Below are 225,915 nucleotides of genomic sequence, written 5' to 3'. Positions count from 1 at the left end.
ACCCGCACCGGTCGCACCGTGTACGCGATCGGCGGCTCAGAGAACTCTGCCGCATTGATGGGTCTGTCCGTGCAGCGCACGAAGGTCCTCGTCTATGTCATCAGCGGAACCCTCGCCGGCATCGCAGCAGTGCTCTACACCTCGCGCCTGGGCACAGCACAGAACATCACCGGCATCGGTTGGGAGCTCGACGCGATCGCTGCCGCGGTGATCGGCGGCACTGTGCTGACCGGTGCGTACGGGTACGTGCTCGGCTCGGTCGTCGGCGCCCTTGTGCTCGGCCTTATGAATGTGCTCATCACACGCGATGGCAAGATTCCCCCCGAGATGACGACGATCATCACCGGTGGCATCCTGCTGATCTTCGTCCTGTTGCAGCGTGCGGTCACCCGCAAGCGTGAGTAGTCCGGGGCCGATCGGAGATATACAAGTCCTCGCGCGGATCGGGCCCGTCACACGTGGTCGCGCCAGGAGTGCTGCGGGTCGAAACCGAGGATCCGTCGCGCCTTCGCGATCGACAGCAGCGTCTCGTTCGGGCCTACCTCGCGCATGAGTGGAACGTCGGGGAAGACCTCGGCGATCAGCTCGGCGTTCGGCCGCGACATCACGGTATCGGCGGCCGCGATGATGAACTGGTCGAACCCCGGTGCGGCGCTCTCGAGTGCGCGCTGTACAGCTTGGGCGCCGTCGCGTGCGTCGATGTAGCCCCAGAGGTTCCACTTGCGCTGCAGGGCGTCGTCATCGAAGGAGGGGAAGGCCGCATAGTCCTCGGGGTTCATGACGTTGGAGAAGCGCAGCGCGGTGATCGAAAGATCTGGATGCCAGCGTACGAGCTCGGTCGCCAGGTGCTCCTCGAGCGTCTTCACGAGCGAATAGACCGATTCGGGGCGGGCCGGGTATTCCTCGTCGACCGGAATGTAGGGCGGCAGGACGTCGAACGGGAGCCCCAGCACCGTCTCGCTCGACGCGTAGACGATGCGCCGGATGCCGAGGCGCACCGCTGCCCAGAAGACGTTGAACGTGGCCGGCATGTTGTTGTGGAACGTGGCGACGTCGCTGCGGATGCCGGGCGCGGGGATCGCGCCGAGATGCACGACCGCGTCGACGCCGTCGTGCTGGTCGCCGACCGCGGTGAAAGCATCCACGACCTGGCCGTAATCGGTCAGATCCACCTGGACGAACCCGGGCCCGCGCACGCCGGCGAGGTCCATGCCGATGACCCCGTGGCCGCCCGCACGGAGTTCCCTCGCGACGACAGTTCCGAGCTTGCCCGATGATCCGGTGAGAGCGATGCGCATGTCACCAGAGTGGCACGGACGCGGGCGGAGCGGCTCGTTCGGCATACACTCGTCGGCGTGAGCGACATGATCAGCGACCCGCGGCGCACCGTCGGCGTGCGCGACGTCGCCGCGGTCGCCGGAGTCTCGAGGCAGACGGTCTCCCGCGTGCTCAACGAGCATCCGGAGGTCGCGCCGGAGACCCGCGAGCGGGTACTCGCGGCGATGTCCGACCTCGGCTACCGCATGAACAACGCGGCACGCGCGCTCGGCACCAGGCGCACGCGGACGATCGGTGTGGTGGCATCCGATGCCCTGCAGTACGGACCGTCCCGCAGTATCGCCGCGATCGAGGCATCCGCGCGCTCGGCCGGTTACTGGGTATCCGCAGCGTTCGCCGACTCCGGCGACGCGAACTCGGTGCGCTCGGCCGTCGCGCATCTGCAGGCCCAGGCGGTGGACGGGCTCATCGTATTCGCCCCGCACGCGCACGCACTCGACGTCCTCGACGGGATCGACGTGGGGGTGCCCGTAGCCGTGCTGCACGCGGGAGGGCGAGGCGAGAGCGGGCTGTCCGTCGATCAGGTCGACGGTGCACGGCTGGCGGTCAGCGCGCTCGTGGGCGCAGGGCACCGGCACATCGCCCATATCTCCGGACCCGAGGAGTGGATGGAGGCCAGTGCGCGCACCGCTGGTTTCGTCGCCGAGCTCACCGCACACGGACTGGATCCGGTCGCGATCATCAGCGGTGACTGGACGGCCGGGTCCGGGCATCGTGCCGCCGCCGCGATCGATGAATCCGGTGCGACCGCGGTATTCGTCAGCAACGATCAGATGGCGCTCGGACTCATCGGCGGCCTCCGGGAGCGGGGGGTGCAGGTGCCGGAAGACGTCAGCATCGTGGGCTTCGATGACACCCCGGATGCCGCGTTCTTCTGGCCGCCGCTGACCACAGTGCGCCAGGATTTCGAGGAGCTCGCTCGCCGCGCTGTCGCGGCGGTCACCGGCGAAGGCATCGTGCCGCGTGAACCGGTCGCGCCGGTGCTCATCGAGCGTGCGTCTATCCGTCCGCCGCGGCACCGGCGCGGCATTGCGCGCGGGAGCAACGCCTGACACAATTGCTGTGACCGGTCACAGTCGCGAGAGGACCTCAATGACGACCTTCCCTGAAGACGTTCAGCACGCAATCGACGCAGTGCGCGAAGACGTCGCACACCTGCACGGTGAACTCGTCCGGTACAACCTCATCGTCTGGACCGGTGGCAACGTCTCCGGGCGCGTGGCCGGCGCGGACCTGTTCGTCATCAAGCCGTCCGGCGTCAGCTACGACGACCTGGCTCCCGAGAACATGATCCTCTGCGACCTGGACGGCAACATCATCCCTGGAACCCCCGGCAGTGATCGCAGCCCGTCGAGCGACACCGCAGCCCACGCTTACGTCTACCGGAACATGCCCGAGGTCGGCGGTGTCGTGCACACCCACTCGACCTTCGCGGTCGCCTGGGCCGCACGGGGCGAAGAGATCCCCTGCGTCATCACTGCGATGGCCGACGAGTTCGGCGGGCCGATTCCCATCGGCCCCTTCGCGATCATCGGCGACGACTCGATCGGCCGCGGCGTCGTCGATACGCTCACCGGACACCGCTCTCGCGCAGTGCTCATGCAGAACCACGGACCCTTCACGATCGGCGCGAACGCGAAGGACGCCGTGAAGGCGGCCGTCATGGTCGAAGACGTGGCGCGCACCGTGCACTACGCCCGTGAGGCGGGCCCGCTGATCCCGATTCCGCAGGATGCGATCGACAGCCTGTACGACCGGTATCAGAACGTGTACGGCCAGAGCTCGGATGCTCGCCGGTGACCCTTCGACAGAGCTCAGGGACCGGGCGCGATGACTCAGGGACCGGGCGCGACGATGCAGGGACCGGGCGCGATGACGCAGGAACCGGGCGCGACGACATCGCCGAGGGCCGAACGAGCCTCGGAATCGAGTTCGGCTCGACCCGCATCAAAGCGTGCCTGATCGGGCCTGACGCCACCGAGGTGCTGGCCGTCGGCTCGTTCGCGTGGGAGAACAGCCTCGAGGACGGCGTCTGGACCTATGCGCTCGACGAGGTCTGGCACGGACTGCAGACGGCATTCGCCGATCTCGTCGCCGACGCCGAAGAGCGCCACGGCATCCGGCCCGAAACCTTCGGCGCCATCGGCATCTCGGCGATGATGCACGGTTACCTCGCTTTCGATGCGGCAGGCGATCTGCTCGTGCCCTTCCGCACCTGGCGCAACACCAGCACGGGACGAGCTGCGGAAGAGCTCTCTGAGCTGTTCGGCATGAACATCCCGCTGCGCTGGTCGATCGCGCACATTCACCAGGCCGCCATCGACGCCGAGATGCACGTTCCCCAGGTCGACTTCGTCACGACGCTGGCCGGATACGTGCACTGGAAGCTCACCGGAGAACGAGTGCTGGGCGTGGGAGATGCTTCTGGCGTGTTCCCGATCGACTCCGCCACCGGCGACTACGACCAGCGGATGGTCGACGCCTACGACGCTCTGATCGGTGACCGGCTTCCCGCACCGCTGAAGAACCTCCTCCCCGCCGTCCTTCCGGCCGGTACCGTCGCCGGGAACTTGACCGCTGAGGGTGCGGCCCTGCTGGATCCGAGTGGCGCGGTGCGCCGCGGCATCCCGCTGTGCCCGCCGGAAGGCGACGCCGGAACAGGCATGGTCGCGACGAACTCGGTGGCGCCGCGCACCGGAAACGTGAGCGCGGGCACCAGCATCTTCGCGATGGTCGTGCTCGAGGGGCCGCTCAGCAGCAGCCACCACGAGCTCGACCTCGTCACCACTCCCGCCGGTGACGCGGTCGCGATGGTGCACTGCAACAACGGTGCGAGCGAACTGGCCGCCTGGGCCGGGATGTTCGCGCGCTTCGCCGCCGCAGCGGGCAACCCGCTCGACGACGACGCTGTGTTCGACGTGCTCTTCCGGGAGGCGCTCGCAGGCGACGCGGATGCCGGGGGGCTCCTCGCTTACAACCACCTCGCCGGAGAGCCGATCGCAGGCCTCACCGAGGGGCGGCCGCTGTTCGTGCGCACCCCGGACAGCTCGTTCACTCTCGCCAATGCGATGCGCGCTCAGCTGTACGGCGTGTTCGGCACGCTCGCCCTCGGCATGCAGGTGCTTGAGGGCGAGGGCGTGCAGATCGACCGGATGTTCGCGCACGGTGGCATGTTCCGCACCGCTGGCGTCGCACAGCGCTTCCTCGCCGGAGCGCTCAACGCGCCCGTCGCCGTCGGCGAACTCGCCGCAGAGGGCGGAGCATGGGGGATCGCCGTCCTGGCCTCGTACCTCGCTCATTCCGCAGAGAGTGACCTCGGCGGCTATCTCGAGGATCAGGTGTTCGCCGCGGCATCCCTCGCCACAGTCGATCCCGATCCCGCTGACGTTGCCGGCTTCACGACCTTCCTCGACCGCTACCGCGGCGGCCTCGCCATCGAGGCCGCCGCCGTCACCGCCCTCTGACCACATCCACGAACCAGCAAAACCACGCCGAAACAGCAGCGAGCCGACGCAGTCTCGGCGTGGTTTTGCTGGTTCGTGAAGCACAAGGAGATACACATGACACGTACACCGCTGAAGACGAGCCTCGACGAGTACGAGGTCTGGTTCCTCACCGGCAGCCAGCACCTCTACGGACCCGAGACTCTCGCTCAGGTCGCCGACCAGTCCCGTGCGATCGCCGAGGCCCTGGACGCGGCATCCGAGGTTCCCGTGAAGATCGTCTGGAAGCCGGTGCTCACCGACACAGCCAGCATCAAGCGCACGGTCCTCGAGGCGAATGCCGACGACCGCGTGATCGGCCTCGTGTGCTGGATGCACACCTTCAGCCCGGCCAAGATGTGGATCACAGGGCTCGACGCCCTGCAGAAGCCGCTCGCGCATCTGCACACCCAGGCGAACGTCGAGCTCCCATGGGCTGACATCGACTTCGACTTCATGAACCTGAACCAGGCTGCCCACGGCGACCGCGAGTTCGGTTACATCCAGACGCGTCTCGGCGTGCCGCGCAAGACGATCGTCGGTCACGCCAGCGACCCGCGCGTGCGTCAGGATCTCGGCACCTGGCAGCGCGCGGCAGCAGGACTTGCCGCATCCCGCTCGCTCAAACTCGCCCGGTTCGGCGACAACATGCGCTTCGTCGCCGTCACCGAGGGCGACAAGACCGAGGCCGAGCTGCGCTTCGGCGTGCAGGTCAACACGTGGGGCGTGAATGACCTGGCGGATGCTGTCGCCGCTGCATCCTCGTCCGACATCGACGCTCTCGTCGCTGAGTACGAGGAGCTCTACGAAGTCACCCCGGAACTGCGCAAGGGCGGGGACCGGCACCAGTCGCTGCGCGACGGGGCGGCGATCGAGATCGGTCTGCGCTCGTTCCTCGAAGAGGGCGGCTTCGGCGCCTTCACGACGTCGTTCGAAGACCTGGGATCACTGAAGCAGCTGCCGGGCCTGGCAGTACAGCGCCTCATGGCCGAGGGCTACGGCTTCGGTGCCGAGGGCGACTGGAAGACCGCCGTGCTCGTGCGCATCGCCAACGTGATGGGTGCGGGCCTCCCCGGAGGCGCGAGCCTGATGGAGGACTACACCTACGACATGACCCCCGGCGACGAGCTGATCCTCGGGGCGCACATGCTCGAGGTGTCGCCGTCGCTGAGCACGGCGAAGCCGACGCTCGAGGTGCACCCGCTCGGCATCGGCGGCAAGGAGGACCCGGTGCGCCTGGTCTTCACCGCCGACCCTGGCCCTGCCATCGTCGTCGCGCTGAGCGACATGCGCGACCGGTTCCGTCTCACGGCGAACGTGGTCGAGAACGTCGAGCCGCGGGCATCGCTGCCCAAGCTTCCGGTCGGCCGCGCCGTCTGGAAGCCGCAGCCCGACTTCCACACCAGCGCTGCGGCGTGGCTGACGGCGGGCGCTGCCCACCACACCGTCATGTCGACCGCCGTGGGTCTGGAGGCCTTCCGCGACTTCGCCGAGATGGCCGAGGTCGAGCTGCTCGTCATCGACGACGAGACCGCGCTGCCCGAGTTCCAGAAGCAGGTGCGCTGGAACCAGGCGTACTACCGCCTGGCGCAGGGGCTCTGATGGCCCCGATTGCTGACGCTTCGACAGGCTCAGCGGTCGAAGCATCCGGACGCCAGCTCACGCTCGTCGGCCACGGGTACGAGGCGGCGATCGCCAGTGTGGGCGCCTCTTTGCGGATGCTTCGGCACGTCGCCCCCGGACAGCCTGGCCGCGACCTCATCGTGCCGTTCGACGCCGATGAGGTGCGTCCGGCGTATCGTGGTGCGACGCTCGCCCCGTGGCCGAACCGCGTCGTCGACGGCAGCTACTCGTTCGGCGGTGCGGAGCATCAGCTCGCACTCACCGAACCCTCACGGGGGCACGCGCTGCACGGACTGCTGGCGTGGACCGAGTTCGCTGACCGCGTCGTCGAGGACGACCGGGTGGTACTCGCAGCCACGATCGAACCGCAGCTCGGCTACCCGTTCCGCGTCGAGGTCGAGGTCGAATACCGCCTCGATTCAGACGGTCTGAATCAGACCGTGAGCGCGAGAAACCTCGGGGCGGATGCTGCGCCATGGGGAACCGGTCCGCATCCGTATCTGGTGGGTGGCCCTGCGACAGGCTCAGGGGCCGGCCGAGTCGACGAGTGGACGCTCACGCTCCCGGCATCCGAAGTGCTCACGGTCACGCCCGACCGGCTGAGTCCTGTCGCGGTCGAGTCCGTCGACCAGCATCCGGAATGGGATTTCCGCGAGCCGCGGAAGATCGGCGACGTCTTCATCGACCACGCCTTCACCGACCTCGCAGCCAAGGACGGTGTGACCGAGGTGCGCGTGGTGGGTTCCGATGGCCACGGCGTCGCCATGACCTGGGATGAACGCTGCCCCTGGGTGCAGGTGCACACGGCAGATCTGCCGGATGCGGCGAAGAGCCGGATCGGCCTTGCCGTCGAACCCATGACCTGCCCACCGGATGCTTTCAACTCCGGAGTCGATCTCATCGTGCTCGAACCGGGCGCAGAGGCGGCGGCCGCTTGGCGGTTCACCGCGATCTGATCGCCTGACTGAAAAGATCCCCGCCGACCCGATTCGGTGGGGATCTTCTCATTTCGGGAGCTGTGCTCACCGTGGCGCGGAAATTTTCTGACTACCCGATCCGGTCTGAGGTCTTCCGCGCATAAGCAGTTGTACGTGCTGAAAGTTGCCGGACGGTGAACGCGCGTCGAACGTCAGATTTACAAGGGTGTCCTAGCAAATCTCCGGAGTGCAGAGTAATCTGGACATCGTGCCAATGAGGGCACGAAGGGACATCACAAAATGATTCGTAATATCTCTCATTTCGTTGGCGGATCGCTCCTCACCCCGGATGCCGGACGTTTCAGCGATGTGTTCGATCCGAGCACGGGCGCCGTTCAGGCCCGCGTGCCGCTGGCAACTGCTGCCGAAGTCGAAGCTGTCATCGCGAACGCCGAGGCCGCGCAACCCGCATGGGCGGCGACCAATCCGCAGAAGCGCGCCCGAGTGCTGATGCGCTTCGTCGATCTCGTGAACCGCGACATGGTTGAGCTCGCGAGGCTCCTTTCCAGCGAACACGGCAAGACTTTCGACGATGCCAAGGGTGATGTGCAGCGCGGGCTCGAAGTCATCGAGTTCTGCATCGGCGCACCGCACCTGCTCAAGGGCGAGTACTCCACCGGCGCCGGCAGCGGCATCGACGTCTACTCGATGCGCCAGCCGCTCGGTGTCGTGGCGGGCATCACGCCATTCAACTTCCCCGCGATGATCCCGCTGTGGAAGATCGGTCCGGCGATCGCAGCGGGCAACGCCTTCGTACTCAAGCCCAGCGAACGCGATCCCTCTGTTCCTGTCCGGCTCGCCGAACTGTTCGTCGAGGCGGGGCTGCCCGCGGGCATCCTCAATGTCGTCCACGGCGACAAAGAAGCCGTCGACGCTCTGCTTACCGATGACCGGATCAAGGCCGTCGGCTTCGTGGGCTCCACGCCCATCGCCGAGTACATCTATACGACGGCGATCGCGCACGGCAAGCGCGCGCAGTGCTTCGGCGGGGCCAAGAACCACATGGTCGTCATGCCCGATGCTGACCTCGATCAGGTTGCCGACGCGCTGATCGGCGCGGGCTACGGCTCGGCGGGCGAGCGCTGCATGGCGATCTCGGTTGCGGTTCCCGTCGGCGAAGAGACCGCCGATGCGCTCGCCGCGAAGCTCACCGAACGCGTCGCGCAGCTCAGGGTCGGCCCAGCGCTCGCGGACGGCTTCGACTACGGGCCCCTCGTCAGCGCCGCGGCGGTCGAGCGGGTCAGCGACTATATCCAGCAGGGTGTGGATGCCGGCGCGACGCTTCTCGCCGACGGCCGGGGCTTCTCGGTCGAAGGCCATGAAGGGGGCTTCTACCTCGGCCCGACCCTGTTCGACCATGTCACCTGCGACATGTCGATCTACCGCGAAGAGGTCTTCGGGCCGGTGCTCGTCATCGCCCGCGCTGCGGATTACGAAGAGGCCCTGGCGATGGCATCCGATCATGAGTTCGGCAACGGTGTTGCCATCTTCACCCGTGACGGCGACGCGGCCCGTGACTTCACCGCGCGGGTGAATGTCGGGATGGTCGGCGTCAATGTGCCGATCCCCGTGCCGATCGCGTACTTCACGTTCGGCGGCTGGAAGAAGTCGGGATTCGGTGACCTCAACCAGCACGGCACCGATGCGTTCCGCTTCTACACGAAGACCAAGACAGTGACCAGCCGCTGGCCGGCGCACGGGGTGCGCGAGGGTGTCAGCTTCGTCATCCCGACCATGCACTAGGAGGCCGACATGACCATGACATCGACTTTCACCACGGCAGAAGAGCGCGAAGCGATCTTGGGCGCCGTCCGCGACTACGCCGAAACCGAACTCGCACCTTTCGCGATCGAGCGCGACGAGCAGCACCTTTTCCCCAGGGAGGCGCTGCATCGCGGCGGCGAACTCGGACTCGGCGGCATCTACGTGCGCGAGGAGTCTGGAGGGACGGGACTCAGCCGCAGCGACACCGTCGCGATCTTCGAGGAGCTCGCCAAAGCCGACCCGACGATCGCGTCGTACATCTCAATCCACAACATGGTCGCCTGGATGATCGACAGCTACGGCGATGACGCGCAGCGGAGCGAGTGGCTCCCGAAGCTGGCGGTCATGAGCGAGTTCGGCAGCTACTGCCTGACCGAGCCAGGGGCCGGATCCGACGCGGCCGCGATCACCACCAGTGCGGTCCGTGAGGGCGACGAGTATGTGCTCACCGGCGTCAAGCAGTTCATCTCGGGTGCGGGCGAATCGGGCATCTACGTCGTGATGGCCAGGACCGGAGCCGCCGACTCGGGGGCTCGTGGTATCAGCGCCTTCCTCGTTCCGGCAGAAGCGGAGGGCCTCAGCTTCGGTGCGCTCGAGAAGAAGATGGGCTGGCGCGCTCAGCCCACCCGTCAGGTCATCTTCGATGGGGTTCGGGTTCCGGCATCCGCCATGCTCGGCGACGAGGGCAAGGGCTTCGCGATCGCGATGTCGGCGCTCAACGGCGGCCGTCTCAACATCGCCGCCTGTTCGCTCGGCGGTGCGCAGTGGGCACTCGACCGTGCCGTGGAGTATGTGCACGAGCGCGTCGCCTTCGGCGAGCCGCTCGCCGAGAAGCAGTCGATTCTGTTCACGATCGCCGACATGCGCACAGATCTGCACGCGGCGCGGCTGATGGTGCAAGACGGCGCGCTCGCCGTGGACGAGCAGGCGCCGGATGCCGCAATGCGCTGTGCGATGGCCAAGCGCTTCGCGACGGATGCGGGATTCGACGTCGCCAACCGCGCCCTTCAGCTGCACGGCGGTTATGGCTACCTTCAGGACTACGGAATCGAGAAGGTCGTGCGCGACCTGCGTGTGCACCAGATCCTCGAAGGGACCAACGAGATCATGCGTCTGATCGTCGGCCGCGAGATGCTGCGACCGGCGGGATCCGCATCGATGAGGAGCACATCATGACCCGAATCGCGTTTCTGGGCCTCGGGCACATGGGCCTGCCGATGGCGGTGAACCTGACGAAGGCCGGGCACGAGGTGCACGGCTTCGATCTGATGCCCGCGGCAGTCGAGGCGGCCAGCGCCGCCGGCATCCCGATCACCGACAGCGGTGCGGATGCCGCGAAAGACGCGGATGTCGTGATCACGATGTTCCCGGCCGGAAAGCACGTTCTCGACGCCTACGAGGGCGGGCTGCTCGCGGCCGCCGCCCCGGGGACGCTGTTCATCGAATCGTCGACGATCGCCGTGGACGAAGCGCAGGCCGCGCATGCGCTGGCCATCGCCGCAGGGCATAGGAGTGTGGATGCTCCGGTCTCGGGCGGAGTCGTCGGGGCGGAGAACGGCACCCTAGCGTTCATGGTCGGCGGGTCGGATGACGACTTCGCGGCGGCGCTGCCGCTGCTCGAAGCGATGGGCAAGCGGATCGTGCACTGCGGTGGTCCAGGGCTCGGGCAGGCGGCGAAGGTCTGCAACAACATGATCCTGGCGGTGTCGCAGATCGCGGTCGGTGAGGCATTCGTGCTGGGGGAGCGGCTGGGGCTTTCGCACGAAGCACTGTTCGATGTGGTCTCGCAGGCGTCCGGGCAGTGCTGGTCGATCACGGCGAACTGTCCGGTTCCCGGCCCCGTGCCGACGAGCCCGGCCAATCGCGATTATCAGCCGGGATTCGCCGGCGCCCTGATGGCCAAGGACCTCGGGCTCGCGCTGCAGGCGATCGAGCAGACCTCCACTGACGCCAAGATGGGGCGGCTCGCGCAAGAGCTCTATGCGGCTTTCGCGGCCGGCGAGGGGGCAAGACGCGACTTCTCCGGCATCATCACCGATATCCGCGACGGACGAGTGTGACGCACCTTGGCCTCAGGCAGACTGAACGCACACTTACCGAGAGGATTCCGATGACCGAGTACGAGACGATCCTGGTCGAGCAGCGCGGACGGGTGGGGTGGATCACCCTGAACAGACCGCAGGCACTCAACGCTCTCAACTCGCAGGTGGCTGAAGAAGTGACCGCCGCCGCGGTCGCCTTCGACAACGACGAAGGCATCGGCGCCATCGTCGTCACCGGCTCGGAGAAGGCATTCGCCGCGGGAGCTGACATCAAAGAGATGGCAGGGATGTCGGCATCCGACATGCTCGCCACCGACCACTTCGGTGGGTGGGCCGATTTCGCGGCGGTGTGCACACCGGTGATCGCCGCAGTATCCGGCTTCGCGCTCGGCGGTGGGTGCGAGCTGGCGATGATGTGCGACGTCATCCTCGCGGCAGACACCGCCAAGTTCGGCCAGCCCGAGATCAACCTCGGCGTGATCCCCGGCATGGGCGGCACGCAGCGACTCATCCGCGCCGTCGGCTATTACAAAGCCGCCGAGCTCATCCTGTCGGGACGCATGATGGGTGCGGAAGAAGCAGAGCGCGCAGGTCTCGTGTCGCGGGTGGTGCCGGCAGCCGACCTTCAGGGCGAAGCGACGACGCTCGCCGAGACGATCGCGTCCAAGTCGCTCCCCAGCATCTACGCGGCCAAGGCCGCGTTGGACGCTGCGATGGAGACGACGCTCGCCGAAGGACTCGCGCACGAGAAGCAGGCGTTCGCCGCACTCTTCGACACCGAAGACCAGAAAGAGGGCATGGCAGCGTTCCGAGAGAAGCGCGCACCGAACTTCACGAACCGCTGAGGCTCAGCAGCGCACGTCGGCCACGATCAGGCGACGCACGTCAGGGCTGGAGCGAAACGGCAATAACCTCGTTGCGCTCGGCGATCAGTCGCCGCAGGTACTCGCGCATGAAGAGCCGGTCCACGAGCGCGCCGATGGGCCCGAATGGCGAGCGGAAGGTGATGGTGTCGCGCATGAGCGTGCCATCGGGATGCTCGAGAAACACATGCTCGTGATGGAAGGCGCCGAACGGCCCCTTGATCTGCCGGTCGCAGAAGCGATGCGGCTCGTCGATGTCGAAGATCACGATTGTCAGATGGAACGGGATGCCGAAGTGCCGCGCTCGCCACGTCACGGTTGAGCCCTCGGTGAATGATCCTCCCGCGGGGCCCTTGACCATCGTTTCGCCATAGCGGGCCATTGATTCGACGTGCAGCTCGGGATCGAGGGATGCTGCGAACACTGCTGCTGGGGCTGCGGAGATCACGCGTTCGAGGACGAACTCCGCCATCAGAATTCCGTCATCAGAGCGGGTCCGGCTGAGGGCGCGGCTCGGTGAAGTCGCCGGCATCCCGGCGCAGCCGCGCGACGATTCCGACGAGGCCTGCGGTGTCTTCGCTGCTCATCCCCGGTGCGCTGAAGACCTGACTGTTGAGTGCAGCCGTTGCACGCTCGACGAGATCGCGCCCCGTCTCAGTGAGTACGAGCATCGCCGCACGGCCGTCGTGCGGATGCGGTTCGCGCACGATCAGCGCGTCGCGCACCAGACGCTCTGCCGTGCTCGTCACCGTCGTGGCGTGCACCTGCAGTCGGGCGACCACGCTGGACAGCGGCAGGCTTCCGGATCGGCTGAAAGCGAGCAGTCGCAGCATCTCGTATCGCGCGAAAGAGAGTCCGAAGGGCTTCAGCGCAGCATCCACCCTGGCGAGGAGAAGCTGCTGCGCCCGCATGACAGAGATGACCGCGGTCATGCCGTCGGCGGCATCCGTCCAGCCATGCGCGATCCACTGCCGCTTCGCTTCGGCGAGCGGATCGATCGGGAGCGGACGGGGACGGGCCACGGACTCTACGGTATCGGTGCTCGGCCTGTCGGCGCCGAATCCTTCGAACGCCCTGCGATGTAAGCGCTTGCACTTATCTATCCGCATTGGCCGATGGTTCCACAACATATCAACTGGAAGCGCTTGCAGTCTCGCGCGGAACCCTGGTAGCTTCGCACGTACAGCACCCGAGCACCCGAGCACGTTGTCGTGCCTCCTCACCCCCTCACGGAGCATTCGTGTCGAAGAAGACCGCCCAGCGTCGCGCCGCACTCCTGGTCGCAACCACACTCCTCGCCTCTGGCTTCTCTGCCGTCGGCCTCACTGCAGCATCCGCCGCTGACCGCACGGTCGCGCTCGTCGGTGACTTGCAGGCAGCCGTGGGCTGTGCGGCCGATTGGGCCCCAGACTGCGCCGAGAGCGAGTTGCCGCTCACCGCGACCGAGGGCGTCTACAGCGCCGCCTTCGAGGTGCCGGCCGGCACCTACCAGTACAAGGTTGCGCTCAACGACAGCTGGGACGAGGCCTACGGCCTCGACGGCGGAGACGGCAACATCCCGCTCACCGTCGACGGGCCCTCTACGTTGCGGTTCACCTTCGACGACAACCTCAAGCGCGTCGGCGTCGAGGTCGAGAGCCTGCGCTCGACCTACACCGAAGACGATGACGCTCTCGTGGCGGCTCCCGTACGACAGGCCGGCGACGGCGAGCAGTTCTACTTCGTGATGACCGACCGCTTCGCCAACGGTGACACCTCCAACGACACCGGTGGCCTCACCGGCGATCGCCTGGTCACCGGCTTCGATCCCACCGACAAGGGGTTCTACCAGGGCGGCGACATCGCGGGACTCCGCCAGCAGCTCGACTACATCGAGGGTCTCGGCACCTCGGCGATCTGGCTCACCCCGAGCTTCGCGAACAAGCCCGTCCAGGGCGAAGGTGCGAATGTCTCCGCCGGTTACCACGGCTACTGGATCACCGACTTCACGCAGATCGACCCGCACCTCGGAACGAACGCCGAGCTCGAGGCGCTCATCGCCGAAGCGCATGACCGCGGCATCAAGGTCTACTTCGACATCATCACCAACCACACCGCCGATGTCATCGACTACGCAGAATCGTCGTACTCGTACATCGATCAGGCGACCAGCCCGTACCAGGACGCCGACGGCAACGTCTTCGATCCCGCCGACTTCGCCGATGGTACGACGCCGTTCCCGGCTCTCGACCCGGCCAGCAGCTTCCCGTACACGCCCGTCGTGTCCGAGGACGTCAAGATCCCCGAATGGCTGAACGACCCGACGCTTTACCACAACCGCGGCAACTCGACCTGGTCGGGCGAGTCGGTCACCTTCGGTGACTTCGACGGCCTCGACGACCTGATGACCGAGCACCCCACGGTCGTGAACGGCTTCGTCGAGGTGTACGAGCAGTGGATCGACCTCGGCATCGACGGCTTCCGCATCGACACGGTCAAGCACGTGAACTTCGAGTTCTGGGAGCAGTGGACCACGCAGGTGCTCGACTACGCTCACGACCTCGGCAAGGACGACTTCTTCATGTTCGGCGAGGTCTACGACGCCGACCCGGTCAAGCTCTCGCCCTACGTGCGCAACACCGACATGAACTCGGTGCTCGACTTCACCTTCCAGTCCTCCGCGGTGGGTTACGCCGGCGGAAACTCCGCAAAGGGCCTGCAGTCACTGTTCGCCGGTGACGACTATTACACGACCGCCGCGTCCTCTTCGACGGCTCTGCCCACCTTCCTCGGCAACCACGACATGGGCCGGGTCGGGTCCTTCCTCGGCGGCACGGATGCTCCGCTCGAGCGCGACCAGCTCGCGCATGACCTGATGTTCCTGACCCGCGGCCAGCCGGTCATCTACTACGGAGACGAGCAGGGCTTCGCTGGCCCCGGCGGTGACAAGGACGCCCGTCAGACGCTCTTCGCCACGCAGGTCGCCGAGTACGCCGAGCAGAACCTCATCACCGGCGAGTACGCCGGATCCGTCGACCGCTTCGGCACGGATGCCCCGCTGTACGCCCACATCGCTGAGCTGTCCGCGCTGCGCGACGCGCACCCCGCGCTCGTCGACGGGGCGCAGATCGAGCGCTATGCGGCCGATGGCGCAGGCGTGTACGCGTTCTCGCGCGTCGGCCTCGATGAGAAGACCGAGTACCTGGTCGCCGTCAACAATGCGGCATCCGACCAGACTGTCGAGCTCACCACGCTCACCGCAGATGCGGGCTACGACGTGGTCTACGGCGACGCCGCGACGATCGCGACGGATGCCGGTGCAGCAACGACGATCACCGTTCCGGCGCTCTCGGCGATCGTCTGGAAGGCAGACGCTGCAGTGACCGCGCCCGACGAGGCGGCCCCTGTGACCGTCACCGCCCCCGCCGCGGGCGCCGGACTCTCCGGACAGGCGGCCGTGCAGGCCGACACCGCCGACCAGTGGCTGCAGACAAGCTTCTCCTGGCGCGTCGTCGGCTCAGACGAATGGCACGCACTGGGCACGGCTGAAGACACCACCCCGCGCGTCTTCCATGACCTGGGCGGTCTGGCCGATGGCACACTCATCGAATACCGTGCCGTGACCACGGATGCCGCGGGCAACCACGCCGCAGCCTCCACCTACGCCTCCGTCGGAAACGCTGTCACGCTGACCGAGGCGGAGGAGCCCACCTCTACGATCGACTCGGTCGTGATCGCCGGAAGCCTCGACTCCGAGATCGGCTGCGCCGGCGACTGGGACCCCGCCTGCGAGAAGGCGAAGCTGAGCCTGCGCGCTGACGGCGTGTGGGAGGGCACGTTCGACATCGAGGCCGGTGACTACGAGTACAAGGCCGCTATCAACGGCAGCTGGAGCATCAACTACGGCGCCAACGGCGTGGCCGATGGTGCGAACATCACGATCTCGCACTCGGGTGGTCCGATCACATTCTACTTCGACCCGCGTACGAACATCGTGCAGTCCACCGCTGAGGGCCCCATCGTGACCCTTCCCGGATCCCACCAGAGTGCGCTCGGATGCGCCGGCGACTGGGCTCCGGACTGCTTGGGCACGCTAATGGCCGATGGCGACCGTGACGGCGTCTACGAGTTCAGCACCGCAGACCTCCCCACCGGCGCGTACGCGCTGAAGGTCGCGCACGGGATGGGCTGGGACGAGAACTACGGCGTCGACGGTGTCTTCAACGGCGCGAACATCTCGTTCAGCGCCACCGAGGGTAAGGTGACCACCTTCCGCTACACCCTCGAGACGCACATCCTCGAGATCACCAGCGAAGACCCGCTGCTGCCGGGCGTCGGCGAGCAGCGCGCACACTGGATCGACGAAACGACGATCGCGTGGCCGTCGGCGCTGGGAACCCCGTCGAAGGCGGGCTATCTCCTCTACTCCTCGGCTGATGCCTCGCTCGCGATGGCCGACGGCGAGGTCTCCGGCGGCGATGCCATCGAGCTGACGGTCGACGGAACCCTGACCGAAGAGCAGCTCGCGCGCTTCCCCGCACTCGAGGGCTACTTCGCGCTGAAGCTCGAGGATGCAGATGCCGCCGCGCTGGTGCGCACGCAGCTCGCGGTCGGTCAGCTCGCCGTCGACGGCGCGCTCACCGCGTACACCGGGGTGCAGATTCCGGGAGTGCTCGATGACCTCTACGCATCCGCAGTGGATGGTGTGGACCTCGGCGTGACGTTCTCGGGCAACGAGCCGACGTTCCGGCTGTGGGCGCCCACGGCGCAGTCCGTGACGCTCCTCACCTGGGAGTCCGGTTCGGAGAGCGACCCGGTTCGTCACGAGGCCGAGTGGGATGCGGCCGTCGGCGTCTGGCAGGTCGAGGGCAAGAAGAAGCTCAAGGATGCCGAGTTCCTCTGGGAGGTCGTCGTCTATGCCCCGAGCACGGGAGAGATCGAGACGAACACGGTCACGGATCCGATCTCGGTCGCACTGACACTGAACTCTGAGCGCTCCGTCGCCGTCGACCTCGACGACAAGGAGTGGCAGCCCAAGCTGTGGCGCAAGGCTGAAGCCCCGGCTGTCGAGCGTGAGGTCGATCGTGCGATCTACGAGTTGCACATTCGCGACTTCTCGATCTCGGACGAGACCGTGGACGAAGATCTGCGCGGCACCTACCTCGCTTTCGGCGAGGAGAGCGCGGGCACCGATCAGCTGCGGCAGATCGCAGAAGCGGGCATCAACACGGTGCACCTGCTGCCGTCGTTCGATATCGCGACGATCGAAGAAGACCGGGCGGCTCAGGCCACCCCGGACTGCGACCTCGCATCGTTCGCTGCGGACTCCGACCAGCAGCAGGCCTGCATTCAGGCGATCGCTGACGCAGACGGCTTCAACTGGGGCTACGACCCGTACCACTTCTCGACACCAGAGGGCTCCTACGCTGTCGACGCCGTTGGCGGCGCGCGCACCAGTGAGTTCCGCACGATGGTCGGCTCGCTCCACAACCTCGGCCTGCAGGTCGTGCTCGACCAGGTGTTCAACCACACCGCAGCATCCGGTCAGGGCGAGACCTCGGTTCTCGACCAGGTGGTTCCCGGCTATTACCACCGTCTCAACGCGGCTGGTGCGGTCGAGACCTCCACCTGCTGCCAGAACGTGGCAACGGAGCACCTGGTGGCGCAGAAGCTCATGGTCGACTCCGTCGTCACGTGGGCTCGCGACTACAAGGTCGATGGCTTCCGCTTCGACCTGATGGGACACCACTCCACCACCAACATGCAGGCTGTGCGGGATGGGCTGGACGAGTTGACTCTCGACGAGGACGGCATCGACGGCAAGGCGGTCTTCCTCTACGGCGAAGGCTGGAACTTCGGTGAGGTGGCAGACAATGCCCTGTTCGAGCAGGCTTCGCAGGGGCAGCTCGGAGGCACCGGCATCGCGACGTTCAACGACCGACTGCGCGACGCCGTGCACGGCGGCAGCCCGGTCGACGGTGCTTCTACCTACCAGCAGGGCTTCGGCACGGGACTGGGCACCGATTCCAACGGCACCGATTCCAACGGCACGCCTGAAGAGGCGCTCGCCGAGCTCGGGCACCAGACCGACCTGGTCAAGCTCGGACTCGTCGGCAACCTGCGCGACTACTCGTTCATCACCAGTGATGGCGCGCTGACCGCGGGAGAAGACATCGACTATCGCGGGGCTCGCGCCGGCTACGCCGATGAGCCGGGTGAAGTCATCAACTACGTCGACGCGCACGACAACGAGACGTTGTATGACCTCTCGGTTTTCAAGCTCCCCGTCGACACGACGATGGCAGATCGCGTGCGCATGAACACGCTCTCACTCGCCACCGTCACGCTGTCTCAGTCGCCGACGTTCTGGCACGCGGGTACGGAGCTGCTGCGCTCGAAGTCCTTGGACCGCAACAGCTACAACTCCGGTGACTGGTTCAACCGCATCGACTGGACCGGCCAGGAGTCGACCTTCGGCTCCGGCCTCCCGGCAGCGGCGGACAACGAGGGCAAGTGGTCGATCATGGCCCCGCTGCTCGCGAACCCCGCACTGAAGCCGGCTCCTGCCGACATCGCTGCGGCCGAAGCATCCGCTCTGGATCTACTGCGCGTGCGCAACGAGGTCGGGCTGCTGCAGCTGGGATCTGCCGACCTCATCGAGCAGAAGGTCAGCTTCCCCGGGAGCGGAGTGGACGCCACCCCGGGTGTCATCGTGATGCACATCGACGACCTCGTCGGCGCGGATGCTGATCCTGCGCTCGAGGCAGCACTTGTGGTGTTCAACGCATCTCCGGATGCCGTGACGCAGACGATCGAGACGCTCGCCGGCCGTGACTTCGCGCTGACGGCGGCGCAGGCGGACGGTGCGGATGCGGTGGTCAAGGCCACCGCGTGGGACGCCGCCACCGGAACCGTGACGGTGCCGGCACGTTCGGTCGCCGTGCTCGTGGACGCGCAGGGCGAAGGCCCCGGCGGCGGTGGCGGAGACGACAACGGTGGCGATGACCAGGCGTGGGCGAAGATGTCGCTGTCGGCTGACCGCGTCGAGCAGGGGGGTACGATCACGGTCTCGGTGACCGGCCTCGAGCCCGGTCAGCAGATCGCCGCGACGCTGCACAGCGACCCGCTCGTGATCTCGGGAATCCCCGCGGCGGATGCCTCGGGCACGGTTCGCTTCGATGTGAGCATTCCCGCGGACTTCGCGCTCGGCGCACACACGCTCGTGGTCACATCGGGATCGCACGATCCCATCTCGGCCTCGCTGACAGTGGTCCGCTCGGGTGAACTGGCCACCACGGGCGCTCAAGCTCCATGGGGTGCGGCGCTCCTGGCAGTGCTGCTCCTGGTAGCTGGCGGCCTGTTCTACGTCACGCGCAGAAGGGGAGTGCTCACCGAACGCTGATCGGTCATCGCGCTCCGGCGCCACCTCAGGCAATAGTGCCGTATGTATACATTGTGGATAGATCTGAACCTCTACGTTGGTGTAAAACCCAACTGATTCGTGACACTGTCCACAGTGTAGATAGACTCGATCTTGTCGTGAGGAGCATTCGATGAAGATCTTCGTCCTTGTCAAAGAGGTGCCTGACACCTATGGCGATCGCAAACTGAATCTCGAGACCGGACTGGCAGATCGTGCCGCCGGTGACGTGGTTCTCGACGAGATCGCCGAGCGCGCTCTCGAGGTGGCGCTCTCGTATGCCGACAAGGCTGGTGACGTCGAGGTGGTTGCCCTCTCGATGGCTCCCGAGACGTCGACGGCATCGATCCGTCGGGCGCTCGCGATCGGTGCGGCTTCGGCTGTGCACGTGGCAGATGAGCAGCTCGCCGGTGCTGACCTGGGGCTGACCGCCGAGGTGCTGGCTGCAGCGATTCGCCGTGGCGAGCCGGATCTGGTGATCACCGGCAACCTCTCGACAGACGGCTCGGGCGGCATGATCCCGGCGATGCTCGCCGAACACCTCGGCTACGCGCAGGCGACGGCGCTGAGTGCTCTGGAGATCACCGCTGATGGTGTTGCTGGCACGCGCGCCGCTGATGACGGATCACAACCCGTCTCGGTGTCGTTCCCCGCGGTGATCTCGATCACCGAGGCGCTTCCTGACGCGCGCTTCCCGAACTTCAAGGGCATCATGGCGGCCAAGAAGAAGCCGCTCGAGGTGCTCTCGCTGGCTGATCTCGGCGTCTCTGCCGATCCTGCCGCAGCCCCCCGCACGATCATGACGACTGTGTCCGAGAAGCCCCCGCGCGCGGCGGGCGTGAAGATCGCCGATGAGGGCGACGCCGGCGCGAAGCTGGTCGAGTTCCTCGTGCAGAACAGGCTGGTGTGACGATGAGCTACCCCGCAGATTCCATCCTCGTCCTCGTTGACGTGACTCCGACCGGCGATGCTGCCAGCTCGACGGCAGCACTGATCGGTGCGGCGGCGCAGATCGGCTCCCCGGTCGCGCTCGTTCCCGGCGGATCGAAGAGCGCTGTGGATGCCGCGGCCGCCGCGGGTGCCGGCGTCGTGCTGACGGCGGATGCTGACGCGGAAGCGCTCACGGTCCCGCTCGTCGATGCGCTGCAGGCCGCGTACCAGAAGGTGAAGCCGGACGCGGTCCTCGTCTCGAACTCGATCGCGGGTCGTGACGTCGCTGGTCGTTTCGCCGTGCGCGAGAAGCTCGCCCTCTCGGTCGACGCGGTCGGCGTCGTCCGCGACGATGAGGGTGTCATCGCGCATCACTCTGTATACGGTGGCGCGTTCCTCACCGACTCTGCGCCCACGTTCGGCGCACCGGTCATCACCGTCCGCCAGGGCGCGGTGGATGAGCGGGCTGAGGCTGTCGCCTCTCCTGCGGTTGAAGCTCTCGAAGTCGCCGCATCGGGGGCGGCCGCGGCAAAGGCCGGGGCCATCGAGGTTGTCGAGGTCGAGTCCTCTCGCCCAGAGCTGCGCGGTGCCACCAAGGTCGTCGCAGGTGGTCGCGGTCTCGGCTCGAAGGAGCAGTTCGTGCTCGTAGAGCAACTCGCCGACGCGCTGGGTGCTGCTATCGGTGCGTCACGTGCCGCTGTCGACGCGGGTTACATCCCCTACGCTCATCAGGTCGGTCAGACCGGTGTCTCGGTCTCGCCTCAGCTGTATGTCGCGGTGGGGATCTCGGGTGCGATCCAGCACCGTGCGGGCATGCAGACCGCGAAGAACATCGTCGCGATCAACAAGGATGCTGACGCGCCGATCTTCGACGTCGCCGACTTCGGCATCGTCGGTGACCTGTTCACGATCGTGCCGCAGGTCGTCGAGGCTCTCGACGCACGGAAGAAGTAGCCATGGGCGCCCTTCGACAGGCTCAGGGACCGATGCTCAGGCGAGGCCTGCCGCGCGTGGCCGGCGGTGACCCCTGGCCACCTGCGGGCGAGGTCGAGGGGGCGGATGCTGCTTCGGCCGCTGAGCCTGAGCCCGCCTCGGTCGCTGAGCCTGTCGAAGCGTCCGCGCCAGCGGTTTCGGCCGCTGAGCCCGCTTCGGTCGCTGAGCCTGTCGAAGCGTCCCACGCGACCTCGGGAACTGGCGCGACCTTGCGCCGCGGCCTGCCGCGCACGCCCGGCGGCGAGCCCTGGCCTCCTGCGGGTGAGGTCGAGGGGGCGACTGCGGCCTCGGTCGCTGAGCCCGCTTCGGTCGCTGAGCCTGTCGAAGCGTCCTACGCGACCGAAGTGGCAGCGAGCCCTTCGACGAGCTCAGGGATCGGCACGATGCTGCGCCGCGGCCTCCCGCGCACGCCGGGCGGCGAGCCCTGGCCTCCGGCTGGCGCGGCCGCTGTCGTCTCGATCGAGTCCGTCGACCCTTCGACAGGCTCAGGGACCGGTTCGACAGGCTCAGGGACCGGTTCGACAGGCTCAGGCGTCGACTCTGAGGCTCTCGATCTCATCGAAGCACCCGACATCCCGCCGTCCGCTGCCGTCTCGACGATCGACGTGAGCACACCGTTGCCGTTCCCGCGCACGGTCTTCCCCGGCAAGTACGCGTTCGTCCCGCAGGCTCCCGCACCGGAGCCGAAGCGGTACGGCCCGTTCACGAAGGGCCAGTGGGCCGGCACCGTGATCGTCGGCGGCATCGCGCTGCTGGGCGCTGCGGCGATGGCCGTGCTGTTCGTGCGCTGGCTGTTGAGCCTGTCGGGCATGCAGGACTTCCTCACCACCTACCCGGGCGAGTACCACCTGCCAGAAGGGGCGCCGATCGGGTTCCCTGCCTGGCTGGGCTGGCAGCACTTCTTCAACGTGTTCCTGATGGTGCTGATCATCCGGTCCGGGCTTCGGATCCGTAACGAAAAGCGCCCGACAGCGTTCTGGACGCCACGGAATAACCCGAAGGGCAAGGTCAGCCTGACGATCTGGTTCCACCAGGCCCTCGATATTCTGTGGCTCGTCAATGGCGTCGTCTTCATCGTGCTGCTGTTCGTGACCGGTCAGTGGATGCGGGTGATCCCCACCAGCTGGGAGGTCATCCCCAACGCCTTCACCGCAGTGCTGCAGTACATCTCGCTGGACTGGCCGACCGAGAACGGCTGGGTCAACTACAACTCGATCCAGCAGATCGCGTACTTCGTGACGATCTTCATCGCAGCCCCTCTCGCCGCTGTCACCGGGTACCGGATGAGCGGCATGTGGCCCAAGAACGCCGAGCGGCTCAACAAGGCATACCCGATCGAGTGGGCGCGCGCGTTGCACTTCCCGGTGATGCTGTACTTCGTCGCGTTCATCGCCGTGCACGTGTTCCTCGTCTTCGCGACCGGTGCACTGCGCAACCTCAACCACATGTACGCAGCCCAGGGCTCGGTCGATCCGAACGCCTACGCTGACAACTGGACCGGGTTCTGGTTCCTCGTGGCATCCCTCGTCGTGATCGTCGCCGCCTGGGTCGCCGCCCGGCCCCTCGTACTCGCGCCGATCGCGAAGCTCTTCGGCACCGTCAGCAGTCGCTGACCCCAGCACGAGACCCCTGGCCGCCAAGCAGCCAGGGGTCTCGGTGCGAAACGGGTTCGCGTCGATCAGGGGCGCACGAACCGCACTTCGGTCAGCGTCTCACCGAGGAACGGCTCGGTGTGACTGGTGCCATCGAGGCGGAAGCCGTTGCGGTCGTAGAAACGGTGGGCACGAGGGTTGTCCTCGGCGACCCAGAGGTACAGCGGCTCATCGTTCTCGACAGCGGCATCGAACAGCTTCTGGCCGAGTCCGGTGGAGTGGTACTCACCGAGCAGGTAGATGAAATACAGCTCGCGGAAGGCCGGAGCATCCTTGTCGCGGGCAGGGCCCGAACCGACGAAACCGACGATCTCACCATCGACGAGCGCGGCGCTCATCTTGAAATCGTCGCCCTGTGCGGCCCAGTTCGTCCACAGCTCTGCCATGCGACGAGGTGAGACCCGCTCGAGGGCTGCCTTGCTGATCAGGTGGTCGTAGGTCTGGTGCCAGCACTGTGCGTGCACGCGACCCAAGGCCTCCGCATCCACATCGCGGACCGGACGGATGATGACTTCAGGCTGGGCTTCGGCGCTCATGCCGCGACTCTACGCGCGCGCTCCGATTACCGGAAATCGAGCGATGTCGACGCGATGATCGAGCCGCACAGATGTGAGATTCCTACAATCGACTGCGCGGACCATGAGGCGGTGGCTACGATCGGATCTCGTGAATGTGATGTGGCGAACTCTCTTCGTGATGTGGCGTGCGCGCCGCCGTCTGCGCCGTGAAGGACTCATCGCTCCGACGGAGCTCAGCCGTATCCGTGCGACGACGCTGCCGACCGATATCGATGTGCTCCGCCACATGAACAACGGCCGCTACCTGTCCCTGTTCGACCTCGGGCGGTGGGATCTGCTGACCCGCACCGGCATGGCCGGTGCCATGAAACGCCACGGCTGGTACGGCGTGGTCGTCGCCGAGACCATCACGTTCCGCAAGTCGCTCGAGCTGTGGCAGCGCTTCGATATCGAATCGCGTCTGATCGGTCATGACGACAAGGCGATCTACCTCGAGCACCGTGCCGTCATCGATGGTGAGATCTACGCTCGCGCCATCATCCGCAGTCGCATGCTGAAGCGTTCGGGCGGCACGCTCTCGCACGAGGAGCTGTTCTCTGCGATCGGGCGCCCTGACGGGCTTCCCGAGGTCGACGAATGGGTGCGCGACTGGGCCGCGGCCTCCGCGTTGCCTTCGACGCGCGCACACGCCCCCAGCGTCTGGAGCTGACGTTGTGACGGCGTGTGCCGGGGCGCGCTAACGTAACCACATGCTGATCATCCTGGCGTCGACACGCCGCGTGCTGCTGCGCCACTGGCCAGCGATGCTGGCGTGGTTCCTCGCGGGCCGCATCGTGCACTACGTCGGCATCGAGATCGCTGGCTACGTCGGCGCGTGGACGTCCACGGCCGGGTTCCTCATCCTGCCGCTTGCGATCCTCGCCCGCCTGATCAGCTTCGTCGCGATGTTCCTCGTGCTGCGCGATGGCCTCCGTGACCTGCAGGCGATCGCGCCGGTGCCCGAAACGGGCGCCGAGCGGCGCCGTACATTCCTGAACACGCTGCTCGCCAGCATCCTGCCGTTCTTCGCCATCTATGCCGCGTGGGGGATGCTGCGCGACGACGTCACCGCATACTCTGCCAGGGCGCTGGAGGTGAACAGCGGCATCCTGCTGCAATCGGTCGTCGATCAGGTGGATGCTCCCGAGCGTGAGATCGCGCTGAACCTCAGTGTCAATGTCGTCACCGTCCTGATCATCGTGCTCGCCTACTCGGGCCGCTGGGCGTGGAAGAAGTGGGCGACCCGGCTTCCGAAGCCCTTCTCACTCGTGGCGGTCTATCTCGAGGCCGTGTGGGTGTGCTTCTCGCTGTTCCTCATCCGTGACGGCATCAGCGCCCTTACCGGGTGGGTCGATACCCGGGTCGGGATGCAGTGGATCATCGGACTTCGCTCGTGGGTGAGCGACCAGCTGGTGCCGATCGCCTGGATCTGGGACGGCGTCGAATGGTTCATCGGTGAGGTCGCCGGTCTCGTCGCGGAGCCGCTGGCCTGGCTCGCTATCGCCGGGGTGATCTACGGCCAGGCGATCGCCGCGGAGAAGCCGTGGGCGAACTATCGGCTGTTCACGCGCAGCAGTAAAAGGATGGAGCGCATCCCCGGTCCTGCCCGGCGCGTTCTCACCGAGATCGGCAAGGACTTCACCGGACGCTTCACTCCGATCTCGAACGCGATCGCGCTGATGTGGCGTACAGGGCCGGTGCGCATCGCGAGCTACGTGCTGCTCTATACGATCGTGCTCGCGCTGAGTGCCTCGGGGCTGCGGCTGATAGCGCTGCTGATCGGACCCCAAGACCTCTTCGGGTTCTGGTCGGTCGCCGATGTGGCATTCGGGCTGTTGGTCGCCGCGGTCACCGAGCCGGTTCGCATCGCGCTGGTCGCCTCTGCGTACGATGCGGCCCTCGGACGGGCAGATCAGGGATCGATCGAGAATCTTGCCAGTCGTGGCAGCGACTCGACAGGGGACACCTCCACCCAGAACGGCCCCTCCGCATCGTCGGGAACGCCGAATGCCACGATCAATTCATACGGGTCGACCACCGGGTCATCTTCGGTGGCGACTGCGCAGGAGGCCGATTCCTCGATCGAGTAGGGGATGCCGAGCGCGGAGCGCATTTCGTTCCACTGCCGTCCCGTGCTCTGCTCGACCAGCTGCGGCGCCATGCACGACGGCGCATCCTTGCCCGGCTCGACCGGCACAGCGACAGCGATGACTCTGACGCCTTCGGGAACGGTGTACTCCGAAGTGTCGGTGATCTCCACTGAACGCACCGGCCCCCACGTCGCGTTCGCAAGCTCCACCGTACCGTCCTCCTGCGGATCCACCGGGACCGTCGAACGATACAGGTAATAGTCGGCCCACTCATTGCCGGCGATGACGACCACGCTCGCGGGCACCAGGATGACGAGTGCGCCGAGCGCCAGAGCGTTTCGGCGCCACCAGCTCATGGCTTCCCCCACACGGTGTCTTCGAGCGGGGCCGCGGGCAAGATGTCGAGCGCGCCGAGATCGAGGGTGAGCTCGGCGACGTTGTCGCCGCGGTTGTCGTCCCTGGTCGACAAGTGCAGAACCCCGGTGCCGCGCAGCGCACCCTCGGGAAGCTCGAACGCGAGCGTGCCCTGGTACGGGATGCCGGGGACCAGCGGATGCCCGAACATCGACGTCATCCGCTCGCTCGCCCGGTACGTGCGGTCGCCGATCGTGAGCGTCGCGCCGGACAGCATCGTTCCGTCCTGAACCCGAGTGGCTTCGGCGGTGAGATCCACGAGCAGCCAGGTGCCCTCAGCGCTCCAGCCGTCCGAGGTCGATATCGTCCCGGCGGCGCGAACGTCCCGCAAGGTGAGCGCGAAATCGCGCGCCACAATCTCCTCACCGATCGCGGCGGTGATCGGGAACGGCTCGGTCGTCGATCGATCGGCGGGCGTCACGAACGCCACCAACCATGCGGCGGCGAGGAGCAGGAGGGTCACGACCCACGGCAGCACGCGCTTCATTCGGCATCCGAACGGTCGAGGTCTTCGACGACAAGCGTGACGTGCGCGGCGACCGAGACATCGGTCCAGTAGTCGCCGGCGATGAAGTACTTGCCAGTCTGCTTGTGTGCGGTGGGCAGAGCGACGCGCAGGTCGTCACCATCGACGAATGCGGATGCCGGAACCGCCCAGGTCAGCATGAGCTCAGCCGGTACTCCTGGCTGCAGCCAGGGGGAGTAAGTGGCATCGTCCACCCGGGCGATCGTGGGCGCGGCATCCGGCATGCCCTCGACCCGCACGTCGCTGAGACTGCCTGTGCCCGCGCTGCTGCGCGGGTCCTCGTCGAGGTTTTCGGCATCCATCACCACGACGAGGAGCCGTTCCCCGGGGGCGGCGGTGACGCGCGTATCGCTGAGCTCATCGACTGCGAAGGCGTGCCGCACCGTCATCTCCAGTGCGGCGTCCGTGAAGGTCTCTCCCGCGCTCAGCTCAGGAAGCGGCGGCACGGCGACGGCCTCGAGCCCGCCGAACGCCGCGGTGGAGATCAGCACGACCCCGGTGGCGATTCCGCCCAGCCACTTGGCCGGCACGCGATCGGCGACAGCGGTGACCCACCGGGCTCGCGCGGGGCGCGCAGGGGCGTCATCGGGCGCGGCCTGCGCGGCGCCCTCGGCTCCCCCCGACCCGCTCACGACAACATCTTATGGGGCTTTGCGCGTCGCGGATGGGCGCTGCGGCCGATAGGCTCGAAGACCGATAGACGCCGGGGGGCGCAGCGTCACAACGCTGGAGGAGAGCATATGTCGAACGAATCTTATGGCGGCCACCCGGATCAGCCCGGGCAGCCTCCGTACGGGGCGCAGCCCCAGTACCCCGGTCAGCCCCAGTATCCTGCGCAGCCTCCGTACGGAGCACAGCCCCAGTACCCCGGGCAGCCCGCTCCCGGGCAGTACCCCGGCTATGGTGGTCCGGCAGGTTACCCACAGGCCCCGAATCCGGGTGTGGGCGGCCTCGCGATCGCCGCGCTGATCGTCAGCATCGTCGCGTTCCTGAGCGGCTGGGTGCCGTTCGTCGGACTCGTTCTGGCCATCGTCGGCCTCGTGCTCGGCATCCTGGCGCTGCGGAAGCCCCGTGGCAAGGGCCTCGGAATCACGGCCATCGTGCTGTCTGCCCTCGCCGCGCTCACCGGGATCATCATGCTCGTCGTGACGTTCTGGTTCATCCCCGCCGCGATCGAGAGCGAAATCCAGCAGTACGACGACAGCACCGAACTGTGGGCGGAAGAAGACGAGTCGGATCTCGGAGAGAGCAGCTTCGACGAAGCAGAATTCTCTGCGGTCTCCGGACAGTTCATCGAGACACCGTGCTGGTCCTATGACGGCCCGCAGTACTTCACGAACAACATCTCTTCCACCGATGTCGACGCGTGTGTGGGCAAGCTCGAGCTCTGGGGCGAATACGACGAAGACGACAACTTCTACCCCACCGGTGCCGGCATGATCGCCGGCCAGATCGGTGTCATGCCGTTGAACCTCGACGCCTCTAACGCCTACGGCCCCGTGGGTGACCTCGACGCCGCTGTCGAGGGGCTGCAGGAACCGTTCTTCAGCCAGCAGGGCGGCGAAGCCATTGGTGAAGAGACGGTCACCCTCGACGGAGCCGAGGCGCGTCTCATCCGCTACGAGAGCGATGCGGCTGACACCAAGACCAAAGCCTTCCTCACGGTCTTCTCGCCGGAGCCGTATCCGATCGCCGGCACGCAGGCGCAGCTGTTCGTGATCAGCCTCGTCACGCCGTATTCGAACGGTGAAGACCAGTTGCAGCAGATTATCGACAGCTGGGAGTGGAAGTAGTCGTATAGCTCCGCTGTGTCACCGCCTGAGAAGCACTCCGCGCTCTTAGGCTGAGTGCATGTCTGAGTCGCCCGTTTCGGGTTCCCTTCCGCTCGCTGAGCAATCGGTGAAGCTTGCCCAGCGCTGGGTCGCCGAAGCATCTGAGATCGAAGTAGATCCCGCTGCCGCCCGCCTTGCCGACGTGCTGCAGGACAAGAACGGGTTGCCGTTCACTCTCGGATTCGTCGACTCGGTGATGCGTCCGGAGAGTCTGTCGGCTGCGGCATCCGGACTGCACCGGATCGCTCCGATCGTGCCGGACTTCCTGCCCTGGTATCTGCGCGGTGCGGTGCGCCTCGGCGGCGGGGTCGCGCAGGTTCTGCCATCACCGGTGGTGCCGATCGCTCGCCGCGTGCTGCGCGAGATGGTCGGGCACCTCGTCGTCGACGCGCGACCTGCGAAACTCGGCGAGGCCATCGAGAAGCTGCGCGCGTCGGGAAGCGCACGTCTGAACCTCAATCTGCTCGGCGAGGCAGTGCTCGGTGAAGACGAGGCGAAGCGGCGCCTCGAGGGTATCCACGAACTCATCCGACGTGACGATGTCGACTACGTCTCGGTCAAGGTCTCGTCCGTGATGAGCCACCTGTCGATGTGGGCGTTCGACGAGGTCGTCGAGGCCGTCGCCGAGCGCCTCACCCCGCTCTACCTCACCGCGGCGAAGACGGGGACCTTCATCAACCTCGATATGGAGGAGTATCGCGATCTCGACCTGACGATCGCGGTCTTCACCCGCATTCTCGAAGACGACCGCCTGCCGCTGCTCGAAGCAGGCATCGTCCTCCAGGCGTACCTCCCCGATGCGCTCGGCGCGCTGCGCGAACTGACCGCGTGGGCGAAGGATCGCGTCGAGCACGGCGGCGCGGCGATCAAGGTCCGCCTCGTCAAGGGCGCGAACCTGCCGATGGAACGCGTGGATGCCGCAATGCACGGGTGGCCGCTGGCCACCTACGACAGCAAACTCGATACCGACGCGAACTACCTTCGCCTGCTCGATGAGGCGCTGCGTCCTGAGAACGCGGCCGCTGTCCGAATCGGCGTCGCCGGGCACAACCTGTTCGGCATCGCCTACGCCTGGCTGCTGGCGGGCGAGCGCGGCGTGCGTGACGACGTCGAGTTCGAGATGCTGCTCGGGATGGCTCAAGGGCAGGTGCAGGCCGTCTCGCGGGAGGTCGGTCCGGTGCTGCTGTACGTTCCGGTCGTGAAGCCGGCCGAGTTCGACGTCGCCATCAGCTACCTCGTGCGCCGTCTTGAAGAGAACGCCGAGCACGACAACTTCCTCTCTGCGGCGTTCCACCTGCACGACGATGAATCCCTGTTCGTCCGCGAGCGAGACCGGTTCCTGCGTGCCCTCGAGCGCGCAGATGATCCGACGCTCCGCTCGGTGTCGTTCCGTATGCAGGACAAGCAGAAGCCGGTGCACGAATCGCTGCGCCCTGCCCAGCACACCGAGGCCGACGACGGCGACCTCACCCAGATGGTGCTCGGCATCGCTCGAGGCTCCAGCGCGGAAAGCCGCACCGACGCGTTCGTCGAGACCGCCGTGTACTCGCCACGTGAGCTCGATGTCGATTCCGCCGGCGCTCCCGGCTTCCGCAACACGGCAGACAGCGACCCCGCTCTGCCGACGAACCGGGAGTGGGCGCGCGAGATCCGCTCCCGCATCGCGACCTCGACAGCGGGCGATGAGACACTGCGCGCCGCACTCGTCGACGACGCGGCACTGCTGGATGAGACCATCGACCGCGTCGTCGCCGCAGCCCCCGGCTGGGGATCGCGCCCGGCAGCAGAACGCGCCGAGGTGCTGGTGCGCGCCGCCGCCGCCCTCGAATCGAGGCGTGCAGAGCTGATCGAGGTGGCCGCATCCGAGACCGGCAAGGTACTCGCCGAAGCAGACATCGAGGTCAGCGAGGCGGTCGACTTCGCTCGCTACTACGGCGCGAAGGCACGCGAACTGGATGCTGTGACGGGTGCCGCTTTCGAACCCGCAGCGCTCACGGTTGTTGCGCCCCCGTGGAACTTCCCGCTGGCGATCCCGGCCGGGGGAGTGCTCGCTGCGCTCGCTGCAGGGTCCGGCGTCATCTTCAAGCCCGCGCCGCAGGCACGCCGATGTGCGGCCGTGATCGCCGAGGCGTTGTGGGAGGCCGGCATCCCGCGCGATGTCCTGGCCCTCGTCGATCTCGAAGAGGATGAGCTCGGCCAGCAGCTCATCTCGCACGAGGCGGTCGACCGCGTCATCCTCACCGGTTCGTGGGACACGGCAGCGCTCTTCCGATCCTGGCGTCCCGACCTGCCGCTGCTGGCCGAGACCAGCGGCAAGAACGCGATCGTCATCACGCCCTCGGCCGACCTCGACCTCGCTGTCGCCGATCTCGTCAAGAGCGCATTCGGGCACGCAGGGCAGAAGTGCTCTGCGGCATCGCTCGCGATCCTCGTCGGTCCGATCGCGCGATCCAAGCGCTTCGCCCGCCAGCTGGTCGATGCCACGCGCTCGCTGCACGTGGACTGGCCGAGCGATGCGCTCGCCGACCTCGGGCCGGTGATCGAGAAACCGCAGGGCAAGCTCGCCTGGGCGCTGAGCGAACTGGAAGGCGATGAGCGGTGGCTGATCGCACCCTCACGCGTGGCGGGCGATGAGACGGGGCGGCTCTGGCGTCCCGGCATCCGCGTGGGTGTGCAGCCGGGTTCGCGCTTCCACATGGAGGAATTCTTCGGCCCGGTGCTCGGCATCATGTATGCGCCGACGCTCGATCGTGCGATCGAGATGCAGAATGCGGTGCCCTATGGGCTGACCGCCGGGCTGCACACGCAGGACCCCGACGAGCTCGCTACCTGGATCGATCGGGTTCAGGCCGGAAACCTGTATGTGAACCGCGGCATCACCGGGGCCATCGTGCAGCGTCAGCCGTTCGGCGGCTGGAAGCGCTCATCGGTCGGACCGGGCACGAAGGCTGGCGGCCCGAACTACCTCATCGGCCTCGGCAGCTGGAGGGCGCGCGCGGGTGGCCCTGCCTCCAGCACCCTGCACCTGCGCGGGCTCGATTCGCGCATCACCCACCTCATCGAATCGGCTCAGCCCTCACTCGACTTCGAGAGCTTCGAGTGGTTGCGCCGTTCCGCGCTCTCGGACGCCATCGCATGGGACCGCGAGTTCGGCCAGGTGCGCGACGTCTCACAGCTCGGCATCGAGCGGAACCTCTTCCGGTATCGCCCTGTGCCCGTGATGATCCGCGCGGTGCGGGACGCCGGATGGCACGAACTGCTCCGTGTCGTCATCGCCGGCATCCGCACCGGATCGAAGTTCTTCCTGTCGACACCGACGGGGCTGCCTGCCGAGGTGCGCCGAGCACTGTCTGAGCTGCGCGTAGGCGTCGCGGTGGAGAGCGACGAGGAGTGGAACGAGCGGATGGCGCGCGTCGACGATGCCGACGCGGTCCTGGCCGGAGCCGCCCCTCGTGCCTCGCGGGTGCGGCTGGTGGGGCCTCGGGATGCCGTGGCGGCTGCGCACCGCGCGCTCGCCGAAACCACCGGCGGAGACCCCGACCTGTCGGTCTACGACGGAGAGGTGACCTCGGCCGGACGCATCGAGCTGCTGCCGTTCGTGCACGAGCAGGCAATCGCGATCACTGCGCATCGCTTCGGCAACCCCGATGACTGGAGCGCCGAGGCCATCTGACCCGGCGCACATGCTCGCAAGGAGTGCCCGTTGGGCGCGCCAGTAGTATTTGAGCGTGGCTGACGGTGAAGAGCAGGAAGATTCCAAGAGCTCACGGCGAGACTTCTTCCGTTTGGGAGGGGTAGCAGCCGCTGGCGCGCTGATCGGCGGCGGAGCGGGGGCTGCCGCAGGCTTCGCACTCGGAAAGCAGGACGGGTTCGCTGAGGCCGCTGACGGCTACGGCGCACTCTCGCCGCGGCACGCACCCGGCTTCGATCACATCGTCGTCCTGATGGGCGAGAACCGCTCCTTCGACAATCTGCTCGGCTACCTGTACACGAAAGAGAATCTGCCGGAGGGACAGGACTTCGACGGTCTCGATTTCGGCGACTACACGAACACCGCATCTGACGGCACGACGGTCGCCGCGCACGTGTACGACGGGCCGACCGACCGGATCATGACGTATCCCGACCCCGATCCCGGTGAAGAGTACCCGCACGTCAACACGCAGATCTTCGGCACTATCGAGCCGGCCGGCAACTTCGGCATCCCGACGGGGGCGATGGAGCCGCCCTACAACATGCCTCAGCATGGCGAGCAGCCCACGATGGGCGGGTTCCTCGAGGACTACATCAGCAACTACAGCGAGCTGAAGAAGGGCGAGCGGCCGACAGCCGAGCAGGCGAAGCACATCATGGGCTCGTTCTCGCCCGAGATGCTGCCGACACTGTCGATGCTCGCTCGAGAGTTCGCAGTGTTCGACAACTGGTTCGCGGCAGTTCCCTCGCAGACCTTCTGCAATCGGTCGTTCTTCCACGCGTCCACCTCGCACGGGTTCGTCACCAACAAGCACGGCGGCGGCTACGACAAGTGGCTGGATGCACCGAAGTCGCCGACGATCTTCAACCGGCTCGAAGACGCCGGGCTCACCTGGAAGGTCTACTTCGACGAGCTGCAGATGGTCTCATTCACCGGCGTCCTGCACGCACCGGTGCTTGAGAAGTTCTGGCGCACCGAGCACTTCGGCACGATGGACGACTTCTACGCGGACGTGGAGCACGGCGAGCTCCCCGCCTATGCGTTCATCGAGCCGCGCATGATCTACAACCACAATGACTTCCACCCGCCGTTCGGGCACCGGCGCGTCAGCGACGTCGACGGCTCAGAGGTGTTCGACAGCGCGTACTCTGACGTGCGGGCAGGTGACGAGCTCGTTCACGACATCTACTCCGCGGTCCGCGCGAGCAAGAGCGCCAAGGGATCGAATGCCGTCAACACGCTTCTGCTGATCACTTTCGATGAGCACGGCGGATGCTACGACCACGTGGCGCCCCCGGCCGCCACGCCGCCGGATCGGGCGGGCCCTGGCGAGATGGGCTTCGAGTTCGATCGGCTCGGATGCCGAGTGCCCGCCATCGCGGTGTCGGCCTACACGCGGTCGGGAACCGTCATCAATGACGAGATGCATCACGGTGCTGTCATCTCGACGCTGAATCGGCTGCACGGGTTGAAGCCGCTCACGCAGCGAGATGCCACAGCGAACGACCTGTTCAGCGTCATCAACCTCGACAAGCCGCGGCATCCGTCGGACTGGCCGAGGACCACCCCCTCGTTCACTCCGCTCAATCCCGAGAAGACCGATGCGCATCCCGCTCATGAGCACAAGGACAAGCCATTGACGCCGCCCGCCCGCGGGCTGCTGGGGCTGCTGCTCGCGCGCGCGGGGTTGCCCGAGTCGCAGGAACCGCAGACGTTCATCGACGCATACAACCTGCTGCACTCGCAGGGGGAGGGGCTGTTCGGCCCACCTGACAAGAACTGATGTAAAGAATTCTTGACACGGATGCTGCGCGCGCAGTACCTTCAAGATGTCAAGAATCTTTTACATCAGGAGGTTGTCATGGTCTATCACGAGCGTGCGGCGTGGGCAGGTCTCGTCATGTCCGTCGTCACGATGGGCGTCTATCTCACCCTCGTTCTGAGCAACGCGGGCGGGGGAGACGTCACCGGCGTCGACTGGTTCCCGCTGATGCTGTGGACGATCGGCGGGAGCATCCTGCTCACCATCCTCATCACGATCCTCTGGGGCATCATCGTCGGCATGCGCGATCGAGAGGCTGCGTCGGCGTCCGATATTCGCGACCGTGATATCAGTCGTCTGGGTGGGCGGGTCGAGTCCGTCTTTCTCACGATTGCAGGACTCGGGGTGATCGCACTCTGCGCGACCGGGGCAGATGTGTTCTGGATCGCGAACACGATGTTCCTCGGCTTCGCCGTCGCCGCATTCGTCGGGGGTATCGCCCGGGTCGTCGCTTACCGGCGAGGGCTGGTCTGATGGTCAAGCCCACGCTCGTCACCAACAGCATCCGCTCGCGCCGCGAGGAGGCCGGCATCACGCAGGCCGACCTCGCCCGCCGCATCGGGGTGACTCGTCAGACGCTCATCGCCATCGAGCAGGGCAGATACTCGCCGACGCTCGAGCTCGCGTTCCAGATCGCGCGCGCCTTCGAGGTCGGAATCGACGACCTCTTTCAATACCCCGAAAGTTGAGCAGGCCGCTGGCGCATACCCAGGGGCGGGTGTCACAATAAGAGCTGGCGTGCCTGTGTCGCATCTTCTTCGCCGTTGTTCCCTGAGTCTGTCGAAGGGTCACGGTGGGTCGAACTTCCGCCGGGCCTCTGGACAGCGTCCGCCCGACCCTCTCAAGGAGAATGATGTCGACGCCTGAAACCATGACCGCACCCTCGAACACCCGCACTGCGCACCACCGGCGCTACCTGATGTGCCGTCCAGAGCACTTCACCGTCAGCTACAAGATCAACCCGTGGATGGAGCCGGCACGGCCCACCGACACCGCCAATGCGGTCGCGCAGTGGCAGAAGCTCTACGACCTGTATCTCGCACTCGGCCACGAGGTCGAACTGATCGAGCCGCTCGCCGGGTACCCCGACATGGTCTACACGGCCAACGGCGGTTTCGTCATCGATGGCCGTGCGTACGTTCCGGAGTTCCGTTTCGTCGAGCGACAGGGAGAGTCACCGGCGTTCGCCGAGTGGTTCCGCGCGAACGGCTTCGACACTGTCATGCCCGAAGAGGTCAACGAGGGCGAGGGCGACTTCCTGCTCGTCGGAGACACGATCCTCGCCGGAACCGGTTTCCGCTCCACCGGTGACAGTCACCGTGAGGTCGGCGAGGTCTTCGGCCGCGAGGTCGTCTCGCTCAACCTCATCGACCCCCGCTTCTACCACCTCGACACCGCGATCGCCGTGCTCGATCCGGTCGAGGGAATCGAGAACGGCGGCCCGGAGCGGGCGAACATCGCCTACCTCCCCGGTGCCTTCGATGAGGCCAGCCGCGCCATTCTCGAAGAGCGCTACCCGGACGCGATCCTCGTCTCGGATGAGGACGGTTCGGTGTTCGGCCTGAACTCCGCCAGCGACGGATACAACGTCATCATCTCGCCGCGCGCCAAGGGCTTCGAAGCGCAGCTGCGCGAGCGCGGGTACAACCCGATCATGGTCGACCTCTCCGAGCTGCTGCTCGGCGGCGGCGGCATCAAGTGCTGCACTCTCGAGCTGCGCGGCGCAGAATGACAGCAGGTGCTGGGCGCGCGGAGGCGCATGTCGCAGAGAACTACCACCCGCTCCCGGTGACGATCGCCACCGGTGAGGGGGTGTGGGTCACCGACGTCGAGGGCAAGCGCTATCTCGATCTGCTCGCGGCCTATTCGGCCGTGAACTTCGGGCACCGGCATCCGGACCTCGTGGGCGCGGCGACGCATCAGCTGGGGCGCGTGACCCTCACGAGTCGCGCATTCATGAACGATCAGCTCGAGCCGTTCGCCGAGGCGCTCGCGCGCCTGTGCGGCAAGGAACTCGTGCTGCCGATGAACACCGGAGCCGAGGCCGTCGAGACCGGCATCAAGGTCGCCCGCGCCTGGGGGTACCGGGTCAAGGGCATAGCCTCGGGCAAGGCGCGGATCGTCGTTGCAGCCGGGAACTTCCACGGCCGCACCACGACAATCGTCAGCTTCAGCGACGACGACACCGCGCGCAAGGGCTTCGGCCCGTTCACGCCCGGTTTCGACGTCGTGCCCTACGGCGATGCGGATGCCATCGCCGCGGCCATCACGGACGAGACCGTAGCTGTCCTCGTGGAACCGATCCAGGGCGAAGCCGGGGTCATCATCCCGCCGGAGGGCTACCTGACGCGGATCCGCGAGATCTGCGACGAGCAGAATGTGCTGTTCATCGCCGATGAGATCCAGGCGGGCCTCGGCCGGGTCGGTGAGACCTTCGCGTGCGACCGTGAGGGTGTCGTTCCTGACCTCTACCTGCTCGGAAAGGCTCTTGGCGGCGGCATCCTGCCCGTCTCCGCAGTGGTCGGCAACCGCGACGTGCTCGGCGTCATTCGTCCTGGCGAGCACGGTTCGACCTTCGGCGGCAATCCGCTCGCTGCGGCCGTCGGGCTGCGCGTGGTCGAGATGCTCGAGACCGGCGCATTCCAGGAGCGCGCGCGTCTGCTCGGCGCGCACCTCACCGAAGGGCTCGAGAAGCTCGTCGGCCACGGTGTCACCGGCATCCGGGTTGCCGGGCTCTGGGCCGGTGTCGATATCGACCCGGCTCGCGGCACCGGCCGCGAGATCAGCGAGAAGCTCATGGAACGCGGAGTGCTCGTGAAGGACACGCACGGTCAGACGATCCGCATCGCGCCGCCGCTGGTGATCCGCGCGACCGAGATCGACTGGGCGCTCGAGCAGCTCCGGCTCGTGCTGGAAGGCTGACGCCGATCCGGTCAGCGCCGCTTCGGCAGGCGGATCGGTGTCGTTGCCGCGGCGACTTCGTCGCTGAACTCCACGGGGTCAGGGCGTACGACTGAGATCGGCAGGGTTTCGTCGAGCGTGAGGCGGAACCTGCTGTTCTCGTGGCGACGCAGCCGACCGGATGCGATGATCCAGGTGAGTCCGACCGCCATTGCGAGCAGGCCGGCGATGCCGCCGACCATGATCGCGGTGCGAGGGCCTGCGATATCGGTGATCCATCCGGCGATCGGTGCACCGATCGGTGTTGAGCCCATCACGACGGCCATGTAGAGAGCGAGCACTCGGCCGCGCAGGGCGGGGTCGGTGGTGGTCTGCACGTAGCCGTTGGCTGTGGTGAGCATGGTCACGGTCGAGAAGCCGACGAAGATGAGCACGACCGCATACGACCAGTAGCTCGGCATGCCCGCGGATACGACGGATGCGACGCCGAACCCTCCTGCCGCGACGATGAGCACGCGCACTCTGGCGCGGTCGCGCCGGGCGGCGAGCAGTGCCCCGGCGAGCGAGCCGATCGCGAGCACCGAGCTCAGCACCCCGTAGCCGTCGGCGCCGCGGCCGAATTCCAGAGCCATCGTCGAGGCGAAGATCGGGAAGTTCATGCCGAACGCCCCGAGCAGGAACACCATGACGAAGACGACCTTGAGGTCGCTGCGAGACCACACGTAGCGGAAGCCCTCGGCAAGGCCGTTGCGTCCCTTGCTCGATACGCGCGGGAGCAGCTCGCCCGTGCGCATGACGCTCAGAGCGATGAGCATCGCCAGGAACGTCACCGCATTGATCACGAACACCCAGCCGGTGCCGACCGCGACGATGAGCAGTCCCGCCACGGCGGGCCCGATCAGGCGCGCCATGTTGAACGATGCCGAGTTGAGTGCGACGGCGTTCGAGGCGTCTTCGACCGCCACCATGTCGGAGACGAACGCCTGTCGAGCGGGAGCGTCGAACGCGTTGGTCACACCGAAGGCGAGCGCGAAGCAGAACATCAGCGACAGCGTCATGACGCCCGTCAGCAGGAGGGCTGCGACGGCGAGCGCGAGCATCATGAGCGTGATCTGCGTGACCAGCAGGATCTTGCGCCGATCGAACCGGTCGGCGACCCATCCGGTCACGCTCACCAACGCCAGCGGCGGCCCGAACTGCAGCGCCATCGTGACGCCCATCGCGGTGGCGTCGTTATCGGTGAGCTCGGTGAGAACGACCCAGTCCTGCGCGGTGGCCTGCATCCACGTGCCGACGTTCGAGACGACTGCGCCGATGAACCAGGTGCGGTAGTTGAACGTCGCAAGCGAGCGGAACATGGCCGTCATCGTTCGGCCACCTTCCGCATCAGAGCCGCCGCTTCCTGGAGTGTGCGCAGTTCCTGCTCGCTGAAGTCGAACTCGGCCAGAGCGGCGGCGAGGGCGGCATCGTGCTTCTGCACGGTGGCGCTGACGATGGCGGTTCCGGCATCGGTGATCTCGATGTACACGCGTCGGCGGTCGTCTTCAGCGGGCACGCGCAGCACGAGGCCGGCGTGGGCGAGGGCATCTACCGAGCTCGACATCGTGGGCGCGCTCACTCGTTCGCGCTGTGCGAGTTCGCCGATCGCGAGACGCCCGTGTGCGCGCAGGGAGGCGAGGACGGCGAACTGCGCATCGCTGATGTTGTCACTTGCGCGTTCGCGGCGGAGTCGGCGTGCGAGGCGAAAGGTCGCCAGGCGCAGATCGGTGGCGGTGGTGTGCAGAAGATCAGGTTCAGTCATTACTTAGGTAGTCTAACTAAGTTTGCTGAGCAGGAGGTCAGAACGAGAAAAGGGAAGCGCTGGGGCTGTGGCCGGTGCGACCGTAGACTCATCCCATGCCCCAGACCTCTGAGTTCACTGACGCGCACGGCGTCACGATCGTCTATGACGTCCATGCGGCAGAGGGAACTCCGCGAGCGGTCGTGCAGCTGCTCCACGGCGTCGGCGAGCACGCCGGCCGCTATGGCGCGCTGATCGACGCTCTTACCGGGGCGGGGTACATCGTGTACGCGGACGACCACCGCGGTCATGGGCGCACGGGACTGCGTCAGCACGGCGGGCCCGCCAAACTCGGCAGGCTCGGCAAGGGCGGTCTGCGTGCAGCGGTCGATGCCGTCTGGCAGCTGACCGGCATCATCCGAGAGGAGCACCCGGACCTTCCGCTGGTGCTGCTCGGACACTCGTGGGGGTCTTTCCTCGCGCAGAAGCTGGTGAACGCGCATCCGGAGGCATGGGATGCCGTGATTCTCTCGGGCTCTGCGCATCTGACGCCGCGCGGGCTGAACGCCGCGCCGCTCAACGCACGCTGGGAGAGCAAGGACGCGACCGGTTACGAGTGGCTCAGTCGCGACCCCGCGGTGTGGAAGGCTTTCGACGAAGATCCGCTCACCACGAACGTGCCCCTGCTCAAGCTGTTCGGACCGATCGAGGCGCTCAAGCTCTACGGACGGCCGGCGAAGAACCTCGGCAGAGACATCCCCCTGCTGCTCATCGTCGGACGCGACGACCCGGTCGGCGGAGCCATCAGCGTGCACAAGCTCGCCGATGGCTACCGCAGCCGTTCCGGTCTCACCGACGTCACGACCCTGGTGTACCCGGACGCCCGTCACGAGGTCTTCAACGAATTGCAGCAGCGTGAGGTGCGCGCCGATGTGCTCACCTGGCTCGACAAGCACATCCCCGCGCGATGATCGGTTGTCGATCCCTGAGCCCGTCGAAGGGTCGTTAGGCTGGAGGGGTGCATGGTGAGTATAAGGTTCCTGGTGGAAAGCTCGTCGTCGTCGATGTCGAGGTCGCTGACGGTCGGCTGACGGACTTCCGTCTCGCGGGCGACTTCTTCCTCGAGCCGGACTCGGCTCTTGAAGACATCAACGCCGCGGTGAACGGGCTGCCGGCTGAATCGGATGCCACGGTGATCGCCGATGCCGTGCGCGCGGCTCTTCCTGCGGGCGCGCAACTGCTCGGGTTCAACCCGGAATCCGTCGGCACTGCGGTGCGCCGCGCTCTCGTGACCGCACCGGGATGGCGTGACTTCGATTGGGAGATCGTGCACGAGAAGGCGGTGTCTCCCCGCATGAACCTCGCGCTCGACGAGGTGCTGACCGCGCGCGTCGGCGAGGGGCGTCGCCGCCCGACGCTGCGCATCTGGGAATGGGAAGAATCCGCTGTCGTCATCGGCTCCTTCCAGTCGTACCGCAACGAGGTCGACCCCGAGGGGGCAGCCAAGCACGGCTTCGATGTCGTCCGGCGGATCTCCGGCGGCGGTGCGATGCTCATGGCCGCGGGGCAGATCATCACATACTCGCTGTACGTGCCGGCATCCCTCGTGCAGGGGTTGACCTTCGCCGACTCTTACGCGTTCCTCGACGATTGGGTGCTGCAGGCGCTGCGCTCGGTCGGAATCGATGCGACCTATCAGCCGCTCAATGACATCGCGAGCCCGACCGGCAAGATCGGTGGGGCAGCGCAGAAGCGCCTCGCCAACGGCGGAGTGCTGCACCACGCGACCATCTCGTACGACATCGACGGTCAGGTCATGACCGAGGTGCTGCGCATCGGCAAGGAGAAGCTCAGCGACAAGGGCACGACGTCGGCCGCCAAGCGCGTCGATCCGTTGCGCACGCAGACCGGCCTCAGCCGCGCCGAGATCATCGAGAGCTTCAAGGCAACGTTCCGTTCGTTGACGGATGCCGAGGATGGTGCGGTTACCGCTGGCGAATACGCGGACGCCGAAGCCCTCGTGGAGTCGAAGTTCGCCACCGATGCGTGGCTGCATCGCGTGCCGTGACGGTCACGCCTCCGCATCCGGCCCCTGAGCCTGCGGTCCCTGAGCCTGCGGTCCCTGAGCCTGCGGTCCCTGAGCCTGTCGAAGGGTCCGTCTCGATCATCCAGGGCGACAATCTCGACGTCGCGCGAACGCTGCCGTCGGCATCGTTCACGCTCGTGTATCTGGACCCGCCGTTCAACACCGGCAGGACGCAGGAGCGGCAGATCGTCACCGCCCGGCGGACGCAGCCTGACGCGGATGCTGAGGAAGAGCCGATCATCCGCGAGATCCGGCACGGGTTCCACGGGCACGAATACGAGCGCGTGCGGGGGATGCTGCGCACCTACGACGACCGCTTCGACGACTATGGCGCCTTTCTCATGCCGCGGCTCGAAGAGGCCTGGCGCCTGCTCGCCGCCGACGGCACGCTGTACCTGCACCTGGACTACCGCGAGGCGCACTACGCGAAGGTCATGCTCGACGCGGTCTTCGGCCGTGACTGCTTCCTCAACGAGCTGATCTGGGCCTATGACTACGGCGCGAAGTCGCGCAGGCGCTGGCCGACCAAGCACGACACGATCCTGGTCTACGTGAAGACCCCTGGCGGACACGTGTTCAACTCCGACGACATCGACCGTGAGCCGTACATGGCGCCCGGCCTCGTCACGGCAGAGAAGGCGGCGCGCGGCAAGCTGCCGACCGACGTCTGGTGGCACACGATCGTGCCGACGACGGGGCGCGAGAAGACCGGCTACCCGACGCAGAAGCCCGAGGGGATTCTGCGCCGGATCGTGCAGGCCTCCAGCCGCCCGGGCGACCGCGTTCTCGATCTGTTTGCGGGCTCGGGGACGACAGGGGCCGTGGCATCCGCACTGGGTCGCGACGCCGTCCTCGTCGACGAGAGCTCAGAGGCGGTGCAGGTCATGCGCACGCGGATGCCGCACGCCGAGGTCACGACGTACTGACCACGCGGCCGTCCTGAAGCACCAGGACATCGTCGATGCGGGTGAACTCGGTGATGTCATGAGTGACGGCGATGACGGCTGCTCCGGTCGCAGTGCGCTGATCGATCGTCTCCGCGATGATCGTGCGCGAAGGTGCATCGAGCCCGGCCATCGGCTCATCGAGCAGCACCAGATCGGCTCGCTGGACGAGTGCTTGAGCCAGGAGCGCTCGCTGTCGCTGCCCACAGGAGAGCGCGCCGATCGGCCGACGGGCGAGGTCGGTGAGGCCCACAGTTTCGATCGCGTCCGCGACGAGGCCGCGATCGGCTCGGCGAGCGGGGCGCCACGTGCCGAGGTGCCGCCACGTTCCCATCATGACGATGTCGGTGATGTGCAACGGCAGATTGCTGAAGGTCGACGAAATGGATGTCAGCTACTTCGGCCGAGGCATCCGCAAGAAGCCTTTCCGCGCCCTCAAGGGTGTCAACATCGAGATATCACCCGGCGAGACGCTGGGACTGGTGGGAGAATCCGGCTCTGGCAAGACCACGCTCGGGCGCGCCATTCTCGGTCTTGCGCCCGTCACCGCCGGTTCTATCGTGTTCGAGGGTGAAGACATCTCGCACGCAACACGGGCGCGGCGCAAGGAGCTCAGCCGTGACATTCAGGCTGTCTTCCAGGATCCGTATACGTCGTTGAACCCGTCGATGCCGATCGGTGAGACCCTGGCCGAGCCTCTCCAGGTGCAGGGGGTGTCGTCGGCCGACGCGAATCGTCGAATCCGGCAGCTGCTCGATCAGGTGCATCTGCCGTCTGACACGGTGAACCGACTGCCTCGTGAATTCTCCGGCGGCCAGCGGCAGCGCATCGCGATCGCCCGTGCGCTGGCGCTCTCGCCGAAGCTCATCGTGTGCGACGAACCCGTGAGTGCGCTCGATCTCACGACGCAGGCCCGAGTTCTCGACCTGTTTCTGCAGATTCAGCAGGAGACCGGAGTCTCGTATCTCTTCGTGAGCCATGACCTCGATGTGGTTCGCCACATCAGCCATCGCGTCGCCGTGATGTATCAGGGTGAGATCGTCGAGCAGGGAGATGCCATGCAGGTCACGACGGAACCCCGCCACCCCTACACGCAGCAGCTGCTGTTGGCTTCTCCGATCGCGAACCCTGACGAACAGGCCGAGCGTCGCAGAATGCGTCAGGAGCTCAAAGCGGTTCCGCGCTAGCGCCGGCGGTCTCAGACCAGCGCAAGGACGCTGTCGTACGCACCCTCTGCAACCTCGGCTCCGTCGCCGCCGAACACCCGCGCGATACCGGGATCAGTCGCCCAGGCGGGCCATCCCGGGTCTCCATCCGAGATGAACTGCACGGCCGCGCCATGCATCTCGTCCGCCAGCGACTGGGGCGGATTCGGCCCGGCAAGATTCTCGACCTTCTCCCTGTCGAGCCCATCGAACCAGAAGGGCACGTCGAGGCAGTGACATGCCCAGCCCTTCGCCGGGGACACCCACGAGAATCGGTACGCCCAGGTGGCGGCATCCGCTTCGCGTCGTGCTTCGGCGACGCGAGGGACGAGCACGCGGAACACATGATCGCTGATGAACCGCCCGACGACGGCCACTCCACCCTTCTTGCGCTGAGCGGCGTTGGCAGTGAGGTAAGCGCGCCGGATCGTGCGCTTGCGCAAGAACGGCATCAGCAGAAGGGCCGCGGGCGCACGCCGGAGCTTTCCGCCTTCTCGCTCGGCGACCATCGTGAACTCGTCATCTGCGGATCCGAGCAGCAGCGGCTTATCGGCGCCGACACCTGTGGCCAGGGAGTCCACCGTCGGGTGTGCGAGCAGTTCGCCGTCGATCATGGGGCCCCACGGCAGGCCGTCAGTGATCAGATCGAGCACCATGCCGATGCCCTTGCGCGGCGTCGCGGCCTTCGGCTGCAGCTGCCGGATTCTGCGCTCGGTGAGACTCCGGAAACCCTCGATGTCTGCCGTGACACCACCGATCTCGGCGATGCGCTCGGCGCGTGCGCGGGCTGTGGGCAGTGGCACATCGGCGAGGGCGCCCGAGAGCGAGATCGCCTGATGGAAGAGGTGCTGGGCCTGCGGCATCCCGAGCAGTGTCAGCACGGCACCACCACCTGCGGACTGTCCTCCGATCGTGACGCGCGATGGGTCGCCGCCGAAGGAGGCGATGTTCTGCTGCACCCACTCGAGGGCGGCGATCCAGTCACGGACCCCGCGGTTCGCGGGTGCGCCCTCGATGTACCCGAAGCCGTCGAAGCCGAGCCGGTACGAGACCGTGACGGTGACGACGCCGTTGCGATTGAACCGCGCGCCGTCGTACCAGGGGCTCGCGGGCGATCCCTCGGTGTAGCCGCCGCCGTGGATCCAGACGAGAACAGGCAGAGACCCGTCGGGCGCGGGCGTGAACACGTTCACGTTGAGGGTGCTCTTGCCCGGGACTGCGGGTTCGGGAATCAGGTTGTCGACGCCCGAGATGCGCAGTGCGGTCGCGCCGTAGGCGGTGGCATCCAGCGGTTCTGTCCACGGCTCGGGCGGCGTGGGCGCTTCGAAACGCAGGTCGCCGACGGGCGGTTTCGCGAACGGGATGCCGAGAAAAGCAGCGGATGCTTCGGGCGTTCCGTGATCGCGCCAGAAACCTCGCACCGGGCCTGAAGCGGTGTCGACGATGGGGGTCTCGGTCACGCGGTGTCTCCTTCGATCGCGAGCGCCAGCTTCGTAGAAGCGCGCATTCTTCGCACGAATCTACTGGCAATCATTGCTCAGCCGGCGTTGCGGCGGGCGTCCCAGCCCGTGCGCACCATTTCGTCGACCGAGTAGCGCATCTTCCAGTCGAGGTCGCGGGCGGCGAGCTCTCCGGTGGCGACGATGCGGTCGGGGTCGCCGGCACGACGGGGCCCGATCTCGGGAGTGAAATCGATGCCGGTGACGCGGACCATGGCATCCATGATCTGCTTCACCGAGAGGCCGTCACCGGAGCCGAGGTTGTAGGCGGCCTCGATGGATGCTCCGGACGCGAGGCGCTTCGCCGCCTCGACGTGCGCGGCTGCGATGTCACCGACGTGCACGTAGTCACGTACGTTCGTGCCGTCTTCGGTGTCGTAGTCGTCGCCGTTGATGCGCGGAGTCTTGCCGGCGAGCAGTGCTTCGAACACGATCGGGAAGAGGTTGTGCGGGCTGACGTCGTAGACGGTCGGGTCCGCCGAGCCGACGACGTTGAAGTAGCGCAGCGAGGTGTGGCGCAGCGGCGCCTCGCTGTCTGCTGTCGCGGTCGCCTGGTCGCGCAGCATCCACTCGCCGATCAGTTTGGACTCGCCATAGGGGCTCGCCGGCTTCTTCGCGGTCTCTTCGACGACGAGCGCGACGCCAGGCGTGCCGAAGACGGCGGCGGAGGAGGAGAAGACGATGTTGCGGACGCCTGCTGCTTCCATTGCCTCGAGGATCACGCGCGTGCCGTCGACGTTCTGCGCGTAGGTGTGCAGCGGGCGCTGGACCGAAACGCCGGCGTACTTGAAGCCGGCGACGTGGATGACGCCCTCGGCGTTGTGGTCACGCAGCGTCTTCTCGACGAGCTCACGGTCGAGGATGGTGCCGTTGACGAACGGAACGCCCTCGGGAATGAAGGACGTCTGTCCGCTGGAGAGGTCGTCGATGATGACGGGCGAGAGCCCGGCTGTCGCGAGGGCACGCACGACGTGCGCTCCGATGTAGCCGGCTCCGCCGGTGACGATCCAGGACATGTGTTCCTCCACTAGGTCCGTTATATTCTCCCCGAAACTGCAACACCACGCCGAAACGGCGTTGAATCGCGTGCGTCTCGGCGTGGTTTTGCGGGTTCGCAGGTCAGGCGTCGCGGTGGGCGCCGGCGGCCGGAGCCACCGAGAAGATGTGCGGTGCCGTGAACCCGGATGCCGCGAATGCTGCGGTCACGGCGCTCGACACGCGCTCGACGGCCGAGTGCTCGACCAGCGCGATCGCCGCACCGCCGAAGCCGCCGCCCGTCATTCGTGCCCCGATCGCGCTCGCTGCCAACGCGGTCTCGACGGCAAGGTCGAGCTCGGGCGTCGAGATCTCGAAATCATCGCGCATCGACTCGTGGGAGGCGACGAGCAGATCGCCGATCGCGCGCGCTCCGCTCTCACCGAGAACGCGAACCGTGTCGAGCACGCGCTGGTTCTCGGTGACGATGTGGCGCACGCGCCGGAAGGTGACGTCGTCCATGACCTCTTCCGCGCGAGCGAGGTCATCGATCGAGACGTCGCGCAGAGAGGTGGTGCCCATGAGGGCTGCGCCCCGCTCGCAGGACGCCCGGCGCTCGCCGTAGCCGCCGGTGGCGTGCGCGTGCTTCACCTGCGTGTCCATCACGAGAATCTCAAGGCCTGCATCAGCCATTCCGAGCGTGACAAGATCCGTCTCGAGGGTGCGGCAGTCCAGGAACAGTGCGCGGTCGCGCTCGCCGAGCATGGAGGCCATCTGGTCCATGATTCCGGTCGGTGCGCCCACTGCCTCGTTCTCGGCGCGGCGGCCGATGCGGGCCAGCGCCCTGCGGTCGAGGCCAGCTTTCCACAGGTCGTTCAGTGCGCCGGCGGCAGCGCCCTCGATCGCGGCTGAGGATGACAGTCCGGCACCGACGGGAACATCAGAGGCGATCGCGATGTCGACGCCTGTGCCCGTGGCACCGGCCAGCTGCAGCGCCCAGGCGACGCCGAGCGGATATGCGGCCCACTCCGGGACGGCGGGCTCCGCGCCGGATGCTGTCGGGAACAGCGCGTTCAGCTCATCAAGGGCGACTTCGACGGGTTCTTCAGCGAAGGTGGACGCCACGCGAATGCGCAGGTCTTCACGGATGCCGACAGCGGCGTATGTGCGATGCGGGATGGCGAACGGCAGCACGAAACCATCGTTGTAGTCAGTGTGCTCTCCGATCAGGTTCACGCGCCCCGGTGCCGACCAGATGCCGGCGGGAGCACTGTCGGTGAGCTCGGCGAACAGAGCGAGAGCGGCTTCTTGAGTGGTCATGCGTTACCTGATTCTGCGCGTGCGATGGCTTCGCGGATCCGCTCCGCGCCCTGTTCGGGGGTGACTTCGGCGGCCCACGCCCACATGGCGGCCTCAGATCCAGCGAGGAACTTGAGCTTGTCGGCGGCGCGGCGCGGGCTCGTCAGCTGCAGGTGCAGACGGACCGTGTCGCGGCCGATGTTCACGGGCGCCTGGTGCCACGCAGCGATGTAGGGGGTGGGGGTGTCATAGAGCGCATCGACGCCCCCAAGTAGCTTCAGGTACAGCGGGGCCAGCTCATCGCGCTCAGCGACGGTGGTCTCGGCGAAGTCGGGCACCTGCCGGTTCGGCATGAGGTGCACCTCGAGGGGCCAGCGTGCGGCGAAGGGCACGAACGCGGTCCAGTGCTCGCCTCGGAGCACGACGCGTTCGGAGTCCCGCTCCGACTCGAGGATGCGCTGGAACAGGTCGGGCGAGGTGCGGTCGATGCTCTCGAGTGCGCGGGTCGTGCGCGGTGTGACGTAGGGGTACGCGTAGATCTGCCCGTGGGGATGGGGAAGGGTGACGCCGATCGCTTCGCCGCGGTTCTCGAACGGGAAGATCTGCTCGATGCCGGGAAGCGTCGACAGCGCGGCCGTGCGATCGGCCCAGGCCTCGATGACGGTGCGAGCGCGCGTGACCGACTGGGTTCCGAAGGATCCGGAGTGGTCAGGGCTGAAGCACACGACCTCGCAGCGGCCGACGGAGGTACGGGTGCGGCCGAGGCCGAGCGCGCCGAGATCGTCGAGGCCGCGGGGTGGGTTCTTTGCCACAGGTGCGGTGCCGACGGCTTCGGCGAGCGCAGGGCCGAAGGCAGGGGAGCGGTTCTCGAACACCGCGACGTCGTAGAGCGAAGGAACCTCGGACGGGTTCGTCGGCGACTGCGGTGCGAGTGGATCGGCGTCGGCCGAGGGCATCATGACGCGGTTCTGGCGGTTCGCGGCGACGGTGATCCAATCGCCGGTGAGCACGTCGAGGCGCATGCTCGCGCTGTCCGGGCGCGGGGCGAGGTCACGGGCGTCGACGGCGCGCTCTGCGCCGAGGGTGGTGCCCGGATCGTCGTAGTAGAACAGTTCGCGGCCGTCGGCGAGGCGGGTGGAGCGCTTGATGACGCCGGCGCTGAGCTCGGTCGGCGGGCACAACTCCGGAGTTTCTTCGATGTTCACGTAAACACGGTACCTGGCGAGCGGTGGTAACGTCAACATTCAGAAGTTGTGCGAGCAGTCGTGAACGGAGGATGCCGGTGACCGACGACCTACTCGGCCAGAAGCCGCCGCGAAAGCGCCGCAGTTCTGCGCCCGGGCGCGTGTCGATGGCGATGGTGGCCAGCCGGGCCGGGGTGTCAGGGCAGACCGTGTCGCGCGTCGTCAACGACAGCCCCCGCGTCGACCCCGCCACCCGGGCGCGAGTCGAGAAGGCGATGGCCGAGCTCGGCTACCGACCCCATCGCGCCGCGCGCGCGCTGCGCACAGGGCGCACTCACACGATCGGACTGGTCGTGACGACGCTCGCGACGGTCGGCAACTCCCGGATGCTGCAGGCTACCGCCGAAGCGGCCGAACGTCGTGGCTACGCGCTGCTGGTCGTGACCGCCGCGAGCAGCATCGCCGAGGCCTTCGACCGACTGCAGGATCAGGGCGTCGACGGCGCGATCGTTCTGAACGAGGCGTCGGCTCTCACCCGCTCGGCGGAGTCTCCGGCCGGGCTCCGGCTCGTGGTCGTCGACGGTGCATCAGACGGCTCAGCGTCTGCGTTCGTCAGCACGGTTTTTGTCAGCACGGTGAGCAGCGATCATGCCGGCGGTGCCACCGAAGCGACGCGTCATCTGCTGCAGGGAGAGCACGCCGCCGTGCACCACTTGGCGGGGCCAGCGGACTCCTTCGCCGCTGCCGAGCGTGAGCGCGGCTGGCGCGAGACGTTGCAGGATGCGGGCATCGATGCGCCACAGATCGTTCGCGGTGACTGGTCGGCGGAGTCGGGGTATGCCGCCGCGGCCGCTCTCGAGAGCGCGACTGCGGTGTTCTGCGCGAACGACCAGATGGCGCTCGGGCTCATGCGTGCTCTTGCCGAACGTGGCAGCCGCGTACCTGAAGATGTGAGCGTGATCGGGTTCGACGACGTTCCGGATGCCGCGAACTACCGCCCGCCCCTCACGACGATCCGGCAGGATTTTCCTGCGCTCGCCGAGGCCGCGGTGGCCGCGCTGATCGCGGATATCGAGCACGCAGAATCGACGCCCTCGATGCTGATCCCGACGCGCCTGGTAGAGCGCTCCAGCACGAAGATGAGCTCATGAGGGTCGTTCTCGCACCGGACAGTTTCAAGGGCACGATCACCGCTCTGGAGGCGGCATCCGCTCTGGCGGAGGGCTGGCGGCGAGTCGATTCGGATGCCGAATTCGTTCTGCGACCGATGGCCGATGGCGGCGAGGGCACCGTCGCGGCATTCGAGGCCGCGGTTGCGGGTGCCCAGCGCATGCCGGTGCGGGTTGATGGACCGTCAGGCCGCCCGATCGACACCAGCTGGCTGCTCCTGCCGGGCTCGGATGACGCGCCCGCGGGGACGGCCGTGATCGATATGGCCTCCACGTCGGGGATCGAGCTGCTGGACGAGCTGCGCCCATGGGATGCCGACTCCACGGGATTCGGGCAGGCTATCCGCGCGGCTCTCGACTACGGAGTCTCGCGTGTCGTGCTCGGCATCGGATCCAGCGCATCGACGGATGGCGGCACCGGGATGCTGCGCGCGCTCGGCGCACGATTCCTCGATGAGTCCGGCGCAGAGGTTCCGCTCGGTGCGCGCGGACTGTCCGGCATTGCACACGCCGACCTGAGCGGTCTGCGCGCGGCTCCCGAGGTGCACGTGCTCACCGACGTCACCAATCCGCTGACCGGTCCGCGCGGGGCGGCGGCCGTCTTCGGTCCGCAGAAGGGTCTCGCAGACGCTGGTGATATCGAACGAACGGATGCCGCACTCGCGCAGCTCGCTGGCCTGCTGGGCCTTGAGCGCACCAGGCCAGGCGCGGGAGCAGCCGGCGGGGTCGGCGGCGCACTCATCGTCTGGGGTGCCCACCTCGCGCCAGGGGCCGCGGAGGTCGCGCTCCTCATCGGGCTCGCTGACGCTATCGCGGGCAGCGATGTGGTCGTCACCGGTGAAGGCGCCTATGACGGACAGTCTGGTGATGGCAAGGTTCCGTCGTTCGTCGCGGGGCTCGCAGCGAGGGGCGGGGCGAAGCCGATGCTCGTCGCAGGACGCATCGATGAGGATGCCGACACGGGGCTTTTCGCGGCATCCGCTTCGCTGACTGATCTCGCGGGGTCTTCAGCATCCGCTCTTCAGGACCCGGCGCAGTGGCTGCGCGCGGCGGGCGAGGCGCTCGCTGCGAGCGTCTAAGCGCCTCGACCCGTGCCCAGGTCGCAAACTATGCCGTTCTCACGCGCGCAGAGCGGCACAATTCGCGACCTGAGTGGCGTGCGCCTCAGGCTCCCAGCGCGGCCGAAACCACAGCGCGGGCCTCGGCCTGCACCTCGGCGAGGTGCTCGGGGCCGCGCAGGCTCTCGGCATAGAGCTTGTAGACGTCCTCGGTTCCCGAAGGGCGCGCGGCGAACCACGCGTGCTCGGTCTGCACCTTCAGCCCGCCGATCGCCGCACCGTTCCCAGGAGCGTTCGACAGCTTGGCGGTGATCTCCTCGCCGGCAAGCGTGGTCGCGGTGACCGACTCAGGGGTGAGGCGAGCGAGCGTCGCCTTCTGCTCCGGCGTCGCCGGTGCGTCGACGCGCTGGTAAGCGGATGCTCCGAACGCGGCCTCGAGCTCCGCATAGCGCTCCGACGGGGACTTGCCCGTCACGGCGATGATCTCGGCGGCCAGCAGACACAGCAGGATGCCGTCCTTGTCGGTCGACCAGACGGATCCGTCGCGGCGCAGGAACGACGCTCCGGCCGACTCTTCGCCGCCGAAGGCCACCGATCCGTTGAGGAGCCCTGGGACGAACCACTTGAAGCCGACGGGAACTTCGAGCAGACGGCGGCCGAGCGATTCGGCGACGCGGTCGATGATCATCGATGAGACGAGGGTCTTGCCGATTGCGGCATCCCGCGGCCATTCCGCGCGGTGCGAGAACAGGTAGTCGATCGCGACGGCGAGGTAGTGGTTGGGGTTCATGAGTCCGGCATCCGGGGTGACGATGCCGTGGCGGTCGGCGTCGGCGTCGTTTCCGGTGAGGATGTCGAAATCTGCGCGACGCGCGACGAGCGAGGCCATCGCGCTCGGTGAGGACGGATCCATGCGGATCTTCTCGTCCCAATCCAGCGTCATGAAGCGCCAGGTCGGGTCGACCTCGGGGTTCACGACGGTGAGGTCGAGGCCGTGCATCTCTTTGATGAGGGCCCAGTAGTCGACGGATGCTCCGCCGAGAGGATCAGCGCCGATGCGCACACCAGCGTTCTTGATCGCGTCGAGGTCGATGATCGAAGGCAGGTCGCGCACGTACGCGTCGCGGAAGTCGTAGCTCGGGAGCGAGTCCCAATCGATGTCGGCGAAGCTCGTGGCCTGCACGCCTTCCATGCCCGCCTCGATCAGCGCGTTCGCGCGGTCTGCGATCCAGCTCGTGGCATCTGTGTCGGCGGGGCCGCCGTGCGGGGGGTTGTATTTGAAGCCGCCGTCGCGGGGAGGATTGTGCGAAGGGGTGACGACGATGCCGTCTGCTCGTTCGGCGGCATCCGAGGCTCCCGGTCCTTGAGCCTGTCGAAGGGCGCGGTTGTACGTGAGGATCGCGTGGCTGAGCGCCGGAGTCGGCACCCACGAGTCGCGGGAGTCGACACGGATGTCGACGCCGTTCGCGACGAGCACCTCGATCGCGCTGCGCTCGGCGGGGAGCGAGAGGGCGTGGGTGTCGCGACCGAGGAAGAGCGGGCCGGTGATGCCCTGCGTGCGGCGGTAGTCGACGATCGCCTGCGTGGTGGCGAGGATGTGGTTCTCGTTGAAGCTGCCGGTCAGCGACGAGCCGCGATGGCCGCTCGTGCCGAAGACCACGCGCTGTGCGGGGTCAGCAGGATCAGGGTGCCGATCGTAGTAGGCGGCGATGAGGGCGTCGACATCGATGAGGTCTTTTTCCTCCGCGGGGAGGCCGGCACGGCTGGTCATGCTTCCAGTGTGCCCCGATCCGGGCGCGCGCGCATCCTGAATGACAAGGCGGGTGCGGGGAGGACGGGGCTAAGGTGAAACGCGTGACTGAACGCCGTACTTACAGCTACCTGGGGCCAGCGGGCACCTTCACCGAAGCAGCGCTCGATCAGGTGGCCGAGGCTCGGGGGCACGATCGCCGTCCGGTGCACAACGTCGGCGAGGCGCTCGCGGATGTGCTCGAAGGGCGAAGCCACGCGGCGATGATCGCGATCGAGAACTCCATCGAGGGTGGCGTCTCCACGACTCAGGATGCTCTGGCGACTCTCCCGGGGCTCCGCATCGTCGGTGAATACCTGGTCAAGGTCAATTTCGTGCTCGTCGCCCCTCGTGGGACGAAGCTCGAGGATGTCTCTGCGATCGCCGCGCATCCCGTGGCCTATGCGCAGTGTCACGCCTGGCTCGGCGAGCATCTGCCTAACCACTCCCATGTTCCGGCGGCGAGCAACGTCGCATCCGCCATCAGCGTGCTCGAGGGGACCTCGCCCGCGCAGGCGGCGATCGCACCTCCCGGAATCGTGGCGCACTACGACGTCGACGTGCTCGCTTCCGAGATCGGCGATAACACGTCGGCCGTCACCCGATTCGTGCTGGTCACGCGGACGACCACCGCGCCGGATCCGACCGGGGCAGACAAGACTTCGCTCATCGTCGAACTCCCCAACGATCAGCCGGGAGCCCTGCTCGACATGCTCGAGCAGTTCTCGACCCGCGGCATCAACCTGTCGCTCATCGAGTCCCGCCCCATCGGAGATGCGCTCGGTCGCTACCGCTTCGTAATCGATGCGGACGGACACGTGCACGACGAGCGGATGGCCGATGCGCTGCTCGGCATCCGCCGCTTCAGCCCGCGCGTGGTCTACCTCGGGTCGTACCCGCGGGCCGATCGCCGGATCGTGCAGTACCCCGACCGCTACGCCGATGACGTGTTCGTCGAGGCGCGCGACTGGCTGCGCGCCCTCATTGCAGGCGAGCCCGAGGCCTGACTCCACTCGTTCGTTCGTCCTCGTTCGTCACGCGGTAGGGTGCGGCGCGCGTCGGCCGGTGCTTCGGTCGGTGCGCGTGGGATGGATTTCGGGTCTAAGACGGCGTGGGGGCCGCGAAAAGCATCCCGCGCGCGAGCGCGCGCACCCGCCGACGCTAAAGCGCGGCGGCGACGAGCTCGAGCGTCTGGGCTCGGCCGGCCGGAGCATCCATCGGCTCTGTCTCGTACGCGCCGGCGACGGGTGAGACCATGACCTCGTCGACGCCGAACTTCGTCGCGAACTCGCGCAGCTCGGTCGCGACCTGCGCGCCGGTGCCGACGAACCAGCGTGAGCGGGCGGCCTCGACGACCTGGTCGGTCGCGGGGTCGGATGCCGCGGCCAGCGCCTCATCGACCGTCTCGAGCGCGATCAGCGGCTTGTTCAACCGCAGCCGCGACATCATGCGCAGCTGCGGCAGCGCCCGCGCCTCGGCCTCTTCGGGGGTGGGGGCGGCGACGACGTTGACGGTGAGGAAGGTCCGAGGTGCCGGGTGCGCCTCGCTCGGCTGATAGTTCGTGCGGTACAGATCCAGCGCGCGCTCGAGCCCCTGGCCCGAGAAATGGTTGGCGAACACGTAGGGCAGGCCCTGGGATGCCGCGAGCTGAGCCGAGTAGTCGCTCGAACCCAGTAGCCAGACCTCCGGCGTGCTCGTCGCGGCCGGCGTCGAATGCACGATGTACTCGCCACCCGACGTGAAGCGCACCGTCGCACCCTCACCGCTGAGGAGCATCGTGATGTCCTGCACATGGCGGGGGAACTGCTCCACGTCACTGGTCGTTCCTGAGCCGCGAAGAAGCTGAGTGATGACCGGGTCGCTGCCGGGCGCCCGGCCGAGTCCGAGGTCGATGCGCCCAGGAGCGATGGCCTCGAGAGCCGCGAACTGCTCGGCGACGATGAGCGGCGCATGGTTGGGGAGCATGACACCACCGGAACCCAGACGCATGGTCTTGGTGCGCGCGGCGGCGGCCGCGATCAGCACGGGTGGGGTCGTGGATGCCACGGCCGGCATGTTGTGATGCTCGGCGAACCAGTACCGGTGATAGGCGAGCCGGTCGGCGGTCTCAGCCAGCGATAGCGAGGCGTTGATCGCCTCTGCGCTGGTCTGGCCGGTGCGCACCGGAACGAGGTCGAGCACGGACAGAGCGGGGGCTGAAGCAGTCATCACCTTGGTGCAACCGAACGGATACGGGCGTCATTCCCGGAAGGGCGCCGATAGTCTTTTCCGCATGGATGCCACCTTCTTCTACGTGCTGGTCGGAGCCGTCATCGTGGCGGCGATCGCGCGGTGGCGGGGATGGCCTGCGCCGTTGCTGGTCACGGTCGTGGCGCTCGCGGCATCCTTCATTCCGTTCATCCCCGATCTGGAGATCGACGGTCATCTGCTGCTGAGCGTCGTGCTTCCGCCGCTGCTGTACTCGGCGGCGCTGGACGTCTCGTTCGTGGGATTCAAGCGCAGCCTGCCGCAGATCCGCCGGCTCGGGATCTGGCTCGTACTGCTGACCACTGCCGTCGTCGGGGTGGTGGCGTGGCTGATCATGCCGTCGCTGACGTTGCCTGGGGCGCTGCTGCTGGGGGCGATCGTGGCGCCGCCGGATGCGGTGTCCGCTGCCGCGATCGGTCGGAAGCTCGGTCTTCCGAGGCGCATCATGACGGTGCTGTCGGGGGAGAGTCTCATCAACGATGCGACCTCGCTGACGCTGTACCGGGTGTTCGCGGCGATCATCGCAGGGGCTGCGCTGACCGTATGGGACGGCATCTGGCAGTTCGTGGTCGCGGTCGTGGTCGGGGTGTTCGTCGGCCTCGTGTTCGGTGTCGTGCTGCATCAGCTGCGTATGCGGGTGGCCGACCCGGTGGTGATCGGCACCTTCGGGCTGCTCGTGCCGTTCGGCGCCTACGCGATCGCCGAGCATCTCGGTGGATCTGGTGTGCTCGCGGTCGTGGCGATGGGACTGTACGTGGGGTTCAACGCTCCGCGCACCGATTACACGACCAGGCAGCAGGAGGCCCCGCTGTGGCTGTCGGCTGATCTGCTGCTGGAGAGCTTCGTCTTCGCCTATATCGGGTTGCAGTTCCCGCGAGTGCTGCGCGATCTCAGCTCGGAGTCGGTCGGCCAGTTCCTGCTGCTTGCCGGGGCCGTGCTGCTCGCCGTACTGCTGGTGCGTCCGCTCTACATCTATCCCGCGCACGCATGGGCGCGGTGGGCCGAGCGAAAGCGGCTTGCACGCTGGGAGCGGATGGTGGCTTCAGGACGCACGCAAGCGCGCCCGAGACCGGGACGCCCGGCGCTGACGGCGGAGCAGATGAAGAAGCGGCTGACCGAGCCCACGCTGGACTGGAAGGACAACGCGGTCATCTCGTGGGCGGGAATGCGCGGTGTGGTGACGCTGGCGACTGCGCTCGCGGCATCCGATCTTGCGGCGCTCGATGACAAGTCATCGCACGCGATCGTGGTCGTCGCCTTTATCGTGACGGTGGCGACGCTGCTGTTGCAGGGGCTGACGCTGCCGGTGCTGATCAAAAAGCTCAAGATCGAAGGCGACGTTGATCACGAAGAGGATGCCAGGGCGATGGCCGCGGTGCGCAAGCGCAGCCGCCAGGCGGGCAAGGCGTATCTTGCCGAGCAGCGCGAGAATTGGGCTGGTAAGTACGACGAACGTCAGCTGCAAGCGTTCGATGCTTTCGCCCAGCGGATGACGCGGGTCGAGACCGACACCGATCGCGCGCAGGACCTCGAGGAATCGATGCCCCAGCCGTCGTATGAGGATCTCGTCGCGCTGTCGAAGGGATGGCTGCACGTGCGTCGCGAGGTGCTTCTCGCCGAGCGCGATGACGACAATCTCGACGAGGAGCTGATGCGCGAGCTCATGACAGCGATCGACGCCGAAGAGCTCGCGCTCGACACGCGCGGTGCGATCTGGTCGCAGCCGCGCGCGTAGACGCTACTCGGCGCTGCAGGTCATGGCGGCCTCGGACATCGTCTGCGAGACGAGATCCTTGGCCTCTTCAGAGGTCTGCTCGTCCTTGCCATTGGCGAGGCTCTGAAGATCCTTGTCGGAGACCTTGGAATCGAGGAACTCCCCGGCCACGCAGTCGAGCTGGTCGGCGGTGAGGACATCGCCCTGCCCTGCGTCCTCGAGGATCGTGGCGATGCCGGAGCTGAGCTCGTCGGCCGTGGGTCGGGCGTCGCCTCCGGTGGCACCGACGCCGGAGCACGCGGCGAGGGAGATCGCTGCGGCGGCGATCGGGAGTGCGAGCAGGAGGCGGGTGCGGGTGCGCAGGGTTCCGGTCATGAGCACCAGCCTATGAGGCGCTGCCCGCAGGTACGGCAACGGGCGATGGGCAGTGATGCCCATCGCCCGTTATCGAGGGTGTCAGCGCGCGGCGACTGGTTCGGTCGCGGGGCCGGCGGGGCCGGCGGGGGCGGCATCCGCCTCATCGTCGTCTGAATCGTCCGCGAACGGCAGGCCTTCGCGAGGCGCGTTGTAGAGCTCCTCATCGAGGATGCCTTCGCGCTTGGCGACGATCGTCGGAACGAGTGCCTGGCCTGCGACGTTGACGGCGGTGCGTCCCATGTCGAGGATGGGGTCGATCGCGAGGAGCAGGCCGACGCCTTCGAGGGGCAGGCCCAGCGTCGAGAGGGTGAGGGTGAGCATGACGATCGCGCCGGTGGTGCCCGCGGTGGCGGCGGAGCCGACGACCGAGACCAGGACGATCAGCAGGTACTGCACGAAGTTCAGCTGGATGTCGAAGAACTGTGCGACGAAGATCGCGGCGATGGCGGGGTAGATCGCGGCGCAGCCGTCCATCTTCGTGGTGGCTCCGAAGGGAACCGCGAAGGAGGCGTAGGCGCGGGGCACGCCCAGGTTGCGCTCGGTGACGCGCTCGGTGAGGGGCAGGGTGCCGATCGATGAGCGGCTCACGAAGCCGAGCTGCACGGCGGGCCAGACACCGGTGAAGTACTGCTTGATCGACAGGCCGTGGGTCTTGACCAGGATCGGGTAGACGACGAAGATCACGAGGGCGAGGCCGATGTAGACGGCGCCGGCGAACCAGGCGAGGGATGCGAGTTTCTCCCAGCCGTACTTGATGACGGCTGATCCGATGAGGCCGAAGGTGCCGATCGGGGCGATGCGGATGATCCACCACAGCACGCGCTGGATGATCTTCAGCAGCGACTCGGTGAAGACGAGGAACGGCTCGGCCTTCTTGCCGGCCTTGAGGGCGGCGATGCCGACGACGGCGGCGACGACGATCACCTGCAGGATGTTGAAGTTCACCGAGGATGCCACAGCTCCTGCCTCAGCGTCGAAGGAGCTGCTCACTCCGAGGCCGAGGAAGTTCTGCGGGATGAGGCCGAGGAGGAAGTTCCACCACGTGCCGACCGTGTACGGCTCGCCGGGCTCGAGGCCGGCGCCTGCGCGGGATCCGGGCTGGATGACCAGGCCGAGGATGATGCCGATCGATACGGCGATGAACGCGGTGATCGCGAACCAGAGCAGCGTCTGACCTGCCAGGCGCGCGGCGTTCTGCACGCGGCGCAGGTTCGAGATGCTGGCCACGATCGCAGTGAAGATGAGCGGGACGACGGCCGCGCGCAGCAGCGTGACGTACGAGCTTCCGATCGTGTCGAGGGTGGCGGAGAGGCCGTTGGGGGTGTCGGCTGTCGCACCGAGCTGGCGTCCGATGAGGCCGGCGGCGATGCCGAGCACCAGGGCCGCGAGGATCTGGAAGCCGAATGATGTCAGCAGTTTGCGGACGGGGCCGCGGGTATCGGGTGCCTTTTGGGCGCGTGCAGTCGTGCTCATGGTTCTCCAGATCAGGCGCACTCCGGACGCGCGCCACGGATTTAAACGTTAGACGCGAAGATTCATTCCCACGCATGTTGTGACGTTGCGTGACGCGGAGCTTTTTACGAGGCGCGCCGCCGCGGCGCGGTGCCGCCGAACATCTCTGACGTGAGCCCATCGAGGAAGTCGCCGGGCTCGGTCTTCAGCGCCTCGGCGATGCGCACGAGCGTCTGGACGCTGAGCATCGCGCGGATGCTTCGCTCTCGTACACCGGAATCGAATCACACGAGGGGCTGCGACGCTACGGTCTGTACGACACCGTGGTTGCGGTGGAATGACGGCCGCGTAGTTATCCACAGATCCTAGAATCTTTGTCGCAATGTCGGTGGACTCTGAGAGTATGAAGTATGGCAACTTTCACCGACGTCGCGGCGCTGATCCCCACCCTGTGTGGGCAGCTCGCCGCGGGTGAAAGCGTCGCGGGCGCCCAAGCGTCGATGATGCAGATGCCCGATGCTGAGGTCGTCAGAGTGATGGCCGAGACGGCCGCACTGGCCCGCCAAGTTGAGCAGATTCAGGTTGCGGCGGCGGGAGTGATCGCCCTGCGCTCGAAGCGAGAGCACGGGCACTCCGGGCTCTCGGCATCGCGGGGGCACCGATCGGCGGCGGCACTGATCCAAGACCTCACCGGATCGACCAAGGCAGAAGCGAACCGCGTGGCTCGCGTGGGTGAGGCGCTGGTTGACGACGGCGCCGGATCATCCTCGGGTGATGGGCAGCTGCTCACCGAGAGTGGCGAGGCCGATACTCCTTCGCCGCCCGAGCCGTGGTTTCAGCCTCTTCGGAACGCACTGCGCGATGCGCGGGTGACATCGGCCCAGTTCGACGCGATCCAACGCGGACTCGGAGAGCCGCCCGAGATCGACACCAAGTTCGAGAATGACTCCGCGCTCGAGAATGGCGCCGAGCTGATGGATGCTGAGGCGATTGCGGCGGCACGCGAAAACGCGCGCGCGGCGTGGGCGCAGGCCGCCGAGCAGCTGGTCGACGCGTCGCGCGAGTGCACGGCTGAGGAGCTCTGGCATCAGGCGCGGAGCATCCGGGATCTGCTTGACCCAGAGGGAGCAGAGGCGCGGTTCGCAGCGAGATTCGAGAAGCGATCCTTCCGCACCTACCGCGATCAAGACGGCCAAAAGCGCGCGAACATGGTGCTCGACGACGAAGGCGACCTGTTCATCGAGACGATTCTGGCCGCGGCGATGCGTCCGCGGCGCGGAGGTCCGAGGTTCGTCGACTCCGACGAGCAGGAGCGGGCGAAGTCCCTCATCGACGACCCACGAACCAATGACCAGCTCGCCTATGACCTGATCCTCGATGTGATGCGCGCCGGCACACTCGCCGACGCGAAGAGCGTGTTCGGAACCCGGCAGGCCGGCGTGCGACTCGTGCAGGTTGTGGATGCTGACGGAACTGCGGCTCCAGTCGCGCACAGCGAAGATCACGTGATGTCGATGCCGGCGGCAGTTGCCGAGTAGCACATCTGCGACACAGGCGTCGTACCCGTGACGATCGATGAGTGCGGAAATCCGCTCGATGTGGGCCGAGAGCAACGGCTTTTCACTCCAAGACAGCGCATCGGGCTCGCGATCCGCGACGGCGGATGCCGATGGCAGGGTTGCGATCGGCCAGCCTCCTATTGTGAAGCCCATCACATCGATGAATGGAAAAAAGATCAAGGTCACACCGACATCGATCGCGGCATCCTGCTCTGCCGGTTTCACCACATGAATTTGCATAATCGCGAGTGGAAGATCACTCGGCGAGCGAAAGACGACTTCATCCTGCATGCCGCATCAGGGGAGAAGTGGGCGATGCGAACACGCACGGTGCTCAGCTACGCCTTCGCCGACATTGACCCGCCACCCAAGCGATTCCGCCCCACGGGGTGATTCAGCCGCACCCATTAGCGCGACCGTCCAGCAGGCGGAGCCAGCACCAACAGCTCACCCACCTCGCACTCGAGCACATCGCAGATCGCCCGCAGCGTCGAATAGCGAATAGCCCGCGCCCGATCGTTCTTCAGCACCGAAAGGTTCACGATCGACACCCCGACCCGCGCGCTCAACTCCGTGAGCGTCATCCCGCGCGCAGCCAACAGCTCATCGAGTCGACAGTGGATGCCGGTCTCTTCATCTTCCGGCGGCGGGGGAGTCACACCAACCCCTCCGCATCCCTCTGCAGCGAAGTCCCGCGACGGAACACGATCACCAGCACGCCCAACGCAATCGCGGCGACGAAGAGCGGCATGCCATCCATGAGCAGCATCCACTGCCCATCGAACTCGCCGCCCAGGGCCGCGAACACGCCATTCAGTCCCATGTTCTCGAACCACGCCCACGCCAGCCCCGCGGCCAGCAGCCCCATAGACATCGCGAACGTCAGCCGGGAGTTCACTCTGTCGAACACCGCACCTCGCATCAGCCGACGGCACAGCAGGACACCGAGCGCAGTGACACCGACCAGACACGCGGTTCGCAACACAATCGCGAGAACCAGGCACACCACGCTCACGACGTTCACATCCTCCACGGTCAGCGTTGCGGTGTCGACGGTCGCCGACGCACCCGCTCCGATCCCCACGACGAATTCCTGGGCAGGCACCCGTGTGGTCACCGTCACCGAACCGGCCGTCGCAAACAACTGCACGAGAGTGCGGATGCCGTCATACAGCAGCCAACCGATGACCAGACCGCCCACGATGATCGCCGTGTTCAGATCGTTCCGATCCGATTTCACCTGCTTCGTGTTCATCAGACCAATCCTTCCGTCTCGCGTTGCAGACGCTGACCGACCTCGAAAGCCGTCGCCACGAGGGCGAGAGCAATGCCCCACCCGACCGGCGCAAGGTCCGCCGAGACCAGGAACGTCCAGAACTGCGACGTGTCAACGCTCGTGGGCAACTGCTCCACCACCTCAGCGCGACCGAGCCCGCCGAGAAACGGACCGATCATCCCCGCCACAATCAGCGCGACCGCGGCCGTCGCCAAAGTCGGAACCATAGAGCGCCGAAACGCCCGCTGCCGGATCAGCGAGAACCCGAGCCACCACAGCGACGCGCACACGATCACCGTCGCCAGCGCAGGAAGCGCGGCCTCCCCGAACAAGAGCCAGCGAGCGCCGCCAGACAGCGCCTCAACAGAAACCACGGACTGCGTGTATTCGGCGGCGGTGATGCCCGCGGCATCCGACAGCCCGCCTATCGGCGCATCATGCACCGGCAGATCGACCGCGACCGGCGACCCGAAGATCTCGACCCCAGCGCCGATCGCCCCCACGATCGCCGCGATCCCGATGCTCACCGCACTGGTCGCCACCAGTCCTAACGCCACCGCCTCAGCCATAGACGGTCGGCCCATTCGTAAAGCCATCATGCCCTCCGTATCGAATATCGTTGTTATCGATGTTCGTTAACATAACGACTCTCGATAAGACGTGTCAACGTCCCTTCGACAGGCTCAGGGATCGGGTGGGTGCGGGCCCAGGGATCGGGTGGGTGCGGGCTCAGGGATCGGGTGGGTGCGGGCTCAGGGACCGGGCGGGTGCGGGCCCAGGGATCGAAACCGACGGAGGCTATATGCCGACGGCGAACACGGCCTTGCCCGGCGCGACAGGTCGTTACTCTCGATGTACAGGCGCAGAGAACCGTATTCGGCGTCAGCGCTTCGCCCCGTGCGATAAGGAGTCACAGCATGTTCGAGAGATTCACCGACCGAGCCCGTCGTGTGGTCGTCCTCGCCCAAGAAGAGGCGAAGATGCTCAACCACAACTACATCGGCACAGAGCACATCCTGCTCGGCCTCATTCACGAGGGCGAAGGCGTCGCAGCCAAGGCCCTCGAGAGTCTCGGCATCTCCCTCGACGCCGTGCGCGAGCAGGTGCAGGACATCATCGGCCAGGGCCAGCAGCAGCCCACCGGTCACATCCCCTTCACTCCGCGCGCCAAGAAGGTTCTCGAGCTGAGCCTGCGCGAAGCGCTCCAGCTCGGCCACAACTACATCGGCACCGAGCACATCCTGCTCGGCCTCATTCGTGAGGGCGAGGGTGTTGCAGCCCAGGTGCTCGTCAAGCTCGGCGCCGACCTCAACAAGGTCCGCCAGCAGGTCATCCAGTTGCTCTCGGGCGCACCGGGCCGCGAGCCCGCCGCCGTCGGCGCACAGACCAACGACGGACCCCAGGCCGCCCAGGGCGGATCCGCGGTCCTCGACCAGTTCGGCCGCAACCTCACCCAGGCCGCGCGCGACAACAAGCTCGACCCGGTCATCGGACGCGAGAAGGAAGCCGAGCGGGTCATGCAGATCCTCTCGCGCCGCTCCAAGAACAACCCCGTTCTGATCGGTGAGCCCGGCGTCGGCAAGACCGCCGTCGTCGAGGGCCTCGCCCAGGCGATCGTCAAGGGTGAAGTGCCCGAGACGCTCAAGGACAAGCAGCTCTACTCGCTCGACCTCGGCTCGCTCATCGCCGGATCCCGCTACCGCGGTGACTTCGAAGAGCGCCTGAAGAAGGTCACGAAGGAGATCCGCACGCGCGGCGACATCATCGTCTTCATCGACGAGATCCACACTCTCGTCGGTGCGGGCGCTGCCGAGGGCGCGATCGACGCGGCCAGCATCCTCAAGCCCCTTCTCGCGCGAGGTGAGCTGCAGACGATCGGTGCGACCACGCTCGACGAGTACCGCAAGCACTTCGAGAAGGATGCCGCTCTCGAGCGCCGCTTCCAGCCGGTGCAGGTCAACGAGCCGAGCCTTCCGCACGCGATCAACATCCTCAAGGGACTGCGCGACCGCTACGAAGCGCACCACAAGGTGCAGATCACGGACGGCGCCATCGTCGCGGCGGCGAACCTCGCCGACCGCTACGTCTCCGACCGCTTCCTGCCGGACAAGGCCATCGACCTGATCGATGAGGCCGGGGCCCGTCTGCGTCTCAGCATCCTCTCCAGCCCTCCCGAGCTGCGCGAGTTCGACGACAAGATCGCCGCCGTTCGCGAGCAGAAGGAAGCAGCCTCCGAGGAGCAGGACTTCGAGAAGGCCGCATCCCTCCGCGATGAGGAGAAGAGCCTCCTCGCTGAGCGTCTGCGCCTCGAGAAGCAGTGGCGCTCGGGTGACGTCGCGACCGCCGCAGTGGTCGACGAGGGTCTGATCGCCGAGGTTCTCGCGCAGGCCACCGGCATCCCGGTGTTCAAGCTCACCGAAGAGGAGTCCAGCCGACTCGTCTTCATGGAGAAGGCACTGCACCAGCGCGTCGTCGGCCAGGAAGAGGCGATCGCTGCCCTTTCCCGCACGATCCGTCGCCAGCGCGCAGGCCTCAAGGACCCGAAGCGCCCCTCGGGCTCGTTCATCTTCGCCGGCCCCACCGGTGTCGGAAAGACCGAACTCGCCAAGGCTCTCGCCGAGTTCCTCTTCGACGACGAGAACGCACTGATCTCGCTCGACATGAGCGAGTTCGGCGAGAAGCACACCGTCTCACGTCTGTTCGGTGCCCCTCCCGGATTCGTCGGATTCGAAGAGGGCGGCCAGCTCACCGAGAAGGTGCGCCGCAAGCCGTTCAGCGTTGTGCTCTTCGACGAGATCGAGAAGGCGCACCCCGACATCTTCAACTCGCTGCTGCAGATCCTCGAAGAGGGTCGCCTCACCGACGGTCAGGGTCGAGTCGTCGACTTCAAGAACACGGTCATCATCATGACGACCAACCTCGGCTCGTCCGCGATCGCTGGTGGCCCGGTCGGCTTCCAGATCGAGGGCAACGCGCAGACCAGCTACGAGCGGATGAAGGGCAAGGTCGACGAAGAGCTCAAGCGCCACTTCAAGCCCGAGTTCCTCAACCGCGTCGACGACGTCATCGTCTTCCCGCAGCTGTCGAAGACCGAGCTCGTGCAGATCGTGGATCTGTTCGTGAAGCGTCTCGCCGAGCGTCTGCTCGACCGCGACATGACCGTCGAACTGTCGCAGGCGGCCAAGGAGCGTCTCATCGAGATCGGCTTCGACCCGGCGCTCGGCGCCCGCCCGCTGCGTCGTGCGATGCAGCGTGAGATCGAAGATCACCTGTCCGAGAAGATCCTGCACGGAGAGCTGAACCCCGGCGACCACGTGAAGGTCGATGCCGAGGACTGCAAGTTCCTCTTCGAGACCGCTCCGCGCGGCGAGAAGGTCTCCGTCGGAATCAACACCACCGGCGGCGCGATCTCTGCGACTCCCGACCTCGCTGCGGCCTCGGGCGAGTAGTCCCCACGAACGAAAGGCGGATGCTTCGGCATCCGCCTTTCGTCGTTTTCGGGCGCGTGCCAGGGAAAGCACGACGACCGGTTCTAGGGTGGAGAGGTGAGCTATACCGTCCGCCCGGCACGCAGCGCCGACATCCTCGGCATCCACCATCTGTTGGAGCCGCTGGTGGAGCGACGCATTCTGCTCGGCAAGGACCTCGCCGTCCTCTACGGCGCCGTGCAGGAGTTCGTGGTCGCCGAGCGCGACGGGCAACTCATCGGATGCGGTGCACTGCACGTGATGTGGGAGGACCTCGGCGAGATCCGCACGCTCATCGTGCGCGACGACTGGCTGCGCCACGGCGTGGGGCAAGAGATCGTCGCCATGCTCGAACAGCGGGCACTCGAGCTCGGGCTCTCGCGACTGTTCTGCCTCACGTTCGAGACCGAGTTCTTCACTCGCCGCGGCTTCGCCCCGATCGGCGAGCAGGTCGTTGACCCCGACGTGTACTCGCAGCTGCTGCGCAGCCCGGATGAGGGCGTCGCGGAGTTCCTTGATCTCGCACACGTCAAACCCAATACGCTCGGCAACACCCGGATGCTGAAGAGCCTGTGATGCATGCAGTCAGCCCCGCGGTCTACCGACGCCGACGACTGGTGTTCTTCACGGCGCTGATCCTCGTGATCGCGGCGATCGGCGTGGGCATCTGGCTCGCCATCGCGCAGCCGTGGGCAGCTCAGCCGACACCTGCTCCTACGAGCACGGCTTCCACCACGCCCACCGCTTCCGCTACGACCGCGCCGCCGGAGAGCCCCGCGCCCGACAGCAGCCCCGCTCCCGATCAGAGCGAGAATCCGGTTGCGGCGCCGTGCCGCGGAACAGACCTCACAATCGAGGCTGTCACCGACGCGGACTCGTACCCGGCGGGCGCGCTTCCTGCACTGTCGATCTCGCTCACGAACGAGGGCGCATCCGCCTGCACCCTCGACGTCGGTTCGGCGACCCAGGCGTTCACCGTCACCAGCGGCGAAGACGTGTGGTGGCGCTCCACCGACTGCCAGGAGAACCCGAGCGGCATGGTGGTGACCCTGGAAGCCGGACAGAACGTGACCAGCGCGGAACCCGTGACCTGGGACCGCACGCGTTCTGACGTCTCTACCTGTGCGGACGAGAACCGAGCCCATGCTCCGTCGGGCGGCGCGTCGTACCACGTGGGAGTTTCGATCGGCGGGTTCGACTCCTTGGACACGAAACAGATACTTCTGTACTGACCTCGCCCGCGGGCTGACCTGGCCGGCGTACTGACCTGGCCCGTGAGCGCCCACTTATGCTTGAAGCCATGGCAGGAAAGAAGTCGAAGTCCGCAGGCAGAAGCAAACCGGCACCCGAGGAGTTCCGTGCTGAGGCCCTCGCCCACGCGCTGGAGAAGCAGGATGTCGCGGCTGTCGCGCTCGCACTCCGCCACGGGAACACCGTTGTGCCGCTCCTGCGCGCTGGTGCCCGTGACAATCCGCTCGACGGCGGCGAGGTCTGGACCTACCGCGACCCGAACACGGGCGATGTCGCACTGCTGCTGTTCAGCGACGCGAAGAACAAGCCCGAGAATCTGCCTCCCGGCGTGGGGATCTACTCACCGGACTGGCTGAAGCAGTTCCTCACCACGCACCAGCAGACCATCACGACGGTGTTCCTCGATATCGCGGGCCCACACCCGATGCAGGCAACGCCCGATGAACTGCTCAAGGCGCTCGCCTGAGCACGCGCCAGACCTGAGCACGCACGCGCCTGCGCGCGCCAGACCTGAGCACACGCACCGGACGTCACCGATCAGAACGGCGGAACGTCGTCGATCTTCGGCTGAGGCTTCTTCGCAGGATGCACCGACCTGCTGCGGGAGCGCACATCGTCGAGCGCGGCGCTGAGCCGTTCCGAGCGGTCATCGATCACCTGCTGATAGCCCAGACGCGCAGCCTCTGAACGACGCTGCGCGGCCTGAGTCACTGCACGCACCTCGCCGGCCAGACTCAGTTCGCCGACCGCAGCGATCGTGCGCGGCACCGAGAAGTTACGAATCGATGCCGCCACAGCGATCGCGATGGCGAGATCTGCCGCAGGCTCGGTGAACCGCACTCCGCCGACCGTAGAGACGTAGATATCGAGCTTTCCCGTTTCGTAGCCCGCGCGTCGCTCGAGCACAGCGAGCACCATCGCCACCCGCGCGGAATCAAGACCAGACACCACCCGCCGCGGATTCGGCGCGGTCGTGGCGACCGTGAGCGCCTGCACCTCGACAGGCATGGCGCGTCGGCCCTCCATCGCGATCGCGACGCAGGTTCCCGGCTCGGTCGAGCCGTGCCCGAGGAACAGTCCTGAAGGGTCGGGGACTTCGGCGATTCCGTCGCCGGTCATCTCGAAGCATCCGACCTCGTCAGTGGGTCCGAAGCGGTTCTTCAGCGCGCGGATGAACCGCAGCGCGGTCTGGCGGTCGCCCTCGAAATGGCAGACGACATCGACGAGATGTTCGAGGATGCGGGGGCCGGCGACCTGACCGTCTTTGGTGACGTGCCCGACGATGATGATCGGCAGGCTGCGCTCTTTCGCCACCCGGATGAGGGTGGCGGCCACTTCGCGCACCTGGCTCGGCTGGCCGGCCGCGCCGTCGGAGAGCGAGGATGCCACGGTCTGCACGGAGTCGACGATCACGAGCTGGGGCCCTACCTCATCGATGTGCCCGAGGATCGTGGCGAGATCAGTCTCGCTCGCCAGATACAGCTCGTCGTGCAGCGCCCCGGTGCGCTCGGCCCGAAGCCGCACCTGCGCCTGCGACTCTTCGGCGCTCGCGTACAGCACGCGCCGACCACCGCGCGCGGCTTGGGCGGCCACCTCGAGCAGCAGGGTCGACTTACCGACACCAGGCTCGCCGCTGAGCAGAATCGCAGCCCCCGGCACGATGCCGCCGCCGAGAACGCGATCGAACTCGGCAACGCCGCTCGAGCGCCGGGGCGTCTCGGCGGTGGAGATCTGCGTGATCGGTCGCGCCGCACGATCGGCACCCGGCGCGAGCGGGCTCACCTGCCGGATGATGCCGGTCTTCGCGGCTTGCTCCTGCACCGTGCCCCACTGCTGGCACTCACCGCAGCGGCCGACCCACTTCGAGGTCGTCCACCCGCACTCGGTGCAGACGAAAGCGGGGGGAGCGGGACGACGTGTTGCCATGCTGCAAGGCTAACTGTGGCATCCGACATCGAGATCCACCCGGATACCCTGGGACCACGCATTCCGAAGGGCGACCCATGACAGATCCGGTACGACTCGTCACGCACGCTGACGTGATCTCGGCAGCGCAGGATGCTGGGACTTTCTCCAGCCGCACATCCCGCCACCTGCACGTGCCCAACGGCATGGACGGCGAAGAGCACCGCGCGTTCCGCGCCATCGTCGATCGGCAGATGACCCGCGCGATCGTCGACGCGATGCAGCCGATGCTCGACGCCACCGCTACGGAGGTCGTCGACGCGATGCACCGCGGCGCAGCCTGCGACGCGGTGATCGAACTCGGCGAGGTGTTCGCGGTGCGCGCGCAGTGCCGCTGGCTGGGCTGGCCGGAAGAGCTCGAGACACAGCTGCGCGAGTGGATGGCAGAGAACTACGCCGCCGCGCGTGAGCGTGACCCAGAGCGCAATGCCGCCGTAGCCGCGGAATTCGATGAGATCGTCACCCGGCAGATCGACGCGCACCGCGCGGCACGCGATGCCGGTGAGACATCGGACGATGCCACAGACCGACTCCTCGAGGAGCAGGTCGATGGCCGTGCGCTCACCCAGGACGAGCTCGTATCCATCCTGCGCAACTGGACCGCGGGAGACCTGGGATCCCTCGCGCGCTGTATCGGCGTCGTCGTGCATCGCCTCGCCCAGCGGCCCAGATGGCAGCATCGCATGCGCACGCTCGCCGCCGAGATCTCAGACGCCGCGGCTCCGCAGCGCGCCGAGTTCGACGCGATCCTCGGCGAATGTCTGCGCCTCGATGACCCCTTCGTCGCGAACAAGCGCGTCACGACCTGCCCGGTGACCATGCCCTCCGGCATGGCCATCGACGAGGGGGAGCCGGTGCTGCTGGACTGGGTGGCGGCCAACAGAGACCCAGGAGTCTTCACCGATCGCTTCGACCCGCACGAGAACGGTCCGCACAACATCGTCTTCGGCATCGGCCCGCACGTGTGTCCGGGGCGAGACCTGTCGTACGCCGAGCTGCGCGCCGTCATCGGTGCGCTGCTGCGGGGCACCTCGAAGATCGCTCTGGCGTCCGATCCGGCGACCCGTCACGAACCGCCCATCGGCGGATGGGCGCGCGTGCCGATCGTGCTCAGCTGATCACTTCTTCCTGCCGACGTCGCGGAGCATCCCCGCGACGACCAGCGCGAAGGCTCCGACGAGCACCAGCAGCCACAGGCCCAGCTGGTACGAGTTGGTGTCGGCGTGATAGGTCGCACCCATCACCAGCGGCGGGAAGAAGCCGCCGAGGCCGCCAGCCGCGGCGACCACACCGCTGACGGCGCCCACCTTCTCCGGCGGTGTCGACGGGCCGATCCAGGCGAAGACCGCACCCATGCCGAGACCCATCGCTGCGGCCATCAGGATGAAGGTCACCCCGGTGACGATGCCCTCCGGCGGCTGCTGCCCGACCACATACGCGAGCGAGACGATGCCGCCCAGCGAGATCAGGGCGATGATCTTCGGCCCGAACCGGTCGGCGAGCACACCACCGATCGGCCGCGCGACGACCGCGGCGATCGCGAACAGTGCGGTGCGCGTGCCGGCCCCGACCGCGTCAACGTCGCCAGGGTAGATCGTGGTGAGGTACTTCGGCAGGAACGTGGAGAACGCCACGAAACCGCCGAACACGATGCCGTACAGGAACGCCATCTCCCACGTCACCGGCAGCTTCAGCGTGTCGAGCACTTTCGGGATCAGCTTCTCGCGGTTCGGCTTCCACACCGGCGAGTCGCGCAGGAAGAACCAGCTCACCAGCGCCATGACCACAAGAAGTCCGGCGATCAGCAGATGCGTGGGGAGGTATCCGATGCCATCAGCCAGTCGAGGCGTCATAAAGGCCGACACGGCCGTGCCGATCATGCCCATGCCGAAGATGCCGTTAGCAAGACCCCGATGTGCCGGCGGATACCAGGCGCTCGCGAAGGGAACGCCGACCGCGAAGATCGTGCCGGCGACCCCCAGATAGAACCCGGAGATCAGCAGCAGCGGAAAGCTGTTGATCATGCCCGAAAGCGCCACCAGCAGCACAGCCGGCACCGAGATCAGCAGCACGGCGGTGAACATCTTGCGTCCGCCGAATCGATCCGTCATCGCACCCACGAGGATGCGGCCGAGCGCCCCGACGAGCACTGGCGTGGCGAGCATCAGCGAGATCTGGCCCTCATCGAGCCCCATCTGGGTGGCGTAGGTCTTCTGCAGCGGCGCGATCGCCATCCAGGCCCAGAAACCCGCGGTCGAGGCGAGAGTGGCCAGCAGCACTTGGGCGAGTCCACCTCTGAGCTCTGTGGTCGGCCTGGCGGAGGCGGTGGTCTGAGCGCTCATCTGGCATCCCTTCGATACCGGTGACACTGGTCGATACCGGCGACAGTATCCTGTCGCGCGGCGGGTGACCAGAGACGGCGCCGGGAAAAAGATGCGCGGCCGTGAATAAAAACGGCTCCCCCTTGTTCCGCGACGGGCGTCACGGCAGGATGCTGAGGTAACAGGCATGTATCTCCGGAAGGGAGCAACAATGAGCCTCAGCACCCGCTCACAGAGCACACCCGCAACAGATGGGCCGCTCGCAGACGCACTGGTGAACATGGGGCGCTTCCTTCGCCCAGGTAAGACGTCCGAGGATCTGCGGGCGGTCTTCCTGCAGGGCGGGCGTGCGGGTGATTCGTTCTACCGTGACCGCTGGTCGCACGACAAGGTCGTGCGCTCCACGCACGGTGTGAACTGCACGGGTTCGTGCTCGTGGAAGGTGTACGTCAAGGACGGCATCATCACGTGGGAGTCACAGCAGACCGACTACCCCTCGGTGGGACCTGACTCCCCGGAGTACGAGCCGCGCGGCTGCCCCCGAGGCGCGGCCTTCAGCTGGTACACCTACTCGCCGACTCGGGTGCGCTACCCGTACATCCGCGACACGCTCGCGCAGCTGTACCGCTCGGCGAAGGCGCAGCATCCTGACCCCGTCGATGCCTGGGCCTCGATCGTCGAGGATCCCGAGAAGGCGACGTCGTACAAGCGCGTCCGCGGCAAGGGCGGACTCATCCGCACGACGTGGGACGAGGTCATGGAGATCGCCGCGGCAGCCCACGTCTACACGGTGAAGCAGTACGGCCCCGACCGGATCGCGGGCTTCTCGCCGATCCCGGCGATGTCGATGGTCTCGCACGGTGCCGGTTCGCGTTTCATGAACCTCATCGGCGGCACGATGCTGTCGTTCTACGACTGGTACGCCGACCTGCCCGTCGCAAGTCCCCAAGTGTTCGGCGACCAGACCGATGTGCCCGAGTCGGCGGACTGGTGGAACGCCGGATACCTGATCATGTGGGGTTCGAACGTGCCGGTCACGCGCACGCCGGACGCGCACTTCATGACCGAGGCGCGCTATCGCGGCCAGAAGGTCATCACCGTCTCGCCCGACTACACCGACAACACGAAGTTCGCCGACGAGTGGGTCGCCCCGCACCCCGGCACCGATGCTGCACTCGCGCTCGCGATGGGTCACGTCATCCTGCGCGAGCACTACGTCGAAAAGCGCACGGAGCGCTTCGAGTCGTACATGCGCCAGTACACCGACAGCCCCTTCCTCGTCGAGCTCGAGCAGCGCGGCGACGGCCTGGTTCCCGGTAAGTTCGTCACCGCATCCGACCTCGATGGTGCAGACGCCCGCCAGTCCAGGGCCGATTTCAAGCCGGTCCTCATGGACGAGCACGGCAACCCGGTCGTTCCCAACGGCTCGCTCGGCCACCGCTTCTCGCCAGAGGACGAGGGGCGCTGGAACCTCGACCTCCACGGGGTCGTCCCTCCGCTGTCGGTCGCAGACCTGCCCACGTGGAACGGCGAAGCCGCCGAAGTGCGCCTGCCGAGATTCGACCTCGACCCAGAGCCCGGCCAGGAGCACGCCGGCGGCTCTGGCAGCATCACCCGCGGCGTGCCGGTGCGCACGATCGCCGGCAAGACCGTCACCACCGTGTTCGACCTCATGCTCGCGCAGTACGGCGTGGGCCGTGACGGGCTCCCCGGCCAGTGGCCGACCGGCTATGACGACGCGTCGAGCCCCGGAACACCCGCCTGGCAGGAGGAGCACACCTCGGTGCCTGCCCCGCAGGCCGAGCGCATCGCGCGTGAGTTCGCCGACAACGCCGAACGGTCGGGCGGACGATCGATGATCCTGATGGGCGCGGGAACCAACCACTGGTTCCACTCCGACACGATCTACCGCACCTTCCTGGCGCTGACGACCATGACCGGATGCCAGGGCGTGAACGGCGGCGGATGGGCGCACTACGTGGGCCAGGAGAAGGTCCGCCCCATCACCGGGTACCAGCAGTACGCCGGAGCATCCGACTGGGTGCGCCCGCCGCGCTATACGATCGGCACCGCGTTCTTCTACCTCGCCACCGACCAGTGGCGCTACGACGGACTGCCCGCTGACCAGCTGGCATCGCCGCTGGGCAAGGGCACCTTCGAGGGGCGCACGACCGCCGACTGTCTGGTCGAATCCGTGCAGCGCGGCTGGATGCCGAGCTACCCGACGTTCGACCGTAACCCGCTCACTCTCGTCGACGAGGCCGATGCGCTCGGCAAGGACCCGGCGCAGCACGTGGTTGACAGCCTCGATGACGGCTCGCTGCGCTTCGCGGTGGAGGATCCGGATGCTCCGGAGAACTTCCCGCGCGTCATGAACATCTGGCGTGCGAACGTGCTGGGCTCATCGGGCAAGGGCAACGAGTACTTCCTCAAGCACCTGCTCGGAACGGATGCGGCGGTGCGCGCCTCCGAGGCGCCGGAGGGCTCGCGTCCGTCGACGATGACCTGGCGCGAGAAGGCGCCAGAGGGCAAGCTCGATCTGCTGATGACGGCGGACTTCCGCATGACGAGCACGACGCTCTTCAGCGACATCGTGCTGCCGGCGGCGACCTGGTACGAGAAGTACGACCTGTCGTCGACGGATATGCATCCGTTCATCCATGCCTTCAACCCGGCGATCACCCCGCCGTGGCAGACGAAGACCGACTTCGATACATTCCGTATTCTCGCGGAGAAGTTCAGCGAGATGGCGCGCACGCACCTCGGCGTCCGTCGCGATCTGGTCGCAACCCCCCTCCAGCACGACACCCCCGATGTCATGGCGACCCCGCACGGGCGCGTGCAGGATCTGCCGCGCGTGCCAGGAGTGACGATGCCGAAGCTCGCCGTCGTCGAGCGCGACTATCCGAATCTCGCCGAGAAGTGGAAATCGCTCGGACCGCTGACTGCGAAGCTCGGGATGACCACTAAGGGCATCACCTACCACCCCGAGCCCGAGATCGATCTGCTCAGTCGACTCAATGGCACGGTCGCCGCCGGTCCCTATGCGGGTTCGGTGCGGCTGGACACCGATCAGCGCGCATGCGAGATGATCCTCGCGTTCTCGGGCACGAGCAACGGCCGCCTCGCGGTACAGGGGTTCAAGGCGCTCGAGAAGCACACCGGGCAGAAGATGGCGTTCCTCGCCGAAGAGCACGAGGGTATGCACCTGTCGTTCCAAGACGTCTCGGTGCAGCCGCGCAGCGTGATCACCTCGCCGGAATGGTCGGGTTCCGAGCATGGCGGGCGTCGATACACGGCCTTCGCGATCAACGTCGAGCAGTTGAAACCCTGGCATACCCTCACGGGCCGCCAGCACTTCTATCTCGACCACGACTGGATGGATGAGCTCGGCGAGACGCTGCCGATCTACCGGCCGCCGCTGGACATGCACCGGCTGTTCGGTGACGTGGTGCCCGGCACCAACTCGGCCGCCGAGGTCAACGTGCGCTACCTGACTCCGCACTCGAAGTGGTCGATCCACTCCGAGTACCAGGACAACCTGTTCATGCTCTCGCTCTCGCGCGGCGGCCCCACGATCTGGATGAGTCCGCTGGATGCCGAGAAGATCGGCGTGCGCGACAACGACTGGATCGAGTCGTACAACCGCAACGGCGTCGTCGTCGCTCGCGCGAACGTGTCGCACCGGATGCCTGCGGGCACGGTGTACATGTACCACGCGAAGGACCGCACCGTGGATGTGCCCATCTCGGAGACCAGCGGTCTGCGCGGCGGCATCCACAACTCGCTCACCCGCATTCTGCTCAAGCCCAGCCACCTCATCGGCGGCTATGCGCAGCTCGCGTGGGCGTTCAACTATCTCGGGCCCACCGGGAACCAGCGCGACGAGGTCACCACGATTCGTCGCCGCAACCAGGAGGTGCAGTACCGATGAAGGTCATGGCTCAGATGTCGATGGTGATGAACCTCGACAAGTGCATCGGATGCCACACCTGTTCGGTCACGTGCAAGCAGGCCTGGACGAACCGCACCGGTGTCGAATACGTGTGGTTCAACAACGTCGAGACCCGACCGGGAGTCGGGTACCCGCGCGGGTACGAAGACCAGGAGAAGTGGGGCGGCGGCTGGGTGCGCAACAAGCGCGGACGGCTGAAGCTTCGCAGCGGCGGGCGCCTCGCGAAGCTCGCACGCATCTTCTCGAACCCGAAGCTGCCCGAGATCGACGACTACTACGAGCCGTGGACCTACGACTACGACATGCTCGTGAATGCTCCGAGCGGCGACCACACCCCGGTGGCCCGCCCGAAGAGCCTCATCACCGGCAAAGACATGAAGGTGTCGTGGTCGGCGAACTGGGATGACGATCTTGGCGGCTCGATCGAGACGATGCAGCAGGACCCGATCCTGCAGAAGATGAGTGAAGAGGTCAAGGCCGAGTTCGAGCAGGCCTTCATGTTCTACCTGCCGCGCATCTGCGAGCACTGCCTGAACCCCTCGTGCGTGGCATCCTGCCCGTCCGGGGCGATGTACAAGCGCGCGGAGGACGGCATCGTTCTCGTCGATCAGGATGCCTGCCGCGGATGGCGCATGTGCGTATCGGGATGCCCCTACAAGAAGGTGTACTTCAACCACAAGACCGGCAAGGCCGAGAAGTGCACGATGTGCTATCCGCGCATCGAGGTGGGACTTCCCACCGTGTGCTCCGAGACATGCGTCGGACGCCTGCGCTACCTCGGACTCGTGCTCTACGACGCGGACCGCGTCGCTGAGGCCGCCGCCGTCGAGGACGAGCACGAGCTGCTCGACGCGCAGCGCTCGGTTCTGCTCGACCCGCACGACCCCGCCGTCATCGAAGCGGCCAGGGAGGGCGGCATCCCCGAGGACTGGATCGAAGCAGCTCAGCGCAGCCCGGTCTGGCGCCTGATCCACGACTACAAGGTCGCGCTGCCCCTGCACCCGGAATACCGCACCATGCCGATGGTCTGGTACATCCCGCCGCTCTCGCCCGTCGTCGACGTCGTCAGCAATTCCGGCGCCGACGGTGAGGACGCCCGGACGCTGTTCGCGGCGATCGACAAGCTGCGCATTCCGATCAGCTACCTCGCTGAGCTGTTCACTGCCGGCGACATCGCTCCGGTGGATTCCTCGCTGCGCAAGCTCGCCGCGATGCGCTCGTACATGCGCGGGGTGAGCATCGACGATCACCGCGACGAGAGCATCGCCGAGGCGGTCGGGATGACCGGCCGCGAGATCGAAGAGATGTACCGGCTGCTCGCGATCGCGAAGTACGAGGAGCGCTATGTGATCCCCCCGGCGCACTACGAGCAGGCGCATGATCTCGAAGAGATGGCGTGCTCGCTGGACTTCGAGGGAGGCCCTGGCATGGGCGGCGCAGGGGGGCCCTTCGGCGCAGCCAGCGGTCAGTCGGTGCCGGTCGCCGTGGAGAACTTCACCATGCTCGCGGATCGCCAGACGGCTGACCAGCCCTCGACATCCGGGCGGGTGAACCTGCTGAACTGGGATGGCAACGGACGCCCGACCGGGCTCTTCCCGCCGTCGGATGTCTCTGAGCAGCGCTCGTACGACGAGGAGAGTTCATGAGCACGGTCCTGCCTCCGCGCGTCACGCCGCGCAGAAAGCTGCCGGATGCGCTGGCGCCGGTCGCTCTGGATTCTGCGCAGCGCAGCACAGTGCACATGCTGGCATCACTCCTGATCGACTACCCGGATGCTGCGTGGTACGACCGCCTGGATGTGTTCGAGGCGAACGCGGTATCTCTGCCTCGCCCCATCGCACAGCCGCTGGAGCGCTTCATCCACCGGGCGCGCGAGGCCGGAGCATCCCAGTGGCAGAAGACCTATGTCACGACCTTCGATCTCAAGCGCAAATGCTCGCTGTACCTCAGCTATTACGCGACCGGTGACACCCGTCGCCGCGGCACGGCCCTGGTGACTTTCCTCGACGCGTACCGGGCGGCGGGGTGGGAGTTTGATGCGGCAGAACTGCCGGACTACCTGCCGGCCGTTCTGGAATTCTCGGCCCGCTCGCAGTCCGACGTCGCCGACGCACTGCTGTCCGCACACCGCGAGGGCATCGAAGTGCTGCGCGCGGCGCTGGAAGACATGGACAGCCCGTGGTCGGACATCGTGCGAGCGATCACGCTGTCGTTGCCGAAGGTCGACCAGGCTACCCGCGACCGTGTGCTCGCACTCGTCAATGAGGGGCCCCCGACCGAGACCGTCGGGCTCAGCCTTCCCATGCCCACCTTCCGAACGGGGGAGCCGTCATGAGCATCGTGGAGATTCTGCTCTGGGTGGTGCTGCCGTACCTGTGTGCGGCCGTGTTCATCGTGGGCCACATCTGGCGCTACCGCTACGACAAGTTCGGCTGGACGACGAGGTCGTCGCAGACGTATGAGAACCGCCTGCTGCGCTGGGGCTCACCGATGTTCCACCTCGGCATCCTCATGGTCATCGCCGGCCACGTCGTGGGGCTGCTGATTCCGCGGGAGTGGCTGTACTTCATCGGTATCAACGAGGAGATCTACCACATCGGCGCGACGGTGCTCGGCACCTTCGCCGCAGTGCTGACGCTCGCCGGGCTTGCGATCCTCATCTTCCGTCGTCGTACCGTGCCCGCGGTGTTCCTGGCGACCACGGTGATGGACAAGGTCATGTTCGTCTTCCTCGGCGCCACGCTGCTCTTCGGCACCGCGGCCACCGTGGTCTACCAGGTGTTCGGGCCCGGGTTCCACTACCGCGAGACGATCTCACCGTGGATCCGGGAGATGATGATCTTCCGCCCGCGTCCTGAACTCATGCTCGAGGTGCCGCTGCTGTTCCAGCTGCACATCATCACCGCATGCGTGCTGTTTGCGCTGTGGCCGTTCACTCGTCTCGTGCACGTGTTCTCGGCGCCGGTCGGGTATCTCTTCCGGCCCTACATCGTCTACCGCTCGCGCGACGATCACCGCGGTTCGCGCGAGCCGAAGCGCGGGTGGGACCCCGTGGAGGCGCCGGACCCCGCGCGCCTGCGGCGACCGTGACTCTCCGAACGGTCGAGGAGCACCTGGCGAAGATCCTGGCGGTGACCCGGCGGCTGTCGCCGGTCACGGTGCCGATCGGCGACGCGCGCGGACTCACGCTCGGGGCGGATGCTCGGGCGCGCAGTGCCGTGCCGGTGTTCGACAACTCGGCGATGGACGGGTTCGCCGTGCGGTACGCCGATGTCGCCAAGGCGAGCGAGACGACCCCGGTCTCGTTGCGCGTGGTCGCTGACATTCCCGCAGGCAGCGGAATCGATCCGCAGCTGTCGCCGGGAGAGGCCGCGCGCATCATGACCGGGTCGCCGGTGCCGAGCACGGCCGACGCGATCGTGCCCTTCGAGGACACGGTGGGCGGGCTCGCCGATTCTCTTTCCGAGACAGTCGTCACACGCGCACCGAAGGCGCTCGGTGCGCACATCCGCAGAGCGGCCGAAGACGTTGCCGAGGGCGACGTCGTCCTGCCTGCCGGCACACTTCTGGAGGCATGGCAGCTGGCGGCGCTGGCCTCCACCGGGATCTCAGAGGTGGCGGTCGCACCTCGCCCCCGGGTCGTGATCGTCTCGACGGGCTCGGAGCTCGTCGTGGGTTCTGGTGCGCTCTCGCGCGGGCAGATCCCCGAGTCGAACGGCATCCTCCTCGCGGGCCTGGTCGAAGAGGCGGGCGCCGAGGTCGTGCTGCGACGGGTGGTCGACGACTCGGGTGATGGCCCGGCGCAGGTCGTCGCCGAGGCCGCGCGCTGGGAGGCGGATGCCGTCATCTTCACCGGTGGCGTCAGCGCCGGTGCTTATGAGGTCGTGCGGCAGAGCCTCGCCGGCGCGATGGAGTTCAGCAAGGTGGCGATGCAGCCCGGCAAGCCGCAGGGGTTCGGGGTGACAACCGACGGGATGCTGCTGTTCGGGCTCCCCGGTAACCCGGTGAGTGCCGCGGTCTCGTTCGAGGTGTTCGTACGGCCCGCGCTGCTGAAGATGCAGGGGCGAGGGAGCATCCATCGGCAGGTGCTGCACCTTCCCGCTGCAGCAGATTGGCGCACACCGCCAGATCGACGTCAGTACCTGCCGGTCGTGATCGATCGGAGTGACCCGATGCACCCGGGCGTGCGCCCGGCGACCAGCGGCGGATCCGGCTCGCATCTCAGCGCAGGACTCGGGGTCGCTGAGGCCTACGCGGTCGTGCCAGCCGACGTCACGCAGGTCGTTCGCGGAGACCTCATCGAGGTCATGCTGCGGTGACCGCCTCACGCGTCTCGGGAATCGGGGCGATCCTGCTCGTCGGCGGTAGGTCGCACCGCTTAGGCGGCGGCATCAAACCACTTCTCGAGGTTGGCGGGAGCACGCTGTTCGCACGATCGATGGACGCGCTGACCGATGCGGGGTGCGCGCCCATCACGGTTGTGGGACCTGTGCTGGATGCCGCGATGCCGGTGCGATGGGTGCGCGAGGATCCGCCGTTCGCAGGCCCGGTCGCGGGCATCGCCGCAGCGCTCGCCGGGGACGGTGCTCTCCCAGATGACGCCTCTCCCGAACCGGAATGGATGCTGCTGCTCGCCGGCGATCTGCCCCGGGTGGGGCTGCTCGTCTCGCGGCTGGTTGCGGCAGCCGCGTCAGCATCCGGGGCCGATGCGCATGTGTTCACCGCCGACGGGCATCCGCAGTGGCTGGCCGGCATCTACCGCACTGCCGCCTTGCGCGCCGCGCTCGCCGCCTTCACGGCGGAATATGCCGGAGCCTCATGCCGTGCACTGCTCGGCGACCTGGCGATCTCGTGGCTCGGCGACGAAGATGGAATCACCGCCGACATCGATACGCCGGCAGACCTCGCGCGCATCCGCGCCGAACTGGAGGAGAAACCGTGAGCGATTCATCTCGCACCCTGCCACCCGAAGCTCTCGACGAGTGGGCGCAGGCGCTGCGTGAGCGCTTCGGCCTCGGCGAGGAAGACCTGCCGATCGCACTGATCCTCGACCTCGCGCGCGACGTCGCGAACGGAGTGGCAAGACCGGCAGCTCCCTTCAGCGCATTCGCTGCCGGACTCGTCGCCGGGCGGGCCGGTGGCTCACCGGATCAGGTCCGCGCGGCAGTCGGAGAGGTCGTCGAGATGGCCCTCGCCTGGAGCGAGCGGCGGCAGGACTAACCGCCGAGGCCCTTCCACTCGGTGGTGCCGTCGGCCTCGACCTGACGCTTCCAGACCGGCAGCTCGCGCTTGATCGCTTCGATCACCTCACGGCAGACCGTGAACGCCTGATCCCGGTGCGGAGACGCCACGGCGATGACGACGGCTGCCTCACCCACCTCGAGCCTGCCGACGCGGTGGCTGACCGCGACGACGGCCTCGGTTCCCTCGGCTGCGGCCTCGGCGATCCGGCGCAGTGCGGACTCGGCATCCGGATGGGAGGAGTATTCGAGCGCGACCACGGCGTCGGCGGCATCCGGATCGTGGTCGCGCACGCGACCCACGAACGTCGTGACGGCACCCGCCTTCGTGCTGTCGACCGCGGCGACGTGCTCGTCAAGTGAGAGAGCGCTTTCGGAGATGCGGGCCAGACGCACGACGGGGGACATGTGACCAGGCTATCGTCGGCATCCGACATCTCTATCGCGAAAGCTGATTATTCACGGCCGAACAATCCTGGTCTGATCAGGAACTCGCCATACTTGAGATATGGCTTCAGCTCGCCCCGCATGCGGCCCCATCTCGACGTTCTCACGAGTGCAGATCCTGCATCTCGTCCAGTCGCGATCCCCCCGGTCGATCAGCGAACTGTGCGAAGCGACCGGGCTGCACCAGAACACGATCCGCGAGCACCTGCAGCGTCTGATCGAGGGCGGCTACATCATCCCGTCGATCGAGCACCGCGCCACTCGCGGGCGCCCGCGCACCCTCTACAGTGCTGTCACGGGAACGCCCGAAGCCTCCAGCGCGGTTGCCCGAGACAAGGTCAACGCGGCTGCCCGCCGAGGCGACCTGATGCGGCGGGCAATGCCCGCGACGGCATCCGACCTCGGCCCTCGGGCCACGTATCAGCTCGACGCGCTGATCGAACATCTTGAAGAGAGCGGCTTCGAGCCCGTCATCGACGACGCCCAGCTCACTGTAGACCTCACACCGTGCCCGCACGCCGCGGCACGGCCAGAGGATCGCCCGGTGCTGTGCCGGGTGCATCTTGGACTCATGCAGGGAGTGCTGACCGAGGCAGGAGGCCCGCTGGCCGCCGACTCCGTGCGCGAAAGTGCGCTGCCTGCAGAGTGCACAGTGCAACTTCGGCTCACCGACATCGCGGCCTGACGTCGCTCGAGAAAGGGAGACCACTTGATGGAGTGGCTCGATCCGCTGGCGCTCGCCAGATGGCAGTTCGGTCTCACGACCGTGTATCACTACCTTTTCGTTCCCCTCACGATCGGAATGGCGCTGTCGGCAGCGCTGTTCCAGACCGCGTGGGTGCGCACCGGGAAGATCCACTACCTGCACCTGACCCGGTTCTTCGGCAAGATCTTCCTCATCAACTTCGCCATGGGCGTCGTGACCGGAATCGTGCAGGAGTTCCAGTTCGGAATGAACTGGTCGGACTACTCGCGCTTCGTCGGTGACGTCTTCGGTGCACCGCTTGCGTTCGAGGGGCTGCTCGCGTTCTTCTTCGAGGCGACCTTCATCGGCGTCTGGATCTTCGGCTGGGACAAGCTGCCCAAGAAGCTGCACCTGATGAGCATCTGGTGCGTCTCCATCGGCAGCATTCTTTCGGCCTACTTCATCATCGCGGCCAACGCTTTCATGCAGAACCCGGTCGGCTACGAGTACAACCCGGTCACCAACCGTGCAGAGCTCGTCGACTTCTGGGCGCTACTGACGAACCCTGTCGCGCTCGCCGCGTTCCCGCACACGATCTTCGGTGCGTTCATGTTCGCCGCCGGTGTGATCATCTCGGTTTCGGCCTGGCACCTCTACCGCGGACAGCACATCGACACGATGCGCGTCTCGCTGAAGTTCGGTCTGTGGGGCATGCTCATCTCGACCGCCGGCGTCGTGCTCTCCGGTGACCAGTTGGGACTCGCGATGTACATCGCACAGCCGATGAAGATGGCCGCGGCCGAGGCGACATTCGATACCGCCTGCGGGGCGGATGCCTCGTTCAGCCTGTTCACGCTCGGAACCCCGGACGGTTCGTCCGAACTGTTCTCGATTCGTGTACCGTATCTGCTCTCATTCCTGTCAACGCACACGTTCGACGCCTGCGTGCACGGTATCAACGACCTGAACGCCGAATATGCGATGACATATGCCGATCTCGGCATCGACAACTTCGCCCCCGTCCTGTGGATCACCTACTGGTCCTTCCGCTGGATGATCGGCCTCGGCATGCTGCACGCCTTCATTGCCCTGGTCGGTCTGTGGGTCACCCGCAAGGGCGCGAAGAAGCCGGTTGCGAAGTGGATGTGGAAGATCGCGATCTGGTCGTACCCGCTCGCGCTACTGGCCAACATCGTCGGATGGGTCTTTACCGAAATGGGGCGACAACCCTGGATCGTGTTCGGCCTCATGTCGACCCAGGACGGTGTCTCGCCTGGCACCAGCGGACTCGAAGTGCTCATATCGCTGATCGCGTTCACGGCGATCTACGCGGCACTCGCCGTCGTCGAAATCCGACTCATCGTGAAGGCCGCGCAGAAGGGGCCCGACACCGACGAGAAACCTGCAGACGAGACGGCCCAGCTGCCGTCGGTCGTCTACTGAGAGAGGCGGACATCATGGATCTCGCTACCCTGTGGTTCGGCATCATCGCCTTCTTCTTCGTCGGCTACTTCGTGCTCGACGGTTTCGACTTCGGTGTCGGCATGTCGCTGCCCTTCCTCGGCAAGGACGACGTCTCGCGCCGACAGATCATCAACACGATCGGCCCGGTCTGGGACCTCAATGAGACCTGGCTGATCGTCGCCGGAGCCTGCCTGTTCGCCTCGTTCCCGGAGTGGTACGCCTCGCTGTTCAGCGGCTTCTACCTCGCGCTGCTCCTCATCCTGTTGACGCTCATCATGCGCGGTGTCTCGTTCGAGTACCGCCATCAGGGCAAGTCCGAGAAGTGGAAGGCCGGCTTCGACCGGATGATCGTGATCGGTTCGGCGGTGCCCGCATTCCTGTGGGGTGTTGCGTTCGCGAACATCATCCAGGGGGTGGCGCTGAACGAGCAGCACATCTACGTCGGCACGCTGTTCGATCTGCTCAACCCCTACGGGCTGCTGGGCGGACTGACCACACTGCTGCTGTTCTTCACGCACGGTGTCACGTTCGTGGCGCTCAAGACTGATGGCCAGTTGCGTTCGGATGCACGCAAGCTCGCGTTCAAGGCGGGGCTGGTGACTCTCGTGGTCGCAGCCGTCTTCCTGGTCTGGACGGTCGTCGCGCACTTCTCGATCCTCGTCCTAGTGCTCGCAGCCCTCGCTGCGGTCGCGCTGGTGCTGTCGATCGTGGCGAATCTGCGCGGTCGTGAGGGCTGGGCGTTCACGTTCGGTGCGGCGACGACCATGTTCGCGGTGGTGACGCTGTTCGCGGCGCTCTTCCCGAACGTGCTGCCGTCGACGATCGATCCGGCCTTCAGCCTGACGATCGCGAACGCCTCGAGCACCGAGTACACCCTGCAGATCATGACGTGGACGGCGCTGGTCGCCATGCCGCTCGTGCTGCTGTACCAGGGGTGGACGTACTGGATCTTCCGCAAGCGGGTCACCCGCGCCTCGATCGAAGGAGCTCCGGTTCACGCGTGAAGCCCGTAGACCCGCGTCTTCTGAAGTACGCCGGCGCCGCGCGAGGATTCTTCGTTCTCGCCGCGGTGATCGGTGTCGCGCAGACGGCGGTCGTGATCGCGTTCGCCTGGTTCCTCACCGATGCGGTGACCGGCGCGATCGCCGGACACTCGGTGCTGTCGTCCATCGTGTGGATGCTGGGGCTCGCGCTGCTGCGCGGCGCGCTGATCGCGGCATCCGACTATGCCGGCATGCGCGCGGCCGCGGCGACCGGCGCGCAGCTGCGTCGGGCGCTGATCAGCGCGATCGGGCGGCTGGGGCCCGGGTGGCTCGCGCAGCGCAACCAAGCATCGCTCGCCGTCACCGCAGGGCACGGGCTCGAGGCACTGGATCAGTATTTCGCGAAGTATCTGCCGCAGCTCGTGCTGACCGTCATCGCAACGCCCGTGATCGTTGCGGTGATGTGGTGGCAGGACTGGCCGAGCGGGCTGATCGCCGTGATCACGCTGCCGCTCATTCCGATCTTCATGATCCTGATCGGCGTCGCCACGCGCACGGTGCAGCGCACGCAGTGGCAGACACTGCAGCACCTCGCCGCGAGGTTCGCCGACACTGTGCAGGGCCTCGCGACGCTGCGGCTGTTCGGGCGGGACTGGCGCGCGGCATCGCAGATCGAAGTGACGGCCGAGCAGTACCGCCGCGAGACCATGAAGGTGCTGCGGTTCTCGTTCCTGTCCGGCTTCGCGATGGAGCTGCTGTCGTCGCTCGCGGTCGCGCTGATTGCGGTGGCGGTGGGATTCCGGCTGCTCGCGGGTGATCTGTCGCTCGAGGTCGGACTGTTCGTGCTGCTGCTCGCGCCGGAGGCGTTCCTGCCGATCAGGCAGGTCGGAGTGCAGTTCCATGCGGCATCCGAAGGGGTCGCGGCGACCGAAGACGTGTTCACCGTGCTGGACGAGGCATCCGGCGCAGGGGATGCGGCGGGCGGTTCGCCGACCGGTTCACCCGGCCCCACCGCGCAAATTCTCCAGGAGTTGCGCGTCGACGGGCTCCGTGTCCGCGACCTCCCACCGGTCTCGTTCACCGCGAAACCAGGCACGATCACTCTGATCGAGGGGCCGAGCGGCTCGGGCAAGTCGAGCCTGATTGCTGCCCTCCGCGGCGCGGTGCCGTTCGAGGGCACCGCGACTCTCGGCGGCGCTGATCTGCGCGCACTCGATCTCGACTGGCTCGCCTGGGCGGGGCAGTCACCAGGGCTCATCCGCGGCACGATCGCCGCGAACGTGTCGCTCGGCGCTGAACCCGGTGCCACCGCGATCCGTCAGGCGCTGGATGCCGCGTGCGCCGACGACCTCGACCCGGAGCAGGAGCTCGGCGTGCAGGGCAGCGGACTGTCTGGCGGGCAGGCACAGCGGGTCGCCGTCGCCCGCGCGCTCTACCGGCACGCCGCCGCCCCGCAACGCGTGCTCGTTCTCGATGAGCCGTCCAGCGCGTTGGACCCCGACACCGAATCCCGCCTGTGGAGCACGCTGCGCACGCGGGCGGATGCTGGCGCCACGATCCTGCTCGTCTCGCACCGCCGCTCGGCGCGCACGATCGCGGACGAGGTCGTCGCCCTTCGACAGGCTCAGGGAACACTCGACAGGTTCAGGGCACATTCGACAGGCTCAGGCAACGGGGGGTGACGGTGTGAACGAGACAACTCAGGTGCGCGATGTCCTCCGTCTTGCACAGCCGTCGGCCGGCAGGTTCCTCCCCGGCCTCATCTGGGGCGTGCTGTCTGCCGCCGCTGCTGTCTCGTTGCTCGCCGTGAGCGGCTGGCTGATCGTCAGCGCCTCCATCGTCGATTCGCTCGTGCCGCTGTCGGTCGCCGTCGTCGGCGTGCGGTTCTTCGCCGTCTCGCGCGCCGTGTTCCGCTACCTCGAGCGGCTGGCGGGCCACGATGCCGCGCTGCGTCAGCTCGCGACCACCCGGGCCGACATGGTGCGAAGGCTCATCCCGCTCTCGCCCGCAGGGCTCGGTCGCACCGATCGCGGGCGCGTGCTCTCCGCCCTCGTCGACGACGTCGAGAACCTGCAGAACCTCCCGCTGCGCGTCGTGCAGCCGCTGGCCGTCGCTGGTGTCGTCGCGCTCGGCTCGGTCATCTTCATCGCCGTCATCTCGCCGCCGGCCGCTCTCACCCTCGCTGCCTGCCTCGTCGCAGCCGCGGGCATCGCGATCGGTCTCGGCTGGGTGTTCGGTGCCAGGGCCGAGGCTCGGGTTTCGCTCGAGCGGGCGGAGCTCTCGGCATCCCTCGTCGACTACTTCGGCAGCCTCGATGTTCTGCTCGCCTACGGCGCAGAGCCCGCCGCCCGCGGGCGGATCGAGCGTGCCGACGCGGCCGTCCGGCGCACCGTGACGCGCGCGTCACTGGCGCAGGCGCTCGCGGCCGGTGTCGTCTCGGTGCTCGCCGGGGTCGCATCGGGGTGGGCGGTCGCGGCGGCTTCTCCCGGGCTCGCGACCGGGGCGATCGATGGTCCGTGGCTCGCGGTCGTCGTGCTCGTGCCGATGGTCGTGTTCGAGGTGTTCGGCGCGGTTCCGGTCGCGGCGGCATCCTGGCGGAGCGTGCGCGCCAGCGCCCAGCGCGTCGTCGACGTGCTGCCTGCGTCGGTCCCCGACGAGTTGCGATCGGATGCCGGTGATGACGCCGCCCCCGCAGGTACAGCCCTGCACCTGCGCGACGTTCGTGCGTCGTGGCCAGGAGGTGCCCCGGCGCTGCGCGGCGTCTCGCTCGACGTCGCACCGGGAGAGCGCGTGCTCGTGGCCGGGCCCAGCGGCGCGGGCAAGAGCTCACTCGCGTCGGTGCTCGTCGGGTACCTCCGCGCCGAGGGCGAGTTCACGATCGGGGGTGCGGATGCCGCGGCTCTCAGTGGTCCTGCCCTCAGGCGCACGATCGGGCTGTGCGAACAGCATCCGCAGCTCTTCGACGAAGACATCCGGCAGAACCTGCTCTTCGCGCGCGATACCGCCACCGATGGTGAACTGATGGCGGTGCTCGAACGCGTGGGGCTCGGTGACTGGGTGCGCCAGCGCGGCGGTCTGGGCGCTCGCGTCGGCGACCGCGGCGCCCTCGTGTCGGGCGGCCAGGCCCAGCGGATCGCGCTGGCGCGTGCGCTGCTGCGCGGCTTCCCCGTGCTCGTGCTCGATGAGCCGACGGCGGGCGTCGATCCTGAAGCATCCGATGCGCTGCTGCGCGACCTGCTGGGGGCTGCGGGTGAGCAGTCCGTGGTGCTGATCTCGCACGTCGCGCCGCCTGCGGGTACCGTCGATCGGGTAGTGCGGATCGAGGCTGGGCGCACGGTCTGAGCGCCGCCGCGGTGCGCGGCGGCCCGGGCCGAACCGGAGGTGTCGCGCTACGCCGCCTCGAGGCGGCGGAGGTGTCGCATAATGCCGCCTCGAGGCGGTTTACGCGGCACGAACAACCACCTCCCGGTGAGAATCCGGTCAGTGGAGCGCGACCGGCGGCTCCATCACGATGCCCTGCGCCTCGAAGGCGCGGCGGCGCTCTTCGATGCGGCGGTGCAGTTCAACTTGCGCCTCTTCGACCAGCGCAGGGTCGAAGGTGACGTTCTCTGCGTGGGGGGTGCCGCCGTTCGCGTTGATGTAGGCGTCGAGTTCTGGTCCCGAGGTCAGCGAGGTGATCAGCGAGTACCGCGGAGAGGATCCGTTGTGCCAGGCGGCGTGCCAGAAGCGCTGCGTGTCCACGATGATGTGCGTGCCCGCTGCGAGCCGGAAACGCAGTTCCGTCGCCGGGTCGAACCGGTCGCTGCGAAGGATGAGGAAGGAGTCCGGGTCGTCGGTGAGGTTGATGAGCGCGCGCACGACCCAGCCGGTTCCGGCCTCGTTGAGACGATTGTTGTCGTCCTGATGCAGGTTGTAGATCGCATCGGCGTAGCTGTTGGGCTGCAGCTCGACGACCCGGCAGCGGCCGACGTTCGCACCGGGCTCTTGGGCGAGACGGGCCAGGGTCGGGGCCTTCTCGACCTGCGAGGGAATCCAGACGCCGTCCTTGTCGGTGCGCGGGGGAGTGTGGTTCCAGAATCCGTTGCAGTCGATGTCGCCTGCGTAGCTGGCGAGAGGTGCATAGCGGGTGATGCCTGAGGAGCGCCAGCCGACGTATTCGAGGTCCTGCCACTCGGCCGGATCGATGGGTGTCGGGTGGGGCGGAAGGATGACAAAACCGGTCTCCGCGAGCGCGGCCGACGTGATGAAGCTCATGACTACCTCCGTAAGGTCATCCTAACCAGCATCCGTCTTCGGGGTCGGCGGTAAGGCCGGAGATAACCGGCGTCTCGTCGATTCGCGCGAGAGCCCCTCGTCGCGTAAACTCTTCCGCGGTGACGTGTCCGAGCGGCCGAAGGTGCAACACTCGAAATGTTGTGTAGGTTTACCCCTACCGCGGGTTCAAATCCCGCCGTCACCGCCAGAAAAACCCCTGTTGATCAGGGGTTTTTCCATGTCCGGGCCCGCGAGCGCCAGGCCAGGGACGAGCGCTCGCCTGATATCTACGGCCGAGCGGGGTGCGCAGAGCCGCCCGATGCCTGTGTGTCGGTAACAGCGATCATTCGTTCGAGGGGCGGTCCATGTCTAATGAACTCAGCACGTCGACGTCCGACGTCCCGGCATCGGCATCCGTCGGCACCGTCTTCCGACCGGGCACCGGTACGGCGGTCTTCTGGATCGCAGCGGGCTTCATCGCGTGGGTCGTGTCGTTCCTGCTCTACCTGGAGTACGTCGGGCAGCTCACCGACGCGCCGCCGCTCGTGTCCTGCGACATCAATCCGATCGTCACCTGCGGACCGAACCTGCTCTCGCCGGCGGGAAACCTGCTCGGCTTCACGAACGCGATCATCGGCATGGTGGCCTTCGTCGGCCCGATCTTGGTCGGCATCGGAGCGCTGGCCGCGCCGGGCGGCATGCGCGCCTGGTACTGGCGGATCTACGCCGTGTGCGTTCTCGGCGGATGCGCGCTGGTGCACTTCTTCGCCTACCGCAGCGTGTTCGAGTTCGGGTCGCTCTGCCCGTGGTGCATGGTCATCTGGTTCGTGACCATCCCGCTGTTCTGGTCGGTCATCGCGTGGAGTCTGCGCGCCGGTGTCTGGGGGCAGTCGCTGCGCGGTGCGGGCGCGTTCATCGGTCGATGGATGGTGCTGATCGTTGTGCTCGACTACGCGGTCATCGCTGTCGCCGCGCAGTTGCGGCTTGACCTGCTCGGCGCTTTCTTCTGATCAGCCCTCGGCCTGCCGGCCTCGGTCTGCCGGCCACGGCCACGTCACTCCAGCTGCAGGTACCCGCCCCACCCCGAGCCGATGAGGCTTCTCGCCCCGAGCCTGCCCTTCCCGTCGCCGGGATACAGGTAGAGAGCGCCTGAGGCATCGCGACCGATGATGTCGACGCGGCCATCGCCGTTGTAGTCGACGCCGCCGGTGAAAGCGGTGAATGCAGCCCAGCCGCTGCCAACGGCGGTCGCCGTGGTGAAGGCATTGCCGACACCGCGATAGAAGTAGAGCGTGCCGTCACGCGACACGGCCATGATGTCGCCGATCCCATCACCGTTGAAGTCGCCGCCGGCCAGGAACTTCATGATGCCCCACCCGCTGCCGGCTTTCGTGCGCGCCCCGGAGAGCGCCCCGACCCCGTTGCCGTTGTAGATGGTGAGTTCGCCCGCCGAAGACGTCGCGAGCACATCCTGCAGCCCGTCGCCGGAGAAGTCGGCACCCGATACGACATGCACCATGTCGGACCACCCGAACTCGAGCCGGTCGTAGCGGTTGAATCCGCCGCCGGATCCTCCGCCGTAGTACTCGAGCAGTCCGTCGCCCCGCACCGCGAGGATGTCGCCTCTGCCGTCGGCGTTGAGATCGTTATGCACCAGGTGGCGGTACACACCCCATCCGCTCGTGATGACCGAGGGCGACTGCATTCCTCCTCCGCCGTTGCCCGCGAGGAACTGCAGATCGCTGTCGCCGCTGATTCCGAGCAGATCGGCTTTGCCATCGCCGTTGTAGTCGGCCGATGACACCGGAGAGGTGGGAATCGCGGGGGCCGTCCGAAGGCCGGGGAATACCAGCGGCAGCGAGTTGCCGCGCGCCACCGTCGACAGGCACACGAAGCCATCGTTGATCGCGGAGTACACCGAGCCGTTCCGCCACACCTCGAAGTGCAGGTGTGCGCCCGTCGAGTTGCCGGTGCTGCCGACGACACCGATCTGCTGACCGCGCACGACGTGCGCCCCGGGGGCGACGACTCCCTGCGCCACCATGTGGGCGTATCTCGTCGCGTACCCGCCGGTGTGCTCGATGTCGACGTAGTAGCCGTATCCACTGCTGTACGTGCGGGTCTTCACGACGCCGTCGTAGGCGGCGAGGATGGGCGTTCCGCCCTGACCGGAGATGTCGATGCCGTCATGCGCGCGATAGTCCGAGCGGCATCCGTCCCCGACTTTCGACTGAATCGTGCCGGATGCTGGATAGATCATCTGTCCATCCGTCGCCGCCGCCGCGGGAGCAGGCGGCGACACCGCGGTCGCGATCATTCCGACGAGGACGGCCGCTGTCGCGGCGATCGCGATGCCTGAGAAGCGCCAACGGGACGTCCGTCTCATCTCGAGTGCCCTCCACCTGCCTCGCACCCTCGGATGCGAGCGCTATCGAGGTCACCGTATCAGCGCGAGCACGCCATCGGCATCTGCTCACGTCACGCGATCGATCAGCCCCCCACGACAGCGGCGAACTCATCCGCCTCGCGCAGATTGCGTCCCCCGCGGAACTGCGCCGCCGGGTGCGAGTCCGCCACCCGGGGACCCGCTCCGTGCACCCGCTCGCGCAGCGTCTCGCCAGGGGCGTATGCCTCGCGCAGACGCCCGCGCCGACGCAGTTCAGGGACGGCGTACTCGATGAAATCCTTCGCCGTGTCGGAGCTGTGGTACTGGACGAGATTGATCCCGTCAATGTCGTGTTCGTCGAGCCAGCTCTCGATCTCATCGGCAACGTCTGACGCCGACCCGACCGCCATGAAGGGCTTGCGCTGGAACCCTGACATGGTCTTCAAGAACTCCGAGATCGTCAGATCCTGCGGCAAGAATGCCGCCTGCGCATCCTCGCCGCGTCCCTCGCGCCGCAGTGCCTCACCGACCGTGATGTCGCCGTCGTGCGCGGTCGGGTCGAAGGGCAGGCTCGCATGCGCGAGTACTCCATCGAGGCTGGCGTACTCCTCGTACTCCCGCAGCTTCGCTTCCGCCGCTTCGCGCGTCGCGCCCACGATCACCGTCGCGCCGACGACGAACTTGATGGCATCGCGCGGGCGACCCTGGCGCTCCAGCTCATCTCTGATGCGCGCGATCGTGCTGCTCACGCCCTCGAACGATGATCCGCCGGTGAAGATGAGCTCTGCGTGCCGACCGGCGAATTCGATCCCGCGCGAGGACTGCGTGGCCTGGATGAGGAACGGCGTCCGCTGCCGAGATGGTGATGACAGATGCGGGCCCGCCACCTGGAACCGGGGGCCCTCGTGGTCGATGTAGCGCACCTTCGCAGGATCCGCGTAGACATTGGTCTGGCGGTCTTCGATCACGGCATCGTCATCCCACGACCCCTCCCACAGCTTGTAGAGCACATCGAGGTACTCGTCAGCGATCTCGTACCGGGTGTCATGGTCGACCTGGCCGGTCAGCCCGAAGTTGCGTGCAGCGTTCGGCAGGTACGACGTGACGATGTTCCACCCGACCCGGCCCTTCGTGAGGTGGTCGAGCGTCGACATGCGCCGCGCGAACGCGAACGGCGGCTCGTAGGTCGTAGAGAACGTGATGCCGAAGCCGAGGTTCTTGGTCACCGCTGCCATGGCAGGCACGACCAGCATCGGGTCGTTGCTGGGGATCTGCAGCCCCTCGCTGATTGCTGTCTCCGGTCCGCCGCGGAAGACGTCGTACGCACCGATGACATCGGCGAGGAAGACCGCGTCGAATCCGCCGGACTCGAGAAGCTGCGCGAGCTCGGTCCAGTACTCGATGTCGTTGAACCGCGTGCGGCTGTTGCCCGGGAGACGCCACAGGCCGTGCGTGATGTGGCTTACGCAGTTCATCTCGAACAGGTTGAGGATGAGGCGCTTCGGCTCTGACATGACGGATGCTCCTTTCGGACCCACCAGCTGCGAGTCGACGTCGTTCATCCTGTGCGCACCGGGTGACCTCTCGCTCGCGCGGCGACACACAGCGCAACATGACGAACCATGACGTTCTGCGGCGTCACGTGACGGGGGCAGGTTTCATCGTTCGCAGACCTCGTCATGCTCGTGTCCACGAAGCACCAGCTTCGACGACGACGCCCAGGAAAGGCACCCTCACAATGAGCACTCACCGCTTCTGCAGGTCAGCGACCGTGTCCGTCACGCTCGTGGCGGCGATGATCGCGATGACCGCCTGCGGTACGTCCGAGGCGATCGTGCCGGCGTCCGACGCCGAGCGCATCGACGGCGGCACCCTCGTCTACGCCCATCAGCAGGAACCCCAGTGCCTCTACGGCGGCTGGATCGAGCAGGCCTACATCTCGTACCAGTTCCTCGACAACCTCGTCTCGCTCGATGACGACGGCAGCGTCGTTCCCTGGCTCGCCGAGAGCTGGGACGCCTCCGACGACGGGCTCACCTACACGCTGATCCTCAAGGACGGTGTGAGCTTCACCGATGGCACCCCGGTCGACGCGGCGGCCGTCGCGTACAACTTCGACTACTGGATCGCGGGCGGCAACAGCACCGCGAACGTCTGGCTGGACGGCTACTACGAGTCGGCCGAGGCCCTCGACGACCGGACCGTCGCGGTTCATCTCTCCGCCCCGTACCCGCGGTTGCTCGAGAACCTCTCGCAGTCGTACTTCGGCATCCAATCGCAGCAGGCGCTCGAGACCCGCACCGCTGAGGAGAACTGCGAGCAGCCGATCGGCTCCGGGGCCTTCGTCGTCGAGGAATGGAACCGCGGAGAGAACGTTCTGCTCGCTCGCAACGACGACTACACATCGCCCCCGGCGAATGCGAAGCACACCGGTGCCGCCTACCTCGACAAGATCGACTGGCGCTTCGTCGCCGACGGTGTCACGCGCGTCTCGGCACTGCGCTCTGGGGAGGCCGACGCCATCTACGACATCCCGGCCCTGGAATGGGCGGGCCTTGAGAGCGAGCAGTGGGAGCTGCAGAAGTACGTCACCCCTGGCCGGCCGCAGCAGATCTCGTTCAACACCACCCGTGCTCCCTTCGACGATGAGTCGGTGCGCAAGGCGTTCATCTACAGCCTCGACCGCGAGACCATCGTCGAGACGATCGGTCACGGCGTGATCCCCTACGACGGCAACGGGTCGGTGAGCCAAGCGACCCCCGGTTACAGCCAGGCCGCAGCCGACCTCTACGGCTACGACGTCGATGAGGCGGACAGCCTCCTGGATGCGGCAGGCTGGACCGACCGCGACGGCGATGGATACCGCGTCAAGGACGGCAAGACCCTCGACGTCGTCTTCCCCTATAACGCGGGAACGATCATCAACGCCGACGGCGCCGCGATCTTCCAGGCCGTGCAGGAGCAGGCGAAGGCCACGGGCTTCAAGGTGAAGCTCATCCCGGTGCCGCCGTCCGAGACCTGGGCGGGCAAGTACGCCGGGCCCGACGCCTATGACATCTCGGCCGGGTACTGGACGTCGGTGAACGCCGGCATCCTCTCCATCACCTGGCGCCCGAGCACCGAGGAGAAGCCGAACTTCTCGAACAGCGCCTTCTACGACGATCCGGCCCTCGGGGCGATCATCCTCGAGGCGAACTCGACCGCTGACGTCGACGCGCAGAATGCGCTCTACCAGCAGGCGCAGGAATACATCGCCGAGCATGCGACCGCGTTCGGGCTCTACGACCGGCTGAGCACGCTCGGCATCAACCCTCACCTGCGCGATGTCTGGCAGGAGAACGCACAGGGAGGACCGACGTTCTATGACTCGTACTTCGTCGAGTGACGTGCTCGAAAGTGCGGATGCTGCTTCGCACAGCGCAGCATCCGACAGGCCCGCACAAGATGCGGCGACGATCCCACGCAGGCGATCGCAGCAGGCCAGACGAATCGTCTCGCGCCTGATCGGCGCCGTCGTGGTGCTCTGGGGTGCGGCGACAGCCGCCTTCCTCGCACAGGTGGCACTCCCGGGCGACCGGGCGACAGCGATCCTCAACATCCGCACCGGCCAGGCGCAGGAGCGCACTCCTTCAGAGCTGGCCCCGGTCATCGAGGCATACGGTCTGCATGACCCGGTGCTCGTGCAGTACCTGCACTACCTCACCGGGCTCCTGCGCGGTGACCTCGGCACGTCGTACCAGCAGTTCCGGCCGGTGTGGGATCTGATCGGAGAGCAGCTCGGATCCACGTTCGTGCTCACTCTGGTCGCCATCGCGGTGGCGTGGGTGATCATGATCGTCTGGGTCACGCTCACCGCCGGCCGCAGCAGGCGGATCGGTGCGGTGGGCTCGGTCGTCGATACGGTCGCGGCGAACCTGCCGCCGTACTGGCTCGGTATTCTGCTGCTGCTCGTGTTCGCCCTGAACCTGCGCTGGTTCCCGGTCATGGGCGGCACCGGTGTCGCAGGCATCGTGCTTCCGGCGCTGACCCTCGCCATCCCCCTGGCCGGCTTCATGGGGCAGTCCGTGCGCGCCGAGTACGAACGGGCGCTCGACCAGCCATTCGTGCTCAGCGCGCGGATGCGCGGCATGGGCGACCTGCAGATCCGGCTCCGGCACGTGCTGCGCCACGCCTCGCTGCCGGCTGTCACCCTCACCGGCTGGGCGATCGGCGCGACGATCTCGGGCGCCGTGATCGTCGAGCAGATCTACTCGCGGCCGGGAATCGGCAAGACGCTCGTCGCCGCCGTCGGGGCGCAGGATCTTCCCGTCGTCACCGGCATCGTGATCCTCGTCGCACTCGCGTACGTGGTCGCCAACCTGCTCGTCGACATCGTCTACGCGCTGATCGACCCGAGATTGGAGCGGTCATGACCATCACCGCATCGAAGCCCATCGCCGCATCAGCCAGAAGGCGCCGCATCGACCCAGGGCTTGCCGTCGCGATCGTGCTGACCGCGCTGTTCGCGCTCGCCGCCATCGCCCCGGCGCTGCTGGCGACCGCAGACCCGACCGCGCAGAGCTTCGCCGATGCGCTTCGCCCGCCCTCGCTCGCGCACTGGTTCGGCACGGACGAGTCCGGCCGCGACCTGTACAGCCGGGTGATCTACGGCACCAGGGAGTCGCTGCTGATCGGTATCGGCGCGGCAGGCATCGCCCTGGTCGCAGCACTCATCCTCGGGTCGCTGGCGGCACTGGGCGACAGATTCACTTCGGCGATCGTCAGCCGCGGCATCGAGGTGGTCTTCGCCTTCCCGATCCTGCTGCTCGCGCTGCTGCTCGTGTCGATCCTCGGCGCATCCGCGTGGACTCAGGTCATCGCCGTCGGGGTGAGCACCGCACCGGGATACGCGCGGATGGTCCGCGGGCAGATCCTCGCGGCCAAGAACGCCGGGTACGTCGAAGCAGCACGGGCCCTCGGGCACAGCCGCGGCCGCATCCTCACCCAGCACGTGCTCCCCAACGCGATCCGTCCGCTCGTGGCCGTGTTCACGATGGCGATCGGGCAGTCGATCGTCTGGGCGTCAGGGCTCGCATTCCTCGGGCTCGGCGTGGCGCCGCCGTCATCGGAGTGGGGTGCCCTGCTCGATGCGGGACGCGCCTACATCCTGCAGGCCCCGTGGCTGACCTTCGTGCCCGGACTTGTGATCCTCGTCCTGGCGCTGACGGCGACGTCGCTCGGAAAACACATCCAGAACAGCTTCGAAAGGGGCGAATGACATGACCACGCAACTGGCCTTGACCAGGCCCAGCATCCAGGCGCAGACTCCGCGGCTCCGCATCCGCGATCTGCGCGTGGGGTTCGCCGCAGGCGGCCGGACTCGACAGGTCGTGCACGGGGTCTCCTTCGATCTCGCACCTGGGCGCTGCGTCGCGATCGTCGGCGAATCCGGGTCGGGCAAGAGTGTCACCGCGCGCACCCTCGTCGGCCTCACCGGCGCGGGTGCCGCGGTGGAGGGCACGATCGCGCTGGGCGGTGACGACGCTGCGGAGAGCATCGACCTCACCACGCAGACCGACCGGAGCTGGCGCCGCATCCGGGGCAGACGGATCGGGTTCGTCCAGCAGGACGCGCTCGTCTCCCTCGACCCCCTGCGCCCGGTGGGCGCCGAGATCGGCGAGGCCCTGCGACTGCACGGGTGGAGGGATCGCGCGGCTCGGGAGCGCAAGGTGATCGAGCTGCTCGCGAGCGTCGATGTGCCGTGGCCGAAGCTGCGGGCCCGGCAGCGGGCGGGCGAGCTCTCCGGAGGACTCCGGCAGCGCGCGCTGATCGCCTCTGCTCTTGCCATGGACCCCGAGATCATCATCGCGGACGAGCCCACCACGGCGCTCGATGTCACCGTGCAGGCACAGGTGCTCTCGCTGCTGCAGGATGCCAGGGCTCGCGGTACCTCGATCATTCTCATCAGCCACGACCTCTCGGTGGTCGCAAGCCTCGCCGACGACATCATCGTGATGCGCCGGGGAGAAGTAGTCGAGCAGGGTGAGGCGGCGAGCGTGCTCTCAGCTCCCCAGCATCCGTACACGCAGAGCCTCATCGACGCGGTCCCCGGCGGGCACACCCGCGGGGAGCGCCTGGCTCCGCAGGCGAGCGAGGTGCCGAACCTGCATCTCGCGCGCGCTCATACCGGCGAGCGGGGGGAGCCGGTTCTGCAAGCGCGCGACCTCGTCAAGAACTTCGTCACCCCGGATGGCCGGCTCACGCAGGCGGTCGATCACGTCTCGTTCACTCTGCACCGAGGAGAGACTCTCGGGATCGTGGGGGAGTCGGGCTCGGGAAAGAGCACGACAGCGCGCATCGCGCTCGCGCTCGAGACGACGGATGCCGGCGATGTGGCGCTCCTCGGTCAGCCTTGGTCGGCGGTCCCCGAGTCGCGACGCCGCGGGCTGCGCCCGCACATCGGTGTCGTCTATCAAGACCCGTTGAGCTCGTTCGATCCGCGGTGGAACGTGCAGCGGATCCTGCTCGACGCGATCCCCGCCGATGCCGGGCTGAACCGGGCGCAGAAGACCCAGCGCGTGCGGGATCTGCTCGCGCAGGTGGCCCTTCCTGCAGAAGTCGGCGACCGATTCCCTCTGCGGCTCTCGGGCGGTCAGCGTCAGCGCGTGGCGATCGCACGGGCGCTGGCGACCTCTCCGGAGATCCTCGTCCTCGACGAGGCGGTGTCGGCACTCGACGTCTCGGTGCAGGCGCAGATCCTCGATCTGCTGGCTGATCTGCAGCGCGAGTACGGCCTCAGCTACCTCTTCATCTCGCACGATCTCGGAGTCATCCACCACCTGAGCGATCGGGTGCTGGTGATGAAGGACGGCCGGGTCGTCGAAGCGGGCGAGTCGGATCAGATCTTCTACGCTCCCGAGCATCCGTACACGAGGGAACTGGTCGCCTCTCTCGCGACGTTGGATGCTGCAGGCTGACCGACCCTTCTGGTTCGAAGAAGAAACGAGAACTTTCTGCCCTGATTTCGCCAGAGGAGCGCTTGTTCTTGCCTGAGAGTGGAGGTAACGCTGAACCGCCACCACAGCAAAGGACACATCATGACCGCCTACCAAGACGACATCGACGCCATCCGAGCACTGAAGGAAGAGGCCGGATCCGGGTGGGATGCGATCAACCCCGAGTCGGTCGCCCGGATGCGCGCGCAGAACCGCTTCAGGACCGGCCTGGAGATCGCCCAGTACACCGCCGACATCATGCGCCGCGACATGGGCGAGTACGACGCCGACTCCTCGGCGTACACGCAGTCGCTCGGTGTCTGGCACGGCTTCATCGGTCAGCAGAAGCTCATCTCGATCAAGAAGCATCTGAAGACCACGAACAAGCGCTACCTGTACTTGTCGGGCTGGATGGTCGCAGCTCTCCGCTCTGAGTTCGGGCCGCTGCCGGACCAGTCGATGCACGAGAAGACCTCGGTTCCGGCGCTCATCGAAGAGCTCTACACGTTCCTCCGCCAGGCTGATGCGCGCGAGCTCGACCTGCTCTTCTCGCGGCTCGATGATGCTCGTGCCGCCGGCGACGACACCGCGGCCGAGTTCATCCAGTCGCAGATCGATACCTTCGAGACCCACGTCGTGCCGATCATCGCCGACATCGATGCGGGCTTCGGGAACCCCGAGGCCACCTACCTGCTCGCCAAGAAGATGATCGAGGCCGGCGCCTGCGCCATCCAGATCGAGAACCAGGTCTCTGACGAGAAGCAGTGCGGCCACCAGGACGGCAAGGTCACCGTTCCGCACGAGGACTTCATCGCCAAGCTCAACGCCGTCCGCTACGCCTTCCTCGAGCTCGGCATCGACAACGGTGTGATCGTCTCGCGCACCGACTCCCTCGGCGCTGGTCTCACTCAGAAGATCGCCGTCACCACCACCGGCGGCGACCTCGGCGATCAGTACAACTCCTTCCTCGATGTCGAAGAGATCTCAGAAGATGACCTGGGCAACGGCGATGTCGTCATCAAGCGCGACGGCAAGCTGCTGCGTCCGAAGCGGCTTGCGAGCAACCTGTTCCGCTTCCGTGCGGGCACCGGTGAGGAGCGCTGCGTGCTCGACAGCATCACGTCGCTGCGCAACGGTGCCGATCTGCTCTGGATCGAGACCGAGAAGCCGCACGTCGAGCAGATCGCCGGAATGATGGACAAGGTTCGAGAGGTCATCCCGAACGCGAAGCTCGTGTACAACAACAGCCCGTCGTTCAACTGGACGCTCAGCTTCCGCCAGCAGGCGTACGACCTCTTCGCCGAGCAGGGCAAGGACGTCTCGGCGTACGACCGCAGCGCTCTGATGAGCGTCGACTACGACGACACCGAGCTCGCTCAGGTCGCCGACGAGATGATCCGCACCTTCCAGCGGGATGGATCGGCCCGTGCCGGCATCTTCCATCACCTCATCACTCTGCCCACGTACCACACGGCGGCTCTGTCGACGGATGATCTCGCCAAGGGCTACTTCGCCGAGGAGGGCATGCTCGCCTACGTGAAGGGCGTGCAGCGCCGCGAGATCCGCGAGGGAATCGCCACGGTGAAGCACCAGAACATGGCCGGCAGCGACATCGGAGACAACCACAAGGAGTACTTCGCAGGGGATGCTGCGCTGAAGGCAGGCGGCAAGGACAACACGATGAATCAGTTCAACTAGGCTGCCAGACGCGGACGGGCCCGGGCATCGCCTGGGCCCGTTCGCTGCATGTCAGTACGCGAGATCTGCGACCCCGGAGCTGATGAGCTTCGCCCCGAGGATCACGAAGAGGATCATCATGGTGACGGCGTGATTGGCCACCAGCCAGTCCCGTACGCCGCTGAGGCGGGCCTCGACCTTGCTGGGCGAGATCACACTGATCAGCCAGGGGATCAGCACCCCGAGCACACCGATGAACGCGAAGATCAAGATCACGATCATGATCTCTTCCACTGGCAGCCTCGACTGCGAGACGCGTCCGCTTGCCGCGATGAGCAGCGGGAGGTCCTTGGGTGAGAGTGGCCCAGAGATCAGCACGCCCGCGAGGAACGCCTGCCAGATCGACAACCCGTCCAGGGCGCTCATCCACTTCGGAGTGCCGGTGTGGTTGCGGTTGCGCCACTGCAGCACTGCCAGCACGAGCAGCACCACACCCAGCACGATCTCGACGATGTCCACCGTCACGTGCGCGTCAGATCCGGCATCCTCGGTTCCGGCGGAGCACCCGAGGAGCACGCACAGGCCGACGAAGGCGGCGGCGAACGCGTAGCAGCCCAGCACGAACGCCGTACCGTTAGTGCGGCCCTTTCCCGACGTCGCCATCAGAATGACCGCGACGATCGCGAGCGGACTGATCGCGATACCGATTCCGATCGGTCAGAAGTTCAGCGAGCAGATGCAACATGGTGGTCCGGCTTTCTCTGGACGAGAACGAGAATCAGGCGCTGGCGGCCTTCGCGGCCGCAGCCTTGCGGACGATCTCCAGGGTGAGGAAGTCCAGCGTGCGTCCCGCTTCGAAGTGGCCGCTCACATTGCCGGCCAGTCCGCCCTCGAGGGCGAGCTTGCTGCCCAGATCGAGCACGGCCTCGGGCATGCCCTCGCTGAAGTCCAGGTCTGCGAAATCCACCCAGACGATGTTGGGCCTGCCGCCGTTGTCGGCATGCTGGGCTTGCGCCGCCGGGGTGCGGACGGGCCTCCCCGCAAGGAAGTCCGCAGCATCGACCGTGAGCTTCGGAAGGCCGCGCATGCCGCCAGCGATGCTCGTGCTCTGCGCGAGATTCCCGAGGGCGCTGACCCTGAGGAAGCGCTCGCCGCAGAGCTGGAGCTGCTGGGTGTGATGCGCACCCGCCTGCACGAGTTGGGACGCTCTGGGCGGCACACCACGAGCGCGCTGCGGTATGTTCTCGATGAGCTCGACGCGTACGAGATCAGCATCAGGCTCCGCCTGGAAAGCGAGAAGAAGTAATGGAAGTCGGTTCGCTCCCTCTGGCGGGAATAGCGCTTGCGCTGTGCTCTGCCCTTGCCCTCTCCGTGGGCAATCTCTGGCAGGGACGCGGTGTTCGCGATCTGGCGACGCACCCCAAGGGCGGGTCGAAGCTCCTCCAGCTCGTCAGCAGCCGCATCTGGTTGATCGGATCGGTGGTCCTCGGCCTGTCGATCGTGCTGCAGATGGGCAGCCTCACCTTCGCGCCGCTGATGGTGGTGCAGCCGATCGGAGTCACCGCACTGGTGTTCACGGTGCTTGTGACCTTCATCGTCACGAAGAAGAAGCCCGCGCCAGGGGTGGTGCGCGCCATCCTCACCTGCGTACTGGGTGTTGCGGTGTTCGTCACGGTCGCCGCCCTCGTCAGTACGCAGCGCGCCATCACCAACGCGCAGCTGATCGCGGTTCTCGTCGTGCTCGCCAGCGTGCTCGTGCTGACCGGAATCGCGCTCGTTCTCGCGCGCCGCCGCAAGGTGCCGTCGCTCGTCTGGGTCATCCTCGGCGGAACGTTCTCCGCATTCGTGGCAACGCTCGGAAAGACCGTGATCATGCGGGTGCAGGCCATTATCAAGGCGCAGAAGCTCGAGCTCGACACGGCGAATCTGCTGACCATCGGATGCCTTGTCGGAATCGGAATCGCGGGCGGGCTCTCGATCTACTTCGTTCAGCGCGCGCACGCCGAAAGCCGCCCAGAGGTTGTCGTCGCCGGACTCACGGTGATCGACCCCGCCGTCGCCGTCGTGCTCGGCATCACAATCCTGGGAGAGGCGAGCGGGGCCTCGATCTGGGCCGTCCTCGCCTTCATCGCCGCTGGCGCTGTGGCGGTCGGTGGGGTCTTCGCGCTGGCGAAGGCAGAGCAAACGGTTCCCCGTTAGCCGACGAAGCGCGTACGCAGTCCGGCGAGCTCATCGTCGGTGAGTCCGCCGGAGCGCAGGTAGGCAGTGATGCCGCCGTGCGCGTCCACCCAATCGAGCGCCTTCTCGATCTCTTCACGAGGGGTGCCCGTCACCAGGGTCTTGAGCGCGGGCGTGAGAGGCACGCCCATGGAGGAGACCATGTGGAGCATCCCATCAGCCCAGGGGCCGGAGAGATTCTGCTGCGAGCTGGCGTAGTCGGCAACGATGGCGCGGCGCTCGGCGCCAGCTGCTTCGAGCATCAGTGCGGTGGCGACGCCGGTGCGGTCCTTGCCCGCAGTGCAGTGCACCAGCACGGCACTGGGAGTGGTGTCGCTCGAGGCGGCGATGAGCCGGGCGACCTGTGCGAATTCTGACGCACCGTGCTGCAGGATCTGGATGTACAGGTCACTCAGGGGTGGGATGCTGCTCATCGCCTGGCTGAGCATCTCCGGGGTGGGCGGGGCTGAACTGCTGCCCATGAACTGCTTCGTCATATCGGCCATCGCACCCTCGAGGAAGGGCAGCTCGACCATCTTGAAGGGTCGCGAATCGGGAACCCGATCGGGCCCTGCCTCGCGCTCCTGCGGAGTGCGGAAGTCGACGATGACACCAACAGCGGTGTGCGCAAGCTCGTCGAGCCCCGTCGGCGTCAGATTCGTCAGGGCGTCGGAGCGGTACAGGATGCCAGGGCGGGTCACTCCGCCGTCACGGAGCGGCAGTCCGCCCGTGTCGCGGAAGTTGTAGCACCCCTCGACCTGCAGCTTCGGCATGTCTCAGTGCCGTCCGACCCGGAACGCGCGCACGATGTTGATGATTCCGAGGACGACGAGCGAGATCCCCAGCAGCCACCACAGCACGGCCGCTCCCCACAGCGGCGAGAACAGCAGCACGATTCCCGCGATGATGCTGAGGACCGCGAAGAGGATCGCCCAGACCTTCGACCCGGCGCCGCCCAGCGTCGACAGAGCCACGATGCCCTCGACGATCCACATGATGCCGACGAGGACGCTCACGAGCACGGCCAGGAGCCCGGTCGCGAGCGTCAGGTTCATGAACGCGATGATTCCTGCGATGACGAACACCAGTCCGAGGACGATGTGGCCGATTCTCGGCCAGGTGCGCATCGTCTTGCTGAAGATGCCCATGCTGCCGTACACGAGCCCGACGACGATGGCATAGATCGCGATGATCGCCGCGACGACGACGGCCGTCTTCCCCGGCCAGACGAGAACGAGGATTCCGACGATGAGCGCCAGGATGCCGCTGATACCCAGCACGGTGCGGATGCCGTTGGTCACAGTGCCGGCGGCGGAGGTTTCGGTGTTCATCTCAGAGATTCCTTCTGAATAGGCGAGAAGTATGCCTTCAGTTTCGCGAATGCGCAGGTGCTGCGGCGCGATCGTCGACGAAAATCATCCGCGCTGTCACCCGGGCGCTCATCCCGTCACGCACACCGGATAGTCGTTGACTTCAGGGAATAGTTGTGGTTACGCAACTAAAGTCGTATTGTTGACGTCGATCAACCTTTATCTGCAGGAGCACTTCACTTTGACATCCACTAATCGCGTCTCATCTGAGGCAGCCCGTTCGCCGCGCGAGGTCTTCACCGCGATCTCCGGCCTCATCGTCGGCATGTTCGTCGCGGTGATCTCGGGAACAGTCGTCTCCACTTCACTGCCGGTCATCATCGCCGACCTCGGCGGCACGCAGGCTCAGTACACCTGGGTCATCACTGCGAGCCTGCTGGCCACGGCCGTCACCACCCCGATCTGGGGCAAGCTCGCCGACCTCGTCGATCGCAAGGTGCTCGTCCAGGTCGCTCTCATCATCTTCACCGTCGGCACGGTGGCCGCGGGATTCTCGATGGACACCAACATGCTCATCGCGCTGCGTGTGGTGCAGGGTATCGGCGTCGGTGGCCTCATGTCGCTCGTGATGATCGCCGTCGCGCTGATCATCTCGCCGCGTGAGCGCGGAAAGTACATGGGCGTCGTCGGCGGCATCATGGCCCTCGCCACGATCGGCGGACCGCTTCTGGGCGGTTTCCTCACCGACGCATGGGGCTGGCGGGCCAACTTCTTCGTCGGCGTGCCGTTCGCCATCCTCGCGCTCGTGCTGCTTCAGGTCACTCTGCACCTGCCCAAGCCGCAGAACGTGAAGGTCTCGATCGACTACCTCGGTATCGTCCTGCTCGCCGTCGGCGTCTCGACCCTGCTGATCTGGGTCTCGATGGGCGGCAGCCAGTTCGACTGGGACTCCAGCACCAGCATCGCGCTCGCGGTCATCGGCTCGGTCGCGGTGCTCGCGTTCATCGCCACGGAATTCTTCGTGAAGGAGCCGATCGTGCCGATGTCGCTCTTCCGCAACCGCACGTTCACCCTGTCGGTTCTCGCCTCGATCGCCATCGGCGTCGCGATGATCGCCACGTCTGTCTTCCTCGCGCAGTACTTCCAGCTCGCCCGCGGTGCCACGCCGACCGAATCCGGCATCATGACGATTCCGATGATCATCGGCCAGATGGGCGCCTCGATCATCATCGGGCAGCTGGTGAGCCGCTACGGCAAGTGGAAGGGCTGGATGATCACCGGCTCAGGGCTGACGACCATCGGCGTCACCCTGATGGCGACGCTGCGCTACGACACCCCGTTCCCCCTCGTTGCGGTCTACATGTTCGTGCTCGGTGCCGGCCTCGGCATGGTGATGCAGAACCTCACCCTCATCGTGCAGAACGACACTCCGCCGCAGCAATTGGGCGCAGCATCCGCCAACGTCAACTTCTTCCGCACCATCGCCGGCACGATCGGCGTGACCATCATGGGCACGATCCTCTCGACCAGTGTGAAGTCGTACACGAAAGAGGGGATGGCGGGATTCGTCCCATCCACTCCAGAAGAGATCGAGGCCCTGAAGGGGCTTGGCTCCGGCGACGTTCCGAAGGTCGGGCAGCTGCCAGATGCAATCCGGGTGATCGTGGAATCGGCCTATGGCCACGGCATCGCGGATGCCTTCATCCTCGCGATCCCGCTCGCGGTGCTGGCGATCGTCGCGATCGCGTTCATCAAGAACAAGCCGCTGTCGACCAAGACCGCGGCCGAGCAGCTGCGCGAACAGGCCGAGGAATCGATCATCGAGTTCGCCGAGGCAGAAGTGGGATCGACCGTCGACACCGGTGCCATCCGGACTCAGCAGGGCCGTTGACGTGGCAGAGCAGCCCGGGGTGTCAGAGGAGAGCGACAGCGCACTCGTCGAGCTCCAGGGACATCTGAATCTGCTTTTCGCCCGCGCGCGGACGCACTGGAGAGAAGCCGCCGCACGCATCGACCCGCAGCTGCAGCCAGCTGGGTACAAGCTCCTGATGTTCATCGTCCGAGTGGGAAGCGCGAATGCGCACGAGCTCGCCGAGCGTTTCGAGATGGACAAGTCGGTCATCAGCCGGCAGGTGCGGATGCTGGAAGACCTCGGTCTTCTGGAGTCACGCCCGGACGAGCTCGACGGGCGCCAGCGCGTGCTGACGCCGACTTCTGAGGCGTGTACCGCGCTTGCCGAGCTGCGCGACGATCACACCGAGAAGCTGCGCAGCACGCTCGCCGAGCTCACCCCGGAAGAGATGCAGGGGGCGTTCAAGGTGTTCCGGCTGTTGGCCGAGAACTGAGCGGGCTGCGCCGTAAAATGACGGATATGAGTGCCACGTCCGACGATCCGCGCCTGGATGCCGCAGTCACCAGGGTCGAACAGGAGCTCGGTCGCCTCTTCGCTCGAATCCGCGTGAGCTGGCGTGAAGCGGCAGCGACAGTGCATCCGGATCTTCAGCCGCTCGGATATCAAGTGCTGACCTCGATCGCGACGGGGAAGGCGACCTCGGCCAGCGCCATCATCGAGCGGCTGCAGACCGATAAGTCAGCGGTGAGTCGTCACGTCCGCCAGCTCGAAGAGCTGGGGCTCGTCGAGAGCATCCCCGACCCGCAGGACCGTCGCGCGCGAGTGCTCGTCGCGACCGATCTCGCGCAGGAGAAGGTGACCATCGCGCGTGCGCGCTACGAAGCGCGCATCGCGGATCGGCTGCGCGACTGGTCGGCGGCAGATCTTGACCACTTCGTGGACCTTCTCGGATCGCTCGGCAGCTGAACGGCTGATCACCCGGTCGGGGTGACGGATGCCGCGGGCTTGCGGATTCCGATCCAGGAGACGATCCCGCCGGCTGCCATCAGCGCCGCTGTCACCAGTGCTGCGCTGTGGAAGCCGTCGAGATCGAGTGTGCCGCCGACGATGGTCGACAGCATCGCCACGACGATGAGGCCCGCAACGCGAGAGATGGCGTTGTTGACCGCGGAGGCGATTCCGGAGCGGTTCTCGTCGATCGCCCCGAGCACTGCAGAGGTGAGGGGCGCGACCGTGAGCGAGAGCCCGAGGCCGAGCAGAATCATCGATGGGAGCACCTGCCCCCAGTAGCTGAAGTCATCGGAGACGGTGAGCAGCAGCAGTGCCCCCGCAGCCATGAGCAGGGGGCCTACGGTCATGAACAGCCGCGGTCCGAGCTTTCCTGCCCATGCGCCGGCCTGAGAGCTGAGCAGGATCATCAGGATCGTGATCGGGAGGCTCGCAAGCCCCGCGGCCGTCGCAGGAAGTCCCGCCCCCTCCTGCAGATAGACCCCGATGATGAAGCCGTTCAGCGAGAGCGCGGCGTAGATGAACAGGGTGGCGAGGTTGCCCCACGCGAAGTTGCGCGCGGCGAACAGCGACAGCGGCATGAGCGGCGTGCGAGAGCGCTTCTGCCGAATCAGGAACCAGACGAACAGCACGATTCCCGCGGTCGCCGGAATCCAGATCGCGGGCGATCCCCATCCGAGATTCGGCTGCTCGATGAGCGCGAACACGACGGCTCCGAGGCCCAGCGCGCACAGCGCGCCACTCCACCAGTCCACGCGCAGATCGCGAGGGTGATCCGGCAGCTGCAGCCGGGCGAGCAGCAGCAGCGTGATGCCGATCGGGATGACGTTGATCACGAACACGAAGCGCCAGGACAGCAGGTCGACGAACAGTCCGCCCAGCAGCGGGCCCGCGATCTGCGCCCCGGTCGTGAATGCGGTCCACACCCCGATCGCACGGGCCTGCAGCTCACCGCGCATCGTCGCCATGATGAGGGCGAGCGAACTCGGCACGAGCAGGGCGCCTGCCGCTCCCTGCAGTGCGCGAGCGAGGATGAGCGTCAGAGGTTCGGGTGCTGCGGCCACGGCGATGGATGCGAGGCCGAAGGCGATCAGCCCGATCCGCATGATGCGCACCCGGCCGTACGCGTCAGAGAGGGAACCCGCCAGCAGAATGAGGGCGCTGAGGGTGATGAGATATGCGTCGACGACCCACTGCTGCGTCGTGATTCCGCCGCCGAGCTCTTCGCTGATGGCCGGCAGAGCGACCGTGACGACCGTGCCGTCGAGGAACGTCACGAACGAGGCGAGCACCGCGATCGTGATCACGAGCCGCTGCAGGGCGGAGAATGCGGGCACGGTGAAGAGACTACGCCCGGGGTGGCCATCGACGCCGGGCGCCTTCGGGATTACGCTGGCGTCAAGCGGGCGATCTGCCCGTGAATCCGGCGCGGGTCGCTCACCGGCTCGGCCACGATGCAGAGCGGGGCAAGAACGATGGACTCGATGATGATGAGCGCGATGGCTGCGGATATGAAAGACATGACCGGCATGGAGATGCGGATGGACATGGCCGTCATGCAGGCGTGCATGGACGCGTGCGCGGCGTGCGAACAGGCCTGCACCGTGTGCTCGATGCAGATGATGGACTGCGCACCGGCGTGCATGAACTGCGCCGACATGTGCAACACCATGATGCGCGCGATGATGCGGATGCAGGGCATGACGCCCGCGGTGATGATGGCGATGCTCGACGCTTGCATCGCCATGTGTCAGCTGTGCATGGATGCCTGCATGGAGCACGCTGACCACAGCGAGGTCTGCAAGATGTGCGCTCAGTCGTGCAAGGCGTGCATGGAAGCCTGCGTCGACATGAAGAACATGATGATGGCGGCGGCCGCCTGACCCGCTTCTCAGACGGCGACGTTGAAGCGTACGCGCCCGACGGCGAGTACGTGGTACTTCCGGTGCAGCGCGACCGGTGTTCCCGGTGCTGCTTCGAGGGCAGCGCCCTGGGCGCTCCACAGCGCCCATTCTTCGCCGTCCAGCGTGCGCACGCGCAGTTCGCCGGTGGCAGCATCCGCTCGCTCGACGATCGCATCGGCCCACTCGCTCGGCGTCGCCGACGCCAGCCGCGCCTGGATCAGGTGCAGGGCGTGACCGGGCGCGAAGGAGGAGCAGACATCACCGTGGTCGCACATGCAGGCCGCACGTCCGCTCACCTCGAGGGGCGATGCTGTGCGGTGCGTGGTGGACACGATGTTCTCCTGAAGTCGGCGGATGCTGTTCCCCCACGGTAGGTGGCGCGCGCCCCACCGCCAATGCGCGGCGAAATACAGCGCAACACGTGGCCTCGAGCGCTCAGCGTGGCTCGTGCGCCACGAGGGCATCGCGCATTGCACTGAGTACGTCGGCGATGGCCGTATCGTCGCGGGAGGACGCCCTGGTCGCGGCGAAGATCTCGCGCACCGGCGACCCGGGCAGGTCGAGCAGTCGCACGGACGCGCGATCAGAGGTCCCAGATGAGGTCCGGCAGCATTGCCGCCGCGTGACCGGCGGCAACGAGCCGCGCGTGTGAGATGAGGTCGGTCGCCTCGAAGCGCACATCTGGTTCGAACCCCGCCGCCCGGCACTGCTGCACCGCCCACTGCCGTACGGCCGCACCCTGCGGCTCCATGGCCCAGGCGGCATTCTTCAGATCGGCCAGGGTGGATGCGGTCGACTCCGGCGGAACAGCGAGCCGCACGGCATCCGTGCCGAGGAGCGTGTGATCGATTCCCTCGAGGTGCTCACGAGTGTGCCCTGCGTACTGCTCGGCCACCACCAGGTCGAAAGCTCGCGCCTGCAGCTCGAAGAGCCCTGCTTCCGGAGCCATCTCGACCATCTCGAGCCGAAGGTCGGGTGCGCGCTCGGCCAGCAGCGTGAGGGCGGCCGGCACGAGGGCTTCCGCTGCCGTGGGCATCACGGCGATGCGCACGCGGCGGTGCGCACGCTGCGACGAGGCGAGATCCGCCCGGGCCGACTCGTCGAGCTCGAGGGCGCGTGCGGCATGGTCAGCCAGCACGCGCCCCTGGACAGTCAGACGCACCCGCCTGCCATCGGCCTCGAGGAGCGGTACTCCGGCCTCCTGCTCGAGGCGCGCGAGCTGCTGCGAGACGGTCGAGGGGCTGTACGAGAGGGCCGCGGCGACATCGGCGATCGTTCCGCGCAGGGCCAGCTCGTGCAGCAATCGCAGGCGGCGCAGCTCGAACATCGCACCCCTTCAGAACTCATCGATGAAACCGAATGATATCTATCGTAAACCCTCGCTTTTCACGATGAGAGTGCTGGTTCACACTGAAGTCAGAACGAGTACACCGCCGTGCCCTGAAGCGAGGAAGACCCATGACGCAGACCGCAGTGATCCCCACCGGCCACGCAGAGCTCACGGCGCTCGCCGATGACGCCACAGCGCTCGTGCGCTCGTGGCTCGAGCAGAGCCGCGAGGTGCCGACGGATGCCGCGGCCCACCGTCTTGCCGGCGTGCTGGGAGACCCGAACGGTCTCGACTTCACCGTGGGATTCGTCGACGGCGTCGTGAGGCCGGACGACCTCAGGGTCGCTGCCCACAACCTGCACGACCTCGTGCCGCTCACGCCGAAGTTCCTGCCGCTGGCCCTGCGCAGTCTCATCCGTCTCGGCGGAGCGTTGGCACCCGCCTTCCCTGGAATCGTTGTGCCGATCAGCCGCAAGGTGCTGCGCAGCATGGTGCGCCATCTCATCGTCGACGCGACCGATGCCAAGCTCGGCGCGGCGATCCGCAGCATCCGCTCGGCTGACGGCGTGCATCTGAACATCAACCTGCTCGGCGAGGCGATCCTCGGCGAAGACGAGGCCGCCAGGCGCCTCGAAGGCACGCGCCGCCTTCTCGAGCGCGACGACGTCGACTACGTGTCGATCAAGGTGTCATCGACCGTCGCCCCGCACACCCCATGGGCTTTCGACGAGGCCGTCGCGCACGCCGCTGACGCACTCGTGCCGCTGTTCCGCATCGCGCGCGACCCTTCGACAGGCTCAGGGACCGGTCCGAAGTTCATCAACCTCGACATGGAGGAGTACAAGGACCTCGATCTCACGATCGCGGTGTTCACCAGCATCCTCGACCGTGATGAATTCCGAGGCCTCTCCGCCGGAATCGTGCTGCAGGCGTACCTGCCCGATGCGCTCGGCGCGATGATCCGCCTGCAGGAGTGGTCGGCGGCCCGCGTCGCCGCCGGCGGCGCCGACATCAAGGTGCGCGTCGTCAAGGGCGCGAACCTGCCGATGGAACGGGTGGATGCCGAGACCCACGGCTGGCCGCTCGCCACCTGGCACAGCAAAGAGGCGTCGGATGCCTCGTACAAGGCCGTGCTCGACTACGCCCTGCGGCCGGAGCACGTGAAGAACGTGCGCATCGGCGTCGCAGGGCACAACCTCTTCGACATCGCACTGGCCTGGCTGCTGGCGAAACAGCGCGGGGCGACCGAGGGCATCGAATTCGAGATGCTGCTAGGCATGGCGACCGCGCAGGCGACCGTTATCCGCCGCACCGTCGGGTCGCTTCTGCTCTACACACCGGTCGTGCACCCCGCCGAGTTCGACGTCGCGATCGCCTACCTGATCCGTCGCCTGGAAGAGGGGGCATCGACCGAGAACTTCATGTCGGCAGTCTTCGACCTTGACAGCAACCCTGCGCTCTTCGAGCGCGAGCGCGACCGCTTCCTCGCGTCCATCGCCTCGATGCCGGCCGATGTTCCGGCGCCCAACCGCACGCAGGACCGCTCTGCGTCTTCGGTCCCTGAGCCTGTCGTGCCGATCCCTGAGCCTGCGTCTTCGATCCCTGAGCCTGCGTCTTCGATCCCTGAGCCTGTCGAAGGGTTCGAGAACACTCCCGATACCGATCCGAGCCTCGCGGCGAATCGCGCGTGGGGTGACGGCATCCGCTCTCGCATGCAGGAATCCGACCTCGGAAACGAGACCGTGCGCGCGAACACCATCTCTGACGCGCAGGTGCTCGACGAAGTCATCACGCGCGCTGCAGCAGCGGGGGAGTCCTGGCGCGCACTCGGAGCTGCAGGGCGCGCGGCGATCCTGCACAAGGCAGGCGAGCTGCTCGAGAGCCGCCGCGGAGCGCTGCTCGAAGTGATGGGCTCGGAGTGCGGCAAGGTGCTCGAACAGGGTGACCCCGAGGTCAGCGAGGCCATCGACTTCGCCCACTACTACGCCGAAAGCGCACTGCGCGCTGAGGCGATCGAGGGCGCGACGCCGAAGCCGGTCGGGCTCACCGTGGTCACGCCGCCGTGGAACTTCCCGGTCGCGATCCCCGCCGGATCGACCCTCGCAGCGCTCGCCGCAGGATCTCCCGTCATCATCAAGCCCGCCCGTCAGGCGCGCCGCTCCGGTGCCGTGATGATCGAGGCGCTGTGGGATGCCGGTGTGCCGCGAGACGTGTTGCAGTATGTTCAATTCGACCGGTCCCTGAGCCAGTCGAAGGATCTCGGCCAGAAGCTCATCAGTGACCCGGCAGTGGAGCGCGTCATCCTCACGGGCGGGTACGAGACAGCGGAGCTGTTCCGCAGCTTCCGCCCTGATCTGCCGCTGCTTGCGGAGACGAGCGGCAAGAACGCCATCATCGTCACCCCGCACGCCGACCTCGATCTCGCCGCCCGCGACGTCGCCTACTCGGCCTTCGGCCACGCCGGCCAGAAGTGCTCGGCGGCATCTCTGGTGATCCTGGTCGGCTCTGTCGCGAAGAGCGAGCGCTTCCGCCGCCAGCTCATCGACGCCGTCGGCTCGTACCAGGTCGGCCAGCCGTGGGACGGCTCGAGCCGGATCGGCCCGCTCATCGGCCCGGCCGAAGGAAAGCTGCTGCACGCCCTCACCACGCTCGACGCAGGCGAGCAGTGGGTCATCGAGCCCGAGAAGCTCGACGAAGACGGAAAGCTGTGGCGCCCGGGCATCCGCGAGAACGTCGCAGCCGGGAGCCCGTTCCACCTCACGGAGTACTTCGGTCCTGTGCTCGGCATCATGACGGCCGAAAGCCTCGATGAGGCCGTCAGTATGGTGAACGCGATCGATTACGGTCTGACGTCGGGCCTGCACTCCCTCGACGAGGGTGAGATCGCGCAGTGGCTGGCGAACGTGCAGGCCGGAAACCTCTATGTCAATCGCGGCATCACCGGCGCCATCGTGCAGCGCCAGCCGTTCGGCGGCTGGAAGAAGGCAGCCGTTGGCGCGGGCACGAAGGCCGGCGGCCCGAGCTACCTCATCGGACTGTCGGACTGGGCGGATGCGCCGGTTGCCGCCGCTGCGCCGAACGACGAGCTCTCGCGCGGTGCGCTCGCCGCCCTCGAAGGCGACACGACCTGGCTGCAGGGAGCACTTGCCACCGACGTCGCTGTCTGGCGAGACGAGTTCGGCGCGGTCAGCGACCCGACAGCGCTCCTCACCGAGCAGAACGCACTGCGCTACGGCACGGTGCCCGTGACGATCCGTGTGGAGAACGGCACCCCCGCTGAGGCGGTCCGTGTGATCGCGGCCGGTGTTCGCACCGGTGCACGACTGAGCGTGAGCGCAGCCGCTGAGCTTCCGGCATCCGTCAGGTCATGGCTCTCGGCGCACGCGATCGGTGTCGCGATCGAAGATGCCGCCGGCTGGGGAGCGCGCGCCGCGCGCCTCGCCGAGACCGGCGGGCGCATTCGACTCATCGGTGGGGATACCGCTGCCCTCGCCGCCGCTATCGACGGGTCACCCGCGGTCGCGGTGTATTCCGGTCCTGTCCTCTCGGCCGGACGCATCGAGATGCTGACGTTCCTGCGCGAGCAGGCCGTGTCGGTCTCCGCGCACCGGTTCGGAACGCCGCATCGGTACGAGATCCCGACGCTCGGCGCCTGAGGACTGTGACAACAGTACGAGAGGGGCGTAAGCTCTGCGGGTGCTGTTTTCGATGAATGCGCCTCGCGCGCGGAAGGTGGTCGCAGGCGCTCCCGGCGCCGGCGGCAGAGGCTGAACATCAGCCGGAGGCGGAACTCCCGTCACCGGCAGATCGTCCTCCCCTCACCGAATTCAGAAAGCACTTCATCATGCGTCCCATCGACGAGCGCGAGATTCGCGCATCCTTCATCAACGCCTCCCGTAAAGAGGTTTCATCCCTTTCGCTGCCGTCCGCGTTCTCTGAGATCGACTTCGACCGGCTCGACTACCTCGGCTGGGCTGATCAGAAGTTCGCCCGCCGCGCCTATGTCGTCACCGAGGTCGACGGTGTTCTCACCGGAGTGCTCTTGCAGCGTGCCGAGCAGCGCGTGCTCGCCCGCGCGCAGTGCTCATGGTGCGAAGACGTGACGCTCCGCAACGACGTGCAGTTCTTCTCCGCGCGCAAGGCCGGAGCGGCGGGGCGCAACGGCGACACGATCGGCACCCTGGCGTGCGCGGAGTTCGGCTGTTCGCACACTGTGCGCCGGCTCCCGCCTCTCGCCTACGAGGGCTTCGATCGTGAAGCCGCGCGGGAGCAGCGCATCGAGCGGCTGGGCGAGAACGTCCGGGCGTTCCTCCGGTCCGTCGCCAGCTGACCTGCGGTCAGCCGGCTGACCGCTCAGCCGAGCGCGTCGCGTACCGCCAGCACACCGCTGAGCGCCTCCGCATGCGAGGTGCTCAGCGGTGAGAGCCCGAGGCGAATGCCGTCGGGGAAGCGGAAGTCCGGGATCACGCCGTCTGCCCACAGCGACTTCGTGACCTCGGCGAAGTCGGGGTGACCGATCGTGACGTGACCGCCGCGCGCGGCGGCATCTCTCGAGCTCAGCAGACGCACCCCGCGCGGGGCGAGCTCCTCGTCGAATGCGCGCACGACGAGATCGGTCAGCGTCTTCGACTTCTCGCGCACGGCTTCTATCGTCGCCGCTTCGATCAGGTCGAGCATGCCCTGCATCGCCAGCATCCCGAGCACGGGTGGTGTGCCGCTGATGAACTGGCGGATGCCGCTGGCCGGCGCGTAGGCGTCTCCCATCGCGAAGACGTCTCCGGCGCCCATCCAGCCCTGAATGGGCTGGCGCAGCACGCCGTGGTGGCGGGCGTTGACGTAGGCGAAGGCGGGGGAGCCCGGCCCGCCGTTCAGATATTTGTAGGTGCAGCCGACGGCGAGGTCGACCCCGCACGCGTCGAGCTCGGTCGGGATGACGCCGACCGAGTGGCAGAGGTCCCAGAGAATGAGGGCGCCTGCGGCATGCGCGGCATCCGTGATCGCCTTCATATCGGCCAGAGCGCCGGAGCGGTAATCGACGTGGCTGAGCACGACGAGCGCTGTCTGCTCCGTGACGGCGGCCTCGACATCGGCGATCTGCACACCGATGATGGGATCAGGGCTGATCCAGCGCAGCGTCAGGCCGCGCTCGGCGGCGACCCCCTCGGTGACGAAGCGGTCGGTGGGAAAGTTGCCCTCTTCGATCACGATCTCGGTGCGCTCTGGGCGCGCTGCGACCGCGGCCCGCATGAGCTTGTAGAGCAGCACGGTCGTGGAGTCGGCGACGACGGTCTGGCCCGCTACGGCGCCGAGTGCGATGCGGCCGATCCGGTCGCCGAGTTCGATCGGCAGCTCCATCCACTGCTCGTCCCAGGACCGGATCAGGCGCGTGCCCCAGTCGTTCTGCACGAAGTCGGCCAGCCGCTCGGGCAGTGCGCGCAGCGGGCGGCCGAGAGAGTTTCCATCGAGATACGCGGTGACGCCGGGCGCCTCGACGAAAGCAGCGAGGTGTGCGCGCAGCGGGTCTGCGGCATCGAGGTCGCGGGCGAGGGCTTGCAGGTCTGACACGTCATTCCTCCAGGTCGGCGGGGGTGAGCGGGCGGGCGAGGAGCGGGTCGGGCACATCTCCCGGGATGAACAGCTGCCGGCCATCATCGACAGGGGCCAGCGTGCGGATGAGGGCGTCGCCATCGATGCCGGCCTCGCGCAGCGCCCTGATCTCGCGCTCGCTCAGGTCGACGGAGGTGGGGCCATTGCCCATGTCTGTGCCGTAGAGCACCGTGCCGCCGCCGGCGGCATGGAAGCGGCGCACGTTGTCGACGGCGGTCTCGTACGTCGGGCCGGCGTGGATGGCGAGCGTCGAGATCCACTGCACGGATGCCGCCTGCAGCGAGATCTCGTCATCGGTGAGTCGCTCGCTGAACGGCGCGTGCGCCAGCAGGTCTACGCCGAGAGCAGCGACGCGCTGGGCTTCGCCTCGGCCCTCTGCATGGGCGATGACGGGCAGGCTCTCCTGGGCGGCGAGCTCGATGATCCTCTGGAGCATCTCGTCGGAGAACACCGACCCTGCGATGCGGTTGCTGGCGACCTTGATGCAGACCGCACCTGACTCCTTCATCTCGGCGACGGCTCTGGCCGCGGCATCCGCATCGGGAATCTCGCGTACCGACCCCTCCGGCGCCCACGAGCGCATCGAGGGGTAGCCGCCCGGCGGCGTCAGAAACGCGCCGGCGTAGGCGATCTCGACGCCGGCCTGCATATCAGCGAGCACCGCCGGGTTTCCGCCGAGGTCGATCACGCGCCCGAGCACAGAATCCGCCAGCAGAGCGTGATCGACCAGCTGCAGGTGCACGTGGTGGTCGGTGAATCCTCCGACGATGAAGCCCCGAGCTGTCTGCTGCATCACGCCCCGATCTCGGTGCGCACCGTGTACAGCTCGGGGAAGAACGTCAGATCCAGCGCGCGCTGCAAGAAGCTCACTCCGCTCGAGCCACCGGTGCCCTGCTTCATGCCGATGGTGCGGGTCACTGTCTTCAGGTGCCGAAAACGCCAGAACTGGAAGTTGTCCTCGAGATCGACCAGATCTTCGCAGGCCTCGTAGAGGTCCCAGTGCTCCTGCGGGTTCTCGTAGATCTCGCGGATCGCCGGCACGAGCGAGGCGTGCGGGCGATAGGGCGCGCGTACGTCGCGCTCGAGGACCTCAGCCGGAATCGGGATGCCTCGGCGCGAGGCGTACCGCAGGAACTCGTCGTACAGGGTCGGCCGCTCGAGCTCTGCCGCCAGCAGCGCGAGGTTCTCCGGGTGATCGCGGAACACCTGCAGCATCCGCGCGTTCTTGTTGCCCAGGGCGAACTCCACCGCCCGGTACTGCACGGACTGGAAGCCCGACGAATTTCCCAGAGATCCGCGGAACTGGGCGTACTCGGTCGGGGTGAGGGTAGCCAGCACCGACCACTGCTGGGTCATCACGGCCTGGATCTGCTTGACGCGCGCTACGCGCTTGAGCGCTTCTCGAAGGTCGTCGTGCGCCAGCAGCGTGCGCGCCGAAGATACCTCGTGCAGCAGCAGCTTCAGCCAGAGCTCGGTGGTCTGATGCTGAATGATGAACAGCATCTCGTCGTGGTGCTCTGGCCTGCTGACCGGATGCTGGGCGTCGAGCAGCTTGTCGAGCTCGAGGTAGGAACCGTAGGTCATCCGCCCCGCGAGATCGGTGACGATGGTGTCTTCGAGCGCACGCTCGTTGTCGGTGCCTGCGGAGTCTGTGGCCATGATCCCGAGGGTATCCTGAACGATCGGTCAGGCGTCAGGGGTGATCTCGGATCGCGGCTGATGTCAGATCAGTGCGTGGCGGCCGATTAGCGCGTGTGCTCGTCCAGGAAGTCGATCGTCTTCTGCAGTGCGGTCTGTGCATCTGGCATGTCGAGGTGGAACTGGTACTCGTGCGGGAGTGCCGGCTCGTGGTCGGCGGGCCAGAACTGCGTCGTGACGTCGACGCCCAGTGCGTCGAGACGCTGGGACATCGGAATCGACTGCAGCCAGGTGAGAGCGTCGCCGTTGCCCCCGGAGATGTAGGTCGTGGGGAAGTCCTCGGTCACCCAGTTCACGGTCGACATCGTGGCGCCCGACGAGTCCTCGGCCCAGGTCTTCGTTCCCGTGTACGCCCACATCGAGGACTTCAGTCCCCAGCCGACGATGCCGTCGAGCGCGGCGAGGGCCGCGAGGTCGTAGACCCCGCAGTTGAGCACCGTGGCCACGACCTGGTCTGGCATGAGGGCCGGGGTCACAGACATGATCTCGGCATAGTCGGGGTTCGTGATGAGTGTCGCCATCTGGCTGGCCAGCTGACTGCCGGCTGAGTCTCCGGCGAGCACGATCTGTGTGGGATCGACGCCCAGATCGGCGGCGTTCTCATTGATGTACGCGAGGGCCTGGTTGATCTGGCCTACGGCGGTGGGATAGAAGCCCTCTGGTCCGAGCGTGTAGTTCAGCGCGATCGTGGTGTACCCCTCGGCCGCGAGGATGCGCATGTACGGGTCGACGTTCTCCTTCGAGCCCGAGATCCAGGCTCCGCCGTGGATCCAGACGATCGTCGGCAGGGCGCCGGTGGCGGATGCCGGGGTGAAGACATCCATCGTCGTGTCGATGCCGTCATCGGCATATGCGACGTCGAGCGTCTCGGTGAGCTTGGTGTCGGGAACGTGCCCGTCCATCTCGGTCGCGGTCGCTTCACCGCCCTGGGTGAAGACGGCGCGGATCACCATGGCCGATGGCCACGGTGTGATCGCTCCGATGATCGCGACGATCAGTACGACCACGATGATGATGCCGAGCGTGATCTTGGTCCGGTGCCAGCGCTTGTGCGGCTTGCGGCCAGCGGATGCTTCGACGTCCTCGTGCGTGGTCATGTATTCCTCTCCACCGATCAGTGTGCCAGTAGCCGGCATCGCCGCGCTCGTTCAGGTCGCAGTTTCTGTCGCTCTGGCGCCCGCAGAGAGGCATAAAGTGCGACCTAAAGTGTGCAGCTCAGAGCGTCGCGAGCACCTCGGATGTCGTGGCGAGTGTGAGCTGCGGCGGGTACAGGCCCATCACCGTGACGGCCGCGGCGTGATTCTCTGCCGTCGAACCGGCACAAGCGTCGGTGACGACGGTCACCCTGGCCCCAGCATCCGCAGCGGCGAGGGCCGTCGAGATCACACAGCAGTCGGTCGATACGCCGGTGAGAACGACGCGTCCGCCGCGTCCGGTGATCTCTTCCAGAGCGGCCCATTTGCCGAATGTCGGTACGTCGAGCGTCGGATGCTGAGACAGCGAAGCGGCAGCCGGAACGAGGTCGAACAGCGCATCTGTCTCTGGTTGATCAGCGAACGGCCAGGCCTTGAAGTACTCGCCCCACGAGGTCGATCGGTCAGCGGTCGGCAGCCAGCGGGTCACGAGCACGCGCTCGCCGAAGGCCGCAGCCAGTGCCTGAATCCGCGGCATCACCTCGCCGAAGAATGGTGAGCCCCACTCCGAATCCGCAGAGGCGAAGATGTTCTGCGGATCGATGACGACCAGCCACGCCCCTTCGACAGGCTCAGGGAGCGGGTCGACAGGCTCAGGGAGCGGGGAGCTCACGACTGCTCCTGACGCCTGATCTTTGCGGCCCGCGCGAAGTAGGTGACGACGAACGACAGCACCAGCGCGAAGAAGACGCCGAGGTTCGCGTATGCCCACTCGCCGTCCTTCCCGCCGATCAGGAACAGCAGGTAACCCTGCCAGTTGTTCCAGGGGGCGTCGTCTGCGAAGTTGTTCACCACGAGTCCCCACCCGATCACCGACGTCACCACCATCGTGACGATCGCCGTCCAGTCCCACGCGCCGTAGCGGCCCTTCGCGTCGAACAGGGCGTCATCGTCGTAGTCCTTCTTGCGACGCAGGATGTCGGCGATGAGAATGCCGGCCCACGATGCCAGCGGAACACCCAGCGTGATGAGGAACGACTGGAAGGGACCTAAGAAGTCGGTGGCGAAGAAGACCACCCAGATCGTGCCGAGCGTCAGGATGACGCCGTCGATCGCCGCCGCAGAAGGGCGGGGAATGCGGATGCCGAGGCTGATGAGCGTCAGCCCAGAAGAGTAGATGCCGAGCACGGCACCGGAGACGAGCGCGAGCACAGCGGTCAGCAGGAATGGCACGAGCACCCAGATCGGCAGCAGCGTCGCAAGCGCTCCGATCGGGTCGGCGCCGACGGCATCCATGAGCGCATCGTCGGAGCCGGCCAGCAGCAGACCGAATACGACCAGCAGTACCGGGGCGATAGCCCCGCCGAGAGTGTTCCAGAAGACGATCGCCCCGTCAGACGCGGTGCGCTTCTGGTACCGCGACCAGTCGGCGGCGATGTTGATCCAGCCGAGGCCGAAACCGGTCATCACCATCACCAGAGCGCCGATCACTGCGCCTATTCCGCCATCGGGCCGTGCCATGACGGCGGCGAAATCGATGTGCGGGATCGTGAGGATGACGTAGAGGATCGTGACGGCGCCAGTGACCCAGGTGAGTACCGACTGCATCTTCATGATCGCGTGATACCCGAGAACGGATGCCGCCACGATGAGCGCAGCGACCACGATGGTGGCGATGATCTTCAGCGCGACGCTGTCGCCATCACCGCCGAGCTGAGTGATGACGGTCGCAGTGGCCAGCACCGCCATGATCGCGAGGAACGTCTCCCAGCCGATCGAGGTGAGCCACGAGACGATGCCGGGAACCTTCTGCCCGTGCACGCCGAACGCTGCGCGCGAGAGCACCATGGTCGGGGCAGAGCCACGCTTTCCGGCGATCGCGATCAGTCCGCACAGTGCGAAGGAGACGACGATGCCGATGACCGAGACGATCGTCGCCTGCCAGAACGAGATGCCGAAGCCCAGCACGAACGATCCGTACGACATGCCGAACACCGACACGTTCGCCGCGAACCATGGCCAGAACAGGTCGCGCGGCTTTGCCGTGCGCTCGGATTCGGGGATGATCTCGATGCCGGCGCGCTCGATCAGCCCCGGTGCTGCACTTGTCTCAGACATGCCACCATATTGGCACCGATGGGTCAGGCGGAGAAGAACGCCGCAGCGACGCGCGTCAGGTCGTGCAGATCGCTGACACCGGCGAGCTCGCGTGCGGAGTGCATCGAGAGGATCGGGATGCCGACGTCGACTGTGCGGATGCCGAGCCGCGTCGCGGTGATCGGACCGATCGTCGAACCGCACGGCACGGCGTTGTTCGAGACGAACTCCTGCGAGGCGACGCCGACGCTCTCGCACCAGGATGCCCAGGCTGCTGCCCCCACGGCGTCGGTCGCATAGCGCTGGTTGGCGTTGATCTTCAGGATCGGGCCGGATCCGAGCAGCGGCTGGACGACTGGGTCGTGCTTGTGCGCGTAGTTGGGGTGCACCGAGTGCCCGACGTCGCTGGACAGGTGCCAGGATGCCGCGAACGCGCGACGCTGCTCGGTCGCATCTGCGCCGAGCCCCGCGTAGACGCGCACGAGGATGTCTTCGAGGAAGGGGCCGGCAGCGCCCGAGCGCGATGCCGAACCGAGCTCTTCATGGTCGAAGGCCGCAAGCACGGCGATGGAGCCCGAGCCTGCCGATGCGTCAGACAGCGACGCCAGCGCGACGACACCGGCGTGCACGGATGCCAGGTCATCCAGCCGCCCGCTGGCGAAGAACGCGTCGTTCTTGCCGAATACCGCGCCGCGTGCGGAGTCCGCCACGACGGCATCGAAGCCGCGGATGGCTGAGGCATCCACACCCGCTGATGAGGCCAGCTCGCCGAGCAGGTCTTCGGAGGTGGGGTCGCCGAGCCCCCACACCGGCTGGGTCTGGAACTGCTTGTCCAGAGCTAGGCCGCTGTTCGCCTCGCGGTCGAGGTGCACAGCAAGTTGCGGCAGTCGCAGCAGCGCTCCAGTGTCAGCGAGCACGACGCGTCCGTCAGCGAGCGCGAGGCGCCCGGCAAGGCGCAGCTCGCGGTCGAGCCAGGAGTTCAGCAGCGGCCCGCCGTACACTTCGACACCGGCCTGCAGCCATCCGCGTGAGCCGGTCGTCGGCTTGGGCTTCAGCTTGAAGCCGGGGGAGTCGGTGTGTGCACCGAAGATCTGGGATGGCGTCGTCGGGGTGGCATCGGCGGGAACGACCCAGGCGATCGCCGCACCATCGCGCACGACGACGAAGCGGCCACCGGGCTGCGCCGGCCACGCGTCTTCTTCTGCGAGCCGGGTGAATCCGGCATCCTCAAGGCGCCGGGCGACTTCGGCTGCGGCGTGATAGCTCGAGGGAGAAGCCTCGACGAAATCGGCGAGATCCTCGGCGTGGGCAAGAGCAGAAGCGGTGACGACCATGCCTTAGATCGTATCCGCGATGCCTGACGCCCGACTGTCTGCGACCGAGTGCCGACGCCGAGTGGACGAGGGTGGCCGGTAGGGGGCACGCTGTACGGGTGACCTCGAACCCTGCATCCCGCCCCGCAGTCGGCGTTGTGCTGGTCATCGGTTCGTGCCTGTCGCTGCCGTTCGGCGCGGCCATCGCCGCGCAGCTGTTCCCTGCCCTCGGCGCGTGGGGCGTCACCTCGCTTCGAATCGGGATCGCGGCGCTCATCCTGCTGGTCTTCGTGCGGCCGCGCGTTCGGCGCTGGAACAGAAAGCAGTGGGTCAGCGCGGCGCTCTTCGGAGTGTCACTGGCGGGGATGAACGGCTTCTTCTACGCAGGGATCGAGCGGGTGCCGCTGGGACCGGCGGTCGCGATCGAGTTCCTCGGACCGCTGCTTCTGTCGGCTGTCCTCACCCGCCGCCTCATGGACGGCGTCTGGGTCGCGCTCGCGCTCGCCGGTATGGGACTGCTCGGTCTCGACGGGATGCTCGGCGCCGAGCCGCTCGACCTCCTCGGTGTCATCTTCATCCTGATCGCAGCCGGGTTCTGGGTGTTCTACATCCGGATGAGTGCCACGGTCGGCGAAGCGATCCCTGGTAGCGGCGGTCTTGTCGTCGGTCTGCTCGTGGCATCCGTGCTGCTGCTCCCGGTGGGCATCCCGACGGTCGTGACGGTGAGCACCTCGGGCGACGCGACGACGCTGCTGCTGCTCGCCATCCTGACCGCTGTGCTGTCATCGGTCATCCCGTACAGCTTCGAGCTGGCAGCCCTCCGGCGTCTGCCGCAGCGCGTGTTCGGCGTGCTGCTGAGCCTTGAGCCGGCCTTCGCGACGCTCGCCGGCTGGCTCGTCCTCGGCCAGACGGCGACGCCGCTGAAACTCGCCGCCATCGCGCTCGTCGTCGCCGCGAGTGCGGGCACAGCGCTGAGCGTGCGCCGCGCGAAGAGCGCACCGCCCGGTGAAGAGGGCCCCGAAGAGCCCGGTGTCTTCACCGGGGCGATTCCGATCGTCCCGAACTGATCGCGTTCACACCGGTCTCACGCAGCCACCGGCAGCGGGTAGCGACGCCGCAGGATCACACGCTGCCCGAGCGTCCACGCCACGGTCACGGTGAGATACAGCGATGCCGCCAGCGGGACGAATACGGCGAACACCGCAGACAGGTAGTGCAGCGCGTTCATCATGCGCAGCATCCCCGGGGAAGACAATGGCGAGTCATCGACCGGAACGGGACGGAATACGCGGCGCGTGACCTCCGCGACGCCGATCATGATCGCGATGAGCGCGAGATACACCAGCAGCGTCGCGAGCGAGAAGGGTCCATCGACCAGCATGTTCGACAGGCTCGTCCCGAGTGACGCTCCGAACAGGTCGTGGCTGAGCAGCTCATTCGGGTGGCCTGCGATATCGGTCCGCAGGAACAGCGAGTAGAGGATGCCGACGACCGGAGCCTGCAGCAGCACGGGCAGGCATCCGGCAAAAGGTGAGGTGTTCTCGTCCTTGTAGAGCTGCATGGTCTCGCGCTGCAGCCGTTCGGGGTTCTTCTTGTGGCGCTTCTGGATCTCACGCAGTCTCGGCGCGAGCCTGGCGCGCGTCTGCTCGGCCTTGGCCTGCGAGATGCCGACCGGGATGAGGAGTGCGCGGATGAGGAGAGTGACGAGGATGACGGCGGCAGCGGCGGCCGCAGAACCCGCGAGGGGTTCGAGGAGAGCGGAGAGTGCGGTCAGTGCGTTGTAGGCGAAGTCGAGGACCGCCGCGATCGGCGGGAAAGCAAAGATATCCAAGGGAGTGTCCGTTCGGAGTGTCGGGAGGGTCGGCGGTGTGCCGTGCTCCCGTCACGAACGGACGCTCACACGGCGCGCACGACTCCCGGCGCCCTGGGACGGGGGTGGCCTGCGGCTCCCGGATCGCTCTGGGCGAGCAGAACGGATGCGCCGATGGCGCGAAGCGGATGCGGCGATGAACCCTGGCCGGTTTGGAAGATGCCCAGCGTGATCACGACAGCAAGGGTCGTGACGGCCAGCACTGCGACGGCGAGGGTGAGTACGGCGATCTCCATTGTGGAGAGATCGGGCATCGCCGTCAGCCCCAGCACAGACGCGACCAGCTGCATCAGCTGCTCGAGTGCGCCGGAGAATGTCATGTCACACAGGGTACTCGCTTCAGGCGGAGGCGTACCGTGGAGAACATGACTGATCTGCGTGAAGTGCTCGGTATTCAGCATCCGATCCTGCTCGGTCCGTTCGGCGGACTGTCATCGGTCGCACTGACTGCGGCGGTCAGCAATGCCGGCGGTCTCGGTGCCTACGGTCTGTACGGATACGACGGAGCGCGGATCCGCGAGACGGCAGCTGCGCTGCGTGCGGCGACCGACCAGCCGTTCGCGCTGAACATCTGGCTGCCGACCGGTGACGAGGTCCTCCCTGGTCCCCAGCACACCGTTTTCGCCCAGGCGCTCCAACCGTTCTACGAGGCCGTCGGCGTCGAGATCCCCTCTCGCCCTGAGGCGTATCTGCCTTCGCTCGATGAGCAGATCGAGGCCATCTGGGAGGCCGCTCCCGCAGCGCTCAGCGTCGTCTACGGAGTTCCCTCGGCCGAGATCGTCGAAGAGGCCCATCGCCGTCGCATCCGCGTGATCGGAACCGCGACGACGGTTGCCGAAGCCGTCGCTCTGGAGGAGGGTGGCGCGGATGTCGTCATCGCCACGGGCGCGGAGGCGGCCGGACACCGGGTGTCGTTCCTGCGTTCGCCGGAGGACTCCCTGGTCGGCACGTTCGCGCTCGTGCCGCAGGTGGCAGATGCCCTCTCGATTCCCGTGGTGGCCGCCGGTGGCGTTGCCGACCGGAGAGGTGTGGCTGCCGCGCTCGCGCTCGGAGCATCCGGGGTTCAGGTGGGCACGGCCTTCCTCGCGACCGAGGAATCCGCCGCGAACGACGCGCACCGCGCAGCGATCCACGCGACGGCTGCAGACGAGAGCGTGCTGACCCGCGCGATGAGCGGTCGGCTCGCGCGCGGCGCGCGAAACCGTGCAGTGCGGGCGATCGAGGCCAGCGGCACGATCGCACAGTTCCCGATGCAGAACTGGCTCACCGGTCGCTTCCGCACGGCGGCAGGACAGCAGAACCTCGGCGAGCTGCAGTCGCTGTGGCTCGGGCAGGGTGCGCCGCTGGCGATGCGCGATCATGCGGCCGAGGTCTTCGCTGAGCTGATCGCTGGGCTGCCGGCGTAGCATCCGCCCGTCTGAAGTCAGGAGCTTCGCCCGGGATCAGGCGCGCGCTACAGGATGACGGTCGAGTGGCCGTGCACGATCACGCGGTCTTCCGCGTGCCACTGCACGGCGCGTGCGAGCACCTGACGCTCGACGTCAGCGCCGCGGCTCTGCAGATCTGCTGCGGAATCGGCGTGCGAGGCGCGGGTGACATCCTGCTCGATGATCGGACCCTCGTCGAGGTCGGCGGTGGCGTAGTGCGCGGTGGCGCCGATGAGCTTCACTCCGCGTTCCTTGGCGCGCGCGTAGGGGTTCGCGCCGATGAACGCCGGCAGGAAGGAGTGGTGGATGTTGATGATCGGCGCCCCGACCTGCTCGATGAAGTCATCGGTGAGGATCTGCATGTACCGCGCGAGCACGACGAGGTCGACGTTGCCCTGCAGCAGCGCGAGCTGACGCGCTTCCATCGCCGCCTTGTCGGTAGCGGGGATGTGCATGAACGGCACGCCGAACGTGCGCACGGCCTCGGCGAGATCGGGGTGGTTCGAGATGACCATGGTGATGTCGACGTCGAGCTGTCCGCGCTGCTGGCGCCAGAGCAGCTCCATCATGCAGTGGTCGTACTTCGAGACGAAGATCGCGACGCGCTTGCGTCGTGCGGTGTCGTGCAGCGACCACTCCATGCCGAATCGCTCTGCCACCTCGCTCAGCGATGCTTCAAGCTCGGGGCGCGCGGCGGCGAGCCCCGGAAGGTGGATCACCGTGCGCTGGAAGAAGCGCCCACCTGCGGCATCCGTGGAGTACTGGTCGAGCGAGATGATGTTCGCGCCGTGCTGAGCGAGGACGTTCGCGACGGCCGCGACGATTCCGGGCTGGTCATCGCAGGCGATGAGCAGGCGTGCGGTATCGATCTGAGACATGGATGCTCCTTGCAGGGGTGTGCATCGATTCTGCCCCGTTCACGGCGGCGCTGGCGAATCGACAGGTGCGTTCCCAGGACCGAGATGTCGCTAATCTGAGCGAGTGAACGCGAGTGACATGGGACTCATCCTGATACCGGTGCTCGCTGTGGCCGCTCCCCTGCTCGCCAGGGGGCTGCGCCGAGCCGTGCGCGTGCCGATCATCGTCTTCGAGCTCGCGCTCGGCATCCTCATCGGTCCCGCTGTCCTCGGGTGGGTCGCCCCGGGGATCGTGGTCGATCGGCTCTCGGACTTCGGCGTGGCGATGCTGTTCTTCATGGCCGGCGCAGAGATCGATTTTCGCGCCGTAGCCGGACGCCCCCTCGTGCGCGCATCGATCGGCTGGGTGCTCAGCCTCGTGCTCGGCGTGGGTGTCGGACTGCTGATCGCGCCCTCCGAGAGCATGGTCGTGATCGGGATCGCGCTCAGCTCGACGGCCCTCGGCACGCTGATGCCGATCCTGCGCGATGCCGGTGAGTTGGGAACTCCCTTCGGCAACGTGGTGACCGCGATCGGCACGGTGGGGGAGTTCCTTCCGCTGATCGCGATCTCGATCTTCCTCAGCACCCGGCGTGCACCGGTCGCCGCCGTGGTCCTCCTCGCGTTCGTGCTGCTCGCCGGAATCGTGATCTTCATCGCACGCCGCTCCTCGCACGGGCAGCTGCACGAATTCATCAGGGCGACACTGCACACGTCCGAGCAGTTCGGCGTGCGATTCGTGCTGATGCTGCTGGCCGGGCTCGTCGGGCTCAGCGTGCTCTTCGATCTCGACATGCTGCTCGGCGCGTTCGTGGCCGGCGCGGTGTGGCGCATCATCATGACCAGGGCGCCGAAGACCGACGCCGAGGCAATCGAGAGCAAGCTCGAAGCCGTCGCCTTCGGGTTGCTCGTGCCGATCTTCTTCATCTACACCGGCGTCACGTTCGATCTCGGCTCGTTGCTCGCATCTCCCGTTGCGCTCGCCCTCGTACCGGGGCTGCTGGTGGCGCTGCTGGTGATCCGCGGTACCGCTGCTCAGTTCTCTGCGCCCCGCGGAACGTCGCTGCGCGAGCGCGGCGCGATCGGCATGCTGGCTGCCACCGGCCTGCCGATCATTGTGGCGGTGACTTCCATCGGCGTGAGTGAAGAGCTGCTCAGCCCGGCCATTGCCGCAGCACTGGTCGGAGCGGGCATGCTCTCGGTGCTGCTGTATCCGCTCATCGGCATGATCCTGCGCGGCGATCGAGCGAAGCTCGCGACTGCCGGCGCCGAGCCCCCGGGGGAACTGTGAGCTGCGCCCAGATTCTGAGTGCAGCACGGGCGGCGCTCAGCGGCATCCCGAAAGAAGGACTCGGCGAGGAGCGCTCTTCGCGGTGGCGCGGTCAGCGGATCGTGCGCGTGGGAGAGGCCTGGCACGTGGGAGTTCTGCTGCTCACCGATGATGGCGCGCTCGCCACCGGCGAGATCCTGCGGGCGGGTGACCCTGGCCGCCGCGGCTACGCAGCAGAATCGGCGCGCGCACGCGCTGCGCGTCGGCAGATGGCTCTGCGCGGCGGATTCCGAGAGGGAGATGTCGTCCACGTGGGCTGGTCGGTGATCGACGTGGCAGCTGTCGACGTGGGTGGCGCATCGGGGCCGCTCGCGCTGCAGGGCGGTGTGCCGATGGTGCGCTGGTCAGGCAGCTCGTACCGGCCGCTGGAGGCGTACCTTCAGGAGCAGGTCGACCTCAAGACTGGTCGCTGACGAACTCTCGGAAGCGGCCGAGCAGGTCGGTGCCGTTGACGGATGCCGCGAGCACGCGCTCGGCCGTCAGGTCGTACTCGTGCGGGTCGAAGTACCCGGTCGTGCGGTAGTAGGCCATGCGATCCACGAAGTCCTGCGGTGTGACCTCGGGATGGAACTGCGTCGCGTACAGCCGGTCGCCGACCCGGTACGCCTGCACAGGGCAGTCGTCGTTCGTGGCGAGCAGCACGGCGCCAGGCGGTGGCTCGATTGAGCCCTCTTTATGCGCGGTGAGCACGGACATCGCGGGTGCGCTCGCCGCGAAGAGCGGGTCGGCCGTGCCTGCGGAGGTGAGGCGGATGCTCGTGGCACGCGTGGATTCAGGGACGGCCGTGCCGACTGTGCCACCCAGCATCCGGGTGACGACACCGATGCTGTAGCAGGTGAACATGGCGGAGAGGTCGCCGTCGATCGCGCTTCGGGCGATTGATTCAAGGTCAGCCTCGACGCGCTTCTGCAGGTCACTGCGTTCGTCGACGACGACGTTCAACGGGGACCCGCCGATCACGATGCCGTCGTAGCGGTCAAAGATCGATTGCTCGAGCGGCCGGTCGAGCAGGTTCCATCGGTCGAGCGAGGGTACGCCGAGGGCGCGCCGGAACGATCGGTGCTCGGCATCTGCCGCGCCCTGCTCCGGCCTCACGCAGACGTACAGGATCGAGGCCACCTCATGATTCTATTCGCGGAGTCGGGAATACCCGCACGCAGACAGTGTTGAACCTGAGTGCGTTACACTCAACTTTGTACTTGAGTGAACACGGCTCAAGTTTTCAGGAGGATGACATGGCCAACGACTTCAACGACACCGGCGCGGGCTCGTTCGACGATTTCCTCGCCCGATACCTCGCGGGCGAACAGGCGCGGCAGGCTCGTTCCATCGACCTCAGCCGGTTTCTCACCGCGCGCACGCAGCAGATTCTGCAGCGCGCCGGACGCTTCGCGCTCGAGCGCGGTCAGACCGAACTCGACGCCCTGCACGTGCTGCGCATGATCGTCGAAGACGATGCCGTTGCCCGTGCGATCGAGAACCTCGACGTCGCGCCCGCACAGATCATCACGGCGGTCGAATCGCGACTGCCGCTGCCCGGCGAGGCCACCGGCGTGGATGCGGCGACCATCACCCCGAGCGCGAGCCGTGCGCTGTTCCACGCGTACCAGGTGGCGCGCTCGTCTGGTGCGACCTATATCGACCCCGAGCACCTCTTCTTCGCGCTCGTGCTCGGACAGGACGTGCCGGCAGGCCAGGTCCTTGCCCGCGCCGGCGTCACCGCAGAGGCTCTGACACAGGGTGCGCGCGAGCATGTCGCCGCCCCGGTCGGCGGTTCGGATGCTGAGGCTGAAGCGCCAGCATCCGGCTCTTCCATGCTCGAGAAGTACGGTATCGATCTCACTGCCCGCGCACGCGCGGGCGAACTCGACCCGGTGATCGGGCGTTTGGATGAGATCGAGCAGACGATCGAGATCCTCAGCCGTCGCACGAAGAACAACCCCGTGCTGATCGGTGAGGCAGGCGTCGGCAAGACCGCGATCGTCGACGGCATCGCTCAGGCGATCGTCGACGGCTCTGTTCCCGCGCAGCTGGAGGGGCGCCGGGTGATCGCGCTCGACCTGCCCGCGATGCTGGCCGGCACGCGCTACCGCGGCGACTTCGAGGAGCGGCTGACCAAGACGATGGATGAGATCGCCGCGCAGGCGGGCGACGTGATCGTCTTCATCGACGAGGTGCACACTGTCGTCGGCGCCGGTGGCGCGGGGGACGGCGGAATGGATGCCGGTAACATCCTGAAGCCCCGCCTCGCTCGTGGCGACCTGCACATGGTGGGGGCGACCACGCTCAACGAGTACCGCCGGATCGAGAAGGACCCGGCATTGGAGCGCCGCTTCCAGCCCGTGAAGGTCGACGAGCCGTCCGCCGAAGACGCCGTGCGCATTCTGGAGGGGCTGAAGGACGCGTACCAGCAGCATCACCAGGTGACGTACACGGATGCCGCGCTGCGCGCCGCGGTGACCATGAGCGCTCGCTACCTGCCCGACCGAGTGCTGCCCGACAAGGCCATCGACCTGATCGATCAGGCGGGTGCGCGGCTGCGGCTGAAGCTCGGTCTTCCGGTGGACACCTCAGCCCTGATGGCCGAGCTCGCCGACATCGAGGCACGCAAGAACGCGGCAGTGACAGCCGAGAAGTACGAGGAGGCATCGCAGCTGCGCGATGAGTCTGCTGCGGTGCAGGCGCGGATCGATGCGGCATCCTCTGGGGCTGCTCTCAGCGCCGGTGAGGCTGTCGTCGACGAACGCGAGATCGCAGAAGTGATCGCTCGTGCGACGGGAATCCCCGCCAGCCGTCTCACCGAGGGGGAGCGTGAGCGTCTCGCCGACCTCGAGGCCGAGCTGCACGATCGCGTGATCGGGCAGGATGACGCCGTGACCGCGGTCGCACGCGCCGTCCGCCGCAGTCGCACCGGAATGGGCGATGCGCGTCGGCCGGTGGGGTCGTTCCTGTTCCTCGGTCCGACCGGTGTCGGAAAGACCGAGCTTGCGAAGGCCCTCGCAGATCGCCTGTTCGACGATGAGAACGCCGTGATCCGCTTCGACATGAGCGAGTTCGGCGAGCGGCACATGGTGTCGCGTCTGGTCGGTGCCCCTCCGGGATACGTCGGTTACGACGAGGCAGGCCAGCTCACCGAGCGCGTGCGGCGCAACCCGTATTCGATCGTGCTGTTCGACGAGATCGAGAAGGCGCATCCCGACGTGTTCAACCTGCTGCTGCAGGTGCTCGATGATGGGCGTCTCACTGATGGTCAGGGTCGTACGGTCGACTTCCGCAACACGGTGATCGTGATGACGTCGAACGTCGGGTCGGAGTTCCTCGCGTCGCGCTCTGGCGCACTCGGATTCGTGGCGTCCCAGGATGCGTCGGCCAACGGCTTCTCGTCGATGGACGATCTGCGGGCACGAGTGATGGGCAAGCTCCGTGAGGCTATGCGTCCGGAGTTCCTGAACCGCATCGATGAGATTGTGCTGTTCCAGAAGCTCAGCCGTTCGGAGCTGGGCGAGATCGTGCGGCTGATGCTGCGGGCGACCTCAGCACGGCTCGAGGACCGTTCGGTGACGCTGGAGGTGACCGATGCTGCGGTGGAATGGTTGGGCGAGCACGGGTACGAGCCCGAGTACGGTGCGCGGCCGCTGCGCCGACTGATCCAGCGCGAGGTCGATGACCGGATCGCAGATCTGCTGGTCTCAGGTCACCTCGTCGATGGCGGCGCGGTCCGTGTGGATGCCGGGGCCGATGGCCTCACGGTGGAAGCGCCGGTGCTGGTCGGCTGACCCGGCGGCGCGGCTCGATTAGCGCGAAGAGTTCGCGGATCGGCCGCGGACGATTCCGATGAAGGTCTCGACGTCCTCCGTCGTGTGCTCTCGCCGCCAGGCGAGCACGACGGGGGACGTTCGTCCTGCCAGCAGCGGCCGGTAGCCGACGTCTTTGCGGTGATGCAGCCGCGCCAGCGACATCGGCACGACGACGATACCGACGCCCGATGCCACGGTCGCGATGGCATCCTCGGTCGTCGCGATCGGTGCGAACTCCGGTGCGAGCGTCGGCAGATCCAGCGGTCCGAGCACGTCATCGCCGGGGGTGATCAGCACTTCGCCCACGAGGTCGTTAGCGGTGAGGCGATCCACAGCCATCAGGTGCGATTCTGCGGATGCCACGACGACGGGAACCTCGTCGTACAGCGGGATCACGTGCAGGTCGTCGGTGTCCTCGAGCGGACGGCGCACGAGCGCAGCATCCACTTCTTCGATCGCAGCGCGCTGCGACGCGAACTCGATCGGCACGATCTCGATCGGGATGCGCGGCATCCGCTTCTTCCACGTATCGATCCACTTGCCGGGTGTCGCGCCGGGAACGACCCCCAGACGGAAAGTGCGGGGGTCGATCGTGCGCGTTGCCATGGGATCAGGCTACCGTGGTGGGTCAGGCTGCCAACCAGAGCCCCTTGCGGTCAGTTGCGATGCGCAACCCTGCGGCGACGGTCTCGTCGTCTCCGATTCGCGCGCCGCGAGCGATGAGTGCTCCCGCGCCGATCTCGGTGCGGACGCCGATGTGGGCGCCGTCTCCGACGGCAGCACCCGCGCCGATGTGCGCGTGCGCGTCGATGTAGGCGTTCTCGCCGATGACGGCATCTGGTTCGATCCATGCTCCGCGGATCAGGTGGGCGCCTGCGCCTACGCGCGCCCCCGGTTCGACATAGGCACCAACTTCGACAACAGCCTTCGGGTGCACCTTCGCGCCGTGCGCGATCAGGCCTCGGCCGTTGACGTGCTTGCGATAGCGAAGCGTCGTGCCGTGGTCGTCTTCAATATCGATGTAGTTCTTACCCAAGATTCCTCCCAGTCCGGAACTGCCCGGATATAAGCACAACCACGAGAATGCCGAATTCATTCCCGAATCGGGATGATCCTCACCTCTGGCAGCTCGGACACCAGAAAGTGACCCGTTCGCGGGTCGGGTCGGCACCCTGCTCATCGCGTCGGATGAGGGTTCCGCAGCGGCGACAGGGACGGTTCGCGCGCCCGTACACCCAGGTCGTCTGGCCTCGGCGGTTCACTCCGGTGAAGGTGCGATCGACGCGATCACGGTTCGCGCGGATCGTCCGCGCGCCGAGGTCGAGGAGCGCGCCGGTGTCGACGTCTGCAGCCGGAGTGGTGGGCAGGATTCCGCGCAGAAACAGCAGCTCAGCGGCGTACTCGTTGCCGAAGCCGGCGACATTGCGCTGGTCGAGGAGCGCGACGTGGATGCTGCGCGGATCGCTGCTGAGACGTCTCGCAGCCTCTGCGGCATCCCAGTCATCAGCGAGCGGATCAGGCCCGAGATGAGCGGTCAGCTGCGGCTCGTCACGAGTCGGAACCAGAGCGATGTCGGCGATGTCGACCCCAACCGCTTCGTGCGTCTGCGTGCCGACGATTGCGCGGACTCTGAACGCCGGATGCCGCCATTTCTCGCCCGGCCGATACAGCAGCCAGGCGCCATCCATGCGCAGATGCGAATGCAGTGTGAAATCGCCGATGCGCATCAGCAGATGTTTGCCGCGAGCCGCGCAACCGTGGATCGTCGCTCCGGTGAGATCGGCGGTGGCAGCCTGTGGCACGCGCAGATCGAAGCGGGTGACCTCGTGTCCGGCGAGTGCCTCATCAAGCCGTCGCGCGGTGCGTAAGACGGTATCGCCCTCAGGCACGCGGAGCCTCCGGAGGCGGCGGCGGCGCGCCGAGCGGGGGAGGTGTCGCAGTGTGCCGCATGGGCGGCGCGCCCAGCGTGGGAGGTGTCGCATCTTGTCGCATCTGAGCTGCGGAAGCGACACTCTGCGACCCCTGCTGCCGCACCGCAGCGTCGGCCGGCGCATTCGCCCGCTGCAGCAGGTCGCGCGCGAGCAGAGTGGAACCGGCGACCGCGGCCGGCATCGTCACGATCGCACCGAACGGCACGAGGAAGCACAGCTGCGTCGCGACGCCGAAGCCGATCACACGGGCTCGCCCTGCACGAAGCATCCCGGATCGGGAGTATCCGGTGAGTCCGCGTGCGTCGAATGCGCGCCCCGTGAGCTCGCGTGCGAGGATCCTGCCATTGAGAACGACACCGATGACGGATGCCGTGATCCCACCGACCGCGGGAATGAAGCCGATCAACAGCGTGAGAAGGGCGACGAGGATGCCGAGCATGACGAGCCGGATGCCCTCGCCGATGGTCGTCCAAAAGCCGGTCTCGCCGGTGGGATCTTCACCGAGGGAACGCTCGACACCTCGCCAGATGCGCTGATAGAACGGATCACCGATCGTGAGTGTGAGCGCTGTGAAGATCGCAGCTGACAGCGCGAGCGCCGCGATCACGATCACCGCTCCCAGGCCGAATCGCACTCCGCTCCGCCACGGTTCGGTCCAGCCGTCTGCGAACGGTGTCATCCAATCGGTGATCGGCGCGAGCCAGATCAGCAGCGGAATCGCAGCCACGAGCAGCACCGCCCAGGCGATGAACGCGGGAATGAGGCCGAGCGCCATGAGGCGGGTGTGCGTCTTCCACATCCGGAAGCCGCGAAACAGCGTTCCGACACCGGTGAAGAACTCGCTGAACACGATCAGATCGCCTTTCGGAGGGCGAAGCCGCGTGGGGTCACAACGAAGCCCGCTTCCTGCAGGGCGGTCGCGAACGGCGTGCCGTAGATGGCGTCTCCGTTGATCTTCTCGATCGTGAGAGTCTCGAGTCGGCGCGCGCGCGACGTCGCGACGAGATCGGATGCCGCAGCGCGCAGCACTTCTGAGTCGTCGGTGAACGCCAGTACTGTGCGGCCTCCGCGCTCGAGGTAGAGCGTGAGGTCACCGTCGACGAGCACCACCAGGCTGCCGGCTTTGCGACCGGGGCGATGCGAGACGCTCTCGCGCTTCGGCCATGCGAGCGCCGCACCGTAGGGGTTGGCGGGATCGGTTGCCGCGAGTGTGATCGTGCGGAGGGGCGCCGGGTCGGGAAGATTCGCGAAGGTGCGAAGCCGGTCGACAGTTGCGGATGCCGCGAACTGCGCTGCGCCCAGTTGCTCGATGACGTAGCCGCGGCGGCAGTGGCCGGCCTGCTCGAAGCCCGCGAGGATGCGGTACGCCTGAGCGAAGCCGCCTGGCATGCCTTCAGACTGCACAGCTCCCCGCGTGACGACGCCGTAGCGATCGAGGAGGAGCCCTGCGGAGACCGTGGCGCGTCGGTTCGCGTCGGCACCGTCGCTCGGGGAGGACTGCGGCAGAAGCGACCAGCGGCCGCCGGTTGCTGTCGGCCGTGGGGCCGGGTTGCCGGTGAACGAGACCCCGCGGAACGTTCGCGTGCGCGGCGCCCGTCGCACGGATTTGTGGGCCTGCGAACCGCCGGCGAGAAGCGTGCGCACAGGAGCGAAGGTGTCGTTCGTGACCCGCCCCGACCAGGTCAGGTTCCAGAGCGCCTCGAGCACGGACTGTTCGTTCTCGGCGGCGACCATCTCTTTCAGCTGGGCTGCAAAGTACGCCCCTCCGCGGGCCAGAGCCGCAAGCAGCGCGCTTTCGAGCTCATCCGGCGTCTTGTCGTCGTCTGCCAGCGGGAGCGTGAAAGATGCGAGATCGGCCGGATGCAGCGACACCCAGCCATCACGCCCGGGCAGAGTGCCGTGGCCCGCCCACACGACCTCGCCGCTGGAGGTGAGCTCGTCGAGCAGCGCGGGGGAGTAGTCGCGCACCCGCGACGGCAGGACGAGCGTCTCCCACGCGCTGGCGGGGATGGGAACGCCGGCCAGCTGCTCGATCACGGCCAGTACGCCGTCGACTCCTTCGAGCGGTCGCGTGAGGTGCTGCCAATCCGGCAGGAAACGCGCATACGCCTCGGGAGAGACCGGCTCGACGCTGCCGCGGATCGCTGCGAGCGAGCGCATCCGCAAGCGTCGCAGCACTTCGGTGTCGCACCACTCGTTCTCCGTCGAGCCGCCGGTCCCTGAGCCTGTCGAAGGGCTGTCGGGCAGGAAATATCCGCTCGTGATGCGCCCGGACTGCTCGAGGCGCTGCAGAGTGTGGCGCGCGACAGCTGTGCCGATCCCGAAGCGGGTGGCGACAGCATCCGTGGTGAACGGGCCGTGCGTGCGCGCGTGACGCGAGACGAGATCGCCGAGAGGGTCGGCGACCGGCTCGAGGAAAGCGACCGGGATCCCGGTGGGCAGCGCCGCCCCGAGTGCGTCGCGCAGGCGCCCTGCATCCTCGATCGCGGCGACGCGCAGCGTGCCTGCGATCGTGACCGGGATCGCGCGGCGCGCGGCGATGAGAGCGTCAAGGTGGAGCTGGGCTTCTTCTGCGGACTCGGAGTCCAGGCGGGTAGCGACCTCGGTGGCATCGAGCGGCCCGAGGGTGCGCAGCAGATCGGCGACTCCCTCTGCGCCACGCGCGTGACGTTCGGGATCGAGCCGCTGCGCCTCGCGTTCGAACTGTGCGATGACGTCGGGGTCGAGCAGCTCGCGCATTTCGACCGTGCCGAGCAGCTCTCCCAGCAGCGCCGGATCCACCGACAGCGCGGCGGCGCGACGCTCGGCGAGAGGGGAGTCTCCCTCGTACATGAAGGCGCCGACGTAGCCGAACAGCAGATCACGGGCGTAGGGCGATGGCTGTGCCGGCTCGGTCTCGACCAGTCGCACGCGGCGCTCAGCGATGGCTGTGGTCAGTCGCCGCAGCGACGGCAGATCGTAAACATCCTGCAGCACCTCGCGCAGGGTCTCGAGAATCACCGGGAAGGTCGGGTGGCGCCTCGCGACCTCGAGCAGCTGGGCGGAGCGCTGCCGTTGCTGCCACAGGGGAGTGCGCTTGTTCGGGTTCATCCGCGGCATGAGCAGCGCGCGTGCGGCGCACTCACGGAACCGGGAGGCGAACAGCGCCGAGCCGCCCACCTCTGCGGTGACGATGTGCTCGATCTCGTCAGCGTCGAAGACGAACAGTTCGGCTCCGGGTGGTTCAGCGTCAGCATCCGGAATACGAACGATGATCCCGTCATCGCTGGCCACGGCCGATCCTTCGACACCGAGACGTTCACGAACCCGCGCGTTGATCGCCAGCGCCCACGGGGCGTGGACTTTCATGCCGTACGGGGAATGCAAGATGACGCGCCAGTCGCCGACCTCGTCGCGACCGCGTTCGACCGTGAGAGTGCGGTCGGTCGGGAGGGTGCCGGTCGCTTCGCGCTGCTCCTTCAGATGCGCGAGCAGGTTCGCTCTGGCCTGCGCGTCGAGCCCTGCCTCGATGAGGCGCTGGGCGGCCTTCTCAGGCGGCGCGGCATCGACTTCGCGTGAGAATGCTCCGAGTGCCTCGCCGAGCTCGTACGGCCTGCCGATGCCGTCGCCGTGCCAGAACGGCACCTTGCCCGGTTGTCCGTACGCAGGCAGCACATTCACTCGGTCGTGGGTGATCTCGGCGATCCGCCAGCTCGTCGTGCCGAGGGTGAAGACGTCACCCACGCGCGACTCGTAGACCATCTCTTCGTCGAGCTCGCCGACGCGCCGGCCTGCACCTTCGCCGGCGACGAAGACGCCGAACAGTCCGCGGTCGGGGATCGTCCCGCCGCTCGTGACGGCGATGCGCTGTGCGCCGGGGCGACCGGTGAGGGTTCCGGCATCCCGGTCCCAGACGAGCCGGGGCCGAAGCTCCGCGAACTCGTCGGAAGGGAAGCGTCCGGCGAGCAGATCGAGCGTCGCCTCGTACGCCGAGCGGGGCAGCGACTGGAACGGCGCCGAGCGGCGAACGGTCTCGAACCACTCCTCGACGTTGATCGCATCCAGCGCGCAGGCCGCGACCGTCTGCTGGGCGAGGATGTCGAGCGGGTTGCGCGGCACCGCGATCGCCTCGATCTTTCCCGCCAGCATCCGCTCGGTGACGATCGCGGTGTGCAGCACGTCGCCGCGATGCTTGGGGAAGAGGGCCGCGCGGCTGATCTCGCCGACCTGGTGGCCGGCGCGGCCGACACGCTGCAATCCGGATGCTGCGGACGGAGGAGCCTCGACCTGAATGACGAGATCGACGGCACCCATGTCGATGCCGAGCTCGAGGCTGCTGGTCGCGACCACGCAGCGCAGGACGCCCGACTTCAGTTCTTCTTCGACGAGCGCGCGCTGCTCTTTCGAGACCGAGCCGTGGTGTGCTTTGGCGAGTACGGCGTCGGCGCCCGCCGTGGATCCGGCTTGCGCCATCACCGCGGCAGGCGGGGCGGATGCTTCGGGAAGCGGTACGCCCGGCCCCTGAGCCTGTCGAAGGGTCCGCTCCGAGTAGATCTCGTTGAGGCGCCCCGTCAGGCGCTCAGCGAGGCGGCGGGAGTTCGCGAACACGATCGTGGAGTTGTTCGCGAGGATGCGGTCGACGATCGCCTCTTCGACGTGCGGCCAGACCGAACCGGTGACCTCGGTGTACTCGGCGTCGTCCACCCCGATCCCTGAGCCCGTCGAAGGGTCGGGCACGCCCGGTGGCGGAGGCGGGTTGGTCATGTCGTCCATCGGGACCACGACCTGCAATTCGAAAGTCTTGGATGCCTTCGGGGCGACGATCTCGACCGGTGCTGACCCGCCGAGGAATCGGGCCACCTCGTCGATCGGGCGCACGGTTGCAGACAGGCCGATGCGCTGCGCCGCAGCATCCGCCCCTGCCGCGCGTCGTAGGGAATCCAGCCGTTCCAGGCTCACCGCGAGGTGTGCGCCGCGCTTGGTCGCGGCGACAGCGTGCACCTCGTCGATGATCACGGTGTGCACGCCGCGCAGCGTCTCGCCCGCCCGACTCGTGAGCATCAGATACAGCGATTCGGGCGTCGTGATGAGGATGTCGGGTGGGTTCGTGACGAGCTTGCGCCGATCGCTCGAGGTCGTATCCCCCGAGCGCACGCCGACGGTCACACCTGGGGCGGCGACGCCGAGGCGGCGGGCGGACTGACCGATGCCGACGAGCGGTGAGCGCAGGTTGCGTTCGACGTCGACGCCCAGCGCCTTCAGCGGGGAGATGTAGAGGATGCGGGTGCCCGCAGCATCCGGCTCCTCGACCTTCTCGCGGAACACGCTGTCGATCGCCCAGAGGAATGCAGACAGCGTCTTTCCCGATCCCGTGGGAGCAACGACCAGCGCGTGCCTGCCTGCCGAGATTGCCTGCCACGCGCCTGCCTGCGCGTTGGTGGGCGCCGCGAAGGCACCGCGGAACCAGTCCTGGGTCGCGGGGGTGAAACGGTCGAGCACATCCCTCACACCTCCATCTTCGTGGGTACCTCCGACAAAGACTCACCGATATGCGATCGCGCCCCGTCATCGGACGAAAGTCGGAATGTCAGTGGCCCTCAGTTGAATGGAGTCATGCCCATTTCGACGATGACGAACCCGGTGCTGAACGCGCTGTTGGACGACGTCGTGTCGACGGTCACCTCGGTCGAGCAGACGATCAATCAGCTGATGGCGGTCAAGTCCGCTCTCCTTGCATCGGCGTCGCGCATCGCCGATGACGAGCCGTTCGACTCGGTCGATTCACGCGAGATGGCGCAGCGGGCGGTGGCAACCGAGATCGGCGCTGCGCTGCGCCTTAGTGACAGGACTATCGAGTCGCAAATGGGTATCGCCGCGCGCCTTCAGGAAACGCTCCCCGCAACGGCGGCGTCCTTCGGCGCTGGGCGCATCTCGCAGACGCATGTGCGGATCATCATGGATGCCGGCGAGGGGATCGAAGATGCTGCGCGCAGAGCCCGTTACGAAGAGATCGTGGTCGCGCGTGCTGAGACGGAGTCGGCGAACAGGCTTCGCCCGTTCGCCGCACAGACCGCTGAGCGCTTCCGCGATCAGTCCTTCACCGAGCGTCACCGTGAGGCGCGTGAGCGCCGCGCGACGTGGGTGAAGGCGCGTGACGATGCGATGAGCGAACTCGTGATCTTCGGTCCGAGCACGATCATCCATGCGATGCACGACCGGAAGACGGGCTGCTGGGCGAGATTCGCGGGCACGTCGACATCACGGTGCCGTTTCTCACCCTCACAGATCCCGATGAGGTCGCGTCGCCTGCACACCTGGAGGGGATCGGACTGATCGACCCGGCGACGGCCCGGATCCTGACAGCCAACGCGTCCGGGTTCGACCGAGTTCTGACGCATCCGATGTCGGGAATGGTGCTCGGCGTCGACAGATATCGACCGTCTGCGCAGATGCGCCGATACCTACGTGCCAGAGACAGACGGTGCCGATTCCCAGGTTGCAGGGTGCTGGCGAGAATGTGCGATGGCGACCACACGATCGATCATGCGCAGGGTGGGGCGACCACGCTGACGAATATGGCGGACTTCTGTCGCAGACACCATGTGACGAAGCACGTGACGCCCTGGCGGGTGCGACAACTCGGCGGTGGCGATCTGGAATGGACCAGTCCCACCGGCAGAACCTACATCGACCGCCCGCCGGGCGTCGCCACTCACGTCACGCTTGACAACATCGCGGAGCGCATGCCGGCCGAAGCTGCCCCCTTCTGATTTCTGAAGTCGATAGCCTGTTGCATCATGAGCGACGCTGCCATACCTCGACGAAGCGCGCAGACGCTGGCTGCGCGACGCGCTGAAGCGCACTCTGCCCGATCACAGCTGGTTGCAGCAACTCTGATCTTGCCTCCACTATCGACAATGTCACCCGCGGGGTAGATGGTGGTGTCATGGCTGAGCACACGACGAACTACCAGAGCACTTTCATCGAGGTGTCGGAGGACTGTCCGATCGATCACGGCGCGGAGCCGCCGATCGCCGAGAACCTCTCGATCGCAGCTCTCCACTACCGGCTGATCTCCGAGCGGCCGTACGAACTGACCTCGGACGACGTGCTCTTCGAGACGCACGCGCTGCGCAAGGGCATCGATGCGGACGACGCCGAAGCCAGGACGGAGTTCTTCTCGAAGGGGCAGGCCTGTCTGCGATCCTCGCCGCTCAGCAAGCGCTACGGCTGGGGCACGCATCACGACGCCGAGGGCCGTGTTGCGCTGGTGCCGCGCGACTCTGAGGAGTACGCAGCCCTCGCCGCTGACCCCTCGCTCGTGCACACGCGAGCAATGCGCTCGAGTCGCGCGCTGTAGCGCTCAGCTCACCTCGTTCAGCCGCCCCTCCGCATCGATCTCGAGGGTGAGATCGATGTCCAACCGCGCGAGGAACGCATCGTCGTGACTGACGATCAGCACGGCGCCACGGTAGGACCGCAGCGCCTCCACCAGCTGATCGACCGTGTCGAGATCGAGGTTGTTCGTCGGCTCATCCAGCACGATGAGGTGCGGTGCTGGGTCAGCGAGTAGGAGTTTCGCCAGCGCGATGCGGAACCGCTCACCGCCAGACAGCGACGATACCGGTCGGTCAGCCGCGGCCCCGCGGATCAGGAACCGGGCGAGCCTATTGCGCAGCTCTTTCTCGGGGGTGGATGCTGCGACATCTGCGATGTTCTCGACCGCCGAGCGTGTGCCGTCGAGGCCGTCGATCCGCTGCGGCAGATATCCGACGCGGATCTGTGACAAGGTTCCGGAGTCATGCAACGTGGCAGACGCGACCAGCCCCTGCAGCAGCGTCGTCTTGCCTGTCCCGTTGCGACCGATCAGCGCCACGCGCTCCGGCCCCTGGATGACCCAGGAACGTTCCTGGTCACCCAGCGTCGCGATGCGGCGAGATGCGGACACCACAGGATCGGGCAGCTCGATCTTCATGGTGGCATCCGAACGCACCCGATAGCCGGCTTCATCGAGAAGAGTCCGTGCCGCGGCCTCTTTCTCGGCCACCTCCGTGCGCAGTCGTCCGGCAGATACTTGCGCCGCCATTTTCCGACCATTGGCGACGATCTTGGGAACGCGCTTCTCGACGAACGCTTTGCGCCCCACCTGGGCTCGGGTCGCCAGCTTCGACTCCGCCTCGATCCGCTGTCGCTTCTCTTTCTTCAGAGTCTGCTTCGCGTCGCGCTCGTCCTGTCGTGCGGCATCCTGCTCGGCATCCAGCCAGGCGCGCCACTGCGAATACGGACCGCCGAACACGCTCAAATCGTGCCCGTACAGCTCAGCGGTGTCGTCCATCAGTTCGAGGAGCGACACATCGTGACTGACGACGATGAGCGTGCCCTTCCACGACCGCACCATGTCGGCGAGTTTCGCGCGCGCCTCACGATCGAGATTGTTGGTCGGCTCATCGAGCAGCGTGATCGGCGCGCGACGCAGGCGGATGCCGGCGATCGCGACGAGCACCGATTCACCGCCCGAAAGCTCGCCGACGCGGCGGTCGAGGAACGAGGGATCAAGACCAGCCTCGGCGAGCGATGCTTCGGCCCGCGCCTCGATATCCCAGTCGTCGCCGACCGCATCGAAGTGCGCGGGGTCCACATCGCCCGAGGTGATCGCGCGTACGGCGTCGAGTGCGACGTCGACACCGAGCAGCTCTGCGACGCGGCGATCGACGTCGAGCGTCAGCTGCTGCGGCAGGTAGGCGACATCGTCGGTCGTGTGCACCGCGCCAGAGGTGGGCTCGAGTATGCCGGCGATCAAGCGCAGCAACGTGGACTTGCCTGACCCGTTTCGTCCGACGAGTCCGGTGCGTCCGGTGCTGAACGCGCCCGATATGCCATCGAGCGCGGTGGAGCCGTCCGGCCAGGTGAAGGTGAGACGGTCAAGGGTGACCGATGCGTGGGTGGTGGGTGTTGACATGGCTGTCTCCGGGAGTGTGCGGGTTGCACTGACACCGGTCGCCGAAAGAGCGCCAGAGAAGGCGGGGCAAAGCCGTACAGGAAGGGTCGTGTCAGCGCGCGGAAAGAGGGGCGCGGAGGCAACGACTCAGATCAATGAACTTCCCAACACGGCGGACAGGACTCGTCGATGCTACCCGGGCGTGTCGCGCGGCGCAAGGGATGCGGGTGTCGCGCAGTGCACTCGGGGTCGTACGGTGGGGTCATGGCTGACGATCGCATGAGTGGCAACGAGATGCGCCAGCGCCTGAGCTGGGGCGCGGGCATCGCGATCGGCATGGGGGTCGGTGTGGCAATGGGGTCGGCGCTCGACAACATGGGGGCCGGCATCGCGATCGGTATCGCGATCGGCATCGTCTTCGCGATAGCCATCGGCTCGGTCGGCAAGCGCCGCAAGCCTCGGGCGGATGACGAGAGTGCAGACGAGGGCGACTCAGTCGGCTGACGCGTCGCGCCACTTCTCGAGGAAGATCCGCACATCGTGCAGTTCGTCTTCGGACACACTGTGTGTGAGCCCCGGATAGACCCGCCCGGTGAGCTCTGAATGGTCGGGAAGCCACTGCGAGGTGTGATCGATCAGCGGCTCGGGGATGACATCGTCGTGCGTGCCCCGGCCCCAGAACACCTTCGGGCGTGAGGTGCGCAGATCCTCATCGTCTGGCAGATCGCCCGGCGTCGCGTAGCCGCTGAGTGCGACGATCGCACTGAAGCGCGCAGCATCCAATCGCATCGCCTGCAGCGACACCGCAGCGCCCTGCGAAAAGCCGAGCAGCGCGATCTTCGACGCCCCAGCGGCTTCGGCGTCGATCCAGCGCAGGAGCGCCTCGGCCGCATCGGTCACCCCATCGGGATGCCGCCCGTTGATGCCCTCGATCGCGTACCAGGATCGACCGGGCGCCGGCCACGGTGGGGCCAGCGGAGCGGCGACGGCTGCCACCGCGATTCCCTCTGGCAGAAACGGGCGCAGCCCGAAGAGGTCGTTCTCGTCGGATCCGTAGCCGTGTAGAAGCACCAGCAGCGGCAGGCCGTCGCGTTCTGCGGGGGCCCAACGGGTCGCATTCGCATCGATCGAAAGAGAGTTGCTCACATGACCATCCTGCCAGCGGCGACCGACACTGGTAGAAATGGAGCATGGCGGTGCGCACACCAGATCCAGATCCAGAACCCGATGACGAGGGCGACGACCTCTCGCAATTCGCCGAGCTGCCCGCTGACGCCAGCAACCCCGGCTGGCTGAGCGAGTTCGAACTCGCCGACGCGCGCCGCAGAATGCCGATGCTCTACGTCGAGGCGATCCCTGTGCGTACCGACGGGCTCGGGGAGGTCACCGAGATCGGCATGCTGCTGCGCTCGACTCCGATGGGAGAGATGACCCGCACGATCGTGTCCGGTCGCGTGCGCTTCGGCGAGACGGTGCGCGATGCGCTGTTCCGTCATGTCGAGAACGACCTGGGTCCGATGGCTTTCCCGCTTCTGCCGTCGCAGCCGACGCCGTTCACCGTGGCCGAGTACTTCCCTATGCCGGGACTGAGTGCTTTTCATGACGAGCGGCAGCACGCGGTGTCACTCGCGTTCGTCGTGCCGGTGACCGGCACCTGCGAACCTCGCCAGGATGCCCTCGAAGTCACCTGGTTCTCGCCGGAAGAAGCGGCATCCGACGCCGTCGCCGCCGAGATGGAGGGTGGCCGCGGGACGCTGATCCGCACCGCACTGGCCAGCCTCGGATTGCTCCGATAGAGCACAGCTTCCGATAGAGCGCAGAGCGGCGAGCCCCGAAGGGCCCGCCGCGTGAATCCAGGTGTATCAGCCTGCGGTGTAGCCGCCGTCGACGACGAACTCGCCACCCGTGGCGAAGCTCGCGTCATCGCTCGCGAGGAAGGTGATCATCGCAGCGATCTCCTCCGGCTTGCCGAGACGGCCGACCGGGGTGCCTGCGATGAGTCCTGCACGGTCGGTGTCGCCGAGGATCGGGGTGTCGATGAATCCGGGGTGCACGGAGTTCACGCGCACGCCCTCCTTCGCCCAACCGAGCGCCGTGGTCTTGGTGAGCAGTCGCACCGCGCCCTTGGCCGCGTGGTAGGCGGGGCTCACGCCAGAGCCGACGATGCCGTACATCGAGCTGATGTTCACGACGGAGCCGTTGCCGCTCTTCTTCAGTGCGTCGCCGGCGGCCTTCATGCCGAGGAACACGCTGGTCTGAGTGACAGCGACGACCTTGTCCCAGGTGGCGAGAGTGGTGACTTCGATCGGCTCGGTGTCACCGATTCCGGCGTTGTTCACGAGGATGTTCAGTCCGCCGAAGGCGTCGACGGTCTTTGCGACAGCATCCGCCCACCCCTCTTCGCTCGTGACATCAAGATGGATGAACAGCGCCTTGCCGCCGTCCTTCTCGATCTCGGAGACGACCTGTGCGCCGAGGTCATCCTGCACGTCGGCGATCACAACCGTTCCGCCCTCGGATGCGATTCGCAGTGCTGTTGCCTTGCCGATTCCGCTTGCGCCACCCGTGACCAGGGCGACACGTCCGTCGAAACGAGTCATGATCTCTCCTCTTTCCTTGTGGGATGCGGCCGGCGGATGCCGTGCCGTGTCTTCAGTGCAACATCGGAGGCGTATTTATATTCCCTTGAATGAATATCAGACCGTGGTGAGGCGCGCGATCTCGGCGACGAAAGCGTCGACGTCTGCCTCCTGCGTGTCGAAGCCGCACATCCAGCGCACCTCGCGGCGCGCGGCATCCCAGTCGTAGAACCGGAAGGACTTGCGCAGCTGGTCGGCGACTCCTTCGGGGAGCGTGGCGAAGACGCCGTTGACCTGGGTGGGCTGGGTGAATTCGACACCGCGGATGCTTCCGTCGGCAAGACCTGCCTCGATGGAGGTGCGCAGACGGGCGGCCATGGCGTTGGAGTGGCGGGCGTTGCGCAGCCACAGGTCGCCCTCGAGGAGCGCGATCAGCTGCGCAGAGACGAAGCGCATCTTCGAGGCCAGCTGCATGGAGTATTTGCGGCTGTAGATCAGACCATCGGATGCTTCGCCGTTGAGCACTACGATCGCTTCGCCGAGCATGGCGCCGTTCTTGGTGCCGCCGAAGCTGAGCACATCGACCCCGGCGTCGCGCGTGAAGTCCGCCAACGGCAGGTTCAGGGCTGCTGCCGCATTGGAGAGGCGAGCGCCGTCCATGTGCAGGCGCATGCCATATCCGTGAGCGTGGTCGGCGAGAGCGCGGATCTCATCGGGCGTGTAGAGCGTGCCGAGTTCGGTCGACTGGGTGATCGAGACGACCAGCGGCTGTGCGCGGTGCTCGTCGCCCCAGCCCCAGGCCTCGCGGTCGACGAGTTCGGGGGTGAGCTTGCCGTCTTCGGTCGGGACGGTGAGCAGCTTCATCCCGCCCATGCGCTCGGGGGCGCCGCCCTCGTCGACGTTGATGTGCGCGGTGGATGCCGCGACCACCGCACCCCAGCGGGGAAGCATCGACTGCAGTCCCACGACGTTGGCTCCGGTGCCGTTGAAAACAGGGAAGGCCTGGATGCCGTTGCCGAAGTGGCCGCGGAAGACCTCTTGCAGACGCTCGGTGTATTCGTCTTCGCCGTAGGCGCTCTGGTGGCCGTCGTTCGCCGCGACGATGGCCGCGAGAACCTCGGGGTGGATGCCGGAGTAGTTGTCCGACGCGAAGCCCCGGATCGCGGGGTCATGCAGAGTGTTCACTGAACCAGCCTATGTCGATCACGCGGTCGTTGAGGTCTGGGGCTGCGGCATCCCACAGACCTGCGACAGCGGTCGCGAGGGCATCCGGTTCCAGCGCTTTCGCCCGGAAGATGACGGATGCCGCGCGCAGCGGCACACCAGCATCCCGAGCAGTCTTCGCGAATCCCTGCGCGACGGCGCGCGCCCACGCCTCGCTCGCAGCCTTCACTGCCGCGTAGTTCGCGCCTCCCGCGAGGGGACGGGCGACGGCAGTGGACGACACGATCGCGAAACGGCCGGCATCCGATGCCTGCAGCAGAGCGTCGAATGCGCGCGAGGTGGTGCGAACGGCCTCGAGGGCCGGCAGGAGCGCCGCGAAGTCCTCATCCGACTGCCCGGCGAGGCCGCCACCTCCCCGCCATCCGCCGACCAGTGAGATCACGCCGTCGACAGCATCGAGGCGACCGGCGAGGGCCGACATCTCGTCGAACGAAGTCGCATCGGCCACCTCGACCTGTGCTCCGGCTTCGCGTACGGCGACGAGCCGCTCGGCAGAGCGCCCGGTCGCGATCACTCGCGCCCCGGCATCCATGAGCACCCGAGCGAGGGTCAGCCCTGCGTCACTGGTGGCGCCCGCCAGCAGAATCACGCGTCCGGTCGCGCTCATGGTGCCGTCACCTCACGTCTGTCGCGCAGCCCAGAGACCTCACTCATCGCCGGCACGGATTCCCGCGGTCGACTCGATCACCGGCCGCATCTTCTTCTCGAGCGCCTCGAAGAACATCGACAGCGGGAACTCGTCATCCAGCACCGCGTCGGTGTATCCCTTGGGGAGCCCGGCAAGCACCTCGTCCGAGAGCCCGCGAGCCCAGACGGATGCCGGGTTCGGCGCCAGCACGTTGCTGATCAGCTCGTACGCTGCCAGCCAGTGCGCCTTCTTCGGGCGATCAATCGAACGCCAGTAGAGGTCGTTCACCGCGTCGCTGAGCGCGATCACCGATTCCGGCACGCCCTCCCAATCGAAGGTGAGCTGCGTGTCGGTCCAGTGCAGCACGCCGTGCTGGTGCAGCCACGCGAACAGCAGCTGACCGCCCAGGCCGTCATAGTTGCGCACGCGCGAACCGGTGATCGCGAAGCGGAAGATCCGGTCGAAGATCACCGCGTACTGCACGAGCGACGCGTGCTCGAGCATCTCCTGCTCGGCATCCGACAGGTCATCACGCGCAGCGAGCCGCTTCTCGATCGCGACCGACTCGCGGAACGCGGTCAGATCGCACCGCAGCTCCTCGAGCGAGTAGAGGAAGTACGGCATCCGCTGCTTGATCATGAACGGGTCGAACGGCAGGTCGCCGCGCATGTGCGTGCGGTCGTGGATGATGTCCCACATCACGAACGTCTTCTCGGTGAGATCCTGGTCCTCCAGCATCCGCGCGGCTTCCGCAGGCAGATCGAGCTTGGTGATCTCGGATGCTGCGCGCACCACGCGCCGGTAGCGCGCAGCCTCGCGATCCTGGAAGATCGCGCCCCAGGTGAAGGTGGGGATCTTGCGCATCGCGACGGTCTCGGGGAACAGCACCGCGGAATTCGTGTCGTATCCGGGCGTGAAGTCGATCAGCCGCAGCGAGACGAACAGCCTGTTGGCGTAGTCGCCCGCTTCGAGTTCGGCGATGAATTCCGGCCAGATCGTTTCGACGATGAGCGCCTCGACCAGGCGATCGGATGACCCGTTCTGGGTGTACATCGGGAACACGACCAGGTGCCGGATGCCGTCGATGCGGTGCTGCTGCGGCTGGAAGGCGACGAGCGAGTCGAGGAAGTCGGGGATGCCGAAGCCTTCGGACGCCCAACGTTCGAAATCGCGAACGGATGCCGCGAGATACTCGGCATCGTGCGGAAAAGCGGGGGAGAGGGCACGGATGCCGGCGATGAGAGCCGCGACGTGGTCGTGCGCTGCGTCGTGCGCCCCTTCGATCCCTGAGCCGGTCGAAGGGTCGGGGATCGAGCCGTCCTTGACCTGCAGTTCGCGGATCGCGATGGCGGCATCCTTCAGCATCCGCCATGCGGCACTGGTCTCGGCGAGGGCTGCATCCTCGACGACCTCGGGCTCGCCGTCCTTCGACAGGCTCAGGAACGGGGCGTTGTTGATCTGGGTAGGAGTGGACATCGGGACCTCCGATCGTGGACTCAGCGGAAAATATCCGGTGAAAGGTGACGTACACCGATATTCTTCCATTTATGGAAGATGCTGTCGACCGCCAGATCCTCACCGAGATCTCTCGCGATGCGCGTGCGACGCTCGCGCAACTGTCTGAGGCGGTCGGGATGTCGACCTCCGCAGTGCAGAGCAGGCTGCGCAGGCTCGAATCGCGGGGCGTGATCGCGGGGTATCGCACCATCCTCGACGCTGAGGCCGTCGGCAAACCGCTGGCTGCATTCATCGAGATCACCCCTCTCGACCCCGGTCAGCCCGACAACGCTCCCGAACTGCTCGAGCACATGACCGAGATCGAGGCCTGTCACTCGATCGCGGGCAACGCGAGCTACATGCTGTTCGTGCGCGTGGCGGCTCCGCGCGCGCTCGAGAAGCTGGTGGGCGACATCCGTCTCGCGGCGAACGTCAGCACGCACACCACAGTCGTGCTGCAGACCTATTACGAGAACAGGCCGATCTCCGTCGACGGCTAAGCTTTCGTCGAGGAGAACATGAACCGATCCATCCCCCAACGGCAGCTTGCGCTCGCCGCACTGTTTCTCGTCCCGGGGATCGGTATCGCCTCCTGGGTCACGCGGACACCTGACATCCGCGATCTTCTCGGCGCTTCGACGTTCGAGATGGGGCTCGTGCTGTTCGGACTGTCGCTGGGCTCGATGCTGGGCATTCTCGTCTCAGGCCCGCTCGTCGCTCGTTTCGGCGCGCGACCGATCATCGCGGCGGGAGCGACCAGCATCGCCCTGAGCATGCCGTTGATCGGTATCGGAACGGGCATCTCCGAAGCGTTGGTCGCTGCTGCCGGGCTGTTCCTCTTCGGTGCGGGCATGGGCGGCGGCGAGATCGCGCTCAACGTCGAAGGTGCCGACATCGAACAGGTGACGGGACGCTCTTTCCTTCCGCGCCTGCATGGCTTCTTCAGCCTCGGCACGGTCATCGGCGCGCTGGTCGGAATCCTCGCCACCGCGTCTGCGTTCCCGGTGAGCATCCACATGGTCATCATCGGGCTGCTCGCCCTCATCGCGGTGTGCCTCGCCATGCCGCGGATCCCGTCGGGAACCGGGCGGGCGCCGCGGGAGGCCTCTGGGTCTCCTCGCGCAGCGAGGGCACAGCTGTGGCGTGATCCGACGCTGCTGCTGATCGGCGTGATCATCCTGGCGATGGCGCTCGCAGAAGGCACCGCCAATGACTGGCTGCCTCTCGTCATGGTCGACGGACACGGGTTCGATGCGGCATCGGGATCAGCGATCTACGCAGTGTTCGCTGCGGCGATGACGATCGGTCGATTCGTCGGCGGATGGTTCATCGACCGTTTCGGCCGTGCGGCCGTGCTTTGCGCAAGCGGAGTGTTCGGCGCGATCGGACTGGCTCTGCTCATCTTCGTGGACAACCCGGTCATCGCAACCGTGGCGGTGCTGCTGTGGGGGCTCGGCGCGTCGCTGGGCTTCCCCGTGGCGATCTCTGCCGCGGGCGACTCCGGTCCGGATGCCGCGGCGCGAGTGTCGCTGGTGGCAACTCTCGGCTATGTGGCGTTCTTGGTCGGTCCGCCCGCGCTCGGCTTCTTCGGCGATGAGTTCGGTCTGCGCACAGCACTGATCATTCCCTTCGTGCTGGTTTCGCTCGCCGCGTTCGCAGCACTTGCCTACGGGCGCAGGACGCGCCCGGCCCTCGAAGTCGAGCGCGCCGCCTGACTGCGAGCTCGCTGTCCGCACCACGGCTAAGATTCCAGATCGTGGCAGCATCCTCAAAGCGCAAGACGTCGACACCCCCGCACAAGCCGGTTCGCACCAGCGGCAACCCCGCGAGGCGGCCGATCGTCGAGGCGCCGCCGATCACTGCACGCGACTGGATCGGAGCCGCACGCCTGCGCACGCTGCCGCTCGCGGTCGCGCCAGTCATCATTGGCACCGGCGCCGCGCAGCTCGTCGACCGCGAACTGCACTGGGTCATCGCCCTGGCTTGTCTTGCCGTCGCCGTGTTCCTGCAGGTCGGCGTGAACTTCACGAACGACTACAGCGACGGCATCCGCGGCACCGATGCTCACCGCGTCGGGCCCGCCCGCCTCACGGCCTCAGGCCGGGTCAACCCGCGCACTGTGCTCATCATCGGGCTGGTGTTCTTCGCGCTCGCGGCGGTCGTGGGGCTTGCGATCGTGATCCGCACTGGCCAGTGGTGGATGCTCGCGGTGGGAGCTGCCTGCATCGTCGCCGCCTGGTTCTACACCGGCGGCAAACGCCCATACGGATACCTGGGGCTAGGCGAAGTCTTCGTCTTCGTCTTCTTCGGACTGGTTCCTGTGCTCGGTACGACGTGGGTGCAGGCCTTCTACCTGCCAGTGGAAGCCTGGCTCGGCGCGGTAGCCGCAGGCCTGTTCGGCTGTGCCGTGCTGCTCGCGAACAACCTGCGCGACATCGATCAGGATCGCGAAGTCGGCAAGCGCACGCTCACGGTGCGGATCGGCAGGCGCCCGACGAAGGTGCTGTACACGGTGTTCGTCGCGGCACCCTTTGCGATCGCGATGCTGACCGCACTGCTCTACCCGATCGCGTGGCTGGCTCAGCTGGCGCTGCTCGCCGGCATCCCCGCGATCATCATCGTCTGGACGTACCGCCAGGCGCGCGAACTGGTGATCGCGCTCGGGCTCACGTCGCTCACCGCCCTCGCGTACGCGGGCGCAATGTACTGGGCGTTCGTGGGCTGAGGTTCAGCTCTCGCGGGGCGGTTCGCCCGCAGGCGTTTCCGCAGGAGTCTCGTCGAGAGCTGCGTCTTCCGCGTCAGCATCCTGCGCGGCCACGCTCGAACGCGTACCCGTCCGTGCTTCGCGCTGCTCGTAGATCTCTGCCGATGCGCTGGAGAGCGGCTTTCGCAGGAAGATGATCGAAATGCTCATGCCGATCAGCGCCGCGAAGACCACCGTGAAGTACCAGAGCTCGCGCATGATCGGGAAGAAGAGCCACATGATCGCCAGCGGAACCAGGAACGCCAGCAGCCTCAATACCGAATAGACGAGGAGGGGTGGCAGCTTCTTCATCGTTCCAGTCTAAGCGGGCTGCGGTGGGGTGACCTCGGCGCTGACTGACCGCGCGAAAGATAACCGGCTTAGACTGGGGTCGTGGCAAGAGTACTGATCGTCGGGGGTTTTCTGGCTCTCGTCTTCTGGGTTTTCAGCATCGTGGACTGTGCAGTGCAGCCGGCGACGCGGCATCGCGGCGTGCCCAAGGGGGCATGGATCGCGATCGTCGTTCTGATCCCGGTGCTCGGCGGCATCCTGTGGTTCGTGATCGGTCGGCGCCGTCGCAGTGACGAGCAGAAGCTGCGCTCCCTCGCCCCCGACGACAACCCCGAGTTCCTGCGCAGCCTCGGCAAGAACGAGCAGGACGAGCGCATCCGCCGTCTCGAAGAAGAACTCGCGCGCCTCGACGATGAGACCGACGGCCCTGCCGCGGACTCTCGTTCATGACCTCATCACCCGCTGCGGATTCCGCGGCATCCCTGCTCGCTGAGCTCGTCGCCCACGGCGTTCGCGACGTCGTGATCTCACCGGGTTCGCGCTCGCAGGCGCTCGCGCTCGCCGCCATGCACTTCGCCCGCGAGGGCGCCATCCGCGTTCATATTCGGATCGACGAGCGGGTCGCCGGCTTCACCGCCCTCGGCATCGCCCGAGAGACTCGCGTACCGGTTGCGGTGATCTGCACCTCCGGAACCGCCGCGGCGAACCTGCTTCCCGCGACGATGGAAGCCTTCCATTCCGGCATCCCGCTGCTTCTACTCACCGCCGATCGCCCGCCGGAGCTGCGCGGCGTCGGCGCGAATCAGGCGACCATCCAGCCCGGAATGTTCGACGCGTTCGTGCGCTGGCAGCGCGACGCGCCGGTGCCGGGGGACGGCATCTGGGACGGCCTTGGCCAGGGTGCCGTCACCGCCGCGATGGGGGTGGATGCTGCGCCCACTGCCCTCACGGGCGTTCCCGGCCCCGTGCACCTGAACCTTCCCACCAGGGAGCCGCTCTCTGGTGCGCTTCCTGCCGGTTTCGTTGCGACCCCAGGTGAGACGCCGACGTCGAATACCGGCGAACCGCTCGTTCTCGAACTCGGCCCGCGCACGGTCGTGGTGGCTGGTGCCGACGCCGGGGCCGCGGCCGAAGAGATCTCGCACGCGGGGTCGTGGCCGCTCATCGCCGAGATTGTCAGTGGTTCTCGCTTCGGCCGCTATGTCGTGCACGGCTACCGCGCGCACCTCAGCGATGAGAATCTCGGCGCGCGCATCGAGCGCGTCGTCGTTCTCGGACACCCCACAGTCAGCCGCGAAGTCACAGCCCTCCTGAAGCGAGACGATGTCGAGGTCATTGCCGTGCGCTCTGGCGGCGAGGCGCTGAATCTCAACGGCCGCACGCGTGCGGCGGCATCCGTCACTGTCAGCGCGGGGGCCTCTGACCGGGCGTGGCTGGGCGAATGGATGCGGGCATCTGCGGCATCCGTCATCGACCTCAGCGAAGATGCTCCCGATCACGACGGACTGCACTCCACTGATTTCGCTGCCCGCCGCGATGCGGTGCGCGCAGAACTCGATGCGGTCCGCCGCCCGCTCGACCGCGCACTGCTCGTTGACGCCGTCTGGCGCGCGACGTGGCCACACGACCGCCTGATGTTTGGATCTTCGAGGCTCGTCCGCGTCGCCGACGCTGTGCTCGGCGGTAAGAAGGTGCCGGTGCATGCGAACCGGGGACTCGCCGGAATCGACGGGACGATCGCCACGGCTTTGGGCATCGCGATCGCGAGTCAGGCAGATGGTGCGGCGGGCGTGACCCGCGTGCTGCTCGGCGATCTCGCCTTCCTGCATGATGTCGGTTCTCTGCTGCTGCCGCCCGATGAACAGGAGCCGCGCATCCAGGTCATCGTCGGAAACGACGGCGGAGGAACGATCTTCGACTCGCTCGAGGTCGCCGCATCCGCCCCTCGGGAAGATCTCGACCGCGCGTTCTACACGCCGCATACTGCGCAGCTCGAACAGCTCGCCCTCGCCTACGGCTGGGACTATCAGCGCATCACCACGCGCACCGCGCTCGATCAGGCGCTCACCTCTCCCGTCGTGGGCCGCCAGATCATCGAGGTTCCGCTCTCGCGCTGAGCCCGTGTCAACCTCGCTCTGGGGCGGGCGCCAGCCCCACTCTGGGTCGCGATTTATGCCGTTCTGAGCGCCGCATACCGACACAATTTGCGACCTGGACGCCCCGCCCGCGCTCGCGCACGCCCGCCCTGGGGCAGGATGTACGCATGAGCGAGCGAGGGTGGTCTGCCGACGCAACCGAGATCCTGCGAGTGGGAAAGGGGTTCCGGCTCGGGGACGTCGATCCCGGCAGCCAGCCCGGCTACGACGGTGACAAGGGCGACGGCGAGGAGGATCTCGCAGTCGGGCTCGACGCGCTGGGCGAACTGCAGGAGCGGCTGTTCGCGCAGAGCCGCACCGGTGACGCAACCGACTCCGTGCTGCTCGTGCTGCAGGCGATGGACTCGGCGGGCAAGGGCGGCATCGTCCGGCACGTCGTAGGCGCCGTCGACCCGCAGGGCGTCGAGCTCGCCGCGTTCAAGGCGCCCACCGCCGAGGAGCGCGCGCATGACTTCCTCTGGCGCGTCGAGAAGCGCCTGCCGCAGACCGGGTACATCGGCGTGTTCGATCGCTCGCACTATGAGGACGTGCTGATCGGGCGCGTGCGCGAGCTCGCTCCGGCCGAGGAGATCGAGCGCCGCTACGGCGCGATCAACGAGTTCGAGGCGCGGGTCGCGGCATCCGGCACCCGCATCATCAAGGTCATGCTGCACATCTCGCCAGGCGAGCAGAAGGAACGGCTCATGGAGCGGCTCGAGCGCCCCGACAAATACTGGAAGTACAACCCCGGCGACGTCGACGAGCGGATGCTGTGGCCGAAGTACATGCAGGCCTATCAGACGGTCTTCGAGCGCACCTCCACCGAGCATGCCCCCTGGTACGTCGTGCCCGCCGACAGCAAATGGTACGCGCGCCTCGCGGTGCAGGAGCTGCTGCTGGAGACGATCGAAGCGATCGACCCGCAGTGGCCGGGTGCCGACTTCGACATCGAGGCCGAGAAGAAGCGGCTCGCCGCGAGTTAGGCCAGCGCGTCCACGAGCGGGCGGAACTTCACCCTGGTCTCGAGCAGTTCGGTCTCGGGGTCGCTCGCGGCGACGATGCCCGCACCCGCGTGCGCGGTCACGGCGATCGTGTCGTCCCCAGCCGAGAACTGTGCGCACCGCAGGGCGATCGCCCATTCACCGTTGCCGTTCGCGTCGATCCAGCCGACCGGCCCCGCGTAGCGGCCGCGGTCGAAGGGCTCGAGCTCTCGGATCGCCGCGACCGCGGCGGGTGTGGGGGTGCCCGCGACGGCGGCGGTGGGGTGCAGGGCTCCGACGAGATCGAGCGCGGACTCTCCTGCGGACAGCTCGCCTTCGACATCGGTGGCGAGATGGAACAGGTTCGGAAGCTTCAGCAGGAAGGGCTGCTCGCTCGATGCCATCGCCCGCACGTGCGGCCGCAGCGACTCCAGAAGCGAGCGCACGGCGTACTGGTGCTCGTCGAGGTCTTTGACGCTCGCGGCAAGACGAGCGGATGCTGCGGCATCCTCATCGGCATCCGCACCGCGCCCGATGGTTCCTGCGAGCACCCGCGCGGTCACCGTGCGATCCTGCACGGTGACGAGGGTCTCGGGGCTTGCGCCGATGAGTCCGTCGACCGCGAAGGTCCAGGTGTCGGGGTAGCCCGTCGAGAGCTCGCGCACGAGGCGGCGGAGGTCGGAGCCTGCGGGGATCGTGCCCTCGAGATCGCGGGCGAGCACGATCTTGCTCGCCTCTCCTGCGCCGATCCGCTCCAGAGCGTCACGAATGGAGGCCTGGTAGCCAGCCGGACTCTGACGCCCTGGGCCGACGGTTCCCGCCCAGTGCGGTCCGTAGGCGACGGGCGAGAGAGTAGCACCCGGCTGATCGCCGGGGAGCTCCGTTCCGGATACCGCGATGCGGGTGATCCAGCCGCGTCCCCGGTGGCGCCCCAGAATCATCGAGGGTACGACCAGCACGCTGTCGGCCGCTGAGCCCTCGTCGAAGGTCAGCGCACCGAACCCGACCAAACCGGTACCGGGCAACTGCACAGGGTCATTGATCTCCGCGGCGTCGGTGAGCGCGCGCCACGACTCTGCGATCACGGCGCTGCGCAGCGGGCCGCGATCAGCAGGCACTCTGATGGTCACCGGGGCGCTGTCGCCGACGGCGACGATGCCGTCGCCGCGCCGGAGCCACGCAAGGGGGGAGTGCGGATGCGCGTAGGCCAGCAGATCGTCGACCGGGTCGAACTCACGGGTCTGCACGACCAGGCGGGTGCTGCTCACCCATCCAGTTTAGGCGGCGGGGCGCCCTTCGCCGGCGCCGCGCGCAGACAGCGCGGTCGATCTAGACTGGTCGGATGAGCCAGCCCAATCGCGCCGACCTCGGCAGAGACCCGCAGCGCGTCAGCGGCATGTTCGATCAGGTGGCCGCTGGCTACGACCGTACGAACACGGTCATGACGTTCGGAAACGACGCACTCTGGCGCGCGGCGACCACTCGTGCGGTCGCGCCCCGTCGCGGTGAGCGGATCCTCGACCTCGCGGCAGGAACAGCTTCTTCGTCGGCATCCCTTGCCGCAAGCGGCGCCGATGTCGTCGCGGCCGATTTCTCACCGGGGATGCTTGCTGAAGGCAAGCGCCGCCACGGACACCTGGCGAACTTGAGCTTCGTCGAGGCAGACGCCATGAACCTGCCGTTCGCCGACGATGAGTTCGATGCCGTCACGATGTCGTACGGGCTGCGCAATGTGCAGCAGCCGAAGAAGGCGCTCGCCGAGCTGTTCCGGGTGACCAAGCCCGGGGGTCGCCTCGTGATCAACGAGTTCTCCACCCCTCCTGGCACATTGTTCCGCGGCCTCTACCGCTTCTACAACGCCCAGGTGCTGCCGCGCGTTGCTCGTCTGGCCGGTACCAACAGCGACGCCTACGACTATCTGAACGAGTCGATCCGCGATTGGCCCGATCAGAGCAAGCTCTCGGCATGGATCCGGCAGGCGGGCTGGACGAACGTCGAGTACCGCAACCTCACGTTCGGCATCGTCGCACTGCACCGCGCGGTCAAACCCGCCTCCGTTCCGATGACGAAGCCTGAGTGAGCCGCGGGTAGGGTGGACACCGTGACTTCGAGCCCCGCTGCCCCGGGTTCGCGCCTTGCGAACCGTCTGGGCTTCAGCGACCGCGTGTTCCTGGGCCCTGCTGCGCGTCGTGTCGCGCGTCAGATCGAGGACGGGCTCGAACTCGTCGAGAACGGGCTGTCCGAAGACCTGCGCGTTGCAGACTCTCTCGTCGACGCATCCGCCCGTTATCTGTACGAGGCCGGTGGCAAGCGCATCCGTCCCGTGCTCACGCTGCTGACCGCGCAGCTCGGCGAGGGCAACATCCCGGCAGTGATCGACATCGCGAAGGCGCTGGAGATCACCCACCTCGGCTCGCTCTATCACGACGACGTCATGGACGGCGCTGACCGTCGCCGTGGCGTTCCTGCGGCGCAGGCGGTGTGGGGCAACAACGTCGCCATCCTCACCGGAGACATCCTCTTCTCTCGCGCGAGCCAGCTCATGGCGAAGCACGGCACCAGGGCGATCCGCCTGCAGGCCGACACCTTCGAGCGGCTCGTGATGGGCCAGCTCCACGAGACCGTCGGCGCTCAGCCCGATGACGATCCGATCGAGTTCTACATCCAGGTGCTGGCCGACAAGACCGGCTCACTCATCGCTGCGGCGACGCAGGGCGGTGCGATCTTCTCGAACGCGCCGGAGGAGTGCATCGAGCCGCTGCGTCTGTACGGCGAGAAGGTCGGCATCGCATTCCAGCTGCTCGACGATGTGATCGATCTCTCGGCTAGCCCCGAAGAGACCGGAAAGGTTCCAGGCACCGATCTGCGCGCCGGCGTTCCCACCATGCCATACCTGCTGCTCAAGGCAGAGACCGATGCCGCGTCCGCCGATCTCGCAGCCCGCATCGACGACGGGGTGGAGCGGATCGCCGCCGGTGAGGATGCCGTCATCCTCGACCAGCCGCTCGCCGAACTGCGCGATCACGCGGTCACGCAGAAGACGCTCGACCTTGCCCGCTCGTGGACGCGTGACGCCATCGACGCATTGGCTCCGCTGCCCAAGGGCACGGTGCGCGAGGCGCTGACACGCTTCGCAGAGACTCTCGCAGACCGCAGCAGTTGATCGCCCTCTATCGTCGATCAGGCTCTTCGCTGCAGCATCCGAAAGGACTTTCATGACCAAACTCCGCCTGGCCATCGTCGGAGCCGGACCCGCCGGCATCTATGCCGCTGACATCCTGCTGAAGACCGAGCGCTCCTTCGACGTGTCGATCGATCTGTTCGAGCAGCTGCCGGCGCCCTACGGCCTCGTCCGCTACGGCGTGGCACCCGACCACCCCCGCATCAAGGGCGTGATCAACGCGCTCCGTGACGTGCTCGACCGCGGCGACATCCGCATCTTCGGCAACGTGCGCTTCGGCGAGGACATCACGCTCGACGACCTCAAGAAGCACTACAACGCCGTGATCTTCGCCACTGGCGCGATCCGCGACACGACGCTGGACATCCCTGGAATCGACGCCGAGGGCTCTTACGGTGCCGCAGACTTCGTGAGCTGGTTCGACGGTCACCCCGACGTGCCGCGCGAATGGCCGCTGGATGCCGAGTCGGTGGCCGTGCTCGGCAACGGCAACGTCGCGCTCGACGTGGCGCGCATGCTCGCCAAGCACGCCGAAGACCTGCTGCCCACCGAGATTCCCGACAACGTGCACACCGTGCTCGAGGGCTCGAAGGTCACCGACGTCCACATCTTCGGTCGCCGTGGCCCCGCGCAGGTGAAGTTCACCCCGCTCGAGCTGCGCGAGCTCGGCGAGCTGCGTGATGTCGACACGGTCATCTACGACGAGGACTTCGACTACGACGAAGCATCCCTCGCGGCGATCGCCAGCAACAAGCAGGTCAAGGTCATCGACCGCATCCTGCAGCAGTGGCGCACGCGTCCGTCGGTGAACAACTATTCCTCGCTCCCTGACGCTTCGACAGGCTCAGCGGTCGAAGGGAAAGCGAGTCGCCGCCTTCACCTGCACTTCTGGGCCAAGCCGGTCGAGATCAAGACGGATGCTGAGGGCAAGGTCGCAGCGATCGTCTACGAGCGCACCAAGCCTGACGGCTCCGGGGGAATGACCGGCACCGGCGAGCTACGCGAGGTGGCGATCGGTCAGATGTACCGCGCGGTCGGCTACTTCGGCTCACCGCTGAAGGACGTGCCGTTCGATAAGAAGCACGGTGTGATCCCGAACCGCGAGGGGCAGGTCATCGCCAAGGACTCCAACCAGCGCGTCCCAGGCATCTACGCGACCGGTTGGATCAAGCGGGGACCGGTGGGTCTCATCGGCCACACCAAGTCCGACGCCATGGAGACCGTGCAGCACCTCGTGAACGATCAGGGGTCTTGGTGGGATCCCGCTGACCCCTCCGAGGCTGCGATTCCCGCGCTCCTCGAGTCTCGCGGCATCCAGTGGACCGACCTCGACGGCTGGCACCGCCTCGACGAGCACGAAGTCGCACTCGGGGCACCGCACGAGCGCGCGCGCGTCAAGGTCGTCCCTCGCGACGAGATGGTGCGGATCTCTCGCGGCGAGTGACGTCGCCCGTCAGTTCGCGGGTGCGGTGACTTCGACGGTGAAGGTCACCGACTCGTCGCTGCTCGAGTTGTCGAGCGTGACCTCGGTCTCACCGACTTCGAGTGCGGTCAGGCCCGGGTTGAACTGAGCGCTGCCGTCGTCCTTGCCCGGCGTGAACTCGACGATCTTCTCGTCCGCGATCTCGGCGGTCCAGTCGGTGAAGGTCTCGTCATCGCCGGTGAGGTCGATCGCGTTGCCCTTGGTGACCTCAACGGTCGTGCCGTCGATCTCACCGATGTTCACGATGACGGGGGCGATCACCCCGGACTCCTCGTCGGTCCCACCGGAGGACGAGCAGCCAGCGAGAGCGAGAGCGGTGCCGAGAGCGAGAGCCAAGGCCCCGGCGCGGAAGGATGAACTGCGGCGGTGCGACATGTGTGAGGGTCCTCTCGACGATGCTGCGCTCAGTCTAGGGGCACGACTCAGCCTGCGGGAGGAGTTTCTGGGGCTGCGGGGTTGCTGGTGGGCACGGCGGATGCTCCGTAGAGGGCCGCGATGATCGCCTTGGCGACCACGACAGCCGCCGTCTCGCCGTCGACGGGAGACGCCGAGAGGTTCGCTCCGACGATGATCGTGTCATCGGTGGTGTTGTTGTAGACCATGAACGTCGAGTAGCCGGGGAGCTGGCCGTCGTGGCCGAGGACGCCCGGCGCGAACTGTGCGATTCCCAGTCCGTAGCCGACGCCGCCGGTCTGGCCCGTAACGGTGGGCTGCACGCTGTCGAGGCGGATCTTCTGCATCGTGTCATCGAGCAGGCCGCCGCCGACGAGCGCCTTGACGTAGACGGCGAGATCATCGGGAGTCGAGATCGCGCCACCGGCGGTCCATGCCCATGAGGGGTTGGCGTCGGTCTGATCGATCGGTGCAAGGGTGCCGTCGAGCGCCGCCGGGAGCTGATCGGCGGGAACGGCGTAGGAGTCGATCGTCTCGACGTTGGTGCCGAACTGGTATCCCTGCGCATGGGGCGAGGGGATCGCCGCATCCGAGGGCTCGGGCAGTGACGAGTTCTTCAGGCCCAGCGGCTCGAAGATCCGCTCCTGGAAGGCATCGGATGCCGACATGCCGGTGAGCTGCTCGATGACGAGCCCGAGCAGCACGATGTTCGTGTTGCTGTACTCGTACTGCGTGCCGGGGGCGAAGCTCGCGGGATACGCGAAGGCGATCGCGAGCAGTTCGTCTGGCGTCCATGCCTTCTGCGGGTCCTCGTCAAGGGTCGCGTTGAAAGCGGGATCGAACGAGTAGCTGACCAGGCCGCTGCGCATCTCAGAGAGCTGAGCGATCGTGATGCTCTCGCCGTTCGGCACATCGGGGCGGAACTTCGAGATCGGGTCATCGAGTGAGAGCAGCCCTTCGCCCACCAGCTGCAGGATGACGGTCGAGGTCATCGTCTTCGTGTTGCTCCCGATGCGGAAGAAGTCATCCATCGACATCGGCACGGATTTGCCGAGCTCCGCCGTGCCGAAGGTCGCGGACCAGTCGCCGTTCTTCGGAGAGAGGACCTTCACGACGACCCCGGGGATCGCGTTCTGCGTCATGATCTCGGGGATCTTCGCCTCGAGCGCTGCAGCGTATTCTGGCGCGGCATCTGTCGCCGCGGAAGTCGACGTGGCCGACGGGCCGGAGGATGCGGGGCTCGTGGCGCTGCACCCGCTCACGAGCAGCATGGTGCTGACGGCTGCCGCCAGGAGAGCTGTGGAGTTCTTCATCATGTCTGCGTTCCTGGGTCTGTCAGTGCGCGGGTGCGGTGGTGGGTGCGGGTGGGGGATTCTCGGGCACGATCTGAGAAGCGAGCTGGGTCGCGAGCGTTGCGGCGTAGTTCTCGAGGTTCCCGTTCCACTCGTCTGTCGTGTAGCTCTGGGCTCCTGGCGCGACCGAGACAGAGACCGTCACCGACCCGATCGGGGACTGCGCCTCGGGCAGGGTGGCAACGGCGGCCTGGTACCCGCCGAAGAGCGGGGTCTGCATCACCCAGTCGTCGCGGAGGAACACCCCGAGTCCGTAGGTCCATTCCTCGGTCAGCGTGTGACAGGAGCGGCATCCCTCGAGCGGGGCGCCGAAGCCGACGAGATCGGTCGAGATCATCGCCTGGTGCGACTCATCGCTGAGCAGCTCTCCGCGCCCGACGATGGCATCGAAGCTCGAGGTCATGTCATCGATCGTGGTGGTTTCGATAGCGCCGTGGGGGAGTGTCCACGAGGGGTTCCAGTAGGTCGAGTCCTCGAAGATCCCTCGTTCGGCGGTGAAACCGTGCACGACGGGGTTCGGAATATGGGCGGTGACGTCTGCCACCGTGCCCTCGAGTGATAACGGGTCGAGGACGTACTTCTCGACCAGCTCCGCGAGTGTCTTACCGCTCTCCGCCTCGAGCACATGAGAGAGGATGATGTACCCGGCGTGCGAATAGTCCCAGTTCTCACCCGGGGCGAAGAGCCGAGGACTCGCCGCGCTGTAGGCGAGAAGCTCCTTCTCGGTCCACGCGCGGAACGGGTCTGCTGCCTGCGCGGTGAGGAAGTCAGCATTCGCGACATGATCGGGGTATCCCGAGGTCATCGATGCCAGCATCCGCGGGGTGGCCTGATCGCCGCCGGGCAGGTCGGGAAGCCAGCGTGAGATCGGTTCGTCGATATCGATCAGACCTTCGTCGGCCATTGCGAGCATGGTCGCCGCCACGTACATGATGGCGACAGCCCCATTGCGGAAGCGCCCGTCTTCGGTGACAGGGAAGCCGGTCATCGATTCGCCGTACGTCACGGTGTCGATCACGCGCCCGTCGACCATCACCTGGGCGACGAGTGAGGTGAACCGCTTCTGCTCGAACTCCCGCTGGGTGAGGTCGGTCAGCACAGTGCTGATCGCCTTGTCCTCGGCGGTCTGAGCTGTCGATGACGGCGTGCTCTCCGACACCTCGGCTCCGGTGCAGCCGGTCAGTGCGACGGCCGCCGCGAGTGCGACGGCAGCACCCGCACGCCGCGCGCGACGACCTCGTCTCGTACCGGCCGAAGACACGCGTGGAAAGCCCATGTTCGGTAGCGTATGCACCTCGATGCAGGGCAGATAGAGACCTAGGTCGCCAGAATCGCGGTGGCCTCCCGCAACACTCGCACGGCACTTGCACCTGCGCAGAGAACGCGGTCATGATGAGACGGCGTCGAGCGCGAACGCACACCCTTCCACGGCGAGGAACCCATCCAGATGAGCACGGGCGCGAGCGCACCGATACGGCGGTCCTTCGATCGCGCGCTCTTCGTGATCCTGTGCGCGGGAGTGCTGCTCGACACTGCTCTCGTGGCGCTGCTGCCCCTTCACGGGCCGCTCGGCCCGGTGCTCGCACTCTTCCCGATCAACGTCCTGATCTATCTCGCCGCAGGCGTTCTCGCCTGGCATTATCGGCCGAGCAATCGGATGGGCGCGCTCATCCTGCTCACGGGCGCCTGGATGCTTCTGGGCGGGCTCGGCAACACGGATATCGCAGCCCTTGCTGCGCTCGGCACCATCGCCGGCAGCATGCCTCTTGCCGGATTCGTGCACCTGCTGCTGGCATTTCCCGCCGGTCGCGTGCGGGGAGCGGTCGCGCGCGCGACCGTGATCGCCGCGTATGTCACCTCGTCGCTCCTGCAACTGCCTCGCTACCTCTTCGCACCGGATGCTGCGGCTCCTGGCCTGATGATCGTTGATGTCCCCGCGTTCGAGCAGTGGGGCGGGGCCGTGCAGGAGGTCGTCGGCTTCGCGGTCTTGATGAGCACCCTCCTCGTGCTCGCGGATCGCCTGCGGCGATCGACCGCAGTGGAACGCCGTGTCCTGGTGCCGCTCTACGGGTACGGGATCGTCGCGCTGAGCGTGCTGCTGTTCGCCTCCCGTGTCCTGGGGCCGGTGCTCGGCTGGGCGCCGACGGATGTTGCGGCTCTACAGCTGCTGGTGTTCTGCGGCGTGCCGATCGCTTTCGCGCTCGGAACGCTGCGCGGAGGCGTGGCAAGGACCGGCGAGCTGGAAGAGCTCGGCGTCTGGCTCGGCGAAGTCGGCAGCGTGAAACCGGCGATCGGCGCAGCGCTCGCCCGCACGCTCGGTGACCCTACGCTCGAAGTCTGGTTCTGGGTGCCCGCTCGCGAAGGCTACGTCGACACCGAGGGAGTCGAGGTGACCTCCGAGCGCCAGCACGCGCATCGCCTGGTCGAACCCGTCGAGCTGGATGGACGCAGGATCGGCGCCATCTCGTGCGATATCGCGCTCTTGGCCGAGCCAGGGCTCGTGCGCACCGCTGGCCGGGTGGTGGCGATCGCGCTTGACCGTGAGAGGTTGATCGCCGAGCTTCTGGCGAGCAGTCGCGCGCTGCAGGCGTCGCGGGAGCGGCTGGTCGAGGTCGCCGACCGCGAGCGGCGCCGCATCGCGCAGGATCTGCATGACGGGCTGCAGGCGCAGCTCGTGCTTCTGGCGCTGGAGGCGCAGCAGATCGCGCACGTCGGCACCGACGAAGAGACAGTGCGCGAGCGCGCGACCGAGCTGCGCAAGGGAATCGATGCCGCAGCGTCAGGACTGCGCGAGGTGGTGTATTCGGTCATGCCGGCTGCCCTCTCCCAGCGCGGGCTGTCTGCGGCGGCCGAGGACCTCGTCGATCGGATGCCGATACCCACGACCCTCGACCTGAACGTCGCCGACAACGAATGCTCCCCGGTTGTGGAGAGCACCGCGTACTTCGTCGTAGCCGAAGCGCTGGCGAACGCCATCAAGCACTCGCGCGCCGGTGCCATCGCCGTCCAGCTGGGTCGCGATGGCGACGTGCTGCACGTCGAGGTGCGAGACAACGGCGATGGCGGAGCACGCGTCGGGCACGGTTTCGGCCTCACCGGAATGGTCGAGCGCGTGCAAGCTCTGGGCGGCACCGTGCATATCGAGAGCCCAGACGGCAGCGGCACGACAGTACGAGCGGAGATCCCATGCGGGTTGTGATCGGAGAAGACGAGGCGCTCCTGCGGCGCGGGCTCGAATTGATGCTGGGCGATGCCGGCTTCGAGGTCGTCGATGCGGCCGCAGATGCGCCCGCGCTCGAGCGCGCCGTCGAAGAGCACCGGCCTGATCTCGTCGTGACGGACATCCGGATGCCGCCGAGCTTCACCGACGATGGCCTGCGGGTGGCTCTGCGCATCCGCGCGCGGATGCCGCAGACCGCGGTGGTGGTGCTCTCGCAGCACGTGCAGCGCAGGTATGCCGTGGAGCTGCTCTCCGGCCAGACCGGCGGTATCGGCTACCTCCTCAAACAGCGCATCGCCGACGTCGATGAGTTCCTGGGCGATCTTCGCCGTGTCGCGGAGGGCGGTACGGCGATCGATCCGGATGTCGTTGCGGTCATGGTCTCTCGTGCCAGCCGGTCGGACTCCGCCGTGGGATCCTTGACCGCCCGGCAGCAGGAGGTGCTCTCGCTGATGGCAGAGGGGCGCAGCAACGCATCGATCGCCGGCAGGCTCTTCCTGACTGAGAAGGCGGTCGTGCAGCACGCCTCGCGCATCTACGATGCGCTGTCATTGGCTGTTGACTCCGATGCGCACCGGCGGGTGCTCGCCGTGCTGCAGTATCTGAACCGCGAGGACTGACGGTCCTCCGGCGCGTGCGGTTCCGGTGGCTGTGCGAGCATTGGCCTCATGACCGAATGGGTTCCGGATGTCTTGGGCGACGAGTTCGAGCAGCGGACCCTCCCGCTCGGAACGGACGAACAGGGCGAGGTCGTCGCAACGCTCGTGCGGGCTCTGCCTGCGCCGCCGCCACCGCCGCCTTCGGGGTGGGAGCGGTTCGTCGCCCGGCTTCGGGGCGAGTCCGTCGAGCCACGGCATCCGATGCTCGACGGTGTTGACGTGCTCTACGTGCACGGCTGGTCTGACTACTTCTTCCAGAAGCGGCTCGCCCGATTCTGGACGGCGCGCGGCGCGCGATTCTTCGCGCTCGACCTGCGCAAGTACGGTCGCAGCCTGCGCGAGGGGCAGGCGCCCGGATACATCGCCGATCTCGCGACGTACGACGAAGACATCGCCGCGGCCCTCGAGGTCATGAGGCAGGATGCCGGCGAGTCTGCGCGTGCACGCAGACTCATACTGATGGGACACTCGACGGGTGGCCTCGTGCTGAGCCTGTGGGCGTCACGGCATCCGGATGCGGCGGACGCCGTCGTCCTCAACTCGCCGTGGCTGGAATTCCAGATCGCGCCCCTGCGGGCCGCGATCGCGCCGATGGTCGAGCTGCAGGCGCGGTTGCGTCCGATGGAAGCCGCGCCGCAGATCGATCTGGGGTTCTACGCGAGGGCGCAGGCCGCTGTCATGGATCCGGATGACGTGATGGAAACGAACCCCGCCTGGCGGCCAGTGCCGGCGATGCCCGTGCACGCGGGCTGGCTGCGGGCGATCCTGCACGGGCACCGAACCGTTGCGGCAGGCCTGGCGATCACGGCGCCGGTGTGCGTGATGCTCTCGGCGCGCTCAGCGCTGCCGACCAGGTGGTCGGAGGAACTGACCTCCGCAGACACCGTGCTCGTCGTCGAAGACATCGCCGAGCGTGCGCTGAAGCTGGGCCACTCCGTGACCGTCGAGCGGATCGACGGCGCGCTGCACGACATCTTCCTCTCACGCAAGGTCGCGCGAGATGAGGCCTATGCGCGGCTCGAGCGCTGGCTCGTCGGGTGGGCGGCGTTTAGCGGTAGTTGATGAACTGCATTGGGGTGTTTGCCAGTGGTTGCCCGCAGGTGAGATCCTTGGAATTCCGCGGATTTTCGGTTGTCGTGGGACGGGCCTCAGAGGCGTGCGCGGAGGGTTTTGCGGACTTTTTGCGGACTGGACGCGGACTCGCATTCGCATTCGCAGTACCGTGCAGTCTTGGCTGACTTCGCCGGCGCCATTCGAGGGTACCCGCTCACCCCGCTTCCGTGCCCGCGCTTTCGCGGCATAGCGCCGACGCTGCGCGCCGACGTATTCCACGACGCGGGCACTCACGCGTGCCGAGCGGGTTGATGGCAAGGACGGCCAGCTCGGAGCAGATTGCCGCGCTGGGCAGTCTGGGGTGATGCGCCCGGGCTCTTCCACCCCCCACTCATTCGCGACTCGGACCTCGCCTCAAGCCTTGTCGCCAACGACTGACTCGCCGTCGCGTCCGGAAGAGACAACTGTCTCGTGCGTCACGGGGCTGCGAGACACCTGCGGGACGGCCGTGTCGCGGTCGCGGATCGATCGTGGTCATCGGTCGAGGATGGCGCGGGTCGTGGTGTCGGGACGAAGGTCGAGGCGGCGCAGCAGCTGGGCGTTGAGGGCGACGACAATTGTGGAAAGTGACATGAGGACGGCGCCGACGGACATCGGCAGCACGAACCCGATGGGGGCGAGGACGCCGGCCGCGAGCGGGACGGAGATGAGGTTGTAGCCTGCGGCCCACCAGAGGTTCTGTTTCATCTTCCGGTACGCGGCGCGGGAGAGTTCGATCACCGAGAGTACGGAGCGGGGGTCGTCACTGGCGAGAATGACACCGGCCGAGGCGATAGCGACATCAGTGCCCGCCCCGATGGCGAGCCCAACGTCAGCCTGGGCGAGCGCGGGAGCGTCATTGACGCCGTCGCCGACCATCGCGACTTTCCGACCTTCTCGCTGGAGCTCTTGGACCTTCGCGGCCTTGTCTTCGGGACGCACCCCGGCGAAGACCCGGTCGATGCCGAGGTCCTGAGCCACCGCGTTTGCAACGGCTTCTGCGTCTCCGGTGATCATGACCACTTGCACGCCGAGGGCGTGTAGTGCGTCGACCGCTTCGCGCGACTCCGAACGCACTTCATCGGCAAGCTTCAGCGCACCAATCACACGTCCGTCTTGAACCACGTGCAGGATGATCGCGCCGTCCGTGCGCCAGGCGTCGGCGATGGGGAGTTCGTCCGCGCCTTCCTCCGTGAGAAGGTGTGGTCCACCGACGCGGACCGTGGTGCCGTCGACGGTTGCGGTGACGCCCACGGCGGGAGACGAGGTGAAGTCGCGACTTCCGGGCACTGCGAGCTTTTTCTCGGCGGCGGCCCGGACGATGGCCTTCGCCAGTGGATGTTCGCTGTCAGCCTCGGCTGCGGCCGCCAGAGCAAGCACATTGTCTGCGTCGTTCCCTTCGGTGACTGACACTTCGGAGATGCTGGGCTCGCCCTTCGTGAGGGTGCCAGTCTTGTCGAACAGCACCGTGTCGACGGTGCGCATGCTCTCCAACGCCAGACGATCCTTCACGAGCACACCGCCGCGCGCTGCTCGCTCGGTCGCGATGGACACCACCAGAGGGATCGCAAGCCCGAGCGCGTGCGGGCAAGCGATCACCAGGACCGTGATGGTGCGGATGACGGCGGCATCAGGGAAGCCCACCAGCGTCCACACGAGTGCGGTGATGGCCGCAGATCCGAGCGCGAACCAGAACAGCCATCCAGCGGCGGTGTCGGCCAGGCGCTGGGCACGGGATGAGGAGTTCTGTGCTTCGGTCACCAGGCGTTGGATGCCTGCGAGGGTGGTGTCGTCGCCGGTCGCGGAGATCTCGACACGCAGTCCGGAATCGGTGGCGACAGTGCCCGCGGTGACCGGATCGCCGGTGCCGCGGGTGACGGTGCGGGATTCGCCGGTGACCATGGACTCGTCCATCGACGCGCGTCCATCGACGATGCGGCCGTCTGCGGGCACGCTGCCCCCGGGGCGGATGACGACGACGTCGCCGACAACGAGGTCGGTGGGTGAGACGACGACGACTTCACCGTTCTCGACACGCTCCGCTTCATCTGGCAGGAGTGCAGCCAGAGAGTCGAGGGCGGAGGTGGTCTGTGCTAGGGAGCGCATCTCGATCCAGTGACCGAGCAACATGATGACGATGAGGAGCGCCAGCTCCCACCAGAAATCGAGCTCGTGATGTAGCACCCCGAGAGTTGCACCCCAGGACGCGAGGAATGCGACCGTGATCGCGAGACCGATGAGGAGCATCATCCCGGGCTTTCGGGAGCGGATCTCGCTGACGGCGCCGACGAGGAACGGTTTCCCGCCCCAGACATACATCACCGTCCCCAGTACCGGGGACACCCACATGATCCCGGGAATGTCCGGGAGGGTGTAGCCGAGGATCATCGAGAACATGCCCGACAGCGCAACGGTCGGGACCGCCAGGACGAGCATGATCCAGAACAACCGGCGGAACTGCCCGACATGGTCCCCGTGCCCCGCATGACCACCGTGCCCCTCGTTGGACCCGTGAGCGTCGTGCCCTCCCTGGGCACCGTGCGTACCGTGCGACATCGTGTCGGGATGTGGAAGGTGCGAGGAGCCCTCTGCGGCGGCATCGACCACGTCCGTATGGGCATGATGCGCCATCTCGTGATGGGACTCGTGCTCCGCGGGTGTGTGTGACTTGTGATGTCCGTCGGTGTGTTCAACGCCGTCGTGGTGCGAGTTGCTCATGGGTCGATCCTCCTCGGAATGGTGATGCCGTGCAGGGGTGTTTGGTGCGCGTGCCGCACGGGTGGGGTGTGTTTAGGCGGCTGCGACGTACTTTGCGGGGTCCGCGTCGAAGCGGGGGCCGCATCCTGCGCAGCAGAAGTAGTAGCGGGTGCCCTCGTAGTCACGGAACAGGCCCGCGACTTCTGCATCTGCCTTGACGACGGTGCTGCCAACCATCACCGGGCATTCAGCGAGCTCGTCCGCGGACGGAGCGAGCAGATCCTTGCGCCCATCGGCGGCGACCGCACCGTTATTGTTGTTGCTGCAGCAGGATCCAGCGGGGGAATCGGACATGGTGTGTTCCTCTTTCAGGCTTTGCGATTCGACTCTGACACGCACAACCATATACCCCCCTGGGGTATTCCTGTAGAGTGAGCGGAACAGGCTTCACCACCATCGCGTGACCGTTTGATGAGCGAGGTCCGCGCATTGCGTCAGGCCCATCACTCAACCGTCGGCGGTGAGCATCTCCCCAGGGTGTTCGCGGAGCCGGGGTGTTAGCGTGGGAGAAGGAGCGGAGGGCCGAGCATGCAGATCACGCTACGCATCGCGCGTCAGCAGCTATCGTTGCGCGCTCTTCTGCTGATCGCGGGTGCCGCACTCATGATCATCGTGGGGCTGCTCGGCATGCACACTTTCAGCACCGACGTGGCAGGCCACGACGCCCACCATTCCGCGACGGTGTCAACGGCCACCGACCACTCCGCCTCGATGGCAGCCGCCTCCGGAACCAGCGGCGCTATCGCGTGTGATGACACGTGTCTGATGGGAACAGGGCAAAGCCATTCGGACATGGTCACCGCGTGCGTCCTCGCATTGCTTGCAGGTCTTCTTCTGCTGTTTCGCCCGATGCTTCTGGAGCATCTCGGCCCGCCCCTGCAGGCACTGGTGTCGTCTTTGCGGTTGCGGGCTGTGAGCGTCCTGCCGCGCACACCCTCACTCATATTCCTCTCGATTAGTCGAACCTGATCGGTCTCCGTCGGTATCTTGCCGACACCTCGGCGTCGCCTCTGCGCGGCGCTGTGTCCACGACCCCTCATATCTGACTCATTCGAAGGATTTACTCATGAAGAAGCTTCCCCTTGCCCTCGGCACTGGCGTGCTCAGTCTCGCCCTCGTTCTCACCGGCTGCTCAGACGCATCCGCGCCGACAGGCGAAAACACCGCATCGTCGGACACCTCATCGACCGCCACGGCGAATGATGCCGACGAGATGTTCGTCACGATGATGATTCCGCACCACCAGCAGGCCATCGAGATGGCCGACATCGTGCTGGCAAAGGACGGACTCGACCCGGCCGTTGCTGAGCTCGCCCAGCAGATCAAGGATGCCCAAGGCCCGGAAATGGAGCTGATGCTCGGCTGGCTGGACGACTGGGGCGTCGAGTACGACCCGGACGGCATGGGCGGCATGGATCACGGTTCGATGGACGACTCCGGCGACGGGATGATGTCTGAGGAAGACATGGCATCACTGGAAGAGGCAAATGCGACGCAAGCGAGCCGCATCTTCCTCGAGCAGATGATCGTGCACCATGACGGCGCCGTGGATATGGCGCGCACTGCTCTCGAAGACGGTCAGAACCAGGAGGTCCTCGACCTCGCCCAGCAGGTGATCGACGATCAAACCGCCGAGATCGCCACCATGCAGGACCTCCTCAACGAGCTCTGACCCACCCGGGGCGGGCCGACACCCGACACGGCCCGCCCGCCCCCGCGGGAACCTCACGCAGCAGGTCCCGACGCGAACCCCTCAGCCTCACCCTACGACCCGTGATCTGCCGCCTCGTAGGTCCTCTACTTACTTCTCTCGGAGCACCCATGAACCACCTCCTGCCCCTGACCACACTCGCCGCACTCGCTCTGGTTATGACCGGATGCACCAGCACCCAAATCACCGAACCCGACGCGGCCACGCCCCGTATCGAGCATGTCCACGGCATCGCCGAAGACCCCCGCGGCACTGACTTACTCGTCGCCACCCACAACGGCATCTTCACCGTCACCCCAGCCGGTGACGTCTCCGGTCCCATCGGCGGTCACGACTTCGACGCGATGGGATTCACGATCACTGAGGACACCTTGTTCGCTTCCGGACACCCCGGACCCGACACCGCGGCAGAACTCGGCACCCCCAACCTCGGCATCATCCAAAGCGACGACTACGGCCAAACATGGTCACCCGTCGCGCTGAACGGCAGCACCGACTTCCACGTCCTCACCGCCGGCCCCGACGGCACTCTCTACGGAATCGCGTCCAGCGACATCGACCTCCTCATCAGCACCGACGGCGGCCACGAATGGACGACAGGAGCGTCGCTCGGAGCGGCCGATCTCGTCGCCACAGACAACGGCATCTACGCCGCAGCCGAAGAAGGACTCCTGAGCAGCGACGACGACGGCGTGACATTCGTCCCCGTTGACGATGCGCCGCTCCTCTATGCGCTCGACGCACGCTCGGACGGTGCCCTCGTCGGAGTCGGTACGGACGGCGCTCTCTGGGAACAGAACGCTGACCAGACCTGGCAGCGCCTCGAGGCCGTCGACGGTGCCGTGCAAGCCTTCGCCGCGATCGGCGATCAACGAATCGTCCTTGTCGATGAACGCGGGATCGTCGAGATTACCCCCGACGACACCACCGTCCTCAGCCCCGCCCGTTAACGCCACGGCACTCTTCGGACTACGAGAGACATCATGAATCAGAGAAAGAACCCGCTCAGCAACCCGGCGATCTTCATCGCCGCCGCGACCATCGCCCTGATACTCGTGACGATCGCGAGCTACCTCGCCATCGGGGCGATGTTCCAATGACACGCTCACACTCAGGCGGGCGTCACACGGATTCAATGCGGCACCTCCGTCATCTTGCTGACGTCTCATCGCTCTCGTCGGCACCGATATCGGCGTCATCCCGCAGAGAACGGACGCATCGCCGGCTCGTGCGTCTGGGACGAATACTGTTGGTGCTCGGGCCGGTGCTCATCGTGAGCCACGTCTTCAGCGACGCACAGCTTGCTGGCGAGGCTGCACTGTGGACCTACACCGTGGCAAGCTACGACATCGCGGGTGTCATCACGATCATTGGCGCTGCCCTCACCTGGCGCACCCCACCCGCCGAGGAGCGCTGCAGCAGGTAGGTGGTCCGCGACCGCATCGAACAACGCAAGCGTGCCATCCTGTAAGAACAACGCGCCTTCTCAATCAAGATCCAGCGCAGACCAGCAGGGTTCGCCATCGACGCCGGTGAAGAGGACCTTTCGGTAGACGCTGGCCCGGATCACGTCCACGAGCTCAGAGATGAATCGGAACGGCACGGCAATCAAGACAATGCACGCAGGCACCAATAGTGATTCCTAGTTACATGTGACTCAAAAATGAAGTAATTTGGTGCTGTGCGAGGTGGTTTGGAGCGCTGGAAACGAGGTGGCGATTCGCGCGGTGTTCGCCACGCGATCGCCTACGCCTTCGAGGGAAGATGCGATGCCCACCTGCCTCACTCTCCCGTAATCGAGGCGCTCGAGACCTACAGTGGCGCTGGCGACTCGACGGTGGCGCGCTTCGTTGTCGAGGGCGGAGTGGTTACTTCCGACGAGCTCTCGGCAGGCGGACTACGGGTGTGGCTCACCGGCAATGATCCGGTCACGGGGGAGCAGCGCGGCACGTCCCTCATGCGACCCGATGCAGACCTGCTCCTGGACGGAACGCTGAATCACCCCAAGTCGTACAGCATCGCCGCGTTGCTGCATCCGGATTTGGCAGCAGAGTTCGAAGCGCTTCAGGATCGCATCCGCGACCGCGTCATAACACTTTGGCAACGCGAGCTGAATGCGCGGCGCGGTCACGGCGGGCTCATTCGCGAGCCCATCGCTCGGCTCGAGGTCGTCGAGTTGCAACACCGTCGATCCTGCGCTCTCGACCCGCACGCGCATCGGCACCTTTGGCTGAACGTGAAAGTGCGTGGTGATGACGGCAAATGGACCAACGTCGATTCACGAGTCGCGATGAAGTTCCACACCGTCATCAATGCCGAGGGTGAGCTCGCCGCCCGCACAGACACGCAATGGATCGCCGCACTCGCCCGTCACGGCTACACGATCGGTGCGGACGGGGAGATCGCGGAGCTGACCGCCGCAGTCGCGCCGATGTCTCGGCGATCGGCGCAGATCGAGACAAATCGAGTCCGTTTGATCGCAGAGTGGGAAGCCGCGCACAGCGGAACCAGGCCGAGCGTCGAAGTGCTGCAGCAGATTGACCGCCGAGCATGGGCAGTCGCGCGCCCTAACAAGCCGTCCCTGCTCGACGAGCGATCATGGGAAGCGACCGTATGTGAGGAACTTGCCACATCTTGCAGTGCAAGCAACGTCTCGAGTTGGAACTCGTGGCGCGCCCGGACTGCTGCGTCACGGTGCTCTTCTGCACGGTTTGTGCGTTCCCGTTCCAGGACACGGCGATCTCTGCGGGCCTCGTTGACGCCCGCGAGCAAGTAGCCAACGAATGCCGCGATCAGTGTGGAGACCGCGATGATGATCTGCGCCCATGGGAAATCTTCCATGGTGCAATCATGGCCCAGAGCGCACTAACGATGGTGCCGGTTGATGTCGTAGAGCTCGCAGCCGAGGCGCCTGGCTGCTTTCGTCTCTTGTCCGTCGCCGAGGCGTTGAGTTTGGGGGGCGCCGGGTATTCGAGGAAGAGTTCGTGTTCGCGGTTGATGCGGATGAGTTCGAGATCGGCTTTGCGATTTACGCTGGCAAGAGCTGTATGGGTGCACCGTTCAAACCACAGGTGTTTATCCCGGGCGATCTTGCTGACGTAGCCGGGGGAGGGCGCAGTGCTTCCTCGCAATGGCGTTGCGGCCGAGCCCTGCGCGAATGTCGTCGGCGACGGCGCGGCGGGTCTCTGCGGCGAGTGGTGCGGGCATCAGGCGGCCTTCTGCTGGGTGCGCCCTGCGCCGAGCCCGTAGTTCTTGCCTGCCCAGAATCCGACCTTGGCTTTCGAGGCTTTCGCGTACTGCCAGCAGAGGAGCGCGACGTCGCATCTCGCGCAGATCAGCTTTAGTACTTCGATGTCGGCCGCGGTGATGGTGTCGGCAGTGAAGAGGTCGATTCCGTTGCATTCTGGTGCGCGCTGATCGAGCGCGCGGGAGAGCTGCGCGTATGCGGCCGGGACACGCGTTGAGGCTGCGGCGTGTAGGTGTCATCCGGTGACATAAGTTCGCTGCAACCCTAAGCTCAGGCGTGGCGCGGAGGGCACGCTATGCGCAGGTAGAGTGCCCCCGTGGTCACGCTACCCTCGACGCGTGGATCATGCCGATGCGAGCTACCGGATCAACCGGCTTGCCTTCGAAGCGTGGATGCGGATGCTGGAACGCGAGAAGGCTTGGTTGATTAGCGAGGGCAGGATGCCGGAGGAGGACTCAGGCAGGTACGCGGTTGAGGCGCTGCGCTGGCAGATCTATCCGACGTACGATCTCGAGACCGCTGCCGTGCTGCTGCAGGTCGACGACGATACGCTGAGCGACGCGATCGCGCGAGGCGAGCTTGAGTACGTCGCTCACTACGACATGATCCTCGTGCCGTTCAGCGGTCTGGTGGCGTTTGCCGAAGCGGATTCGACCCCCGCGCGCATGCCGTCGGGCGGAGGGCGGGGGGATCTGCCCGCAGATGAGTGGTGGCATTGGCATCATGAGCGGGCTCGTCAGCACCGCGCGACGTTCCACGGACAGCCGGAGCGACTCGCAATGGTCGAGGAGATACTGCAGCGGGACGAGAGTCGATACCTGGAGTCACAGGAGCGCGCTGCGCAGGGTCAATCATGACTTTCTGCGGACTCCCTGCGGACTAAACCAGGAAAACCCCTGGTCAGAGAGGTCTGTTACCGGTAGTTGATGAACTGCAGGTCGACGTCGAGGTCTGAGCCCTTGAGCAGCGTGATCACGGACTGCAGGTCGTCACGGCTCTTGGACTGCACGCGCAGTTCATCGCCCTGAATCTGGCTCTTCACGCCCTTGGGGCCCTCGTCGCGGATGATCTTGCCGATCTTCTTCGCGTTCTCCGAGGAGATGCCGTCCTTGAGGGTCGAGACGATGCGGTACTCCTTGCCGCTGGCGAAGGGATCGCCCGACTCGAGGCTCTTCAGCGAGATGCCGCGCTTGATGAGCTTGGACTGGAACACGTCGAGCACAGCCTTGGCGCGCTCTTCGGTGTTCGCCTTGATCAGGATCGATTCGCCGCTCCACTCGACCGAAGCGCCGGTGCCCTTGAAGTCGTAGCGCTGCTCGACCTCTTTGCGGGCCTGGTTGAGGGCGTTCTCCGCCTCTTGGTGGTCGACCTTGCTGACGATGTCGAACGATGAATCTGCCATGGCGCCATCCTACTGATTTCACGCAGGGGGATCGATTTTGGAAGCGCTTCCATCGGAGGCGCGCTCTCGGTTCCTCTATTACAGCTTGATATCACCCACGTCGGTCGTTTCGTTAACGAACAATTGCCATGCATACTGTAAGCGCTTACAGTTCTGTGAGCAGATACCGCATCGAGAGAGGCAACACACCAATGAAGGTGAACATGAGGGCCATCGTCGCGTTCGGCGCGATCGCCGCCGTTTCCACGCTGACACTCGCCGGCTGCTCAGCCGGCGCTAACAGCGACAGCGAAAAGGGCGCAGAGTCCGCGGATTCGTCACTCGTCGTCTGGGTCGATGCTGAGCGCGTGGACGCTGTTCAGGGTGCGGCAGATGCCTACGAAGAGAAGACCGGTATCAAGGTCGAGCTCGTAGGCAAGGACGTCGACACCATCAAAGACGACTTCATCCAGCAGGTCCCCACCGGCAAGGGCCCTGACGTCACCATGGGCGCGCACGACTGGCTCGGCGAGCTGTCCACCAACGGCGTCGTCGCACCGCTCGAGCTCGGCGACACGGCATCCGACTACCTCGACGTCGCGCTCCAGGCATCGACGTACGACGGCACCGTCTACATGCTCCCCTACGCGGTCGAGAACATCGCCGTGCTCCGCAACGCGGACCTCATCCCTGAGCCCGCTGCGAACTTCGACGACATGATCGCCAAGGGCCAGGCTGCAGGCCTCGACCAGCCGTTCGTCGTGCAGCAGGGTACCGAGGGCGACCCATACCACCTGTATCCGTTCCAGACCGCCTTCGGCGCTCCCGTGTTCGGCACGTACGCTTCCGGCAGCTACGACGCCGCAGACCTTCAGCTCGGCAGCGCCGGCGGTACCGAGTTCGCCACGTGGCTCGGCGCACAGGGCGCAGCGGGTGTCTTCAACACCGACATCGACGGTGACATCGCCAAGCAGCAGTTCATCGACGGTAAGGCCGCATTCTGGCTGACCGGTCCGTGGAATGTCGGTGCGGCTGTCGACGCCGGCATCACTGTCGAGATCGACCCCGTCCCGAGCCCGACCGGTGAGGCCGCATCTCCGTTCGCCGGTGTGAAGGGCTTCTTCGTGAGCTCGGAGTCGAACAACAAGGTCGCCGCGAACGACTTCCTCGTGAACTACCTCGGCACCGAAGAGGTCCAGCTCGCGCTGTTCGAAGCAGGCAACATCCTCCCCGCCCTCACTGCAGCCGCTGACACCGCGGCATCCGACCCGATCGTCGCCGGTTTGCAGGCCGTCGGTGCCGAGGCAGTCCCGATGCCCGCCATCCCGGCCATGGGCGCCGTCTGGCAGTTCTGGGGCATCGCTGAGGCAGCGATCATCAACGGTGCCGACCCGGCCGCGACGTGGCAGAAGCTTGCCGACGACGTGGCAGCGGCCATCAAGTAACACAGCTCGAATCGTCGGGGTGGGCGCGGCAGCGCTCGCCCCGACAACACGATGGACGGGATGAAGATGAGCGACACCACCGAGGCTGAGCAGAGGCCGCCGCAGACCAGGCGACAGCGTCAGGCCGCACGGATCGCGGAGGAGGCATCAACACCGATCGGGTGGATGCTGCTGAAGATCGCGCTCCTCGCGATCGTCGACGCGGTGGCCCTCTATGCGGCATTCGTGCTCTTCACCCACAGCGAATGGCTCGTGCTCGCGTTCGTGGTGATCGTCGCGGTCGTGGTGAACTGGATCTACTTCTCCCGCAGAGCGGTTCCCGCCAAATACCTGACACCGGGGATCATCTTCCTCATCATCTTCCAGGTGTTCACGCTGCTGTACACGGGCTACATCGGCTTCACGAACTATGGAACCGGCCACAACGGTTCGAAGGATCAGGCGGTCGCCGCGCTCATGCGCTCCGCGCAGGAACGCGTGGAGGACTCACCGGTCTTCCCCGTGACGGTGGTCGAACAGCTCGGCACACTCGGACTCCTGGTCACCGATCCCGATGACGGTGACGTCAGCCTCGGCACGAACGATCAGCCGCTCGAAGAGGTCAGCGGCGCCACCATGGAGGGCGGCAAGGCCACCGCCATCGACGGCTGGACCTCACTCAGCTTCGCTCAGGTGCTGGCGCGCTCCAATGACCTCGAGCAGCTCTCTGTTCAGTACAGCAGCGACCCCAACGAGGGCTCCATCCGCAGCCCCGACGGGCAGAACGGTTATCTCTACGTCTCGACGCTCGAGTACGACGAAGCGGCCGGAACGATGACCGATACAGACTCGGGCACCGTCTACGAAGACAACGGCACCGGCGCGTTCACCTCGGCAGACGGCGAGCAGCTTCTGCCCGGCTGGCAGATTACGGTCGGCTTCGACAATTTCGTCCGCGCGGTCACCGACAGCTCGATCCGCGGTCCGCTGATCTCAGTGACGATCTGGACGTTCGCATTCGCCGTGATCTCGGTGGCGACGACGTTCTTCCTCGGACTCCTGCTCGCTCTGGTCTTCAACAACACCAAGATGCGATTCCGCAACGGCTACCGCATCCTGCTGATCCTTCCCTACGCATTCCCGGCGTTCCTCTCGGCCCTGGTCTGGGCCGGCATGATGAATGAGAGCTTCGGCTTCCTCAACCAGGTGCTCTTCGGCGGAGCATCCATTCCCTGGCTCACCGACCCGGTGCTGGCGAAGGTCTCGGTGCTCATCGTCAACCTCTGGCTCGGCTTCCCGTACATGTTCCTCGTGTGCATGGGCGCTCTGCAGGGAATCCCCGAAGAGGTGAACGAGGCGGGAGTGATGGATGGCGCGAATCCCTGGCAGATCTTCCGCCAGATCAAGCTGCCGCTGCTGCTGGTCACGGTTGCACCACTGCTGATCTCGGCGTTCGCATTCAACTTCAACAACTTCAACCTGATCTACATGCTCACCGGCGGTGGGCCCCGCTTCACTGACGTATCGATCCCCGTCGGGCATACCGACATCCTGATCTCGATGGTCTACAAGGTCGCCTTCACCGGTCAGACGCGTGACTACGGCCTGGCATCCGCATTCACGATCATCATCTTCATCGTGGTCGCTGCAATCTCGATCATCAGCTTCCGCAAGACCAAGGCACTCGAGGAGCTGAACTGAGATGACTTCCACGACCTCCTCACCTATCCGCCGGCGTTCGTTCGGCAAGTGGTTCGCCGACACCGGGTGGCGCCACCTCGTCGCGATCGTCGTGAGCCTCTTCGCGATCTTCCCGCTGCTGTACGTGTTCTCGGCGTCGCTGAACCCGAAGGGAACACTCACCGGATCGAACCAGCTGTTCTCCGCGGTAGGAATCGACAGCTATGTGCGCATCCTCAGCGACCCGAAGAATCCCTATGGCATGTGGTTCCTGAACACTCTCGTGATCGCCGTCGTCACGGGCCTGGTCACCGTCTTCATCGGCGCCTGCGCCGCATATGCCTTCTCGCGCATGCGCTTCACCGGGCGTCGGGTGGGACTTGTGACGATCGTCGTCGTGCAGATGTTCCCGCAGCTGCTGGCGGTGGTGGCGATCTTCCTGCTGATGTCGACGCTGGGGGACTGGTTCCCTGCGATCGGGCTGAACACTCACACCGGTCTGATCCTGGTGTATCTCGGTGGCGCGCTGGGCGTGAACACCTATCTCATGTACGGCTTCTTCAACACCATTCCGAAGGAGCTCGACGAAGCGGCCCGCATCGACGGCGCCGGTCACGCTCGCATCTTCTTCACGATTATCCTCCGTCTGGTCGCGCCGATTCTCGCGGTGGTGGGGCTTCTCAGTTTCATCGGAACCGTGAACGAGTACGTCGTCGCGAGCGTCGTGCTGATCGACCCTGAGAAGCAGACCTTGGTCGTCGGTCTCACCAAGCTCGTCTCCAACCCGCGCTACGCGGACTGGTCGGCGTTCTCGGCCGGTGCGGTGATGGCTGCGATCCCCGTGATGATCCTGTTCCTCTTCCTGCAGAAGTACATCGTCGGGGGCCTGACCGCTGGAGCGACGAAGGGCTGAGTTCGCCCAGCGTGTCCACCCGGTGCGGTGCCGTCTCGGTCGTAGCGTGGAGGCATGGCACGGGTAGGCGGTCGAAACATCGCGATGAGCTGGATCGCGGGTCTGTTCTGTATCACGGTGGTGGTGGCACTGCTGTGGCTCGCCCTGCCGATGGGTCCCGTCATGGTGCAGTTCGTCGGCGACACGCTTCGCAGCATCACACCAGGCGCCATCTCCTGAAGATCTGAGACATACCGGATGCCGCGGGTCCGAAGACACGTCGGCACGCCTCCGCTTTCGCCAGACCGCACGGCGGTAACCTCACAGTGCACATATTGACGAGAGGCGCCCACATGAGTGACCCTGAGGTCCCCCAGCACGAGCACAAGTCCGACGTCGACGACGTCGTCGACAGCGCTAACGCCGGACTCGCCGACGCCGAGGCCGCCCGCGGTGACTCCCCGGCGCAGTCAGCCGACGCCGATGCTTCGACATCCGTCAACGATCCCGTCGACGACACGGCTGTCGATGCGGATCTCGCAGCCTTCGAGGCCGCAGAGCGTGAGCACCCCGGCACCTTCGGCGCCTCGGAGCCCGTTGTTGCAGCCTCGGACGACGACTACCGCGCAGCGGTCGCTTCTTCGGGTGCCGCCGACTTCAGCGCAGCTTCCGAACCGGCAGCATCCGAGTTCGTCGTCACTGACGTTGCGGCATCCGACGAATATGACGCGCCGACGCGCGTCGTCCCGTCGGAGCCCGTCGCCGAGACGGTGGTTGTTGCTCCGGTCGCGCAGCATCAGCCGATCTTCGTGCAGGCGCCTGAGCCGCCGCGCGACCGCGGTAACCGCGGCACCGCGGCTGGCATCGGCCTGCTCGCGACGCTGTCGTTCGCGATCCTCTACCTCGGTACTGCTCTCGGCCTTCAGGCTCTCGTCGGCGATGTCACCGCAGAGAACATCGGCGAGGCCGCTCTTGCTCCGCTGACGACCTGGGGTTTCTGGGTGCCCGTCGTCGTCTTCTTCATCGGATTCTGGCTGTTGGGCGCGATCATCAACCGCGGCCGCTGGGGCCTGTGGGTCGTCTTCGGACTCATCGTCGGTCTGTTCGCGTGGGCAGGCCACATCCTCGGCCAGCTGTTCGAGGCGCCGTTCTGGCTTCTCTCGGCACGCGACGGCAGCGAGCTCGCCGTCACTGAGGCGCTTGCGCCGCTTGCCATCGCAGCCTTCGTCTTCGGTCGCGAGCTGACCATCTGGTTCGGTGCATGGGTCGCCCGCAGCGGCGCACGCAAGACCGAGCTCAACGCCGAGGCGCAGCGCGAGTACGAGCGCACCATCGAAGCCGGCCCGACACTTTCGAGGTAGCCACGAACATCTCTTCGCCCGACTCCCGCAGCCCTGAGCCTGCGGGGGTTTCGGCCGTCTTGGCGACGGTGATGACCGCTATCGGTTTCTTCGCTCTCGCCATCTTCGGTCTCGGAGCGCTGAGCGTCATCACCGATTCCGACGTCATCTCCGTGCCCGGCACCGGGCAGGCGCCGGGAATCGTGGGGATGATCCTCGCGATCGCGGCATTCGCCGGTGTCCTGTGGCTGGCCGTTCGCGGGGCGCATCCGAAGTTCCGCTCGGTGTGGACGATCGCGATCGTCACCGCGCTGGTCCACCTGCTCGGGGTCGGCGCGACAGCGGTCATCGTCGTGGGTGAGGTCGTCACCCCTCTCGCCGTGATGAGCGAGCTCGTCACAGGCGGTGCGAGCCTCGTCGTGCTGGTCGCCGCCGCGGTCGCCGGATGGGCCGGCGTCGCACTGCGACGCGCCCGCCGAAGCAGGCCGAAATGGCCCTGGGAGCGTGAGGACCCTGACGCGCAGTGACGCACTGCCGCGAATCGGATGCCGCAGATCACTGCCGTTTGGCCCCTATCGCCGTACCCTGGTTCTGTGGAGCGGTCGCTAGAGGCGCAGGTTGACCAGGCTGTCGAGGCCTGGCTGCGTTGGGTGCCGCGCTGGGAGCCGGCCACGCACCGCGGGCGAGTCGCTCCCTGTCGGCGGTGCCTCGGTTCGCCGATCCTCTCGGCCGTGGGCATCGGCTCGAACGTTCCGCACGGAGTTCAGCATGGGCTCTCGACACGCATCAAGACCGTCGTCGACCGTGTGGTCGCTGACTACACGGCGCGCAATCTGCCGATGCTGCAGGCCGAGCTCGACCAGCAGGCCGCGCGCAACCGGGCGCGCAGCTATCGTCCCGCTGAGGACCTCGCGCCCGAATTCGAGGGGATGCCGCTGGACCCAGATCCTGTGCCAGGGGCGCCCTTCCTCTTCACGATCGCGGGACTGGCCGATGACGACGCGGGGGAGCTGCCCCCGCTCCCACCGCTCACAGACGAGGCGAAGGCCGCACTGCGGCAAGAGGTGACCCTCGCGGACGAATACGCCAACATGGTCGGTCGGGAGATCTGCGGCGTGCTGCTGCGCCACAGGTTGAGCGTGCAGGGCGCGATCTCGCAGTATGTCGAGCCGCAGATCGAAGCGATGCTCGAAGAGCTCACGCAGTCGCTGGATTCGCCCTTCGATCCCGAAGCGCCGTAGGTCTGATCGCGCGTCATCGCGATCCGCGCCGATCTCATTTGACCGCATGTGTTACTGGGGATTACACTTGGCCAGGTGTGTGCACGTCTTGACGTGCCTGCACACGGGCTCCGATCCATATCGGTCAGCCCCCACGGCATACTCACCACACCAAAAGCACGCCTGATCGGGCGTGCCGGTGAGTCATGATGTGAAACCCATCACGCTGTCACCGTGCAGCATTATGAGGAGAGAACGTGCCAACCATTCAGCAGTTGGTTCGCAAGGGTCGCTCGCCCAAGGTCACCAAGACCAAGGCGCCGGCGCTCAAGTCGAACCCCCAGCAGGCCGGTGTCTGCACTCGTGTGTACACCACCACGCCGAAGAAGCCGAACTCGGCGATGCGCAAGGTCGCTCGTGTGAAGCTCCGCAACGGCGCCGAGGTCACCGCCTACATCCCCGGCGAGGGCCACAACCTGCAGGAGCACTCGCTCGTGCTCGTCCGTGGTGGTCGTGTCAAGGACCTCCCCGGTGTGCGTTACAAGATCGTCCGCGGCGCCCTGGACACCCAGGCAGTCAAGAACCGTAAGCAGGCTCGTTCCCGCTACGGTGCGAAGAAGGGTTGAGTTAGATGCCTCGTAAGGGTCCCGCCCCCAAGCGCCCCGTCGTCAACGACCCCGTATACGGCGCACCGATCGTCACCTCGCTGGTGAACAAGATCCTCGTCGACGGCAAGAAGTCGCTGGCCGAGTCGATCGTCTACGGCGCCCTCCGCGGTGTCGAGGCGAAGAACGGTCAGGATGCCGTCGCCACCCTCAAGAAGGCGCTCGACAACGTGCGCCCCACCCTTGAGGTCCGCAGCCGCCGCGTCGGCGGCTCGACCTACCAGGTTCCGGTCGAGGTCAAGCCTCACCGCGCCAACACGCTTGCCCTGCGCTGGCTCGTCAGCTACGCCAAGGGTCGCCGCGAGAAGACGATGACCGAGCGCCTCCAGAACGAGATTCTGGATGCTTCGAACGGCCTGGGCGCTGCTGTCAAGCGTCGTGAGGACACTCACAAGATGGCCGAGTCGAACCGCGCGTTCGCTCACTACCGCTGGTAACCCTTCGACAGGCTCAGGGACCGGGCTCGCCCTACCTGAGCCTGTCGAAGCACTCACACTTCCGCAGTCTGACTGCTAGACAGAAAAGGACACTCCTGTGGCACAAGACGTGCTCACCGACCTGAGCAAGGTCCGCAACATCGGCATCATGGCGCACATCGATGCTGGCAAGACCACCACGACCGAGCGCATCCTGTTCTACACGGGTGTCAACCACAAGCTCGGCGAAACGCACGATGGCGGCGCGACGACTGACTGGATGGAGCAGGAGAAGGAGCGCGGCATCACGATCACGTCTGCCGCCGTGACCTGCTTCTGGAACAAAAACCAGATCAACATCATCGACACCCCCGGCCACGTGGACTTCACCGTCGAGGTGGAGCGCTCGCTCCGCGTCCTCGATGGCGCTGTCGCTGTCTTCGACGGCAAGGAGGGCGTTGAGCCCCAGTCCGAGACCGTGTGGCGTCAGGCTGACAAGTACAACGTTCCGCGCATCTGCTTCGTCAACAAGATGGACAAGCTGGGCGCTGACTTCTACTACACCGTCGACACGATCGTGAACCGCCTGGGCGCCAAGCCCCTGGTCATCCAGCTCCCCATCGGTGCGGAAAGCGAATTCGTCGGGGTCGTTGACCTCGTCGAGATGCGTGCACTCGTCTGGGAGGGTGACTCCAAGGGTGACGTGACCATGGGTGCTTCTTACGAAGTGCAGGAGATCCCGGAGAACCTCAAGGAGAAGGCGGCGGAATACCGTCAGCGCCTCCTCGAGACCGTCGCCGAGACCGACGACGCACTTCTGGAGAAGTTCTTCGGTGGCGAAGAGCTCACGGTCGCCGAGATCAAGGGCGCCATCCGCAAGATGGTCGTAAACTCCGAGATCTACCCGGTGCTGTGTGGTTCGGCGTTCAAGAACCGTGGTGTGCAGCCGATGCTGGATGCTGTCGTCGACTACCTGCCGAACCCCCTCGACGTCGGTGCCATCGAGGCACACGACCCGAAGGACTACGACACGATCGTCAAGCGCAACCCGAGCTCCGAGGACCCGTTCGCGGCTCTGGCGTTCAAGGTTGCTGTGCACCCGTTCTTCGGTCGCCTCACCTACATTCGCGTGTACTCGGGCCACCTGGACTCCGGCTCGCAGGTCGTCAACTCGACCAAGGGCAAGAAGGAGCGCATCGGCAAGATCTTCCAGATGCACGCCAACAAGGAGAACCCGGTTCCCTCGGTCACCGCAGGTAACATCTACGCGGTCATCGGCCTCAAGGACACCACCACTGGTGACACCCTGACTGATATGGCAGAGCCCGTCGTCCTCGAGTCGATGACGTTCCCTGAGCCGGTCATCGAGGTTGCGATCGAGCCGAAGACGAAGGCCGACCAGGAGAAGCTGGGTGTTGCCATCCAGAAGCTCGCTGAAGAGGACCCGACCTTCCGCACCGAGCTCAACCCCGAGACTGGTCAGACGACCATCAAGGGCATGGGTGAGCTGCACCTCGACATCCTCGTCGACCGCATGAAGCGCGAGTTCAACGTCGAGGCCAACGTCGGCAAGCCGCAGGTGGCGTACCGCGAGACGATCAAGAAGGCCGTCGAGAAGCACGACTACACGCACAAGAAGCAGACCGGTGGTTCGGGTCAGTTCGCGAAGATCCAGTTCAACATCGAGCCGCTTCCGCTGGATGCTGACAAGACCTACGAGTTCGTGAACTCGGTCACGGGTGGTCGCATTCCGCGCGAGTACATCGGTTCGATCGATGCTGGTTTCCAGGATGCGATGAACGTTGGCGTGCTCGCCGGCTTCCCGATCGTGGGCGTCAAGGCGACCATCGTCGATGGTGCTGCACACGATGTTGACTCGTCTGAAATGGCGTTCAAGATCGCGGGCTCCATGGGCTTCAAGGAAGCTCTGCGCCGTGCCAACCCGGTTCTGCTTGAGCCGCTGATGGCCGTCGAGGTTCGTACGCCCGAGGAGTACATGGGCGATGTCATCGGCGACCTGAACTCACGTCGTGGCCAGATCCAGTCGATGGAAGATTCCACCGGCATCAAGATCGTTCGCGCACAGGTTCCGCTGTCCGAGATGTTCGGATACATCGGCGACCTGCGCTCGAAGACTTCGGGTCGCGCTGTGTACTCGATGGAGTTCGACTCGTACTCCGAGGTCCCCAGGGCCGTCGCAGACGAGATCATCCAGAAGATCAAGGGCGAATAAGTCCTTCGTCCGGGACTCGCTCCCTGAGCCTGTCGCTCCCTGAGCCTGTCGAAGGGTCGGGTCCCGGACAACACACAACTTCACAAAGCTCTCTCTACTAAACTGAGAATCAAACCCCGTAGGGAACCGGTCACAATCCAGTGCCCGGCAATCTCTACACGAACGTCCTGAGGAGGACCCAGTGGCCAAGGCCAAGTTCGAGCGGACCAAGCCGCACGTCAACATCGGAACCATCGGTCACGTTGACCACGGCAAGACGACGCTGTCCGCAGCCATCTCCAAGGTGCTCGCCGACAAGTACCCGTCGGACACCAACGTGCAGCGTGACTTCGCCACGATCGACTCGGCGCCGGAAGAGCGCCAGCGTGGTATCACGATCAACATCTCGCACATCGAGTACGAGACCCCCAAGCGTCACTACGCACACGTTGACGCTCCCGGCCACGCCGACTACGTCAAGAACATGATCACCGGTGCAGCTCAGATGGACGGCGCGATCCTCGTGGTCGCCGCTACTGACGGCCCGATGGCTCAGACCCGTGAGCACGTTCTGCTCGCCAAGCAGGTCGGCGTTCCGTACCTGCTCGTCGCGCTGAACAAGAGCGACATGGTTGACGACGAAGAGATCCTTGAGCTCGTCGAGCTCGAGGTCCGCGAGCTTCTCGCTGGCCAGGGCTTCGACGAGGACGCACCCGTCGTCAAGGTCTCGGCTCTGAAGGCACTCGAGGGCGAAGAGAAGTGGGTCGACGCGATCCTCGAGCTCATGCAGGCTGTCGACGACAGCGTTCCGGACCCGGAGCGTGACCGCGACAAGCCGTTCCTCATGCCTGTTGAGGACGTCTTCACCATCACCGGTCGTGGAACGGTTGTCACCGGCCGCGCCGAGCGTGGCACCCTCGCCATCAACTCCGAGGTCGAGATCGTCGGCATCCGCCCGACGCAGAAGACCACGGTCACTGGTATCGAGATGTTCCACAAGCAGCTCGACGAGGCATGGGCCGGCGAGAACTGTGGTCTGCTGCTCCGTGGCCTCAAGCGTGAGGACGTCGAGCGCGGCCAGGTCGTCGTGAAGCCGGGTTCGGTTACCCCTCACACGAACTTCGAGGGCACCGCGTACATCCTGTCCAAGGACGAGGGTGGCCGTCACAACCCGTTCTACACGAACTACCGCCCGCAGTTCTACTTCCGCACCACCGACGTCACCGGCGTCATCTCGCTGCCCGAGGGCACCGAGATGGTCATGCCTGGTGACACCACCGACATGTCGGTCGAGCTGATCCAGCCGATCGCCATGGAAGAGGGCCTCGGCTTCGCTATCCGTGAGGGTGGACGCACCGTCGGCGCCGGTACGGTTACGAAGATCGTCAAGTAAGTTCTCTTACTTCTGCAAAGGGGTCGGGCCTTCGGGCTCGGCCCCTTTGTCGCGTCCATGAGTTCATCGTGCGCCTCGTGCGGCGCTCTTCCTTCTGAGCGCCCGCACGTGCACAATGAGAGTGCCGACGCAAGCCTGTCGGAGACTAAACATCTAGAGGGGGACCCGCACATGGCTATCGATGACCTGGTGAACAAGGGCAAGGACCTGTACGAGCAGAACAAGGACAAGGTCGACAACGCGCTCAAGAGTGAGCAGGCGGAGGACGTCAGCGACAAGGTGCTCGACGGAGTCGCGGACTTCGCGAAGAAGATCGCTCCCGATGCTGCCGCGAAGATCGACGAGATCCGCGACGCAGCGGACAAATCGATCGGCAATCAGTAATTTCATCCAGCGAAGGCGGCGCATTTTCGGATGCGCCGCCTTCGCTGTGCTCGCGCAGGATTCGAGCGCGACACGCCCGGGTTTGCGTAAGTGAAATCGGCCATGGCAGAATAGATAAGTTCCACATTCCGGAGGTGCGCTGTGCGCGCCGGACGGATCACTACCAGGGCAGTGCATAGGCGGCGCATAAGCGCAGGGTTCTAGGCCGCGGGTAGCAGGACAAGCCCCGACACCCCGCATCGACGTTTCGTCGTGCGTGACGGGCTGATAGAAGAACAGTGGCGCAGTGCGTCCAATGCCCCAGAGTCATCCGGCTCTGGACGGTACGACGCTTTATAGAGAGATGAGCAGACAATGGCGGGACAGAAGATCCGCATTCGCCTGAAGTCGTATGACCACGAGGTCATCGACACGTCGGCGCGCAAAATTGTCGACACCGTGACCCGTGCGGGCGCGACTGTCGTCGGCCCCGTGCCGCTTCCGACCGAGAAGAACGTCGTGTGCGTTATTCGGTCGCCCCACAAGTACAAGGACAGCCGCGAGCACTTCGAGATGCGCACCCACAAGCGCCTCATCGACATCGTGGACCCGACGCCGAAGGCTGTCGACTCGCTGATGCGTCTCGACCTTCCGGCTGACGTCAACATCGAGATCAAGCTGTAAGGGGTCTCGCATGGTTGACATCAATTCAAAGATTTCCAAGGGAATGCTGGGCACCAAGCTCGGCATGACCCAGGTGTGGAACGCGGACGGCAAGCTCGTCCCCGTCACCGTCATCGAGCTGGCACCGAACGTGGTCACCCAGGTCCGCACGCCCGAGAAGGACGGCTACAACGCTGTTCAGATCGCTGCGGGCCAGATCGACCCCCGCAAGGTGAACAAGCCCCTCACCGCTCACTTCGAGGCAGCCGGCGTCACGCCGCGCCGCCACGTCACCGAAATCCGCACCGCGGATGCTTCTGACTACTCGCTTGGCCAGGAGATCACCGTTGACGGACTCTTCGAAGCAGGCCAGCTGGTCGACGTCGTCGGCACCAGCAAGGGCAAGGGCACCGCTGGTGTCATGAAGCGCCACAACTTCAAAGGCGTTTCGGCATCGCACGGTGCACACCGCAACCACCGCAAGCCCGGCTCCATCGGCGCATCGTCGACTCCGAGCCGCGTCTTCAAGGGCATGCGCATGGCCGGCCGTATGGGTGGCGAGCGCGTGACCGTCCTCAACCTGACGGTGCATGGCATCGACGCCGAGAAGGGACTGCTGCTCGTCAAGGGCGCCGTTCCCGGTGCTCGTGGCCGCGTCGTCTACGTCCGCAACGCAGTGAAGGGTGCCTGATCATGGCTGACTCGACTCTCGCGCTCGACGTTCTCAACGCTGACGGCAAGAAGGCTGGCTCCATCGAGCTGCCCGCCGCGCTTTTCGACGTCAAGACGAACATTCCGCTGATCCACCAGGTCGTCGTCGCGCAGCGCGCGGCGGCTCGCCAGGGAACGCACTCGACCAAGCGTCGTGGTGAGGTCTCCGGTGCTGGCCGTAAGCCCTTCAAGCAGAAGGGCACCGGTAACGCCCGTCAGGGCTCGATCCGCGCGCCGCACATGACCGGTGGTGGCATCGTCCACGGCCCGAAGCCGCGTGACTACTCGCAGCGCACCCCCAAGAAGATGATCGCCGCCGCCCTCCTGGGTGCGCTCAGCGACCGCTTCCGCGGTGAGCGTCTGCACGCCATCGAGTCCTTCGGCATCGACGGAGCTCCTTCGACCAAGGCAGCCGCGACCTTCCTCGCGACCGTCGCATCGTCGAAGAACATCCTCGTCGTCACCGAGCGCAACGATGAACTGACCACGAAGAGCATCCGCAACCTTGCGAACCTCCACGTGCTCAGCTTCGACCAGCTCAACGCGTACGACGTGATCGTCTCCGACGACATCGTCTTCACCAAGGCCGCTCTTGAGGGCTTCATCGCCTCCAAGTCCGGCGCAACCGAGGAGGTCTCGGCATGACCGAGCAGAACGGCGCCCTCCAGTCGGCGTTCAACAAGGACCCCCGCGACATCATTCTGAAGCCGGTTGTCTCTGAGAAGAGCTACTCGCTGATCGACGAAGGCAAGTACACCTTCCTCGTCGACCCGCGCGCTTCGAAGACCGAGATCAAGCTCGCCATCGAGAAGATCTTCGACGTCAAGGTCGCGTCGGTCAACACGATCAACCGCGTCGGCAAGGCCCGTCGCACCCGCTTCGGCACCGGAAAGCGCAAGGACACCAAGCGCGCCATCGTTGCTCTGAAGTCGGGCACCATCGACATCTTCACGGCAATCGGCTGACCCGGGGGATAAAGGACAATCATGGCTATTCGCAAGTACAAGCCCACGACCCCCGGTCGCCGTGGCTCGTCAGTGGCTGACTTCGCCGAGATCACTCGATCGACGCCCGAGAAGTCGCTGCTGCGCCCACTGAGCAAGACCGGTGGCCGTAACAACCAGGGCCGCATCACCACCCGCCACATCGGTGGTGGACACAAGCGCCAGTACCGCGTCATCGACTTCCGTCGTAACGACAAGGACGGCGTGAACGCCAAGGTCGCTCACATCGAGTACGACCCCAACCGCACCGCACGCATCGCGCTGCTGCACTACTTCGACGGTGAGAAGCGTTACATCCTCGCCCCGAACAAGCTGAAGCAGGGCGACGTCGTCGAGAACGGCGCATCGGCTGACATCAAGCCGGGCAACAACCTTCCGCTGAAGAACATCCCCACCGGTACCGTGATCCACGCGATCGAGCTCCGCCCCGGCGGCGGCGCGAAGATGGCTCGCTCGGCCGGAGCATCCGTTCGTCTGGTTGCTAAGGATGGCCCCTACGCGCAGCTTCGTCTGCCGTCGGGTGAAATCCGCAACGTCGACGCACGCTGCCGCGCCACGATCGGCGAGGTCGGCAACGCCGAGCAGTCGAACATCAACTGGGGTAAGGCCGGTCGCAACCGCTGGAAGGGCATCCGCCCGACCGTCCGCGGTGTGGCGATGAACCCGGTCGACCACCCGCACGGTGGTGGCGAGGGCAAGACGTCCGGTGGACGTCACCCCGTCTCCCCCTGGGGCCAGGCCGAGGGTCGTACCCGTCACGCCAACAAGGAAAGCGACAAGTACATCGTGCGTCGTCGCACCGCCGGCAAGAAGCGTAAGTAGGAGTAGAAGAAGATGCCACGGAGTCTCAAGAAGGGCCCCTTCGTCGACGAGCACCTGCTTCGCAAGGTCGTCGTGCAGAACGAAGCTGGTACCAAGAACGTCATCAAGACCTGGTCTCGCCGGTCCATGATCATCCCGGCCATGCTGGGTCACACGATCGCGGTCCACGACGGTCGCAAGCACATTCCTGTGTTTGTCACCGAGACCATGGTCGGTCACAAACTGGGCGAGTTCGCGCCCACCCGCACCTTCCGCGGCCACGAGAAGGACGACAAGAAGGGCCGTCGCCGCTAACGCGGTGACGATAGAGGAGAGAGAAATGGTGGAGTCCATCGCACGCGTGCGACACATCCGCGTGACCCCTCAGAAGGCTCGTCGTGTCGTCGCGCTCATCAAGGGCAAGCAGGCCCAGGAAGCTCTGGCGATCCTGAAGTTCGCCCCGCAGAGCGCCAGTGAGCCGATCTACAAGCTTGTTGCGTCGGCTATCGCCAACGCACAGGTGAAGGCGGATCGTGACGGCGAGTACCTCGACGAGCAGGACCTGTACGTAGCTAATGCCTACGTCGACGAGGGCACGACGCTCAAGCGTTTCCGCCCCCGTGCACAGGGTCGCGCTTTCCAGATCAAGAAGCGCACGAGCCACATCACGGTCGTGCTCTCGACGCCCGAGGTCGCTGCTGCGGCTGACGGCGACAGCAAGAAGAAGGCGAGCAAGTAATGGGCCAGAAAGTAAACCCGTACGGCTTCCGCCTCGGAATCACCACGGACCACGTTTCGCGCTGGTTCTCGGATTCGACGAAGCCTGGTCAGCGTTACGCCGACTACGTGGCTGAAGACATCAAGATCCGTAACCTGCTGAAGACGCAGCTCGACCGCGCCGGTGTCTCGAACATCGAGATCGAGCGCACCCGTGACCGCGTCCGCGTCGACATCCACACCGCCCGTCCGGGCATCGTGATCGGACGTCGTGGTGCTGAGGCCGAGCGGATCCGTGGCGACCTCGAGAAGCTCTCGGGCAAGCAGATCCAGCTGAACATCCTCGAGGTCAAGAACCCCGAGGCTGACGCTCAGCTCGTCGCACAGGGCATCGCCGAGCAGCTTTCTGCTCGTGTGGCGTTCCGTCGTGCGATGCGCAAGGGTCTCCAGGGCGCTCAGCGCGCTGGTGCCAAGGGCATCCGCATCCAGGTCTCCGGCCGCCTCGGCGGCGCCGAGATGAGCCGTTCGGAGTTCTACCGCGAGGGCCGTGTGCCGCTGCACACGCTGCGCGCGAACATCGACTACGGCTTCTACGAGGCACGGACCACCTTCGGCCGCATCGGTGTGAAGGTCTGGATCTACAAGGGTGATCTCACCGCTAAGGAGCTTGCTCGCGAGCAGGCCAACGCGCCGAAGTCACGCGGTCGCGACGACCGTGGTGGCGACCGTCGTCGTGCCCCGCGTAACGAGGCACCCGTTGCAGAAGGAGCGTCGGCATAATGCTCATCCCCCGTAAGGTCAAGTTCCGCAAGCAGCACCACCCGGGTCGCTCGGGTCAGGCTACCGGCGGCACGAAGGTCTCCTTCGGCGAGTACGGCATCCAGGCTCTTACGCCCGCTTACGTGACCAACCGTCAGATCGAGGCAGCTCGTATCGCGGTGACCCGTCACATCAAGCGTGGTGGAAAGGTGTGGATCAACATCTACCCCGACCGTCCGCTCACCAAGAAGCCTGCTGAAACCCGCATGGGTTCCGGTAAGGGTTCTCCCGAGTGGTGGGTTGCAAACGTCAAGCCGGGTCGCGTCCTCTTCGAGGTCGGCGGTGTCAGCGAGGAACTTGCTCGCGAAGCACTGACCCGAGCCATTCACAAGCTGCCTCTCAAGGCACGCATCATCAAGCGCGAGGAGGGCGACGCGTAATGGCGATCGGCACCAAGGAGCTCGCCCCGGCGGAGCTCGACACGTTCGAAGACCAGCGCCTCGTTGAGGAGCTGCGTAAGGCCAAGGAGGAGCTTTTCAACCTCCGATTCCAGTCGGCTACCGGCCAGCTGGAGAGCCACGGCCGCATCCGCGCCGTCAAGCGCGACATCGCGCGCCTCTACACGGTGATCCGCGAGCGCGAGCTGGGCATTCGTGCCACGCCCGCGCCCGTCGAGGCCCCGGCCAAGAAGGCGTCCAAGTCGAAGGCGAAGAAGACCGAGGATGCCTCGGCTGACGCCGAAGGGAAGGCTGAGTAATGGCCACCAAGAAGGAAGCGGCAGCGGAAGCTCCCGTCTCGCACGATGTGCGTGACGAGAACGCTCGCGGTTACCGCAAGACGCAGCGCGGCTACGTCGTCAGCGACAAGATGGACAAGACCATCGTCGTCGAGGTCGAAGACCGCGTGAAGCACCCGCTGTACGGCAAGGTCATCCGCCGTACCGAGAAGCGCAAGGTGCACGACGAGACCAACTCGGCGGGCATCGGCGACCTGGTCGTCATCAGCGAGACCCGTCCGCTCAGCGCCACCAAGCGCTGGCGTCTGGTCGAGATCGTCGAAAAGGCCAAGTAAGCCTCCGGCTTACTTAAGGAGTAATAGTGATTCAGCAGGAATCCCGCCTCAAGGTCGCCGACAACACCGGCGCGAAGGAGTTGCTCACGATCCGTGTTCTCGGTGGTTCGCGCCGCCGTTACGCCGGTCTGGGTGACACCATCGTCGCCACCGTCAAGGACGCGATCCCGGGTGGAAACGTCAAGAAGGGCGATGTGGTCAAGGCCGTCATCGTCCGCACCAAGAAGTCTGTCCGTCGTCCGGACGGCTCCTACATCAAGTTCGACGAGAACGCCGCCGTCCTTCTGAAGAGCGACGGGGAGCCCCGCGGCACCCGCATCTTCGGACCGGTCGGTCGCGAGCTTCGTGACAAGAAGTTCATGAAGATCGTCTCGCTCGCCCCGGAGGTTATCTGATCATGGCGAACATCAAGAAGGGTGACCTGGTTCAGGTCATCTCGGGCGCTAAGCCCGAGCGCGGCGGAGACCGCGGCAAGCAAGGCAAGGTCCTCGAGATCCTTGCCGAGCAGAACCGCGTGATCGTCGAGGGCGTGAACTACATCACCAAGCACACCCGCGTCGGCCAGACGCAGCGTGGCACCAAGACGGGCGGCATCGAGACTCTCGAGGCTCCCATCCACATTTCGAACGTCGCACTCGTCGACCCCGAGACCAAGAAGCCGACCCGTGTCGGCCGACGGGTCGAGGAGCAGACCAAGGACGGCGTCAAGCGCATCGTTCGTGTGCGTTACGCGAAGAAGTCAGGTAAGGACCTCTGATGAGCACCGAGACTGCCGCGCCGGCTGGCAAGATCCAGCCGCGCCTGAAGCAGAAGTACAAGGCCGAAATCCAGCAGAAGATGCAGGAAGAATTCGGCTACGAGAACGTGATGCAGATCCCGGGTCTCGTCAAGGTCGTCGTCAACACCGGTGTCGGTGAGGCGGCTCGCGACAGCAAGGTGATCGATGGTGCGGTCGAAGACCTCACCAAGATCACCGGCCAGAAGCCGATCGTCACGAAGGCCAAGAAGTCCATCGCACAGTTCAAGCTGCGTGAGGGCCAGGCCATCGGCGCGCACGTCACCCTTCGTGGCGACCGTGCGTGGGAGTTCATCGACCGTCTGGTGTCACTCGCGCTGCCGCGCATCCGCGACTTCCGCGGCCTGTCGGGCAAGCAGTTCGACGGCCACGGAAACTACACCTTCGGTCTCCAGGAGCAGAGCGTGTTCCACGAGATCGATCAGGACAAGATCGACCGCGTTCGCGGCTTCGACATCACTGTTGTCACCACTGCGAAGACGGACGACGAGGGTCGGGCGCTGCTCCGTCACCTCGGCTTCCCCTTCCAGGCGGAGGACGCAAAGGCGTAACACTGCGGACCCCTGCCGGTCCCTGAGCTTGTTGATTCCGATCCCTGAGCTTGTCGAAGGGCGGGCGGGGGTCCGGTGTGCGCTTACAATTGAAGATTGCATCTCATAGAAGGTCGTCTGTCGTGTAACGGCAGCCGAAACCTCATGATCAAAGGAAAATACTCATGACAATGACAGACCCGGTCGCAGACTTGCTGACCCGTCTGCGCAACGCGAACTCGGCACACCACGACTCCGTGTCTCTGCCGTCGAGCAAGCTCAAGACCAACATTGCCGAGATCCTCAAGCAGGAGGGTTACATCTCCAGCTACGAGGTCACTGACGCACGCGTCGGCCAGAACCTCACTCTCACGCTGAAGTACGGTCCCAACCGTGAGCGTTCGATCGCGGGCATCAAGCGCGTGTCGAAGCCGGGTCTGCGCGTTTACGCGAAGTCCACGGAGCTCCCCAACGTCCTCGGCGGCCTTGGCGTGGCCATCCTGTCCACCTCCTCCGGTCTTCTCACCGACCGTCAGGCTGAGCAGAAGGGCGTAGGCGGAGAAGTCCTCGCCTACGTGTGGTAATTCGAAATGTCGCGTATTGGACGACTTCCCATCGAGATCCCCGCGGGCGTCACCATTTCGGTTGACGGCCGTGCGGTTGCGGTGAAGGGCCCCAAGGGTGAACTCACCCTCAATGTGGCCAGCCCCATCGAGGTCGCGGTCGAGGACACCCAGGTGGTTGTCTCCCGTCCCGACGACGAGCGTGAGTCCCGGTCGCTTCACGGCCTGACCCGCACGCTCATCAACAACAACATCATCGGCGTCACCCAGGGCTACACCAAGGGCCTCGAGGTTGTCGGCACCGGTTACCGCGTGCAGCAGAAGGGCAGCTCGGTTGAGTTCGCTCTCGGCTTCTCGCACCCGGTCCTGATCGACCCGCCCGAGGGCATCACCCTGACGGTCGAGGGCAACAACAAGCTCACCGTGAGTGGCATCGACAAGCAGGCTGTCGGCGAGGCAGCTGCGAACATCCGCAAGATCCGCAAGCCCGAGCCGTACAAGGGCAAGGGCGTGCGTTACGCCGGCGAGGTCGTGCGTCGCAAGGCCGGAAAGGCTGGTAAGTAACCATGGCTGTGAAGTCGAAGTCCGACGCCCGCGCGCGTCGTCATGCCCGTCTTCGCAAGAAGATCGTCGGCACCGAGACGCGTCCGCGTCTCGTCGTGAACCGCTCGGCCCGCCACGTCTTCGTCCAGCTGGTCGACGACAGCAAGGGCCACACCGTCGCCTCGGCGTCCACCCTCGAGACCGAGCTGCGCTCGTTCGACGGTGACAAGACCGCCAAGGCCCGCAAGGTCGGAGAGCTCGTCGCAGAACGCGCCAAGGCTGCCGGTGTCACCGAGGTCGTCTTCGACCGTGGTGGCAACCGCTACGCCGGCCGTGTCGCGGCGATCGCCGACGGCGCCCGCGAAGGGGGGCTGGCACTGTGAGTGACAACAAGGAGAACGAAGTGACCACCGAGCAGCCTGCTGCTGAGAACGCGCCGGTCGAGACCGCTGCGTCCACCGAGCAGCCGCAGCGCGACGACCGCCAGGGCCGCCGCGGTGGCCGCGACCGCGGCCAGGGCGGCCGTGACCGCAACTCGCGCGACCGTGGGGACAACCAGTTCCTCGAGCGCGTCGTCACCATCAACCGCGTCTCGAAGGTCGTCAAGGGTGGTCGCCGGTTCAGCTTCACCGCTCTCGTGGTCGTCGGTGACGGCAACGGTCTGGTGGGCGTCGGCTACGGCAAGGCCCGCGAAGTTCCTCTCGCCATCTCCAAGGGTGTCGAAGAGGCCAAGCGGAACTTCTTCCGTGTTCCCCGCGTCGGCACCACGATCCCGCACCCGGTTCAGGGCGAGGCCGCTGCCGGTGTCGTGCTGCTCCGTCCGGCTGCTGCCGGTACCGGTGTTATCGCTGGTGGTCCGGTCCGCGCCGTACTCGAGTGCGCCGGTGTCCACGACGTTCTGTCGAAGTCGCTCGGTTCGTCGAACACGATCAACATCGTGCACGCGACCGTCGCGGCGCTCAAGAGCCTTGAGGAGCCCCGCGCTGTCGCGGCTCGTCGTGGTCTTGACTACGACGCCGTCGTTCCGGGCATCATCATCCGTAACGAGGCAAAGGCTGCTGCGGCAGCCGCTGCAAAGGTAGGTGCCTGATGGCCGCCCGTCTGAAGGTGACCCAGATCAAGTCCAAGGTGAGCGAGAAGCAGAACCAGCGCGACACGCTGCGCAGCCTCGGTCTCAAGCGCATCGGTGACACCACCGTTCGCCCCGACGACGCGCAGACGCGCGGCTACGTCAAGACCGTCGCCCACCTCGTAAAGGTTGAGGAGATCGACTAATGGCTGAGAAGAACGACGCCGTCGAGGAGAAGGCCGCAAAGGCCCCCGCCAAGAAGGCTGCCGCTCCCAAGGCTGCGGCTGAGAAGAAGCCTGCTGCGAAGAAGGCGCCTGCAAAGGCCGCTGCCGACGCGAAGGCACCCAAGGCTGAGGCTGCTGCCAAGAAGCCTGCTGCCAAGAAGGCCAAGCCTGCGGCGGATGCTCCGGCATCCCGTCCAGGGGTCCTCAAAGTCCACCACCTGCGTCCGGTCCCCGGCGCCAACACCGCGAAGACCCGTGTCGGTCGCGGTGAGGGCTCCAAGGGCAAGACCGCTGGTCGCGGAACCAAGGGCACCAAGGCTCGCAACACCGTACGCATCGGGTTCGAGGGTGGGCAGATGCCTCTGCACATGCGCACCCCGAAGCTGCGCGGGTTCAAGAACCCGTTCCGCGTCGAGTACCAGGTCGTAAACCTGGCCAAGCTCGCGGAGCTCTACCCGAAGGGTGGGGACGTCACCATCGGCGACCTGGTCGCAAAGGGCGCAGTTCGCAAGAACGAGAAGGTCAAGGTTCTCGGCAACGGCGACATCGATGTGAAGCTCACCGTCTCGGTCGACAAGGTCTCGGGATCTGCTGAGCAGAAGATCGTGGCCGCTGGCGGAACCGTCAAGTAGTCACCACAGAGAGGGGTCGGAGATTCTCCGGCCCCTCTCTGCGTTACGCTGGTCTTTCGGCCGCCCTCAGCGGACCGGCAACCATTCCTGGAGGAACGCCCTTGTTTAGCGCTATCGCGCGGATCTTCCGCACCCCCGACCTACGGCGGAAGATCGGTTTCACCCTGGCGATCATCGCCCTCTACCGGCTCGGTTCGCATGTGCCGGCTCCGTTCGTGCACTTCCCGAACGTCGAAGAGTGCCTGCGTCTGAATGCCGGTACTGAGGGTCTGCTGAGCCTGGTCAACCTCTTCTCGGGCGGCGCTCTGCTCCAGCTCTCGATCTTCGCCCTCGGCGTTATGCCCTACATCACGGCGACGATCATCACGCAGCTGCTTCGTGTGGTCATCCCGCACTTCGAGGCACTGCACAAAGAAGGCCAGGCAGGACAGGCCCGCCTGACCCAGTACACCCGCTACCTCACGATCGCACTCGCACTGCTGCAGTCGACGACTCTTGTGACGGTGGCACGAAGCGGCCAGTTGTTCGGAACAACCGACATCGCCGCTTGTCAGCAGCTGCTGACCAATGACGTCTGGTGGGCCCAGTTGCTCATCATCATCGCCATGACCGCCGGCACGGGCCTCATCATGTGGTTCGCCGAGCTGGTCACCGAGCGCGGTATCGGCAACGGAATGTCGCTGCTCATCTTCACCTCGATTGCTGCGACCTTCCCGTCCGCGATGTGGATGATCTTCGAGTCGAACGGCTTCGAGACATTCCTGCTTGTTCTTGCGATCGGAATCGTGGTCACCGGCCTCGTCGTGTTCGTCGAGCAATCGCAGCGCAGAGTGCCGGTGCAGTACGCCAAGCGCATGGTCGGTCGCCGCACATACGGCGGAACGAACACGTACATCCCGATCAAGGTGAACATGGCGGGTGTGATCCCGATCATCTTCGCGTCGTCCCTGCTCTACATCCCGATGCTGATCGCACAGTTCAACACTCCGCAGGATGGTTCGGAGCCGGCCGGCTGGGTCGTCTGGATCTCGCAGAACTTCACCACGGGCGACCAGCCGCTGTACATGGCGGTCTACTTCCTGCTGATCATCGGATTCACCTACTTCTACGTCGCGATCACGTTCAACCCGGTCGAGGTCGCCGACAACATGAAGAAGTACGGCGGATTCATCCCCGGCATCCGCGCGGGTCGTCCGACGGCCGAGTATCTGGACTTCGTGCTCACGCGCATCACGTTCCCGGGTTCCATCTATCTCGGTCTGATCGCACTCATCCCGCTCATCGCTCTGGCCACCGTCAACGCGAACCAGAACTTCCCGTTCGGCGGCGCGTCGATCCTCATCATCGTCGGTGTGGGACTGGAGACGGTCAAGCAGATCGATGCACAGCTCCAGCAGCGTCACTATGAAGGGCTTCTCCGTTGACACAGCCTCAGCACACCGCAGCATCCGCTCGTCTTCTGATCGTCGGCCCGCAGGGCTCCGGCAAGGGCACGCAGGGCGTGCGCATCGCTGAGGCCTACGGCATCCCCGTCGTCTCGACCGGCGATATCTTCCGCGCCAACATCAAGGGCGGTACCGACCTCGGCAAGCAGGTCACCGCGATCCTCGACCGTGGCGACCTCGTGCCCGACGAGCTGACCGGTGAGATCGTGCGCGATCGTCTGTCGCAAGATGACGCTGTGCACGGGTTCCTGCTCGATGGCTATCCGCGCAACGCCGCACAGGTCGGTCACCTCGACGAGTTCCTCACCGCTCGCGGTGAGTCGTTGGATGCCGTCATCCTGCTGGATGTTCCACGCGACGAGAGCATCGCGCGCCTGAAGCTTCGCGCAGAAGAACAGGGCCGTTCGGACGACACCGAAGCGGGCATTGCGCACCGTCTCGACATCTACGAGAACGAGACTGCGCCGATCCTCGCCGTTTACGGTGAGCGCGGCATCGTCGACCGCATCAACGGTGTCGGCTCACTCGACGAGATCACCGAGCGGATCATGGCGGCGCTGCAGGCGCGCGGCCTGACGCTCGCGGCCTGAGCTGTGTTCCGTCGCTCGATCTACAAGACCCCCGCGCAACTGCGGGCGATGATCGAACCCGGACTCATCACCGCAGCCTCACTCGACGCTGCGGGCGCGGCTATTCGTGCCGGGGCATCGACTGCCGAGGTTGATGCTGCGGCGTCGGCCGCGATCACGGGACGTGGCGCCGAGTCGAACTTCAAGCTCGTGCGCGGCTACCGCCACACCACGTGCATCTCGGTGAACGAGCAGGTCGTGCACGGCATCCCCAGCGCACGCGTATTGGCGCCCGGCGACATCGTCTCGGTCGACAGCGGTGCGCAGTTCCAGGGGTGGAATGGCGACAGTGCACGCACGTTCATCGTGCCGGACCCGGAGCGGCCCGAACTGGTAGCGCGACGCGCCGAGCTCTCTCGCGTGACCGAGGGATCGATGTGGGCGGGGATCGCTGCGATGGCATCCGTTTCGCACATCGGTGCGATCGGTGCGGCGATCCAGGAGTACATCGAGGCGCAGGGCCCCTCTGAGGTTTCGGGCTCGACCTACGGCATCCTGCGCGAGTACGTGGGGCACGGCATCGGACGCAAGATGCACGAGGCGCCGAGCGTGTTCAACTACCGCACGCCCGACCCGGGGGCTGAGATCAGGCCGGGCCTGGTCCTTGCGATCGAGCCGATGGTCACCGCCGGGGGAGAAGACACCCTGGTCGAGGATGACGACTGGACCGTCTCGACGGTCGACGGCACTGACGGCTCGCACTGGGAGCACAGTGTCGCTTTCCATGCCGACGGGATCTGGGTGCTGACCGCCCCCGACGGTGGCGCTGCGGGCCTCGCCCCGTTCGGCGTGACTCCTGTCCGCCCCGCCTAGCTTTCCCGCGCTCCGCGCTCCCTCCTCGAGAATCGCTTTGTCGCGCCAGAATCGTGCTGGCATGAGAATTCTCGGCGCGCTTGGCAATTCTCAGTGCGCCACTCGTTCTGCACAACGGCGTGCCGGGCATCAGCGGCTGTGGAATGCGGATGTGGTCGCGCGGGCCGCGGCACGATGTGGAGATGCCTCTTCTGCTGACTGACCGGGCCAGCTCGTTCTCGCCCATTCCACTGCACACCTATGACGGACTGAGGATGCTGGGAGCGGACCCGCGTTCCGCACAGTGGCGGCGGTTGCGCAAGGGCGTGTACGTGGACCGTCACAGGTTCGAGAAGCTCACGCCGTGGCAGCGCTACGAAGTGCGAGTCCATAGCCTCCTCCTCGTCTCGCCGGACGTCGTGCTGTGCCTTGAGTCCGCTGCGGTTCTGCATGGCATTCCGCTGTTCGGGGAGACAAAAGACATTCATGTCTTCTCTCGGGATCGGAAGACCACGACGCGCAACGGGGACGTGTGCATCCATACGAGTGAGGATCCGCGCCAGGTCGTCGAAGTAAATGGCACACGGGTGACATCGCTCCTTGACACGGTCTCGGATCTGGCCAGGGTACTGCCGCCGGCGAAAGCGCTTGCTCAAGTCGACGCTGTGATCTCTCCGGCGCAGGGCGGGACGCTTCGTCTTGAGCGGCTGCGCGATCACGGTTCCGGCCAGAAGAGTCGGCGCGGTGTGCGACTACGGGAATGGGTATGGGATCACGCCGATCCGCGCTCGGAATCACCGGGCGAGAGCGTGAGCCGGGCAGTGATCCTGTGGAGCGGATTCGAGGCACCCGTTCTGCAGAACGACTTCTTCTACGAGGGGTGCAACGACCGAACGGACTTCTTCTTCCCGTCCAGCGGCGCCGTCGGTGAATCTGACGGGTGGGGCAAGTACGATCTGAACGACCTGGATGCTGCCCGTCAACACCTGCGTGAGGAGAAGGCTCGCGAGGACAGGCTGCGGCGCAATGGGCATCCGGTGGCGCGTTGGACCGCCACGGAGATGTGGCGGGTCGACCCGCTCGGTCGGGCGCTGACGCAGGCCGGCGTGCGGCGTGTAGAACCGCCGCACCACCCGTTCCTCGCGACGCTGCGAAGCAGTCGGCGCCAGGCGAGGCGATTCGAGACAACTGAGAATCGCCCTGCGCGCTGAGCCGGCTGCTGCCAGCGCAATTCTCGTCGCACAAAGCAATTCTCGGGGGAGCGAGGCGCTCACAAGCGGGGCATAGGAATCCGCGGCAAGATTGACGGATAACCTTGCCCGGACCCGCATGCGCGCGGGCCTGAGAGAACGGAAAGTCATGGCCGCTGCTGCCAAGAGCAACACCAACTGGTTCGCCATCGGAATCTCGATCGCGGTTGTCGTGGTCCTGGTGGCACTGGGCGGACTCGTCGTCTTCCTGAACAACCAGGCGAGCGCTCCGGGCGCAGCCCCGCAGAGCGCGATCATCAACGACGAGACCGGCGCGGTCAGCTTCGGCACCGGTGAAGACCAGGTCGACACGTTCGTCGACTTCATGTGCCCCGCGTGCAACGCCTTCGAGCAGCAGTACGGTGCGCAGCTCCAGGAGGCTGCGGCCAACAACGACATCACGCTCAACGTGCACCCGATCTCGATCCTCGACCGCTTCTCTCAGAACACCGAGTACTCCACGCGCGCTGCCGCGGCATCGTACTGTGTGGCAGAGACGGCGCCCGACTCGTTCCTGGACTACTTCAACCTGCTCTTCGAGAAGCAGCCTGCCGAGAACACGACCGGGCTGACCGACGATGAGCTCGCTGACCTCGCCGACCAGGTGGGCGCGGCGGATGCCGCGGACTGCATCGCGGCCGGTACCTACATGGACTTCATCGGAGACCAGACCAACGCGCACGAGGTCCAGGGCACGCCCACCGTCGACATCAACGGCGAGCGGCTCGATCTGCAGGCCGGCGGCGCAGCGAAGCTTCAGCAGCTGCTGGGCTGACCTGCCCGCACCCACCTCGAGTTGCCGAGGGGCACCATAGCGGATAAGATGGAGCGTTGGTGCCTTGCGCCCAGTTTCGGCGTGTCCGTCTGGAGCGGCATCACAATCATCCATCCAACGCAGATCGACCGGTCTGCAGAAGCGTCAGCGAGGCTATGGCTAAGAAAGACGGTGTCATCGAGATCGAGGGCGTGATCTCCGAGGCTCTGCCCAATGCGATGTTCCGCGTTGAGCTCAGCAACGGACACAAGGTCCTTGCAACGATCTCCGGCAAGATGCGACAGAACTACATCCGCATCATCCCCGAGGACCGTGTCGTCGTGGAGCTCAGCCCCTACGACCTCACCCGCGGTCGTATCGTCTACCGCTACCGCTGATCGGTCGAGAAGTAACGGCCTGCCCCTGCCAGGGGCGGTACGAAGACAGCGAACAGGAAACATCATGAAGGTCAACCCCAGCGTCAAGCCCATCTGCGATCACTGCAAGGTGATCCGCCGTCACGGCCGCGTCATGGTGATTTGCAAGAGCAACCCGCGCCACAAGCAGCGCCAGGGCTGATCGAGCAGATCTGACACACAACTGAATACACACAGGCAGGGTCAAGACGTTTCGACGGGCTCAACGCTCGAATGAAACTGACACCTCGGGACAGAGGCCCGGGTCCACATCCTGCCCCACACCTCTACTCATCTCAGGAGAAACCGCATGGCACGTCTTGCCGGCGTTGACATCCCGCGCGACAAGCGCGTGGTGATCGCCCTTACCTACATCTACGGCGTCGGCCGTACCCGCTCGGTCGAGATCCTCAAGGCCACCGAGATCGACGAGTCGATCCGCGTCAAGGACCTCTCGGACGACCAGCTCATTACACTTCGCGACTACATCGAAGGCAACTACAAGGTGGAGGGTGACCTGCGCCGCGAGGTCGCCGCAGACATCCGCCGCAAGGTCGAGATCGGCTCGTACGAGGGCATCCGCCACCGTCGTGGCCTTCCGGTCCGCGGTCAGCGCACCAAGACCAACGCCCGCACCCGCAAGGGCCCGAAGCGCACCGTCGCCGGCAAGAAGAAGGCCCGCTAAGCAGCGGCCAGGGAATAGGAGAAAACTTTCATGGCTGCACCTAAGGCCGCCGCGCGCAAGCCGCGCCGCAAGGAAAAGAAGAACATCGCGCTGGGCCAGGCCCACATCAAGTCGACGTTCAACAACACCATCGTTTCGATCACCGACCCGTCCGGAGCTGTCATCAGCTGGGCTTCGTCGGGTGGCGTGGGCTTCAAGGGCTCGCGCAAGTCGACCCCGTACGCCGCTGGCATGGCTGCCGAGTCGGCTGCCCGCCAGGCTCAGGAGCACGGCGTCAAGAAGGTCGACGTCTTCGTGAAGGGTCCGGGCTCCGGACGCGAGACCGCGATCCGTTCGCTCACGGCCGCAGGCCTCGAGGTCGGTTCGATCCAGGACGTCACTCCGCAGGCGCACAACGGATGCCGCCCGCCGAAGCGCCGCCGCGTCTGATCAGGTTGTTGCGAGGGGTGCTGCGGCATCCCTCGCTCTGCCCGTCAGGGCACTGACTTCCACAACTCAAAAACCTCACCCAACACATGTCATATAGCGGGCATGTGATCGAAAGGAACACAGAGTGCTTATTGCACAGCGTCCCACACTTACCGAGGAAAAGATCGCCGAGGACCGCAGCCGGTTCATCGTCGAGCCGCTCGAGCCCGGCTTCGGATACACCATCGGAAACGCGCTGCGTCGCAGCCTGCTCTCCTCGATCCCCGGTGCTGCTGTTACCAGCATCCGTATCGATGGCGTCCTGCACGAGTTCAGCACCATCCCCGGTGTGAAGGAGGATGTCACTGAGATCATCCTCAACATCAAGCAGCTCGTCGTCTCGAGCGAGCGCGATGAGCCCATCACGGCTTACCTGCGCAAGACCGGTGCCGGAGAGGTTACCGCCGCTGACATCTCGGCTCCTGCCGGTGTCGAGGTGCACAACCCCGAGCTCGTCATCGCGACGCTCAACGACACTGCGAAGTTCGAGCTCGAGCTCACGATCGAGCGTGGCCGTGGCTACGTGTCGGCGACCCAGAACCGCAACGAGTACGCCGAGGCCGGGCAGATCCCCGTCGACTCGATCTACTCGCCGGTCCTCAAGGTCAGCTACCGCGTCGAGGCGACTCGTGCCGGTGAGCGCACCGACTTCGACAAGCTCATCCTCGATGTCGAGACCAAGAACAGCATGCTTCCGCGCGACGCTGTCGCTTCGGCTGCGAAGACCCTGACCGAGCTGTTCGGTCTCGCTCGCGAGCTGAACGTCGAGGCAGAGGGCATCGAGATCGGCCCGGCACCTGTGGAGCCCGTGCTCTCCAGCGAACTGTCGATGCCGATCGAAGACCTCGACCTCTCGGTCCGCTCCTACAACTGCCTCAAGCGCGAGGGCATCAACACGGTGTCCGAGCTCGTGGCGCTGTCGGAGACGCAGCTCATGAACATCCGCAACTTCGGCCAGAAGTCGGTCGACGAGGTGCGCGACAAGCTCATCTCGCTCGGTCTGTCGCTCAAGGATTCGGTGCCCGGTTTCGACGGCGCCCACTTCTACGGCGCAGGCGAAGACGAGTCCTTCTGACCTCCCCGAAATTCTGACCAGGAGTTAGATCAATATGCCTAAGCCCACTAAGGGACCCCGCCTCGGAGGCGGCCCCGCACACGAGCGTCTGCTGCTTGCCAACCTGGCTGCTGCTCTCTACACGCACAAGTCGATCAAGACGACCGAGACGAAGGCCAAGCGCCTGCGTCCGCTCGCTGAGCGTCTGATCACCTTCGCCAAGCGCGGAGACCTGCACGCCCGCCGTCGCGTGCTGTCGATCATCGGTGACAAGCAGGTCGTCCACACGCTCTTCACTGAGATCGCACCGCTGGTCGCTGACCGTGAGGGTGGCTACACCCGCATCACGAAGGTCGGAAACCGCAAGGGCGACAACGCCCCCATGGCAGTGATCGAGCTCGTCCTCGAGCCCGTCACCCCGAAGAAGAAGGCCGCTGCCAAGGCCGCCCCGAAGGCGGAGAAGACCGAGAAGGTCGAAGATGCACCCAAGGCAGAGGAAGCTGCACCCGCAGCACTCGTCGACGGTGACTTCGGTGCTGACTCGGCCGCTCCCAACGAGGACGGCTCGGCTCCCGAGGGCTTCGAGATCAAGGGCAACAAGGACTCGATGAAGTTCCACCGCCCCGATGGCCAGTGGTACGAGCAGACCGTTGCTGAGGTCTGGTTCCGTACTGCTGAGGCCGCTGAAGCCGCTGGCTTCGTCGAGGCTGGCAAGTAAGACGCACCTCGTAGAGAAGGCCCGCACTCCCGTCAGGGAGGGCGGGCCTTTTTTACGCATTAGGCTTGCCGAGTGAGTGAGCTAACCAGCCCGATAACCCGAGGCCCGCGCGCGTACCTCACCTTCATCCTCATCGGCTTGATCGCAGGGCTGCTCTCAGGGCTCTTCGGCGTCGGCGGAGGCACGGTGATCGTGCCGCTGCTCGTGCTGATGGTGCACTTCGACCAGCGGATCAGCGCCGGCACGTCTCTGGCCGCCATCGTGCCGATCGCGAGCATCGGCGTGATCTCTTACGCCATCCACGACTCCGTCGCCTGGATCCCCGCGATTCTGCTCGCCGTCGGCGCCGTGGCGGGTGCACAGGTGGGCACCAGATTGCTTCCGCGGGTTTCGCAGACGGCGCTCCGGTGGGGCTTCATCGGTTTCCTCGTCATCGTCATCATCATGCTGTTCGTGGTCATCCCCTCACGAGAGGCGACCTTCGAGCTGGGCTGGATCAACGGTACTGCCCTCGTTCTCGTGGGCATCGTCACGGGGATCATCTCCGGCCTCATCGGCGTCGGCGGTGGCGTCATCGTCGTACCGGTGCTGATGATGGGATTCGGCACCACCGACCTCGTCGCCAAGGGCACGTCGTTGCTCATGATGATCCCGGCGGCTCTATCCGGCACGATCGGCAACCTCCGCCACCACAACGTCGACCTGGTCGCTGCAGCTCTCATCGGTGTCGCCGCCTGCACGATGACGGCCCTGGGCGCATGGCTCGCCACGCTGGTCGACCCCTTCTGGGGGAACATGCTCTTCGCCGCATATCTCGTGGTCATCGCGGTGCAGATGATCATCAAGGCGCTGAGGACCCGGCGAAGCTGAGCGACGCGGTGCAGGCTGGATAGACTTGTCCGGTGCCTGTGAACAACGAACTGATCGGCCGGGAGTTCCCGCCGACGCCTGCGTACCTGGTCGGTCGTGAGAAGGTGCGTGAGTTCGCTCGCGCCGTCTTCGCCGACGCTCCGCTGCACACTGACGTCGAGGCCGCGCGTGCCGCAGGCTTCGCCGACGTGGTTGCGCCGCCCACATTCGCGATGGTCATTCAAGACCAGACGCTGCAGCTGCTGCTGGCCGAGCCAGATTCTGGCATCGTGCTCGCGCGCACCATCCATGCAGAGCAGAAGTTCACGTATTCGAAACCGATCGTCGCCGGCGATGAGCTCACCGGGCAGTTGAAGGTCACCGGCATCCGCATGATGGCCGGCAACTCGATGGTCACCAGCGAGGCCGTGATCACGGATGCCGCTGGTGAACACGTCGTCACCGCCACGAGCGTGCTGCTCGTCGGCGCGGAAGAGGGGGACGCATGACTTTCACCGTCGGAGACGTCATCGCCGAGCGCACCATCCACCTCACGCGCGAGTCTCTCGTCCGCTACGCGGGCGCCTCGGGCGATTTCAACCCCATCCACTACCGTGATGACATCGCGGAGTCCGTCGGTCTTCCCGGTGTGCTCGCGCACGGGATGCTGACGATGGGACTGGCCTCCTCCGTCGTACTCGCCGCCCTTGACACCGATGCGAAGATCACCGAGTACGGTGTGCGTTTCACGCGTCCCATCGTCGTCGACCCGCAAAGCGGTGCCGACGTCTCGGTGCTCGCGAAGGTCGGCGCCGTCGATGACACCAGTGCGCGCATCGACCTCACCGTCAAGCACGCTGACACCACCGTCCTCGTCAAGGCGCAGCTGCGCGTCGCTCTCTGACGGCCCCTGATGGTAGAGATCACCCCGATACCGCTTTCAGAGCTCACCACCCTGCACACGGGCGCGGCTCCCGAGCGGATGCTGGATGCCACGAGCAGAGACGAGCTCATCGACACGCTGCGCGAGGTGTGGTCTGGCAACGAGGAGTGGTTCGTCCTCGGTGGCGGCTCGAACCTGTTCGCAGGAGATGAGCCCTTCGAAGGCGCGGTCATCCGTATTCTCACCTCGGGTATCGAGCGGGTGGACTCCCCGCACCCCGGTCGCACGCGGGTGCGCGTGCAGGCAGGCCACAACTGGGACGACCTCGTCGCCTACACAGTCCAGCACGGCCTCGCAGGCATCGAAGCGATGAGCGGCATCCCCGGCACGGTCGGCGCAGCCCCCGTGCAGAACGTCGGGGCGTACGGACAGGAGATCCAGGAGACTCTCGTCGAGGTCGAGCTCATCGACGAGTCCACGGGCGAGGTCTCCGCAGTCCCAGCATCCGAACTGGGACTGGGATTTCGCACTTCGGTACTCAAGCACCACTACGGCGGCGCACCTCTGCGTCGTGCGGTGATCCTCTCGGTGACCCTCGATCTCGCCGACGTCGGCGCCGCGGGCCGGCGGATCGGCGGCGAACAGCTGCGTCGCGCGCTCGGCATCGAGGGTGACGAGATCATCCCCCTCTCGTCGGTACGCGAGCGGATCCTCCAGATCCGCGCGGCGAAGGGGATGCTTCTGAACCCCGCTGATCCCGATACCCGCAGCGCCGGGTCGTTCTTCCAGAACCTGATCGTTCCTGAGATCGTCGCGGCGCAGCTGCCGCCCGAGTGCCCGCGCTGGCCCGTGCAGCCGGATCTTGACGAAGCGACCGTGATCCCGCTGGAGTCGTACGACGGGTATGTGCCTCCGGCATCCACGACGCGTCCGGAGGTCAAGGTGAGCGCGGCCTGGGTCATTGAGAACGCCGGAATCACCAAGGGGTTCCGTCTGCCGCGCTCGCGCGCGGGGATCTCGACCAAGCATGCGCTCGCCCTCACCAACCGCGGTGATGCGACGGCAGCAGAGGTCAGTGAACTGGCCCGCTACATCCAGGCCCGTGTGCATGCGGAGTTCGGACTGCTGCTGCAGCCCGAGCCCGTTCTCGTGGGCGTGGAACTCTAGCGACTACACTCGCGGGATGAGCGGACTCGTTCCCTACCTGTTCTTCCCCGGTAACGCCGCCGAAGCGCTGACTTTCTACCGCGGGGTCTTCGGCGGTGAGCTGCAGCTGTTCACGTACGAACGGTTCGCGCGCACCGACGGGCCCGGTGACGCGATCGCGCACGGCCAGTTGAAAGGTGTCGTCGATCTCTTCGCTTCGGATGCCGCCGGCGATGAGGATGCGGTCCACATCGTCGGCGCGACATTCTCACTGCTCGGCACCGCGGACCCCGCCACTCTGCAGAAGTGGTTCGCAGCGCTCAGTGACGGCGGCGCGATCACCGATCCATTGCAGAAGCGCCCGTGGGGCGACTTCGACGGTCAGGTCACCGACCGCTACGGCATCCGCTGGCTGATCGGATACCAGGAGAGCTGACGCGTCCGCTCAGGCGAACAGCGTCTGCAGGCGCTGGATGCCCTCGAGCAGCTGGTCATCGCCGAGCGCGTACGACAGGCGCAGGTATCCCGACGGACCGAACGCCTCACCGGGAACGACAGCGACTTCAGCCTTCTCGAGGATGAGGTCGGCGAGCTCCAGTGACGTCGTGGGCGTGACTCCCTGCCAGGTGCGGTTCAGCAGGCCCTGCACGTCGGGGTAGACGTAGAAGGCTCCGAGCGGGTTCGGCACCTGGACGCCATCGATCTTCGAAAGCTCCGACACGATCAGGCGGCGACGGCGGTCGAACGCCTCGCGGAACTGCTCCGCCTCGGTCTGGGGGCCGGAGAGCGCGGCGATGGCCGCGTGCTGGGCGATGTTGTTCACGTTGCTCGTGAGGTGCGACTGCAGGTTTCCGGCAACCTTGATGGCGTCGGCGGGGCCGACCATCCAGCCCACCCGCCAGCCTGTCATCGCGTAGGTCTTGGCGACGCCGTTGACGAGGATCGTCTGACCGGCGACTGCGGGAACCGCCTCGACGATCGAGGTCGCCTTCGTGCCCTCGTAGGTGAGGTTCTGGTAGATCTCATCGGAGATGATCCAGATGCCGTGCTCGAGCGCCCACTGCCCGATCGCTGTGGTCTCCTCGAGCGTGTAGACGGCGCCCGTGGGGTTCGACGGCGAGACGAACACGAGTACTGTCGTGCGCTCGGTGCGAGCGGCCTCAAGCTGCTCGACAGTGACCTTGTAGTCCTGATCAGCGCCGGCGAAGACCTCGACCGGGGTGCCATCAGCCAGGCGGATCGCTTCGGGGTAGGTGGTCCAGTACGGCGCGGGCAGCAGCACCTCATCGCCCGGGTTCACCACGGCCTGGAACGCCTGGTACACCGACTGCTTTCCACCGTTGGTGACGATCACCTGCGACGGTGCGACCTCGAGTGCGGAGTCGCGCAGCGTCTTCGCAGCAATCGCCTCACGAAGGGCGGGGAGCCCGGGAGCGGGGGTGTAGCGGAAGTTCGCCGGGTCCTGCAGCGCTTCAGCGGCGGCATCCACGATGAACTGCGGCGTGGCGAAGTCGGGCTCGCCAGCGGCATAGGAGATGACCGGCTTGCCCTCGGCCTTGAGCGCCTTGGCCTTGGCATCGACCTTGAGAGTCGCCGACTCGGCGATGGCGGACAACTTGCGGGAGAGGGGGGCGCGTTCAGTCACGCCTCAAATGCTACAAGGCTGCGCACTCGTCCACAGCGTTCCGCACTGGTTGTGAAACTCAGTGTCAGATACACTGGCGCTGAGTCTCGCCACGGCGACTCGGCTCGAATATTCAACTCAGGAGTGAACGATGAGCGCTGCAACCCCTTACGTCCCGCCCGTCGCGGACTACGCCTTCCTCTATAAAGAGGCTTTCGGTCGCGATATCGTCGCCGCGGCATCCGGTGGTGCGATCACTGCAGACGATGCCGTCGAGATCATCGCAGGCGCCGGGGAATTCGCCGCTGAGGTCCTCGCACCGCTCGATCGCGCGGGCGATGCGATCGGCGCCCGGCTCGAGGGCGGGCAGGTGCACCTGCCCGAAGGCTTCCCCGAGGCGTATCAGGCGCTCGTCGAAGCGGGCTGGGTCAGCGCGACAGCGCCGGAGTCCGCCGGAGGCGATGGGCTTCCGCAGTCGGTCGGCGCGGGTCTCGGCGAGATCTGGAACGCCTCGAACGCGGCATTCGCGCTGTGCTGGATGCTGGGGGCCGGAGCCATCCACGCACTCGACGCCGCGGCATCCGAAGAGCTTCGTGAGACCTACCTGACCAAACTGGTCAGCGGCGAGTGGACCGGCACCATGAACCTCACCGAGCCCGAGGCCGGCACCGACCTCGGTGCGATTCGCACGATGGCCACCCCGCGCGAGGACGGCACCTACGCGATCAGCGGTCAGAAGATCTTCATCACCTGGGGAGATCACGATGTCGCGGAGAACATCGTCCACCTCGTTCTCGCGCGCACGCCCGGCGCACCCGACGGGGCGAAGGGTCTCTCGCTGTTCGTCGCGCCGCGCACGCTCGTGAACGCAGACGGCTCACTCGGTGAGCGCAACAACGTGGAGACGGTTGCCATCGAACACAAGCTCGGCATCCACGCCAGCCCGACCTGCGTGCTGGCCTATGAAGGCGCCACCGGCTACCTCGTCGGCGAACTGCACGGCGGTCTTGCCGGAATGTTCGTGATGATGAACTCCGCGCGAGTGGGCATGGGACACCAGGCCACCGGCATCTCTGACCGTTCCTACCAGGGTGCCGCGGACTACGCACTCTCTCGACTGCAGGGGCGCGTGCAGGATCGACCCGCGGGGACGCCGATTGCCGAGCATCCCGATGTACGCCGCATCCTGCGCTCGATGTCCAGCCAGATCTTCGCGATGCGCGCACTCTCTGTGTACGTCGGCGATCTGTTCGACCAGGGCGAGGAATCCGCGCGACTCGCGGAGCTGTTCGTGCCGATCCTCAAGGGCTGGGCGAGCGAAGAGGCCCTGCGGGTGACGAGCGATGGCATTCAGGTCTATGGCGGCATGGGCTTCATCGAAGAGACCGGTGCGGCTCAGCACTACCGCGATGCCCGCATCGTGCCGATCTACGAGGGCACGACTGCCATCCAGTCGAACGACCTCATCGGGCGCAAGGTGCTGCGCGATCAGGGCGCGACGGTGGCAGAGCTGTTCGCGAAGATCGACGACACGGTGAGCGCATTGCGCCAGGCCGGGGGAGAGGTCGCCGTGCGCGTCGCCGATCGACTCTCGCGTGCGCTGGATGCCGCGCGTCGCGCGACCGAGGGGCTCGTCGCGTTCGGCGCGGGGCGGGATGCCTCGGCTATCAGCGTTCCGTACCTCATGCTGCTCGGCACGCTTGCCGGCGGCTGGATGCACGCACTCGCCGTCGCCGCGGTGGTGGCACACACCTCGCCGGAAGAGGCGGATGCTGCGAGACTCATCGACGCTGACTTCTACGGTGCGCACCACCTCGTGCGGGTGCACGCGCTCGCTGAGACGGTCACCGGCGGCGAGATCGCCTGACCGGCGGCGAGCGACGACACCGTGGGCTCACAGGTGAGGGGTCGGCGCCAGCCGCTCATCCGATGAGACCCAGGGGAACGATGAACGACAGGACTAACAGAGCGGTCAGCGCCGCCGGATAGAGAAAGCACGCCGCGGCGAGGACGACGGCACAGATGCCGAGAGGCTTGAGCAACCGTTCACCCGACGCAGTAGGTCGGGGCAGGCTGCTCAACAGGATCAGGCTGACGATGGCGGAGAAGTTCCAGTATGGAGCGGCATTCCACAGCAGGATCCGGAACAGATCCATGCCAGTGGGGCCGTCGAGGGAGATGAACCTGCTGTCGAAGATCTCGAACCCGAGCGTCGTCGACGCCGCGACGATGGTGAGGCAGCTGAGAATCAGTGAGAGCGTGCGGCGGGTGCGTATCTCGCGACTGCTCGGCACGCGCGTGAGCGGTGCAACGACGGCCGGTGGTGGGGGGATCGGCATCCGGTGAGCGTAGCGCGGCGCGCTCGGGCGGCTTCCGAGTTATCCACAACGGATGATGCAACGGACGATGGCAGAAGGGTTTCCCGGCGCCGAATCGATCCTGAGCCGGGAAACCCTTCTGCCGTGGTGAGCGGGCCTGACGCGATCAGTCCTCGTCGACGAGGAACTTCGAGTAGGCCGACAGCGTGAGGAAGGCGGGGAACTCGGAGCCCAGCGATACCTCGCGGAAGATCTCGGCGGCGTCGTCGTAGCGGTCTCCTGCCGCGCGGGTCGCCTGAGCGAGCACGTCAGTGATGATGCCCTCGATGTACTCCGGCGTGATGCGGGTGCCGTCTTCGGTGGAGCGGTCCTGGTGGATCCACTGCCACACCTGCGAACGCGAGATCTCTGCGGTTGCGGCATCCTCCATCAGGTTGTCGATCGCGACGGCGCCGAGGCCTCGCAACCACGCCTCGATGTAGCGGATCGCCACCGACACGTTGCCGCGCACTCCGGCAGCCGTGATCGGGCGTCCGATGCGCAGGTCGAGGAGCTGCTCGGCCTTGACGCTGACATCGTCGCGCTGCCGGTCGATCTGGTTCGGCCGGTCACCGAGGACCGCGTCGAACTCCGCTTGAGCGGTGGGGATCAGATCGGGGTGGGCGACCCAGGTGCCATCGAACCCGTCGCCGGCCTCGCGCTTCTTGTCTGCGGTGACCTTCAGGGTCGCGGCCGCCGTCACCTCAGCATCCCGACGGTTGGGGATGAAAGCGCTCATCCCGCCGATCGCGAAGGCACCCCGCTTGTGGCAGGTCTGCACCAGCAGCTCGGTGTACGCCCGCATGAACGGCACCGTCATCGTGATCTCGCTGCGGTCCGGCAGTACGAATCGTGCGCCGCGGCCACGGTAGTTCTTGATGATCGAGAAGATGTAGTCCCAGCGTCCGGCGTTCAGGCCCGCGCAGTGATCGCGCAGTGCGTAGAGGATCTCGTCCATCTCGAAGGCCGCCGGCAGCGTCTCGATGAGAACCGTGGCGCGGATCGTGCCGTGATCGATCCCGATGTAATCCTCGGCGAACGTGAAGACGTCGTCCCAGAGGCCTGCCTCTTCGCTGGATTCGAGCTTGGGGATGTAGAAGTACGGCCCGCGACCCGCATCGATCAGCACCTTGGCGTTGTGGAAGAAGTACAGGCCGAAGTCGACCAGCGAAGCGGATGCCGCCATGCTGCGGCCCGTTCGGTCAACGAAGGTCAGGTGCTTCTCGACCAGGTGCCACCCGCGCGGGCGCATCACGATGGTGGGCGTCTGCTCGGCGGTCACCTCGTAGGTCTTGCCTTCGGGGGAGGTGAACGTCAGCTCACCGCGGATCGCATCGCGCAGCGACAGCTGGCCGCCGATGACGTTCTGCCAGGTGGGGCTGGTGGCGTCCTCCTGGTCGGCGAGCCAGACCTTCGCGCCCGAATTGAGGGCGTTGATGGTCATCTTCGGATCGGTGGGGCCGGTGATCTCCACACGGCGATCTTCGAGACCGGGGCCCGCTCCCGCCACGCGCCAGTCGGCGTCTTCACGGATGTGCTTCGTGTCGTCGCGGAACTGGGGGTCGCGGCCGCTGCCGATCTCGAAGCGGCGACGCAGGCGGTCTGCCATGCGGTCGTGGCGGCGGCCTGCGAAGCGATGGTGCAGCTCGGTGAGGAAGGCGAGCGCCTCAGGGGTGAGGATCTCGTCGAACCGATCGCGGACGGGGCCGGTGACGGTGAGAGTCGGTCCCTGCTGGATGGTCTGCGTAGGAGCAGTGGTGGGTGAAGCGGTGGGAGTGCTCATGATGTCTCCTCGATTCGGTCGAGCTACGGAGTGGCGTGACATCCACTCTGTGTGAAGTTCAGGGGTCCAGATGGACATTCTCGAAGTGAAGAATTCTTAAATTTCTGCTTTCGTGACAGAATCAGCCGCATGACGACCCTTCGACAGGCTCAGGGCCCAGAAATCACCGAAGACGCCGATGCCCTCACCATCGGGCGCCGCATCCGCCAGCTGCGCACTGCACGCGGGATGACGCTCGAAGATCTCGCCTCTGCCGTCGACCGTGCACCCAGCCAGATGTCGATGATCGAGACCGGAAAGCGCGAGCCGAAGCTCACCCAGCTGCAGGCGATTGCGCGCGCTCTCGGCGTCAGCCTCGATGCCGTGCTCGAGGGAGAGCCGCTCGATGAGCGCAGTGCCACCGAGATCGCTCTCGAGCGCGCGATGAAGGGGCAGACCTTCCAAGCGCTCGGCATCGATCCGTTCCGCATCTCGAAGACCGTGCCGACGGAGGCGCTCAAGGCGCTTCTCGCCCTGCATGAAGAGATCGACCGGCTCAAGGACGAGCGCGCTGCCACTCCCGAAGAGGCCCGGCGTGCGAATGTCGAGCTGCGCCACCTGATGCGCGATCAGGACAACCACTTCGAGGATCTGGAGGTTCGCGCCGCTGAGATCCTCAGCGCGGTCGGGCACCCGGGCGGACCGTTGACTCAGCGCACGGCATCCGAGATCGCCGCATACCTCGGGTTCACCCTGCATTACGCGCCCGACCTGCCGCAGACCACGCGCAGCGTGGCCGACCTCGCCAACGGCCGGCTGTACCTGTCGAGCAGCGTGCCGGCGAAGGGCGATGCGCGCACCGCAGTGTTGCAAGCGCTCTCGAGTCGCATCCTCGGGCATGCCGAACCGCGCAGCTACGCCGAGTTCCTGCGCCAGCGGGTCGAGACGAACTATCTCACCGGCGCGCTGCTGATCCCCGAGACGCATGTCGTCCCGGCGCTGAAGGATGCGAAGACGCGCAGAGCGATCTCGATCGAAGACCTGCGCGACACGTACTCGGTCTCGTACGAGACCGCGGCGCATCGCTTCACCAACCTCGCCACAAGGCACCTCGACATTCCGGTGCACTTCCTGAAGGTGCATGAGTCGGGCACGATCACGAAGGCGTACGAGAACGACGACGTGAACTTCCCGACCGATCGGTTGGGCTCCATCGAGGGACAGATGTGCTGCCGCCGGTGGACGAGTCGGGTCGTGTTCGACGAGGACGACCGCTTCAACCCGTACTACCAGTACACCGACACCGGAAACGGCACCTACTGGTGCACGGCGCGGGTCGAGGCGTCCAGCGAGGGCTTGCACTCAGTGAGCGTCGGAGTGCGCTTCGATGACACGAAGTGGTTCGTCGGCCGAGACACCACGAACCGCGGCGTCTCCAAGCACTCCGTCGAGGTGTGCTGCCGCCGGGCACCTGCCGACCTGGAGGAGCGCTGGCGCGAGCAGTCCTGGCCGAATGTGAAGACCCCGCGCACGCTGCTCGCGACGCTGCCGACCGGGGCGTTCCCCGGCGTGGACACGACCGACGTGTACGAGTTCCTCGAGGCGCACGCGCCGCGCTGAGCCGACAGCTCGCGGATGGCGAGCAGATCAGGTCGTGGATGAGTCGATCGGAGCGGTCAGACAGTCGCTCGCCGAAGCGCGACGCGCGCTGGGTGGGGCGGATGCTGCAGACCAGACGACGCGATCGGATGCGGTCCTGGCTCTCGACCGGCTTCCCGCAGGCGCGAGCCCCGCGGCGTCCGCGGCGATCATGGCGCTCATGAGGATCGATTGGGCACTGCGGCAGTTCGGTGGCGATGATGGAGACGTCGGAAGCGGGCGACGGTCGCGCAAGAAGTCTCCTGTCGCGCTGCCGCCGAGCTGACGCCCGGCTCAAGCCGTCTGCAGCGCGGCCCACAGCTCGGCGCGTGCGGGGAACGACGAGAGGTCCATCCCCAGCAGTCGGGATGCGTCCGCGATGCGCGCTCGCAGCGTGTGGCGATGGATGCCCAGCGCCTCTGCGGCGGATTCGATCCTGGCGTCATGGGTCAGCCACGTGCGCAGCGAGTGCTCAAGATCACGCCCGTCGGCGTGCAGCGGTGCGAGGCGCGACTGGGCGACGAGTCTCGCCTCATCCGTGGCGAGCACGCCGAGGATGCTGGTCGCAATGGTGTCCGCATAGTGCACCGCCGCTGCGCTCTCCTCCTGCGAACGTGCCTGCGTCAGCGCGGCACCGGCCTGCGTGTGCGCGCGCGAGAACGCCTCGTAGTCCTCTGGATCGGACACCCCGATGCGGATGCCGACGCTCGCCGCCAGTTCGTCGAACAGGCCGGCATCGCCTGCTGTCACGACCATGGTGAAACCCAGATCCGAATCCGCGTCGAGGACCATCGTGCCGCGACCGGCACGCTGTCGCTTCCACCACTGGTCGATGGCGTCCGCCGGCGCGTCGGAGTCCGCGATCGCCACCACGATTGGGGCTGCGGGGATGGAGCCCAGCACATGTCGGGCCAGAGACGGATCGTCCAGAAGCAGGGACTCGAGCACCCTGGTCCGCAACCGGCGACGGGCCATGGTGAGCTGTTCGTTCTGCTCGACCGCGAGACCTGCCATCGCGATCACCGAGGTGACGACCGTGCGCGACTGCGCATCCAGCGATGCCGTGCCGATGCCGATCACGCCGCGCAGATGTCCGGTGCGCCCGAGTGTGAACAGCGTGAATGATTCTGCGCCGAGCGTCAACGACTGTCCGGCTTCGCTGCCGCGGCTGAGGAGTTCGGTCGCCCGCGCAGTGAGCGTGTCGATCTCGTCGGCGCGCACCCCTTTCTGCGGATGCTCGTGAACGAGCACCCCCGATGCGTCGAACATGCCGACCCACTGGTCGAGCCGACGGGCGAGCTCAGTGAGCGCGGATTCGAGTCCGCGTGGGCGCAGGGCCGCGATCGCGAGCGCCCGATGGGTGTCCAGCGCCCAGGTCTGTCGCGCGTAGGTCTGCGCGGCGATCGCTTCGGCGTGGGCGCGCGCGATCGCGATGAACGGAGTGTCGTAAGGCACCTCGAACAGGGGAATCCCCGCGTCGGCGCAGGCCTCGATGAGGCGCTCAGGCACGTCGCGCTGCTGCACTCCGGTGCCGAAGCCGAGCCCTACGATCCCGTGGGCCGCCAGCCGGGTGACGTACCCGGCGATCTCTTCTGCATTCCCGTCACGGAACTGGCTTCCGGTGGTGAGGAGGGCGAGATCGTCAGCCAAGAACGGAGTGGGGTCTGCGAGGTCGGAGGAATGCACCCAGCGCAGAACACGGTCCACTCCGTCGTCCTGCTCCGTGATGAGTCGAAGTCGGAGATCACGGCGGTGCAGCAATGCGCGCAGTGTCGGTTGGTCCACGGCATCCCTCGCTATACGCTCCGGCGAATTTATTACCAGAATCATACAGTCCGGCGAGTGCAGGGGTGGTCCGCCGGGTCTACGCTCACGACTATGGCACTCCTTGATTCCGCATCCTCCGTCACGACTCTCGGTGGTCCCGGCCTCCCGCAGGAGCGTCGCCTGGTCACTGATCTGCCTGGGCCGCGATCCGCGGCCATCCTCGCGCGCAAAGCAGATGCTGTTCCTGCCGGTGTGGGCCACACGGTTCCCATCGCCGCTGTCGCTGCCGGTGGCGGAGTCGTTGTGGATGCTGATGGCAACTCGCTCATCGACCTCGGAAGCGGAATCGCTGTCACCACCGTCGGCAATGCGCACCCGAAGATCGCAGCCGCTGTCGCGGCGCAGGCTGCGCAGTTCACGCACACCTGCTTCATGATCTCTCCGTACGAGTCATACATCGACGTGGCCGAGGCGCTGAACCGGCTCACCCCTGGTGACTTCGCGAAGAAGAGCGCACTGTTCAACTCGGGCGCCGAGGCGGTCGAGAACGCGATCAAGGTCGCCCGCAAGCACACCGGGCGCCAGGCCGTCGTCGCCTTCGATCACGGCTACCACGGCCGCACCAACCTCACCATGGCGCTGACGGCGAAGTCGATGCCGTACAAGAGCGGCTTCGGACCGTTCGCCCCCGAGGTCTACCGTGCGCCGATGTCGTACCCGTTCCGGGACGGGCTCGCCGGTCCCGAGGCTGCCGCCCGCGCGATCTCGCAGATCGAGAAGCAGATCGGCGCAGAGAACCTCGCGGCCATCATCGTCGAGCCGATCCAGGGCGAAGGCGGGTTCATCGTTCCCGCAGAAGGCTTCCTCCCCGCCCTCGTGGACTGGTGCCGCGAGAACGGTGTCGTGTTCATCGCCGATGAGGTCCAGACCGGGTTCGCACGCACCGGGCACATGTTTGCCAGCGAGATCTTCGGCATCGAGCCCGACCTGATCACCACGGCGAAGGGGATCGCCGGAGGTCTGCCTCTCGCCGCCGTCACCGGCCGCGCGGAGATCATGGATGCGTCTCATGCCGGCGGGCTCGGCGGCACGTACGGCGGCAACCCGATCGCGTGCGCCGCAGCGCTCGCCGCAATCGATGTGTTCGAGAACGATGGTGTCATCGAGCGCGCACAGCAGATCGGCGAAATCCTCGGCGGTCGCCTTCGCGAGCTGCAGGCATCCGATGCCCGCATCGGGGATGTGCGCGGACACGGCGCGATGATCGCCGCAGAGTTCGTCGACCCTGAGACCAACGCTCCGGATGCCGCACTCACCGCGGCGGTCGCGAAGGCCGCCATCGCCCAGGGAGTGATCGTGCTCACCTGCGGAACCTACGGCAATGTCATCCGATTCCTGCCGCCGCTGTCCATCGGCGACGAACTGCTCAATGAGGGAATCGACATCGTGGCCGCGGCACTCGCCGGGGTCTGAGAACGTCCGGTCGCGGGCGGGTCGGGGGATACCGATTCCGCGACCGGCACCTACAACAAGGGAGTTGCAGATGGCTGAGATCACACGGGACGTCGTCATCGTCGGCGCAGGAGCCGCGGGCCTGACCGCTGCGAATGACCTGCGCAGGGCGGGACTCTCCGTTGCAGTGCTGGAAGCGCGTGACCGCGTCGGCGGCCGACTGTGGACCGACTTCATCGATGGCGCCATGCTCGAGATCGGGGGGCAGTGGGTCTCGCCAGACCAGGATGCGCTCAAAGACATGATCGAGGAGCTCGGCCTCGAGACCTTCGATCGCTATCGCGATGGCGACAGCGTCTACGTCGGGCCAGATGGCGTTGCCGCGCGCTTCACGGGCGAAATGTTCCCGGTCACCGCGGAGACCGAGAAGATCATCGCTGACATCACCGCGCAGCTCGACGCGATGGTCGCCGAGATCGACCCGGATCGCCCCTGGGCTCACGCCAAGGCGCAGGAGTGGGACGAGATCTCTTGGGATGCGTGGCTGCGCGAGCAGACCGATGATGACGAGGCAGTGCGCAACCTCGCCTTCGCCACCGGGTCTGCGATGCTCACCAAGCCGACCCATGCGTTCTCACTGCTGCAGTCGCTGCTGATGGCGGCATCCGCTGGTTCGTATTCGAATCTCGTCGACGCCGACTTCATCCTCGACAAGCGGGTGATCGGCGGACTCCAGCAGGTGCCGCTGCGGCTCGCCGAGCGCCTCGGCGAAGACGTCCTGCTTGACCAGCCGGTACGAGCGCTGGAGTGGGATCCTTCCGGGACCGGCGTCACCGTGACGACCGATGACCTCACCGTCACAGCGCGGTTCGCGATCCTCGCGCACGCGCCGATCCTCTACAACCGCATCTCATTCGTCCCGCCGATGCCGCGTCGCCAGCACCAGCTGCATCAGCATCTGTCGATGGGCTTCGTCATCAAGGTGCACGCCGTCTACGACCGACCGTTCTGGCGCGAGCAGGGTCTGAGCGGCACGGCGTTCAGCCCGTACGAGCTCTCGCATGAGGCCTACGACAACACCAACCACGACGATGAGCGCGGGACCCTGGTGGGCTTCGTCAGCGACCAGCACGCCGATGATCTGTTCACGCTGTCGGCCGAGGAGCGCAGGCAGCGCATCCTCGAGTCGCTCTCGCACTACTACGGGCCAGAGGCGCTGAACCCGGTCGTGTACTACGAGAGCGACTGGGGCAGTGAGGAGTGGACGCGCGGCGCCTATGCCGCCAGCTTCGACATGGGTGGCCTGCACCGCTACGGTGCCGACCTGCGCACCCCTGTGGGCCCCATCCACTTCGCCTGCAGCGACCTCGCGGGGGCGGGCTATCAACACGTCGACGGCGCCATCCGCATGGGACACCTCGTTGCCTCGAACATCGTCGATGCGAGCCGGTCAGCCAGCGCTCCCACAGGTGGTGTGCGATGAGCGGCACGATCGTCGTCGGGTACACCGCGACAGAGTCAGGGGCGGATGCCGCGGCCCTCGGCGCCCGCCTCGCGCGCAGTCTCGGCGCGCGCCTGCACCTGGTGATCGTGCTCCCCTCGGAGGGAACCCGCAGTGCGGCTGTTCCACCGGAGCGCGCCTACGAGGACGTGATCCGCGGACAGGGCAAGAAGTGGCTCTCCGACGCGATGGCCGAGCTTCCGCAAGACCTCACCCGCAGTGGGCACGTGCGTTTCGCAGAGTCGTTCGCCGAAGGGCTGATCGCGGCGGGCGAGGAGTTCGGCGCACGGCTCATCGTCGTCGGTGCCGCTGCCGGTGCTCGTTTCGGCCGCCACCGGCTGGGTGGGGTGGCATCCGCTCTTCTGCACTCCTCGCCGATCCCCGTCGCGCTGGCACCGTCCGGAACGGCGAAGCAGGCGGAACTGTCCGTGCCTCGCATCACCGCGGCACTGGGCACCAGAACCGGCGCTGATGTGCTGCTCGACGAGGCAGTGGCGCTCGCCGCCGACAGCGCGAGCGCACTTCGTCTTGTGTCGCTCGTGCCCTTCGATGTGCCGCCGGGGCTCGACACCGGCGCGATCCGCGTCGTCGCAGGCGGACATGCCGATGAGGTGCTCGCCACTGCCGAGAAGACGCTGCCCGCCGGAATCACCGCCACGGTGGAACAGGCACCAGGAGACACCGTCGAAGACGCCGTCTCGCACCTGTCCTGGCTTCCCGGCGAGGTCATCCTCGTCGGCTCGAGTCGGCTCGCCCAGCCGCGCCGACTCTTCCTCGGATCGACGGCGGCGAAGATGCTGCACGTGCTGCCCGTACCCATGATCGTCGTGCCACGCACCCGCACCGGTGCCCAGGTCGAAGGAGACCTCGCATGAGCGCTACGCCCCACACCGAAGAACCAGCCCCCGTCACCGGCGGGCTCTCGCAGAAGGGGCTGAGCGCCGGAACGGTCGGCCTCATCGGCGCCGTCGTCATCGGCATCTCGTGCATCGCTCCGGCATACACGCTCACCGCGGCGCTGGGCCCGACCGTCTCCGAGGTCGGCTTCCAAGTGCCGGCGATCATCCTCGTCGGCTTCATCCCGATGCTCCTGGTCGCCTTCGGCTACCGCGAGCTCAACCGCAGCATGCCCGACTCGGGCACTTCGTTCACGTGGGCCGCCCGTGCCTTCGGTCCGTGGGTGGGATGGATGGCGGGGTGGGGCCTCATCGCGGCCACGATCCTCGTGCTCTCCAACCTCGCAGGCATAGCGGTGGAGTTTCTCTTTCTGCTGATCGACCAGATCGCCGGAAGCCCTGGCACGATCGCCGAACTGGCCTTCAACCCGTTCATCAACGTCGCAGTGTGTCTGCTGTTCATGCTCGGTGCGACTCTCGTCTCGTATCGAGACATGCAGACGACGCAGAAGCTGCAGTACTTCCTGGTCGGATTCCAGGTGCTGGTGCTGCTGGTCTTCTCGATCACGGCGTTCGTACAGGTCGCTCAGGGCAATGCCTTCGACGCGAGTCCGATCGAGCTGAGCTGGTTCAACCCGTTCGCCGTCGGATCGGTCGGTGCTGTGGTGGCCGGTCTCTCGCTGTCGATCTTCATCTTCTGGGGGTGGGATGTCACCCTCACGATGAACGAGGAGACCAAGGACCCCGAGAAGACTCCGGGGCGCGCCGCGACCCTCACGGTGATCACGATCGTCGTCCTCTATCTGCTGCTGTCGATCTCGCTGCTGTCGTTCGCAGGAATCGGCACGGGAGAGCTGGGCCTGGGCAACGAAGACATCCAGAGCAACGTCTTCTTCTATCTGTCAGGACCCATCCTCGGACCGCTCGCGTTCCTCGTGTCCCTTGCGGTGCTCACGAGTTCTGCGTCCTCGCTGCAGTCGACGTTCGTCTCGCCCGCCCGCACACTGCTGGCGATGGGGCACTACGGTGCGCTGCCGAGTAGCTTCGCCAAGGTGAGCCCGCGCTTCTTCACCCCCGGCTACGCGACGATCGTGGCATCTATCGTGGCATCCGCCTTCTATGCGGTGATGCGCTTCATCAGCGAAGACGTGCTCTGGGACACCATCACGGCCCTCGGCATGATGATCTGCTTCTACTACGGCATCACCGCGTTCGCCTGCGTCTGGTACTTCCGCAAGCAGTGGTTCGACTCGGCGCGCACGTTCGTGTTCACCCTGCTCTTCCCGCTCGTCGGCGGCGTCATCCTGGCCGCACTGTTCGTGATGACCCTCGTCGACAGCATGAACCCCGACTACGGCAGCGGATCCAACATCGGCGGTGTCGGGCTGGTGTTCATTCTGGGCGTCACAGTGATCGTCCTCGGCGTCATCATCATGATCTGGCAGGCGGTCAGGCGCCCGGCGTTCTTCCGCGGCGAGACGCTCTCGATGGATGCTCCGGCCAGTCTGCGTCGCCGATAACAGCTTCACTACCCACCGAAAGAGAGACCGATGACCATCGCACTCGCAGCGAACGAGACCGCACTGCTCGATAGCGTCCCGAAGGGATTGTTCATCGGGGGTGAATGGATCGACGCCGAAGGCGGACGCACCTTCGACGTGCGCGACCCCGCGACGAATGCGGTGATCGCATCGATCGCCGATGCATCGGCCGATGACGGCATCCGCGCTCTCGATGCCGCCGTCGCCGCGCAAGACGGGTGGGCGGCGACACCGGCGCGCACCCGCAGCGAGATCCTGCGCCGTGGTTTCGACCTCGTTCAGGACCACAAGGAGGACCTCGCCCTGCTCATGACGCTCGAGATGGGCAAGCCGCTGGCTGAAGCCCGCGGCGAGGTCGTCTACGGCGGAGAGTTCCTGCGCTGGTTCAGCGAAGAAGCGGTGCGCATCTCGGGGCGTTATGGCACCAACCCAGAGGGAACCGGCCGCATGGTCGTCTCGCAGCGTCCGGTGGGGCCCTCGTTCTTCATCACGCCGTGGAACTTCCCGTTCGCGATGGCCACCCGCAAGATCGCGCCGGCGCTCGCCGCGGGCTGCACTGTCGTCATCAAACCCCCGGCGCTGACACCGCTGACGACGATGTTCTTCACCAAGCTGCTTGAGCGGGCCGGGCTCCCCGCCGGTGTCGTCAACGTCGTGCAAACCTCTTCGTCGTCGAAGCTGTCTGCGCCGATCATCGCCGACCCCCGGCTGCGCAAGCTGTCCTTCACCGGGTCGACCGAGGTCGGACGCGCGCTCATCTCGCAGGCGGCAGAGGGAGTGCTGCGCGTATCGATGGAGCTCGGCGGAAATGCGCCGTTCGTCGTGTTCGACGACGCCGACCTCGATAAGGCTGTGGAGGGCGCGATGGCGGCGAAGTTCCGCAACATCGGCCAGGCGTGCACGGCAGCGAACCGGTTCATCGTGCACTCTTCGGTCGCGAGCGACTTCGCCGATCGGGTTACCGAGCGTGTGAAGGCCATGAAGATCGGTCGGGGAACCGAAGACGGCGTGGCGATCGGGCCGCTCATCGATGCGGATGCTGTCGACAAGGCTGTTGAGCTGGTCAAGGATGCTGTCGACCGAGGCGCGAATATTCGCACCGGTGGCAGCGCAATCGACGATGAGGGCACGTTCTTCGAGCCGACCGTCATCACCGATGTGGCGAAGGGAAGCGACATTCTCCGGGAGGAGATCTTCGGCCCGGTGCTCGCGATCGCGACCTTCGAGACGGAGGAAGAGGCCGTGCGCCTCGCGAACGACACGGAGTACGGTCTCGTCTCCTACGTGTTCACACAGGATCTCGCCCGCGGGCATCGGATGATCGACGCACTCGAAACCGGCATGATGGGGCTGAACGTAGGGGTCGTGTCCAATGCGGCTGCCCCCTTCGGCGGCGTCAAGCAGTCCGGCGTCGGCCGCGAGGGTGGGTTCGAGGGTATCCACGAATACCTGTCCACGAAGTACACGCTGATCCCGAACGACTGATCAAAGACCGCACGACTGAGAGGACGATCATGACCGACTACGCCGTCGTCAACCCGGCCACAGGGCAGACCCTTGCCGCCTACGACACGTTCACCGACGCGCAGATCGAGGAAGCCATCGCGGCGGCAGACGCTGCGCACCGAGGGTGGTCGCGTGCATCGACGGTCGCCGAGCGGGCGGCGCTCTTGCGCCGTGCAGCAGAGCTGCATCGAGAGCGCCGTGAGGAGCTCGCGGACATCTTCGTGCGCGAGATGGGCAAGCCTCGCGAGGCAGCCCTGGGCGAGGTCGACTTCGCTGCTGATATCGCCGAGTACTACGCCGACCAGGCGGAGACCATCATGGCCGATCAGTCGATCGCGATCCTCGGAGATGGCACGGCGATCATCCGTCGAGATTCGCTGGGCCCGCTCGTCGGGATCATGCCGTGGAACTTCCCGGCTTACCAGATCGTCCGCTTCGCCGCCCCCAACCTCATCGTCGGCAACACGATCCTACTGAAGCCCGCCCCGCAGTGCCCGGAGTCATCGACGGCTCTCGCGCAGATCTATCTGGATGCCGGCTTCCCGGAGGGGGCGTACGTGAACATCCTCGCGACGAACGAGCAGATCGCAGATCTCATCGCCGACCCGCGTGTGCAGGGTGTCTCACTGACCGGCTCCGAGCGTGCAGGGGCGGCAGTCGCCGAGGTCGCAGGGCGCAATCTGAAGAAGGTCGCGCTCGAGCTCGGCGGCTCTGACCCGTTCATCGTGCTGTCCACCGATGACCTGGATGCCACAGTGCAGGCCGGCGTCGACGCACGCCTGGACAACAACGGTCAGGCCTGCAACGGCGCCAAGCGGTTCATCATCGTCGACGATCTGTACGACGCGTTCGTGGAGAAGTTCGCCGCGGCCATGTCAGCGGTGACGGCAACCGACCCGATGCTGGATGACACCGTGCTCGGCCCGCTGGCATCACACGCTGCCGCAGAGCACCTGCAGGAGCAGATCGATCGGGCCGTATCGCAGGGTGCGACGCTGCTCACCGGTGGCAGCCACGACGGCGCGTTCTTCGAGCCGACGGTGCTGGCGGACGTCACACCGGAGATGGATGCGTATCGCGAAGAGCTGTTCGGCCCGGCCGCCGTCGTCTACCGGGTGGCCGACGAAGAGGCCGCGGTGGCTCTCGCCAACGACACGCCCTTCGGGCTCGGCTCGTACCTGTTCACGACCGACGCCGAGCAGGCCGAGCGGGTCGCCGACCGGATCGAGGCGGGCATGGTCTACGTCAACCTCGTGCTCGCTGACAGCCCGGAGCTGCCCTTCGGCGGCGTCAAGCGCAGCGGTACTTCGCGCGAGCTGGGGCTGCTGGCAGCCGACGAGTTCGTCAACAAGAAGCTCATCCGCAAGGCGTAGGCGTCTGCGGCGGGTGGTGCATGCTCGAGCTTGAGGGCGCTCTGTTCTTCCCCTGACGTTCGGGCCACAATGGGGGTATGGACAACACGCACGGCCCCGTAGTGGCGTTGAGCGTTGCCGAGTCATGGACGCTTCTTCGCACTCAGCAGCTCGGCCGCCTCATCACGAATGTCGGGGAGAGGATCGACGTCTTTCCCGTGAATTTCGTGATCGACGCCGATCAGATTCTGTTCCGCACTGCAGAGGGCAGCAAGCTCGTTGAACTGACAATCAACGATGAAGTGCTCTTCGAAGCGGATGACCACACCGACACGCACGCGTGGAGCGTCATCGTGCGCGGCACCGCACGCCGTTTGGAGACGGATGCCGAGGTGCAGCACGCCGACAGCCTGGGGCTTGCGCCATGGATTCCGACGCTGAAAACGAACTATGTGAGCATCGCTGCCAAGTCGGTCACCGGCCGGGCGTTCCGCCTCGAGGAGGAGCCCGCACGGGACGGCGTCCAGCTGTACTGACGGGCCGCGCGAGCGAATCATGGCCGTTTCGGTTCGCCGCGCCGGGCGGCATGCCGTACACTGGACAGGCAGTTGTCTGCATTCTTTTCTCGTGCCTTCGGGTGCGGGGCAGAGGCAGATCCCGAGTCCGCAAGGGCTTTAGGGCGGTAGCTCAATTGGCAGAGCAGCGGTCTCCAAAACCGCAGGTTGCAGGTTCGATTCCTGTCCGCCCTGCGCGTCAGCGCCATGCTGACACACGAAAGGTACATTCATGATGGATCAGGACGAACCGCGCGTCGACATCGTCGCCGGTGGCGGTGCCGCCAGCGTGAAGCGACTCGGCTTCTTCGGCCGGATCGCACTGTTCTTCCGCCAGGTCATCGGCGAACTCCGCAAGGTCGTCACTCCGACTCGCAAGGAGCTGTTCAAGTTCACCGCGGTCGTGCTGGTGTTCGTGGCCATCATGATGGCGATGGTCTACGGTCTGGACACCGCCTTCTCGTGGCTGACTGCCCAGGTCTTCGGAGTACCGCAGTAAGCGTCGCTCCCGCGGTTCCGGCCGCACTGATTGGAAAGAAATAACGTGTCTGAACGATATTCCGACGACGCCGACTGGGCGACCGCCGCGGAGCAGTCCAGCGAGGACGACGAAGCGCAAGAGGGCAACATCCTCGCCTCGGAGGAGAAGGCGTCTTCCGCTGCCGAACATGAGGCCGTGCACATCGAAGGCGACGACGATGCTGCCGACGATGAAGGCGCAGAAGACATCGAGATCAACGACCCGGAGGCTGACGCGATCGTGAACGACGCTCTGAACCTGGACGAGACTGCAGAGACCGAAGCCGCCGCTGAGGTGCTCACCGAGTCTGCGGCCGAAGAAGTCGCGGAGGCCGATGCGGCCGCCGCAGAAGAAGTCACCCCGTACGACGGTCCCGACGTGAACGGCGACGAAGACGAGTCGGCAGATCCTGCAGAAGAAGACCCGTACGAGTCTTTCCGCATGGATCTGCGGATGCTCCCGGGCAAGTGGTATGTCATCCACTCCTACGCCGGTTTCGAGCGCAAGGTGAAAGCCAACATCGAGCAGCGCAAGTCGACGCTCGAGGTCGAGGATGACATCTACCAGGTCGAGGTCCCGATGGAGGACGTCGTCGAGATCAAGAACGGCCAGCGCAAGATGGTCACTCGCGTGCGCATTCCGGGCTACGTGCTTGTGCGCATGGAACTCAACGAAGACACCTGGTCCGTCGTTCGTCACACCCCTGGCGTCACCGGCTTCGTGGGCAACGCTCACAACCCGACGCCGCTGCGCTTCGAAGAGGCCTTCAACATGCTGAAGGCGCTCGTCGAGGTCAAGGACATTCCGACCGCGAAGAACGTTCAGTCCAAGGGAGGCGTGGCTGTCGCCCGCTCCATCCCCGCGGAGATCGACTTCGAGGTCGGCGAGACCATCACGATCAAGGAAGGCTCGTTCGCGGGCCTGCCCGGTTCGATCAGTGAGATCAAGCCTGAGAGCGGCAAGCTCACCGTGCTCGTCTCCCTGTTCGAGCGCGAGACTCCGGTCGAGCTGTCGTTCGACCAGGTCACCAAGATGCTCTGATCCGCGCTTCGCGGAGAACGCCCCGTCGGCCTGTGCCGGCGGGGCGTTTTGCATCGGGTACACTTGGATGGTTTGTGCGCTCGGTTCCTGAGCTTGTCGAAGGACGCGCGCAGAACACACCACATTCCGGAGATGCCGGTGTGTGGGAGAGCGGGAGCGTCATGCATCCGCTCGATGAAAGGAAAAGGAAATGGCACCTAAGAAGAAGGTGACCGGCCTGATCAAGCTCCAGATCAACGCCGGCGCAGCCAACCCCGCGCCGCCGATCGGTCCGGCGCTCGGTCAGCACGGCGTGAACATCATGGAGTTCTGCAAGGCGTACAACGCCGCGACCGAGTCGCAGCGCGGCAACGTCGTTCCGGTCGAGATCACCGTCTACGAAGACCGCAGCTTCACGTTCATCCTGAAGACTCCGCCGGCTGCAGAGCTCATCAAGAAGGCCGCTGGCGTGCAGAAGGCTTCGGCCACGCCGCACACCGTCAAGGTCGGCAAGATCACGAAGGACCAGGTCCGTCAGATCGCTGAGACCAAGCAGGCTGACCTGAACGCAAACGACATCGAGGCTGCCTCGAAGATCATCGCCGGCACCGCCCGTTCCATGGGCATCACGGTCGAGGGCTGAGGGGAATAATCATGGCAAAGTCCAAGGCTTACAAGGCTGCCGCCGAGAAGATCGAGGCAGACCGTTTCTACACTCCGACCGAGGCAGTCGCTCTCGCGAAGGAGACCGGTTCGGCGAAGTTCAACTCGACCGTCGAGGTCGCGCTGAAGCTCGCAGTCGACCCGCGCAAGGCTGACCAGATGGTGCGCGGCACCGTCATCCTGCCGCACGGTACCGGTAAGACCGCTCGCGTCATCGTGTTCGCGACGGGCCCGGCCGCCGAGGCTGCAATCGCAGCTGGTGCTGATGAGGTCGGCGGCGCCGAGCTCATCGAGAAGGTCAGCGCAGGCTGGACCGACTTCGACTCGGCAGTGTCGACCCCTGAGCTCATGGGCCAGGTCGGTCGCCTCGGAAAGGTCCTCGGACCCCGTGGCCTGATGCCGAACCCGAAGACCGGCACCGTGACTCCGAACCCGGCTAAGGCCGTCGAGGAGATCAAGGGCGGAAAGATCGAGTTCCGCGTCGACAAGCACGCCAACGTCCACTTCGTCGTCGGCAAGGCTTCGTTCACCGCAGAGCAGCTCGATGAGAACATCGGTGCAGCTCTCGAGGAGATCGTTCGCCTCAAGCCGTCGAGCGCCAAGGGCCGCTACATCCAGAAGGGCGTCGTCTCGACGACCTTCGGCCCCGGCATCCCGCTGGACGTCAACAGCATCTGAGTCGCGTAAGCGCACTCCGAGCGTGTGAAGAGGGTCCCTGCCTATCCGGCAGGGGCCCTCTTCGCGTATGTGCTGGAGGGGGCGCCGACCCGTGAAACAGCGCGACACGCCAGGGATTCCGCCCCGATTTGCCGGAGGCGTGGATCCCGCGTAAGTTATTACTTGTTCGCCCCACAGGGAAGCGGAAAGGCCGGAAGGCCTCACCCCCCTCAAGCGGAAAGAACAACTCCCCGAAATCCTTCTCTCACTTGAGAGTGCGGACGTTTACGTCTAGGATGGAGAGTCCCACCTCGTGGATCGCAGTCATCGGCTGTGCATCGGATCTCAGATCCGAAAGCGCCGATTTGACAGGCACCACGGAGCGGGTAAGATTGAGAAGTTGCCCTGCGGGCCTGGTTGTGATGGCCGGGTCGTGGGTGCGTCCGATCCTTGAGAACTCAACAGCGTGCACTTGTCAAATGCCAAATAACCTCGTCTAGCTTCGGCTAGGGAGATT

The 225,915-nt window shown here is 66.2% G+C and carries 224 protein-coding genes, 2 tRNA genes and 1 pseudogene (1 of these 227 only partly in view); 156 read left to right on the top strand and 71 right to left on the bottom strand.

All coding sequences use genetic code 11. The features are described 5' to 3' along the window. On the top strand, positions 1-405 hold the end of the coding sequence (locus tag ACN0RC_RS03940; protein WP_417509016.1) for an ABC transporter permease. 642 nt of this gene lie to the left of the window's left edge; the window shows 405 of its 1,047 coding nt (coding positions 643-1,047); the start codon falls outside the window, past its left edge; it ends in the stop codon at positions 403-405. Between the two features lie 47 nt (positions 406-452). Here the strand turns inward: ACN0RC_RS03940 and ACN0RC_RS03935 are convergent, their stop codons facing one another. Beyond that, positions 453-1,298 carry an NAD-dependent epimerase/dehydratase family protein gene (locus ACN0RC_RS03935; protein ID WP_417509014.1) on the bottom strand — a complete coding sequence of 282 codons (846 nt, stop codon included), beginning with the start codon at positions 1,296-1,298 and terminating at the stop codon, positions 453-455. Between the two features lie 66 nt (positions 1,299-1,364). On the opposite strand from ACN0RC_RS03935, the gene ACN0RC_RS03930 reads away from it, so the two are divergent. The 9 genes from ACN0RC_RS03930 to ACN0RC_RS03890 all read left to right on the top strand — a co-directional run bounded on the left by ACN0RC_RS03930 (position 1,365) and on the right by ACN0RC_RS03890 (position 12,071). Next, positions 1,365-2,390, top strand: coding sequence for a LacI family DNA-binding transcriptional regulator (locus ACN0RC_RS03930; protein ID WP_417509632.1), 1,026 nt, complete (start codon positions 1,365-1,367; stop codon positions 2,388-2,390). A gap of 40 nt (positions 2,391-2,430) precedes the next feature. After that, positions 2,431-3,138, top strand: a complete 708-nt coding sequence (locus ACN0RC_RS03925; protein WP_417509013.1) for an L-ribulose-5-phosphate 4-epimerase — start codon at positions 2,431-2,433, stop codon at positions 3,136-3,138. A 98-nt stretch (positions 3,139-3,236) separates the two neighbouring features. Then, positions 3,237-4,802, top strand: coding sequence for a xylulokinase (locus tag ACN0RC_RS03920; protein WP_417509630.1), 1,566 nt, complete (start codon positions 3,237-3,239; stop codon positions 4,800-4,802). A gap of 96 nt (positions 4,803-4,898) precedes the next feature. After that, on the top strand, positions 4,899-6,422 hold the full coding sequence (araA, locus tag ACN0RC_RS03915) for an L-arabinose isomerase (RefSeq protein ID WP_417509011.1): 1,524 nt from the start codon (positions 4,899-4,901) through the stop codon (positions 6,420-6,422). Beyond that, the gene (locus ACN0RC_RS03910) at positions 6,422-7,399 is read left to right on the top strand and encodes an aldose 1-epimerase family protein (RefSeq protein ID WP_417509009.1); all 978 of its coding nucleotides are present in this window, start codon (positions 6,422-6,424) and stop codon (positions 7,397-7,399) included. Before araA ends, ACN0RC_RS03910 begins: the two co-directional genes overlap by 1 nt. A 261-nt stretch (positions 7,400-7,660) precedes the next feature. Continuing rightward, positions 7,661-9,163: a CoA-acylating methylmalonate-semialdehyde dehydrogenase gene (locus ACN0RC_RS03905; RefSeq protein WP_417509007.1), complete on the top strand. Its 1,503-nt coding sequence runs from the start codon at positions 7,661-7,663 to the stop codon at positions 9,161-9,163. Between the two features lie 9 nt (positions 9,164-9,172). Continuing rightward, entirely contained in the window at positions 9,173-10,360 is a 1,188-nt protein-coding gene (locus ACN0RC_RS03900) for an acyl-CoA dehydrogenase family protein (RefSeq protein WP_417509005.1), read from the top strand. Beyond that, positions 10,357-11,244: a 3-hydroxyisobutyrate dehydrogenase gene (gene mmsB, locus ACN0RC_RS03895; protein ID WP_417509003.1), complete on the top strand. Its 888-nt coding sequence runs from the start codon at positions 10,357-10,359 to the stop codon at positions 11,242-11,244. Before ACN0RC_RS03900 ends, mmsB begins: the two co-directional genes overlap by 4 nt. 50 nt (positions 11,245-11,294) lie before the next feature. Beyond that, positions 11,295-12,071 (top strand): enoyl-CoA hydratase-related protein, encoded by a 777-nt coding sequence (locus tag ACN0RC_RS03890; protein WP_417509001.1) that lies wholly within the window; start codon positions 11,295-11,297, stop codon positions 12,069-12,071. 40 nt (positions 12,072-12,111) lie between these two features. Here ACN0RC_RS03890 and ACN0RC_RS03885 read toward each other — a convergent pair whose 3' ends face one another. Together ACN0RC_RS03885 and ACN0RC_RS03880 are read right to left on the bottom strand one after the other, a co-directional pair. After that, positions 12,112-12,561, bottom strand: a complete 450-nt coding sequence (locus ACN0RC_RS03885; RefSeq protein ID WP_417508999.1) for an SRPBCC family protein — start codon at positions 12,559-12,561, stop codon at positions 12,112-12,114. A gap of 13 nt (positions 12,562-12,574) precedes the next feature. Further along, positions 12,575-13,111, bottom strand: a complete 537-nt coding sequence (locus ACN0RC_RS03880; RefSeq protein WP_417508997.1) for a MarR family winged helix-turn-helix transcriptional regulator — start codon at positions 13,109-13,111, stop codon at positions 12,575-12,577. A 218-nt stretch (positions 13,112-13,329) separates the two neighbouring features. Between ACN0RC_RS03880 and pulA the strand changes: the two genes are divergently transcribed. The 4 genes from pulA (at position 13,330) to ACN0RC_RS03860 (ending at position 23,024) form a co-directional block, all read left to right on the top strand. Next, positions 13,330-19,470 (top strand): pullulanase-type alpha-1,6-glucosidase, encoded by a 6,141-nt coding sequence (gene pulA / locus ACN0RC_RS03875; RefSeq protein ID WP_417508995.1) that lies wholly within the window; start codon positions 13,330-13,332, stop codon positions 19,468-19,470. A gap of 151 nt (positions 19,471-19,621) precedes the next feature. After that, a complete protein-coding gene (locus ACN0RC_RS03870; RefSeq protein ID WP_417508993.1) occupies positions 19,622-20,398 on the top strand; it encodes an electron transfer flavoprotein subunit beta/FixA family protein in 777 nt (258 codons plus the stop codon). A gap of 2 nt (positions 20,399-20,400) precedes the next feature. After that, positions 20,401-21,372: an electron transfer flavoprotein subunit alpha/FixB family protein gene (locus ACN0RC_RS03865; protein ID WP_417508991.1), complete on the top strand. Its 972-nt coding sequence runs from the start codon at positions 20,401-20,403 to the stop codon at positions 21,370-21,372. Positions 21,373-21,374: 2 nt separating this feature from the next. Continuing rightward, the gene (locus tag ACN0RC_RS03860) at positions 21,375-23,024 is read left to right on the top strand and encodes a cytochrome b/b6 domain-containing protein (RefSeq protein WP_417508989.1); all 1,650 of its coding nucleotides are present in this window, start codon (positions 21,375-21,377) and stop codon (positions 23,022-23,024) included. 65 nt (positions 23,025-23,089) lie between these two features. Here the strand turns inward: ACN0RC_RS03860 and ACN0RC_RS03855 are convergent, their stop codons facing one another. Then, complete coding sequence (locus ACN0RC_RS03855; protein ID WP_417508987.1) at positions 23,090-23,599, bottom strand: GNAT family N-acetyltransferase; 510 nt, start codon at positions 23,597-23,599, stop codon at positions 23,090-23,092. Positions 23,600-23,729: 130 nt separating this feature from the next. On the opposite strand from ACN0RC_RS03855, the gene ACN0RC_RS03850 reads away from it, so the two are divergent. Both ACN0RC_RS03850 and ACN0RC_RS03845 read left to right on the top strand, forming a co-directional pair. Beyond that, positions 23,730-24,290, top strand: coding sequence for an acyl-CoA thioesterase (locus ACN0RC_RS03850; protein ID WP_417508985.1), 561 nt, complete (start codon positions 23,730-23,732; stop codon positions 24,288-24,290). 40 nt (positions 24,291-24,330) lie between these two features. Next, positions 24,331-25,710 carry a hypothetical protein gene (locus tag ACN0RC_RS03845; RefSeq protein WP_417508983.1) on the top strand — a complete coding sequence of 460 codons (1,380 nt, stop codon included), beginning with the start codon at positions 24,331-24,333 and terminating at the stop codon, positions 25,708-25,710. Positions 25,711-26,062: 352 nt separating this feature from the next. Here the strand turns inward: ACN0RC_RS03845 and ACN0RC_RS03840 are convergent, their stop codons facing one another. Together ACN0RC_RS03840 and ACN0RC_RS03835 are read right to left on the bottom strand one after the other, a co-directional pair. Next, positions 26,063-26,611, bottom strand: coding sequence for a hypothetical protein (locus ACN0RC_RS03840; RefSeq protein ID WP_417508982.1), 549 nt, complete (start codon positions 26,609-26,611; stop codon positions 26,063-26,065). Beyond that, a complete protein-coding gene (locus ACN0RC_RS03835; RefSeq protein ID WP_417508980.1) occupies positions 26,608-27,282 on the bottom strand; it encodes a hypothetical protein in 675 nt (224 codons plus the stop codon). The genes ACN0RC_RS03840 and ACN0RC_RS03835 overlap by 4 nt, the downstream gene beginning before the upstream one ends. Positions 27,283-27,390: 108 nt before the next feature. Between ACN0RC_RS03835 and ACN0RC_RS03830 the strand changes: the two genes are divergently transcribed. From ACN0RC_RS03830 to rocD, 7 genes are all read left to right on the top strand, one after another. Continuing rightward, positions 27,391-28,443, top strand: a complete 1,053-nt coding sequence (locus ACN0RC_RS03830) for a hypothetical protein (protein WP_417508978.1) — start codon at positions 27,391-27,393, stop codon at positions 28,441-28,443. A 58-nt stretch (positions 28,444-28,501) separates the two neighbouring features. Continuing rightward, on the top strand, positions 28,502-32,155 hold the full coding sequence (locus tag ACN0RC_RS03825; RefSeq protein WP_417508976.1) for a bifunctional proline dehydrogenase/L-glutamate gamma-semialdehyde dehydrogenase: 3,654 nt from the start codon (positions 28,502-28,504) through the stop codon (positions 32,153-32,155). 55 nt (positions 32,156-32,210) lie between these two features. Continuing rightward, entirely contained in the window at positions 32,211-33,959 is a 1,749-nt protein-coding gene (locus ACN0RC_RS03820) for an alkaline phosphatase family protein (protein ID WP_417508974.1), read from the top strand. A gap of 78 nt (positions 33,960-34,037) precedes the next feature. Next, positions 34,038-34,472, top strand: coding sequence for a hypothetical protein (locus tag ACN0RC_RS03815; RefSeq protein ID WP_417508972.1), 435 nt, complete (start codon positions 34,038-34,040; stop codon positions 34,470-34,472). Next, on the top strand, positions 34,472-34,687 hold the full coding sequence (locus ACN0RC_RS03810) for a helix-turn-helix transcriptional regulator (RefSeq protein ID WP_417508970.1): 216 nt from the start codon (positions 34,472-34,474) through the stop codon (positions 34,685-34,687). The genes ACN0RC_RS03815 and ACN0RC_RS03810 overlap by 1 nt, the downstream gene beginning before the upstream one ends. 164 nt (positions 34,688-34,851) lie before the next feature. Further along, entirely contained in the window at positions 34,852-35,730 is an 879-nt protein-coding gene (gene ddaH / locus ACN0RC_RS03805; protein ID WP_417508969.1) for a dimethylargininase, read from the top strand. Beyond that, positions 35,727-36,920 (top strand): ornithine--oxo-acid transaminase, encoded by a 1,194-nt coding sequence (gene rocD, locus ACN0RC_RS03800; RefSeq protein ID WP_417508967.1) that lies wholly within the window; start codon positions 35,727-35,729, stop codon positions 36,918-36,920. Before ddaH ends, rocD begins: the two co-directional genes overlap by 4 nt. Before the next feature lie 11 nt (positions 36,921-36,931). On the opposite strand, the gene ACN0RC_RS03795 is transcribed toward rocD, so the two are convergent. Both ACN0RC_RS03795 and ACN0RC_RS03790 read right to left on the bottom strand, forming a co-directional pair. Then, positions 36,932-38,257, bottom strand: a complete 1,326-nt coding sequence (locus tag ACN0RC_RS03795; RefSeq protein ID WP_417509628.1) for an MFS transporter — start codon at positions 38,255-38,257, stop codon at positions 36,932-36,934. A 5-nt stretch (positions 38,258-38,262) separates the two neighbouring features. After that, complete coding sequence (locus ACN0RC_RS03790) at positions 38,263-38,700, bottom strand: MarR family winged helix-turn-helix transcriptional regulator (RefSeq protein ID WP_417508965.1); 438 nt, start codon at positions 38,698-38,700, stop codon at positions 38,263-38,265. Between the two features lie 95 nt (positions 38,701-38,795). Between ACN0RC_RS03790 and ACN0RC_RS03785 the strand changes: the two genes are divergently transcribed. From ACN0RC_RS03785 to ACN0RC_RS03775, 3 genes are read left to right on the top strand one after another with little or no spacing between them, the layout of a single operon-like run. Beyond that, a complete protein-coding gene (locus tag ACN0RC_RS03785) occupies positions 38,796-39,650 on the top strand; it encodes an alpha/beta fold hydrolase (protein WP_417508963.1) in 855 nt (284 codons plus the stop codon). 47 nt (positions 39,651-39,697) lie between these two features. Further along, positions 39,698-40,747: a lipoate--protein ligase family protein gene (locus tag ACN0RC_RS03780; RefSeq protein WP_417508961.1), complete on the top strand. Its 1,050-nt coding sequence runs from the start codon at positions 39,698-39,700 to the stop codon at positions 40,745-40,747. After that, a complete protein-coding gene (locus ACN0RC_RS03775) occupies positions 40,726-41,691 on the top strand; it encodes a DNA-methyltransferase (RefSeq protein WP_417508959.1) in 966 nt (321 codons plus the stop codon). Before ACN0RC_RS03780 ends, ACN0RC_RS03775 begins: the two co-directional genes overlap by 22 nt. Here the strand turns inward: ACN0RC_RS03775 and ACN0RC_RS03770 are convergent. Continuing rightward, a complete protein-coding gene (locus ACN0RC_RS03770) occupies positions 41,678-42,067 on the bottom strand; it encodes a metal ABC transporter ATP-binding protein (RefSeq protein WP_417508957.1) in 390 nt (129 codons plus the stop codon). The two genes, ACN0RC_RS03775 and ACN0RC_RS03770, sit on opposite strands and share 14 nt — an antisense overlap. Between ACN0RC_RS03770 and ACN0RC_RS03765 the strand changes: the two genes are divergently transcribed. After that, entirely contained in the window at positions 42,051-42,896 is an 846-nt protein-coding gene (locus ACN0RC_RS03765) for an ATP-binding cassette domain-containing protein (RefSeq protein WP_417509626.1), read from the top strand. The genes ACN0RC_RS03770 and ACN0RC_RS03765 overlap by 17 nt on opposite strands. An 11-nt stretch (positions 42,897-42,907) precedes the next feature. Here ACN0RC_RS03765 and ACN0RC_RS03760 read toward each other — a convergent pair whose 3' ends face one another. From ACN0RC_RS03760 to galT, 4 genes are all read right to left on the bottom strand, one after another. Beyond that, the gene (locus ACN0RC_RS03760; RefSeq protein WP_417508955.1) at positions 42,908-44,374 is read right to left on the bottom strand and encodes a carboxylesterase/lipase family protein; all 1,467 of its coding nucleotides are present in this window, start codon (positions 44,372-44,374) and stop codon (positions 42,908-42,910) included. Between the two features lie 77 nt (positions 44,375-44,451). After that, positions 44,452-45,429 (bottom strand): UDP-glucose 4-epimerase GalE, encoded by a 978-nt coding sequence (gene galE, locus ACN0RC_RS03755; protein ID WP_417508953.1) that lies wholly within the window; start codon positions 45,427-45,429, stop codon positions 44,452-44,454. A gap of 103 nt (positions 45,430-45,532) precedes the next feature. Next, on the bottom strand, positions 45,533-46,708 hold the full coding sequence (galK, locus tag ACN0RC_RS03750; RefSeq protein WP_417508951.1) for a galactokinase: 1,176 nt from the start codon (positions 46,706-46,708) through the stop codon (positions 45,533-45,535). Continuing rightward, positions 46,705-47,886, bottom strand: a complete 1,182-nt coding sequence (galT, locus tag ACN0RC_RS03745) for a galactose-1-phosphate uridylyltransferase (protein WP_417509624.1) — start codon at positions 47,884-47,886, stop codon at positions 46,705-46,707. The genes galK and galT overlap by 4 nt, the downstream gene beginning before the upstream one ends. A gap of 152 nt (positions 47,887-48,038) precedes the next feature. Between galT and ACN0RC_RS03740 the strand changes: the two genes are divergently transcribed. Beyond that, positions 48,039-49,022, top strand: coding sequence for a LacI family DNA-binding transcriptional regulator (locus ACN0RC_RS03740; RefSeq protein WP_417509622.1), 984 nt, complete (start codon positions 48,039-48,041; stop codon positions 49,020-49,022). After that, positions 49,019-50,119 (top strand): glycerate kinase, encoded by a 1,101-nt coding sequence (locus tag ACN0RC_RS03735; RefSeq protein WP_417508950.1) that lies wholly within the window; start codon positions 49,019-49,021, stop codon positions 50,117-50,119. The genes ACN0RC_RS03740 and ACN0RC_RS03735 overlap by 4 nt, the downstream gene beginning before the upstream one ends. Positions 50,120-50,204: 85 nt before the next feature. Here ACN0RC_RS03735 and pgm read toward each other — a convergent pair whose 3' ends face one another. Beyond that, the gene (gene pgm / locus ACN0RC_RS03730; RefSeq protein ID WP_417508948.1) at positions 50,205-51,869 is read right to left on the bottom strand and encodes a phosphoglucomutase (alpha-D-glucose-1,6-bisphosphate-dependent); all 1,665 of its coding nucleotides are present in this window, start codon (positions 51,867-51,869) and stop codon (positions 50,205-50,207) included. 74 nt (positions 51,870-51,943) lie between these two features. Between pgm and pheA the strand changes: the two genes are divergently transcribed. Then, complete coding sequence (gene pheA / locus ACN0RC_RS03725) at positions 51,944-52,894, top strand: prephenate dehydratase (protein WP_417508946.1); 951 nt, start codon at positions 51,944-51,946, stop codon at positions 52,892-52,894. A gap of 154 nt (positions 52,895-53,048) precedes the next feature. Here pheA and ACN0RC_RS03720 read toward each other — a convergent pair whose 3' ends face one another. Further along, complete coding sequence (locus ACN0RC_RS03720; protein ID WP_417508944.1) at positions 53,049-54,095, bottom strand: LLM class flavin-dependent oxidoreductase; 1,047 nt, start codon at positions 54,093-54,095, stop codon at positions 53,049-53,051. Between the two features lie 64 nt (positions 54,096-54,159). Between ACN0RC_RS03720 and ACN0RC_RS03715 the strand changes: the two genes are divergently transcribed. Further along, complete coding sequence (locus ACN0RC_RS03715; RefSeq protein WP_417508942.1) at positions 54,160-55,869, top strand: cation:proton antiporter; 1,710 nt, start codon at positions 54,160-54,162, stop codon at positions 55,867-55,869. A 3-nt stretch (positions 55,870-55,872) separates the two neighbouring features. Here ACN0RC_RS03715 and ACN0RC_RS03710 read toward each other — a convergent pair whose 3' ends face one another. From ACN0RC_RS03710 to ACN0RC_RS03700, 3 genes are all read right to left on the bottom strand, one after another. After that, positions 55,873-56,223 (bottom strand): hypothetical protein, encoded by a 351-nt coding sequence (locus ACN0RC_RS03710; protein WP_417508940.1) that lies wholly within the window; start codon positions 56,221-56,223, stop codon positions 55,873-55,875. Positions 56,224-56,304: 81 nt separating this feature from the next. Beyond that, positions 56,305-57,738, bottom strand: coding sequence for a dicarboxylate/amino acid:cation symporter (locus ACN0RC_RS03705; RefSeq protein ID WP_417508938.1), 1,434 nt, complete (start codon positions 57,736-57,738; stop codon positions 56,305-56,307). Between the two features lie 104 nt (positions 57,739-57,842). Next, positions 57,843-57,965 (bottom strand): hypothetical protein, encoded by a 123-nt coding sequence (locus ACN0RC_RS03700; RefSeq protein ID WP_417508936.1) that lies wholly within the window; start codon positions 57,963-57,965, stop codon positions 57,843-57,845. A gap of 162 nt (positions 57,966-58,127) precedes the next feature. Between ACN0RC_RS03700 and ACN0RC_RS03695 the strand changes: the two genes are divergently transcribed. Continuing rightward, entirely contained in the window at positions 58,128-59,255 is a 1,128-nt protein-coding gene (locus ACN0RC_RS03695; RefSeq protein ID WP_417508935.1) for a hypothetical protein, read from the top strand. A 27-nt stretch (positions 59,256-59,282) separates the two neighbouring features. Beyond that, positions 59,283-59,669, top strand: a complete 387-nt coding sequence (locus ACN0RC_RS03690) for an HNH endonuclease signature motif containing protein (protein ID WP_417508933.1) — start codon at positions 59,283-59,285, stop codon at positions 59,667-59,669. Positions 59,670-59,683: 14 nt separating this feature from the next. Here the strand turns inward: ACN0RC_RS03690 and ACN0RC_RS03685 are convergent, their stop codons facing one another. From ACN0RC_RS03685 to ACN0RC_RS03675, 3 genes are read right to left on the bottom strand one after another with little or no spacing between them, the layout of a single operon-like run. Then, positions 59,684-59,935, bottom strand: a complete 252-nt coding sequence (locus ACN0RC_RS03685) for a helix-turn-helix domain-containing protein (protein WP_417508931.1) — start codon at positions 59,933-59,935, stop codon at positions 59,684-59,686. Beyond that, positions 59,932-60,531, bottom strand: a complete 600-nt coding sequence (locus ACN0RC_RS03680; protein WP_417508929.1) for a hypothetical protein — start codon at positions 60,529-60,531, stop codon at positions 59,932-59,934. Before ACN0RC_RS03680 ends, ACN0RC_RS03685 begins: the two co-directional genes overlap by 4 nt. After that, the gene (locus tag ACN0RC_RS03675; RefSeq protein WP_417508927.1) at positions 60,531-61,136 is read right to left on the bottom strand and encodes a hypothetical protein; all 606 of its coding nucleotides are present in this window, start codon (positions 61,134-61,136) and stop codon (positions 60,531-60,533) included. Before ACN0RC_RS03675 ends, ACN0RC_RS03680 begins: the two co-directional genes overlap by 1 nt. A 333-nt stretch (positions 61,137-61,469) precedes the next feature. Here ACN0RC_RS03675 and ACN0RC_RS03670 point away from each other — a divergent pair, with 333 nt between their 5' ends. The 4 genes from ACN0RC_RS03670 to ACN0RC_RS03655 all read left to right on the top strand — a co-directional run bounded on the left by ACN0RC_RS03670 (position 61,470) and on the right by ACN0RC_RS03655 (position 65,736). Then, the gene (locus ACN0RC_RS03670; RefSeq protein WP_417508925.1) at positions 61,470-64,001 is read left to right on the top strand and encodes an ATP-dependent Clp protease ATP-binding subunit; all 2,532 of its coding nucleotides are present in this window, start codon (positions 61,470-61,472) and stop codon (positions 63,999-64,001) included. 96 nt (positions 64,002-64,097) lie between these two features. Then, entirely contained in the window at positions 64,098-64,595 is a 498-nt protein-coding gene (locus ACN0RC_RS03665; RefSeq protein WP_417508923.1) for an amino-acid N-acetyltransferase, read from the top strand. After that, positions 64,595-65,251, top strand: a complete 657-nt coding sequence (locus ACN0RC_RS03660; RefSeq protein WP_417508921.1) for a hypothetical protein — start codon at positions 64,595-64,597, stop codon at positions 65,249-65,251. The genes ACN0RC_RS03665 and ACN0RC_RS03660 overlap by 1 nt, the downstream gene beginning before the upstream one ends. Before the next feature lie 68 nt (positions 65,252-65,319). Beyond that, positions 65,320-65,736: a dehydrogenase gene (locus ACN0RC_RS03655; RefSeq protein ID WP_417508919.1), complete on the top strand. Its 417-nt coding sequence runs from the start codon at positions 65,320-65,322 to the stop codon at positions 65,734-65,736. Positions 65,737-65,807: 71 nt separating this feature from the next. Here the strand turns inward: ACN0RC_RS03655 and radA are convergent, their stop codons facing one another. After that, positions 65,808-67,196 (bottom strand): DNA repair protein RadA, encoded by a 1,389-nt coding sequence (gene radA / locus ACN0RC_RS03650; RefSeq protein WP_417508917.1) that lies wholly within the window; start codon positions 67,194-67,196, stop codon positions 65,808-65,810. Between the two features lie 77 nt (positions 67,197-67,273). On the opposite strand from radA, the gene ACN0RC_RS03645 reads away from it, so the two are divergent. Next, positions 67,274-68,353 carry a cytochrome P450 gene (locus ACN0RC_RS03645; RefSeq protein WP_417508915.1) on the top strand — a complete coding sequence of 360 codons (1,080 nt, stop codon included), beginning with the start codon at positions 67,274-67,276 and terminating at the stop codon, positions 68,351-68,353. Here ACN0RC_RS03645 and ACN0RC_RS03640 read toward each other — a convergent pair whose 3' ends face one another. Continuing rightward, entirely contained in the window at positions 68,354-69,577 is a 1,224-nt protein-coding gene (locus ACN0RC_RS03640) for a nitrate/nitrite transporter (RefSeq protein WP_417508913.1), read from the bottom strand. It lies immediately after the preceding gene. A gap of 190 nt (positions 69,578-69,767) precedes the next feature. On the opposite strand from ACN0RC_RS03640, the gene ACN0RC_RS03635 reads away from it, so the two are divergent. Genes ACN0RC_RS03635 through ACN0RC_RS03605 form a run of 7 tightly spaced genes read left to right on the top strand, consistent with a single transcriptional unit; the run spans position 69,768 to position 78,731 of the window. Beyond that, entirely contained in the window at positions 69,768-73,490 is a 3,723-nt protein-coding gene (locus ACN0RC_RS03635; protein WP_417508911.1) for a nitrate reductase subunit alpha, read from the top strand. Continuing rightward, positions 73,487-75,157 carry a nitrate reductase subunit beta gene (narH, locus tag ACN0RC_RS03630; protein ID WP_417508909.1) on the top strand — a complete coding sequence of 557 codons (1,671 nt, stop codon included), beginning with the start codon at positions 73,487-73,489 and terminating at the stop codon, positions 75,155-75,157. Before ACN0RC_RS03635 ends, narH begins: the two co-directional genes overlap by 4 nt. After that, positions 75,154-75,846: a nitrate reductase molybdenum cofactor assembly chaperone gene (narJ, locus tag ACN0RC_RS03625; RefSeq protein ID WP_417508907.1), complete on the top strand. Its 693-nt coding sequence runs from the start codon at positions 75,154-75,156 to the stop codon at positions 75,844-75,846. Before narH ends, narJ begins: the two co-directional genes overlap by 4 nt. Then, positions 75,843-76,601: a respiratory nitrate reductase subunit gamma gene (gene narI / locus ACN0RC_RS03620; RefSeq protein WP_417508905.1), complete on the top strand. Its 759-nt coding sequence runs from the start codon at positions 75,843-75,845 to the stop codon at positions 76,599-76,601. Before narJ ends, narI begins: the two co-directional genes overlap by 4 nt. Next, a complete protein-coding gene (gene glp, locus ACN0RC_RS03615) occupies positions 76,598-77,830 on the top strand; it encodes a gephyrin-like molybdotransferase Glp (protein WP_417508903.1) in 1,233 nt (410 codons plus the stop codon). The genes narI and glp overlap by 4 nt, the downstream gene beginning before the upstream one ends. Then, complete coding sequence (mobA, locus tag ACN0RC_RS03610) at positions 77,827-78,453, top strand: molybdenum cofactor guanylyltransferase (protein ID WP_417508901.1); 627 nt, start codon at positions 77,827-77,829, stop codon at positions 78,451-78,453. Before glp ends, mobA begins: the two co-directional genes overlap by 4 nt. Beyond that, positions 78,450-78,731 carry a DUF6457 domain-containing protein gene (locus ACN0RC_RS03605; protein WP_417508899.1) on the top strand — a complete coding sequence of 94 codons (282 nt, stop codon included), beginning with the start codon at positions 78,450-78,452 and terminating at the stop codon, positions 78,729-78,731. Before mobA ends, ACN0RC_RS03605 begins: the two co-directional genes overlap by 4 nt. Here the strand turns inward: ACN0RC_RS03605 and ACN0RC_RS03600 are convergent. Further along, positions 78,728-79,159, bottom strand: coding sequence for a molybdenum cofactor biosynthesis protein MoaE (locus ACN0RC_RS03600; protein WP_417508897.1), 432 nt, complete (start codon positions 79,157-79,159; stop codon positions 78,728-78,730). The two genes, ACN0RC_RS03605 and ACN0RC_RS03600, sit on opposite strands and share 4 nt — an antisense overlap. A 100-nt stretch (positions 79,160-79,259) precedes the next feature. On the opposite strand from ACN0RC_RS03600, the gene ACN0RC_RS03595 reads away from it, so the two are divergent. Genes ACN0RC_RS03595 through cydC form a run of 5 tightly spaced genes read left to right on the top strand, consistent with a single transcriptional unit; the run spans position 79,260 to position 85,672 of the window. Continuing rightward, positions 79,260-79,883 carry a helix-turn-helix transcriptional regulator gene (locus ACN0RC_RS03595; RefSeq protein WP_417508895.1) on the top strand — a complete coding sequence of 208 codons (624 nt, stop codon included), beginning with the start codon at positions 79,260-79,262 and terminating at the stop codon, positions 79,881-79,883. A gap of 27 nt (positions 79,884-79,910) precedes the next feature. Continuing rightward, positions 79,911-81,326, top strand: coding sequence for a cytochrome ubiquinol oxidase subunit I (locus ACN0RC_RS03590; protein ID WP_417509620.1), 1,416 nt, complete (start codon positions 79,911-79,913; stop codon positions 81,324-81,326). Positions 81,327-81,340: 14 nt separating this feature from the next. Continuing rightward, a complete protein-coding gene (gene cydB / locus ACN0RC_RS03585; protein ID WP_417508893.1) occupies positions 81,341-82,351 on the top strand; it encodes a cytochrome d ubiquinol oxidase subunit II in 1,011 nt (336 codons plus the stop codon). Next, positions 82,348-84,012, top strand: coding sequence for a thiol reductant ABC exporter subunit CydD (cydD, locus tag ACN0RC_RS03580; protein ID WP_417508891.1), 1,665 nt, complete (start codon positions 82,348-82,350; stop codon positions 84,010-84,012). The genes cydB and cydD overlap by 4 nt, the downstream gene beginning before the upstream one ends. A gap of 4 nt (positions 84,013-84,016) precedes the next feature. Next, positions 84,017-85,672, top strand: coding sequence for a thiol reductant ABC exporter subunit CydC (gene cydC, locus ACN0RC_RS03575; RefSeq protein ID WP_417508889.1), 1,656 nt, complete (start codon positions 84,017-84,019; stop codon positions 85,670-85,672). 138 nt (positions 85,673-85,810) lie between these two features. Here the strand turns inward: cydC and ACN0RC_RS03570 are convergent, their stop codons facing one another. Beyond that, positions 85,811-86,584, bottom strand: a complete 774-nt coding sequence (locus ACN0RC_RS03570) for a hypothetical protein (RefSeq protein WP_417508887.1) — start codon at positions 86,582-86,584, stop codon at positions 85,811-85,813. 118 nt (positions 86,585-86,702) lie between these two features. Here ACN0RC_RS03570 and ACN0RC_RS03565 point away from each other — a divergent pair. Together ACN0RC_RS03565 and ACN0RC_RS03560 are read left to right on the top strand one after the other, a co-directional pair. After that, positions 86,703-86,792 (top strand) — tRNA-Ser (locus ACN0RC_RS03565). Between the two features lie 157 nt (positions 86,793-86,949). Then, a complete protein-coding gene (locus ACN0RC_RS03560; protein WP_417508885.1) occupies positions 86,950-87,594 on the top strand; it encodes a vitamin K epoxide reductase family protein in 645 nt (214 codons plus the stop codon). Between the two features lie 44 nt (positions 87,595-87,638). Here ACN0RC_RS03560 and ACN0RC_RS03555 read toward each other — a convergent pair whose 3' ends face one another. Then, on the bottom strand, positions 87,639-88,970 hold the full coding sequence (locus tag ACN0RC_RS03555; protein ID WP_417508883.1) for a peptidoglycan DD-metalloendopeptidase family protein: 1,332 nt from the start codon (positions 88,968-88,970) through the stop codon (positions 87,639-87,641). Between the two features lie 104 nt (positions 88,971-89,074). Next, complete coding sequence (locus ACN0RC_RS03550; RefSeq protein ID WP_417508881.1) at positions 89,075-90,484, bottom strand: NtaA/DmoA family FMN-dependent monooxygenase; 1,410 nt, start codon at positions 90,482-90,484, stop codon at positions 89,075-89,077. A 224-nt stretch (positions 90,485-90,708) separates the two neighbouring features. Between ACN0RC_RS03550 and ACN0RC_RS03545 the strand changes: the two genes are divergently transcribed. The 5 genes from ACN0RC_RS03545 to ACN0RC_RS03525 all read left to right on the top strand — a co-directional run bounded on the left by ACN0RC_RS03545 (position 90,709) and on the right by ACN0RC_RS03525 (position 97,642). Continuing rightward, positions 90,709-92,355 carry an ABC transporter substrate-binding protein gene (locus tag ACN0RC_RS03545; protein ID WP_417508879.1) on the top strand — a complete coding sequence of 549 codons (1,647 nt, stop codon included), beginning with the start codon at positions 90,709-90,711 and terminating at the stop codon, positions 92,353-92,355. Further along, on the top strand, positions 92,333-93,382 hold the full coding sequence (locus ACN0RC_RS03540) for an ABC transporter permease (RefSeq protein ID WP_417508877.1): 1,050 nt from the start codon (positions 92,333-92,335) through the stop codon (positions 93,380-93,382). The genes ACN0RC_RS03545 and ACN0RC_RS03540 overlap by 23 nt, the downstream gene beginning before the upstream one ends. Next, positions 93,379-94,227: an ABC transporter permease gene (locus ACN0RC_RS03535; protein WP_417508875.1), complete on the top strand. Its 849-nt coding sequence runs from the start codon at positions 93,379-93,381 to the stop codon at positions 94,225-94,227. The genes ACN0RC_RS03540 and ACN0RC_RS03535 overlap by 4 nt, the downstream gene beginning before the upstream one ends. Before the next feature lies 1 nt (position 94,228). Further along, positions 94,229-95,926, top strand: coding sequence for a dipeptide ABC transporter ATP-binding protein (locus ACN0RC_RS03530; RefSeq protein ID WP_417508873.1), 1,698 nt, complete (start codon positions 94,229-94,231; stop codon positions 95,924-95,926). Between the two features lie 120 nt (positions 95,927-96,046). Further along, positions 96,047-97,642, top strand: coding sequence for an isocitrate lyase (locus ACN0RC_RS03525; RefSeq protein ID WP_417508871.1), 1,596 nt, complete (start codon positions 96,047-96,049; stop codon positions 97,640-97,642). 51 nt (positions 97,643-97,693) lie between these two features. Here the strand turns inward: ACN0RC_RS03525 and ACN0RC_RS03520 are convergent, their stop codons facing one another. Next, positions 97,694-98,323 (bottom strand): GAP family protein, encoded by a 630-nt coding sequence (locus ACN0RC_RS03520; RefSeq protein WP_417509618.1) that lies wholly within the window; start codon positions 98,321-98,323, stop codon positions 97,694-97,696. A 76-nt stretch (positions 98,324-98,399) separates the two neighbouring features. Continuing rightward, positions 98,400-98,588 carry a hypothetical protein gene (locus ACN0RC_RS03515; RefSeq protein WP_417508869.1) on the bottom strand — a complete coding sequence of 63 codons (189 nt, stop codon included), beginning with the start codon at positions 98,586-98,588 and terminating at the stop codon, positions 98,400-98,402. 33 nt (positions 98,589-98,621) lie between these two features. Between ACN0RC_RS03515 and ACN0RC_RS03510 the strand changes: the two genes are divergently transcribed. Together ACN0RC_RS03510 and ACN0RC_RS03505 are read left to right on the top strand one after the other, a co-directional pair. Continuing rightward, a complete protein-coding gene (locus ACN0RC_RS03510) occupies positions 98,622-98,927 on the top strand; it encodes a hypothetical protein (RefSeq protein WP_417508867.1) in 306 nt (101 codons plus the stop codon). Continuing rightward, positions 98,927-99,820: a DMT family transporter gene (locus ACN0RC_RS03505; protein WP_417508865.1), complete on the top strand. Its 894-nt coding sequence runs from the start codon at positions 98,927-98,929 to the stop codon at positions 99,818-99,820. Before ACN0RC_RS03510 ends, ACN0RC_RS03505 begins: the two co-directional genes overlap by 1 nt. On the opposite strand, the gene ACN0RC_RS03500 is transcribed toward ACN0RC_RS03505, so the two are convergent. Next, complete coding sequence (locus tag ACN0RC_RS03500; RefSeq protein WP_417508863.1) at positions 99,817-100,611, bottom strand: tyrosine-protein phosphatase; 795 nt, start codon at positions 100,609-100,611, stop codon at positions 99,817-99,819. The two genes, ACN0RC_RS03505 and ACN0RC_RS03500, sit on opposite strands and share 4 nt — an antisense overlap. Before the next feature lie 3 nt (positions 100,612-100,614). Next, a complete protein-coding gene (locus ACN0RC_RS03495) occupies positions 100,615-101,169 on the bottom strand; it encodes an HdeD family acid-resistance protein (protein ID WP_417508861.1) in 555 nt (184 codons plus the stop codon). A 190-nt stretch (positions 101,170-101,359) separates the two neighbouring features. Here ACN0RC_RS03495 and ACN0RC_RS03490 point away from each other — a divergent pair, with 190 nt between their 5' ends. From ACN0RC_RS03490 to ACN0RC_RS03480, 3 genes are read left to right on the top strand one after another with little or no spacing between them, the layout of a single operon-like run. Then, a complete protein-coding gene (locus tag ACN0RC_RS03490; protein ID WP_417509616.1) occupies positions 101,360-103,039 on the top strand; it encodes an MDR family MFS transporter in 1,680 nt (559 codons plus the stop codon). A 1-nt stretch (position 103,040) separates the two neighbouring features. Next, a complete protein-coding gene (locus tag ACN0RC_RS03485) occupies positions 103,041-103,493 on the top strand; it encodes a MarR family winged helix-turn-helix transcriptional regulator (RefSeq protein WP_417508859.1) in 453 nt (150 codons plus the stop codon). A 26-nt stretch (positions 103,494-103,519) separates the two neighbouring features. Further along, positions 103,520-103,966: a MarR family winged helix-turn-helix transcriptional regulator gene (locus ACN0RC_RS03480; RefSeq protein ID WP_417508857.1), complete on the top strand. Its 447-nt coding sequence runs from the start codon at positions 103,520-103,522 to the stop codon at positions 103,964-103,966. Positions 103,967-103,974: 8 nt separating this feature from the next. On the opposite strand, the gene ACN0RC_RS03475 is transcribed toward ACN0RC_RS03480, so the two are convergent. Continuing rightward, a complete protein-coding gene (locus tag ACN0RC_RS03475; RefSeq protein WP_417508855.1) occupies positions 103,975-105,345 on the bottom strand; it encodes an MFS transporter in 1,371 nt (456 codons plus the stop codon). 147 nt (positions 105,346-105,492) lie between these two features. Here ACN0RC_RS03475 and ACN0RC_RS03470 point away from each other — a divergent pair, with 147 nt between their 5' ends. Beyond that, a complete protein-coding gene (locus ACN0RC_RS03470; protein WP_417508853.1) occupies positions 105,493-105,891 on the top strand; it encodes a hypothetical protein in 399 nt (132 codons plus the stop codon). An 8-nt stretch (positions 105,892-105,899) separates the two neighbouring features. On the opposite strand, the gene ACN0RC_RS03465 is transcribed toward ACN0RC_RS03470, so the two are convergent. Both ACN0RC_RS03465 and ACN0RC_RS03460 read right to left on the bottom strand, forming a co-directional pair. Further along, a complete protein-coding gene (locus tag ACN0RC_RS03465; protein WP_417508851.1) occupies positions 105,900-106,244 on the bottom strand; it encodes a hypothetical protein in 345 nt (114 codons plus the stop codon). A gap of 251 nt (positions 106,245-106,495) precedes the next feature. Continuing rightward, complete coding sequence (locus tag ACN0RC_RS03460) at positions 106,496-107,239, bottom strand: LysR family transcriptional regulator (protein WP_417508849.1); 744 nt, start codon at positions 107,237-107,239, stop codon at positions 106,496-106,498. Positions 107,240-107,370: 131 nt separating this feature from the next. Here ACN0RC_RS03460 and ACN0RC_RS03455 point away from each other — a divergent pair, with 131 nt between their 5' ends. Next, positions 107,371-110,898 carry a proline dehydrogenase family protein gene (locus ACN0RC_RS03455; RefSeq protein WP_417508847.1) on the top strand — a complete coding sequence of 1,176 codons (3,528 nt, stop codon included), beginning with the start codon at positions 107,371-107,373 and terminating at the stop codon, positions 110,896-110,898. 188 nt (positions 110,899-111,086) lie between these two features. Then, positions 111,087-111,572, top strand: coding sequence for an FBP domain-containing protein (locus tag ACN0RC_RS03450; protein WP_417508846.1), 486 nt, complete (start codon positions 111,087-111,089; stop codon positions 111,570-111,572). Positions 111,573-111,595: 23 nt separating this feature from the next. Here the strand turns inward: ACN0RC_RS03450 and ACN0RC_RS03445 are convergent, their stop codons facing one another. From ACN0RC_RS03445 to ACN0RC_RS03415, 7 genes are all read right to left on the bottom strand, one after another. Then, positions 111,596-112,864: a kynureninase gene (locus ACN0RC_RS03445; protein ID WP_417508844.1), complete on the bottom strand. Its 1,269-nt coding sequence runs from the start codon at positions 112,862-112,864 to the stop codon at positions 111,596-111,598. Continuing rightward, the gene (locus ACN0RC_RS03440) at positions 112,809-113,645 is read right to left on the bottom strand and encodes a hydrolase (RefSeq protein ID WP_417508843.1); all 837 of its coding nucleotides are present in this window, start codon (positions 113,643-113,645) and stop codon (positions 112,809-112,811) included. Before ACN0RC_RS03440 ends, ACN0RC_RS03445 begins: the two co-directional genes overlap by 56 nt. After that, positions 113,642-114,508, bottom strand: a complete 867-nt coding sequence (gene kynA / locus ACN0RC_RS03435; protein WP_417508841.1) for a tryptophan 2,3-dioxygenase — start codon at positions 114,506-114,508, stop codon at positions 113,642-113,644. Before kynA ends, ACN0RC_RS03440 begins: the two co-directional genes overlap by 4 nt. 86 nt (positions 114,509-114,594) lie before the next feature. Further along, positions 114,595-115,644, bottom strand: coding sequence for an alpha/beta hydrolase (locus ACN0RC_RS03430; RefSeq protein WP_417508839.1), 1,050 nt, complete (start codon positions 115,642-115,644; stop codon positions 114,595-114,597). 118 nt (positions 115,645-115,762) lie between these two features. Beyond that, a complete protein-coding gene (locus tag ACN0RC_RS03425) occupies positions 115,763-116,353 on the bottom strand; it encodes a cysteine hydrolase family protein (protein ID WP_417508837.1) in 591 nt (196 codons plus the stop codon). Beyond that, positions 116,350-117,798: a purine-cytosine permease family protein gene (locus tag ACN0RC_RS03420; RefSeq protein WP_417508835.1), complete on the bottom strand. Its 1,449-nt coding sequence runs from the start codon at positions 117,796-117,798 to the stop codon at positions 116,350-116,352. The genes ACN0RC_RS03425 and ACN0RC_RS03420 overlap by 4 nt, the downstream gene beginning before the upstream one ends. A 23-nt stretch (positions 117,799-117,821) precedes the next feature. Continuing rightward, on the bottom strand, positions 117,822-119,111 hold the full coding sequence (locus tag ACN0RC_RS03415) for a M18 family aminopeptidase (protein ID WP_417508833.1): 1,290 nt from the start codon (positions 119,109-119,111) through the stop codon (positions 117,822-117,824). Positions 119,112-119,209: 98 nt separating this feature from the next. Between ACN0RC_RS03415 and ACN0RC_RS03410 the strand changes: the two genes are divergently transcribed. After that, positions 119,210-120,157 carry an EamA family transporter gene (locus ACN0RC_RS03410; protein ID WP_417508831.1) on the top strand — a complete coding sequence of 316 codons (948 nt, stop codon included), beginning with the start codon at positions 119,210-119,212 and terminating at the stop codon, positions 120,155-120,157. A 17-nt stretch (positions 120,158-120,174) separates the two neighbouring features. On the opposite strand, the gene ACN0RC_RS03405 is transcribed toward ACN0RC_RS03410, so the two are convergent. Both ACN0RC_RS03405 and ACN0RC_RS03400 read right to left on the bottom strand, forming a co-directional pair. After that, positions 120,175-120,921 carry a YidC/Oxa1 family membrane protein insertase gene (locus ACN0RC_RS03405; RefSeq protein ID WP_417508829.1) on the bottom strand — a complete coding sequence of 249 codons (747 nt, stop codon included), beginning with the start codon at positions 120,919-120,921 and terminating at the stop codon, positions 120,175-120,177. A gap of 65 nt (positions 120,922-120,986) precedes the next feature. Next, positions 120,987-121,280: a DUF6412 domain-containing protein gene (locus tag ACN0RC_RS03400; protein WP_417508828.1), complete on the bottom strand. Its 294-nt coding sequence runs from the start codon at positions 121,278-121,280 to the stop codon at positions 120,987-120,989. Positions 121,281-121,325: 45 nt separating this feature from the next. Between ACN0RC_RS03400 and ACN0RC_RS03395 the strand changes: the two genes are divergently transcribed. Beyond that, positions 121,326-122,366 carry an NAD(P)H-dependent flavin oxidoreductase gene (locus tag ACN0RC_RS03395; RefSeq protein ID WP_417508826.1) on the top strand — a complete coding sequence of 347 codons (1,041 nt, stop codon included), beginning with the start codon at positions 121,326-121,328 and terminating at the stop codon, positions 122,364-122,366. Between the two features lie 47 nt (positions 122,367-122,413). Here ACN0RC_RS03395 and purU read toward each other — a convergent pair whose 3' ends face one another. Next, a complete protein-coding gene (gene purU, locus ACN0RC_RS03390) occupies positions 122,414-123,265 on the bottom strand; it encodes a formyltetrahydrofolate deformylase (RefSeq protein WP_417508824.1) in 852 nt (283 codons plus the stop codon). Positions 123,266-123,368: 103 nt separating this feature from the next. On the opposite strand from purU, the gene ACN0RC_RS03385 reads away from it, so the two are divergent. Both ACN0RC_RS03385 and ACN0RC_RS03380 read left to right on the top strand, forming a co-directional pair. Then, positions 123,369-124,574 (top strand): cation:proton antiporter, encoded by a 1,206-nt coding sequence (locus tag ACN0RC_RS03385; RefSeq protein ID WP_417508822.1) that lies wholly within the window; start codon positions 123,369-123,371, stop codon positions 124,572-124,574. Continuing rightward, entirely contained in the window at positions 124,571-125,026 is a 456-nt protein-coding gene (locus ACN0RC_RS03380; protein WP_417508820.1) for a glutaminase, read from the top strand. Before ACN0RC_RS03385 ends, ACN0RC_RS03380 begins: the two co-directional genes overlap by 4 nt. Here ACN0RC_RS03380 and ACN0RC_RS03375 read toward each other — a convergent pair. Beyond that, entirely contained in the window at positions 125,010-125,732 is a 723-nt protein-coding gene (locus ACN0RC_RS03375) for a glutamine amidotransferase-related protein (protein ID WP_417508818.1), read from the bottom strand. The genes ACN0RC_RS03380 and ACN0RC_RS03375 overlap by 17 nt on opposite strands. A gap of 116 nt (positions 125,733-125,848) precedes the next feature. Here ACN0RC_RS03375 and ACN0RC_RS03370 point away from each other — a divergent pair, with 116 nt between their 5' ends. Next, positions 125,849-128,389, top strand: a complete 2,541-nt coding sequence (locus ACN0RC_RS03370) for an ATP-dependent Clp protease ATP-binding subunit (RefSeq protein ID WP_417508816.1) — start codon at positions 125,849-125,851, stop codon at positions 128,387-128,389. 18 nt (positions 128,390-128,407) lie between these two features. Here ACN0RC_RS03370 and ACN0RC_RS03365 read toward each other — a convergent pair whose 3' ends face one another. From ACN0RC_RS03365 to ACN0RC_RS03345, 5 genes are all read right to left on the bottom strand, one after another. Continuing rightward, on the bottom strand, positions 128,408-129,016 hold the full coding sequence (locus ACN0RC_RS03365) for a LysR substrate-binding domain-containing protein (RefSeq protein ID WP_417508814.1): 609 nt from the start codon (positions 129,014-129,016) through the stop codon (positions 128,408-128,410). A gap of 22 nt (positions 129,017-129,038) precedes the next feature. Further along, complete coding sequence (locus tag ACN0RC_RS03360; RefSeq protein ID WP_417508812.1) at positions 129,039-129,446, bottom strand: transferase; 408 nt, start codon at positions 129,444-129,446, stop codon at positions 129,039-129,041. A gap of 79 nt (positions 129,447-129,525) precedes the next feature. After that, positions 129,526-130,299, bottom strand: a complete 774-nt coding sequence (locus ACN0RC_RS03355) for a DNA-formamidopyrimidine glycosylase family protein (RefSeq protein WP_417508810.1) — start codon at positions 130,297-130,299, stop codon at positions 129,526-129,528. Beyond that, positions 130,292-131,191, bottom strand: coding sequence for an EI24 domain-containing protein (locus tag ACN0RC_RS03350; protein ID WP_417508808.1), 900 nt, complete (start codon positions 131,189-131,191; stop codon positions 130,292-130,294). Before ACN0RC_RS03350 ends, ACN0RC_RS03355 begins: the two co-directional genes overlap by 8 nt. A 2-nt stretch (positions 131,192-131,193) precedes the next feature. Next, on the bottom strand, positions 131,194-135,828 hold the full coding sequence (locus ACN0RC_RS03345; protein WP_417508806.1) for an ATP-dependent helicase: 4,635 nt from the start codon (positions 135,826-135,828) through the stop codon (positions 131,194-131,196). 105 nt (positions 135,829-135,933) lie between these two features. On the opposite strand from ACN0RC_RS03345, the gene ACN0RC_RS03340 reads away from it, so the two are divergent. The 3 genes from ACN0RC_RS03340 to ACN0RC_RS03330 all read left to right on the top strand — a co-directional run bounded on the left by ACN0RC_RS03340 (position 135,934) and on the right by ACN0RC_RS03330 (position 137,680). Then, positions 135,934-136,653 (top strand): DUF222 domain-containing protein, encoded by a 720-nt coding sequence (locus tag ACN0RC_RS03340; protein WP_417508804.1) that lies wholly within the window; start codon positions 135,934-135,936, stop codon positions 136,651-136,653. 242 nt (positions 136,654-136,895) lie between these two features. Further along, positions 136,896-137,090, top strand: a complete 195-nt coding sequence (locus tag ACN0RC_RS03335; protein WP_417508803.1) for a hypothetical protein — start codon at positions 136,896-136,898, stop codon at positions 137,088-137,090. A gap of 176 nt (positions 137,091-137,266) precedes the next feature. Then, positions 137,267-137,680, top strand: coding sequence for a DUF6157 family protein (locus ACN0RC_RS03330; RefSeq protein WP_417508801.1), 414 nt, complete (start codon positions 137,267-137,269; stop codon positions 137,678-137,680). Between the two features lie 3 nt (positions 137,681-137,683). Here ACN0RC_RS03330 and ACN0RC_RS03325 read toward each other — a convergent pair whose 3' ends face one another. Beyond that, positions 137,684-138,295, bottom strand: coding sequence for an ATP-binding cassette domain-containing protein (locus ACN0RC_RS03325; protein WP_417509614.1), 612 nt, complete (start codon positions 138,293-138,295; stop codon positions 137,684-137,686). Between the two features lie 471 nt (positions 138,296-138,766). Further along, positions 138,767-139,279 (bottom strand): annotated as a pseudogene (locus ACN0RC_RS03320) (ATP-binding cassette domain-containing protein); the annotation flags it as partial. A gap of 243 nt (positions 139,280-139,522) precedes the next feature. Between ACN0RC_RS03320 and ACN0RC_RS03315 the strand changes: the two are divergent. After that, complete coding sequence (locus ACN0RC_RS03315; protein ID WP_417508799.1) at positions 139,523-139,762, top strand: hypothetical protein; 240 nt, start codon at positions 139,523-139,525, stop codon at positions 139,760-139,762. On the opposite strand, the gene ACN0RC_RS03310 is transcribed toward ACN0RC_RS03315, so the two are convergent. Next, positions 139,751-140,404, bottom strand: a complete 654-nt coding sequence (locus ACN0RC_RS03310) for an alpha/beta hydrolase (protein WP_417508797.1) — start codon at positions 140,402-140,404, stop codon at positions 139,751-139,753. The genes ACN0RC_RS03315 and ACN0RC_RS03310 overlap by 12 nt on opposite strands. A gap of 44 nt (positions 140,405-140,448) precedes the next feature. Here ACN0RC_RS03310 and ACN0RC_RS03305 point away from each other — a divergent pair, with 44 nt between their 5' ends. Continuing rightward, positions 140,449-141,054, top strand: coding sequence for an NUDIX hydrolase family protein (locus tag ACN0RC_RS03305; protein WP_417508795.1), 606 nt, complete (start codon positions 140,449-140,451; stop codon positions 141,052-141,054). 66 nt (positions 141,055-141,120) lie between these two features. On the opposite strand, the gene ACN0RC_RS03300 is transcribed toward ACN0RC_RS03305, so the two are convergent. The 4 genes from ACN0RC_RS03300 to ACN0RC_RS03285 all read right to left on the bottom strand — a co-directional run bounded on the left by ACN0RC_RS03300 (position 141,121) and on the right by ACN0RC_RS03285 (position 145,165). After that, the gene (locus ACN0RC_RS03300; RefSeq protein WP_417508793.1) at positions 141,121-141,858 is read right to left on the bottom strand and encodes an SDR family NAD(P)-dependent oxidoreductase; all 738 of its coding nucleotides are present in this window, start codon (positions 141,856-141,858) and stop codon (positions 141,121-141,123) included. A gap of 96 nt (positions 141,859-141,954) precedes the next feature. Continuing rightward, the gene (locus ACN0RC_RS03295; RefSeq protein ID WP_417508791.1) at positions 141,955-143,022 is read right to left on the bottom strand and encodes a threonine aldolase family protein; all 1,068 of its coding nucleotides are present in this window, start codon (positions 143,020-143,022) and stop codon (positions 141,955-141,957) included. Then, the gene (locus ACN0RC_RS03290) at positions 143,006-143,668 is read right to left on the bottom strand and encodes an SDR family NAD(P)-dependent oxidoreductase (protein ID WP_417508789.1); all 663 of its coding nucleotides are present in this window, start codon (positions 143,666-143,668) and stop codon (positions 143,006-143,008) included. Before ACN0RC_RS03290 ends, ACN0RC_RS03295 begins: the two co-directional genes overlap by 17 nt. Before the next feature lie 39 nt (positions 143,669-143,707). After that, a complete protein-coding gene (locus ACN0RC_RS03285) occupies positions 143,708-145,165 on the bottom strand; it encodes a DUF6421 family protein (protein WP_417508787.1) in 1,458 nt (485 codons plus the stop codon). 71 nt (positions 145,166-145,236) lie between these two features. On the opposite strand from ACN0RC_RS03285, the gene ACN0RC_RS03280 reads away from it, so the two are divergent. From ACN0RC_RS03280 to ACN0RC_RS03270, 3 genes are read left to right on the top strand one after another with little or no spacing between them, the layout of a single operon-like run. Next, the gene (locus ACN0RC_RS03280) at positions 145,237-145,686 is read left to right on the top strand and encodes an Lrp/AsnC family transcriptional regulator (RefSeq protein ID WP_417508785.1); all 450 of its coding nucleotides are present in this window, start codon (positions 145,237-145,239) and stop codon (positions 145,684-145,686) included. Between the two features lie 18 nt (positions 145,687-145,704). Then, complete coding sequence (locus ACN0RC_RS03275) at positions 145,705-146,901, top strand: MFS transporter (protein WP_417508783.1); 1,197 nt, start codon at positions 145,705-145,707, stop codon at positions 146,899-146,901. A 41-nt stretch (positions 146,902-146,942) separates the two neighbouring features. Then, positions 146,943-147,911, top strand: a complete 969-nt coding sequence (locus ACN0RC_RS03270; protein ID WP_417508781.1) for a 1,4-dihydroxy-2-naphthoate polyprenyltransferase — start codon at positions 146,943-146,945, stop codon at positions 147,909-147,911. 3 nt (positions 147,912-147,914) lie between these two features. Here the strand turns inward: ACN0RC_RS03270 and ACN0RC_RS03265 are convergent, their stop codons facing one another. Then, complete coding sequence (locus tag ACN0RC_RS03265; RefSeq protein WP_417508780.1) at positions 147,915-148,241, bottom strand: DUF4229 domain-containing protein; 327 nt, start codon at positions 148,239-148,241, stop codon at positions 147,915-147,917. Between the two features lie 81 nt (positions 148,242-148,322). Here ACN0RC_RS03265 and ACN0RC_RS03260 point away from each other — a divergent pair, with 81 nt between their 5' ends. The 3 genes from ACN0RC_RS03260 (at position 148,323) to ACN0RC_RS03250 (ending at position 151,338) form a co-directional block, all read left to right on the top strand. Then, the gene (locus tag ACN0RC_RS03260) at positions 148,323-148,670 is read left to right on the top strand and encodes a PLD nuclease N-terminal domain-containing protein (RefSeq protein WP_417508778.1); all 348 of its coding nucleotides are present in this window, start codon (positions 148,323-148,325) and stop codon (positions 148,668-148,670) included. Beyond that, entirely contained in the window at positions 148,667-150,337 is a 1,671-nt protein-coding gene (gene menD, locus ACN0RC_RS03255; RefSeq protein ID WP_417508776.1) for a 2-succinyl-5-enolpyruvyl-6-hydroxy-3-cyclohexene-1-carboxylic-acid synthase, read from the top strand. The genes ACN0RC_RS03260 and menD overlap by 4 nt, the downstream gene beginning before the upstream one ends. Before the next feature lie 146 nt (positions 150,338-150,483). Then, entirely contained in the window at positions 150,484-151,338 is an 855-nt protein-coding gene (locus ACN0RC_RS03250; RefSeq protein ID WP_417508774.1) for a polyphosphate kinase 2 family protein, read from the top strand. Here ACN0RC_RS03250 and ACN0RC_RS03245 read toward each other — a convergent pair. Beyond that, positions 151,335-152,603, bottom strand: coding sequence for an isochorismate synthase (locus tag ACN0RC_RS03245; RefSeq protein ID WP_417508772.1), 1,269 nt, complete (start codon positions 152,601-152,603; stop codon positions 151,335-151,337). The genes ACN0RC_RS03250 and ACN0RC_RS03245 overlap by 4 nt on opposite strands. Positions 152,604-152,677: 74 nt before the next feature. Between ACN0RC_RS03245 and ubiE the strand changes: the two genes are divergently transcribed. Genes ubiE through ACN0RC_RS03230 form a run of 3 tightly spaced genes read left to right on the top strand, consistent with a single transcriptional unit; the run spans position 152,678 to position 155,960 of the window. Continuing rightward, positions 152,678-153,415, top strand: a complete 738-nt coding sequence (gene ubiE / locus ACN0RC_RS03240) for a bifunctional demethylmenaquinone methyltransferase/2-methoxy-6-polyprenyl-1,4-benzoquinol methylase UbiE (protein WP_417508770.1) — start codon at positions 152,678-152,680, stop codon at positions 153,413-153,415. A 21-nt stretch (positions 153,416-153,436) separates the two neighbouring features. Beyond that, the gene (locus ACN0RC_RS03235) at positions 153,437-154,498 is read left to right on the top strand and encodes a polyprenyl synthetase family protein (protein WP_417508768.1); all 1,062 of its coding nucleotides are present in this window, start codon (positions 153,437-153,439) and stop codon (positions 154,496-154,498) included. A 52-nt stretch (positions 154,499-154,550) separates the two neighbouring features. After that, positions 154,551-155,960 (top strand): FAD-dependent oxidoreductase, encoded by a 1,410-nt coding sequence (locus tag ACN0RC_RS03230; RefSeq protein WP_417508766.1) that lies wholly within the window; start codon positions 154,551-154,553, stop codon positions 155,958-155,960. 9 nt (positions 155,961-155,969) lie between these two features. On the opposite strand, the gene ACN0RC_RS03225 is transcribed toward ACN0RC_RS03230, so the two are convergent. The 3 genes from ACN0RC_RS03225 to ACN0RC_RS03215 are packed head-to-tail and all read right to left on the bottom strand — an operon-like array spanning position 155,970 to position 159,020. Further along, positions 155,970-156,374, bottom strand: a complete 405-nt coding sequence (locus ACN0RC_RS03225; protein WP_417508764.1) for a hypothetical protein — start codon at positions 156,372-156,374, stop codon at positions 155,970-155,972. Between the two features lie 47 nt (positions 156,375-156,421). Further along, positions 156,422-157,708, bottom strand: a complete 1,287-nt coding sequence (locus tag ACN0RC_RS03220; RefSeq protein WP_417508762.1) for a serine hydrolase domain-containing protein — start codon at positions 157,706-157,708, stop codon at positions 156,422-156,424. Between the two features lie 19 nt (positions 157,709-157,727). Further along, positions 157,728-159,020: a serine hydrolase domain-containing protein gene (locus ACN0RC_RS03215; RefSeq protein WP_417508760.1), complete on the bottom strand. Its 1,293-nt coding sequence runs from the start codon at positions 159,018-159,020 to the stop codon at positions 157,728-157,730. 171 nt (positions 159,021-159,191) lie between these two features. On the opposite strand from ACN0RC_RS03215, the gene ACN0RC_RS03210 reads away from it, so the two are divergent. From ACN0RC_RS03210 to ACN0RC_RS03200, 3 genes are read left to right on the top strand one after another with little or no spacing between them, the layout of a single operon-like run. Then, positions 159,192-160,943, top strand: coding sequence for an ATP-binding protein (locus ACN0RC_RS03210; protein ID WP_417508758.1), 1,752 nt, complete (start codon positions 159,192-159,194; stop codon positions 160,941-160,943). Further along, on the top strand, positions 160,931-161,584 hold the full coding sequence (locus ACN0RC_RS03205; protein WP_417508756.1) for a response regulator transcription factor: 654 nt from the start codon (positions 160,931-160,933) through the stop codon (positions 161,582-161,584). The genes ACN0RC_RS03210 and ACN0RC_RS03205 overlap by 13 nt, the downstream gene beginning before the upstream one ends. A gap of 48 nt (positions 161,585-161,632) precedes the next feature. Beyond that, entirely contained in the window at positions 161,633-162,685 is a 1,053-nt protein-coding gene (locus ACN0RC_RS03200) for an alpha/beta hydrolase (protein WP_417508754.1), read from the top strand. 525 nt (positions 162,686-163,210) lie between these two features. Here ACN0RC_RS03200 and ACN0RC_RS03195 read toward each other — a convergent pair. Together ACN0RC_RS03195 and ACN0RC_RS03190 are read right to left on the bottom strand one after the other, a co-directional pair. Next, positions 163,211-165,433 (bottom strand): heavy metal translocating P-type ATPase, encoded by a 2,223-nt coding sequence (locus ACN0RC_RS03195; protein ID WP_417508752.1) that lies wholly within the window; start codon positions 165,431-165,433, stop codon positions 163,211-163,213. Between the two features lie 72 nt (positions 165,434-165,505). Further along, positions 165,506-165,766 carry a YHS domain-containing protein gene (locus ACN0RC_RS03190; RefSeq protein WP_417508750.1) on the bottom strand — a complete coding sequence of 87 codons (261 nt, stop codon included), beginning with the start codon at positions 165,764-165,766 and terminating at the stop codon, positions 165,506-165,508. A gap of 234 nt (positions 165,767-166,000) precedes the next feature. Here ACN0RC_RS03190 and ACN0RC_RS03185 point away from each other — a divergent pair, with 234 nt between their 5' ends. From ACN0RC_RS03185 to ACN0RC_RS03165, 5 genes are all read left to right on the top strand, one after another. Continuing rightward, positions 166,001-166,441 carry a DUF6153 family protein gene (locus ACN0RC_RS03185; RefSeq protein WP_417508748.1) on the top strand — a complete coding sequence of 147 codons (441 nt, stop codon included), beginning with the start codon at positions 166,001-166,003 and terminating at the stop codon, positions 166,439-166,441. A 97-nt stretch (positions 166,442-166,538) separates the two neighbouring features. Beyond that, positions 166,539-167,144 (top strand): DUF305 domain-containing protein, encoded by a 606-nt coding sequence (locus ACN0RC_RS03180; protein ID WP_417508746.1) that lies wholly within the window; start codon positions 166,539-166,541, stop codon positions 167,142-167,144. A 149-nt stretch (positions 167,145-167,293) separates the two neighbouring features. Continuing rightward, complete coding sequence (locus ACN0RC_RS03175; protein ID WP_417508745.1) at positions 167,294-168,133, top strand: F510_1955 family glycosylhydrolase; 840 nt, start codon at positions 167,294-167,296, stop codon at positions 168,131-168,133. Positions 168,134-168,456: 323 nt separating this feature from the next. Continuing rightward, entirely contained in the window at positions 168,457-168,609 is a 153-nt protein-coding gene (locus ACN0RC_RS03170) for a hypothetical protein (RefSeq protein WP_417508743.1), read from the top strand. A 411-nt stretch (positions 168,610-169,020) separates the two neighbouring features. Then, entirely contained in the window at positions 169,021-169,959 is a 939-nt protein-coding gene (locus ACN0RC_RS03165) for a relaxase domain-containing protein (protein ID WP_417508741.1), read from the top strand. Positions 169,960-170,258: 299 nt separating this feature from the next. Here the strand turns inward: ACN0RC_RS03165 and ACN0RC_RS03160 are convergent, their stop codons facing one another. Beyond that, entirely contained in the window at positions 170,259-170,390 is a 132-nt protein-coding gene (locus tag ACN0RC_RS03160; RefSeq protein WP_417508739.1) for a hypothetical protein, read from the bottom strand. Then, a complete protein-coding gene (locus ACN0RC_RS03155) occupies positions 170,390-170,575 on the bottom strand; it encodes a WhiB family transcriptional regulator (protein ID WP_417509612.1) in 186 nt (61 codons plus the stop codon). Before ACN0RC_RS03155 ends, ACN0RC_RS03160 begins: the two co-directional genes overlap by 1 nt. Before the next feature lie 193 nt (positions 170,576-170,768). On the opposite strand from ACN0RC_RS03155, the gene ACN0RC_RS03150 reads away from it, so the two are divergent. Continuing rightward, positions 170,769-171,287, top strand: coding sequence for a hypothetical protein (locus ACN0RC_RS03150; RefSeq protein ID WP_417508737.1), 519 nt, complete (start codon positions 170,769-170,771; stop codon positions 171,285-171,287). Between the two features lie 56 nt (positions 171,288-171,343). On the opposite strand, the gene ACN0RC_RS03145 is transcribed toward ACN0RC_RS03150, so the two are convergent. Continuing rightward, positions 171,344-171,832 carry a YajQ family cyclic di-GMP-binding protein gene (locus tag ACN0RC_RS03145; protein ID WP_417508735.1) on the bottom strand — a complete coding sequence of 163 codons (489 nt, stop codon included), beginning with the start codon at positions 171,830-171,832 and terminating at the stop codon, positions 171,344-171,346. A gap of 191 nt (positions 171,833-172,023) precedes the next feature. On the opposite strand from ACN0RC_RS03145, the gene ACN0RC_RS03140 reads away from it, so the two are divergent. From ACN0RC_RS03140 to ACN0RC_RS02905, 48 genes are all read left to right on the top strand, one after another. After that, positions 172,024-173,256: a sugar ABC transporter substrate-binding protein gene (locus ACN0RC_RS03140; RefSeq protein ID WP_417508733.1), complete on the top strand. Its 1,233-nt coding sequence runs from the start codon at positions 172,024-172,026 to the stop codon at positions 173,254-173,256. Positions 173,257-173,322: 66 nt separating this feature from the next. Beyond that, positions 173,323-174,936: an ABC transporter permease subunit gene (locus tag ACN0RC_RS03135; protein WP_417508731.1), complete on the top strand. Its 1,614-nt coding sequence runs from the start codon at positions 173,323-173,325 to the stop codon at positions 174,934-174,936. A 1-nt stretch (position 174,937) separates the two neighbouring features. Continuing rightward, positions 174,938-175,828: a sugar ABC transporter permease gene (locus ACN0RC_RS03130; RefSeq protein ID WP_417508729.1), complete on the top strand. Its 891-nt coding sequence runs from the start codon at positions 174,938-174,940 to the stop codon at positions 175,826-175,828. A gap of 54 nt (positions 175,829-175,882) precedes the next feature. Beyond that, the gene (locus ACN0RC_RS03125) at positions 175,883-176,047 is read left to right on the top strand and encodes a hypothetical protein (protein WP_417508727.1); all 165 of its coding nucleotides are present in this window, start codon (positions 175,883-175,885) and stop codon (positions 176,045-176,047) included. A gap of 113 nt (positions 176,048-176,160) precedes the next feature. Further along, positions 176,161-177,168, top strand: a complete 1,008-nt coding sequence (locus ACN0RC_RS03120; RefSeq protein ID WP_417508725.1) for an ABC transporter — start codon at positions 176,161-176,163, stop codon at positions 177,166-177,168. A 71-nt stretch (positions 177,169-177,239) separates the two neighbouring features. Beyond that, positions 177,240-177,674 (top strand): hypothetical protein, encoded by a 435-nt coding sequence (locus tag ACN0RC_RS03115; RefSeq protein WP_417508723.1) that lies wholly within the window; start codon positions 177,240-177,242, stop codon positions 177,672-177,674. Between the two features lie 66 nt (positions 177,675-177,740). After that, positions 177,741-178,388, top strand: coding sequence for a spermidine/putrescine ABC transporter substrate-binding protein (locus tag ACN0RC_RS03110; protein WP_417508721.1), 648 nt, complete (start codon positions 177,741-177,743; stop codon positions 178,386-178,388). Between the two features lie 236 nt (positions 178,389-178,624). After that, positions 178,625-178,993, top strand: a complete 369-nt coding sequence (rpsL, locus tag ACN0RC_RS03105; protein ID WP_033106047.1) for a 30S ribosomal protein S12 — start codon at positions 178,625-178,627, stop codon at positions 178,991-178,993. Between the two features lie 5 nt (positions 178,994-178,998). Then, positions 178,999-179,469: a 30S ribosomal protein S7 gene (rpsG, locus tag ACN0RC_RS03100; RefSeq protein WP_017201608.1), complete on the top strand. Its 471-nt coding sequence runs from the start codon at positions 178,999-179,001 to the stop codon at positions 179,467-179,469. 97 nt (positions 179,470-179,566) lie between these two features. Further along, positions 179,567-181,681 (top strand): elongation factor G, encoded by a 2,115-nt coding sequence (fusA, locus tag ACN0RC_RS03095; RefSeq protein ID WP_417508719.1) that lies wholly within the window; start codon positions 179,567-179,569, stop codon positions 181,679-181,681. A gap of 181 nt (positions 181,682-181,862) precedes the next feature. Beyond that, entirely contained in the window at positions 181,863-183,053 is a 1,191-nt protein-coding gene (gene tuf / locus ACN0RC_RS03090) for an elongation factor Tu (protein WP_417508717.1), read from the top strand. A 171-nt stretch (positions 183,054-183,224) separates the two neighbouring features. Next, the gene (locus ACN0RC_RS03085; protein WP_417508715.1) at positions 183,225-183,437 is read left to right on the top strand and encodes a hypothetical protein; all 213 of its coding nucleotides are present in this window, start codon (positions 183,225-183,227) and stop codon (positions 183,435-183,437) included. Positions 183,438-183,791: 354 nt separating this feature from the next. Further along, a complete protein-coding gene (gene rpsJ / locus ACN0RC_RS03080; RefSeq protein ID WP_017201594.1) occupies positions 183,792-184,100 on the top strand; it encodes a 30S ribosomal protein S10 in 309 nt (102 codons plus the stop codon). Positions 184,101-184,110: 10 nt separating this feature from the next. Then, positions 184,111-184,770 (top strand): 50S ribosomal protein L3, encoded by a 660-nt coding sequence (gene rplC / locus ACN0RC_RS03075; RefSeq protein ID WP_417508713.1) that lies wholly within the window; start codon positions 184,111-184,113, stop codon positions 184,768-184,770. A 2-nt stretch (positions 184,771-184,772) separates the two neighbouring features. Then, positions 184,773-185,435: a 50S ribosomal protein L4 gene (rplD, locus tag ACN0RC_RS03070; protein ID WP_417508711.1), complete on the top strand. Its 663-nt coding sequence runs from the start codon at positions 184,773-184,775 to the stop codon at positions 185,433-185,435. Beyond that, positions 185,432-185,755, top strand: coding sequence for a 50S ribosomal protein L23 (gene rplW, locus ACN0RC_RS03065; RefSeq protein WP_417508709.1), 324 nt, complete (start codon positions 185,432-185,434; stop codon positions 185,753-185,755). Before rplD ends, rplW begins: the two co-directional genes overlap by 4 nt. A 21-nt stretch (positions 185,756-185,776) precedes the next feature. Beyond that, positions 185,777-186,616, top strand: a complete 840-nt coding sequence (gene rplB / locus ACN0RC_RS03060; protein ID WP_417508707.1) for a 50S ribosomal protein L2 — start codon at positions 185,777-185,779, stop codon at positions 186,614-186,616. Positions 186,617-186,628: 12 nt separating this feature from the next. Beyond that, positions 186,629-186,910: a 30S ribosomal protein S19 gene (rpsS, locus tag ACN0RC_RS03055; protein ID WP_120229702.1), complete on the top strand. Its 282-nt coding sequence runs from the start codon at positions 186,629-186,631 to the stop codon at positions 186,908-186,910. A gap of 25 nt (positions 186,911-186,935) precedes the next feature. Beyond that, positions 186,936-187,334: a 50S ribosomal protein L22 gene (gene rplV / locus ACN0RC_RS03050; protein WP_417508704.1), complete on the top strand. Its 399-nt coding sequence runs from the start codon at positions 186,936-186,938 to the stop codon at positions 187,332-187,334. Continuing rightward, positions 187,334-188,092 (top strand): 30S ribosomal protein S3, encoded by a 759-nt coding sequence (gene rpsC / locus ACN0RC_RS03045; RefSeq protein ID WP_417508702.1) that lies wholly within the window; start codon positions 187,334-187,336, stop codon positions 188,090-188,092. Before rplV ends, rpsC begins: the two co-directional genes overlap by 1 nt. Continuing rightward, positions 188,092-188,511, top strand: a complete 420-nt coding sequence (gene rplP, locus ACN0RC_RS03040) for a 50S ribosomal protein L16 (RefSeq protein ID WP_417508700.1) — start codon at positions 188,092-188,094, stop codon at positions 188,509-188,511. The genes rpsC and rplP overlap by 1 nt, the downstream gene beginning before the upstream one ends. Next, positions 188,511-188,828, top strand: coding sequence for a 50S ribosomal protein L29 (gene rpmC, locus ACN0RC_RS03035; RefSeq protein WP_147037971.1), 318 nt, complete (start codon positions 188,511-188,513; stop codon positions 188,826-188,828). Before rplP ends, rpmC begins: the two co-directional genes overlap by 1 nt. Continuing rightward, on the top strand, positions 188,828-189,142 hold the full coding sequence (gene rpsQ / locus ACN0RC_RS03030) for a 30S ribosomal protein S17 (protein WP_206476036.1): 315 nt from the start codon (positions 188,828-188,830) through the stop codon (positions 189,140-189,142). The genes rpmC and rpsQ overlap by 1 nt, the downstream gene beginning before the upstream one ends. A gap of 26 nt (positions 189,143-189,168) precedes the next feature. Further along, positions 189,169-189,537 carry a 50S ribosomal protein L14 gene (gene rplN, locus ACN0RC_RS03025; RefSeq protein WP_378745198.1) on the top strand — a complete coding sequence of 123 codons (369 nt, stop codon included), beginning with the start codon at positions 189,169-189,171 and terminating at the stop codon, positions 189,535-189,537. A gap of 2 nt (positions 189,538-189,539) precedes the next feature. After that, positions 189,540-189,899 (top strand): 50S ribosomal protein L24, encoded by a 360-nt coding sequence (rplX, locus tag ACN0RC_RS03020; protein WP_417508698.1) that lies wholly within the window; start codon positions 189,540-189,542, stop codon positions 189,897-189,899. Then, a complete protein-coding gene (rplE, locus tag ACN0RC_RS03015) occupies positions 189,899-190,489 on the top strand; it encodes a 50S ribosomal protein L5 (RefSeq protein WP_417508696.1) in 591 nt (196 codons plus the stop codon). The genes rplX and rplE overlap by 1 nt, the downstream gene beginning before the upstream one ends. A 164-nt stretch (positions 190,490-190,653) precedes the next feature. Continuing rightward, complete coding sequence (gene rpsH, locus ACN0RC_RS03010; RefSeq protein ID WP_417508694.1) at positions 190,654-191,052, top strand: 30S ribosomal protein S8; 399 nt, start codon at positions 190,654-190,656, stop codon at positions 191,050-191,052. A 6-nt stretch (positions 191,053-191,058) separates the two neighbouring features. Then, positions 191,059-191,595, top strand: coding sequence for a 50S ribosomal protein L6 (rplF, locus tag ACN0RC_RS03005; protein ID WP_417508693.1), 537 nt, complete (start codon positions 191,059-191,061; stop codon positions 191,593-191,595). Between the two features lie 2 nt (positions 191,596-191,597). Further along, positions 191,598-191,957 (top strand): 50S ribosomal protein L18, encoded by a 360-nt coding sequence (gene rplR / locus ACN0RC_RS03000; protein WP_417508692.1) that lies wholly within the window; start codon positions 191,598-191,600, stop codon positions 191,955-191,957. Next, positions 191,954-192,664, top strand: coding sequence for a 30S ribosomal protein S5 (gene rpsE, locus ACN0RC_RS02995; RefSeq protein WP_417508690.1), 711 nt, complete (start codon positions 191,954-191,956; stop codon positions 192,662-192,664). The genes rplR and rpsE overlap by 4 nt, the downstream gene beginning before the upstream one ends. Continuing rightward, positions 192,664-192,849, top strand: coding sequence for a 50S ribosomal protein L30 (rpmD, locus tag ACN0RC_RS02990; RefSeq protein WP_017201575.1), 186 nt, complete (start codon positions 192,664-192,666; stop codon positions 192,847-192,849). The genes rpsE and rpmD overlap by 1 nt, the downstream gene beginning before the upstream one ends. Next, positions 192,849-193,499, top strand: a complete 651-nt coding sequence (rplO, locus tag ACN0RC_RS02985) for a 50S ribosomal protein L15 (protein WP_417508688.1) — start codon at positions 192,849-192,851, stop codon at positions 193,497-193,499. The genes rpmD and rplO overlap by 1 nt, the downstream gene beginning before the upstream one ends. A 101-nt stretch (positions 193,500-193,600) precedes the next feature. Further along, positions 193,601-194,923: a preprotein translocase subunit SecY gene (gene secY, locus ACN0RC_RS02980; RefSeq protein ID WP_417508686.1), complete on the top strand. Its 1,323-nt coding sequence runs from the start codon at positions 193,601-193,603 to the stop codon at positions 194,921-194,923. After that, positions 194,920-195,534, top strand: coding sequence for an adenylate kinase (locus ACN0RC_RS02975; RefSeq protein WP_417508684.1), 615 nt, complete (start codon positions 194,920-194,922; stop codon positions 195,532-195,534). The genes secY and ACN0RC_RS02975 overlap by 4 nt, the downstream gene beginning before the upstream one ends. 3 nt (positions 195,535-195,537) lie before the next feature. Beyond that, entirely contained in the window at positions 195,538-196,386 is an 849-nt protein-coding gene (map, locus tag ACN0RC_RS02970; RefSeq protein ID WP_417508682.1) for a type I methionyl aminopeptidase, read from the top strand. Positions 196,387-196,568: 182 nt separating this feature from the next. After that, positions 196,569-197,576, top strand: coding sequence for a hypothetical protein (locus ACN0RC_RS02965; protein ID WP_417508681.1), 1,008 nt, complete (start codon positions 196,569-196,571; stop codon positions 197,574-197,576). Positions 197,577-197,724: 148 nt separating this feature from the next. Next, positions 197,725-198,390 (top strand): DsbA family protein, encoded by a 666-nt coding sequence (locus ACN0RC_RS02960; RefSeq protein ID WP_417508679.1) that lies wholly within the window; start codon positions 197,725-197,727, stop codon positions 198,388-198,390. A 155-nt stretch (positions 198,391-198,545) separates the two neighbouring features. Continuing rightward, the gene (gene infA / locus ACN0RC_RS02955) at positions 198,546-198,767 is read left to right on the top strand and encodes a translation initiation factor IF-1 (protein WP_017201569.1); all 222 of its coding nucleotides are present in this window, start codon (positions 198,546-198,548) and stop codon (positions 198,765-198,767) included. Positions 198,768-198,831: 64 nt separating this feature from the next. Then, positions 198,832-198,948, top strand: coding sequence for a 50S ribosomal protein L36 (rpmJ, locus tag ACN0RC_RS02950; protein ID WP_005050492.1), 117 nt, complete (start codon positions 198,832-198,834; stop codon positions 198,946-198,948). 147 nt (positions 198,949-199,095) lie between these two features. Next, on the top strand, positions 199,096-199,470 hold the full coding sequence (gene rpsM, locus ACN0RC_RS02945; RefSeq protein ID WP_417508677.1) for a 30S ribosomal protein S13: 375 nt from the start codon (positions 199,096-199,098) through the stop codon (positions 199,468-199,470). A gap of 30 nt (positions 199,471-199,500) precedes the next feature. After that, on the top strand, positions 199,501-199,899 hold the full coding sequence (rpsK, locus tag ACN0RC_RS02940) for a 30S ribosomal protein S11 (protein WP_033106075.1): 399 nt from the start codon (positions 199,501-199,503) through the stop codon (positions 199,897-199,899). A 124-nt stretch (positions 199,900-200,023) separates the two neighbouring features. Beyond that, entirely contained in the window at positions 200,024-201,013 is a 990-nt protein-coding gene (locus ACN0RC_RS02935) for a DNA-directed RNA polymerase subunit alpha (RefSeq protein ID WP_417508675.1), read from the top strand. Between the two features lie 34 nt (positions 201,014-201,047). Beyond that, on the top strand, positions 201,048-201,710 hold the full coding sequence (gene rplQ, locus ACN0RC_RS02930; protein WP_417508673.1) for a 50S ribosomal protein L17: 663 nt from the start codon (positions 201,048-201,050) through the stop codon (positions 201,708-201,710). Between the two features lie 72 nt (positions 201,711-201,782). After that, a complete protein-coding gene (locus ACN0RC_RS02925; RefSeq protein ID WP_417508671.1) occupies positions 201,783-202,580 on the top strand; it encodes a sulfite exporter TauE/SafE family protein in 798 nt (265 codons plus the stop codon). A gap of 32 nt (positions 202,581-202,612) precedes the next feature. After that, positions 202,613-203,068 (top strand): FAS1-like dehydratase domain-containing protein, encoded by a 456-nt coding sequence (locus ACN0RC_RS02920; RefSeq protein WP_417508669.1) that lies wholly within the window; start codon positions 202,613-202,615, stop codon positions 203,066-203,068. After that, positions 203,065-203,463 carry a MaoC/PaaZ C-terminal domain-containing protein gene (locus ACN0RC_RS02915; protein WP_417508667.1) on the top strand — a complete coding sequence of 133 codons (399 nt, stop codon included), beginning with the start codon at positions 203,065-203,067 and terminating at the stop codon, positions 203,461-203,463. Before ACN0RC_RS02920 ends, ACN0RC_RS02915 begins: the two co-directional genes overlap by 4 nt. A gap of 9 nt (positions 203,464-203,472) precedes the next feature. Next, entirely contained in the window at positions 203,473-204,609 is a 1,137-nt protein-coding gene (locus ACN0RC_RS02910; protein ID WP_417508665.1) for a UDP-N-acetylmuramate dehydrogenase, read from the top strand. A gap of 16 nt (positions 204,610-204,625) precedes the next feature. Continuing rightward, positions 204,626-205,024, top strand: a complete 399-nt coding sequence (locus tag ACN0RC_RS02905; RefSeq protein WP_417508663.1) for a VOC family protein — start codon at positions 204,626-204,628, stop codon at positions 205,022-205,024. 9 nt (positions 205,025-205,033) lie between these two features. Here ACN0RC_RS02905 and ACN0RC_RS02900 read toward each other — a convergent pair whose 3' ends face one another. Further along, complete coding sequence (locus ACN0RC_RS02900) at positions 205,034-206,233, bottom strand: pyridoxal phosphate-dependent aminotransferase (protein ID WP_417508661.1); 1,200 nt, start codon at positions 206,231-206,233, stop codon at positions 205,034-205,036. 130 nt (positions 206,234-206,363) lie between these two features. Here ACN0RC_RS02900 and ACN0RC_RS02895 point away from each other — a divergent pair, with 130 nt between their 5' ends. After that, on the top strand, positions 206,364-208,079 hold the full coding sequence (locus ACN0RC_RS02895; protein ID WP_417508659.1) for an acyl-CoA dehydrogenase: 1,716 nt from the start codon (positions 206,364-206,366) through the stop codon (positions 208,077-208,079). 55 nt (positions 208,080-208,134) lie between these two features. Here the strand turns inward: ACN0RC_RS02895 and ACN0RC_RS02890 are convergent, their stop codons facing one another. Next, positions 208,135-208,551 (bottom strand): hypothetical protein, encoded by a 417-nt coding sequence (locus ACN0RC_RS02890; protein WP_417508657.1) that lies wholly within the window; start codon positions 208,549-208,551, stop codon positions 208,135-208,137. 145 nt (positions 208,552-208,696) lie between these two features. Then, on the bottom strand, positions 208,697-210,352 hold the full coding sequence (aceB, locus tag ACN0RC_RS02885) for a malate synthase A (RefSeq protein ID WP_417508656.1): 1,656 nt from the start codon (positions 210,350-210,352) through the stop codon (positions 208,697-208,699). Between the two features lie 129 nt (positions 210,353-210,481). Between aceB and ACN0RC_RS02880 the strand changes: the two genes are divergently transcribed. Continuing rightward, positions 210,482-211,951, top strand: a complete 1,470-nt coding sequence (locus ACN0RC_RS02880; RefSeq protein ID WP_417508655.1) for a helix-turn-helix domain-containing protein — start codon at positions 210,482-210,484, stop codon at positions 211,949-211,951. Positions 211,952-211,985: 34 nt separating this feature from the next. Next, positions 211,986-212,255, top strand: a complete 270-nt coding sequence (locus ACN0RC_RS02875) for a hypothetical protein (protein ID WP_417508653.1) — start codon at positions 211,986-211,988, stop codon at positions 212,253-212,255. Positions 212,256-212,263: 8 nt separating this feature from the next. Here ACN0RC_RS02875 and ACN0RC_RS02870 read toward each other — a convergent pair whose 3' ends face one another. Then, positions 212,264-213,754 carry a PucR family transcriptional regulator gene (locus ACN0RC_RS02870; RefSeq protein WP_417508651.1) on the bottom strand — a complete coding sequence of 497 codons (1,491 nt, stop codon included), beginning with the start codon at positions 213,752-213,754 and terminating at the stop codon, positions 212,264-212,266. A gap of 93 nt (positions 213,755-213,847) precedes the next feature. Between ACN0RC_RS02870 and gabT the strand changes: the two genes are divergently transcribed. The 12 genes from gabT to rplA all read left to right on the top strand — a co-directional run bounded on the left by gabT (position 213,848) and on the right by rplA (position 225,419). Then, on the top strand, positions 213,848-215,209 hold the full coding sequence (gabT, locus tag ACN0RC_RS02865) for a 4-aminobutyrate--2-oxoglutarate transaminase (RefSeq protein ID WP_417508649.1): 1,362 nt from the start codon (positions 213,848-213,850) through the stop codon (positions 215,207-215,209). Positions 215,210-215,279: 70 nt separating this feature from the next. Next, positions 215,280-216,671 (top strand): flavin monoamine oxidase family protein, encoded by a 1,392-nt coding sequence (locus ACN0RC_RS02860; protein ID WP_417508647.1) that lies wholly within the window; start codon positions 215,280-215,282, stop codon positions 216,669-216,671. Next, a complete protein-coding gene (locus tag ACN0RC_RS02855; RefSeq protein WP_417508646.1) occupies positions 216,668-217,564 on the top strand; it encodes a universal stress protein in 897 nt (298 codons plus the stop codon). Before ACN0RC_RS02860 ends, ACN0RC_RS02855 begins: the two co-directional genes overlap by 4 nt. Beyond that, positions 217,561-219,105 (top strand): APC family permease, encoded by a 1,545-nt coding sequence (locus ACN0RC_RS02850; protein WP_417508644.1) that lies wholly within the window; start codon positions 217,561-217,563, stop codon positions 219,103-219,105. The genes ACN0RC_RS02855 and ACN0RC_RS02850 overlap by 4 nt, the downstream gene beginning before the upstream one ends. Positions 219,106-219,135: 30 nt before the next feature. Continuing rightward, positions 219,136-220,611 (top strand): NAD-dependent succinate-semialdehyde dehydrogenase, encoded by a 1,476-nt coding sequence (locus tag ACN0RC_RS02845; protein ID WP_417508642.1) that lies wholly within the window; start codon positions 219,136-219,138, stop codon positions 220,609-220,611. A 29-nt stretch (positions 220,612-220,640) separates the two neighbouring features. Beyond that, entirely contained in the window at positions 220,641-222,005 is a 1,365-nt protein-coding gene (locus ACN0RC_RS02840) for an NAD-dependent succinate-semialdehyde dehydrogenase (RefSeq protein ID WP_417508640.1), read from the top strand. A 77-nt stretch (positions 222,006-222,082) separates the two neighbouring features. Next, positions 222,083-222,520, top strand: coding sequence for a pyridoxamine 5'-phosphate oxidase family protein (locus ACN0RC_RS02835; RefSeq protein WP_417508638.1), 438 nt, complete (start codon positions 222,083-222,085; stop codon positions 222,518-222,520). Positions 222,521-222,660: 140 nt separating this feature from the next. Continuing rightward, positions 222,661-222,733: transfer RNA gene (locus tag ACN0RC_RS02830), tRNA-Trp, on the top strand. 40 nt (positions 222,734-222,773) lie between these two features. Beyond that, positions 222,774-223,037, top strand: coding sequence for a preprotein translocase subunit SecE (secE, locus tag ACN0RC_RS02825; protein WP_417509610.1), 264 nt, complete (start codon positions 222,774-222,776; stop codon positions 223,035-223,037). Between the two features lie 45 nt (positions 223,038-223,082). Then, entirely contained in the window at positions 223,083-224,099 is a 1,017-nt protein-coding gene (gene nusG / locus ACN0RC_RS02820; RefSeq protein ID WP_417508636.1) for a transcription termination/antitermination protein NusG, read from the top strand. Positions 224,100-224,289: 190 nt separating this feature from the next. Further along, on the top strand, positions 224,290-224,721 hold the full coding sequence (rplK, locus tag ACN0RC_RS02815; protein WP_417508634.1) for a 50S ribosomal protein L11: 432 nt from the start codon (positions 224,290-224,292) through the stop codon (positions 224,719-224,721). An 11-nt stretch (positions 224,722-224,732) separates the two neighbouring features. Next, positions 224,733-225,419 carry a 50S ribosomal protein L1 gene (gene rplA, locus ACN0RC_RS02810; protein ID WP_417508632.1) on the top strand — a complete coding sequence of 229 codons (687 nt, stop codon included), beginning with the start codon at positions 224,733-224,735 and terminating at the stop codon, positions 225,417-225,419. Positions 225,420-225,915 lie beyond the last annotated feature (496 nt).

Source organism: Microbacterium sp. (assembly GCF_048259935.1).
In the GTDB taxonomy this organism is placed as follows: Bacteria; Actinomycetota; Actinomycetes; order Actinomycetales; family Microbacteriaceae; genus Microbacterium.
This window is presented reverse-complemented; position numbering and strand designations above follow the sequence as displayed.

Coding starts and splice junctions, on each gene's coding strand:
- ACN0RC_RS03935 (WP_417509014.1), bottom strand. CDS start 1,298: ATGCGCATCGCTCTCACCGGATCATCGGGCAAGCTCGGAACTGTCGTC.
- ACN0RC_RS03930 (WP_417509632.1), top strand. CDS start 1,365: ATGATCAGCGACCCGCGGCGCACCGTCGGCGTGCGCGACGTCGCCGCG.
- ACN0RC_RS03925 (WP_417509013.1), top strand. CDS start 2,431: ATGACGACCTTCCCTGAAGACGTTCAGCACGCAATCGACGCAGTGCGC.
- araA (WP_417509011.1), top strand. CDS start 4,899: ATGACACGTACACCGCTGAAGACGAGCCTCGACGAGTACGAGGTCTGG.
- ACN0RC_RS03910 (WP_417509009.1), top strand. CDS start 6,422: ATGGCCCCGATTGCTGACGCTTCGACAGGCTCAGCGGTCGAAGCATCC.
- ACN0RC_RS03905 (WP_417509007.1), top strand. CDS start 7,661: ATGATTCGTAATATCTCTCATTTCGTTGGCGGATCGCTCCTCACCCCG.
- ACN0RC_RS03900 (WP_417509005.1), top strand. CDS start 9,173: ATGACCATGACATCGACTTTCACCACGGCAGAAGAGCGCGAAGCGATC.
- mmsB (WP_417509003.1), top strand. CDS start 10,357: ATGACCCGAATCGCGTTTCTGGGCCTCGGGCACATGGGCCTGCCGATG.
- ACN0RC_RS03890 (WP_417509001.1), top strand. CDS start 11,295: ATGACCGAGTACGAGACGATCCTGGTCGAGCAGCGCGGACGGGTGGGG.
- ACN0RC_RS03885 (WP_417508999.1), bottom strand. CDS start 12,561: ATGGCGGAGTTCGTCCTCGAACGCGTGATCTCCGCAGCCCCAGCAGCA.
- ACN0RC_RS03870 (WP_417508993.1), top strand. CDS start 19,622: ATGAAGATCTTCGTCCTTGTCAAAGAGGTGCCTGACACCTATGGCGAT.
- ACN0RC_RS03865 (WP_417508991.1), top strand. CDS start 20,401: ATGAGCTACCCCGCAGATTCCATCCTCGTCCTCGTTGACGTGACTCCG.
- ACN0RC_RS03860 (WP_417508989.1), top strand. CDS start 21,375: ATGGGCGCCCTTCGACAGGCTCAGGGACCGATGCTCAGGCGAGGCCTG.
- ACN0RC_RS03855 (WP_417508987.1), bottom strand. CDS start 23,599: ATGAGCGCCGAAGCCCAGCCTGAAGTCATCATCCGTCCGGTCCGCGAT.
- ACN0RC_RS03845 (WP_417508983.1), top strand. CDS start 24,331: ATGCTGATCATCCTGGCGTCGACACGCCGCGTGCTGCTGCGCCACTGG.
- ACN0RC_RS03840 (WP_417508982.1), bottom strand. CDS start 26,611: ATGAAGCGCGTGCTGCCGTGGGTCGTGACCCTCCTGCTCCTCGCCGCC.
- ACN0RC_RS03830 (WP_417508978.1), top strand. CDS start 27,391: ATGTCGAACGAATCTTATGGCGGCCACCCGGATCAGCCCGGGCAGCCT.
- ACN0RC_RS03825 (WP_417508976.1), top strand. CDS start 28,502: ATGTCTGAGTCGCCCGTTTCGGGTTCCCTTCCGCTCGCTGAGCAATCG.
- ACN0RC_RS03815 (WP_417508972.1), top strand. CDS start 34,038: ATGGTCTATCACGAGCGTGCGGCGTGGGCAGGTCTCGTCATGTCCGTC.
- ACN0RC_RS03810 (WP_417508970.1), top strand. CDS start 34,472: ATGGTCAAGCCCACGCTCGTCACCAACAGCATCCGCTCGCGCCGCGAG.
- ddaH (WP_417508969.1), top strand. CDS start 34,852: ATGTCGACGCCTGAAACCATGACCGCACCCTCGAACACCCGCACTGCG.
- rocD (WP_417508967.1), top strand. CDS start 35,727: ATGACAGCAGGTGCTGGGCGCGCGGAGGCGCATGTCGCAGAGAACTAC.
- ACN0RC_RS03795 (WP_417509628.1), bottom strand. CDS start 38,257: ATGTTCCGCTCGCTTGCGACGTTCAACTACCGCACCTGGTTCATCGGC.
- ACN0RC_RS03790 (WP_417508965.1), bottom strand. CDS start 38,700: ATGACTGAACCTGATCTTCTGCACACCACCGCCACCGATCTGCGCCTG.
- ACN0RC_RS03785 (WP_417508963.1), top strand. CDS start 38,796: ATGCCCCAGACCTCTGAGTTCACTGACGCGCACGGCGTCACGATCGTC.
- ACN0RC_RS03765 (WP_417509626.1), top strand. CDS start 42,051: ATGTCGGTGATGTGCAACGGCAGATTGCTGAAGGTCGACGAAATGGAT.
- galE (WP_417508953.1), bottom strand. CDS start 45,429: ATGTCCTGGATCGTCACCGGCGGAGCCGGCTACATCGGAGCGCACGTC.
- galK (WP_417508951.1), bottom strand. CDS start 46,708: ATGACCACTCAAGAAGCCGCTCTCGCTCTGTTCGCCGAGCTCACCGAC.
- ACN0RC_RS03740 (WP_417509622.1), top strand. CDS start 48,039: ATGGCGATGGTGGCCAGCCGGGCCGGGGTGTCAGGGCAGACCGTGTCG.
- ACN0RC_RS03735 (WP_417508950.1), top strand. CDS start 49,019: ATGAGGGTCGTTCTCGCACCGGACAGTTTCAAGGGCACGATCACCGCT.
- pgm (WP_417508948.1), bottom strand. CDS start 51,869: ATGACCAGCCGTGCCGGCCTCCCCGCGGAGGAAAAAGACCTCATCGAT.
- ACN0RC_RS03720 (WP_417508944.1), bottom strand. CDS start 54,095: ATGACTGCTTCAGCCCCCGCTCTGTCCGTGCTCGACCTCGTTCCGGTG.
- ACN0RC_RS03715 (WP_417508942.1), top strand. CDS start 54,160: ATGGATGCCACCTTCTTCTACGTGCTGGTCGGAGCCGTCATCGTGGCG.
- ACN0RC_RS03710 (WP_417508940.1), bottom strand. CDS start 56,223: ATGACCGGAACCCTGCGCACCCGCACCCGCCTCCTGCTCGCACTCCCG.
- ACN0RC_RS03705 (WP_417508938.1), bottom strand. CDS start 57,738: ATGAGCACGACTGCACGCGCCCAAAAGGCACCCGATACCCGCGGCCCC.
- ACN0RC_RS03700 (WP_417508936.1), bottom strand. CDS start 57,965: ATGCTCAGCGTCCAGACGCTCGTGCGCATCGCCGAGGCGCTGAAGACC.
- ACN0RC_RS03695 (WP_417508935.1), top strand. CDS start 58,128: ATGGCAACTTTCACCGACGTCGCGGCGCTGATCCCCACCCTGTGTGGG.
- ACN0RC_RS03680 (WP_417508929.1), bottom strand. CDS start 60,531: ATGAACACGAAGCAGGTGAAATCGGATCGGAACGATCTGAACACGGCG.
- ACN0RC_RS03675 (WP_417508927.1), bottom strand. CDS start 61,136: ATGGGCCGACCGTCTATGGCTGAGGCGGTGGCGTTAGGACTGGTGGCG.
- ACN0RC_RS03670 (WP_417508925.1), top strand. CDS start 61,470: ATGTTCGAGAGATTCACCGACCGAGCCCGTCGTGTGGTCGTCCTCGCC.
- ACN0RC_RS03660 (WP_417508921.1), top strand. CDS start 64,595: ATGCATGCAGTCAGCCCCGCGGTCTACCGACGCCGACGACTGGTGTTC.
- ACN0RC_RS03655 (WP_417508919.1), top strand. CDS start 65,320: ATGGCAGGAAAGAAGTCGAAGTCCGCAGGCAGAAGCAAACCGGCACCC.
- radA (WP_417508917.1), bottom strand. CDS start 67,196: ATGGCAACACGTCGTCCCGCTCCCCCCGCTTTCGTCTGCACCGAGTGC.
- ACN0RC_RS03645 (WP_417508915.1), top strand. CDS start 67,274: ATGACAGATCCGGTACGACTCGTCACGCACGCTGACGTGATCTCGGCA.
- ACN0RC_RS03640 (WP_417508913.1), bottom strand. CDS start 69,577: ATGAGCGCTCAGACCACCGCCTCCGCCAGGCCGACCACAGAGCTCAGA.
- ACN0RC_RS03635 (WP_417508911.1), top strand. CDS start 69,768: ATGAGCCTCAGCACCCGCTCACAGAGCACACCCGCAACAGATGGGCCG.
- narH (WP_417508909.1), top strand. CDS start 73,487: ATGAAGGTCATGGCTCAGATGTCGATGGTGATGAACCTCGACAAGTGC.
- narJ (WP_417508907.1), top strand. CDS start 75,154: ATGAGCACGGTCCTGCCTCCGCGCGTCACGCCGCGCAGAAAGCTGCCG.
- narI (WP_417508905.1), top strand. CDS start 75,843: ATGAGCATCGTGGAGATTCTGCTCTGGGTGGTGCTGCCGTACCTGTGT.
- ACN0RC_RS03600 (WP_417508897.1), bottom strand. CDS start 79,159: ATGTCCCCCGTCGTGCGTCTGGCCCGCATCTCCGAAAGCGCTCTCTCA.
- ACN0RC_RS03595 (WP_417508895.1), top strand. CDS start 79,260: ATGGCTTCAGCTCGCCCCGCATGCGGCCCCATCTCGACGTTCTCACGA.
- ACN0RC_RS03590 (WP_417509620.1), top strand. CDS start 79,911: ATGGAGTGGCTCGATCCGCTGGCGCTCGCCAGATGGCAGTTCGGTCTC.
- cydB (WP_417508893.1), top strand. CDS start 81,341: ATGGATCTCGCTACCCTGTGGTTCGGCATCATCGCCTTCTTCTTCGTC.
- ACN0RC_RS03570 (WP_417508887.1), bottom strand. CDS start 86,584: ATGAGCTTCATCACGTCGGCCGCGCTCGCGGAGACCGGTTTTGTCATC.
- ACN0RC_RS03560 (WP_417508885.1), top strand. CDS start 86,950: ATGTCTAATGAACTCAGCACGTCGACGTCCGACGTCCCGGCATCGGCA.
- ACN0RC_RS03555 (WP_417508883.1), bottom strand. CDS start 88,970: ATGAGACGGACGTCCCGTTGGCGCTTCTCAGGCATCGCGATCGCCGCG.
- ACN0RC_RS03550 (WP_417508881.1), bottom strand. CDS start 90,484: ATGTCAGAGCCGAAGCGCCTCATCCTCAACCTGTTCGAGATGAACTGC.
- ACN0RC_RS03545 (WP_417508879.1), top strand. CDS start 90,709: ATGAGCACTCACCGCTTCTGCAGGTCAGCGACCGTGTCCGTCACGCTC.
- ACN0RC_RS03540 (WP_417508877.1), top strand. CDS start 92,333: ATGACTCGTACTTCGTCGAGTGACGTGCTCGAAAGTGCGGATGCTGCT.
- ACN0RC_RS03535 (WP_417508875.1), top strand. CDS start 93,379: ATGACCATCACCGCATCGAAGCCCATCGCCGCATCAGCCAGAAGGCGC.
- ACN0RC_RS03530 (WP_417508873.1), top strand. CDS start 94,229: ATGACCACGCAACTGGCCTTGACCAGGCCCAGCATCCAGGCGCAGACT.
- ACN0RC_RS03525 (WP_417508871.1), top strand. CDS start 96,047: ATGACCGCCTACCAAGACGACATCGACGCCATCCGAGCACTGAAGGAA.
- ACN0RC_RS03510 (WP_417508867.1), top strand. CDS start 98,622: ATGCTGGGCTTGCGCCGCCGGGGTGCGGACGGGCCTCCCCGCAAGGAA.
- ACN0RC_RS03505 (WP_417508865.1), top strand. CDS start 98,927: ATGGAAGTCGGTTCGCTCCCTCTGGCGGGAATAGCGCTTGCGCTGTGC.
- ACN0RC_RS03500 (WP_417508863.1), bottom strand. CDS start 100,611: ATGCCGAAGCTGCAGGTCGAGGGGTGCTACAACTTCCGCGACACGGGC.
- ACN0RC_RS03495 (WP_417508861.1), bottom strand. CDS start 101,169: ATGAACACCGAAACCTCCGCCGCCGGCACTGTGACCAACGGCATCCGC.
- ACN0RC_RS03480 (WP_417508857.1), top strand. CDS start 103,520: ATGAGTGCCACGTCCGACGATCCGCGCCTGGATGCCGCAGTCACCAGG.
- ACN0RC_RS03470 (WP_417508853.1), top strand. CDS start 105,493: ATGATGATGAGCGCGATGGCTGCGGATATGAAAGACATGACCGGCATG.
- ACN0RC_RS03460 (WP_417508849.1), bottom strand. CDS start 107,239: ATGTTCGAGCTGCGCCGCCTGCGATTGCTGCACGAGCTGGCCCTGCGC.
- ACN0RC_RS03455 (WP_417508847.1), top strand. CDS start 107,371: ATGACGCAGACCGCAGTGATCCCCACCGGCCACGCAGAGCTCACGGCG.
- ACN0RC_RS03450 (WP_417508846.1), top strand. CDS start 111,087: ATGCGTCCCATCGACGAGCGCGAGATTCGCGCATCCTTCATCAACGCC.
- ACN0RC_RS03445 (WP_417508844.1), bottom strand. CDS start 112,864: ATGTGCCCGACCCGCTCCTCGCCCGCCCGCTCACCCCCGCCGACCTGG.
- kynA (WP_417508841.1), bottom strand. CDS start 114,508: ATGGCCACAGACTCCGCAGGCACCGACAACGAGCGTGCGCTCGAAGAC.
- ACN0RC_RS03430 (WP_417508839.1), bottom strand. CDS start 115,644: ATGACCACGCACGAGGACGTCGAAGCATCCGCTGGCCGCAAGCCGCAC.
- ACN0RC_RS03420 (WP_417508835.1), bottom strand. CDS start 117,798: ATGTCTGAGACAAGTGCAGCACCGGGGCTGATCGAGCGCGCCGGCATC.
- ACN0RC_RS03415 (WP_417508833.1), bottom strand. CDS start 119,111: ATGGTCGTCACCGCTTCTGCTCTTGCCCACGCCGAGGATCTCGCCGAT.
- ACN0RC_RS03400 (WP_417508828.1), bottom strand. CDS start 121,280: ATGACATTCTCCGGCGCACTCGAGCAGCTGATGCAGCTGGTCGCGTCT.
- ACN0RC_RS03395 (WP_417508826.1), top strand. CDS start 121,326: ATGACTGATCTGCGTGAAGTGCTCGGTATTCAGCATCCGATCCTGCTC.
- purU (WP_417508824.1), bottom strand. CDS start 123,265: ATGTCTCAGATCGATACCGCACGCCTGCTCATCGCCTGCGATGACCAG.
- ACN0RC_RS03370 (WP_417508816.1), top strand. CDS start 125,849: ATGGCCAACGACTTCAACGACACCGGCGCGGGCTCGTTCGACGATTTC.
- ACN0RC_RS03365 (WP_417508814.1), bottom strand. CDS start 129,016: ATGGCAACGCGCACGATCGACCCCCGCACTTTCCGTCTGGGGGTCGTT.
- ACN0RC_RS03340 (WP_417508804.1), top strand. CDS start 135,934: ATGCCCATTTCGACGATGACGAACCCGGTGCTGAACGCGCTGTTGGAC.
- ACN0RC_RS03335 (WP_417508803.1), top strand. CDS start 136,896: ATGGCGGACTTCTGTCGCAGACACCATGTGACGAAGCACGTGACGCCC.
- ACN0RC_RS03330 (WP_417508801.1), top strand. CDS start 137,267: ATGGCTGAGCACACGACGAACTACCAGAGCACTTTCATCGAGGTGTCG.
- ACN0RC_RS03325 (WP_417509614.1), bottom strand. CDS start 138,295: ATGAAGATCGAGCTGCCCGATCCTGTGGTGTCCGCATCTCGCCGCATC.
- ACN0RC_RS03315 (WP_417508799.1), top strand. CDS start 139,523: ATGGCTGACGATCGCATGAGTGGCAACGAGATGCGCCAGCGCCTGAGC.
- ACN0RC_RS03305 (WP_417508795.1), top strand. CDS start 140,449: ATGGCGGTGCGCACACCAGATCCAGATCCAGAACCCGATGACGAGGGC.
- ACN0RC_RS03300 (WP_417508793.1), bottom strand. CDS start 141,858: ATGACTCGTTTCGACGGACGTGTCGCCCTGGTCACGGGTGGCGCAAGC.
- ACN0RC_RS03290 (WP_417508789.1), bottom strand. CDS start 143,668: ATGAGCGCGACCGGACGCGTGATTCTGCTGGCGGGCGCCACCAGTGAC.
- ACN0RC_RS03285 (WP_417508787.1), bottom strand. CDS start 145,165: ATGTCCACTCCTACCCAGATCAACAACGCCCCGTTCCTGAGCCTGTCG.
- ACN0RC_RS03280 (WP_417508785.1), top strand. CDS start 145,237: ATGGAAGATGCTGTCGACCGCCAGATCCTCACCGAGATCTCTCGCGAT.
- ACN0RC_RS03275 (WP_417508783.1), top strand. CDS start 145,705: ATGAACCGATCCATCCCCCAACGGCAGCTTGCGCTCGCCGCACTGTTT.
- ACN0RC_RS03265 (WP_417508780.1), bottom strand. CDS start 148,241: ATGAAGAAGCTGCCACCCCTCCTCGTCTATTCGGTATTGAGGCTGCTG.
- menD (WP_417508776.1), top strand. CDS start 148,667: ATGACCTCATCACCCGCTGCGGATTCCGCGGCATCCCTGCTCGCTGAG.
- ACN0RC_RS03250 (WP_417508774.1), top strand. CDS start 150,484: ATGAGCGAGCGAGGGTGGTCTGCCGACGCAACCGAGATCCTGCGAGTG.
- ubiE (WP_417508770.1), top strand. CDS start 152,678: ATGAGCCAGCCCAATCGCGCCGACCTCGGCAGAGACCCGCAGCGCGTC.
- ACN0RC_RS03230 (WP_417508766.1), top strand. CDS start 154,551: ATGACCAAACTCCGCCTGGCCATCGTCGGAGCCGGACCCGCCGGCATC.
- ACN0RC_RS03225 (WP_417508764.1), bottom strand. CDS start 156,374: ATGTCGCACCGCCGCAGTTCATCCTTCCGCGCCGGGGCCTTGGCTCTC.
- ACN0RC_RS03220 (WP_417508762.1), bottom strand. CDS start 157,708: ATGATGAAGAACTCCACAGCTCTCCTGGCGGCAGCCGTCAGCACCATG.
- ACN0RC_RS03215 (WP_417508760.1), bottom strand. CDS start 159,020: ATGGGCTTTCCACGCGTGTCTTCGGCCGGTACGAGACGAGGTCGTCGC.
- ACN0RC_RS03210 (WP_417508758.1), top strand. CDS start 159,192: ATGAGCACGGGCGCGAGCGCACCGATACGGCGGTCCTTCGATCGCGCG.
- ACN0RC_RS03205 (WP_417508756.1), top strand. CDS start 160,931: ATGCGGGTTGTGATCGGAGAAGACGAGGCGCTCCTGCGGCGCGGGCTC.
- ACN0RC_RS03200 (WP_417508754.1), top strand. CDS start 161,633: ATGACCGAATGGGTTCCGGATGTCTTGGGCGACGAGTTCGAGCAGCGG.
- ACN0RC_RS03195 (WP_417508752.1), bottom strand. CDS start 165,433: ATGAGCAACTCGCACCACGACGGCGTTGAACACACCGACGGACATCAC.
- ACN0RC_RS03190 (WP_417508750.1), bottom strand. CDS start 165,766: ATGTCCGATTCCCCCGCTGGATCCTGCTGCAGCAACAACAATAACGGT.
- ACN0RC_RS03185 (WP_417508748.1), top strand. CDS start 166,001: ATGCAGATCACGCTACGCATCGCGCGTCAGCAGCTATCGTTGCGCGCT.
- ACN0RC_RS03180 (WP_417508746.1), top strand. CDS start 166,539: ATGAAGAAGCTTCCCCTTGCCCTCGGCACTGGCGTGCTCAGTCTCGCC.
- ACN0RC_RS03175 (WP_417508745.1), top strand. CDS start 167,294: ATGAACCACCTCCTGCCCCTGACCACACTCGCCGCACTCGCTCTGGTT.
- ACN0RC_RS03160 (WP_417508739.1), bottom strand. CDS start 170,390: ATGCCCGCACCACTCGCCGCAGAGACCCGCCGCGCCGTCGCCGACGAC.
- ACN0RC_RS03145 (WP_417508735.1), bottom strand. CDS start 171,832: ATGGCAGATTCATCGTTCGACATCGTCAGCAAGGTCGACCACCAAGAG.
- ACN0RC_RS03140 (WP_417508733.1), top strand. CDS start 172,024: ATGAAGGTGAACATGAGGGCCATCGTCGCGTTCGGCGCGATCGCCGCC.
- ACN0RC_RS03135 (WP_417508731.1), top strand. CDS start 173,323: ATGAGCGACACCACCGAGGCTGAGCAGAGGCCGCCGCAGACCAGGCGA.
- ACN0RC_RS03130 (WP_417508729.1), top strand. CDS start 174,938: ATGACTTCCACGACCTCCTCACCTATCCGCCGGCGTTCGTTCGGCAAG.
- ACN0RC_RS03125 (WP_417508727.1), top strand. CDS start 175,883: ATGGCACGGGTAGGCGGTCGAAACATCGCGATGAGCTGGATCGCGGGT.
- ACN0RC_RS03120 (WP_417508725.1), top strand. CDS start 176,161: ATGAGTGACCCTGAGGTCCCCCAGCACGAGCACAAGTCCGACGTCGAC.
- ACN0RC_RS03115 (WP_417508723.1), top strand. CDS start 177,240: ATGACCGCTATCGGTTTCTTCGCTCTCGCCATCTTCGGTCTCGGAGCG.
- rpsG (WP_017201608.1), top strand. CDS start 178,999: ATGCCTCGTAAGGGTCCCGCCCCCAAGCGCCCCGTCGTCAACGACCCC.
- ACN0RC_RS03085 (WP_417508715.1), top strand. CDS start 183,225: ATGGCTATCGATGACCTGGTGAACAAGGGCAAGGACCTGTACGAGCAG.
- rpsJ (WP_017201594.1), top strand. CDS start 183,792: ATGGCGGGACAGAAGATCCGCATTCGCCTGAAGTCGTATGACCACGAG.
- rplC (WP_417508713.1), top strand. CDS start 184,111: ATGGTTGACATCAATTCAAAGATTTCCAAGGGAATGCTGGGCACCAAG.
- rplD (WP_417508711.1), top strand. CDS start 184,773: ATGGCTGACTCGACTCTCGCGCTCGACGTTCTCAACGCTGACGGCAAG.
- rplW (WP_417508709.1), top strand. CDS start 185,432: ATGACCGAGCAGAACGGCGCCCTCCAGTCGGCGTTCAACAAGGACCCC.
- rplB (WP_417508707.1), top strand. CDS start 185,777: ATGGCTATTCGCAAGTACAAGCCCACGACCCCCGGTCGCCGTGGCTCG.
- rpsS (WP_120229702.1), top strand. CDS start 186,629: ATGCCACGGAGTCTCAAGAAGGGCCCCTTCGTCGACGAGCACCTGCTT.
- rplV (WP_417508704.1), top strand. CDS start 186,936: ATGGTGGAGTCCATCGCACGCGTGCGACACATCCGCGTGACCCCTCAG.
- rpsC (WP_417508702.1), top strand. CDS start 187,334: ATGGGCCAGAAAGTAAACCCGTACGGCTTCCGCCTCGGAATCACCACG.
- rplP (WP_417508700.1), top strand. CDS start 188,092: ATGCTCATCCCCCGTAAGGTCAAGTTCCGCAAGCAGCACCACCCGGGT.
- rpmC (WP_147037971.1), top strand. CDS start 188,511: ATGGCGATCGGCACCAAGGAGCTCGCCCCGGCGGAGCTCGACACGTTC.
- rpsQ (WP_206476036.1), top strand. CDS start 188,828: ATGGCCACCAAGAAGGAAGCGGCAGCGGAAGCTCCCGTCTCGCACGAT.
- rplX (WP_417508698.1), top strand. CDS start 189,540: ATGGCGAACATCAAGAAGGGTGACCTGGTTCAGGTCATCTCGGGCGCT.
- rplE (WP_417508696.1), top strand. CDS start 189,899: ATGAGCACCGAGACTGCCGCGCCGGCTGGCAAGATCCAGCCGCGCCTG.
- rpsH (WP_417508694.1), top strand. CDS start 190,654: ATGACAATGACAGACCCGGTCGCAGACTTGCTGACCCGTCTGCGCAAC.
- rplF (WP_417508693.1), top strand. CDS start 191,059: ATGTCGCGTATTGGACGACTTCCCATCGAGATCCCCGCGGGCGTCACC.
- rplR (WP_417508692.1), top strand. CDS start 191,598: ATGGCTGTGAAGTCGAAGTCCGACGCCCGCGCGCGTCGTCATGCCCGT.
- rpmD (WP_017201575.1), top strand. CDS start 192,664: ATGGCCGCCCGTCTGAAGGTGACCCAGATCAAGTCCAAGGTGAGCGAG.
- rplO (WP_417508688.1), top strand. CDS start 192,849: ATGGCTGAGAAGAACGACGCCGTCGAGGAGAAGGCCGCAAAGGCCCCC.
- ACN0RC_RS02965 (WP_417508681.1), top strand. CDS start 196,569: ATGCCTCTTCTGCTGACTGACCGGGCCAGCTCGTTCTCGCCCATTCCA.
- ACN0RC_RS02960 (WP_417508679.1), top strand. CDS start 197,725: ATGGCCGCTGCTGCCAAGAGCAACACCAACTGGTTCGCCATCGGAATC.
- infA (WP_017201569.1), top strand. CDS start 198,546: ATGGCTAAGAAAGACGGTGTCATCGAGATCGAGGGCGTGATCTCCGAG.
- rpmJ (WP_005050492.1), top strand. CDS start 198,832: ATGAAGGTCAACCCCAGCGTCAAGCCCATCTGCGATCACTGCAAGGTG.
- rpsM (WP_417508677.1), top strand. CDS start 199,096: ATGGCACGTCTTGCCGGCGTTGACATCCCGCGCGACAAGCGCGTGGTG.
- rpsK (WP_033106075.1), top strand. CDS start 199,501: ATGGCTGCACCTAAGGCCGCCGCGCGCAAGCCGCGCCGCAAGGAAAAG.
- rplQ (WP_417508673.1), top strand. CDS start 201,048: ATGCCTAAGCCCACTAAGGGACCCCGCCTCGGAGGCGGCCCCGCACAC.
- ACN0RC_RS02915 (WP_417508667.1), top strand. CDS start 203,065: ATGACTTTCACCGTCGGAGACGTCATCGCCGAGCGCACCATCCACCTC.
- ACN0RC_RS02910 (WP_417508665.1), top strand. CDS start 203,473: ATGGTAGAGATCACCCCGATACCGCTTTCAGAGCTCACCACCCTGCAC.
- ACN0RC_RS02905 (WP_417508663.1), top strand. CDS start 204,626: ATGAGCGGACTCGTTCCCTACCTGTTCTTCCCCGGTAACGCCGCCGAA.
- ACN0RC_RS02895 (WP_417508659.1), top strand. CDS start 206,364: ATGAGCGCTGCAACCCCTTACGTCCCGCCCGTCGCGGACTACGCCTTC.
- ACN0RC_RS02890 (WP_417508657.1), bottom strand. CDS start 208,551: ATGCCGATCCCCCCACCACCGGCCGTCGTTGCACCGCTCACGCGCGTG.
- aceB (WP_417508656.1), bottom strand. CDS start 210,352: ATGAGCACTCCCACCGCTTCACCCACCACTGCTCCTACGCAGACCATC.
- ACN0RC_RS02880 (WP_417508655.1), top strand. CDS start 210,482: ATGACGACCCTTCGACAGGCTCAGGGCCCAGAAATCACCGAAGACGCC.
- gabT (WP_417508649.1), top strand. CDS start 213,848: ATGGCACTCCTTGATTCCGCATCCTCCGTCACGACTCTCGGTGGTCCC.
- ACN0RC_RS02860 (WP_417508647.1), top strand. CDS start 215,280: ATGGCTGAGATCACACGGGACGTCGTCATCGTCGGCGCAGGAGCCGCG.
- ACN0RC_RS02855 (WP_417508646.1), top strand. CDS start 216,668: ATGAGCGGCACGATCGTCGTCGGGTACACCGCGACAGAGTCAGGGGCG.
- ACN0RC_RS02850 (WP_417508644.1), top strand. CDS start 217,561: ATGAGCGCTACGCCCCACACCGAAGAACCAGCCCCCGTCACCGGCGGG.
- ACN0RC_RS02845 (WP_417508642.1), top strand. CDS start 219,136: ATGACCATCGCACTCGCAGCGAACGAGACCGCACTGCTCGATAGCGTC.
- ACN0RC_RS02840 (WP_417508640.1), top strand. CDS start 220,641: ATGACCGACTACGCCGTCGTCAACCCGGCCACAGGGCAGACCCTTGCC.
- ACN0RC_RS02835 (WP_417508638.1), top strand. CDS start 222,083: ATGGACAACACGCACGGCCCCGTAGTGGCGTTGAGCGTTGCCGAGTCA.
- secE (WP_417509610.1), top strand. CDS start 222,774: ATGGATCAGGACGAACCGCGCGTCGACATCGTCGCCGGTGGCGGTGCC.
- rplK (WP_417508634.1), top strand. CDS start 224,290: ATGGCACCTAAGAAGAAGGTGACCGGCCTGATCAAGCTCCAGATCAAC.
- rplA (WP_417508632.1), top strand. CDS start 224,733: ATGGCAAAGTCCAAGGCTTACAAGGCTGCCGCCGAGAAGATCGAGGCA.